Genomic DNA, 224,599 nt, shown 5'->3' on the forward strand with positions numbered 1-224,599 from the left:
GTCAAGGGGTCGGACTATATCGGTGACCAGGACGCCATCGAGTACATGTGTTCCGTGGGCCCGGAAGCGGTCTTCGAACTCGAGCACATGGGGCTGCCGTTTTCCCGTACCGAGCAGGGCCGCATCTATCAGCGTCCCTTCGGCGGTCAGTCCAAGGACTACGGCAAGGGTGGCCAGGCCGCACGTACCTGCGCCGCAGCCGACCGTACCGGTCACGCTCTGCTGCACACCCTCTATCAGGGCAACCTGAAGAACAACACGGTCTTCCTCAACGAGTGGTACGCCGTGGATCTGGTCAAGAACCAGGATGGTGTCGTGGTCGGCGTCATCGCCATCGCCATCGAAACCGGCGAGACCGTCTACGTCAAGGCCAAGGCCACCGTGCTGGCCACCGGCGGTGCGGGCCGTATCTATGCCTCCACCACCAACGCCCTGATCAACACCGGTGACGGCGTCGGCATGGCGCTGCGCGCCGGCGTGCCGGTGCAGGACATCGAGATGTGGCAGTTCCACCCCACTGGCATCGCCGGCGCTGGGGTACTGGTCACCGAGGGTTGCCGCGGTGAGGGTGGCTACCTGATCAACAAGCATGGCGAGCGCTTCATGGAGCGCTATGCGCCCAACGCCAAGGACCTGGCCGGTCGCGACGTGGTCGCCCGTTCCATGGTCAAGGAAGTGCTGGCCGGCAACGGTTGCGGTCCGGATGGCGATCACGTGCTGCTGAAGCTGGATCACCTGGGTGAAGACGTGCTGCACAGCCGTCTGCCCGGTATCTGCGAACTGTCCAAGACCTTCGCCCATGTTGATCCGGTCGTCGCACCGGTGCCCGTGATCCCCACCTGCCACTATATGATGGGCGGCATCGCCACCAACATTCATGGCCAGGCCATCACCCAGGACGCCAACGGCAACGACAAGATCATCGAAGGCCTGTTCGCCGTAGGCGAAGTGGCCTGCGTGTCCGTGCACGGGGCCAACCGTCTGGGTGGCAACTCGCTGCTGGACCTGGTGGTCTTCGGGCGTGCCGCTGGTCTGCACCTGGAGAAGGCGCTCAAGGAAGGTATCGAGCACCGCGGTGCCTCGGAAAGCGATCTGGAAGCCTCGCTGCAGCGCCTGTCCGGCGTCAACGAGCGCACCACCGGTGACGACGTCGCCACCCTGCGCAAGCAACTGCAGACCTGCATGCAGAACTACTTCGGGGTGTTCCGCACCGGCGAGTACATGCAGAAGGGCATCGCCGAGCTGGCCGACCTGCGCGAGCGCATCGCCAAGGTCAAGATCAACGACAAGAGTCAGGGCTTCAACACCGCCCGTATCGAAGCGCTCGAGTTGCAGAACCTGCTCGAAGTGGCCGAAGCGACCGCCATCGCCGCCGAGAACCGCAAGGAGTCCCGTGGTGCTCATGCCCGTGAAGACTTCGAAGAGCGCGACGACGAGAACTGGCTGTGCCACACCCTCTATTTCCCCGGTGAAAAGCGGGTCAGTAAGCGTGACGTCAACTTCGCGCCCAAGACCGTACCGATGTTCGAACCCAAGGTTCGGACTTACTAAAGGTGACCACCATGTTGAAAGTCAGCGTTTATCGTTACAACCCGGATCAGGACGGCCTGCCGTCCATGCAGGAGTTCCAGGTCGATACCGGTGGGAAGGACCTCATGGTGCTGGACGTCCTGGCTCTGATCAAAGAGCAGGATGAAGGCTTCTCCTACCGTCGTTCCTGCCGCGAAGGCGTGTGCGGCTCCGACGGTATGAACATCAACGGCAAGAACGGCCTGGCATGCATCACGCCGTTGTCGGCGGTGGTCAAGAACGGCAAGCTGGTCGTGCGTCCGCTGCCTGGCCTGCCGGTCATTCGTGACCTGGTCGTCGACATGAGCATCTTCTACAAGCAGTACGAGAAGGTGAAGCCGTTCCTGCAGAACGAGACCCCGGCACCGGCCATCGAGCGCCTGCAGAGCCCGGAAGACCGCGAGAAGATCGATGGTCTGTACGAGTGCATTCTGTGCGCCTGCTGCTCGACGTCCTGCCCGTCCTTCTGGTGGAATCCCGACAAGTTCCTCGGCCCCGCTGCGCTGCTGCAGGCCTATCGTTTCCTGGCCGACAGTCGCGACACCAAGACCCAGGAGCGTCTGGCCGCCATGGACGATCCGTTCAGCGTGTTCCGCTGCCGTTCGATCATGAACTGCGTAGCGGTCTGTCCCAAGGGGCTGAACCCGACCAAGGCCATTGGCCATGTGCGGGCGATGCTGCTGCAGAGCGGTACCTGATCCACGTCCCGCCCGGCCAGTTGTGCCGGGCGGGTTCGTTAGCGACCTTGATAGCTTGATTCAACCAATGTCCATTCAGGGATACCCGGAACCGCATCCGGGCATTGGCGCAGTCGTAGTGAGGCCAGGTCTCGCGTCGAGGCTGGTCATCGGCTGATGCTATCTCTGCCGAAGGGGTGAACTAGATGCACGAAAGTCAGATGCAGCAACTGTGGGACAGCGCTCACCTGTCCGGCAGTAATGCTGCCTATGTGGAAGAGCTCTATGAGCTGTTTCTGCACGATGCTAACGCTGTGCCGGAAGAATGGCGCACCTACTTCCAAAAGCTGCCCGCGGTCACTGGCAATTCGCCGGACGTCGCGCATTCCGCGATCCGCGACCATTTCGTGCTGCTGGGCAAGAATCAGCGGCGAGCTCAGCCGGTCTCGGCCGGTACCGTCAGTTCCGAACACGAGAAGAAGCAGGTCGAAGTCCTGCGTCTGATCCAGGCATACCGTCTGCAGGGTCATCAGGCTGCCCAACTCGACCCCTTGGGTCTGTGGCAGCGTCAGCCGCCTGCCGATCTGCTGCTCAACCACTATGGGTTGACCGACGCCGATCTGGATACCACCTTCCGTACCGGTGAATTGTTCATCGGCAAAGAGGAAGCAACTCTCCGCGAAATCAGGGATGCGCTGCAAGAGACATATTGCCGCACGGTCGGTGCGGAGTTCATGCACATCGTCGATTCCGAGGAGCGCCGCTGGTTCCTGCAGCGCCTGGAAAGCGTCCGTGGCCGCCCGCAGTATTCGCCGGAAGTCCGTACCCATCTGCTGGAGCGCCTGACCGCCGCCGAGGGTCTGGAGAAGTACCTGGGCACGAAGTACCCGGGCACCAAGAGATTCGGCCTGGAAGGCGGCGAGAGCCTGATTCCGCTGATCGACGAGATCATCCAGCGTTCCGGCTCCTATGGGGTCAAGGAACTGGTGATCGGCATGGCCCACCGTGGCCGCCTGAACGTGCTGGTCAACACCCTGGGCAAGAACCCGCGCGACCTGTTCGACGAGTTCGAAGGCAAGAAGCTGGTCGAGCTGGGCTCCGGTGACGTCAAGTATCACCAGGGCTTCTCCTCCAACGTCATGACCCAGGGCGGCGAAGTCCACCTGGCGCTGGCGTTCAATCCCTCGCACCTGGAGATCGTCTCTCCGGTGGTGGAAGGTTCGGTACGCGCGCGCCAGGATCGCCGCGGCGATCGCTCCGGTGACAAGGTCGTGCCCGTGGCCATCCACGGCGACGCCGCCTTCGCCGGCCAGGGCGTGGTCATGGAAACCTTCCAGATGTCGCAGACCCGGGCCTACAAGACCGGCGGCACCCTGCACCTGGTGATCAACAACCAGGTGGGCTTCACCACCAACCGCCAGGAGGACGCGCGCTCCACCGAGTACGCCACCGACGTCGCCAAGATGATCCAGGCGCCGATCTTCCATGTGAACGGCGACGATCCCGAGGCGGTGCTGTTCGTCACCCAGCTGGCGGTCGACTACCGCATGCAGTTCAAGCGGGACATCGTCATCGACCTGGTGTGCTACCGCCGTCGCGGCCACAACGAGGCCGACGAGCCGAGCGGCACCCAGCCGTTGATGTACCAGCAGATCGCCAAGCAGCGCACCACCCGCGATCTCTATGCGGATGCCCTGACCCAGGCCGGCGTCGTCACTGCCGAGCAGGTCCAGGCACAGTTCGAAGCCTATCGCGGCGCCCTCGACGAGGGCCGTCACGTCGTGGCCAGCCTGGTCAAGGAGCCCAATCGCGACCTGTTCGTCGACTGGAAACCCTACCTCGGCCATGCCTGGACCGCCCGGCACGACACCGGCTTCGACCTCAAGACCCTGCAGGACCTGGCCAACAAGCTGCTGCAGGTTCCGGAAGGCGTCGTGGTCCAGCGTCAGGTCGGCAAGATCCTCGAGGATCGCCAGAAGATGACCGCCGGCGGTCTGCCCCTGAACTGGGGCTTCGCCGAGACCATGGCCTACGCCACCCTGTTGCACGAAGGCCATCCGATCCGCATCACCGGTCAGGATGTCGGCCGTGGCACCTTCTCGCACCGTCACGCGGTGCTGCACAACCAGAAGGACGCCGTACCCTACGTGCCCCTGCAGCACCTGGCCGAGAATCAGCCGTCGTTCGAGATCTACGACTCCTTCCTGTCCGAGGAAGCGGTACTGGGCTTCGAATACGGCTACGCCACCACCACGCCCAATGCGCTGGTGGTCTGGGAAGCCCAGTTCGGTGACTTCGCCAACGGTGCCCAGGTCGTCATCGACCAGTTCATCACCAGCGGCGAGATCAAGTGGGGTCGTCTCTGCGGCCTGACCATGCTGTTGCCCCATGGCTACGAAGGCCAGGGCCCGGAGCACTCCTCGGCACGCCTGGAGCGTTATCTGCAACTGTGCGCCGAGCAGAACATCCAGGTCTGTGTACCCACCACGCCGGCGCAGATCTACCATCTGTTGCGTCGCCAGGTGATCCGCCCGCTGCGCAAGCCGCTGGTGGTGCTCACGCCCAAGTCGCTGCTGCGCCACAAGCTGGCCATCTCGACCCTGGAAGACCTGGCCCATGGCTCCTTCCAGACCGTGATCAACGAACTGGATCAGATCGATGCCCAGCAGGTGAAGCGCCTGGTGCTGTGCAGCGGCAAGGTCTACTACGACCTGCTGGAAAAGCGCCGCAGCGAGAATCGCCAGGACATCGCCATCGTGCGTCTGGAGCAGCTCTACCCGTTCCCGGAAGACGATCTGGCCGACGTACTGGCCGGCTATCCGAACCTCGAGCGCGTGGTCTGGTGCCAGGAAGAGCCGATGAACCAGGGCGCCTGGTACTGCAGCCAGCATCACATGCGCCGCGCCGTGTCCGGTTACAAGCAGGGCCTGGGTCTGGAATACGCCGGTCGCGATGCGTCCGCCGCGCCGGCCTGCGGCTATGCCTCCATGCACGCCGAGCAGCAGGAAAAACTGCTGCACGATGCTTTCTCCGTTTGATTCGCCACGCGACTACTAGAGATCACTAAGGAAATTCATAGAATGGCTATCGAGATCAAAGCCCCTACCTTCCCGGAATCGGTCGCTGACGGCACCGTCGCCACCTGGCACAAGAAGCCCGGCGAAGCGGTCAAGCGTGACGAACTGCTGGTCGACATCGAAACCGACAAGGTCGTGCTGGAAGTCGTGGCACCGGCCGATGGCGTCCTGGCCGAAATCCTGAAGAACGAAGGCGATACCGTGCTGAGCGAAGAAGTCATCGCTCGCGTGGAGGAGGGCGCCACTGCCGCCGCCGCTCCGGCTGCCCAGCCGGCTGCCGCCAGTGCTCCGGCCGCCGCACCGGCCGCCGGTGGTGAAGAGGATCCGATCCTGGCGCCCGCCGCGCGCAAGATCGCCGAAGAGAACGGCATCGACCCGGCTACCCTGGTCGGCACCGGCAAGGGTGGTCGCATCACCAAGGAAGACGCCGTCGCCGCTGTCGAAGCCAAGAAGTCCGGCGCTGCCGCTCCGGCTGCCAAGCCCGCTGCCGCCGCCGCTCCGGTGGTGACCGCCGCTGGCGACCGCACCGAGAAGCGCGTGCCCATGACCCGCCTGCGCGCCAAGGTCGCCGAGCGCCTGGTTGAAGCCCAGTCCAGCATGGCCATGCTGACGACCTTCAACGAGGTCAACATGAAGCCGATCATGGACCTGCGCTCCAAGTACAAGGACATGTTCGAGAAGAAGCACAACGGCGTGCGCCTGGGCTTCATGTCCTTCTTCGTCAAGGCCGCCACCGAGGCGCTCAAGCGTCAGCCGGGCGTCAATGCCTCCATCGACGGCAACGACATCGTCTACCACGGCTACCAGGACATCGGCGTGGCCGTGTCCAGCGACCGTGGCCTGGTGGTGCCGGTGCTGCGTAACGCCGAGTTCATGAGCCTGGCGGAAGTGGAAGGCACCATCGCCGACTTCGGCAAGAAGGCTAAGGCCGGCAAGCTGACCATGGAAGACATGCAGGGTGGTACCTTCACCATCTCCAACGGTGGTGTCTTCGGTTCGCTGCTGTCCACTCCCATCGTCAACCCGCCGCAGACCGCGATCCTGGGCATGCACAAGATCCAGGAACGTCCGATGGCGGTGAACGGCCAGGTGGTGATCCTGCCGATGATGTATCTTGCGCTGTCCTACGACCATCGCCTGATCGATGGCAAGGAAGCCGTGACCTTCCTGGTCACCATGAAGGACCTGCTGGAAGACCCGGCTCGTCTGCTGCTGGACATCTGATCCGGCTCTCGCGGTGCGGGGCAGGGGCCACGCACCGCTTCAAGTTTTCCTGCCTGAAGCTGCTCCAAGGGGATTAGTGTATGAGCGACAAATTCGACGTAGTGGTGATCGGCGCCGGCCCTGGTGGCTACGTGGCCGCCATCCGCGCCGCGCAGCTTGGCCTGAAGACGGCCTGTGTCGAGCGCTACAAGGGCAAGGAAGGCAAGGTCGCCCTGGGCGGCACCTGCCTGAACGTGGGCTGCATTCCCTCCAAGGCGCTGCTGGACAGCTCCTACAAGTACCACGAAGCCCACGAGGGCTTTAAGGTTCACGGCATCGACGCGCCGAACGTCACCATCGACGTGCCCACCATGATCGGCCGCAAGGACCAGATCGTGAAGAACCTCACCGGCGGCGTGGCCACCCTGTTCAAGGCCAACGGCGTGACCCTGCTGGAAGGCAACGGCAAGCTGCTGTCCGGTAAGAAGGTTGAAGTCACCGGTCTGGACGGCAACGTCCAGGTCGTCGAGGCCGAAAACGTCATCCTGGCGTCCGGCTCGCGTCCCATCGACATCCCGCCGGCTCCGGTGGACCAGAAGGTCATCGTCGATTCCACCGGCGCCCTGGAATTCCAGAGCGTGCCCAAGCGTCTGGGCGTGATCGGTGCCGGCGTCATCGGCCTGGAGCTGGGTTCGGTCTGGGCCCGCCTGGGTGCCGAAGTCACCGTGCTGGAGGCCCTGGACAAGTTCCTGGTCGCCGCCGATGAGCAGGTGTCCAAGGAAGCCTACAAGATCCTCTCCAAGCAGGGTCTGAACATCCGCATGGGTGCTCGTGTGACCGGCTCGCAGGTCAATGGCGAAGAAGTCACCGTCAACTACACCGAAGCCGGTGAAGAAAAGCAGATCACCTTCGATCGCCTGATCGTTGCCGTGGGCCGTCGTCCGGTGACCACCGACCTGCTGGCGTCCGACAGCGGCGTGGAAAGCGACGAGCGTGGCTACATCTACGTCGACGACCACTGCGCCACCAGTGTGCCGGGCGTGTTCGCCATCGGCGACTGCGTGCGCGGTCTGATGCTGGCCCACAAGGCCTCGGAAGAGGGCGTGATGGTCGCCGAGCGCATCGCTGGTCACAAGGCCCAGATGAACTATGATCTGGTCCCCTCGGTGATCTACACCCACCCGGAAATCGCGTGGGTCGGCAAGACCGAGCAGGCCCTGAAGGCCGAAGGCGTCGAAGTCAATGTCGGCACCTTCCCCTTCGCGGTCAGCGGTCGTGCCCTGGCGGCCAATGACACCGCCGGTTTCGTCAAGGTCGTGGCCGATGCCAAGACCGATCGCGTCCTGGGCGTCCATGTGGTCGGCCCGAGCGCGGCGGAGCTGGTGCAGCAAGGCGCCATCGCCATGGAATTCGGCACCAGCGCCGAAGACCTGGGCATGATGGTGTTCTCGCACCCGACGCTGTCCGAGGCGCTGCACGAAGCGGCCCTGGCGGTGAACGGTCATGCGATCCACGCAGTGAATCGCAAGAAGCGGTAAGAGATTTACGGAACCACGGGGTCGCCGACCGCCGTGGAGCCTCAGGGCTCCACCGCAGGAAGGCGCCTCGGACTCTTGTGAGTGGGGTGTGAGACACCCCACTAGGGCAGGGGTCACAGGTGGCGCGGTGCCCGCGACCGTCCGGAGGACGGCTCGGAGAACGCACAGCGTCGAATGCGCAATACCCAACGAAGACGGTAGACAAGCATGAATCTCCACGAGTATCAGGGTAAGCAGCTGTTCGCTGAATACGGCCTGCCCGTTTCCAAAGGCTACGCTGTCGACACCCCCCAGGAGGCCTACGAGGCTTGCGGCCGTATCGGCGGCGACGAGTGGGTCGTCAAGGCCCAGGTACACGCCGGTGGCCGTGGTAAGGCTGGTGGTGTGAAGCTGGTCAAGAGCAAGGAAGAAGCCAAGGAATTCGCCGCCAAGTGGCTGGGCCAGCGTCTGGTGACCTACCAGACCGACGCCAATGGTCAGCCGGTCACCAAGATCCTGGTTGAATCCTGCACCGACATCGATCAGGAGCTCTATCTGGGCGCCGTGGTCGATCGTTCCAGCCGCCGTATCGTGTTCATGGCGTCCACCGAAGGTGGCGTGGACATCGAGAAGGTCGCTCACGACACTCCGGAAAAGATTCTCAAGGCCACCATCGATCCGCTGGTGGGCGCTCAGCCTTACCAGGGTCGCGACCTGGCGTTCCAGCTGGGCCTGAAAGGTGACCAGATCAAGCAGTTCACCCAGATCTTCGTCGGTCTGGCCAAGCTGTTCCAGGACTACGACCTGGCGCTGCTGGAAGTGAACCCGCTGGTGATCAAGAAGGACGGCAACCTGCACTGCCTGGATGCCAAGATCAACATCGACAGCAACGCCATCTACCGTCAGCCCAAGCTGCGTGCCTTCCACGACCCGTCGCAGGACGACGCCCGTGAAGCCCATGCGCAGAAGTGGGAACTGAACTACGTGGCCCTGGAAGGCAGCATCGGCTGCATGGTCAACGGTGCCGGTCTGGCCATGGGTACCATGGACATCGTCAACCTGCACGGCGGCAAGCCGGCCAACTTCCTGGACGTGGGCGGCGGCGCGACCAAAGAGCGCGTGACCGAAGCCTTCAAGATCATCCTGTCCGACAGCAACGTGAAGGCCGTTCTGGTCAACATCTTCGGCGGCATCGTGCGCTGCGACATGATCGCCGAAGGCATCATCGGTGCCGTTAAAGAAGTTGGCGTGAAGGTGCCGGTCGTGGTTCGCCTGGAAGGCAACAACGCCGAACTCGGTGCCAAGGTCCTGGCCGAAAGCGGCCTGAACATCATCGCGGCAACCAGCCTGACCGACGCTGCCCAGCAGGTCGTCAAGGCCGCGGAGGGTAAGTAATGAGCGTCCTGATCAACAAAGACACCAAGGTCATCTGCCAGGGCTTCACCGGTAGCCAGGGTACCTTCCACTCCGAACAGGCCATCGCCTACGGCACCCAGATGGTGGGCGGCGTGACCCCCGGCAAGGGCGGTTCCACCCACCTCGGTCTGCCGGTGTTCAACACCGTGCGCGAGGCGGTGGAAGCCACTGGCGCCGATGCTTCGGTGATCTACGTGCCGGCTCCCTTCTGCAAGGACTCCATCCTGGAAGCGGCCTTCGGCGGCATCAAGCTGATCGTCTGCATCACCGAGGGTATCCCCACCCTCGACATGCTGGATGCCAAGGTGAAGTGCGACGAACTGGGCGTGCGCCTGATCGGTCCGAACTGCCCCGGCGTCATCACCCCCGGCGAGTGCAAGATCGGCATCATGCCCGGTCACATTCACCTGCCGGGCAAGGTCGGTATCGTGTCGCGTTCCGGCACCCTGACCTATGAAGCCGTGAAGCAGACCACCGACGCCGGCTTCGGCCAGTCCACCTGCGTGGGCATCGGCGGCGATCCCATCCCGGGTTCGAACTTCATCGATATCCTGAAGCTGTTCCAGGAAGATCCGCAGACCGAAGCCATCGTGATGATCGGCGAGATCGGCGGCAGCGCTGAAGAAGAAGCCGCGGCCTACATCAAGGCCAACGTGACCAAGCCGGTGGTGTCCTACATCGCCGGCGTCACCGCTCCGCCCGGCAAGCGCATGGGCCACGCTGGCGCCATCATTTCCGGTGGCAAGGGCACGGCGGACGAGAAGTTCGCCGCCCTGCAGGACGCCGGTGTGAAGACCGTGCGGTCCCTGGCCGACATCGGCAAGGCCTTGGCCGAGCTGACCGGTTGGGAAGTCAAGCAGGCCTGAGCCTGACTGACTGTAGAAAAGGCCGCCTCCGGGCGGCCTTTTTCATGGGCGCGCTCATGACGCCTCATCAGCTGCCGGCTGCCTTTTCGCCAGTAATTCGTTAGGATGGCAACCTTCCGCTCCAACGGCCACGCCGTGGCCCCGCCAAGACCTGCTCCCATGAGGGCGGGCTGCCTCGTTTTCCTCATTGCTGGTACTGCCTTCCATGAAAGCTTTGCAAAGCCGGGATGTCCTGGCCCTTGGATTCATGACGTTCGCGTTGTTCGTCGGCGCGGGCAACATCATCTTTCCCCCGATCGTCGGTCTGCAGGCGGGCGAGCACGTCTGGAGCGCCGCCCTGGGCTTCCTGCTGACCGCCGTCGGCCTGCCGGTGCTGACGCTGATCGCCCTGGCGCGGGTCGGCGGTGGCATGGATGCCCTGAGCAAGCCGCTCGGCCAGACGGCCGCCCGCACCCTGGCCATCGTCTGCTACCTGTCGGTGGGGCCGCTGTTCGCTACGCCGCGCACCGCCACGGTGTCCTTCGAGGTCGGCGTCGCGCCGCTGCTGGGCAACGGACCCATACCGCTGTTCCTCTACAGCCTGGCCTACTTCCTGGTGGTGCTGGTGGTCTCGCTCTATCCGGGACGCCTGCTCGACACCGTGGGACGCTTTCTTGGTCCGCTGAAGATCCTGGCGCTGGCAGTGCTGGGTGGTGCGGCGCTGTTCTGGCCAGCCGGCGGTCCTGCCACGGCAGCGCCGGACTATGCTTCGCGGGCGCTGTCCCAGGGCTTCGTCAACGGCTACCTGACCATGGATACCCTGGGCGCCCTGGTGTTCGGTATCGTCATCGTCAACGCCATTCGCGCCCGGGGCGTGACGGCGCCGCAATTGCTGACGCGCTATACCATCATCGCCGGCCTGATCGCCGGGGCAGGGCTGGTGCTGGTCTACCTGAGCCTGTTCCAGCTCGGCGCCGGCAGCGGGTCACTGGTGCCCCACGCCAGCAATGGCGCCGAGGTCCTGCATGCCTATGTGCAGCACACCTTCGGCAGTGTCGGCAGCGACTTTCTCGCGGTGCTGATTACCCTGGCCTGTCTGGTCACGGCGGTGGGGCTGACCTGCGCGTGCGCGGAATTCTTCAGTGAATTCCTGCCCTTCAGCTATCGCAGCCTGGTGGTTCTGCTGGCGGCCTTCTCGCTGCTGGTGTCCAACCTGGGGCTGACCCAGCTGATCCAGATTTCGGTGCCCATCCTGACCGCCATCTATCCGCCCTGCATCGCGCTGGTGGTGCTGAGCTTCTTCACCGCCCGCTGGGCGGCGCCCGGGCGCATTCTCGGTCCGGTGCTGCTGGTCGCCCTGGCCTTCGGCATCCTCGACGGCCTGCAGGCTGCGCACCTGAGCGTGCCCTATTTGAGCGAGGCCGTGCAGTGGTTGCCGCTGGCCGACTCGGGTCTGGGCTGGCTGTTGCCGGCCGTGGTGGTGGGCCTGGTCGCGCTGGTGCTGGAAAGCCTGAGGCGTGGCGGGCATGCCCAAGCGGACGAGGCCGAGCCGGATCCTTCGCGCTCCTGAATCAGCGCCCACAAAAAAGCCCGCAGCAGCGGGCTTTTTTCTTATCCGATCAGCTTACGGCTTGGGCTGGGTAGCCGGCGCGTTGCCGTTGGCGGTGCCGGTAGCCGGGCTGACCGAGGTGGCTTCGCCTTTGGATTGCTCCTTGGCGGCCTCGTTGGCAGCTTCGTTACGCTGCTCGGCAGCCTTGTTGCTCTGCTCGGCGGCTTTGTTCAGGTTTTCCTGAGCTTTCTGTTCGGTCTTGGCAGCATCCTGAGCCTTGTTTTCGGAAGGCTTGTCACAGGCAGCGAGGCCGAAGGCGGCAGTGAAGAGCAGGGCGATGGCGAAGGGCTTTTTCATGTGTTTTCTCCTTATGAACTACACGACAGCCGTTCGAGCGCACCGTTAAAAGTTAAGTTCCGCGTCTAGCTCAGGCATCGCGCAAATTCCTACCTGCATCGCGAACCGAGCGCGCCAAGGTTGAAATGTCTCCGGGCGCCCCCATCTCGGCGACATCGCCAGGCATCTGGTGCGTTCCTATCGATAGCGGAGTTCGTAGCATGAGTGTGGAGACTCAAAAGGAAACCCTAGGCTTCCAGACCGAAGTGAAGCAGCTGCTTCACCTGATGATTCACTCGCTGTATTCCAACAAGGAAATCTTCCTGCGCGAATTGATTTCCAACGCCTCCGACGCGGCCGACAAGCTCAGATTCGAGGCCTTGTCCAAGCCCGAACTGCTCGAAGGCGGGGATACGCTGAAGATTCGCCTGAGCTTCGACAAGGAGGCGGGCACGGTCACCCTCGAAGACAACGGTATCGGCATGAGCCGCGAAGAGGTGATCGCCCACCTCGGCACCATCGCCAAGTCCGGCACCGCCGACTTCCTGAAGAACCTCAGCGGTGACCAGAAGAAGGATTCCAACCTCATCGGTCAATTCGGCGTGGGCTTCTATTCGGCCTTCATCGTCGCCGACCAGGTGGATGTCTATACCCGCCGTGCCGGCCAGCCCGCCGCCGAGGGCGTGCACTGGTCGTCCAAGGGGGAAGGGGAGTTCGAGGTCGCGAACTTCGACAAGCCCGAGCGCGGTACCCGTATCGTGCTGCACCTCAAGCCCGAGGAAACCGAATTCGCCGATGGCTGGCGCCTGCGCAACGTGGTCAAGAAATACTCCGACCACATCGGCCTGCCCATCGAGCTGCCCAAGGAGCAGCAGGGTGGCGAAGACGAGCAGCCGACCGCCGCCGAGTGGGAAACCGTCAACCGTGCCAGCGCGCTCTGGACCCGTCCGCGTACCGAACTCAAGGACGAGGACTACCAGGAGTTCTACAAGCACGTCGGCCATGACTTCGAGAATCCCCTGACCTGGAGCCACAACAAGGTCGAGGGCAAGCTCGAATACACCTCGCTGCTATACGTGCCGGCCCGTGCGCCCTTCGATCTCTACCAGCGTGAAGCGCCCAAGGGTCTCAAGCTCTATGTGCAGCGCGTCTTCATCATGGACCAGGCCGACCAGTTCCTGCCGCTGTACCTGAGATTCATCAAGGGTGTGGTGGATTCCAACGACCTGTCGCTGAACGTCTCCCGCGAGATCCTGCAGAAGGATCCGGTGATCGACTCCATGAAGTCGGCGCTGACCAAGCGTGTGCTGGACATGCTGGAGAAGCTGGCCAAGAGCGAACCGGAAAAGTACCAGTCGTTCTGGGGGCACTTCGGTCAGGTGCTCAAGGAAGGTCCGGCGGAAGACTTCGCCAACCGCGAGAAGATCGCCGGTCTGCTGCGCTTCGCCTCGACCCACAACGGCGATGACGCTCAGAATGTGTCCCTGGCCGACTACATCGGCCGCATGAAGGAAGGTCAAGACAAGATCTACTACCTGACTGGCGAGAGCCACGCCCAGATCAAGAACAGCCCGCACCTGGAAGTCTTCCGTAAGAAGGGTGTCGAGGTGCTGCTGCTGACCGATCGCATTGACGAGTGGCTGATGAGCTACCTCACCGAATTCGACGGCAAGCACTTCGTCGACGTCGCTCGTGGCGATCTCGACCTCGGCAAGCTGGACAGCGAAGAAGACAAGCAGGCTCAGGAAGAGGTCGCCAAGACCAAGGAAGGCCTGGTCGAGCGCCTCAAGCAGGCCCTGGACGCCCAGGTCAGCGAAGTCCGCGTTTCCCATCGTCTGACCGATTCGCCGGCGATCCTGGCCATCGGTGAGCAGGACCTGGGTCTGCAGATGCGCCGGATCCTGGAAGCCAGCGGCCAGAAGGCGCCGGATTCCAAGCCGATCTTCGAGATCAATCCGCAGCACCCGCTGATCGAGAAACTCGATGGCGAGCCCGATGAGGACCGCTTCGCCGACCTATCGCACATCCTGTTCGATCAGGCTGCACTGGCCGCGGGCGATAGCCTCAAGGATCCCGCCGCCTATGTCCGCCGGTTAAACAAACTGCTGGTGGAATTGTCCGCTTAAAGATAGAGAAGCCCGCCTCGGCGGGCTTCTTTCTATCCACCCTTTGGAGGACCCCATGGTCGATGTCACTGTAAAACCCGTTGCCTACGAAATCGATGGTGAACCGTTCGAGAGCCAGCTGGTGTACGCCACCAGCGGTAATCCGACCCGTCCGGGCGTATTGTTTGCACCCAACTGGATGGGGGTGTCCCATGGCGCCGTCGAGCAGGCCCAGGCGCTGGCCGAGGCCGACGGCCTGGCTTACCTGGTAGTGGATTTCTACGGTCGCAATGTGCGTCCGCAGAACGCCGACGAGGCCCTGGCGGCCATGACGCCGATCCGCGGCGATCGCGCCCTGCTGCGCCAGCGCATGCAGGCAGCCTATGCGGCCCTGGTCGCCCAGGCCGAGACGGCGGCGGTGGACGTCCACCAGATCGCCGCCATCGGCTTCTGTTTTGGCGGCTGCGTGGCTCTGGAACTGGCGCGCGACGGGGCCCCGCTGAGCGCCGTGGTGACCTTCCACGCCAATCTGGATACGCCCAGCCCGGCCGATGCGGCGCGTATCACCGGTCCGGTGCTGGTGCTGCACGGTGCCGCCGATCCAATGGTGCCGGACGAGCAGCTCGCTGGCTTCCGCAAGGAAATGGATGCCGCCCAGGTGGATTGGCAGTTGCTGAGCTATGGCGGCGCGGTGCATTCCTTCACCGATCCCGAAGCCAACAATCCGGGCAAGCAGCAGTACCACCCGGTTGTGGCCAAGCGCGCCTTCCTGGCGATGCACAACCTGTTCGACGAAGTCTTTGCCCAGGGCTGAGTGCTTTCCCTGCCTGCCGGTACCCGGAACGGATCTGGCAGGCTCAGCCGCTGATCACTTCGTCGGTGAAGGCCAGCGGTCCACGGCAGCGTCGGCAGAGATAGCGCCGTCCCTTGCGTACCAGGGCGTGCCGCTGGGCGGTGAACTCGAAGCGACCATCCGGGCAATTGCAGCGATACAGATAGAGCGTTCGGGCGCGCTGTGGCAGCTCATAGGTATGGCAGCGATCCGGCGGCAGCCCATAGACGCCCCGCATGATCAGCTGCCACTCCTCGCCATGGGGCCTGATATGGCCACCGAACAGCTGATGCGCCACCAGATGCGCCACCTCGTGAGCGACGGTCTGTTCGAGAAAGTGGACGGTATTTTCCTGATAGAGCTGCTTATTGAATCTCAGCCGATTCTCGGTGAGATGGGCAACGCCTGCGCGCTGGCCACGCAAGGCCAGGCTGACGTCGGGACGGGGAAAGCGGCGTTTGAAGAAGGCCTCGGCCTGGCGATAGCAGTCTTCGACCCGGTCTTTGAGTGGTTCAGACATGGGCAACCTCTGGGGAACCGGGCAATTATGCCGAAGCTCGTGCCTGCGCCCTAGCGTCCGCGGTCGGCTGGTGACCGTAGTGCCGCCGCAGCGTATCCATGGCCGCGTTGATGGCTTGTAGCCGGCCGGTGCTGCCGCCGTGATCGGGATGATGACGGCTGGCGAGCTGGCGATAGCGGCGACGGATCTGGCCGTAGTCGGCCGAGCGATCCAGGCCTAGCAGACGCAGGGCTTCCAGCAGTTCCGACTCGCCATTGACCAGCGCCCAGAAGTGATTGAGCAGATCGGCCACGTCTTCCGGGGTGGTGGTTTCGAGCTGGGTGAGATCCAGGTAGTAGGCGCGCAACGGATCGGCTACCACCAGCCCGGCACGGGCGCGCAGGTAGGGCCGCAGTTCGATGCGCAGGGCGCTGATGAAGAGTTCGGCGCGCTGTTCGGCGCGCAGTTGGTCACGCAGGCGGTAGAGCGCGTTGAAGACGCGAAAGTGCAGGCGGAAGAGTTCGTAGTTGTCGGTCACCGGGCGCGGGGGCACCAGGGGCGACCCCGCCCGACGCAAGGCCTGCAGCAACTCGTATTCCGACAGGCCGGACTTGGCCCGGAGCAGTTCCTGATGGAGCGCCGTCATGAGCGCCTGGGTCTCGCTCATGGCTGCCGGTCGCTGCGGACTGACGTTCGGGGTAGGGCGGCGGACGCTTTGCGCGTAAAATGCCGGCCTTTCGTTTTTTCCTTTCGCGGATTCATCCATGGGCACCCTTTCGGTCAACCAGAACAAGCTGCAGAAACGCCTGCGCCGTCTTACCGGCGAAGCCATCGCCGACTACAACATGATCGAGGACGGCGACAAGGTCATGGTCTGCCTGTCCGGCGGCAAGGACAGCTACACCCTGCTCGATATGCTGCTCTATCTGCAGAAGGTCGCGCCGATTCGCTTCGAGATCGTGGCGGTCAACCTCGACCAGAAGCAGCCGGGCTTTCCTGAGCACGTTTTACCTCAGTACCTGAAGGAACTGGGAGTCGAGTACCACATTCTGGAACGTGATACCTATTCCGTGGTGAAGGAAAAGATCCCCGAGGGCAAGACCACCTGCTCGCTGTGCTCGCGCCTGCGGCGGGGCATCCTCTATACCTTCGCCGACGAGATCGGTGCGACCAAGATGGCGCTGGGCCATCATCGCGACGACATGGTAGAAACCTTCTTCCTCAATTTGTTCCACGGCGGCACGCTCAAGGCCATGCCCCCCAAGCTGCGGGCCGATGACGGCCGCAACGTGGTGATCCGCCCGCTGGCCTATTGCAACGAAAAGGACATCGAAGCCTACGCGGTCCTGCGCGAATTCCCCATCATTCCCTGCAACCTCTGTGGCTCCCAGGAAAACCTGCAGCGCAAGGTGGTCAAGGAGATGCTGCTGGAGTGGGAGCGCAAGACGCCGGGGCGGACCGAGATCATGTTCCGTGCCCTGCAGAACGTGGTGCCGTCGCAATTGGCGGATCGCGAGCTGTTCGACTTCGCCAGTCTCAAGATCGATGACAGCGCGACGCCGCGCTTCGTCCAGGTGATGAATCTCTGATGCGGGATTACGCCTGGCTGCTCGAATACGCTCTCAACCGCTGCGGCTCCCGCGCGGCCCTGGAGGCGCGGCTGCCGCAACCGGTGGACGCCGCGACCCTGAGGTCCGTGGGCGATGACCGCTATCTGTCGCTGCTGACTCGCCGCATCTTTCGCGCCGGGCTCAAGCACAGCCTGGTGGATGCCAAGTGGCCGGCCTTCGAGGAGGTCTTCTTCGGCTTCGATCCGGAGAAGGTGGTGCTCATGGGCGGCGAACGCCTGGAGCGGTTGATGCAGGATGCGCGGCTGATCCGCCACCTGGGCAAGCTGCGTAGCGTGCCCATCAACGCCCAGATGGTGCTCGATTTCCAGCGCAGCCACGGCAGCTTCGGCCAGTTGCTGGCCGATTGGCCGGGGCAGGACATTGTCGGCCTGTGGGAGCTGCTGACCAAGCGTGGCAATCAGTTGGGTGGCCTGTCGGCGCAGCGCTTCCTGCGCATGGCCGGCAAGGACACCTTCCTGGCGACCGACGACGTGGTAACGGCCCTCAAGGCGCAGAACATCCTCGACAAGGCGCCCACCGCCAAGCGCGATCGGCAGAAGATGCAAGAGGCCTTCAACCTCTGGCAGGAACAGAGCGGGCGTCCGCTCTGCCAGCTGTCGGTGATGCTGGCTCTGACGGTGAATCATTGACTGACGCCCTGGCACGCGCCCGGGGTCTGCTCGCGCGGGCCGGGCGGGTGCTGTTCATCACCGGGGCAGGGCTGTCCGCCGACTCGGGCTTGCCGACCTATCGTGGCCTGGGTGGGCTGTACAACGGCCTTACCGAAGAGGGCGTTCCCATCGAGGCGGCGCTGTCGGGCAGCATGTTGCGGCAGCGTCCCGACGTCTGCTGGCGCTACCTGGCTCAACTCGGAAAGGCCTGCGCCGCGGCGGTGCCCAATGCGGCGCACCGGGCGATTGCCGCTTTCGGCGTGCGTCACCCTGGCAGCTGGGTGCTGACCCAGAACATCGACGGCTTTCATCGACAGTCGGGATTTCCAGCGGAGCGTTTGATCGAGATCCATGGGCAACTCGAACCGCTGGCCTGCATGAGGTGTGGCCAGGCAGTAGCGGATGCCCAGGCCTGTCTGGCAGGTCCGTTGCCACCGCGCTGTCACTCTTGCGGCGGGATCCTGCGGCCACCCGTGGTCCTGTTCGAGGAAGCCCTGCCGATCACCGAACTGCAGCGTCTGCAGGATGCAGCGGAGGAGGGCTTTGATCTGGTGATCGCCGTCGGCACCACGGCGGCCTTCGGCTATATCCAGGCGCCGATCGGGCAGACCCTGGCGCAGGGTGGTGACCTCATCGAGATCAATCCGGACCGTTCGTCGCTGAGTGGCTTGGCGACCGTTCAACTCAAAAAAAGGGCCGTAGACGTCCTTCCTCGGCTTTTAAGTCACATCGAGGGCTAAAAAAACTTGCCATCTGTGATCCAGGTCGGCAAGGTGTCGAAACTTTGAAAAAACGACACGGTCGTGCCCATGCCAAGGAACCGCCTCGCACCCCTCGTGCCCCTGTCTTTTGTCTGTCTGCTCGCCGCCTGTGCGAGTGCGCCGCAAAGTCCCGACACCACCATTACCCAGGATTCGCCCGCTACCTCCCGGACGTTCCAGACCGCTTCGCTGCATGGCCTGGGTGGCGCTGGCAACGGCTCCGCGCCTGTGGAGGCTGAGGGTGCTCAGCAACGTCCGGTCTTCCCTCATACCCAGTCGCCGCATCAGCTCGACTGGGAGCGCGAGGTCGGCCCGCGCCAGGCGCTGCCGAATCTGGCGGACCAGATCCTCGACCGTGCGACCCAGCTAGTGGGCACGCCTTATCGCCGTGGCGGCAGTAGCCTGGCCGGTTTCGATTGCAGCGGTTTCGTCAATTACGTGTTCCGCGAGCGGGCCGGCATGACCCTGCCGCGCTCCACCCGCGAGATCATCGATCTCGAAGTACCGGTAGTCAGCAAGAACGACCTGGAACCTGGCGACCTGTTGCTGTTCAATAGCAACGGCCGTGGCCGGGTCAGTCACACCGGTATCTACATGGGCGAGGGCAAGTTCATCCATTCCTCCAGTCGCCGGAGCGGCGGGGTGCGGGTGGACAGCCTGAACGACCAGTACTGGAAGGTGAGTTTCCTGGAAGGCAAGCGCGTATTGCGCTGAAGCGTATCGCCGCGATCTTCGCCGGTGCGCTTCGAGGACCCGTCGAGGCTGCGTGGCAGGCCGACGGTGATCGATGGATAACTAAGGATGTCTCCAATGCCGCATGCGGCTCGCCTCGGATTGTATTGCGCCTTTGTACTGCTGGCCGCCTGTGCCGGCAGGCCGCCCCAGGCCCCCGCACCGGTCGCCCCGGTCGTTTCCCGTCCCCTGCTGGAAAGCCAAGCCCAAGCCGCCAATGATGTGCTGTTTCGCGCCATCGGGTTGGTCGGTACCCCCTATCGCTATGGCGGCAACACCCCGGCCGGCGGTTTCGACTGCAGCGGCCTGATCGGCTACGTCTATCGCGATGCGGCTGGGGTGGCCCTGCCGCGTTCGACCCGCGAGATGATCACCCTGGGCTCGCCCAATGTGGCGCGCAATGCCCTGCAGCCCGGTGATCTGATCTTCTTCGCCACTGCCGGTGGCCGTCAGGTCAGCCATGCCGGCATCTATGTAGGGGAGGGGCGCTTCGTCCATGCGCCGCGCACCGGTGGCACGGTACGCCTGGACAGCCTGGCCAAGCCCTACTGGCAGAACAGCTACCTGCAGGCCAAGCGGGTGCTGGTCACGCCGAGTCTCGCCGGCGGCTATTGAACCCCGTTCCGCCCGGGCCGCTCGAATGGGCATCCAGCCCGTGCGGAGCCCATCATGCCTCAGGCGATACGTCTGCCGCCCCAGCCGGCTCGTTGCGAGCTGTGCGGTCGGGCGGCGCCGCTCACCCGCCATCACTTGATCCCTCGCTCGCTGCACGACAAGGCCTACGTGCGCAAGAGATTCGACCGCGTCAGCCGGATCACCGCCACCCTCTGGGTCTGCCGCCCCTGCCACAACCATATCCACCAGACCTTCGACGAAAAGACCCTGGCGCTGGAATACAACAGCCGCGAATTGCTGCTCAGCGACGCGCGCATCCGACAGTTCGTCGACTGGCTGGCGGCCAAGCCCGATGGCTTCGTGCCCAAGCGATAAGTAATACCACCCCTGTATGTGCTCAAATAGGTGCGTCTATCCTTTCTGTCCTGAGTACAGGTAATCAGGACTGGGCAGCGTCAATCTCCCGATAGCGCCGTATAAGAACGCAGCCGGACCGGCACGGTAATGTAAAGGCCGCCGCTGACGCGCTGGCCGAAACTGTCGTCTGCATCTCACCTCCAGGGGTGAACGCCACCGCGGCTGGCCGCTGCGATTAGGATGACGGCGAAGCCGCGGCGACATCCGCCAGTCCGGTTCGAGCTCACGAGGAGGGCCGATGAGATCCTTTGCCCTGCCCCTGCTGGCGGGGATGCTGCTCCTGTCTAGCGTCGCATCGGCCGGCGCCGATGAGGCGACCCAGGCGCGGGGCGAGTATCTGACGCGCCTGGGCAACTGCCAGGGTTGCCATACCCGCCCGGATGGCGCGCCCTTCGCTGGCGGGGTCGCCTTCGACACGCCGTTCGGTCGTCTCTATTCGAGCAACATCACCCCGGATCGCCAGCAGGGGCTGGGTGACTGGACGGTGGACGAGTTTCGCCGCGCCTTGCATGACGGGCTGGGGCGGGAAGGCGAGCAGCTCTATCCCGCCTTTCCCTATACCGCCTTTACCCGGTTGAGCGACGAGGACGTCGCCGCCATCTTCGCCTTCCTGCAGATCCAGCGCCCGGTGCCCTATGCGCCGCCGGCCAATGCGCTGCGCTTTCCCTTCGACCAGCGCGCGCTGATCCGTGGCTGGAAGTGGCTCAACTTCACGCCAGGTCCGTTACCGGCGACGGCCGATGCGCAGGTGGCGCGAGGCGCCTACCTGGCGGAGGCGCTGGGGCACTGCCAGGAATGCCATACCCCGCGGACCTGGAGTCAGGGGCTCGACAGCGGCCGGGCCTATGCCGGCGCGACCCAGCAGGGCTGGACCGCCTGGAATCTCACCGCGGATCCGCGTGGCCTCGGCGGCTGGAGCGATGCCAAGCTGGCCAGCTATCTGCGCGAAGGCCATCAACGCGGCGAAGCCGTGGCGGCCGGGCCCATGGCGGAGGTGGTAAGTGGTGGCACCCGCCATCTGGACGACGCCGATCTCGGTGCCCTGATCGCCTATCTGCGAACCCTGCCGGCGCAGCCCGGAGCGGTCCCGGCGCGCGCCGAGGTGCAGCCGCCCGGAGAGGCCGGACCTCTCACGGCCGCGGAGGCGGAAAGCGCGGCTTTGCTGCAATCCGCTTGCGCCAGCTGTCACGCACCGGATGACCAGGGACCGGCGGGTCCCTATCCGCGGTCCTTCAGCAACTACTCGGCGGTGCGCGATCCCACAGGGACCAACCTGGTGCGCGTCCTGCTCGACGGTCTCGACCGCCAGGGGCGTAGCGAGCACGCCTTCATGCCAGCCTATCGGGAATTGCTCAGCGATCAGCAGCTCGCCGATCTGGCCACCTACATCGGCCGCCGCTTTGGCGGTCATGCCGCCGACATCCGCCCCGAGGATGTGGCGGCGGCGCGTAACGCGGAGAAATAGCGGTGGCGGTCATTGAATTGAAGGTCAACGGCGAGCCGCGACAGCTCGACGTCGACCCGCGCATGCCCCTGCTGGAGGCCTTGCGCGATGAACTGGGCATCAAGGGACCGAAATTCGGTTGCGGCCTGGGTGAGTGCGGCGCCTGCACGGTGCTGGCGGATGGCAAGCCGGTGCGCGCCTGCCTGTTGCCGGCAGCCTCCTTCGTCGGTCGCGAGGTGCTGACCCTGGAAGGTCTGGGCACGCCCGAGGCCCCTCATGTGCTGCAGCAGGCCTTCATCGAGGAACAGGCGGCGCAGTGCGGCTATTGCATCCCTGGCATGGTGATGACCGCCCAGGCACTGCTCGCACGGGTGGCGGATCCCAGCGATGCGCAGATCCGTCAGGCATTGGCCGCCAACTTCTGCGGCTGTGGTACCCATTATCGGATCCTGCGCGCGATCAAGCGCGCGGCGGTGCTGCTGCGCGACGGGAAGGCCTCGGCATGACGCTGTCACGCCGCACCTTTCTTGGCGGTAGCGCCGTACTGCTGCTGGGTTTCAGCCTGCAGCGACCGGTCGCCGCCCAGGTGCTGCCTGCACCGGCTGACCCGGTGGACCTGGCCAAGACCCTCGATCAGCGCCAGCTGGACGCCTGGCTGGCTGTGGATGCCCAGGGCCAGGTCACCGTCTACAGCGGCAAGGTGGAGCTGGGCACCGGGGTCAGCACGGCGCTGCGGCAGATCGTGGCCGAGGAGCTGTGCGTGTCTTTCGCCGCCACCCGGTTGATCCAGGGCGATACCCGGCTGACGCCGGACCAGGGCATCACCGCTGGCAGCAAGAGCTTGCAGGTAGGCGGTGCCCAGTTGCGCAAGGCCGCCGCCAGCGCGCGGCAATTCCTGTTTCTGGAGGGATCGCGGCGCCTGGAGCTGGATCTGGCCGTGGTGGACACGGTGGACGGCCGCGTGGTCTATCGCGGCGATCCCACCGGACGCTATGTCAGCTATGGCGAACTGGTGGGCGGACGGCCCCTAGGGCGGCTGGTCAACCAGGCCGTGCGCACCCGGGCCGTCAAGGATTACCGTCTGGTCGGCACCTCGGTGCCACGCGAGGACATTCCCGCCAAGCTGTTCGGCCATTTCGACTATGTCCACGACCTGCGCCTACCCGGCATGCTGCACGGTTGCGTTGTGCGACCGCCCTGCACCGGCTCGGCGCGACTGGCGGGGGTGAGCATCCGCGGTATCGATGCCAGTGCGCTGCCGTCCGGCGCACGACTGGTCTACGAGGGCGCCTTCGTCGCGGTGGTGGCGGAGCAGGCGTGGCTGGCGCGACAGGGCGCGGCGGCGCTACGGGTGGACTGGAGCCTGGTACCGGACCTGCCGCTGCCGGGCGAGCTCTATGCCCGACTGGAAGCCAAGGCCGGACCGGCCGACATCCAGCAGGAGACCGGCGATGTCGCGGGCGAACTGGCGAGCGCTGCGCAGCGCCTGGAGGCCGAGTATCGCTGGCCCTATCAGAATCACGATTCCATCGGTCCCTCCTGCGCAGTCGCGGACGTGGGGGCCGAGAGCGCTACCGTCTGGAGCGGTACCCAGGGCGTCTATCAGCTCAGGGCGGCACTGGCGGACCTGCTGGGGCTGCCGGAAGACGGTATCCATGTCATCTATCAGCAGGCGTCCGGTTGCTATGGCCACAACGGCGCCGATGATGCGGCGGCCGATGCGGCACTGCTCTCCAAGTTGTGCGGCCGTCCGGTGCGGGTGCAATGGAGTCGCGCTGACGAGCACGGCTGGAATCCCAAGGGGCCAGCCATGTTGATGCGCCTGGCCGGTGGTCTGAGCACCGCGGGCGACCTGCTCGCCTGGCGCTTCGCCAACTGGACACCTACCCACCTGACCCGCCCCAATGACCAGACTGGCAGGGCGGCGCTGCTCGCCGGACAGCTGGCCTACAACCTGCCGCTCAAGGGCGGGCGGGGCGGTGGCGATCGCAACGCCCCGCTGGATTACGACGTGATCAATGTCCAGGTATCCACGCACTGGCTGGAAGCCAGCGATTCGCCGCTGCGACCGTCGGCCTTGCGTGCCCTCGGGGCGGTCGGCAATACCTTCGCCAATGAATCCTTCATGGATGAGTTGGCCCTGGGGGCCGGGGTCGATCCGCTGGAATTCCGCCTGCGCTATCTGCAGGACCCGCGGGCGCGGGCGGTGCTACAGGCCGCTAGCGCCAAGGCCGGGTGGCAACCGCCGGCCCTGCAGGAAAAGGCCTGGGACGGTGCCCCCGTGAAAGGTCAGGGTCTGGCCTTCCTGCGCTACGAAAACGAGAACGCCTATGTGGCTGCGGTGGTGGAGGTGGCGGTGAGCGAGGCCACGGGTATCCGGGTCACGCGGGTGGTGGTGGCCCACGACTGCGGTCTGATCGTCAATCCGGACGGCTTGCGCAATCAGCTGGAGGGCTGCGTGGTGCAGGGCATCGCCCGGACCCTCAAGCAGGCGGTGCGCTTCGATCACCAGGGGGTGACGAGTCTGGAGTGGGGCGCCTATCCGCCGCTGACCTTCAATGAATTGCCCGAGCTGGAACTGGAGCTGATCGATCGGCCAGAGGAGCCGGCGGTGGGTGCCGGGGAGGCCACCACTGCCGCCATCCCCGCGGCCATCGCCAATGCCGTCGCTGCGGCGACCGGTCTGCGCCTGCGCGAGGTGCCCTTGAACCGCGAGCGCCTGCGCGCCGCGCTGGCCGCTCGCGGTTAGGCGCGTTTCAGGCGCTGCTTGAAAAACAGCACGCCACCGGCGCCCAGCAAGGCGACGACCCCCGCACCGATCCAGAGGGGTTCGTTGCCGGCAAAACTGAAATGGTTGGCGCCCTTGGCCGCGAGGTAGCCCGGGCCCATCATCAGCGGCGCCCAGACGATGGCCGACAACACGTTGGCCGACTGGAAGCGCAGTTGGTTCATCGCCATCATCCCCGCCACCAGGGGGACGGTGTTGCGGATCATGGTCAGGAAACGCCCGCCGAACACGGCGAAGAAGCCATAGCGGCGGAAGAACAGCCGGGTCTTGGCCACCTGCTTGCGATAGCGGCGAAAGGGCGGGCGGTGAACGATGCTGGGACCGAGCCAGCGGCCGATGATGTAGGAGCAGATGTCGCCGAGGATGGCGCCAACGATGGCAGCCAGCACCAGGGGCACGGGCGCGAGGACTCCGGAGCCGGCGAGACCACCGACTACCAGCATCAGCGCCGTGGCCGGAATGAAGACGCCCAGCAGCACCAGGGATTCGCCGAAGGCGAGCAGGCCGACGATCAGCGGCGCCCAGGCTTGGTGGGTTTCGATAAAGCCAAGCAGCGATTGCGTCAGGGATTCCATGGGAGGCTACTCTTGCCGAAAAGTCCTAAGACTACGCGGCGCCCGCAGTCTGTCCGCCGTTTCAACAGCTTGAATCAATTTCCTTGGCTGGAAGTGCGCAGGAGCGCGCATCGGCGCTCCGCGTGGACGCCTCAGGTCTCCGCCAGGGCATCCTGGGCGGCATGCCAGCGCAGTTCGTGACGCTCGCCGACCACGAAACGATCGTCCTGGAAATCCCAGCGTTCCACGTCCACGGTCTTTTCCGCGCCTTCACCGACCAACAGGCGGTTGAAGGAGTTGGGCGAGGTGCCCCGCACGCGCGAAGAAAGCGCGGTGCCGGCCTGAACGATCCAGACCTCGCGGGGCAGGGTAGGGTACTGGCGACTCAAGGGCAGCACATAGGGCAGGTGGATATGCCCCCCCATCACCAGATCCAGGCCGGCATCGGCCCAGGTGGCCAGGGCGTGATCGGCGTTGTGCTGCAGATTGCTCAGGTCACTGAGTTCGAGGGCGCCGAAGGGCTGGTGAGCGATGACGATGCGCAGCTTGCCGGGACCGGCGCGCCGCAGGCGTTCGGCCACCCGCTCGATCTGCTCGGCACTCACCGCGCCATCCTTGTGGCGTTGCGGGGCCGTGGTGTTAAGCCCGACCAGCAGCAGCTCGTCGTTCTCGAAACTGGGTTCCAGCTCCTGACCGAAATGGCGGCGATAGTTGCCGTAGGGCATCAGGAAACGGGTGAAGAGGTTGTACAGCGGCAGGTCGTGATTGCCCGGGATCACCAGGGTACGCGGGATACCGTAGCTTTCCAGGCGTTCGACGAAGGTCTTGGCGGCAGCGAATTGCTCGCGCCGGGCGCGCTGGGTGATGTCCCCGGAAAGGATGAGGACATCGGCGCCGTGTTCGCGGACATGGGCTTCCAGGGCCGCGACCACAGCAGGTTGCTCGGTGCCGAAGTGGGTATCGGAGATTTGCAGAAGGGTCGTCATGAGGACCTGGTTTCCAACGGATTCCCCTTTACGACCGCAACGGGCGCCAAGCTATCCGACGAGGGTTGCCCAGAGGCTGTTCCAAGGCTCGCGAGCTAGAGCCAAACAAGCCTAGGCGGCCCCGCGAAAATGGCTGAGGAAGCAGCGTTTACGAGTGGTAAACGAGCATTCCGAAGCCATTTTCAACGCCGTTTGGCCGACACGCAGCCGCCTTCGAACAGTCTCTTAGACTTCGCCGTCGTGGTGCCAGGCGTCATGCAGCTCGGAGGCATTGGCTTCGCCAACTTCGGCGCGGGCCTTGAGCCAGTCCAGCAGAGCGGTACGGTCTTCCGCGGTGGGCGAGGTGTAGCGCTTGTTGGCCATGATGGTGCCTTCGACCCAGGCGTTGTCGAAGCCACCGATGTAGTCCAGCTTGCGCTCTTCGACGTAGTCGATGAAGTCGCCGAGGAAGGTGTCCAGGTCGTCTTCGCTGAGTTCGTTCTTGAAGCTCACCTTGATTTCGAAGGCCAGTTCCTGGAATTCACCCAGGTACTGCTTCTTGCGCAGGCGACGCTTCATGCGGCTCAAACGGGGATCTTGGTTGGTATCGGTCATGGCGAAGGCCTGGATATCGATGAAAGGGCGGGCATTATCCCTGGCGTCGACGGGTAATGCCAATGGTGGCCGCCAGGAGGGCCGGTTAGCATGGCGGTTTTGGCTGCGACCAGAGCGCGCAGGGGTGGAAGGATGACGGGCAAGACGAGAAGCCGCTCCGGTAGCGTGACCATCCGCGACGTGGCCAGCCTGGCCGGCGTCGCGCCGATCACGGTCTCGCGGGTAGTGAACGCGCCCGCAAGCGTCAAGGCGGCCACCCGTGAGCGGGTACTGACCGCCATAGCAGCAAGCGGCTACATGCCCAACCTGGTGGCTGGGGCCTTGGCCTCCAATCGCAGTCGGCTGGTGGCGGTGCTGGTGCCCATGCTGACCAATCCGCTGTTCGCCGACAGCTACCAGGCGGTGGCCGAGCGACTGGCCCAGGCCGGGTATCAGGTGTTGCTGGGCGTCACTGGCCACGATCCCAGGCATGAAGAGGCGCTGCTGGCGACCATTCTCAGTCGGCGGCCGGATGGCCTGATCCTGACCGGCGTTGATCACACGCCGGCCAGCCGTGCCCGGCTCCAGGCGGCGGGTGTGCCGGTGGTGGAAACCTGGGATCTCAGCGCTGAGCCCATCGATCAGGCGGTAGGGTTTCACCACGAGGCAGTGGGTGCCCTGCTGGCCAAGCGGGCGAACGCTGGCGGTTATGCCCAGGTCGCCCAGGTGGCGGTGGACGATCCCCGCGGTACCCGGCGACGTCTGTCATTGAGTCAGGCCCTGGCCACCCTCGGCATCGCCGAGACGGCGCCGGCGCTATTCACCGGACTGCCCAGCCTGGAGCAGGGGCGCCAGGCCCTGTGCCAGCTGCTCGCCCAAACCAAGGTGCGGCCGCTGCTGGTGGTCTGCACCTCCGACACCCTGGCCCATGGCGTGCTGACCGAGGCCCTGGCGCAGGGGCTGGCGGTACCCGGCGACGTGGCGGTGATCGGTTTCGGCGACATGGCTTTCGCGGCCCATACCCTGCCTGCCTTGACCACGATACGGGTGGATGCCACGGCCTTGGGGCACACGGCGGCGGAATTGTTGCTGGCCCGTCTGGCGGGTAGTGATGGAGAGCCGCAGCAGCGCGACCTGGGTGTCGAGTGGGTCGAGCGCGCTAGCGCCTAAGGACAGGCGGCGGTTGTCAGACGACTTCCTGGGCGCTAGGGTAACAAAAATGGTAGCGGTACCATTTTCGCTCAGCAGGGGAGGAGCCGGATGAAGATCGTAATGATTGGCGAAGCCGCCACGCACCAGGAGACGCTCGCCAGGGACCTGACCAGCCCGGCCACCTTTATTACCTTGCCGCGGGAAGCCCACGCATCAGCCGCCTGGGACGAGCGAATCGAGGGCGCCGATGTTCTGGTCGCCATGCGTCTGCAGCGTTCAACGCAGGCACCCAGGGTACGGCTGCTGCAGGTACCTGGCGCTGGTCTCGATGGCATCGATTTCAGGGTGCTGGCAGCGGACTGCCGCGTCTGCAACGTCTTCGAGCACGAGATTCCCATGGCCGAATACGCCCTGGCCTGCCTGCTGGATCATGAGGTGCGCCTGGGTGAGGCCCAGGCGGCCTTCGCCAGCGAGCGCTGGACCAATGCCTATCTGGGACGCCAGCCGCGCGGTGAGTTGCAGGGCAGGACCCTGGCGATCCTGGGCTTTGGCAGGATAGGCCAGGCAGTGGCGCAGCGGGCGCGGGCCTTCGGCATGCGCATCCTGGCCATCACCCGTAGTGCCCGCGACGGCCAGGTGCCTTCTGGGGCCGATGCCGCCCTTGCGCCCGAGGCGCTGAACGAGGCCCTGGGCCTGGCCGATTACGTGGTGCTGGCCTGTCCGCTGGACGAGACCACCCGGGGCTGCTTCGGCGCTGCCCAATTCGCCGCCATGCGGCCGGAGGCCGTGCTGCTGAACCTGGCACGAGCGGCGGTGGTGGAAGAAGACGCCCTCTATCAGGCGCTCGCCGACCGGCGCATCGCCAAGGCGTACCTGGACGTCTGGTACCGCTACCCTAATGGCGAAGGCGATCTCGTGGCACCCGCACGGCATCGCTTCGAAGAACTGCCCAATGCCGTCTGCACGCCGCATGTCTCGGGTTGGACCCATGGGCTGTTCGCGCGCCGCTATGCCTTCATCGCCGCCAACATCGAACGCCTGCGGCGAGGCGAAACGCTGCTCAACCAGGTCCACGGACCGCGCTAGAGGAGGCGCCATGCGCATCACTCGTATCGAAACCACCAGGCTCACGCAATTGCCCAATCTGCTCTGGGTGGAGATCCACACCGACAGCGGCCTGATTGGCCTGGGTGAGACCTTTCGTGGCGCCGAAGCGGTGGAGGCGCAGATCCACTCGCTTTGCGCGCCGCTGCTGCTGGGTCGCGATCCCCTACAGATCGAAGCCCACAGCCGGGCGCTGCTGCGTGGCTATCTGGGCTTCAACGGCAGCGGCGTGGAAACCCGAGCGGCTTCGGCGCTGGACATCGCTCTCTGGGACCTGTTCGGCCAGGCTATGGGCGTGCCCATCCATCAGCTGCTGGGTGGCCAGGTCCACGAGCGGATGCGCGCCTATAACACCTGCGCCAGTCCCAACTTCAATACCGGTGGTGAGCAGCGCCGGTTGATCGCCAAGGGCGAGGCCCGCGTGGCCGGGCGCTACGACGATCAGGTGGCGGCGGTGGAAAACCCCGGTGAACTGGCCCAGAGTCTGGTGGACGAAGGGTTTGCCGCCATGAAGATCTGGCCCTTCGATGCCTTCGCCCTGGCCAGTGGCGGTCAGTATCTGTCCAGCACCGATTTGCGCCAGGGTCTGGAGCCCTTCGCGCGCATCCGGGAGGCGGTCGGCGATGGCATCGAGGTGATGTGCGAATTCCATTCCTTGTGGAATCCAACCTGCGCCCTGCAGATCGCCCGAGCACTCAAGGAGTACAACATCTTCTGGGCGGAAGATCCGATCAAGATGGATCACGTTCAGGGGTTGGCGGATTTCCGGCGGCTGGCGGGCATTCCGGTCTGCGGCAGCGAGACCCTGGCGATGCGCGGTGCCTTCCGCGATCTGCTGGCGGCCGATGCGCTGGACTATGTGATGGTGGATCTGTCCTGGTGCGGAGGGCTGAGCGAGGCGCGCAAGATCGCCACCTTGGCCGAGGCCTATCAGAAGCCCATCGCCCCGCACGACTGCACCGGACCGGTGGTGCTGATGGCCTCGCTGCATCTGGGGTTGGCCTCAGCCAATGCCATCTTTCAGGAAGTGGTGCGAGCCTATCTGGCGGGCTTCTATCGTGAGCTGGTCACCGAGCTGCCGGTACTGGAGCAGGGCTGGCTGCTACCGCCAACCGCACCGGGCCTGGGCACCGCCCTGCATCCGGCGCTGCGTCAGCGGCCGGACCGGATCGGGCGGGTATCAGCGCGGTAAGGGGTTCAGGCGGCCATGGCCGCGCAGGCATCGGCGCAGGCTTCACAGGCCCGAGCGCAGGCCTGGCAGTGATCGGCCTTGTGCTTGCCACATTCGGCGGCGCAGGCACGGCAGGTGGCCAGGCACAGGGCGCAGGCTTCGGCGACGCGATCGCTGTCGCGCTGCATGAAGGTGGCGGCCAGGCGACAGGCGTCGGCGCAATCGCGATCCAGGCGGACGCAGTCGCGCATCATGTCCAGATTGGCTTCGCCCAGGCAGGCGCTGGCGCAGGTTTCGCAGGCGGCGGCGCAGTCGAGGCAGGCCTTGATGCAGGCGGCGAGGGTGGCATCGTTCATCCGGTAGCTCCTGGCGGTGGGTGCTTAGGGTGGACCCGTCCGCTCGACGCCGAGTTCGGGCGGTGCCATCGATTGACGCTCTCCCGGCTAGTCCGTACCCTGCGCCCTTGCACGTGGTGCCCCGCCTGGAGCGGGGTGAAACAGGGAAGCCGGTCGAGCCGGCGCTGCCCCCGCAACGGTAGTTGAGCAGTAGCTGCGCGATGCCCACTGGCCCTGGCCGGGAAGGGGCGCGGCGGATGCCACCAGGCATCGGCTCACCAGCCCGGAGACCGGCCACGCTTGCGCTCATCTCGGCGATGCGGAGGGCTTCGCGCGGCGTCGCCATCTGCCTTGCGCGGGTGGCGTCTCTGCCCGTTTCTCCGCCGCGCCCGCACCTGGAGAACCGCCCCATGACCGACACCCCCGATTCGACCAGCCCCGAGCGCGACGAACGCCACCGCGCGCGCATGGTGCGCAAGAAGGCGGTGATCGACGCCCGTATCGCCGACGCCCAGGACGAGCGTGGCCTGCTGCTGGTGCATACCGGCATCGGCAAGGGCAAGAGCAGCTCCGCCTTCGGCATGGCGGCGCGCGCCCTCGGCCATGGCATGCAGGTGGGCGTGGTGCAGTTCATCAAGGGCCGTCGCGACACCGGCGAGCAACTCTTCTTCAAGCGCTTCCCCGACGAGGTGCGTTACCACGTCATGGGCGAGGGCTTCACCTGGGACACCCAGGACCGCGCCCGCGACCTGCAGTCGGCTGCCGCCGCCTGGGCGGTGGCGGTGGAGCTCCTGCGCGATCCAGCCATCGGCCTGGTACTGCTGGATGAACTCAACATCGCCTTCAAGCACGGCTATCTGGACGTCGATCAGGTGCTGGCCGATCTGGCTGGACGTCCGGCGCACCAGCACGTGGTGGTGACCGGCCGCGGCGCCCCGCCGGCGCTGATCGAGGCCGCCGACACCGTGACCGACATGAGTCTGGTCAAGCATGCCTTCCAGTCCGGCGTGCGCGCTCAGCAGGGCATCGAATGGTAAGGGATACGCGACACTGCCCGGCGCTGCTGATCGCCGCTCCGGCCTCCGGGCAGGGCAAGACCAGCGTCACCGCCGCCCTGGCCCGGCTGCATGCCCGCCAGGGGCGACGGGTGCGGGTGTTCAAGTGCGGTCCGGACTTTCTCGATCCGATGATCCTGGCCCGCGCCAGCGGCGCGCCGGTCTACCAGCTCGATCTGTGGATGATCGGCGAGGCCGAGAGCCGGCGCCTGCTGTGGGAAGCGGCGGCGGAGGCGGACCTCATCCTCATCGAAGGCGTCATGGGGCTGTTCGACGGGCAGCCGTCGGCGGCGGACCTGGCCGAGCGCTTCGGCGTACCGGTGCTGGGAGTGATCGACGCCGCGGGCCTGGCGCAGACCTTTGGTGCCCTGGCCTATGGCCTGGCCCACTATCGGCCGAGCCTGCCCTTCGCCGGGGTGCTGGCCAATCGCAGTGGCAGTCCGCGGCAGACCCAGTTGATCCGCGGCAGCCTGCCGGCGGGCATGACCTTCTTCGGTAGCCTGCCGCGCGATGCCGGCATCGAGTTGCCCAGTCGTCACCTGGGGCTGATCCAGGCTGACGAGGTTACCGACTTGGATCGCCGTCTGGACATGGCGGCCGACGCCCTGGGTGCCAGTTCCGACATCGAATTGCCGCCGCCGGTGGCCTTCGCCGAGCCGGAACCGGCCGTGGTCGAGCCGCTGCTGGCGGGGGTGCGCATCGGCGTGGCCCGCGATGCGGCCCTGGCCTTCATCTACCAGGCCAATCTGGATCTGCTGCGCAGCCTCGGTGCCGAACTCCAGTTCTTCTCCGTGCTCGCCGACCCGGCGCTGCCGGAGGTGGACAGCCTCTATCTGCCCGGCGGCTATCCCGAGCTGCACCTGCAGACGTTGTCCAACAATCTGGGCATGCGCGCGGCCATCCGCGCCCATCACGCCGCCGGCAAGCCGATCCTCGCCGAGTGCGGCGGCATGCTCTATCTGCTCGACGAACTCACCGACAAGGCCGGCGAATCCGCCAGCCTGCTCGGGCTGCTGCCCGGCAGCGCGCGAATGCAGGCGCGCCTGACGGCGCTGGCGCTGCAATCGGTGGAATTCGAGCAGGGCACCTTGCGCGGCCACACCTATCACCACTCCGCCCTGGAGTCGCCCGAGGCGCCCTGGGCGCGCGGGTTGTGTCCCAATGGCAAGGCGGTCGCCGAGGCGGTCTACCGCGACGGTCGCCTCACCGCCAGCTATATTCACTTCTACATGCCGTCGGCACCCGCCGCGGCCGCCGCGATGCTCAAGCCGTGACCACGACCCCCTATACCCCCGCCGAACAAGCCGCCGTCTACCGAGCCATCGCCGAGCGCCGCGACATGCGCCATTTCTGCGGTGGCGAGGTACCTCCCGAACAACTGGCCCGGCTGCTGGGTGCTGCGCACCAGGCCCCCAGTGTCGGGTTGATGCAACCCTGGCGCTTCCTGCGCATCAGCGATCCAGCCCTGCGCCAGCGCCTGCACGAGCTGGTGGAGGAAGAACGTTGCGCCACCGCCGAAGCGCTCGGCGAGCGCAGCGACGACTTCATGAAGCTCAAGGTACAGGGCATTCTCGATTGCGCCGAGGTGCTGGTGGCGGCCCTCATGGACGGCCGCGACGCCCATGTCTTCGGTCGCCGCACCTTGCCGGAAATGGACCTCGCCTCGCTGTCCTGCGCCATCCAGAATCTCTGGCTGGCGGCGCGCTGCGAAGGCCTCGGTATGGGCTGGGTGTCGCTGTTCGAACCGGAAGCCGTGCGCAGGCTGCTGGAGATGCCGGAAGGCGCGCAGCCGGCGGCCATCCTCTGCCTGGGACCGGTGGAAGCCTTCTATCCGCGCCCGATGCTGGAAGAGGAGGGCTGGCGCCAGGGGCGGCCGCTGGAGGAGCTGGTCTTCGAGAATCGCTGGGGCCAGAAGCCATGATGCTGGCCTTCGCGGTCGTCGGCGGCATGCTGCTTGACCTACTGTTCGGCGAACCCCGCCGTGCCCATCCTCTGGTGCTGTTCGGTCGTCTGGCCGACAGCCTGGAAGCCCGTTTCAATCCCGGTGGCCGCGGTTGGCGCAGTCATGGGGTGATGGCCTGGAGCCTGGCGGTGCTGCCCTGGGTGCTGCTCACCGCCTTGCTCTGCCAGATCGGCTGGCTGGCCTGGATCATCCAGCCCATTGCGCTATATCTGGCGGTGGGACTGCGCAGTCTGGGCGAGCATGCCGAACCGGTAGCGCGTGCCCTGCAACGCAACAATCTGCCCGAGGCGCGTCGCCGCGTCGGTTACCTGGTCAGTCGCGAAACGGGCGAGCTGGACGAGACCGCCGTGGCTCGCGCCGCCACCGAATCGGTGCTGGAGAATGGCAGCGACGCCGTCTTCGCCGCCTTGTTCTGGTTCGCCCTGCTGGGTGCGCCAGGCGTGGTGCTCTATCGCCTGGCCAATACCCTGGACGCCATGTGGGGCTATCGCACGCCGCGTCTGGAGCGTTTCGGCTGGGCCGCGGCGCGCCTGGACGACGTCCTCAACTATGTTCCCGCGCGCCTGGTGGCTCTGACCTATGCCGGCCTTGGCCGCTTCTGGAGCGCCATCGAAAGCTGGCGCACCCAGGCGCCGCTGTGGGACAGCCCCAACGCCGGCCCGGTGATGGCGGCCGGTGCCGGCGCCCTGGGCGTGAGCCTCGGCGGCGCGGCCCGCTACCATGGCGAATGGCACGAGCGCCCGGTGCTGGGTCGCGGTCCGGCGCCGACCTTCCTGGCCATCACCCGCGCCCTCAAGCTGGTGCGGCGCGGTGCCTGGCTGTGGACCCTGCTGATCGCCCTGGGAGGGCTGCTGCTTGCTTGAGCACGGCGGTCGCCTGAGGCGCGCGGCGCGCACCTACGACATTCCCCTGGCCGACTGGCTGGATCTGTCCACCGGTCTGGCCCCCTGGGCCTGGCCGCTGCCGGAAATTCCCGCCAGCGCCTGGGCCCGGCTGCCGGAGCCCGACGATGGCCTGGTGGAAGCTGCCTGTGCCTGTTACCGGGCCGCCGCGCTGTTGCCAGTGGCCGGCTCCCAGGCGGCCATCCAGGCGCTGCCGACCCTGCGCCCGCCCGCGCGGGTCGCGGTGCTGGCACCCTGCTATGCCGAGCACGCCCTGGCCTGGCAACGCGCCGGGCACGAGGTGCTGGAGTGGGGCGAAGATCAGATCGCGACCCACCTCGACCAGCTGGATGTTGTGGTAGTGGTCAATCCCAACAACCCCACCGGGCAGCGCCTGTCGCCAGCCCGCCTGCTGGACTGGCACGCCCGGCTCGAACGCCGCGGCGCCTGGCTGGTGGTGGACGAGGCCTTCATGGATCCCACTCCGGCGGCGAGTCTGGCGCCTTTCAGCGATCTGCCCGGGCTGATCGTCCTGCGCTCCTTTGGCAAGTTCTTTGGGCTGGCCGGGATGCGCCTGGGCTTCGTGCTGGCGGCACCAGCACTCTTGGCGCGCCTCGACGAGCACCTCGGGCCCTGGACGGTGAACGGCCCCAGCCGCTATCTGGCCCGGCAACTGCTGGCCGATCAGCAGGGCCAGCAGCGTCAGCGCGAGGCGCTGCTGCAAGCGGGCGAGCGCCTGGCCGCGTTGCTCGTCCGACACGCCCTGGCACCCAGCGGCGGCTGTGCCCTGTTTCAATTGCTGCGGCGTCCCGATGCCGCAGCCCTGCATGAACACCTGGCCCGCCAGGCCATCCTGACCCGCCTGTTCCCCGCGCTTGGCGCCCTGAGAGTCGGCCTGCCCGGCGACGAGTCGGGTTGGCAGCGGCTGGACGCCGGTCTGGCCGGTTACCGGAGCCCCCTATGAGTACGCTGATGGTGCAGGGCACCACCTCCGACGCCGGCAAGAGCACCCTGGTGGCCGCCCTGTGCCGCTGGCTCTATCGCCAGGGCGTGGCCGTGGTGCCCTTCAAGCCGCAGAACATGGCGCTCAACAGCGCCGTGACTGCCGATGGCGGCGAGATCGGCCGCGCCCAGGCGGTCCAGGCCCAGGCCTGTGGCCTGGTGCCCCATACCGACATGAATCCGGTGCTGCTCAAGCCCAATACCGATGTCGGTGCCCAGGTGATCATCCATGGCCGTGCCGTCACCAGCATGGACGCCAAGGCCTATCACGCCTACAAGCCGATAGCCCGGGAGGCGGTGCTGGCCTCCCATGCCCGACTGGCCGAGGGCTATCAGGTGGTACTGGTGGAGGGCGCCGGTTCGCCGGCCGAGATCAACCTGCGCCAGGGCGACATCGCCAACATGGGCTTCGCCGAGGCGGTGGACTGCCCGGTGCTGCTGGTGGCCGACATCGACCGTGGCGGCGTCTTCGCCCATCTGGTCGGCACCCTGGACCTGCTCGAGCCCAGCGAGCAGGCGCGCGTCGCCGGCTTCATCATCAATCGCTTTCGCGGCGACCTGGCCCTGCTGCAGCCGGGCTTGGACTGGCTCGAAGCCCGCACCGGCAAGCCGGTAATGGGCGTGTTGCCCTATCTGCACGACCTGCACCTGGAAGCCGAGGATCGCCTGGCCACCGGCCAGGTCGCCAAGCAAGGTCCGCGGCTGCGGGTGGCGGTACCGGTGATGCCGCGGCTGAGTAATCACACCGACTTCGATCCCTTGCGCCTGCATCCCCAGGTGGAGCTGCTCTTCGTCCGCCAGGGCGAGGAACTGCCCGCAGCGGATCTGATCATCCTGGGCGGCTCCAAGAGCGTGCGTAGCGATCTCGCCTTCCTCCGCGCCCAGGGCTGGGACAAGGCCATCGCCCGTCACCTGAGATACGGCGGGCGGGTGCTGGGCATCTGCGGCGGCTTCCAGATGCTCGGCGAGCGGATCGCCGATCCCCTCGGCCTGGAGGGCACGCCCGGCGACAGCGCCGGTCTGGGACTCTTGGCCATGACCACCGAACTGGCGGCGGAAAAGCAGCTGCGCAACGTGCACGGCTGGCTGTGCGACGGCGCGGCCGAGGTCGCGGGCTATGAGATTCATGCCGGTGTCAGCCAGGGCGCGGCGCTGGCGCGTCCTGTGCTGCGCTTCGCCGATGGTCGCGTCGATGGCAGCCTCAGCGACGACGGCCAGGTGCTGGGCACCTACCTGCACGGCCTGTTCGAGTCGCCCGCCGCCAGCGTTGCCCTGCTGCGTTGGGCGGGTCTCGCCGAACCCCAGCAACTGGACTACCACGCTCTGCGCGAACGGGATCTGGAGCGCCTGGCCGATCTGGTCGAGCATCATTTGGACACCGGGCGCCTGCGCGCCCTCTGCGAGCTCTAGATGCGCGAATTCATCCTCGGTGGCGCTCGCTCCGGCAAGAGCGCCCTGGCCGAGCGCCTGGCCGCCGAGTCCGGCCTTGCCGTCACCTATATCGCCACCGCTGGGGGCAGCGACGCCGAACTGGCGCGGCGCATCGAACGTCATGCCGCCCGCCGGCCGGCGCACTGGGCGCTGGTGGAAGAACCTCTGGCGCTGGCCGAACGCCTGCAGGCTCTGGCGGCGCCGGATGCCTGCCTGCTGGTGGATTGCCTGACCCTCTGGCTGACCAATCTGCTCTTGCTCGACGATCCTCGACGCCTTGAGCAAGCCTGCACCCAGCTGCTCGACGCCTTGCCACAGTTGCCCGGTCGCCTGATCTTCGTCAGCAACGAGACCGGGCTGGGCGTCGTCCCCCTGGGCGAGCTGACCCGGCGCTATGTCGATGCCGCCGGCGAATTGCACCAGGCCCTTGCCGCGCGCTGCGAGCGCGTGGTGCTGACCGTCGCCGGTCTCCCCCTGACCCTCAAAGGAACCCCGCTATGAGCATGCCCTGGTGGCAAGGACCCTGCCGCCAACCCGATACCGCTGCGGCCGAAGCCGCACGCCAGCGGCAGACGGTATTGACCAAGCCGAGCGGTTCGCTCGGCGATCTGGAGGTGCTGGCCATCCAGCTGGCCGCCCTGCAGGGTACGCCCCGGCCGCTGCTGCAGCGCACCGCCATCGCCGTCTTCGCCGGTGATCACGGGGTGGTGGAGGAGGGCGTCTCGGCCTATCCGCAGTCCGTGACCGCCGAGATGGTGCGCAACTTCGTGCGCGGCGGCGCGGCCATCAGCGTGCTCGCCCGGCAGTTGGACGCGGCCCTGGAAGTCATCAACCTGGGCACCGTCACGCCCCTGGAAGCCTTGCCCGGCGTCATCGACCTGCCGCTCGGACGCGGTACAGCCAACTTCACCCTGACCCCGGCCATGACCCATGACCAGTGCCAGGCCGCGCTGCAGGCCGGTCGCGACGCCGTCCTGCGTGCCTGCGCCGGGGGCGCCGACCTCTTCATCGGTGGCGAGATGGGCATCGGCAACACCACCGCCGCCAGCGCCCTGGCCAGCGTGCTACTCGATACCTCGCCGCTGGCCCTGGCCGGACCCGGGACCGGGCTGGACGCCGATGGCGTGGCGCGCAAGGTGGCGGTCATCCAGCGCGCCCTGTTGCGCCATGGCGATACCCTGCAGGATCCCTATGAACTCTTGCGCCGCCTGGGCGGTTTCGAGCTGGCCGCCCTGACCGGCGCTTACCTGGCCTGCGCCCAGCAGGGCCTGCCGACCCTGGTGGACGGCTTCATCTGCTCGGTGGCCGCGCTCTGTGCCCAGCACCTGCAACCCGACACCCGCGACTGGCTACTGTTCGCCCATTGCGGCGCCGAGCCCGGTCATGCGGCGGTGTTGCTGGCCCTGGGCGGCGAACCCCTGCTGGATCTCGGCCTGCGCCTCGGCGAAGGCAGCGGTGCGGCTCTGGCCGTACCGCTGCTGCAACTGTCCTGCCGCCTGCACAGCGAGATGGCGACCTTCGCCGAAGCCAGTGTCTCCAGCCGCGCCCATGACTGATTGCTCGCTGCTGCGCCATGGCGTCACCGAGGGCCCCGAAGGCTTTCGTGGACGCCTCGATCCGCCCCTGTCGGAACGGGGGTGGAAGCAAATGCGCGCCGCCGTTGCCGCGCAGCCACCGTTCGAACTCATCCTGACGTCGCCGCAGCAACGCTGCGCGCGCTTCGCCGAGTGGCTGGCGGCGGAGCAGGGCGCCGAACTGATGGTGGAGGCGGATCTGCGCGAACTGGATTTCGGCGCCTGGGAAGGCCACAGCGCCGCGGAGCTCATGCAGGACCAGGCCGAGGCCCTGGGGCTATTCTGGGCCGATCCCTATGCCTATACCCCCCCTGGCGGTGAACCCGTGGCCGCCTTCGCCGAACGAGTGCTGGGAGCGGTGGCGCGCTGGCGTCCACGCCTGCACGGGCGGCGCAGCCTGCTCGTCACCCACGGCGGCGTCATCCGCCTGTTGCTGGCTCGCCAGCGCGGTCTGGCGGCCAAGGACCTGCTGCAGGTCGAGGCGCCCTATGCGACCCTGCAGCCACTGGCGCTGGAGGAGAGCTGATGCCACTGCCGCTGCTGATCGCCGTGCAGTTTCTCACGCGACTGCCGATCCGGCTGCCCGGCCTGCCGCCCGCCGAGGCCGTCGGCCGCTCGGTGCTCTGGTATCCCGCAGTGGGCTTGCTGCTGGGCGCGCTCCTGAGCCTGATCGCCTGGTTGAGCGCGGCGGGCGGCGTCTTCCTGCAGGCGGCGCTGGTGCTGGCCGGCTGGGTGATCCTCACCGGCGGCCTGCACCTGGATGGCCTGGCCGACATGGTAGATGCCTGGATCGGCGGCTTTGGCGATCGCGAGCGGACCCTGGCCATCATGAAGGATCCGGCCTGCGGCCCCATGGGCGTGCTGGCGCTGCTGTTGACCCTGCTGCTCAAGTGGAGCGCCCTGGTCGTCCTGCTACCGCATGCGCCGGCTGGCCTGTGGCTGGCGCCGCTGGCCGGTCGCCTGGCGCTGCCCTGGCTGTTGCTGACCACGCCCTATGTGCGCCCCGGTGGCCTCGGCGATCTGCTCAGTCGCCACCTGCCGCGGACTGCGCTCAAGGGAGTGCTGCTGCTGGGGGCCATTGGTATGGTCCTGCTACCCCAGGGCGTGACCGCGCTGCTGGTGACCGCCATGGTCGCGCTGCTGGTGCGTCGTGCCCTGCGCCAGCGTCTCGGCGGCACCACCGGCGATACCGCCGGAGCGCTGCTGGAGCTCGCCGAGAGCGGGGTGCTGGTCGCGCTGGCCCTGTCGCTGGGCTGAAAAATCGACCCAAGCGTGAGATACCTGGGATTTTGCGATCTCCGTCCTTGAACGACCCTGGTTAAACCGTTAAGAAGGCGCCTGGTTGCGCGCCCAGCGAAGCCACCTCGGCACGTGCGGGTCCAGAGGGAGTCGTCGTCAACTGGACAAGGAGCCCCAATGCCCGATGCGCCCCAAAGCGCCGCCTCGCCCCGGGAAGTCGCCCCCGCGTCGCGGCTCAGCCTCAAACCGCGCAGCCTGTTCGCCACCTTCTTTCTGGCGTTCATCCTGGTGGATGCCCTGGGCACCCTGTTGTTTACCCTGCACAGCTATCGCCAGGCCCGCGATGCCAGCAGCCAGAGCATCGACTATCGCTTGATGAGCGCGGCCTTGGCGCTGCCGGAAATTCTCGGCGAGGACTATCTCGCCCAATTGCAGGATCCGGCCCAGGCCGATCCCGAACGCTACCAGCGAACCCTGATCACCCTGGATCGCTATGCCCGCAAGGCCGGGCTGGCGTCGCTCTATGCCTTCGTCAAGGACGGTTCGAGCTTTCGCTTCATCATGGATTCGGCCAACGAGGAAGAAATCCGCGTTGGCTACTTCGGCGACTATCGCCAGCTCTACGATCAGGCCCCGCCGGAACTCGGCGCCGTGTTTGCCGATCATCAACCTCGTTTCGCGGAATACCAGGATAACTTTGGCAGTTTCCGTTCCCTGTTCCTGGCCATTCCCGGGCAGGACGGGCAAGCAGTCGTCATAGGGGCGGACATGTTCATGGAAGGAATAGCAGCGGCAGAGCAGTCGGCTCTGCTGGATTCGCTGCTGATAGGCGCGATCATCTTTGCCTTGGGGGCGTTGGTCAGTCGAATACTGGCAGGCGCCCTCAACCGCTATCTGGCCCGCCTCGGGCAGGCCACCGAACGCATCGCCGATGGCGACTATCAACTGGGCCTCAAGGAAGGGCGGGACCCGGTCGGTCGGCTGGGTCGCGCCATGAACCAGATGGGCGCCGCCCTCGCCGCGCGCGAGCGGCGCATCAGCCAGCTGGCCTTTCGTGACATGCTCACCCGCCTGCCCAACCAGGTGCGGCTGGTCCTGGAGATCCGCCAGCGCATCGAGCGCGCCGCAGCCGGGCGTTTCGCCGTCTTGCTGCTGGACGTGGCGAACTTCCGTAACATCAACGAACTGCTTGGCCAGGAGGGCGGCGACAAGATCCTGCGTCATCTGGCCCGCCGGCTAAGGGTCGCGGCGCCGGAAGAGAACGGCGTGGCGCGGATCGGCGCCGACACCTTCGTCCTGCTGCTGCCCTGGTTCGACGTCGCCTCGGCGGAGGCGGCGCTGCTGTCGCTGCGCAACCTAGTGGAGAAACCCTTCGTCAGTGGCAATCAGCGGGTATCCCTGCGCATCACCTTCGGCATCGCCTGCTACCCCGAACACGGCACCAGCGCCGAAGCCCTGCTGGCCAACGCCGAGACCGCCCTGCAGGATGCGCGCCGGCGGCAGCTGCCCTTCGCCTTCCATGATCCGGACCAGGAGCGCCAGCGGCAGCTCGGCATTGCCATGCTCGATGCCCTGGACCTCGCCGTGGATCACGACCAGTTGCGGCTCTATCTGCAACCCAAGATCGCGCTGCCGGATGGCCGGGTCGAGGGCGCCGAAGTCCTGATCCGCTGGCAGCATCCGGAACTGGGCCTGCTCAAGCCGGACGCCTTCGTCGGTATCGCCGAACAGAGCCGCAAGATCTGCGACATCACGCTCTGGGTACTGGAACGTTGCATGCACCTGCAGCGCGAGCGGCAGCTAGGTGCCCTCAAACTTAACGTCAATCTGTCGCTGCTGGACCTTGAGCACCCAGCCTTCATCGCCCGCATCGGCCGGCTGCTGGACGAGACGGGTGCCGTGGCCGCCGGCTTCTGCCTGGAGATCACCGAGTCCCGGGCCATGAGCAATCCGGTACAGGTGCTCGACTGCCTGCGCCAGCTCAAGGCCATGGGCTTCGAATTGTCGCTGGACGACTTCGGCGCCGGGCATTCCTCGCTGGCCTGCCTGAGCAGCTTTCCCATCGACGAGCTGAAGATCGATCGGCAGTTCATCGAGCATTGCCAACTGCCCGGTGATCAGGAGGTGATCAGGCTGCTGGTCCAGCTGGGCCAGTTGCGTGGCCTGCGGGTGGTGGCCGAAGGCGTGGAGACCCACCAGGCGCTGCAGGTCCTCACCGACCTGGGCTGCGACCAGATCCAGGGCCAGCTGGTGGCCGGCGCCCTGTCGCTGGAAGACTTCCAGCGCTGGTACGCCGAGCAGGAGCAGGGTTACTGGGAACTCAGGGCGTAGACGAAAGGCAAAGCCCTTCGCCGAGCGGGGCGGCTGACGCGCGATCAATATCCCAGAAAGCACGAAGCCGCCTCGCGGCGGCTTCTGTAGCAGATCCTAGGGCTTAGAAGCGGTAGGTCAGCTGGGCACCCAGGCCATGGGCGCTGTTGTCGTATTTAGCGCTGTAGCCTGCCTTGGTCGAGGTAGCGGGGCGATTGATCGACACATCGTCTTCCCAGAGATAGGCATAGGCCACATCGATGGTCATGTCCTTGGTCGGCGACCAGCCTGCGCCCACCGAGAAGGTCTTGCGATCGCCCACCGGGATGCGCACGTTGCGGTTGCCGTTGTCCGCCGGGGAGGGGTCGATGGCCATGCCGGCACGCAGCACCCACTGGGGATTCAGCTGATAGGCCGCGCCGATGGCGTAGGACCAGGTGTCCTTCCAGTTGAGCTCTTCCGTCACGGTTGCCAAGGGCGAGCCCAGCACCGGCAGGGTGGGGGTGCCCTCGTTCTCCACGTCGATCGACTTCAGGCGACTCCAGCGGGTCCAGGTGGCGCCGGCGTACATCGTCCAGTCGTTGTTCAGACGATAGGTGAAGGAGGCGTCGCTGCTTTCCGGCAGGGTGATGTTGAGGCTGGCGTCATACTTGCCATTGAGGCGGCTGACCAGGGCGTTGGTGATGGGGCTGGCCTGGCTGTTGGCGCCAGTCACCTCGGTGTTGCCCTTGAGCTTGTAGGTGACCTTGGAGTGGTAGGTCAGGCCGAAGGTCAGGTCATCGGTCAGGTCCGCCAGCAGGCCGACGTTGAAGCCATAGGCGGTGTCGTCGCCATCGATCTTGACCTGGCCATCCTGGGTGCTGCCGAAGTTGACGTTGCTGTTGAGCTTGCCTTCGATGCGGTTGATGGTCGGGCCAAAGCCGACGGACACCTTGTCGGTAATCTTGTAGCTGACGGTCGGCTGGATGGTGATGACTTCCACCTTGCTCGCCTGACCCTGGTAGCGACCCTGGAAGGCGTGCTCGTAGTTGCTGATCAGCGCATAGGGGACGTAGACACCCAGGCCGAAGTGCAGGCGGTCATCCACCGGCGTCACGAAATAGCCGAAGGGCACCACCGAGTTGGGCACCATGTCGCCGTCGTTGCTGCCCTGCACGGCCTGGCCGTTGGCGTAGCGACCACTGGCGTCCTTGATGTCGATCTTGGCGTGGATATAGGCGCCACCCAGGGACACCTCACGGCCCAGGCGGGACATGCCAGCCGGGTTGCCATAGATGGTGGAAGCGTCCTGCGCGGAGGAAGAGCGTCCGGCGAAGGAGGTACCCATCCCGCTGACACTCTGTTCGTTGATAGCCAGACCGTTCGCCAGGGCATAGCCGGAAGCGCTCGAAACGGCCAATGCAAGTAGGGTCAGTTTTATTGTTTTCATGCTCTTGCAGCTCCATTGAAAGGCGAGAAGCGCTTACCTCCGCGGATTCCCAAGTCCGAGTGAGTACCTGCGCACACTCAGCTTTTAGCAGGCCCTGCTTGCGAATACAAAAAAAACTATTCGGTCACGTTTGGTTCGGGGCGGTCATCAGGCGTTCATCCGACGAACCCGCCTGGAAAGCCGCTGAATGCCACGTTTCCCGGTGTGTGACAGGGGCGTCAAGCGGCACCGAAGAACCGGCCCGGGTGGCTTATACTGTCGGCTCATCTGTTCGGAGTGCGCCCTTGACTTCTGCCCCTCACTGGATCCGCGACGATGCGGCACTGGCTGCCCTCTGCGAGCGCTGCCAGACCCTGCCCTTCATCGCCCTCGACACCGAATTCATGCGGGTCGACACCTTCTATCCCAAGGCCGGTCTGATCCAGATCGGCGACGGCGAAAAGGCCTACCTGGTCGATCCCCTGTGCATCGGTGACTGGACGCCTTTCGCCGCGCTGCTGGAGGACCCGGCGGTGGTCAAGGTGCTGCACGCCTGCAGCGAAGACCTGGAAGTGTTGTTGCGCCTGACCGGCAGCCTGCCGCAGCCGCTGTACGACACCCAGCTGGCGGCGGCCTATCTGGGGCTGGCCCATTCCATGGGTTATTCGCGGCTGGTCGCCGAAGTGCTCAAGATCGACATCCCCAAGGACGAGACCCGCTCCGACTGGCTGCAACGGCCGCTGACGCCGTTGCAGGAGCGCTACGCGGCAGCCGACGTGACCTATCTGGTCGACGTCTACCACTACCTGAACGCGCGTCTGGATGATCAGCGGCGCACCTGGCTACTGGAAGATGGCGCTGAACTGGTCGCCAATCTGCGGCGCATCAGCGATCCCTGGGAAGCCTACCGCGACGTCAAGCTGGCCTGGCGCCTGTCGCGCCAGCAGTTGGCGGTGCTGCGGGTGCTCTGCCACTGGCGCGAGGTCAGTGCCCGCGAGCGCGATCAGCCGCGCAACCATGTCCTGCGCGAGCGCTCGCTGTGGCCGCTGGCGCGTTTCCAGCCGACCGACAAGCAGGCCCTGGCGCGCATCGACGACATGCACCCGCGCACCGTGCGCCAGGACGGCGATACCCTGCTGGCGCTGATCGCCGAAGGTGCGGCCACCCCGGCTGACCAATGGCCAGAGCTGCAGGCCGAGCCCTTGCCTCACGAGGCGTCGTCGCTGCTCAAGACCTTGCGTGCTATTGGCGAACGCGATGCCGAGGCCCTGGGCATGGCGCCGGAACTGATGTTGCGCAAGAAGGTGCTCGAAGCCCTGCTACTCACCGGTTGGCCCGATGGCGACTACCAACTGCCGGCGAACCTGCGCGGTTGGCGCCGCGAACGCTTCGGCCAGGCCCTTCTCGATCACCTGCAGGCGCAGCGCACTCCGCCGGCGCCCCTGGAAGACACCCCATGAAACTGCTCTGCTCCATCTACCGAAGCCCGCGCAAGCCGGAAATGTACCTCTATGTCGACAAGCTCAAGGGCCTGACTCTGGTCCCTGAAGGCTTGCTTGCGGCTTTCGGGCCTCCGGCACTGGCCTTCGAGTTCGTGCTCACCCCGCAGCGCACGCTGGCCCGGGAAGACGTCGCCAAGGTCCTCGAGAACATCGCCAAGCAGGGCTATCACCTGCAGATGCCACCCCCGGAGCTGGAGCGCGACGACTACATCGAGCACCTGCCCGAAGAACTGCTGCGTCTCAACGATCCGCTATGACCGCCGTCCTGCTGCTGGAAGACGCGGCGGCCGGCTATGTCGAGGCCTGGCGCCAATTGGCGCCGGCGCTGGAACTGCAGGTGCCGACGGACCCGGTCGAGGCCGTGCGTCTTGCCCAGCGGCCATGCTACTGGCTCGGCCAGCCGGATCGTGCCGCAGCCCTGCTGCGCGAGGGCGTCAAGCCGCTCTGGCTGCAATCCACCTGGGCCGGCTATGCGCCGTTGCTGGCGGCGGACCTGCCAGACGATTATCGCTTCAGCAGAGCAGTAGGGCTGTTCGGCCAGAGCATCGGCGAATACGTCCTGACCTATCTGTTGCAGCATGAGCGCCAGGTGGCCGCGCGTCAGCTCAGCCAACGCGAGGGGCACTGGGACACCCGGGCGCCGGGCACCCTGGCCGGGCGGCGTCTGCTGCTGGTCGGGGCAGGGGACATCGGTCAGGACATCGCCCGGTTGCTCGCGCCGTTCGGCATGATCCTCACCGGCGTCGCCCGCAGTGCACGAACCTTGCCTGGCTTTGCCCGGGTGGTGCCGCTCGCGGAACTGCACCAGGTGGCGCGGGATGCGGGCTTCGTGGTCAATCTGTTGCCGGACAGCGGCAGCACCCGGGATCTCTACGATGCGGATTTCTTCGCCGCCTTGCCTGCAGGTGCCTTGTTCATCAATGCCGGACGCGGCACCAGCGTGGTGGACGCCGAGCTGATCGCCGCGTTGGAGAGCGGGCAGCTGGCCGGGGCGGTGCTCGACGTGTTCCGTCAGGAGCCGTTGCCGGCCGAGCACCCTTTCTGGCGGACGCCCAACCTGCACCTCACCGCCCATGTCGCCGGGCCCACGCCGCCGGCGGCGGCGGTCCGGTTGTTTCTCGACAATCTCCAGCGCCTGCAACAGGGGCAGCCCCTGCGTGGCGCCGTCGAGTTGGCCGCTCAGTCGAAGGTATAGGGGCCGGCCACCGCCAGCTCCTCGACGGTCAGGCGCGGACTGGGCAACTCGCGCCCCTGCAGGGACTCCGGCAGGCTGGCCTTGTCGCCCAGCTTGCCGATGGCGACCGCCAGCTCGACCTTGAACGCCGCCGGCACCTTGAGTTCGCGCTGGATGCCTTCGCGGTCGATCCCGGCCATGCCGTGGGCGTGCCAGCCCGCATTGGTCGCCTGCAGTGCCAGGTAGGCCCAGGCCGCACCGGCATCGAAGCTGTGGCTGGGGAAGGGGACTTCCTCGCCACTGCTGGCGCGCAGCAGGGTGGTCTTCGACAGGATGATCACCAGCGCCGAGGCGTGCTGCGCCCAGCCGCGGTTGAATTCACTGATCAGCGACAGGAACAGCTCCCAATGGGCGTCGTCGCGACGTGCATAGAGGAAGCGCCAGGGCTGGGCATTGAAGGCTGACGGCGCCCAGCGCGCGGCCTCGATGAAACCGAGCAGGGTCTCTTCCTCGATGGCGACCGGGTCGAAGGCGCGGGGCGACCAGCGCTGGACGAACTGGGGATCGACGGGATACTGGGGCGTACGGCTGCTGCTGGTCATGGCTTCACCACGGGAGGAAAGGGGAGTCCGGCACGGTAATCCGGTCGGGCGGCGTCGACAAGGGCGCGAACGGTGCTTGGCGCTCGCGGCGTGCGGCACTAGACTGCGCGCCCCCTTTCCTTGCCACGATCTCTGCCATGGCCGCCATCACCCAGCCGTTCTGGAAGCGCAAGACCCTCGATCAGCTCGATGCCCAGGAATGGGAGTCACTGTGCGACGGCTGTGGCCTGTGCTGCCTGCAGAAGCTCGAAGACGAGGACGACGGCGCCGTCTATTACACGCGCATCGCCTGCAAGCTGCTGGATCTCAAGACCTGTCAGTGCAGTCGCTACGCCGAGCGCACCCGCTTCGTCCCCGACTGCATCCAGCTCACCCCGGCCCAGGCCGACCAGTTCGCCTGGCTGCCGCCCACCTGTGGCTATCGCCTGGTGGCCGAGGGCAAGGATCTGCCGGAGTGGCACCCGCTGATCTGTGACGACCGCGAGGCGGTGCACAAGGCTGGCATTTCCCAGTCCGGCCGCATGCTCAGCGAAACTCAGGTCGCCGAAGACGACTGGGAAGACTATCTGATCTTTCGCGCGGGCTGATCCCGGCTTCAGACCGCCGCGGGGCTGGTCCGCAGCGGCGCGGTCAGGCCTGTTGCGCGATGGCAGCGTACCTCCGCCAACTCACCTGGCAGCAGTGCCTGAGGTCGCTCACAACCGGTGCCCGCCTGCGGACAGCGATCCCGAAAGAAACAGCCAGTCGGCAGTACTCGGTTGCCCGGTAGCTCGGTGCGCTGCGCCGCGGCATTGCCCGTGAGCGGCTGATCCAGCCGCGGCACCGCCTCTAGCAACAATCGGGTATAGGGGTGGCTGGGCTGCTCCAGCACCTCTGCCGCCGCCCCCAGCTCGACGATCTGCCCCAGGTACATCACCGCCACCCGGTCGGCCAGGTGGCGCACCACCGAGACGTTGTGGGAGATCAGCACGAAGGTCAGGCTGCGATCGCGTTGCAGCTGGGCCAGCAGGTTGAGGATCTGCGCCTGCACCGAGATGTCCAGGGCCGAGGTGGGTTCGTCGAGAATGATGACGTCCGGATCCGACGACAGCGCCCGGGCGATGGCGATGCGCTGGCGCTGGCCGCCGGAGAATTGGTGCGGGTAGCGATCCAGGTATTCGGGACGGATACCGACCTGCACCGCCAGGCGCTCGGCCAGGGCGCGCAATTCGACAGAGGAGCTGCGACCCCGCACCACCAGCGGCTCGGTGATCAGCTTCCACACCGGCAGGCGCGGATCCAGCGAGGACTGCGGGTCCTGGAAGACGATCTGGATGTTGCGCTCGCCACGGGCCGAGCCTTGAAGGGAGCCGCTCACCGGCTCCACCAGCCCCATCAGGACCTGGGCCAGGGTGCTCTTGCCGCAGCCGGATTCGCCGAGCACGCCCAGGGTCTCGCCGGAAAATAGTCGCAGGTCGATGCCGTTGAGGGCATGGGCCTGGCCCTTGGTACGCCCGAGCCAGTCGCGGCCCACCGGATAACGTACCTCGACGCCGCTGAGTTCCAGCAGCGGTACGGCGGGCGGGGAAAAGGTGTTCATGCCGGGGCGTCCTCCGCCTGCAGCCAGCAGGCGCTCAGGTGATCGGGGGTGTCCGTCGGCAGCAGTGCGGGGCGCGTCTCGCAGCGCTCATGGCGCCGACTGCAACGATCCTTGAAGCTGCAGCCGCCAGGTAGCTGGCCCAGGTTGGGCACCTGTCCGGGGATGCTGGCCAGGCCGCTGCCGGGCACCGTCTTTTCCGGCAGGCAGGCCAGCAGGCCCTGGGTATAGGGATGCCGGGGTGCCTGCATGACCGCCGCGGTAGCCCCCTGTTCGACGATGCCGCCGGCGTACATCACATAGACGCGATCGCAGAATTGCGCGACCAGGGCCATGTCATGGGTGATCAGCAGGATGGCGGTACCCCGGGCCCGTGCCTTTTCGCGCAGCAGGAGCAGCACCTGGCGCTGCACCGTGACGTCCAGCGCGGTGGTCGGCTCATCGGCGATCAATAGCTGCGGATCGCAGGAGAAGGCCAGGGCGATCATGATGCGCTGGCGCATGCCGCCGGACAGCTCGAAGGGATAGCGTTCGAGGATCTGCTCGGGATCGGCGATGTGCATGTCCTTGAGCAACTCGATTGCCTTGGCGCGGGCCTGGGCGGCATCCAGCGCGGTATGGCGGCGAATCACGTCCAGCAGCTGGCGACCGATGCGCCGCGTCGGATTGAGCGCCGTCATCGGCTCCTGGAAGATCATCGCCGCCTCGCGGCCGCGTACTTCCATCAGCTGGCGCTCGCTCAAGGCGAGCATATCGTGGCCCACCAGGTTGACGCTGCCGCCGGTGACCCGGTAGCTGCCGGGGGGCAACAGGCCGAGGGTGAGCATGGCGGTGACCGATTTGCCCGAGCCTGATTCGCCCACCACGCCGACGATCTCGCCGGGGGCCACACTCAGGCTGACGCCGTTGAGCGCCTTGGCGCTGCTGCGAAAGCCGGGGAATTCCAGATTCAGCTGGTCGATGTGCAGAACGGACTGGCCCATGTCATTTGCCCTTTTGGCGAGGATCGAGCAGATCGCGGATGCCATCGCCCAGCAGGTTGAAACCGATGGCGGTGACCAGGATCGCCAGGCCCGGGAAGGTCGAGTACCACCACTGGTCGAGGATGAAATTGCGGCCGCTGGCGACCATCACGCCCCATTCCGCGGTGGGCGGCTGGGCGCCCAGGCCGATGAAGCCCAGCGCCGAGGCCATGAGAATGGCGTTGCCGATGTCCAGGCTGAATTGCACCAGCAGCGGCGGCATGGCGTTGCGGGCCACGTGCCAGTGCACCAGGTGCCATTTGCCGGCGCCGAAGGTGCGCGCTGCCTGGACGTAGGCCAGTTGGCGGATGCTCAGGGTTTGGCCGCGCGCCAGGCGCACATAGAAGGGGATGCGCACCAGGGTGATGGCCAGCATGGCGTTGAACAGACTAGGCCCGAGAGCGGCGGCCAGGGCCATGATCAGCACCAGCGAAGGCACCGAGAGGATGATGTCCATCAGGCGCATCATCAGCCGGTCGAAGGCGCCGCCGACGATGCCCGACAGGCAGCCGAGCAGGCCGCCGATGGCGCAGGCGGCAAAGGCCACGAACAGGCCGACGCCCACCGATTGGCGGCTGCCGTAGATCACCCGGCTGAGCAGGTCGCGACCCACCTCGTCGGTGCCGAACCAGTGCAGGGCGCTGGGTGCCTGCAGGCGGGCGGTGAGTTTCAGCGCGTTGGGCTGATAGGGGGCCAGCCAGGGCGCGGCGACCATGCACAGCAGCACCAGCAGGGTGATCACCAGCCCCGTGAGCATCAGCGGATTGCGGCGGATCCGCCAGGCCAGCCAGGCGGTCTGCTCGCGCCAGCGGGGGCGCGCAGCGGTCAGGGTCGTCATGCTAGTTCACCTTGCCGATGCGGGGATCGACCAGCCGGTAGAGCAGGTCGATGAAGCGGTTGAGCAGGACGTAGATGAAGGACACCACGATGGCGAAGCCCATGACCGCCGGGAAATCCAGCGCCTGGATCGACTTGACCACATAGGCGCCCATGCCCGGCCAGGCGAACACGGTCTCGGTGAGCACCGCCCCATAGAGCAGGTCGCCCAGGGCCAGGCCGATTACCGTGATGGAGGGAATCAGCGCGTTGGGCAGCGCGTGGCTCAGCACCACGGTGGTCTGCGACAGGCCATAGGCGCGGGCGGTGCGGATATAGTCCTCGCCCAGCTGTTCGAGCATGGCGCCGCGGATCTGCCGGGTGATGACGCCGAGATTGACGAAGGCTAGGGTCACCGCCGGCAGCAACAGGTGTCTGGCCGCACTGGCGAAGCCGGTGAGATCGCCCGCCAGCAGGGTATCGATCAGATAGAAGCCGGTCACCGTCGGCGGTGGCGTCAGCCCCTGGTCCAGCCGCCCGCCGCCCGGCAGCCAGCCGAGATGCCCGTAGAACAGCACGATCAGCCCCAGGCCCAGCCAGAAGGCCGGGGTGGAGATGCCGGCCACCGCCAGGGTACGGCTGATATGATCGATCCAGCGGTTGTTGTAGACCGCCGAGAGCACGCCCAGGGGTACGCCAATGAGGATCGACAGCAGCAGCGCCGCCAGGGCCAGCTCCAGGGTGGCCGGAAAGAACAGCTGGAGGTCTTCCAACACCGGGCGATGGGTGCGGATCGACTGGCCCAGATCGCCCTGCAGCAGGTCCCCCATGTAGCGGAAGTATTGCTGGTAGAGCGGCAGGTCCAGACCCAGCTGCTGACGGATGCCGGCGACGATTTCATCGCTGGCACGCTCGCCGGCGATCAGCCGCGCCGGATCGCCCGGGATCAGGTGGGAGATGACGAAGGTGATCAGGGATACCCCGATCACCACGATGAGGATATCGGTCAGCTGCTTGCGCAGCAGATGGAAGAAGGCCATGGCATACCTCGCGAGGCGGGTGCCGGAGCGCGCCGGCACCCGTCGCCCTTACTTGGACATCGCAGCGAAATTGAAGACCTGCTCGAGCATGGGGTTGAACACGTACCCCTTGACCGCGGCGCGCATCGGCACCGTGTAGGCCTTCTGGTAGAGGTAGGCGTAGGCGGCGTCGCCCACCACAATCTTCTGGGCCTCCTGGTACAGCGCCTTGCGCTGAGCCACGTCACTGACGCTGGCGGCGTCGCGCAGCAGCTGATCCACCTTGGGATTGCTGTAGAAGGCACGGTTGCCCGCCAGTCCCGCATTGGTGCTGTCGAACCAGAAGTTCATGAACATGTAGGGATCGGCGAAGTCCGGACTCCAGTTGCCGATGGCGACGTCGAAATCGCCCTTGCCCAGGCGTTCGCGGAAGGTGGCGTTGGCCAGCTTCTCCATCTTCAGGTTGACGCCAAGGGTGCCCAGGCCCGCCTGCAGGGTCAGGCCGATCGGCTCCCAGGCCGGATCCTTGTCCGAGTAGAGGAATTGCAGTTCCCGCACCTTGGGCGCCTTGCCCAGGGCGGCCTGGGCGGCTTCCAGGTCCTGCTTGGGCATTGGCAGGCTCGGATCATGCCCCCACATGCCGTCCGGGATCGGGCCGTTCATGAGCTTGGCCTTGCCCATGGCGATGCCTTCGACGATGCCCTGGTAGTCGAGGGAGTCGACCACCGCCTTGCGCGCGTTGACGTCGTTCAGGGGCGCGCGCCTGTTGTTGAGGTAGAGGTAGGTCACCCGCAGCGAGGGGTAGGCGGTGGTGACGAAGCCGGACTTCTGCGCCAGCGCCTTGACCTGGTCTTCGGGCAGGTCCTCGATGATGTCCAGATCGCCCTGTTCCAGTTGCAGGCGCCGTACCGAAGGCTCGGCGATGATGCGGATCACCACCTGTTTGAGCGTGGGCGCCTTGCCGGCGTAGTGCGGGTTGGGCTCCAGGGTCAGCGACTGGCCCTTCTGCCAGGCGGCCAGGCGATAGGCGCCGGAGCCGGCGGTATGGCCGGCCAGCCAGGCGTCCACGTCCTTGCCGTGGGTGCTGGCCACCTTGGGGTTGATCACGCTGGCGCCGTCGTGGGCCAGGGCGAAGAGGAAGGGCGCGAAGGGCTTCTGCAGGGTGAATCTGATCGTCTGCGGATCCACCACGGTCACCGCCATGTCCGCCGGGAAGATGCTGGACGGGCCCTGCTTGAGCTTCATCAGGCGCTCGACCGAGAACTTGACCGCCTCGGCGGTGACCTCGCTGCCATCGTCGAATTTGTTGCCGGGCTTCAAGGTGAAGGTCCACACCAGGTTGTCGGGGGAGACGGTCCAGCCGCTGGCCAGGTCGCCCTCGACGTCGGTGCTGCCCTTGCCGTCTTCCACCTTGTAGCGCATCAGGCGCTGGTAGGCCGGATAGGTCACGGTCCAGTCGTTGTTGTCGAAGGTCACGCCCGGATCGACGGTCTGCAGATCCGCAGGCTTGCCGATGACCAGGGTGTCGGTCGCGGTGGCGGCGCTGGCTGGCTGCCAGGCGCCGAGGCCCAGCAGGGAAACCAGGGCGAGCACGCGGGACGCCGATGAAACGCAGGTGCGCGAAGACGAGAACATGCCGGTACCTCGGATTGTTTGGGTTTATGGGTGTTTCGGCAGTGGGCAAGGCGGTCGAGCGATGGGCTCGCGGCGCCGGATTCGAATGACCCGGTCGCCGGCAGGATCAGTTCAGCAGGGCGGCGAGCTCCTCCTGGCTGAGATGGTGGTAGTCGATCAGCGCATAACGACGGGCGTCGGGCAGTTCGAAGTGCCACCACTCGCTGGGGATGAAGGTGAAGCCGGCGCTCTGCATGATGCCCAGCAACAGCAGGCGGTTGCGCTGGGCGGCAGCGGGCAGCGCCGGATTGAACAGATGCGACAGCTCGCGCATGTCGTCGAAGCCGGTACCCATATCCAGCGGTTCACCGGCCTCGTCGAGCAGGGTCACGTCCACGGCCACGCCGCGGCTGTGGTGCGAACCCTGCGCTGGATCGCTCACGTACTGGGCGTCGGGCAGCACCCGCCACAGCAGTTGCTGGGCATAGGGCGGGCGGTAGGCATCCAGCACCTGCAGGCGCAGACCGGCCTGTTGCGCCAGCGCGCTGGCGCGTTGCAGGCGGGCGGCGGCATCCCGGTGCAGCAGGCAGTGGGCGTCCTGGTAGAGCACCTTGCCGGCCAGGTTGTCGGCGGTCGCATAGACCAGGTGGATGTCCACACCATAGTGGTGGGCGTCGATCTCGACGAGTTCCGGATGGTTCACGGTACGGGATGTTTCCTTAGAGTAAAGAGGGGTGCCGGCGCTCATTCGAATTGCCCGAAGCGCTGCTGCAGGGCGCGGTTGCTGGCCAGACGCTGTTCCAAGGCATCGCCCGAGCGATCCGCCACCGCTGACACCAGCAGGTTGAGCAGGCAGGCCAGCGGGGCCAGGGAGTCCCAAAACTGGTCGACTTCCAGGCGCAGTTGCAGCAGGTCGGCGGGGTAATCCCGTGCCCAGGGGCAGTGGTAGTCGGTGATCAGCGCCATGGGCAGCTGGGCATCGCGTGCGGCTTCGCAGAGCTTGCGGGTCACGCTGGAATAGGCGCGAAAGTCGGCCACCACCAGGTAGGGCTGGGCGAAGCCGCTGTTGAAGATGTCGGCGTAGGTGCCCGACAGACCGTCGACGTAGAAGGCCTTGGGGCGGATGTATTCCAGCAGGCTGTGAAAGCTACCCAGGACGCCGCGGGTGGTCTGGATACCGGCGATGAACACGGCGTCCGCACCGGTCAGCTGCTGGACCACCTGTTCGAACACCGGACCGCGGGCCAGCTGGTAGACGTCCTCGATGGCGGCGAGCTCGGCGGCCAGAGAGCGGTCCAGGGCGTCGCTGCGTCCGCTCTGCTGGCGAAAGGCACTGAAGCGATCGGTGATGCGCCAGCCTTCCAGGCCTTCGTTTCTCAAGCTCTGCTTGACGTCGTCGAGATTGCGATAGCCCAGCGAGCGCAGCAGCCGACCCACGGAAATGCCGGTGGTGTTGGTGCGTTGGGCGATGCTGTCGGCGGTCTCGAAGGGCAGCTTCTCCGGATTGGCCAACAGGTAGCCCGCGACGCGTTTGCCGGTGGGCGTAAGGTCGGCGAAGGCACCTTCGAGGGCTTGGAAGAACAGCGGCTTGGTCAAGGTTCGGATCCGCAATGTTATCGAGCTGTCATTAAGAGCTCTGTTGTTCGAAAGCTAACATTGGTTTTCCAGGCGTCGCAAGAGGCCGCACGCCGGTTGTCACCGAGGTGTCGCAAAGCGGATTCAGGGGTCGCTGCGAGATAAGCCAATCGGGGCTGAATGGCCTGAAGGAAGGTAGCGGCGTCCCGGACGAGACGCCGCAGTACAGCCGGAGGTCAGCCCAGCGGCGACTCCATGTGCGAGGTGCGCTCGACGGCGCCATAGCGATCGCCGACGGCGTGGGCCCGTTCCAGCAGCACCTTCAACTCGGCCAGGTCCTGGGCGATGCGGGTGCCAGGGTCGCGGCGCAGCAGGCGGGCGAACAGGTGGCCGAGGCGGCCGGCCGGCGGTTCGTAGGCCATGACGGCCGTCACCTCGGTGCCACCGGGCACATCTTCGAAGCTGACCCAGCCCAGGTTGTTCAGACCGGCATAGCCACAGGAGCGCCAGCCGATCAGGCGGCCGGGGATGTCGTCGGTGACTTCGGCGTCCCATTCGAAACGGCCCATGGGCGCCTTGACCACCCAGTGGGAATAGCGGTCGTTGAGCACGTCCACGCGTTCGATGTGGCGCATGAAGATCGGCAGGTTGGAGAAGTCGCGCCAGAAGCGATAGAGCTCATCGCGGGGACGGGCGATGACGATCCGGCGGGTCTGGGAGGCTGCCGAATGCCAGGCCAGCGAACGGCGGACGTCGCGCTCGAAACGCACCTTGGTCAGGGTGCGCTTGATCGAGCAATGGCCGCGCAGGCCGCGATTCAGCAGCCAGGCGCCGGTGGCGCCGGTCAGCAGGCCGAGCAGACCGCCACGCGCCAGGCCGCGGCTGAGCAGCAAGCCACCGCCGGCCACGGAGGCCAGGCGTTCCACGCCCTGGATGGCAGCGGCGTTGCGAGGCGGGGGAGCGAGAGGGGGAGTGGGGGCATCTAGGTGCATGGCAGATTCTCCTTTGGCTGTGGAAAAGACCTGCCCAGAGCCCCCGCCGTTCCCTAGCCGGTCAGGCCCAGTACCCGGAAGACGAAGGCGTATTCCAGGGCCACGTCGCGCAACGCCTGGTAACGCCCGCTCATGCCGCCGTGTCCGGCGCCGAATTCGGTTTTGAGCAGGAGCAGGGGCGCCTGATCGGTCCGCCGCTCGCGCAGCCGCGCCACCCACTTGGCGGCTTCCCAATACTGCACCCGGGTGTCGTGATAGCCCGCCACCGCCAGGATGGCCGGATAGGCCTGGGCCTTGACGTTTTCGTAGGGCGCGTAGCTGGCGATGCGCGCCCTCACCTCGGGCTCGTTCGGATCGCCCCACTCGTCGTACTCGGTCACGGTCAAAGGCAGGTCCGGTTTGAGCATGGTGTTGAGCACGTCGACGAAGGGCACCTCGGCAATGGCCCCGGCATAGAGCTCGGGCCGCTGGTTGAGCACGGCGCCGATCAGCAGACCGCCGGCACTGCCGCCGCTGACGACCACCTGTTGCGGTGTCGTCAGGCCCTGCTCCAGCAGATGCTCGGTGCAGGCGATGAAGTCGTCGAAGGTGTTCTGCTTGTGTTCCAGCTTGCCGCTGCGATACCAGGCTTCCCCTAGTTCGCCGCCGCCGCGCACATGGGCGATGGCGAAGCGCACGCCACGATCCAGCAGGCTCAGGCGCGCATGGGAGAACCAGGGGTCCAGGCTGTGGCCGTAGGCACCATAGCCATAGAGGTAGAGCGGGGCGCTCTGCGGCAGATCGCGCCGACCGACCAGGCTGATGGGAATGCGCGTGCCGTCCGTGGCGGTGGCCCACAGGCGGCGGCTCTCGTAGGCGTCGGCGTCGAAGGGGCCTTCCACCGGCACCTGCTTGAGCACTCGCTGGGTACCGCTTACCAGGTCCAGTTCGCGGATCTCGGCGGGGCGATTGAGCGCCTCGTAGCGCAGGCGCATGACGGGACTGTCGAATTCCAGTACGTCCATGGCATCGAGGCTGTAGACCTCGTCCGGCAGGTCGACCCGGTAGGAGGCCTGACCATAGGGGCGAACCTCCAGGACCGGCAACCCGGCGGTGCGCAGGCTCAAGACCAGCGCCTGGGCGCCGAGGCTGGCGTCCTCCAGCATCACCGCAGGATCGTGAGGTACCAGCAGCTGCCAGTGCGAGCGCGTGGGACTTTCCTCGGCGGCCTGGTAGAGCGCGAAGTTGATGCCGTCCTGGTTGCTGCGGATGTACCAGCCATCGACGCCATGATCGGGGAAATACTCATGACCTTCTTCGCGGGGCGCCAGGCAGACGAAGGCCTCGTCCGGCCGATCCGCGTCCAGCACCCAGGCTTCGCTGGTGGTCTTGCTGTGGGACAGCAGCAGCAGCTTGCGTTCGGAGCTCGAACGATAGCAGCCGAGAAAGAAGCGCCCGTCGGTCTCGTGGAAGACCAGTTGCGGCTCGGCATCGCCCAGGTGGTAGCGATAGAGCTTGTGCGGACGATGGGATTCGTCGCGCTCGCCAAAGAACAGGGTGCGGCTGTCGTTGGCCCAGGTCAGACTGCCGTCGCACTCCTCGAAGGGCAGTTCGGTCACCAAGCCGGTGGCCAGCTCCTTCACATAGAGCCGGTAGGTCTCGTCACCGACCTGGTCGAGGCTGTAGGCGAGCCGGGTCTGGTCCGGGCTGATGGTGAAGCGGCCGACGGAGAGAAAGCCGCCGTCGGCAATGGCATTGCCGTCGAACAGCAATTCTTCGGTCGCCGGATCGGGCGTGAGGTCGCCATTGGCGGGGCGACGGCAGCGATAGTTACGGCCGTATTCGTCACCGGCCTGGGTGCGCTGGTAGTAGAGATAGTCGCCGCGGGGGACGGGCAGCGACAGATCCGTCTCGCGAATGCGCGCCCGGATCTCTTCGAACAGCTGTTCGCGCAGGGCGGCCTCGGGTGCAAGCTCGGCTTCCAGGTAGGCGTTCTCGGCTTCCAGGTGCGCCAGCACCTCGGGGGCGTCGCGGCTCTCCAGCCAGGCGTAGGGATCGTCACCGGGGGCGCGGCGGGCAATGGGGGCTTGGGTCATGCGGGCTCCTTGGGCGCCGCGCAAGAGCACGCGGGCGGGGCAAAACCGCTATCATAGGCTTCTCCTTTCCGCTATCGCCATGGATCGCAATGACCGAGCAAGAGTACCTGATCGCCTGGGCCGTCTACGCCGTCGCCGCGCTGCTGCTGTTGGTGGTGTCTTTCAAGGCCACCGGTTGGCTCTGGCGCTGGTTGCGCGAACCTATCCGCCTGGTGGTGGCCGTATTGCTGGTGACCCCGGCCCTGGTGGATGCCGAGCATGGCCTCTATGCTCCGGCCATCGCCGTGACGGTGCTGGACCTGGTGTTCAAGGTCGGCAACAGTGCCTGGTCGGCCGTGGCCAATCTGGCGGCGGCCGGCACCATCGGCGTGGTGCTCTACCTGATCTTCGTCCTTTGTCGCTGGCTGTACCGCCGCTCCCATCCGCGTCCTGCGCCGGTCGCCGCGGAAAGCCCGGCGGATGATCCACAGCCGGAATCGCCGACGGCACTGCGCAGCCCGGCAGCACCTGTGGAGCGCCGTGAACCCCGTGGCCGCAGCGAGCGCGTCGAACCCCGTCTGTAATCCAGGCTTGCGCCTGGGCCGTGACCCCTTCAGCATGACCGCGAAGGGCAGCGGCTGCAGCCGCCGTTGAACCAGGCAGCCACCCCGGAGGGACGGACATGTGCGAATTGCTGGGCATGAGTGCCAACGTGCCCACGGATCTGGTCTTCAGTCTCCAGGGCCTCATGCAGCGAGGCGGTCGTACCGGTCCGCATCGAGACGGCTGGGGCGTGGCCTTCTACGAGGGTAGGGGCCTGCACCTGTTCAAGGATGCCTTGCCGGGCGCCGATTCCGAAGTGGCCAAGCTGGTCCAGGGCTATCCGATCAAGAGCCACACGGTGATCGGCCATATCCGCCACGCCAATGTCGGGGCGGTCAATCTGGCCAATACCCATCCCTTCGTGCGCGAGCTGGGCGGGCGCTATTGGAGTTTTGCCCACAATGGCCAGCTGCAGGATTTTTATCCCGAGCCGCGTTTCTACCGACCGGTAGGCACTACCGACAGCGAGACGGCCTTTTGCAGTCTGCTGGATCAGGTTCGCGAGCGCTTTCCCGAACCCGTCCCGGTGGAGATGCTACTGCCGCAGCTGGTGAACGCCTGCGATGGTTTTCGCAAGAAGGGCGTCTTCAACTGCCTGCTCAGCGATGGCGACTGGCTGTTCAGCTTCTGCACCACCAAGCTGGCCCATATCACCCGCCGTGCCCCCTTCGGTCCGGCCCAGTTGCGTGATGCGGAAGTACGCATCGACTTCAAGGCCGAGACCACGCCCAATGATGTCGTCACCATCATCGCCACCGAGCCGCTGACCTGCGACGAGGTCTGGACCCTGCATCAGCCGGGGGAATGGCATCTCTGGTGGGATGGCGAGATCGTCACCCAGGGTCGCGTCTAGACAGGAACCTACTTCACGATGCTGCGCAGCTATATTCGTCTGCTGTTGTTTACCCTGGCCTTGCTGGTAGGGGTGCAGATCCCCGGTTTCATGCTCGACTACGAGCAGCGCGTGGATGCCCATCGCCTGGAGTCCGATCAGGCCCTGAGCGGTTTCAGGCGGACCGCGCAGCAATATTTCGAGGGCAGCCTCGACGGCCTGCTGGCGCATTACCGGGCCAGCGAGGATCCGGTCTTTCGCAGCGACGCCGACAGCCTTGGCGTACTGATGCGCCGTAACGCGCTGTTCAACGAAGAATGGCAGGCCTTACAAGGCCCCTGGTACCAGCGGGCCTGGCACATCCTGGTACGGCCCAACGGCGAGCTGCGTGACGAGACCCTGCGGCAATATCGCTATCAGGTGGTCCTTACCCCCGAAGCCATCGGCTGGGGAATAGGGCTGGGATTGGCGCTGGCGGTGACAGTGGAAACCCTCGCGCTCTGGCTTTCCATCCTGCTCTATCCACGGCGCCCAGCCCGGCGTCTTTCCTAGACCTCAAAAAAATTTCACGTTTTCAGGCGTTTAGCTGAAAAAAGGGCTTGACGCTAAAGTCTCGCGCTGTAGAATGCGCACCCACAGCAGGCACGTAGCTCAGTTGGTTAGAGCACCACCTTGACATGGTGGGGGTCGTTGGTTCGAATCCAATCGTGCCTACCAAACAAAACCCGCACTGCTGGCGGGTAAGAAGAAGGGCGATCCGAAAGGGTCGCCCTTTTTTCGTTTGGGGATGCGATGGGAAGGCGTTCAGCTGTCAGGGCTGCTGATTCGTCCCGGCGTCCTGATACTCAACGACCTGTTCGCCTTGGCCTTCTTGGTGATAGCGAAACCCTGTCGGATCGACATGCCCCCCCCCCTGGCGTCTGGTGTGTTCCTCTGGGAAGGGGCCTGAGCCGAGAGCCTGGTGCTCGATCCGCATGGAAGAAGGAGCAGTGACCGGCGACTATGCCATTCCGCCGTCGCCAAGGGCTCGATAGCGGCCGCCAGGCTCTGGCGAGGGTGAAGCACTAGGCATTTTGTTGTCTTGCGGTCATCGGCCAGGTGAGCGCAACAAACGCCATCCCGCCCCCCACCAGCACCAGCGCTGCACTCAAACTCCAATGCTGGGCCACGAAACCGATCGCTGCCGGACCGATGAGAATGCCGGCGTAGCCGATGGTGGTGATCGCGGCAATGGCGTGGCTTGGAGGCATCCGGGTCTGCCGCCCTGCGGCACTGAAGAGCACCGGGACGATGTTGGAGGCTCCGAGGCCAACGAGCAGAAAGCCGGCGAAGGCAAAGGGCTGGCTGGGTGCCAGCACCGCCATCAGAAAGCCTGCCGCGGCGAGTAGGCCGCCGCCTACGACCACTTTCAGGCCGCCCAGCGTCTTCACGATCCAATCCCCGGTCAGACGACCAAGGGTCATGGCCAACGCGAATACCGTGTAACCAAAGCCGGCCTGTGCCGGGGCGACGTCATGGGCATCGATCAGGAACAGGGCGCTCCAGTCCAGGATCGCGCCTTCGCCGAGAAAGATCAGAAAACAGAGCAGGCCGATGAAGGCGACGATCCCGCGCGGCAACGTGAACAGCGGAGTATGCCCGGCGTCATGATTGCCGTAGGGCAGCAGACCCTTGATTGAGGCCGCGAGTAGAAGGATCAACAACGCGCTGAACACCAGGGTCGCAACCAGCGGTTGGATTCCAGCCCCCAGCAGAACGCTCATGCCGCCGGCGCCGACAATGCCGCCCACACTGAACAAGCCGTGGAAGCCGGACATCATGTTGCGACCGCTGTCCTTCTCGACCATCACCGCCTGAATGTTGATGGCGACGTCCAGAGCGCCAACGCTTGCCCCGAACAGAGCCAAGGCGATGGCCATACCGAAAATCGAATCGGCAACGGCCAGCAGCGGCAGCACGAGGGCCAGTGCCACCGAGCTGGTCGCGATCACCGCGCGGCACCCAAAGCGGCTGGCGAGGATGCCTACGATGGGCATCGCGACGATGGATCCCAGGCCGAGGCAAAGCAGCAGAAGGCCAAGCGTCGAATCATCGGCGCCGATCCTTGCCTTGGCGACGGGCACCAGGGGTGCCCACGCAGCCATAGCCGAACCTGCAATCAGAAAGCCGACGCGGGTCGCCCATTGCTCGATCGCTCCCGAGCGTTGTTGGGTGGCGAGTTGCACGTGTTGCATGGGAGTGCTCCGAAATAAGGCGACAGTAAAGGGTTATCACACCTCATATCAGTGTTAGCCGAACAGGCATGATTAAGCAAGACCGCGCATAATCGTGCATTTCCTGGTTGATGTTCGCGGAAGGAAATGGCTAGGCCTGAACCGGGCGACTTGGCAGCTGGGGCGTGTCAGCAGGGCCTGGCAGTGCTGCCATTGGGAAGGAAAGGGGGAAAGGCGTATGCGAGGCTGAGAAAGCGAAGCCTTTACCCGGTGACAGGCTTAGGTGCCCGCCACAGGCCTACTGGCTCTTCTAAGCGACAGCTTGCGTCCGCTGAATGGGTACGTTGAGGGTGGGAGCGCTGAATGCGGTGGATCTGTCTTGCCGAGGCTTCTTGCAGAAGGGGTATTGGCTTGAATCCTATCTTGCCTGACAAAACCCGCACGGCTGGTGGGTAAGAAGGGCGATCCAGTTTTCGTTTACCTGCTCGGTAGCCTTTGGTCAGCCAGGCGTGCTGGGTTCGAACAGGGCGATCTCGCGATCGCCCTGTTGTCCGCCCCAAGCCATCAGCTGCTCGGGGTAACGGTCTCGGTGAAGGAGCCCGCCGGCTGCAGCCCGTGTTTGTTCGCCGTGAAGTCCAGGGCCGTCGAGGCGTAGCGCACGCCATCCTGAGCCTGCTTGAGCGTCAGGTTGGCTTCATAGAACTTGTCGCTGGCCAGTTGCTTAACCGCCTGATCGACGTCCGTCATGGTCTGCTTGAGTGGTGCCAGGGCGATGGCGGTGTCGATATCGACGTCGGCCAGACGCAGGGTTTCCGCGGCGCCCTTGGCGTCGCCGTGTTTGAGCTTGTTGTTGGCGTCCGCCACTGCTTTCACTTTTTGCGGGCTGGCCATATAACTGTCCTGCACCACAGTGTCACCCCAAATCGGTAGCCAGGAGGTTACGGTCGTGCTGGTGTCGGCCTTGCCCTGATTATCCTTGACCTGCAACTCACTCGCGGCTTTTTCCAGTGCCGTATTATCCGACTGTGCAAGTTTGAGTGCCTGTTGCGCATCCTTGACATGGCTTACCGCTTTCTTCGTTTGCCCTTGAAAGAGTTCCAGGCGTGCGGTGGATATATCGGTGAAGGCTCTTTGGCCTTGAGTGGACAGCGCCTGGAAATTGCCCAGTTCGCTGGGCGAGGGGGCTTGGGTGGCGGCGAAGGCCGCAGACGAGCAGGCGGCTACGACGGCGACGACCAGCAGGCTCTTTGCCAGTTTATTCTTGACGTTCATGTGCTGCCTCCAGCGGATATGCAATTGAAGTTGGGTTATCGCTCAGGTAACAGAACCTTGTTCTGTAGTGCCTGGAATCGATGCTCCGCCGGATCCCTTAACACTGGATTAATAGGAGTCGAGCTTTTCTTGAATAGTCGCTGAACAGTCTTGCACTGTTAAATGCGGGTAATCTTGTCGGCCGTTAACCAAGGGCGCCTTTGGTTGAATCTCGTGTGAATATGTTTCGCCTGGAAGAACTTTTGGAAGTCTGAGGTTTATACGGATCCCTCAGGCGGGTAGGGGTGTGACCGCTTGCCTCGGTCGTGGCGATCCAGGTTTTCACGTAGACTGGCGGGCGATATTTCCTGGGGCTCTACTGCCTCGCCAGGCGCGAGCATGGGCCCGCCACAACGAGGAGCGAATGATGACGCAGGGTGGTGAAGGCCGGCAGATCGGCAAGGGTGGTTGCCTGGGGTTGATCCTGCTGTCGATCCTGTTCGCGGTCGTGGTCTTCGGCTCCATCATCTACGTCTATCGCCACAATGCCACGCCGGTCAGCCGCGCCAACGAGCAGCAGGCCATCGACCAGTGCCTGGCGCGGGCCAATGCCGCGGACACCTCGCCGGCGGATCGCCAGGCGCTGATGGAAAACTGCCAGGAAATGCAGAAGCAGTTCCTCAAGAAGTACCCCGACGTGGCACGTTGAGCGGGCAACCGTCCCTTGCGAGGTTGCGCCAGGTCTCAGTTTCTGAAAGGATTTCCGTCCCAAACTTTCCAGTGATCCTTTCGCGTCGCCCGGAATGCCTTGCGGCCCTGCCACTGTGCGGCGGGATTTCCAGCGGTGCGGCTGCTTACTGGCCAATCCCACCATGTGGCCCTTGGTATGGGTCACCACTGAGTTGAGGAGGCGCCATGCCTGTCATTACTCTCCCCGACGGTAGCCAACGTCCATTCGACAAGCCCGTCACCGTAGCCGAAGTTGCCCAGTCCATTGGTGCCGGTCTTGCCAAGGCCACCATCGCCGGTCGCGTCGACGGCCAGCTGCGCGATGCCAGCGATCTCATCGAGCAGGATGCCAACCTGCAGATCATCACCGCCAAGGACGAGGACGGTCTGGAGATCATCCGCCACTCCTGCGCTCACCTGGTGGGTCATGCGGTCAAGCAGCTGTTCCCGACCGCCAAGATGGTCATTGGCCCGGTGATCGACGAAGGCTTCTACTACGACATCTCCTTCGAGCGTCCCTTTACCCTGGATGACCTCTCGGCCATCGAGACGCGGATGCGCGAGCTGATCGACAAGGACTACGACGTCATCAAGAAGATGACGCCGCGCGCCGAAGTCATCGAGGTGTTCAAGGCCCGGGGTGAGGAGTACAAGCTACGCCTGATCGACGACATGCCCGAGGAGCAGGCCATGGGCCTGTACTACCATGAGGAATACGTCGACATGTGCCGGGGCCCGCACGTGCCCAACACCCGCTTCCTCAAGGCGTTCAAGCTGACCAAGCTGTCCGGCGCCTACTGGCGTGGCGACGCCAAGAACGAGCAGCTGCAGCGCATCTATGGCACCGCCTGGGCGGACAAGAAGCAGCTGGCGGCCTACATCCAGCGCATCGAGGAAGCCGAAAAGCGCGATCATCGCCGCATCGGCAAGCAGCTCGATCTCTTCCACCTGCAGGAAGAAGCGCCGGGCATGGTGTTCTGGCACGCCAATGGCTGGACCGTCTACCAGGTACTCGAGCAGTACATGCGCAAGGTCCAGCGCGAGCACGGCTACCAGGAGATCAAGACGCCCCAGGTGGTCGATCGCATCCTCTGGGAGCGCTCGGGTCACTGGTCCAACTACGCCGAGAACATGTTCACCACGGCCTCGGAAAACCGTGACTTCGCGGTCAAGCCCATGAACTGCCCCTGCCACGTGCAGGTGTTCAACCAGGGCCTGAAGTCCTACCGCGACCTGCCGCTGCGCCTGGCCGAGTTCGGTGCCTGCCACCGCAACGAGCCGTCCGGCGCCCTGCACGGCATCATGCGCGTACGCGGCTTCACCCAGGACGACGCGCACATCTTCTGCACCGAAGAGCAGGTGGAGAAGGAAGCGGCCGACTTCATCAAGCTGACCCTGCAGGTCTATGCCGACTTCGGCTTCACCGACGTGATCATGAAGCTCTCCACCCGACCGGCCAAGCGCGTCGGTTCCGAAGAGCTGTGGGATCGCGCCGAGAAGGCGCTGGCCGATGCCCTGGACGCCTCGGGTCTGGAGTGGGAATACCAGCCGGGCGAGGGCGCCTTCTACGGGCCCAAGATCGAATTCACCCTCAAGGACTGCCTGGGGCGTAACTGGCAATGTGGTACCCTGCAGTACGATCCCAACCTGCCGGAACGCCTCGATGCCAGCTACATCTCCGAGGACAACAGTCGTCAGCGCCCGGTGATGCTGCACCGTGCCATCCTCGGTTCCTTCGAGCGCTTCATCGGCATGCTCATTGAGCACTATGCCGGTCTGTTCCCGGCCTGGCTCGCTCCGACCCAGGCGGTGGTACTCAATATCACCGACAAACAGGCCGATTTCGCCCAGCAGGTCGTCGGCGAATTGAACGCTGAGGGCTTCCGGGCCAAAGCCGACTTGAGAAACGAGAAGATCGGCTTTAAAATCCGCGAGCATACTTTGCTCAAGGTTCCCTATCTCCTGGTTATTGGAGACCGGGAGGTTGAGACACGATCCGTTGCCGTGCGTACCCGTGAAGGCGTAGATCTGGGCTCCATGCCCGTCGAGCGTTTCCGCGAGCTGCTCACGCAAGCGGTTTCCCGGCGTGGCCGGCAAGATTCGGAGTAATCACTATCAAGCAGCGTGACATGAGACAAGACAAGCGAGCCGCACCCCGGGCACCGATCAACGAAAATATCACCGCCCGGGAAGTTCGCCTTATTGGCGCCGATGGTCAGCAAGTAGGCATCGTCTCCATCCAGGAGGCCCTGCAGGCTGCTGAAGACGCCAAGCTGGATCTGGTGGAAATCACCGCCGACGCCGTACCCCCGGTCTGCCGGATCATGGACTACGGCAAGCACGTCTTCGAGAAGAAGAAGCAAGTCGCGGCGGCGAAGAAGAACCAGAAGCAGGCTCAGGTCAAAGAAATCAAGTTTCGTCCAGGGACGGAAGAAGGGGATTACCAGGTAAAACTACGCAACCTGGTACGTTTCCTAACCGAGGGGGACAAGGCCAAGGTCTCGTTGAGATTCCGCGGCCGGGAGATGGCCCACCAGGAGCTGGGCATGGAGCTGTTGAAGCGGGTCGAAGCTGACCTCGTCGAACACGGCGCCGTTGAGCAGCATCCTAAGATGGAAGGACGCCAACTCATCATGGTCATCGCCCCCAAGAAGAAAAAGTAACTACCAGGGCACTGGCAGGCCTTGCTGTTATGCGTAATCACTCAATGCGGAGTATCCGAACATGCCAAAGATGAAAACCAAAAGCGGCGCTGCGAAGCGCTTCGTGAAAACTGCTGGTGGCATCAAGCACAAGCACGCTTTCAAGAGCCACATTCTGACCAAGATGACCACCAAGCGTAAGCGTCAGCTGCGCGGTACGTCGCTGATGCATGCATCCGACGTCCAAAAGGTCGAGCGCATGCTGCGCCTTCGTTAATCCTGGTCAAGAATTTAAAGGAAGTTACCCATGGCTCGTGTTAAGCGTGGCGTCATCGCTCGTCGCCGTCACAAGAAAATCCTGAAGCTCGCCAAAGGCTACTACGGTGCCCGTTCGCGCGTCTTCCGCGTCGCTAAGCAAGCGGTAATCAAGGCAGGCCAATACGCCTACCGTGACCGCCGTCAGAAGAAGCGTCAGTTCCGCGCTCTGTGGATCGCTCGTATCAACGCTGGTGCTCGTATCAACGGTCTGTCCTACAGCCGTCTGATCGCCGGCCTGAAGAAAGCGGCCATCGAGATCGACCGTAAGGTACTGGCCGATCTGGCCGTGAACGAAAAAGCGGCGTTTGCTGCGATTGTCGAGAAAGCTAAAGCTTCGCTGGCTTAAGCCCCCCGGCAATCTCGCGCCCCTGGCGCGAAGCAACGTTATCAATAGGGGAAGAGCCTCATAGCTCTTCCCCTATTTTGTATCTGGAGTCCCTAGATGGAAAACCTGGATGCGCTGGTCTCCCAAGCACTGGAGGCCGTGCGGCACACCGAAGACACCAATGCCCTGGAACAGCTCCGGGTCAATTACCTGGGCAAGAAGGGTGAACTGACCCAGATCATGAAGACCCTGGGCCACCTCACGGCGGAGGAGCGTCCCCAGGCTGGCGCGCTGATCAACGCCGCCAAGGAACGTGTCCAGGACGCAATCAACAGCCGCAAGGCGACGCTGGAGCAGGCCGCCCTGGCCGCTCGCCTCGCCGCGGAACGCATCGACGTGACCCTGCCCGGGCGTGGTCAGGCCTCCGGTGGCCTGCATCCCGTCACCCGCACCCTGGAGCGTATCGAGCGCCTGTTCGCCAACATCGGCTATGGCGTCGCCACCGGTCCCGAAATCGAAGACGACTACCACAACTTCGAAGCGCTCAACATCCCCGGCCACCACCCGGCACGGGCGATGCACGACACCTTCTACTTCAACGCCAACATGCTGCTGCGCACCCACACCTCGCCGGTGCAGATCCGCACCATGGAGAGCCAGCAGCCGCCGATCCGCATCATCTGCCCGGGTCGCGTGTACCGCTGCGACAGCGATCAGACCCACTCGCCGATGTTCCATCAGGTCGAAGGCCTGGTGATCGACGAGGAAGTCAGCTTCGCCGATCTCAAGAGCACCCTGGTGACTTTCCTGCGCGAATTCTTCGAGGAAGAGCTGGAGGTCCGCTTCCGTCCCTCCTACTTCCCCTTCACCGAGCCATCGGCCGAGGTGGACATCCGCCGTCCGAGCCGCGACGGCGAACCGGCTTCGCGCTGGCTCGAGGTGCTGGGCTGCGGCATGGTCCACCCCAATGTCCTGCGCATGGCCGGTATCGATCCGGAGAAGTACCAGGGCTTCGCCTTCGGCATGGGCGCCGAGCGCCTGGCCATGCTGCGCTACGGGGTCAACGACCTGCGCCTCTTCTTCGACAACGATCTGCGCTTCCTGGCGCAATTCCGCTAGCTGCCAGACGGGAGTCCTATGAAATTCAGTGAACAATGGCTGCGTAGCTGGGTGAACCCTGCGGCTACGCATGAGGATCTGGTTGCCCGGCTGTCCATGGCCGGCCTGGAAGTGGACGGCGTCGAAGCGGCGGCCGGCAGCTTCCAGGGCGTCATCGTCGGCGAGGTGGTCTCCGTCGAGCGCCATCCCGATGCCGACAAGCTCAACGTCTGCCAGGTGAGCAACGGTCAGGAATCCTTCCAGGTGGTCTGTGGTGCACCCAATGTGCGCGCGGGCCTGAAGGCGCCTTTCGCCACCGTCGGCGCAACCCTGCCCGGTGACTTCACCATCAAGAAGGCCAAGCTGCGCGGCGTGGAATCTCACGGCATGCTCTGCTCGGCCAGCGAACTGCAGATCAGCGACGACAACAGCGGCCTGCTGGAGCTGCCGGCCGGCGCGCCGGTGGGCGAGAGCATCCGCAGCTACCTGCAGCTGGATGACGCCATCATCGACGTCGACCTGACGCCCAACCGTGGTGACTGCCTGTCCATCGCCGGTCTGGCGCGGGAAGTGGGTGCCCTGTACAACGCCACCGTCGAGCCCCTGCAGGTCGAGGCCGTAGCGGCTACGCACCAGGAGACCCGTCCGGTCGAGGTGATGGCTCAGCAGGCCTGCCCGCGCTACCTGGGTCGCGTGGTCAAGAACGTCGACCTGTCCCGTCCGACGCCGGACTGGATGGTCGAGCGCCTGCGCCGCAGCGGCGTGCGCAGCATCGACGCCGCCGTCGACGTCACCAACTATGTGATGCTCGAACTGGGTCAGCCCATGCACGCCTTCGATCTGGACCAGATCAAGGGCGGCATCCGCGTGCGCCTGGCCGATGCCGGCGAGCGCCTGGTACTGCTGGATGGCCAGGACATCGAACTGCGCAACGACACCCTGGTGATAGCCGACCACGAACGCGCCCTGGCCATCGCTGGCGTCATGGGGGGCGAGCACAGCGGTGTCGCCGCCGGTACCCGTGATCTGTTCTTGGAAAGCGCCTTCTTCGACACCATCGCCGTTGCCGGTAAGGCTCGCTCCTATGGCCTGCACACCGATTCCTCCCACCGCTTCGAGCGGGGCGTGGACTTCGAACTGGCACGCAAGGCCATGGAGCGCGCGACTCGTCTGCTGCTGGACATCGTCGGCGGCGAACCGGGTCCGGTGATCGAAGCGGTCAGTGCCGAGTACCTGCCGCAGGTCGAACCGATCCTGCTGCGCGCCGAGCGCATCGAGCGCGTTCTGGGTCTGACCCTGGACGATGCCCAGGTCGAGCGTCTGCTCAGCGGCCTGGGCCTGGCCGTAGCCCGCCTGGAAGCTGGTCGTTGGCAGGTGGGCGTACCCAGCCACCGTTTCGACATCAGCATCGAAGTGGACCTGATCGAAGAGCTGGCGCGCCTCTATGGCTACAACCAGCTGCCGATCCGTTTCCCCCAGGCTCGTCTGGCGCCGCAACCCCTGCCCGAGAGCAAGGGCGAGTTGAGCCAGCTGCGACGCCTGCTGGTGGCCCGCGGCTACCAGGAAGCCATCACCTACAGCTTCATCGACGAAAAGACCTTCCGGCTGTTCGCCCCTGAGGCCCAGCCGGTGATGCTGGCCAATCCCATCTCCACCGACATGGCCGCCATGCGCTCGTCGCTGTGGCCGGGTCTGGTCAAGGCCGTGCAGTACAATCTCAACCGTCAGCAGGACCGCGTCCGGCTGTTCGAGTCGGGGCTGAGATTTGTTGGTCAGCTGGAAGGCCTGGTGCAGGAAAACGTCCTGGCCGGCGCCGTCTGCGGTTCGCGTCTGCCGGAGAGCTGGTCGTCCGGACGTGAGGCGGTGGACTTCTTCGACGTCAAGGCCGATGTCGAGGCGCTGCTGGCTCAGTCTGGTGCGGGTAGCGACTTCCGCTTCGTCACGGGCGAGCATCCGGCGTTGCACCCGGGGCAGACCGCGCTGATCGAAAGGGCAGGGCAGCCAGTCGGATATCTGGGCGCCCTGCACCCGGAAGTGGCACGCGAGCTGGACGTGGATCGCCCGGTGTTCCTCTTCGAGCTGGCATTGGATGCCCTGACCACCGGCAGCCTGCCGCGCTTTGGCGAGCTGTCGCGCTTCCCGGAAGTGCGGCGTGACCTGGCACTGGTGGTGGACGAAACCGTCGCCGCAGGCGACCTCTTGGCCGACATCCGCGAAAACGCCGGAGAAGGCCTCAAGGAACTGCGCCTGTTCGACGTCTATCAAGGCAAAGGTATTGATCCACATAGAAAAAGCGTCGCCATCGGCTTGACCTTGCAACATCCATCGCGCACATTAACCGATGAAGAAGTCAACGAAACGACGCAGAAAATCCTCGTTTCTCTGGAAAGAAGGTTCAACGCCACGTTAAGGAAATAGCGCATGGGGGCCCTGACGAAAGCTGAGATGGCCGAACGTCTGTTTGAAGAGCTCGGTCTGAACAAACGTGAAGCCAAGGAATTGGTCGAACTGTTCTTCGAAGAAATTCGTCATGCGCTCGAAAGCAACGAGCAGGTCAAGTTGTCTGGTTTCGGCAACTTTGACCTGCGCGATAAGCGCCAGCGCCCCGGACGCAATCCCAAGACAGGGGAGGAGATACCCATTACGGCGCGCCGTGTGGTGACCTTCCGCCCCGGGCAGAAACTCAAAGCCAGGGTCGAGGCCTATGCTGGAACCAAGTCATAACGACGAACTGCCGGTCATACCGGGCAAGCGCTACTTCACCATCGGTGAGGTGAGCGACCTTTGCTTGGTCAAACCGCACGTGCTGCGCTACTGGGAGCAGGAATTTCCCCAGCTGAACCCGGTGAAGCGCCGCGGTAACCGGCGCTACTACCAGCGCCACGACGTGCTCATGATCCGCCAGATCCGCTCTCTGCTGTACAACGAAGGCTTCACCATCGGCGGGGCGCGCCAGCGCCTCACCCAGGGCGACGAGACCCGCGATGAGGGTTCGCAGTACCACCAGCTCATCCGCCAGATGATCAGCGAACTCGAAGAAGTCCTCGTCGTACTGAAAAAGTGAAAAAAAGCTTCCATTAATCAAAGTGTTGCAGTAAGATGCACGCCGTTCCCTAGAGGAACACAGTCGGGGCGTAGCGCAGCCTGGTAGCGCACTTGCATGGGGTGCAAGGGGTCGAGTGTTCGAATCACTCCGTCCCGACCAAATTAACGAGAAGGCTCAAGCACTTAGTGGCTTGGGCCTTTTTCGTTTCTGGAACCAAGCCAAAATAGAATCAAAATCAGCTGGCGATTCGCTGGGTAGGGTTCCTGGTAGCTTTTGACCGTGTTGCTGCAAGGGTATTGCTGGTTACAAGCATACCTACCTTACTGAGTCTTCCACCCCGCCTGCTCATTGGTAATGACGTATAGAGACATCCAGCTCAGTTGAGCTCGGCATTACCTGCGCAGCTGTTCTCACTATCGCCTGTGGCAGCTTATTCGATCTTGAGTGCCCTTTTCGGGATACGCGCCTCGACCACAGCCTAAAGCATAATCCAACCTGCTTCCGGGCCAGCCGCTGCTTTGGACTAGCTAATAAAAATAGGAAGGCCCAGCGTTAGTACTGGGCCTCCTAATGTCATTCAGCGTTCTTAGCGGCATCTGCTCCAGCAGAGGTGAGCTTTATCGGTAGCACCAAAGAGCGATCGCCTTGAGCGTCGACGTGGACGTTGCCCTTATGAATCAGTCCATGCTCTTGCAGGTCCTGAAGAACGTCCATAACGGCATCTTCGCCGTGATGGTTATCGAGAATTTCACTACCCAGGCCCGATGGATGCGAGTGATACAGGCGGCGCAAGATTTCAGCTTTGAGTTCTGCATTGATAGCCATGTGGTCTCCTCGTATGTGTGCAAGGGTTATGACTACTAGCTAGATAATCAGTGCCTATGGGAGTGATATTCGGCAACTTTGAGGCATTGTCGTTGTGCAAGTCACCGGACATGACTTCGCTGTAGCCGAGGCCCTATCAGGTCTTGATCTAGGGAGGGAAGCTAGTGGCACGCGAATTTTTCGATGCGTAGGCTAATCGTTCTGTGGTGATGTCTGCCATGTGAATAGACATTGCCCTCTCTGTCAGGAAATGGTCTCTACCCGAACCAGTGCCTGCTGCCTGAAGGGGTTCAGGACGTCGGTCGCCGTAGCATCGGTAATTAGCGTCCAGTCCGTTTTGAGCGGCGTCCAGTGTTGCTGACGATCACGGCCGAGCTTGGTCGAGTCGGCGAGGACGAAGACTTCCGCGGCTTGCTGGATCATCAGCTCCTTGAGATAGGCCTGCTCGGTGCTGGCCTCACAGAGGCCGCGGCCGGCGACGACGCCGTCGGCGCTGAGGAAGACCTTGTCGGCCGACAACCGCTCGAGCATGGTGAAGGCCGCCGGGCCGAAGGTGGACATGCTGCCGGGGCGGAGGTCGCCGCCGAGCAGGGTGACGTGGCCTTCCGGCAGATCGCGCAGCAGCGGCACCGCCAGCAGGTTGTTGGTGATGACGTGCAGGCCGCGTCTTTCGTTGAGCAGCTTGGCCAGGGCGGCGGTGGTGGTGCCGCCGTCCAGCACCAGGGTGTCGTGGTCGTTGATATGGGCGAGGGCGGCGCGGGCAAGCAGGGCCTTTTCCGGACCGGACTGGTTGCTGCGTTGCTCCAGCGACGGCTCGGGCTCACGGGTGCCGATATGGGTCGCCCCACCGTAGGTGCGCAGGATCTGGCCCTCTTCCGCGAGGGCAGTCAGGTCGCGGCGGACCGTGGCTTCCGACACCTCCAGATGCCGGCACAGGGTTTCGACATTGGTGTGACCGGCCAGAACCAGTTCGAGGATGGCCTGGCGACGTTTGGCGACCTTCATGGGGAATCCATCGGGAAAGACCGCGCTACTCTAGCGCAGTCGTGCTTCCCCCACATCACAGCGAGGCGCCGCCGCAGACCGTCAGCGTCTGGCCGGTGAGGGCGCCGGCATCCGGGCCGAGCAGGAAGGCGGTCAGGCCCGCGACCTCTTCGGGCTGCACGTAGCGGCCCAGCGGCGGCAGCCGCGGCGGCGTGCCGGCACGACCCGGATCACGCAGCATGGGCGTCTCGGTCGCCCCGGGCGCCACCAGGTTCACGGTGACGCCACGCGCGGCCAACTCCAGCGCCCAGGAGCGCACCAGACCCACCAGGGCCGCCTTGGTGGCGGAGTACTGGCTGCGTCCGGCCGCGCCCTGCATGGTGCGGCTGCCGATCAGCACGATGCGCCCGTCCGTGGCGAGGCGCTCGACCAGGCGATCCACCAGGCGGCTGGCCACGGCCACGTGCAGGTGCCACATGGCGGCACCATCGGTCGGGTCCAGGGCGCCCAGGGGGGCAGTGCGCATGAAACCGGCGGCATGGACGATGGCGTCCAGCGGTTCGATGTCGGCCAATACCCTATCCAGCGCCTGGTCATCGGCCAGGTCGACGCCGATCCAGGTCAGCGCCGGATGCGACTGCTCGGGCGAGCGGCGGCTCAGGCCGGTCACCCGCCAGCCCTCGGCGAGCAGGCGCTGGGCGATGGCCGCGCCGATGCCGGAGCTGATGCCAGTGATCAGGGCGTGGGGTTGGGTCGTCATCGCCGTCTCCTCTAACGCAGCGCCGCCAGGGGCAGGCGGACGTGCTTGATGCGCTGGCGGAAGTAGGTGAAGGCCAGGTGGAGATCACCGTCGGGCGCCTGTACCAGGCTGGGATAGGAGTACTCGCGATTGAGCTTCTCGGTGGAGTTGTTGGTCAGGCAATAGCCGTCGCCGGCCTCGACGTCCAGGCGTCGCCAGCTGTGCCCCTCATCCGTGGACACGGCCAGGCTCATGGGGCCGCGTGGTACGCCCCAGATGGCGCTGCGCTCGCCGTCCTTTGCTACCGGATCGACGCGGCTGTCGCCATCGTCGATCTCGTCGTAGAGCGAGGCGCGGCGTTCGCTGTAGTCGGCGGCGCTGGTGGGGTTGTAGGCCACCACCAGTTCGCCGCTGGCGAGGCGGATGAACTGGATGGAGGAGTTGTTATTGGGCAGGGTCGTCGGGGTAGGGGCGCTCCAGCTGCGACCGCCGTCCTGGGAACGGCTGGCGTGGATGAAGTCGGCCCAGCGACTGCGGAACAGCGCCAGCAGGGTGCCGTCGCCGAGCGGCTGGATGTTCATGTGCACGCAGCCGGTGCTCTCGGGCACGGCATGCTCGGTCCAGCTGCGGCCCTGGTCACTGGAGATCAGCACGGCGCTGGTGTCATGGCTGCCCACCCACTTCTCGCCGGGGCGGGCGATGCAGTGGAAGATCGGCAGCAGCCAGTCGCCGTTGGCCAGCACCACCGGCGGCTGGCGAACGAAGGTTCCGGGGGTGTCGATCAGCGTCTCGATGGCGCCCCAACTGTGACCGCCATCGGGGGACAGGCGGCGGCGGACGATGGCGGTGTCCTGGTTACCGGCTACCTGGGCGGTCCACAGCAGCCACAGCGGGCCATTCGGCGCCTGGAGCAGGATGGGATTCTGCTCGGAGCGGGTCGGGTCGTCCGACAGCTGCACGGGATCGCTCCAGGTACCGGTCGCCGGATCGCGGCGGCTGAGCATGACCGAGATATCGGCCTTACCTTCCTGGGTGCCGGCGAACCAGGTACACAGCAGGGTGCCGTCAGGCTGAGCCAGCAGGTTGGCGGCGTGGTTCTGCGGATAGGGCGTCGGCAGGAAGCTGTCCTGGCGGCCAGCGATGGCGATTTCAGTGATGGACATGGGGGACCTCGGCAGGAGCGGCTTTGGCGGCGGGCTGGGGAAAGAGCCGTTCGATGACCACGACGATGGCAGGCGTCGCCAGGGCAACGTACATGTTGTCGATGCCATAGGGATTGCCCAGCAGATACCAGACGCTGGTGGTGATAGTCGAGGCCAGCAGGCCCAGCGTCGCGCCCCGGTTGGTGGCGAACAGCGGCAGGTAGATGGCGATCATGGCGATCACCGCGATGGACAGGCGCAGCGCCCGGGTAAAGAACGACAGGTTCAGGATCTCGGGGACGAAGAACACGAAGAACAGCGGCACGAAGCCAATGATCAGCGAGATCACCCGGGTGGCGTTGAACTCACGCTCGGGCGTGGGCTTGCGTAGCGGCACATAGAAGTCCCGGACCACCAGCGAGGCGATGGCCAGAGCCACGGTGCTGACACTGACGAAGATGGAGGCGACCAGGGAAATGGTCACCACGCCGGCCAGCACCGGGTGCATCGACTGCAGGAAGACGGGCAGGGCGTAGAGGCTGCTCATTTCTGGATGCAGGTACTTGGAGGCGACGCCGATGAAGCCCAGCGCCAGGGAGATAGGGATGCACAGCAGCGAGGCATGGAAGGTGGAGCGTTGGGCGGCGCGCGCATCCTTGGTCGAGGAGATCGCCTGGATGATGAACTGGGTGGAGAAGATCGCGCCGACGGTACCGATGATCCAGGCGAAGATCTTGCTGCCGCCAATGGCGCCGTCCCAGGTGAAGTAGTGCTCCGGCATGCTCTGCATGACCGGGGTGAAGCCGCCGGTCATGTGCAGGGCCACGCCCAGGACGATCAGCACGCCCACGTACTTGACCGAGGTGTGCAGGATGCTGACGTAGGCCACGCTCTTCAGCCCGCCGAAGACGTAGTACAGGGTACTGACGATGGCGGTGATGAAGGCCGCGGTGGGTAGGTTGATCTTGAGCACCGTGGCGATGGCCGCGGCGCCGCTGACGTAGTTGCCCACGTTCACCAGCAATAGGGCGTAGATCATGATGATCGACACCATCAGCTTGGTGGACAGGCCGTACTTCTGCGCGATGAAGCCGGAGATGGTGAATTCGCCGGAGGCGTAGAGCTTGCGCGCCATCAGTAGGCCGAACAGCGGAAAGCCGATGGCCGCGGCGATCACCGACCAGGAGGCGGCGAAACCGCTTTCGAAGGCTGCCTGGGCGGTGCCCACCGTGGACTTGGCGCCGATGAACTCTGACATCATCAGGATACCCACCACGAAGGCCGGCATGCTGCGCGCGGCCACCATGAATTCGCCGCTGGTGCGGCTGCGCAGGCGGATGCTGAGCCAGGTGGTGAAGAGAATGTAGACCACCACCATCCCGATGATGATGGCGGTGCTTTGCACGTCGAACGTCTGCATGGAAATCGCTCCGTGTTGTTGTTGTACGAGCTTTTTCACAGGGCGCCGGCAGGCCGCCGGCGCCCTGAACGAGGAACGTCAGTGGCTGGGTTGACCGGCGCCCAGCAGGTCCGCCTCCGGGTCGTCGTCGGTGACGATGGGTTCCACCCGGCCGAGCAGGAACAGGTAGTTGAGGATGGCTGCCACGATCAGCGCCGCCGAGAACAGCAGGGCGATGTTGAAGGAGCCGGTGGTGGCGACGATGAAGCCGGTGACGATGGGGCCGACCACGCCGCCCATGTTGGAAACCGAGTTCTGCAGGCCGGCCAGCATCGAGGTCATGCCGCGCGGGGCGATATCCCCGGGCATGGCCCACACCTGGGTGGCCGCCACGGTGGTGCCGGACTTGGCGATGCACAGCAGCACGATGGCGATCCAGGCCGACTCGGCGAAGGCCGCCAGGCCGATGCAGGAGGCCATCAGCAGGCCGACGATCAGAAATGTCTTGCGGATCGTGGTCAGCGAATAGCGGCCACTGCGGTAGATGCGGTCCGACAGCCAGCCGGCGAAGACTTCCACCACCATGGCGATCAGCAGCGGCAGCGCCGCCATGAAGCCCATGGAGATGAGGTCCATGCCCTTTTCCTTGACCAGGTAGGTGGGCAGCCAGGTGATGAAGAAGTAGGAGTTGTAGTTGATGAAGAAGAAGCCCAGGCACATGGCCCAGACGTTGCGGTAGCGCAGCAGCTCGTACCAGCGCATGGCTGGTTTCTCGCCATTGCCTTCGCGGCGCCGCTGGCCTTCGCGGATGTAGCGCAGCTCGGCCTGGTTGATGCGCGGGTGGTCTTCCGGATCGTTGCGGTAGAAGGCGAACCAGGCCAGGGCCCAGAGGATGCCGAGGGCGCCGCTGATGACGAAGGTCAGCTTCCAGCCGAACAGTGCGATCAGGCCGACGATCAGCGGCATGGCCACCGCGCCGCCGAACTTGGAACCGCTGTCGAAGATGCCCGAGACGGTGGCGCGCTCCTTGTCGGGAAACCAGCGCGAAGTGATGCCGGCGTTGCTCGGGTAGGCCGCCGCCTCGCCGATGCCCAGGCCGATGCGCAAGGCGAACAGCGACTTGAAGCCCGTGGCAAGGCCGGTCAGGGCAGTCGCCAGCGACCACCAGAGCACCGCGCCGCCTAGGGTGGCCTTCTGACCGAAGCGGTCGGCCAGCCAGCCCGCGGGCAACTGCAGCAGGGCGTACGACCAGAAGAAGGCCGACATGATCAGCCCCATCTCGGTCGCGTTGAGGGCGAATTCCTTGCTGATGAAGGGGGCGGCAGCGGAGAGCACCACCCGGTCGATGTAGTTGATGGCGATCGCTGTCCACATCAGTCCGGCGATGATCCAGCGAATCCTGGTGGCCTTGTTGTTGTTATCCATGATCAGGTTCCGAAAGGGGTAGGGGGTCAGGGGGCGACGACGACGGACTCCAGGGTGGTGCTGCCGGTAAGGGCGGCGACCACGTTGCGGGCGCAGGTGAGGCTGAGGATGTCCAGCGCGCCCGGGGTGTAGCCGGCGATGTGCGGTGACACCACCACGGTGGGCAGCCCGTACAGCGGGTGCTGGTTGGCCGGCTCGTCCTCGAACACATCCAGGGCCGCGCCGCCCAGGTGGCCGCTGTGCAACGCCTGGTAGAGCGCCTCTTCATCGACGATGCCGCCGCGCGCGGCGTTGATCAGGTGGGCGCCCGGCTTCATCAGGCCCATTCGCCGTGCGTCCAGCAGGTGGCGAGTGGCGTCGGACAGGCCGATGTGCAGGGTGACGAAGTCGGCTTCGGCGAGGAGGTCGTCGAGGGCGCGAAACTCGATGCGTTCGCGGTCGGCGAAGGCCTGATCGGGATAGGGGTCATGGGCGATGACGCGCATGGCGAAGCCGCTGGCGCGCCGCGCGACTTCCTTGCCGATGCTGCCCAGGCCGACGATGCCCAGGGTCTTGCCGTGGACATCCGCGCCAAACAGCCGCGGCCACTCGCCGGCGCGGGTTTCACGGTCGGCGCGGGCGACCTGGCGGGCCGAGGCCAGCAGCAGGGCGAAGGTGTAGTCGGCCACCGCGTGGCGGTTGGAGTTGGGCACGTTGCAGACGGTCACGCCGCTGGCACGGGCCGCGTCCAGGTCGATGTTGTCGACCCCGACGCCGTGCTTGCACACCAGGCGCAGCTGCGGCAGGGCCGCGAAGGTGGCGGCGTCGAAGACATTGAAGGCGGTGATGGCCGCCTGGCACTCGGCGGCCGCGGCGATGAAACCCTCGGCATCGATGTCGGCGGGCAAGGTCACCACGTCGATGCCGTGGCGGGCCAGCAACTCCAGGGGTTCCCGGGAGTACTTGGCGAAGGAGGGCGAGGTGCAGACGACTTTCATGGTCAGGCTCCTCAGGCGGCCTGGCTGGCGCGATGCCGGCTGGCAAGTTCGGTGGCCTGGCGCAACGCCTCGATGAGGCTGCGCTCGTCGGCGATGCCCTTGCCGGCGATGTCGAAGGCGGTGCCGTGGTCCACCGAGGTGCGGATCACCGGCAGGCCGACGGTGACATTGACGCCCGCCTCCAGGCCCATGACCTTGACCGGCCCATGGCCCTGATCGTGGTACATGGCCACCACGCAGTCGAAATCGCCGCGACCGGCGCGGAAGAACAGGGTGTCCGCAGGCAGTGGGCCTTCCACGCGCCAGCCACGGGCGCGCAGTTCGTCGATGGCCGGCTGGATCTTGGTTTCTTCCTCCCCGTAGCCGAACAGGCCGTTCTCGCCGGCATGCGGGTTGATGCCGCAGACGGCGATCAGGGGGTCCTGGATGCCGGCCCGCTGCAGGGTGGCGTGGGCGCGTTCGATGGTGCGCTTGACCAGGCCCGGCTCGATGCGCGCGATGGCATCGATGATGCCGATGTGGGTGGTGACGTGGATGACCTTGAGGATCGGCGTCATCAGCATCATCGACACCTCCTCGGTGCCGGTGAGGTGCGCCAGCAGCTCGGTGTGCCCCGGGAAGATATGACCGCCGGCGTGCAGGGCTTCCTTGTTCAGCGGGGCGGTGCAGATGGCATCGAGTTCACCGGCGGAGGTGAGCTGCACGGTGCGTTCGATGTAGCGATAGGCGGCGTCGCCGGCCAGGGCGGACAGCCTGCCGTAGGGCAGGTCGGCGGGAATCAGCCCGAGGTCGATGCAATCCACCACGCCGGGCTGGAAGCGCGCCTGATCGGGACGTTCGATGGCGTTGATCTGCAGGCGACCGCCGACGATGCGATTGGCATCCTCCAGGCGGCCCGCGTCGCCGATGACCAGCGGGCGGCAGCTGTCGTAGACCGAGGCGTGGGCCAGGGACTTCATGATGATCTCGGGACCGACGCCGGTGGCGTCACCCATGGTAATGCCGATGACGGGACGTTCAGACATGGTGGGCTTCCTTCTGCAGGGAGGCCGTGGCGGCCTGTGCGGGTAGGCTGGCGCGCAGGTGGCGCCAGGCATCGAGGAGGGTGTCGGGTTGGCCGAAGCCGCCGGCCTTGGTCACTACCCGCAAGGCGCGACCGCGCCAGCGGGTGCTGGCCAGGGCCACGCCCGGGGCGAGGGCGCCGTGCAGGTCCAGCGCCGTGATCCCAGCCTGGGCGAGCAGGGCGCGAGCGGTCTCGCCACCGGTGGCCATGACGGCGGCGGCCTCCTGCAGGGCGGGCTGCAGCAGTTCGGCCAGGACCTGGCTCAGGGCTACGGCCTGGCGCGGGTCGCGAGCCTGCTGGTCAAGGCCCACCAGGACGTCTTCGCCACGGGCGAGCTGCCGAGCGAGGGCTGCGGCCAGCGCGGTACGCTCGGCGGTGCGTTGCGGCTCCAGCAGCCAGGCAGGGGCCAGCCGCTGCCAGTGTTGGCCGCTCCCCGCCACCAGACGCTCGGCCTGGGCCTGGGAGTGTCGTGACATGCTGCCTACCACCGTGAGGATCGGGCCGTCGCCATGAGGGCGGAGGGCGGTGTGGCCGGTCAGGCCCAGGGCAGCGGGCAGCGCCTCGGCCAGGCCTGCGGAGCCGACCCAGAACAGCTGCTGCGCCACGGGCGCGGAAGCCCGGGCCAGTGCCTCCAGGTCCGTTTGCCGCTCGGCGTCGCAGACCAGCGCGGGCAGACCACTGTCCAGCGCGCGGCGCAGGGCGGCGGCCAGCGCCACCGGCTGACGGAGGGTCGCGAGATCCAGCCGCGCACAGCTGATGCCATGATCGGTCAGTTGAGCGACCAGATCGGCACTGCCGGTCAGTCCCTCATTGCGCCAGACATCAGTCTGGTCGACCGGTACGCCGTCCAGGTACTGGATGCCACCCTGGGTCGTGCGGCCCAGTGCCGGGTAGGCGGGCGCGACCAGGGCCAGGCCGCGCGGGGTGAGGGCCGCCACCTCGGCGGCGACATTGCCACGCAGGGTGGAGTCGATCTTCTTGTAGAGCGCGGCGCCCGCCAACGCCGGGTGCCCGAGCAGCGCGGCGTGGCGTGCGGCCGCCGCACGCGCATCCAGTCGACGGCTGTCCAGATCCAGTGCCGTCACCGGCGCCTGGGCGTCCAGGGCCTCGGCGTCGAGCAGCACCCGGGTCGCCTGGGCCTTGGCAAAGCCCAGGGCGCAGTCGGCGGCGCCGCTGAGGTCGTCGGCCAGGATCAGCAGGCGGGTCATGGCAGCAGGCGCCGGTACAGCGCCTGGATGTCGTCCAGGCTCAGCGGTTTGGGATTGTTGACCATCAGCCGGGTGACCTTGGACGCCGCCACGGCCATCTCTGGCAGGTGCTCCTCGCGCACACCAAAGGCGGCCAGGTCCTGAGGAATCTCCAGGGTGGCGGTCCAGGCGGTGATCTGCTCGATCAGCTTGCCTGCGGCGGCTTCGTTGCTGTCTTCTTCACGGGCCAGGCCGCAGACCATGGCGGCACGCTTCAGGCGCGGCGCGCAACTGTCCAGGTTGAAGGCCATGACATGGGGCAGCAGCATGGCATTGGCCACGCCGTGGGTGACGTGGAACTTGCCGCCCAGGGGATAGGCCAGCGCATGGACAGCGGCCGTGCCGGCGGCGGTCAGGGCCACGCCGCCATAGGTGGAGCCGAGCAGCATGTCGCTGCGGGCGCGTACCGAATCCGGCTGCTGATAGGCCTCGACGATGCTGCCGGCGATCAGCCGCATGGATTCCAGGGCAAAGGTATCGCTGACCGGGTTGGCCTTGTTGGAGATGAAGGACTCCAGGGAGTGGGTGAAGGCGTCCATCCCGGTAGCCGCGGTGATGGCCTTGGGCAGGCTCAGGGTCAGCAGCGGATCGAGCAGCACCAGGGCGGGCAGCAGGTGGCGGCTGACCACGCCCACTTTCAGCTCTTCGTCGGGCAGGGTAACGATGGCATTGGGCGTCACTTCCGAGCCGGTGCCGGCGGTGGTCGGGACCAGCACGGTGGGCAGCCCGGCGCGGGCCACCTGGTCGATACCCAGCATGGACCTGAGCGACTGCTCGTTGGTGAGCATGACCGCGAACAGCTTGGCGGCATCCAGCACCGAGCCGCCGCCGATGGCGAGCAGGGCATCCGGTTGGTGCGGCGAGACCTGTTCGCGAAAGACCTGCTCGATGTTCTCAAGGGTCGGCTCGATCTCGACGTTGTCGATCACGGCCACGTCGATGTCGCGGGCGGCCAGTTGCGCCTTGACGCGCTCGGTCACGCCCAGGCCATGCATGGCGTTCTGGGTGACCAGCACCACGCGGCGCAGCGGGACATCGAGGAGGGCGAGCTTGTCGCCGAGCTGATCCAGGGCGCCGGCGCCGTGGACCAGGTGTTTGACGGTCTGGAAATGATAGAGGGACATGGGCGCTCCGGATCAGTCGCGATAGATGGCCAGCAGGCCTTCGAGCTTGTGCACCGTGGCTTCGTCCAGCGGCGCGACCGGGGCCCGGCAGGGGCCGACCGGGACGTTGAGCAGGTCGGCGGCCTTCTTCAGTACCGACGGCATGGTGCCCAGGGCGAAGGCATCGCGCAGCGGGCGCAGCTTTTCCTGGGCGGCGCGGGCGGTGGCGTGGTCGCCGACCTGGAAGGCGTTCCAGATGGCCATGACGACCTGGGGCACGGCATTGGCCGTGGCCGCCACCGCGCCATCGCCGCCGGCCAGCAGGTTCCAATAGATGAGGGAGTCGGTACCGGCGAAGACGGCGAAGTCATCGCTGCGGTACTTCATCATCTGCACCAGGGCGTCGAAGTTGCCCGCGCTGTCCTTGATCCCCTTGATCTGCGGATGCTGGCTCAGGGCGGCCACAGCGCCGATGCCGATCGACATGCCGGTCTTGGCCGGAATGTTGTAGAGCATGAGCGGCAGTGGGGAGGCGTCGCCAATGGCTTCGTAATGAGTGATCAGCTCTTTCTGGCTGACAGCATTAAAGTAGGGCGTGATCACCGACAGGGCATCGACGCCGCGATCCGCCATCTTTTTGTTCAGTTCAATCACTTCGTGCGTCGCGAAGGCACCGGTACCGGCTACGACCGGGACCCGGCCGCCCGCGGCGTCCACCGTGAGCTCGGCGATACGCAACTTTTCGGCTTCGGAGAGGGCGAAGAACTCGCCGTTGGTGCCCAGTACGAACAGGCCGTGGACGCCGGCGCCAATCAGGTTTTCGATCAAACCGCGCAAAGCGTTTTCATCGACACGTTGTTGGGCGTCAAAGGGGGTAACGAGGGCGGGAACGATGCCGCGGAATTTCATGGTCATGCCTACCTTGTGATTGTTCTGATCACAATAAAGCATGTTTTGATCTAATCGATCAATAGCGGCCCGATGGTTTTGCGTGGTCGATGGGCCTGTGCACCTTTGGAAAGCAACGGCCCTTCGTGAGGCCACTGTCGGCTCGGGTCGCTGGTAATAAAGAGGGATAAAGGCAACAGGAGCCTCGGCGCGTTAACCACGCGCCGCGAGGCAGGAATGTTAATGCTGCGGGCGAGGGGTAACGCTGTCGGGTCGGGACAGCTATCCCGCTGATCCTTCTGACAAAATTGTCATTCTGCAGTACCCGTTCCTGACCGAACGATCAGGATAAGTTGGCGGGGTCATCTCCTGGACCTCGAATCATGTCGCGCTTTCTTTCCTCTCTCTCCCTCACGCTGCTGGGCGCTGCCGCCCTCGGTCAGGCGCAGGCGGCGTTGCCGCAGCATCCCGATCTCGACCTCGCGGCTGCCCAGCGTCTGGCGCAGGCCGCGCCCTGCAGCGCCGCGCTCGCGGTGCTCGACCGCAGCGGTCAACTGATCCTCCTGCAACGCGATACCCGCGTCGGGCCGCACAACGCCGAGGCGGCGCGGCGCAAGGCCTTTACCGCACTGTCCACCCGTACCCCGTCGCAGGCGTTGGCCGAGCGCGCCCGGCAGAACCCGGATGCGGCCAATCTCGTCACCCTGCCCGAGTTGCTGCTGCTCGGCGGTGGCATCCCCCTCTACGAAGGCGACCAGCTGGTCGGCGCCCTGGGCATCGCCGGTGCCGGCGGTGGCGGGGCGGACGAGCGCTGTGCGCTGGCGGCCGCCGAACACCTCAATCTCACCTCCCATCCCTGAAGGAAATCTCCATGAAGACGTTCGTCCTGTTGTCTGGTCTGGCCCTGTCCGGCTTCGCGATTGCTGCACCCAACCCCCTGAGCGTCCATGTGCTCAACCTGGAAGACGGCAAGCCGTCGGCGGGGGTGCACGTGACCCTGGAGCGCCAGGTAGGGCAGGGCTGGCAGCCGCTGGCGGAGGAGGTCACTAACGAGCAGGGCCGGGTGCCGGCGCTGTTTCCCCAGGAAAAGACCTTCGAGAAGGGTGAATACCGGGTGGTCTTCAAGACCGGCGACTACTATCGCCAGCAGGGTCGCAGCGCCTTCTTCCCCGAAATCCCCGTGGTGTTCGACGTCACCCAGCCGGAGCAGCACTACCATATCCCCTTGTTGCTCAGCCCCTACGGCTTCAGCACCTACCGCGGTTCCTAGGGCGCCGGCGCGGCGTAAGTCCTCGCGCCTGTCCACCGCGCTCGTACAGGCACAGTGCGGCTGGCGGCAACCTCCAACCCTGTGACCCTGCCATGCCTGGTGAGGGCCATTCGCGAGCGGTCGAGGCCCTGTGCGAATGGCGCCTCTCCGCGCAGTATTCCTGATCATCGGTGCGGTGTCTCCGTTAAGGGGCAATCGGTCGTTCGCGAGCTCCCACGAGTGGCGCGATGTCGCTGGGGGCAGGGCGGATCTCCGGATCGTTCCAGGCCCTGGGCCGCCTCGGCTTCTGCTGGCTCACAGACAAGTCTTTCAATTGCTACGGGCACCACATTCGGTACGGGCACCTTAAGTGAGTCCTAAGCGGCAAAACGTAGCGTTGGTGGCGTCATTCACCAGGGTGCCCGGTTACTTTTTTATCGGTACCGTTGAATATGTATGACTAATAACCTTCGTCATTGCCGTACAGGGAGCTGGTGGTATGCCACTCGAGCAGCTTTCAAACTGCCTGTCCAAGGTCCTTGATGCCGCGCGTCCAGGTGGCTCGCCGCTGTGAGCCAGGACTTCGCGCCCTTGCGCAACAGTCAACGTGGCCCGGTGCTCCTACTGGCTTCCGGACCTTCGGCTGCCGAACTCAACCTGGACGCCTGGCAGGATGTGCCGATCATCACCATGAACGGTGCCATCGCCAAGCTGAGCGGGAGCGGCATCCGTCCGCTCTTCTACGTCTGCAGCGACCTGAGCTTTGCCGAGCAGCAACCTGAGCTCTATGCGCGCGGGATCGAGCAGGCGCAACGGCTGGCATTGTGGCCTGCGGCAATCGAACGGCTCCCGGAAAGCCGGCAGGCCAAGGCTCACGCGTTGCGACGAGCGCCCAGTACCCGGTTGGAACACTACCTCGGGCTGGAGCGTGACCAGGCCGAACGCACGCTCACCTTGCTCAGTCGCCGAGCGCGCGACATCGGCTTCAGCCGAGACATGGACTACGGCATCTTCGATGTCCGGACCGTTGCCTTCATCGCCCTGCAACTGGCCTATCACCTGGGCTTTAGCAAGATCTATCTGGCCGGTGTCGACCTCAATGCCCGGGCCCCACGCTTCTACGAAGGCAGCACAGGCGCGAGATCGCCCTGTGGTCTGGACGAGCACCTGTACAGCCGTATCCTGCCCGGGCTCAAGGTCATGCAGGACGTCATGACCGCAGAGGGCCGTCAGGTCTTCAACCTGTCGCGCTGCAGCTGCATTCCTGCGCAACTCATCCCACGCGCCGATCTGGCCTCCGTCGAGGCGACCTGGCTGGGTCAGCGGACCCGTCAAGCCGGCTGAGAGTGCGCGTTCAGTATTCCTGTGGCGTACCGAGAAGTCTGGACGTAAGGACGGGAAGACCTTCCTCGCGCGCTCGATCAGCGCCAACCCTGGGTAAGCCCCCAGACCACTGCATAGCGCGTGGTCTTGGCCAGGGTCACCACCAGTAAAAAGCGCCACAGGGGTTCGCGCATCACGCCGGCGACCAGGGTCAGCGGATCACCGATCACGGGCGTCCAGCTGAGCAGCAGCGACCACCAGCCCCAGCGCTGATAGGCCGCCTGAATGCGGGCAAGCCGTTTCGGCGATACCGGAAACCAGCGGCGTTGGCGAAAGCGTTCGAGATGGGTGCCGAGCCACCAGTTCAGCGTCGAGCCGGCGACATTGCCCAGCGTCGCGGCCAGCAGCAGGAGCGCCGTGGCATAGCGCTCTGTAAGCAGCAGCCCGGCGAGGGCCGCTTCCGACTGTAGGGGTAGCAGGGTGGTCGCGCCAAAGGCGAGGGCGGCCAGGCCCAGGTAGACGCTCAGGGCTTCCAGGATGAAGCTCCGGCAGGGAGCGTCATGAAGAGTCTGTCTCGGGGCGAGAGGAAGCTGCCGAGCATAGCGCGAGTGACGGGGCTACGCCTTCTCGCGACCCTGAGTCCCGGTGCTCACTCCAGCCGGGCGAGCCAGTCCGCGACCGAGTCGCCACTGCTCATATCCGGTTGCACCAGGCCATCGATCATGAAGGTCGGCGAGACATGGATGCCGTTCTGCCGGGCGTACTTGCAGTGCCACTTGATGGCGTGCTGCAGGTCCGGATTGGCGAAGGCGTCGGCCAGGGCTAGGCCACTGTAGCCTTCCAGGCGCGCGATGATGTCGTTGGGCGTGGCGTCGCGGTTGGGGCCGGTGGCGTGATCCTTGAACTCGAATTCCTCGCGATGGGCCGCCACCGCGGCCAGCACCGCCTTGGCGCTTTCCTTGCCGCCGTCGAGGGTGGCGGCGGCCAGCACACACCGCACCACCACGCCGGAGAACAGGTGCCAGGGCTGGGATTGCAGGCGGATCTTCAGGGTGATCCGCTCGGGGCCGGCCTGGGCCAGCAGGTCGTCGAACTTGTTGAAGGCCTTGACTGAAAAGGGGCAGGTGGGCTCGAGAAAGACTTCAAAGGTGCGGGGGCCATGGCCCCAGGTGAGGGTGTCGGCGTACATCGTGTAACTCCAACGGAAGTGAGCGAGGCGGTGCGAATAAGACCATGCGCTGCCCCTGGCGTTTTCGACTGTTCAGGACGGCGCGAGACGGCTCAGGGAATGAGTCGACGCCGACGCATATCCTCCAGGTGCGCGAGCAAGACCTCGTCGGACCTCAGGATCATCCGCCCGAAGCCGGCCTGCCGCGCCTTGGTCACGTCGAAGATGGCGTCTTTCTCGACATGGAAGATGAAGTCGCCGAAAGCGCCGGGTGCGATCCGTTCGGGATCGGCCTCGGCCAGTCCTTCGCGCTCTGCCAGCGCCTGCCAGACCGGTTTCAGTGCGGTCAGGCGCTGGGCCAGGGAGATGGGTTGCGGCTCGCCCACCTCCAGCCCGAACCAGTTGGCCAGCTGCGGCCAGACGTGACTCCAGCGGAAGACGTCGCCATTGGTGAGGTTGTAGGCGCCATCGCGTTCTTCTTCCGCTGCCCAGACCGCGGCCTCGCCCAATAGCGGCGCGGCGGTGACGTTGACCAGGGCACCGCGATAGGCCTGCTCCGTTCCGGGAAACTGCATGGCCGTGCCGGTCTCGCGACAGAGCGCGCCATAGAGGCCGATGAGGTTGCCCAGATTCATGGCTGATCCCAGGGAATGGCCGATGACGATGTCGGGCCTCAGCGCCGTCCAGCGAATGCCATCACCTTCGAGACTGCGGACGAAGTCTTCGTGGCGGAAGTAGAGATTGGGCGGGAAGTGACGACTGTCGTCTTCGCGGGCCGGCGTCTTGTAGACCCCCAGGTGAGCGCCGTAGATCTTGCCGCCCTGGACGAAGGTGATGCGGGCCAGGGGTGCTCCGGCGCTACGCACCGCGCCCACCAGGTTCTCCAGCATGGCGGCGTTTTCGTCCGCCTCCACGCCTGGATCGGGGTTCGGCTTGAGGGCGCTGTAGAAGAGATGGGTCACGCCGGCCAGATCGGCCTTGGCCGCTGCCAGGCTGTCCTGGTCCAGCAGGTCGGCGGTCAGATGGGGAAAGCGGCTTGGGCCCTGTCTCGAGCGGCCAACGGTGGTAATGGACCAGCCGGCCTTGGCAAAGGCCTCCAGCACGGCCTGGCCGATGATGCCGCTGGCACCGGCGATGAGCAGCTGTCGTTCGGTCATGGGGTCTCCGATAGGGTGTGGTGAGGCGATGAAGGGGAGACCCTTGTGCCGGGCGATTTGTCCCCGCGTCGGGCTGGACGGTAGGCGGACGAACGCTGGTGTCCTGCTCGTACAGGCAGGGGTACTGTGGCAGCACTGCCTGCTGCCGCGGAGGACCTCGCCTTGGCCAACCCGTCCCGTACGCCTGCCGCCTTTCACGCCTTGCTCAGCGAACTCGTGGTCGCCCTTGGTATGCCTGCCGCCCAGGCGACAAACCTGCAGGTCCTGGGCGACGACAGCCTGGCCTCCTGCTTCCCGGTCAGCGATCTCGCCACGGCGGTGATCGGGGTCGCCGGCCTGGCCACCGCCGATCTGCTGGCCGAAGGGGCACCCGGATTGCCGGTACAGGTGGACCGACATCTCGCCGCGGCCTGGTTCAAGACATCCCTGCGTCCCCTGGGCTGGGAGTTGCCCGCCGTCTGGGATCCCATCACGGGTGATTACCGCACCCGTGACGGCTGGCTACGGTTGCATGCCAATGCGCCCCACCACCGCGAGCGTGCCCTTGCCGTCCTGGGCTGTGCCAACCGCCATGACGCCGTGGTACAGGCCATGGCCGGCTGGTCGGGCGAAGCCTTGGAGACGGCCATCGTCGACGCCGGAGGTTGCGCGGCGAGGCTGCGCAGCCAGGTGGAGTGGCAGGCACATCCCCAGGGGCAAGCGGTGCGCGCCGAACCCCTGATCGCCCAGGAATGGACCGCCATTGCCACGGCGGGCGACTGGCGACCGGATCCACAACGTCCCTTGCAGGACATCCGCGTCCTCGACCTGACCCGCATCCTCGCCGGGCCGATCGCTACCCGCCTGCTGGCCGGCCTGGGCGCCGAGGTGCTGCGGATCGATCCGCCCGCCTGGGACGAACCGGCCCAGGCGCCCGAGGTCACCCTGGGCAAGCGCTGCGCGCGGCTCGATCTCAGACGGCCCGCCGACCGCCAGAGGTTTGCGACGCTGCTGGCCGAGGCGGACATCCTGGTGCATGGTTATCGCGCCGATGCGCTGGAGCAGCTGGGTTATGGAGACGTACAGCGACGCGCGCTCAATCCCAGCCTGATCGATGTGTCCCTCTGTGCCTACGGCTGGAGTGGTCCCTGGGCACTACGACGGGGCTACGACAGCCTGGTGCAGATGTCCTGCGGCATCGCAGCGGCTGGCAGTGCCTGGCAAGGGGTGGAGACGCCGGTACCCTTGCCGGTGCAGGCGCTCGACCATGCCACTGGCTATCTCATGGCTGCCGCTGCCCTGCGCGGGCTGGCACGGCGTCAACGGGAAGGGCTGGCAGTGACGGCGCGGCTGTCCCTCGCCCGTACCGCCGTGCTGCTGACCGAGCGACCAGGTGCGAGCGGTGGACCGATGTATCGAGGACCCGAGGCGCGGGACTACGGTGACGCTCAGGAACCCACCGCCTGGGGGCCTGCGTTGCGCTTGCGGGCGCCGCTCCGAATAGGTGAGGTCGAGCTGCAGTGGCGTCGCCCCGCGACGCGACTCGGCTCCGCCACGGCGGACTGGGGGCGCTAGCGGCAGCAGACCCCTTCTGCCACCGCTCGTTGGGTCAGTCCAGGTCGCTGGCCGAATGCCGCTCGGCCAGTTGCTCGCCCGGCTCACCCCAGGTGCGATTGACCCTACGGCCACGCTGCACCGCCGGCCGCGCGGCGATGGCCTGGGCCCAGCGCTGCACGTGCTGGTAGTCCTGCACGGAAAGGAATTCCGCGGCGTTGTACAACTGACCCAGCACCAGGTTGCCGTACCAGCTCCAGATGGCGATGTCGGCGATGCCGTAGTCCTCGCCGGCCACATAGCGGCGCTCGGCCAACAGGCGGTCGAGGACATCGAGCTGGCGCTTGGCTTCCATGGCGTAGCGGTTGATGGGGTATTCGAGCTTTTCCGGCGCATAGGCATAGAAATGCCCGAAGCCGCCGCCCAGGAAGGGCGCCGAGCCCATCTGCCAGAACAGCCAGTTCAGTGTCTCGGTGCGACCGGCGTGATCCTTCGGGATGAAGGCTCCAAAGCTGTCGGCGAGATAGAGCAGGATGGCGCCGGACTCGAAGACACGCAGCGGTTCGGCGCCGCGACGATCCACCAGGGCTGGGATCTTGGAGTTCGGGTTGATCTCGACGAAACCGCTGGAAAACTGATCACCTTCCCCGATACGGATCAGCCAGGCGTCGTATTCGGCGTCGGTGTGCCCGAGCGCCAGCAGTTCCTCCAGCAGGATGGTCACCTTCATACCATTGGGCGTACCCAGGGAGTAGAGCTGGAAGGGGTGCTCGCCGACTGGCAGCTCCTGGTCATGGGTCGCGCCGGCGATGGGGCGGTTGATGCTGGCGAAGTTGCCGCCGGAGGTAGTAGGGGTCCAGACGCGTGGGGGCGTGTAGGGTTCGCTCATGGTGGCTCTGTCCTCGGTCGACACGGATGGGTAGTTCGATCATAACCGAACTATACATTGGGTCTGTTCAGTGGCTCTCAAGCTGGCGACAAACCGGATCAAGGAAAGCCGTTCAGGCGTTCTGTTCGGTCAGGCGCTGCACCGTCAGGCTACGGTATTGCCGCGGGGTCATGCCTTTGAGCTGGTGGAAGCGTCGATTGAAGTTGGAGATGTTGTTGAAGCCGGCCTCGAAGCAGATATCGGTAACCGGCATGCTGCTGTGGGAGAGCATCTCGCAGGCCTTGCTGATGCGCAGGCTGTTGACGAATTCGACGAAGGTGCGACCGGTAGCCTGACGGAAGAAGCGGGAAAAATAGGTGGGCGTCATGCCCAGGTGCTCGGCCACTTCTTCCTGGGTGAAGTCACGCTGGTAGTGATCGAAGATGAAATTCAGCGCCCGGTTGGTGCGATCCACCGCCTGTTCGCTGGCCGTGGCCGGTTCGACGCTGCCGGACAGCAGCTGATAGCGCTCCGACGTGGCCAGCGCCTCCATCAACACCAGAAAATGGCCGAGGCGGGTGGCACCGCCGCTCTCGGAGATCTGCTGCAGCAACACCTCGGCGCGGGCGATCAATTGCGGATCCTGGAATTCGATGCCATAGCGGGCACGTTCCAGCAGCGGTGCCAGGCCGCTAAGTTCGGGAAACACCGCCGTGGCGTTATCCACCGTCTCGTTGGTGAAGTTGACCAGCATGTCGCGCTTGGCCACCACCTCGCCCTCGGCGACGCGGCTGATCCAGTTGTGTGGCAGATGCGGACCGGTCAGGAACAGGCTGCCCGGATAGAAGTTGCCGATATAGTCGCCAATGAAGGCGGTCCCCGAACTGGCCACGATCAGGTGCAGCTCGTATTCCTTGTGGAAATGCCAGCGCACCAGCGGGCAGGGAAAGCCATGCTCCCGGTAGATGACCGAGTGACCGCTCAGGTCCTCCATCAACTCGTAGGAAGGGTTGTTCTTGCGCAAGGCCTGACTCATGGACCGCCCCGTCATTGTTCTTGGTCCTGATCCTGGCCCTGTTCGCGCCACCGTGCAACCCCGCCTCACCCTGCCCGCAGGACTACCGCCGCACGCAGCTTGCCGCGACCAAAGCGACTCATCTTGTCGAATTCGGCGTGGGACACGGGAATGTGCTGGCAGTCCAGTTCGCGACGGTGCTGGCTGTGGTCGACATCGGGATCGTGCAGGTAGACGAAGTCCTCGTCGCAGTCGGTGACCAGCACCCAATGAGGTCCCTTGGCCTTGGTCAGCCGGAAGGAGCTGATCAACACCAGTGGAAAAGCGCCCTCGGCGACCCAGGCGGCCACGTCCAGGCGGGTACGGTAGAGCCGCTCGATGGGCGATTGCTTGACCTCGGTGCTGAAGTCCTCGTGCACCAGACGCATGACCTCCTTCTTCTCCTCGCTGCGCACGCCGTCGAGGAACAGCGGGCCGCGCGTATTGACCTGCAGGGTCACCTTGAAGCCACGGCGCAGCGCCGCCAGCGCCAGGCCATGAGGTCCGCAGCCGCCATGACCGGCGGTCATGTAGATGGTGGTGGCTTCGCGCCACAGTCGCAGCTCCTCGCGCCGCTCCAGCGGGCGGCCCGGCTGCAGCGCGCCCATGGCCATCAGCAGGCTGGCCGGGCCGCAGGTGAAGTCGGTGGTTTGACGATAGAAGGGCACCGGTCGGGCCTGGCCCTCGCGCGGCTGGCGGATGCGCTTCTCGAAGCGCAGCGCCTGGCTGTGGTCTTCGTAATAGTCCTCCACCGTGGCGAAGGGCAGATAGCCGTTGCGCTCGTAGAGGGCGATGGCGGCGGCGTTGTCCGGTCGGACCTCCAGGCGCAGGTAGGCGCAGTCGCGCTCCACCGCCTCGGCTTCGGCAGCCTCCAACAGGCGCTGGCCCAGGCGATGACCGCGCGCGTCCGGATCGACGGCGATGGAATAGAGCCGGGCGAGAGAAGTGTTCTGGTGGAACAGCACCAGGGCGTAACCGGCCACCTGGCGGTCGTTTTCCGCCAGGATCAGGACCGCGTTCGCACGGGTGAGCATGTAGTGGAAATTGCGCCGGGAAAGGCGGTCATAGCTGAAGCAGCGGGCTTCCAGATCGACCAGTGCCGCCAGATCGTCCAGCCCGGCGGGCCTGAGCATGAAACTCATCGCGAAGGATTCTCCTGGAGCAGAGCGGGCAGCCTGGCATGGTTAAGCAACGGTTAATAGCACCCGCGTTACAACAGTTGGAGTGGTCCGGCGGCATCCGGGTTTCCACCGGGACCACGCCCCGCAACCAGGAGGTCCAGTGAGCAAGCTGTATATCGTCGTGGAACGCAAGGAAGACTGGTCGTCCTACTATCCCAGCGAAGACGTCATCACCGCCCAGGAATACCTGGAGCAATCCAACGAACAGGACAATGGCAAGCGCGTGCAGGTGATCAACCTCTGCCGCAGCCAGAAGTACCTCGGCCACGGCTACTACTGCTCGCTGCTCGCCGAAGCCCGGGGGCACAAGGTCATCCCCTCGGTGCGTACCATCAGCGAACTGGCGCGCAAGTCGCTCTATGGCCTGGCGCTGGAGGATCTGGACAAGCTGCTGACCAAGGCGCTGGCCGGTCATCCCTACGGTAGCGCCGACGGCTTCACCCTCACGCTCTATTTCGGCAACACCGACATCGCGCCTCTACAGGATCTGGCGCGCCAGGTATTCGAGGCCTTTCCCTGTCCGCTGCTGCTGGTGGAATTCCGCCGCGACCGCGCCGGCTGGCACATCGGCGGCCTCAAGCTGGGCAGCATCCACAAGCTGCACGAACAGCAGGAAGATCAATTCGCCAACGCCCTTGACGGTTTCAGTCGCCGCGTCTGGCTCAAGCCGGGGCGGCGCGAAAAATATCGTTTCGACCTGGCCATCCTGCATGACCCCAAGGAAGCCTTTCCGCCGTCAGATGCCAAGGCGCTGAAGAATTTCGTGCGCGTCGGCAAGCACCTGGGGCTGGACGTGGAGCTGATCGAAAAGAAGGATTACGCGCGGCTGGGTGAATTCGACGCCCTGTTCATCCGCGAGACCACCGCCATCGACCACCACACCTATCGCTTTGCCAAGAAGGCCGAAAGCGAGGGTCTGGTGGTGATGGACGATCCACGCTCGATCCTCAGATGCACCAACAAGGTCTATCTGGCCGACCTCTTGCGCGCCCACAAGCTGGACATGCCGGCGACCGAGATCCTCTACAAGGACAATCCCGGCCAGCTCGAGGGCCTCGGCGAGCGGCTGGGCTTTCCGCTGGTGTTGAAGATTCCCGATGGCTCCTTTTCCCGGGGCGTCATCAAGGTCGAGGACGCGGCGCAGCTGCGCAAGGCCAGCGCCGAGCTGTTCGAGCGCTCGGTACTGCTGCTGGCCCAGGAGTTCTTCTACACCAAATACGACTGGCGCATCGGTGTGCTGAACCAGGAGCCGATCTTCGCCTGCCAGTACTTCATGTCCAAGGGCCACTGGCAGATCTACGACCACAGCGCCAGCGCCACCGAGGTCAGCGGCGATTTCCGCACTCTGGCGGTGCAGGACGCGCCCCATGCGGTGGTCGAACTGGCGGTACGCACCGCCAATCTCATCGGCGATGGTCTCTATGGCGTGGATCTGAAACAGGCGGGCGACAAGCTGGCGGTGATCGAGGTCAACGACAACCCCAACATCGATTGCGGGGTAGAGGACCTGGTGCTCAAGGACGATCTCTACGCCCTGGTGCTGGAGGAATTCATCCGGCGGCTGGAATCGCAACGCGGCGGACAGCCCTGGTAACGCGCCAGGGTCGCGGAGGGGTAGGTTGGGTTGAGCGTAGCGAAGCCCAACAGTCCAGGCTGACTCCGCCATGTTGGGCTTCGACGGTAAAACCGCCTCAGCCCAACTTACGGAAACGGGCTCAGGCGCCGTGGCACTTCTTGAATTTCTTCTCGCTGCCGCACGGGCAGGGATCGTTGCGACCCACTTCCTTCAGCGGATTGCGCACCGGCTCCTGGGCATGACCATGGTTGCAGTGCGGGCCGTGGACGTGGTGCGCATGGCCATGGTCGTGATCGTGGTCGTGATTGCAATCGGGACCGTGGACGTGTTGGTTCATCTCATAACTCCGGGATGTAGGCGCCAGGCACGAACTGTCCCTGGCGAGAAAAATGGACACTGCGGCCGAACAGCCAACCGGTCTTCACCCGGCCACGCAGGCGGTAACTGATCGGCTGCTCAGGGTCTTCGAGCATGCGGCCCACGTCCTTCACGTAACGCCACAGATTGGTCTGCACCGGTACGGAGAAGCTGCGTCGACCGTTGGCGGGAACTGACGCATGCAGGTTGGCGACGCCCTGGGACAGCAGCAGATCGTTCAGGTAGACGGTGTAGGCCAGGCTACGTACGGGCAGAGCGCTGTCGTTGGGATTCTGGACGCGGAAGTGCAGCACGAAATCCTGGCTCCACAGCCGCGCACGGATCAGCTCCACGCCGGTCAATTCGACCTGAGGCTCGTCATAGTTGCGCCCGATATAGGTACAACCGCCAAGACTGCTGAGCAAGACGCCGAGCAGGGTGATGAACAAGGCCTGGCGAAGCATGCGGCACTCCCGTTTTCTGCGCAGTTTAACAAGCACCGATTGCTGCACAAGTCGGGGCCGCTTCGGCACAGGCTAACAAAAAAACGCCTGGGCCTGGCGACCGTGCGGACTGGACCACTCCGGCGCGACGTTGCATCCTGCACCTCTTGCCGTGACCGAGGAGGTCGTCATGTCCGCCGTGCTCTATGAAATCGCCTTCCAAGGCGAACTGGTCGCTGGCGCCGATGCGCAGCAGACCCGACAGAATCTGATGCGTCTGTTTCAGGCGGATGAACAGCGCATCGCCGTGCTCTTTTCCGGTCGCCGCATGATCATCAAGAACCGCCTCGATGCCGCCACGGCCGAGCGCTATCGCGCCACCCTGGCCCAGGCGGGGGCGCTGGTGGAGGTCGTGCCCATGGCCGAGACGATCGAGCCGGCTGCCGCACCTGCCGAGTCGCGGGGACCTACCCCAGCCCCCGCGGCGACCGCCTCGCGACCTTCCGCCGAGCGTGGATCTCTGTCGGTTGCTCCCCGGGATGCCGTGATGGCGGCCTTCGTTGATATCCAGGCGCCGGATTTCGGCCTGGCACCGGTGGGCGCCGATCTCCAGGATGAGGCCGCACCCGTGGCGTCGCCGCGAGTCGATCTCTCACACCTGAGTCTGGCGCCGGTGGGCAGCGACCTGGGGCCGGCGTCCGAGCCGCTACCCGTAGCGGTCCCTGATACCGATCACCTGACGCTGGTCAAGGAATGAGCGCGGCCGGCGTTACAGGAAGCCGGCGCAGCACTTTTTGAACTTGGCGCCGCTGCCACACAGGCAGGCGTCGTTGCGACCCGGCAGGGGGCGTACGGTCGGATCGAGGAAGTACCAGCGTCCCTCGTGCTGGACGAAGCCCGAGTGCTCCTCATGACGATGGGCGCCGCGCCCATCCTCCCAGCGCGCCACGAAGCTGACCCGGGCATGGGCGGGATCCCCCGGCTCGGGGCGATGCTCCAGCACCTGCAACCCTTGCCAGCGACTGCCCAGACTCCAGGCCGCCAGGGCCTCCCGGTCCAACTGCTCCTGCTGGGCAGGCGCCGTGGTGGTTACCAGGTAGTCGATCAGCCCCAGCACATAGGCGCTGTAGCGTGAACGCATCAGCCGTTCGGCATCGGGCGCCGGAGTACCGGCATGAAAGGCTCCGCAACAGTCGCCGAGCGAGCGGTCCGAGCCACAGGGGCAGGGGGCCATTGGTTGCATCTCACCACCAGTACTTGCCGAAATTCTGCGGATTGGCCCAGAACTTGGCATTGAGCCAGTCCGGGACCTGCTTGTAGTCGTGCAGATCATAGCTGAACAGGGTGACCACCTGGCCCTCGCGGGCGAAGCGCTCGCTGGCCTGCAGGGCGAGGGCGTAGAAGTCTGTCACCTGCCAGTCGCTGGCGGCCAGGTCCACCAGCACCGCCAGGCGCGAGGTGTTGAGGTTGCGCAGGCCGCCGAGCAATTCGCGGCCCTGGCGCAGCGGCAGGTGTTCCAGGCAATCGGCGACGATCACCAGGTCGTAGCGCTCGGCCAGCAGCGCCGGGTCATCCAGGGGCACCGCTGCCTGCACCACCTGGCAGTGCGGATGGGCCTCGGCATAGGCCTCAAGCGCTGGCAGCGGCTCGCGCGCCACACAGAGCAGGCGCTTGGGCTGGTGGTGCTCGAGCAGGCTTGCCAGAGCCTGTTGCGGGGTGCGGGAGGAGAATATGTTTGCCATTAAGGGAACCCTAATCAAATCGCGATTGACTAAGCAACCAGCGTTGTCAAGATGTGTACGCCACCATTAGTCTGACAGCGCCATAAAACGAAAGACGAGCCTAACTCGCGGCACCCGGTCTATAGGAGACCCTTCATGAGCAAGAGCATCGCAAGGACAGCTTTACCCCTCATCCTGGCAAGCACCGTGCTGGCTGGTTGTGCGGGCGGCGTACAGAAATCCGATTGGCCGGTGTGCGCAGCGGTCGGCGCCCTGGTCGGCGGCGCGGCAGGTGCTACTCAGAGCGGTAACGTCGCCGGCATGGCGGCCCTGGGTATCGGCACCACCGCTGGCGCCTATTGCTGGGTGCATGGTAAGGGCAACGAGCAGGTCGCTCGCATGGAACCGGCCCCGGCCCCGGCTCCGGCGCCCGCACCGGCTCCCGCACCGGCACCGCTGCCCAAGCAGGAAGTGATCACCGCCCGTGACCTGCACTTCGCCTTCGACTCCGCCGAGGTCAGCCCGCAGGATCGTGCTCAGCTCGATGGTATCGCCGGCCGTCTGCGTGGCGAAGCCGCCAGCACCCGCCTGTCGATCACCGGTCACACCGACAGCAAGGGTACCGATGCATACAACCAGCGTCTGTCCGAGCGTCGTGCCAAGTCGGTCAGCAACTACCTGATCCAGGCCGGTGTGCCGGCGGCCAGCGTCGTGTCCGTGAAGGGCATGGGCGAGCGTCAGCCGATCGCCACCAACGAGACCGCTGAAGGCCGTGCCACCAACCGCCGCGTCGAAATCCAGATCGACCGCGAGTGATGCACCGGCGGCGGACCCTGGTCCGCCGCCTTTACTTTTTCCGGCGATAGGCGTTATGGTCCGATCCATCTCGTCCTCCTGCTGGAATCCATGAAAACCCTGTCCCTTACCGGCAAAGTTCTACTCCTGCTGTTCTGGCTCGCCGCAGCCGCCGCCCTCGCTCTGCCTCTCGCTCGTCCTTTCCCCGAATTGCTCGCGCTGGTCGCCCTGGCCCTGCTGCTGCTCCATTTAGGCGAAGTCTTCGCCAGCCGTCGTGCCTTGCGTCTGCGTCGCCACCCCTGGCTCGACCGCCTGAGCCTGTTGATCTTTGGCGCCTTTCATCGCCTGCCCCCTCAGCTGCCGAGCGCCTGATCGGCCTGCGACCACAACGTTGGGCGCATCCTGACGACAGGCGCGTTATCATAGCGCCCAAGATCCATTACTGTAGATGCATACAGCGCTCGTCCGCCGGACGTGGCGCTGCTTTGCCATCGCCCGGAACCAGGCATGCTCAGCACCGAACTCAAGACCCAGATCCAGGGCGCCTACACGCGTTTCCTCGAAGCCAAGTCGCTCAAGCCGCGCTACGGCCAGCGATTGATGATCGCGGAAACCGCCAAGGGCCTGGGCGCCATCGCCCAGGACGAGGAGGGCCATCGCGAAGGTGAGCCGGCCGTGGTGGCGGTGGAGGCGGGCACGGGTACCGGCAAGACCGTGGCCTACGCCCTGGCCGCCATCCCCGCGGCCAAGGCGGCTGGTAAGCGCTTGGTCATCGCCACGGCGACGGTGGCACTGCAGGAGCAGATCGTGCACAAGGACCTGCCGGACATCCTGCGCAACAGCGGGCTGTCCTTCAGCTTCGCCCTGGCCAAGGGCCGTGGCCGCTACCTGTGTCTGTCCAAGCTCGATATGCTGCTCCAGGAAGGCCAGGCGCAGAACGCCACCGCCCAGCTGTTCGCCGAGGATGGCTTCAAGATCGACGTGGACGAGGCGTCCAACGAGTTGTTCGGCAAGATGATCGAGCGCCTGGCCGGCAATCGCTGGGACGGTGATCGTGACAGCTGGCAGGAAGCCATCGAGGACGTCCAGTGGTCGCGCATCACCACCGACCACAGCCAGTGCACCAATCGCCATTGCCCGAATTTCCAGCAGTGCGCCTTCTACCGGGCGCGCGAAGGCATGACCAAGGTCGATGTCATCGTCACCAACCATGACCTGGTGCTGGCCGACCTGGCCCTGGGTGGCGGCGCCATCCTGCCGGATCCGCGCGACACCCTCTATGTGTTCGACGAAGGCCACCACCTGCCGGACAAGGCCATCGGCCACTTCGCCCATTTCACCCGGCTGAGATCCACCGCCGAGTGGCTGGAGCAGATCGCTAAGAACCTCACCAAGCTGTTGGCCCAGCACCCCCTGCCGGGCGATCTCGGCCGGCTGGTGGAGCAGGTGCCGGAGTTGGCGCGGGAAATCCGCACCCAGCAGCAATTCATGTTCACCGCCTGCGAGGCTCTGGCCGATTTCCGCGCCGGCGAGGACATGGAAGGCCGGGAACGGCCGCGCCACCGCTTCGTCGGCGGGGTCATTCCCGAAGACCTGCGGGAAATGGGCATCGAGCTCAAGAAAGGCTTCGCCAAGCTCACCGATCTGTTCACCCGCCTGACCGAGATGCTCAAGCAGGCCATGGACGGCGAGTCCAGCATTGGCCTCGCCAGCTACCAGGCCGAGGAGTGGTATCCGCTGTTCGGCAGTCTGCTGGCAAGATCCCAGGGCAACTGGGAGTTGTGGACGGCCTTCACCTGCGAAGACCCGGAAGACAGCCCGCCCATGGCGCGCTGGATGACCCTGGCGGAAACGGGATCGCTGTACGACATCGAGGTCAACGCCAGCCCCATCCTCGCCGCCGAGATGCTGCGCCGCCACCTGTGGAATGTCGCCTACGGCGCCCTGGTGACCTCGGCGACCCTGACCGCCCTGGGCACCTTCGACCGCTTCCGCATGAGATCAGGCCTGCCGCGTTCGGCGGCCACCGCCGTGGTCCCCAGCCCGTTCCGCCACGCCGAGGCCGGGGTGCTGCGGGTGCCGGATCTCAAGGCCGATCCGCGCAATGCGGCCGAGCACACCGCGGCCATCGTTCGCGAATTGCCGGCCATGCTGGAGGGCGCGCGTGGCGCCCTGGTGCTGTTTTCCTCGCGGCGGCAGATGCAGGACGTCTTCGACGGCCTGGAACGGGACTGGCGCAAGCGGGTGCTGATTCAGGGCAACCTGTCCAAGCAGGAGACCCTCAACAAGCACAGGAAGCGCGTCGATGACGGCGAGGCCAGCGTGCTGTTCGGTCTTGCCAGCTTTGCGGAAGGGGTCGACCTGCCCGGTGCCTACTGCGAGCACGTGGTCATCGCCAAGATCCCCTTCGCCGTGCCGGACGATCCGGTAGAAGCCGCCCTGGCCGAGTGGATCGAGGCGCGCGGCGGCAATCCGTTCATGGAGATCGCCGTGCCCGATGCCTCGCTGCGGCTGATCCAGGCCTGCGGTCGGTTGCTGCGTACCGAGCAGGACAGCGGCACCATCTCGCTGCTGGATCGCCGCCTGGTGACCCAGCGCTACGGCAAGGCCATCCTCAATGCGCTGCCGCCGTTCCGGCGGGAGATCCAGTAAGAGATCGCGGCCATGGCGGTTCGCTGTTGCGGCCGCTTCTAGGTGACATTACGTGCAACTGCCTTGTCGCGGCCATGGCGGTCCGCCGAAGCGGCCGCTCCTACAGACACATCGGACCTTGTAGGAGCGGCCCATGGCCGCGATACCGAAGAACCACAGCAAGGAAAACCCATGACCGTCCACGGCTATCACGACCTGAGATTCGAATCCGTCCGCGAGGCCTTCGCCGAGTTGCTGGCCGCCGGCCAGACCCGCGGGGCGGCGCTGTGCGTCCAGGTCGGTGGTGAAACCGTGCTGGATCTCTGGGGCGGGATGGCCGACAAGGACAGCCAGACGCCCTGGCACACCGATACCCTGCTCAATCTGTTCTCCTGCACCAAGGCCTTCACCACGGTGGCGGCGTTGCAGTTGGTGGAGGAGGGCAAGCTGGCCCTCGATGCCCCGGTCGCCGAACGCTGGCCCGCATTCGCTGCGGCCGGCAAGGCCGACATTACTCTGCGCCATTTGCTTAGTCATCGCTCCGGCGTCTCCGCCTTGCGCGAACGCCTGGCGGGTGACGCCCTGTACAACTGGGACACCATGACCGCTGCGGTCGCCGCCGAGGCACCCTGGTGGACGCCTGGCACCGCCCATGGCTATGCCCCTATCACCTTTGGCTGGCTGCTGGGTGAACTGATCCGTCGCGCGGACGGCCGTGGTCCGGGCGAGGCCATCGTGGCCCGGACCGCCAGGCGCCTGGATCTGGATTTCCACATCGGTCTACCGGCGAGCGAAGACGCGCGCGTCGCCCATATCGTACGCGGCAAGGGGGTGCTGGGTGATGCCGCCGCGCAGCGCCTGCTCAAGACCACCATGAGCGATCCGGGCGCCTTGCCGACCCTGGCCTTTGGCAATCCATCCGGCGTGCTCACCAGCACCAACAAGGCGGAGTGGCGCCGCTTCGAGCAGCCGGCCGCCAACGGCCACGGCCATGCACGCAGCCTGGCAGGCTTCTATGCCGGCCTGCTGGCCGGCGATCTGCTGGAATGGGAGACCTTGAGCGAGGCTTTGGTGGAGCACAGTCAGGGCGAAGACCGTACGCTCTTGACGCCGACCCGCTTCGGCCTGGGCTTCATGCTCGATCAACCGGACCAGGCCAACGCCACCTATGGCCTCGGGCCTCAGGCCTTCGGCCATCCGGGGGCGGGCGGCTCGACCGGCTTCGCCGATCCGGAGCGCGAGGTGGCCTTCGGCTTCGTCACCAACACCCTGGGACCCTATGTATTGATGGATCCGCGCGCCCAGGCCCTGGCACGCGCGGTAGGGGAGTGTCTTTGAGGCCCTCGGCTAGCGGGCGATGGCCGTCTCGATGTCCTTGAATTCGATCACCCGGACATAGGGCGCGATCTCGCCGCTGATGGAGAAGTGCGCGCCGATCACCGTGACCTCCACGCCTTCGTTTTCCACCAGGTATTGGACCACCTCGTGGAAATCGCCGTCGCCCGCCACCAGGTAGAGCTTCTTCCAGCCGCGCTTGGCATGGGAGCGCATCAGGTTGAAGGCCAGGCCGACATCGACGCCCTTCTGGCTCTTGGTGGTGTACTGCTCGCCCGTCACCGGATGCAGGATCGGCCCGCCGCCTGCCGAGGTAGGCCATTCGTGGGCCTTGCTCTGCAGCCAGTAGAGCTTGACCCTCAGGCCTGCACCCTTGGGCGGCGCCGAGCTGAGAAACTTGTTGAAGTTGGTCTGGGCGACGGTGGGCGGGTCGCTATCGCAGTTGAAGTAGTAGGCGTCGCCTATGGGTTCGCCCGCATCCTCTTCGATGAAGAGCCGTAGTTTGAGATAGTCGAATTTGGCGCCGTATACCGAGCCGTTCCAGGCGCTCAAGGCATAGGCCCCGTCGACAAACCAGGCGACGCCCGTTCGAGTTGTAGTTGCCATCGTATTGCTGGGACCAGGTCTTTTACCGTTGATGGGCGCACACCCGCACGCGGGATGCGCGGCGTCTATTGTGGGCTTAATTCCCGGTTTTCGCTGCAGCTAACGAGCGGCATCTTCCGATACCGCGAGCTAGAGCGGCTGCGGACGGGGGAGCGGACGTTGGATCGCCGTTTGCGTCGTGCCAGGTTGCCAGCGCCCGCATGATCGCCTAGCCATCGCGGGTGACAACTGGCATAGGTGAGGTCACGTCACAGTGGCTTCCCGCCCATCGTTGGCGTGAGCTGCATCGACGATCAGTGCCGGCTGCAGCAGCCGGATTCGTGGTGCCACATGGTAGGCCCCGTCGTCGTTATGCCTCAGGTAGAGACGCTGGCAGCCCAGGCACCGCCATAGCGTGCTCTGGTTGTAGGGATGGAAGCGCGGAGCGATGGGGGCGGCATTCGACCAGTAGTGGGTGCCTGCCGGATGATACTCCTCGAGGATCGCCTCCTCAGGCGCGTGGCGCCCCAGGGTGCCGATCTGCGCAAAGTCCGTTTCCCGGTAGCCCACCGGCCAGGCGGTCCATCCCGAAAGATCCCGCTGCTGGCAGCGGCACGCCTGCGTGATGGCGTCGGACCTGGCGGCCAGGTCCTCGAGCGTCGCGACATCGACGAAGCCTTCCATGATCAAGCCTCCTGCTGGCCTGGTGCCTTTGCTGGAAACGGATGCGGGCTCACGGGTGACCCCTTTTGTCGCTTCGGGCCCTCGGAGAACCATCGAGTGGGGTACGCAGGACCGAGCGGATTTTCCCCTTGTCTTGAGCAAGGACACGCCACTGGTCGGCATACACGCAAATTTCGTGACTCCACCGCTTTGCCCGGCGTAGGTTTGCGGCCACAATCTCGAAACTACTTTAAGTTCACTCATGCCACCGGCTCTGGCCGGGGCATTGATTCACTCTGTCCTCCGGCTCGCCGATGGGAAACTTTGCATGAAGCTGATCAAATCCACCACCCTCATTCTCTGCATGGGCGTATCCGCCTGCAGTTCCTTCCAGGGCACTGGCGACCAGGCCACCGCGCCTGCCAAGCCGGGCACTGCTCAAGCCAGCACCGCCGCCAACGGCGGACACTGGTGGTGGCCGTTCGGCGGTAGCGACAAGGCTGCCGAACCGGTCAAGCCGGTGGCCAAGGCCGCCGAGCCCAAGGCCGACACCAAGGTCGTGGCGAAGGCACCGGCGGCCAAGCCGGAGCAGGCCGCTGCGGCGGGTGAGAAGGGCGGTCACTGGTGGTGGCCCTTCGGTAGCGAAGACGTCAAGCCCGTCGCCAAGGCGGAAGCGCTCAAGCCGGTACCGGTCAAGGTCAGCAAGGCCTGGCTGGACGAGCACGAGCAGAAGCTGCGCGTGGCCGTGGCCGGCAGCAACGTCAAGGTCGAACGTCGCGATGATGCGCTGGTGCTGGTGGCGCCGGTCGATAGCTCCTTCAACCCGGATCGCGCCGAGATGCTGCTGCCGGTGATGCTCGGCCCGCTGTCGCGCTCGGCCAAGTCGGTGAGCGTGGACGAAGACAGCGCCGTCATCGTGCTCGGTTTCAGCGACAGCACCGGTGCCGCGGCGCTCAACGACAAGATCAGCCTGCAGCGCGCCCAGGCCGTGGCGGCCATCTTCCGTCTCAGCGGCTACAGCGGCAATCGCCTGATCGTGCGTGGTCTGGCCGCCGCTCATCCGCGTGCCGACAACACCACCGCCGCCGGCCGTGCCGTCAATCGCCGGGTCGAGGTGCTGATCCAGCCGCGCGCGACCGTGCTGGCCAGCCTGCAGTCCTTGGCGGCGCGCTAGCTACAAAGCTTGTCCTGAAGCAGGCGAGCCAGGCGGGACTTGGTTAAGCTAGGTCGATACCGACCTAGCAGGAGACTTCCATGTCACCGTCCCTCGCCGATATGCGTCGCGACTACACCCGCGACGGCCTGACCGAAGCCCAGGCACCCGCGGATCCCTATGCCCTGTTCGGGCAGTGGTTCGAAGAGGCGGTACGCACCGAGCAGCCGCCCGTCGAAGCCAACGCCTGCTGGCTGGCTACCGTCGATGACGAGGGGCAGCCCCATTGCCGCGTGCTGTTGCTCAAGGGCGTCGATCCCCAGGGCTTCGTCTTCTACACCAACTACGACAGCGCCAAGGGCCAGCAAATGGCCAGGCAGCCGCGCGCGGCCATGACCTTCTTCTGGCCGGCGCTGGAACGCCAGGTGCGCATCGAAGGCCGGGTGGAGCAGGTGTCGACCGAGGAATCCGACGCCTACTACCGGGTCCGCCCACTGGGCAGTCGCCTGGGAGCCTGGGCCTCGCCGCAGAGCCAGGTCATCGCCGACCGTCACGAACTGGAGCAGCGCCTGGCCGCGGTGCAGCAGCGCTTCGCCGACGGCGAACCGAGCCGACCGCCGTTCTGGGGTGGCTATCGCCTGAGGCCCCAGCGCATCGAATTCTGGCAGGGCCGCTCCAGTCGCCTCCATGATCGGCTGGACTACCAGCGCCTCGACGGTGAGTGGCAGCGCCAGCGCCTGGCGCCTTAAGGCGTTCGCAAGGTACCCGGGTTACAGTCACCGGAAACCTCCCTGGATGCCCTGGGTCAAGGATAATAGCGATCTGCGCCTGCATCCTTGTGGGTGCGGCCAGTGTCTTTCAACTGCCCTTGGAGTTGCCCCATGAACAGAGTCCTTCAGCTCGCCGCCTCCCTGACCGCCGTCGCCCTGCTGGCCGGCTGCGCCTCGGATCAGTCCGGCGACGTCTATTCGCGTGACGAGGCCCGGCAGGTGCAGACGGTCCGTACCGGTACCATCACCGCCCTGCGTCCGGTCACCATCGAGGGCACCAAGTCGCCCATCGGGGCCGGGGCTGGTGCCGTGGTCGGTGGTATTGGCGGGAGTGCCATCGGCGGTGGCCGTGGCAGTTTCGTGACCGCCATCATCGGGGCGGTGGCGGGCGGCCTGCTGGGCTCGGCCACCGAAGAGGGCTTTACCAAGGCCAACGGCGTCGAGATCACCGTGAAGGAAGATGACGGCGGCTCGCGTGCCTATGTGCAGGCGGTCAACAAGGGTGAGATCTTCCGCGTCGGCGAGCGGGTGCGCATCCTGACCGTCAACGGCACCAGCCGCGTCGCGCCCAACTGATTTCTCGGGCGTACCGGAAGGTACGTCCTTGCCCTTCCAGAGCGGGTGTCCGAATCGCTAGACTGCGAGTCGGACGCCCGTTTGCGTTTTCGCCCGTAAATAGTTGTCGCCTGGGCGCAATGCCGCGTCTGGAGGTCGTCCTACAATCCCCCTCAGTCACCGCCGTGATCGGCAGGAGAAATCCCGATGTCCGCTTCTCAACCCAACGTGCAACGCGCCGCCTTCGATGAGGTGATGGTCCCGACCTACGCCCCTGCCGCGTTCATTCCGGTGCGAGGAGAGGGCTCCCGCGTCTGGGACCAGGCCGATCGCGAATACGTCGATTTCGCCGGCGGCATCGCGGTCAGCGCCCTGGGCCATGGCCATCCGGCGCTGATCGACGCCCTGACCGAGCAGGCCGGCAAGCTCTGGCACGTGTCCAACATCTACACCAACGAACCCGCCCTGCGTCTGGCTCGCAAGCTGGTGGACCACACCTTCGCCGACCGGGTGTTCTTCGCCAACTCCGGCGCCGAAGCCAACGAGGCGGCCTGCAAGCTGACCCGGCGCTATGGCCATGACGTCAGCGGCGGCAGCCGTTACGAGATCGTCGCCGCCACCAACAGCTTCCACGGCCGGACCCTGTTCACCGTCAGCGTCGGGGGGCAGCCCAAGTATTCCGATGGTTTCGGTCCCAAGATCGAAGGCATCCGCCATGTGCCCTTCAACGACCTGGCCGCTCTCGAAGCCGTGGTGTCGGACAAGACCTGCGCGGTCATCCTCGAACCCATCCAGGGCGAGGGCGGCGTGCTGCCGGCCGACCAGGCCTACCTGGAAGGCGCCCGTCGCCTGTGCGACACCCATGGCGCCCTGCTGATCTTCGACGAGGTGCAGAGCGGGGTCGGTCGCAGCGGTCATCTCTACGCCTACCAGCACTATGGCGTGGTGCCGGACATCCTCACCACCGCCAAGAGCATCGGCGGCGGTTTCCCGCTGGCGGCCATGCTGACCACCGAGAAGGTCGCCCAGCACTTCAGCGCCGGCGTGCACGGCAGCACCTATGGCGGCAATCCGCTGGGCTGCGCCGTCGGCGCCGCGCTGCTGGACATCGTCGCCACCCCGGAAACCCTGGCCGGTGTCGCTGCCCGTCACCAGCGCTTCGTCGCCGGTCTGGAGCAGCTCAATGCCCGCTACCACCTGTTCCAGCAGATCCGCGGCCTGGGCCTGCTGATCGGCGCCGTGCTCAACGACAGCTGGAAGGGGCGCGCCAAGGACATCGTCACCGCCGCCAACGAGGAAGGCCTGATGATCCTGCAGGCCGGCCCGGACGTGCTGCGCATGGCGCCAAGCCTGATCATCGCCGAGACCGATATCGACGAAGGCCTGGCCCGCCTGGATCGTGCCCTGGCGCGCCTCACCCAAGGCTAATCTCCGGACGCGGGACGCGTACCGCTGGCATCCAGGGATGGATCCGTACACAAGGAGTTCTCATGCTGGTAATGCGCCCTGCGCGCGCGGCGGATCTGCCCCTGGTCCAGCGGCTCGCCGCGGATAGCCCGGTTGGCGTCACCTCGCTGCCCGACAACCCCGAGCGGTTGCGCGACAAGATCCGCACCTCGGAGTCGTCGCTGGCGGCCGAGGTGGGCTTTCATGGCGAGGAGAGCTATTTCTTCGTGCTCGAAGACACCACTAGCGGCGAGCTGCTGGGCTGTTCGGCCATCGTCGCCTCGGCGGGCTTCTCCGAGCCCTTCTACAGTTTTCGCAACGAGACCTTCATCCACGCCTCGCGCGAGCTGAAGATCCACAACAAGGTGCATGTGCTGTCGCTCTGTCACGACCTGACCGGCAACAGCGTGCTGAGCAGCTTCTACGTCCAGCGTCCGTTACTCGACACCCCCCACGCCGAGCTCAATTCCCGCGCCCGCCTGCTGTTCATGGCCGCCCACCCGGCGCGCTTCGCCGAGACGGTGGTGGTGGAAATCGTCGGCCTGGCGGACGAAGACGGCGAATCGCCGTTCTGGAACGGGGTAGGGCGTAACTTCTTCGACATGGACTACGCCGCCGCGGAGCGCCTGTCGGGGCAGAAGAGTCGTACCTTCCTGGCCGAACTGATGCCGACCTATCCGCTCTATGTGCCCCTGCTGCCCGACAGCGCCCAGGAGGCCATGGGTCAGGTGCACCCGCGCGCCCAGATCACCTTCGACATCCTCAGTCGCGAAGGCTTCGAGACCGACAACTACATCGACATCTTCGATGGCGGTCCGACCCTGCACGCCCGCACCACGGCCATCCGCTCCATCGCCGAGAGCCGTCTGGTGCCGGTGAGCGAGGGCGCAGCGGCGTCCGAGGACGCGCCCTGGTTCCTGATCGCCAACGACGGCCTGGAAAACTTCCGGGCGCTGGCCACGCCGCTGCGCTGGACGCCTGGCGAAGCCGTCGTCCTTTCCCCCGAGCAGATCGCCACCCTGGAGATCGCCGAAGGCGACCGGGTTCGTCTGGTAGCGCTGTAGCCGATCCTAGCGTCTTTGGAGGTCCGATGATCGTCCGTCCCGTCACCCGTGCCGATGTGCCCGCGCTGCTGCAACTGGCGCAGGCGGCCGGCGCCGGCCTCACCACCCTGCCGGCCAGCGAAGAACGCCTGGCGCAGCGGGTGGAAAATGCCGAGCGCAGTTTCCTGCAGCAGGTTGAAGCCGCCGATGCGGACTATCTCTTCGCCCTCGAAGAGGACGGCGAGGTCATCGGCATCGCCGGGATCGCCGCCGCCCTAGGGTTGCGCGAGCCCTGGTACAACTACCGGGTCGGCCTGACGGTGAGCGCCTCGCGCGAACTGGACATCCACCGGCAGATTCCCACGCTGTTCCTGGCCAACGACATGACCGGCAGCTCCGAACTCTGCTCGTTGTTCTTGCGTGCGGATCGGCGTGGTGGCGCGGCTGGGCGCCTGCTGTCCAAGTCGCGCTTCCTGTTCATCGCCGAATTCCGCGAGTTGTTCGCCGAGCGCCTCATCGCCGAGTTGCGCGGCATGTCCGACGACCAGGGCCAATCGCCGTTCTGGGAGGGCCTCGGGCGGCACTTCTTCAAGATGGAATTCTCCCAGGCCGACTATCTCACCGGCATCGGCAACCGCGGCTTCATCGCCGAGCTGATGCCGCGCTTTCCGCTCTACACCTGCTTTCTGTCTCCAGAGGCGCGCCAGGTGATTGGCAAGGTACATCCGGACACCGAAGCCGCCCGCCGCCTACTGGAGGCCGAAGGCTTCAACTACCAGGGCTATGTCGACATCTTCGATGCCGGCCCGACCCTGGAGGCGGAGACCGCCAAGGTGCGCGCGATCCGCGACAGCCAGCGCCTGGTGCTGGCGGTGGGCACGCCTGGCGATGACGCCGAGGTGTATCTGATCCACAACCGCAAGTGCCAGGACTGCCGCATCACCAGCGCCCGCGCGCGCCTGGCGTCCGGCACCCTGGTGGTCGATCTGGCCACCGCCCGCGAACTGCGGCTGATGGCCGGCGCCCAGGTGCGCGCCGTGCGCCTGATGCCCTGAGGAGCGCTCATGGATAGCCTCTATATCGCTGGTCAGTGGCGCCCCGGGCGCGGCGAGACCTTCACCTCGCTCGACCCCTACGCCGGTACCGCGCTGTGGGAGGGCGCGGCCGCGGACGCAGCGGACGTCGACCAGGCGATCGCCGCGGCGCGCCAGGCCTTTCCTGCCTGGGAAAGACGCGGCCAGGCCGCGCGTCTGGAGATCCTGCAGGCCTTCGCCCAGGCGCTGCAGCAACGCCGCTCCGAGCTGGCCCGGGCCTTGGCCGAGGAAACCGGCAAACCGCTGTGGGAGGCCGATACCGAGCTCGGCAGCATGATCGCCAAGGTGGCCATCTCGGCCCAGGCCGAAGCGGCCCGTAGCGGCGAGCGTTCGGCTAGCGTGGCGGACGCCCGCAGCGTCACGCGCCATCGACCGCACGGCGTCCTGGCGGTCTTCGGTCCCTACAATTTCCCCGGCCATCTGCCCAATGGCCATATCGTCCCGGCGCTGCTGGCTGGCAACACAGTGGTGTTCAAGCCCAGCGAGCTGACGCCGCGTTTCGCCGCCCTGACCCTGGAATGCTGGATCGCCGCCGGGCTGCCGGCCGGGGTGCTCAATCTCGTGCAGGGCGGTCGGACCACCGGCGAGGCCCTGGCCGCGCATCCGGGCCTGGACGGCATCCTCTTCACCGGTTCCAGCGCCACGGGCGCGGCCCTGCACCGCCTCAACGCGGACCGTCCGCAGCGGCTGCTGGCCCTGGAGATGGGCGGCAACAATCCCCTGGTGGTGGAGCCGGTGGCCGATCTGGACGCCGCCGTGGTGACCATCGTTCAGTCGGCCTTCCTTTCCGCCGGGCAGCGCTGCACCTGTGCCCGTCGCCTGCTCGTGCCCCAGGGTGACTGGGGCGACGCCCTGCTGGCGCGTCTGGCAAGCGTCAGCGCGGGTCTCAGTACCGGCCGCTTCGACGCCGATCCGGCGCCTTTCATGGGCACCGTCATCTCCCTCGCCGCTGCCCAGACCCTGCTGCGGACTCAGGCCCAGCGCCTGGCGCAGGGTGGCCGCGCGCTGCTGGAGATGCGTCAGCCGGATGCGACGCGCGCGCTGCTTACCCCGGGCATCCTCGATGTCTCGGGGATCCCTGAATTGCCCGACGAGGAAGTCTTCGGTCCGCTGCTGCAGGTCCAGCGCTATACGGACTTCGACCATGCCCTGGCGCTGGCCAACGCCACCCGCTTCGGCCTCGCGGCCGGGTTGCTGGCCGACGATCCGGCCACCTACGAACGGTTCTGGCAGGGCGTGCGCGCCGGCATCGTCAACTGGAATCGTCCCCTGACCGGGGCGGCCAGTGCAGCGCCCTTTGGCGGCGTCGGCGCCTCGGGCAATCACCGTCCCAGCGCCTATTACGCCGCGGACTACTGCGCCTTCCCGGTCGCCTCGCTGGAGAGCGAAGCCCTGAGCCTGCCTGCCCAATTGCCCCCAGGATTACACCTATGAGTCACCTCGCTCTCGCTGCTCGGGAGGTCAATTTCGACGGCCTGGTCGGTCCGACCCACAACTATGCGGGCCTGTCCTATGGCAACGTGGCCTCCCAGGCCAGCAAGCAGCAGTGTTCGAATCCGCGCGAGGCGGCACGTCAGGGCCTGGCCAAGATGCAGGCGCTGATGGAGCTGGGCTTCGAGCAGGGGGTCCTCGCGCCCCACGAGCGGCCCGACATCGCCTCCCTGCGCCGCCTGGGCTTCGCCGGCAGTGATGCCCAGGTGCTGGAAAGCGCCGCGCGCGAAGCCTTGCCGCTGCTGCTGTCCGCCAGCTCCGCCTCGGCCATGTGGACCGCCAACGCCGCCACCGTCAGCCCGAGCGCCGACACCCATGATGGCCGGGTGCATTTCACCCCGGCCAACCTGGCCTGCAAATTTCACCGCAGCCTCGAACCGACCACCACGGCGCGCATCCTCCAGGCGATGTTTCGCGATCCCGCGCATTTCCAGCACCATGCGCCGCTGCCCTCGGTGGCCCAGTTCGGCGACGAGGGCGCGGCCAACCACACCCGCTTCAGCCACGACCACGGCGCCCCGGGCGTGGAGTTCTTCGTCTTTGGCCGTAGCGCCTTCGATCCGCGCTATCCCGAGCCCCATCGCTATCCAGCTCGCCAGACCCTGGAAGCCTCCCAGGCCATCGCCCGGCTGCACGGGCTGAGCGAGGAGGGCGTGGTGTTCGCCCAACAGAATCCGGCGGTGGTGGACCAGGGCGTCTTTCACAACGACGTCATCTCGGTGGGCAACGCCCAGGTGCTGTTCCATCACGAAGACGCCTTTCTCGACAGCGACCGCGTGCTGGATGAACTGCAAGGCAAGCTCGCCAGGCGCGGCGGCCAGCTGCAGCGCCTCTGCGTGCGCCGCAATGAGATCAGTGTCGGCGACGCCGTGCGTTCCTACCTGTTCAACAGCCAGTTGCTGGATCGGCCGGGGCAGGGCGCGCTGCTGGTGGTACCCGACGAGTGCCGGCAGAATCCGGCGGTGTGGGATTACCTGCAGGCCCAGGTCAATAGCGCGGGGCCCCTGGGCGAGGTCAAGGTGTTCGATCTCAAGCAAAGCATGCAGAACGGCGGTGGCCCCGCCTGCCTCCGGCTACGGGTGGCCCTCAAGCCCGACGAGCTGGCGGCGGTGAATCCAGGGGTGCGCTTCACGCCGACGCTGCACACCCAACTACTCGACTGGGTGGACCGCCACTACCGCGACCGCCTGGCACCCGCGGATCTCGCCGATCCTCAGCTGCTGGGCGAGGTCCGTACCGCCCTCGACGAGCTGACCCAGTTGCTGGGCCTCGGCTCGGTCTATCCCTTTCAATTGCCCTGATGCCCGGAGTTTCCATGAGCGACCGTCTCGACCTGATCCTCGAACCTACCGCCGACGAGCAGCAGACGCTGCAAGTCCAGCGCCTGGCGATCCGCCTGGCCGGCCGCGACCTCTGGCTGGAAGCCGACGGCAGCGGCGGTCTCAACATCTTCGCCGACTCCCAGGACGACGAAGAGCAGACCCCGGTCCTGGTGCTGCGGCCCCAGGCCCTCAATGCCCTGGGCCTGTCCATCGCCCTGGAAACCTTCGCCGACGAAGGCGATGAGAATCATGTGCATGACGCCGATTGCGGTTGCGGCCACGATCATTGAGTATCTAGCTCCGACACGTCGCTCAGCGGAGTAGAGCATGGCTGCATCTGAACGTTATCGGTTGGCGCTTGGCCGCCTGCTGGACCTGACCCTGGCCGGCCGCGAGCCGACCGAGAAGATTCAACTGACTGCCGACGGCACCCGTCTCCACTGGCTGACCGAAGGCGTGCTGGAAGTCACTCCGCCGGTGGCGCGCGACAACCACCTGGACCTGCTGCTCTCGGCGGGTATCCATGGCAACGAGACGGCGCCCATGGAACTGCTCGACGAGTTGCTCGGCGGCATCGCCAGCGGCGCCCTGCGTCCCGCCTGCCGAATGCTGTTCATGTTCGGCAATCCCGATGCCATGCGCCGCGGCACCCGCTATGTCGAGCAGGATCTGAATCGCCTGTTCAATGGTCGCCATGCCCAGGCCGAAGGCTCCGAGGCCCAACGTGCCAACGATCTCGAGCGCCTGTCCGCGCAGTTCTTCAGCAAGCCTGATCGGGCCCGACTGCACTACGACCTGCACACCGCGCTGCGCGCCTCGGCGCTGCCGCGCTTCGCCCTCTATCCCTGGAGCGCCGGGCGCGAGCATTCGGAAGCCGAGTTGCAGCGCCTGGAAGCCGCCGGCATCGAAGCCGTGCTGCTCTATGATAAACCCGGTATCACCTTCAGCGCCTACACCTACGCCGAATGCCAGGCCGAAGCCCTGACCCTGGAGCTGGGCCAGGCCCGTCCCTTCGGCGAGAACAGCGAACTCGACCTGAGTCGCCTGCGGCTGCTGCTCGAAGCCCTGATCGAAGGCCGTGAAGCCGAACTGCCGCCGCCGGATTCCTCGCTGCTGAGATTCCGGGTCGCGCGCCAGGTGTACAAGTCCAGTCCGCGCTTCCAGCTGCACCTGGCCGACGACGTGGCCAACTTCTCACCGCTGCGCCAGGGGTCCCTGCTGGCCGAGGACGGCAGCGAGCGCTGGATCGTCGACGAGGCCGAGGCACGCATCATCTTCCCCAACCCCAAGGTCGCCGTCGGCCTGCGGGCCGGGCTCATCGTGGTCCCGGCATAAGGAGCGACTTGCATGATCGATCTGCGCAGCGATACCGTCACCCAGCCCACGCCGGCCATGCGCCAGGCGATGCTGGACGCAGAACTCGGCGATGACGTCTATGGCGAAGACCCGACCGTTACCCGACTGGAGCAGCGTCTGGCGGGCGATCTCGGCCTGGAGGCCGGACTCTTCGTGCCCAGCGGCACCATGAGCAATTTGCTCGGCCTGCTGGCGCACTGTGAGCGGGGCGACGAATACCTGGTCGGCCAGCAGGCCCACACCTACAAGTACGAAGGCGGGGGCGCTGCGGTGCTCGGCTCCATCCAGCCGCAGCCCATCGAGATGGCCGCCGACGGCAGTCTGGACCTCGACCTCGTGCGCAGCTACATCAAGGCCGACGACTTCCACTTCGCCCGTACCCGGCTGCTGGCGCTGGAAAACACCATGCACGGCAAGGTCCTGCCGCTGGCCTATCTGGCGGCGGCACGCGCCTTCACCCGGGAGCACGGCCTGGCCCTGCACCTGGACGGCGCGCGGCTGTACAACGCCGCGGTCAAGCTGGGCGTGCCGGTGCGCGAGATCAGCCAGCATTTCGATTCGGTGTCGATCTGCCTGTCAAAGGGTCTCGGTGCACCGGTGGGTTCGGTACTCTGCGGCGATGCCGAGCTGATCGCCAAGGCGCGTCGCTGGCGCAAGGTGGTCGGCGGCGGTATGCGCCAGGCCGGCATGCTGGCAGCGGCGGGGTTGCATGCGCTCGACCACCAGGTCGAGCGCCTGGCCGAAGACCACACCCATGCCGCCCAGCTCGGCACCGCCCTGGCCGAACTCGGCTACCAGGTGGAGCCGGTGCAGACCAATATGGTCTACCTCGCCATGGGTAACGAAGCACCCGCCCTGCAGGCCTTCCTCGCCGCACGCGGCATCCGCATCAGTCCGGCCCCACGCCTGCGCCTGGTCACCCATCTGGACGTCAACGCTGCCGATATCGAGGCGGTCATCGCCGCTTTCGCCGCCTACCGCCACCGCTAAGTCTTCCGACGACGTTTTTCCTGCGCAACCGGGGCGACACCGGGGCGCAGGCGTCGATATACTCCCAGGCATGCGTGTCCGTTTTCCGCACGTGCCGCGTCTGCGGCGCCCGCTCCGTTCGTCTCGTCTGCGATCCAGTCGGATGCCCGTCACGCGCGTCGAAAAGCCCATTGTCTGGAATGAATATGAAAAGCGCCGAAATCCGTGAAGCCTTCCTCCGCTTCTTCGAAGAGAAGGGGCACACCCGGGTCGCCTCCAGTTCGCTGATCCCCGCGAACGATCCGACCCTGCTGTTCACCAACGCCGGGATGAACCAGTTCAAGGACTGCTTCCTCGGCATGGAAAAGCGCAGCTACACCCGCGCCGCCACCAGCCAGAAGTGCGTGCGCGCGGGCGGCAAGCACAACGACCTGGAGAACGTCGGTTACACGGCGCGTCACCACACCTTCTTCGAGATGCTGGGCAACTTCAGCTTCGGCGACTACTTCAAGCGCGACGCCATCACCTTCGCCTGGGAATTCCTCACCTCGCCACAGTGGCTGGGTCTGCCCCGGGAAAAGCTCTGGGTCACCGTCTACGCCACCGATGACGAGGCCTACGACATCTGGACCAAGGAAGTCGGGGTGCCCGCGGCGCAGATGGTGCGCATCGGCGACAACAAGGGCGCGCCCTATGCGTCGGACAACTTCTGGACCATGGGTGACACCGGTCCCTGCGGTCCCTGCACCGAGATCTTCTTCGACCATGGCCCCGAGATCTGGGGCGGCCCGCCCGGTTCGCCGGAAGAAGACGGCGATCGCTACATCGAGATCTGGAACAACGTCTTCATGCAGTTCAACCGCACCGCCGATGGCGTCCTGCATCCGCTGCCGGCGCCCAGCGTCGACACCGGCATGGGTCTGGAGCGGGTGAGCGCCGTGCTGCAGCACGTGCATTCGAACTACGAGATCGACCTGTTCCAGCAGCTGCTGGCAGCCTCCGCCGAGGCCATCGGTTGCGCCAACGACGACGCCCCGTCGCTCAAGGTGGTGGCCGACCACATCCGCTCCTGCAGCTTCCTGATCGCCGATGGCGTGCTGCCGTCCAACGAAGGCCGTGGCTATGTGCTGCGCCGCATCATTCGGCGTGCCTGCCGCCACGGCAACAAGCTGGGCGCCAAGGGCACCTTCTTCCACAAGATCGTCGCCGCCCTGGTGGCCGAGATGGGTCAGGCCTATCCCGAGCTGGTCCAGCAGCAGGCGCACATCGAGCGTGTGCTGCGTACCGAGGAAGAGCAGTTCGCCAAGACCCTGGAGCAGGGCCTGAAGATCCTCGAACAGGATCTGGCGCAGCTGCAGGGCGACACCATCCCCGGCGACGTGGTGTTCAAGCTCTATGACACCTACGGCTTCCCGGTCGACCTGACCAACGACATCGCCCGCGAGCGCAACCTGAATCTCGACGAGGCCGGCTTCGAACGCGAGATGGAGGCCCAGCGCGAGCGGGCCCGTTCCGCGAGCGCCTTTGGCGTGGACTACAACAGCCTGGTCAAGGTCGAGGGCGAAACCCGTTTTCTCGGCTACGACACCACCAGCGCCTCGGGCATCATCGTCGCCCTCTACCGTGCCGGTCAGCCGGTCGATAGCCTGGCCGAAGGCGAAGAGGGCGTGGTCATCCTCGACCAGACACCGTTCTACGGTGAATCCGGTGGCCAGGTCGGCGATACCGGTTTCCTGGAAAGCGCCGGCGTTGGCTTTGCCGTGCGCGACACCACCAAGACCCAGGGCGCCTTCCTGCACCATGGCGTGGTGACCAAGGGCAGCCTCAACGTCGGCACCGCGCTCATGGCCCAGGTGGATGCCGGTCGCCGCCAGGGTATCGCCCTGAACCACTCCGGTACCCACCTGCTGCACGCCGCGCTGCGCCAGGTGCTGGGCGACCATGTCCACCAGAAGGGCTCCCTGGTCAACGACCAGCGCCTGAGATTCGACTTCAGCCACTTCGAGGCCATCAAGCCCGAGGAGCTCAAGCGCATCGAGACCATCGTCAACGAAGAGATCCGCAAGAACAGCGCGGTGACCACCGAGGTCATGGCCATCGACGAGGCCAAGGCCCGTGGCGCCATGGCGCTGTTCGGCGAGAAGTACGGCGACGTGGTACGCGTGGTCGGCATGGGCGGTGAATTCTCCGTCGAGCTGTGCGGCGGTACCCACGTCGCCCAGACCGGCGACATCGGCCTGCTCAAGCTGGTCAGCGAAGGTGGCGTGGCCTCCGGCGTACGCCGCGTGGAAGCCATCACCGGCACCGCGGCCCTGGCCTATCTCAACGGCGCCGAGGAACAGCTGCGCGAAGCCGCCAGCCTGCTCAAGGGCAGCCGCGACAACGTGCTGGACAAGCTGGCCGCGCTGGTCGAGCGCAATCGCCAGCTAGAAAAGGAAATCGAGCAGCTCAAGGCCAAGGCCGCCAGTGCCTCGGCCGGTGACCTGGTGGACCAGGCGCAGGATGTGAAGGGCGCCAAGGTGCTCACCGCGCGTCTCGACGGCCTCGACGGCAAGGCGCTGCTGGCGCTGGTCGACCAGCTCAAGAACAAGCTGGGCAGCGGCATGATCCTGCTCGGTGGCGAAGCCGACGGCAAGGTGGTGCTGGTGGCCGGCGTCACCGCCGACCTGACCGCCAAGCTCAAGGCCGGCGAGCTGATGAAGCGCGCCGCGGCCGTGGTCGGGGGCAAGGGCGGTGGTCGTCCTGACATGGCCCAGGGCGGCGGCACCGATGCCAGCCAGCTCGCAGCGGCCCTGGCCTGTGCCGGCCAGTACGCCGAGGAAAGCCTCTAAGAGCGCTGCGGGTCGCCGGGGAGGGCGGCCCGCTTCCTCCCTTAACAACATGAATCAGATTTTTCTGCGGACGGGCAGCAAGCAATGGCATTGATCGTACAGAAATTCGGCGGTACCTCGGTGGGTACGGTGGAGCGTATCGAGCAGGTCGCCGACAAGGTGAAACGCTTCCATGAAGCGGGCGACCAGATCGTGGTGGTGGTGTCGGCCATGAGTGGCGAGACCAATCGCCTCATCGGCCTCGCCAAGCAGATCATGGAGCAACCCGATCCGCGCGAGCTGGATGTCATGGTCTCCACCGGCGAGCAGGTCACCATCGGCCTGCTGACCATGGCGCTGCTCAAGCGCGGCGTCCAGGCGGTCTCCTACACGGGCAGCCAGGTGCGCATCCTTACCGACAGCGCCCACACCAAGGCGCGCATCCAGCAGATCGACGATGCCCGCATCCGCGCCGACCTCAAGGCGCGCAAGGTCGTGGTCGTGGCCGGCTTCCAGGGCGTCGACGAGCAGGGCAACATCACCACCCTGGGCCGTGGTGGCTCCGACACCACGGGCGTGGCCCTGGCGGCCGCGCTGAAGGCCGACGAATGCCAGATCTACACCGACGTCGACGGCGTCTACACCACCGATCCGCGCGTGGTGCCCCAGGCCCAGCGGCTGGACAAGATCACCTTCGAGGAAATGCTGGAAATGGCCAGTCTCGGCTCCAAGGTGCTGCAGATCCGCTCGGTGGAATTCGCCGGCAAATACAACGTGCCGCTGCGCGTGCTGCACAGCTTTCAGGAGGGTCCGGGCACCCTCATTACCCTTGATGAAGAGGAATCCATGGAACAGCCGATCATCTCCGGCATCGCCTTCAACCGTGACGAAGCCAAGCTGACCATTCGCGGTGTGCCGGATACCCCCGGCGTGGCCTTCAAGATCCTCGGCCCGATCAGCGCGGCCAACATCGAAGTCGACATGATCGTGCAGAACGTCGCGCACGATAACACTACCGACTTCACCTTCACCGTGCACCGCAACGACTACCAGGCGGCGCTGGAGATCCTCAAGCGCACCGGCGTCGAGATCGGGGCCCGCGAGTCCGTGGGCGACATCAAGATCGCCAAGGTCTCCATCGTCGGCGTCGGCATGAGATCCCACGCCGGCGTGGCCAGCCAGATGTTCGAAGCCCTGGCCAAGGAGAGCATCAACATCCAGATGATCTCTACCTCCGAGATCAAGGTGTCGGTGGTCATCGAGGAGAAATACCTCGAGCTGGCCGTTCGCGCGCTGCACACCGCTTTCGAGCTCGACGCCCCCGCACGCGGCGCCGAGTGACCCGCCAAGCGAGGTCCCTGCCACAGGGGCCTCATCTATCGCGGCTCTTGCGGAACTTTACTTGCATGGACAGAGGTCAATAGCGACTAGAGGGTCCATTCAGGGATCGTTTCGGTTCATACGTGCAGACTGAGTTAAAGCTTAAGGAGAATGGAATGCTTATTTTGACTCGTCGGGTTGGTGAGACCCTGATGGTGGGTGACGAAGTCACCGTGACGGTACTGGGAGTCAAGGGCAACCAGGTCCGCATTGGCGTCAATGCACCCAAGGAAGTCGCGGTTCATCGCGAGGAAATCTACCAGCGCATCCAGAAGGAAAAGGACCAAGAACCAAACCACTGATTTTTTTTGAATTTTTCTCTTTGCAAACGGGCAAACCTTCGATATAGTTTCGCCCCGTTGCGGTGAGGTGGCCGAGTGGCCGAAGGCGCTCCCCTGCTAAGGGAGTACACCTCAAAAGGGTGTCGAGGGTTCGAATCCCTCCCTCACCGCCATTTGCTTCAAACTGGCTCCGCTGTACTGACCAAATGGTAAGTACCTGATAAACAAGCAAATTTGCTTGACACGTCAGAAACGGAAGCTAGAATACGCAGCTTCAACGCACTCGTAGCTCAGCTGGATAGAGTACTCGGCTACGAACCGAGCGGTCGGAGGTTCGAATCCTCCCGAGTGCGCCAAATCGACGAAGCCTCTGGCTTCAGCAGTACCAGCGGTGTTCTGGCTAAACTCACCGAAACGCACTCGTAGCTCAGCTGGATAGAGTACTCGGCTACGAACCGAGCGGTCGGAGGTTCGAATCCTCCCGAGTGCGCCAAACATGAAGAAGGGCCTGCAGCGATGCAGGCCCTTTTTTATTGTCCGCGGATTCATGCCAGTATCCGCGACCGATGACCTGGCCAGGACCCCGTTCGGCCTGGCCTTCCGTCTTTCGACCTTGCCCGCGAGAGGGTCTCATCATGCAGTGGGACAGACCGACGCCCCATCTCCTGCCGCTGCGCATCGGTGCCGAGCACATCGACGGCCTGGGCCATGCCAACAATGCCGTCTACGTCAGCTGGCTCGAACAGTGCGCCTGGCAGCATTCGGCGGCCCTGGGCCTGGACCTGGCCACCTTCCAGCGCCTGGATCGCGCCATGGCCGTGGTGCGCCACGAGATCGACTACCTCAGCAGCGGTTACCAGGACGATGAGCTGGTGCTCGGCACCTGGCTGGTGGACTGGGATCGCCGTCTGCGCATGACCCGGCAATTCCAGCTGCAGCGTCCCGCCGATGGCGTGACCCTGCTGCGCGCCCGGACGACCTTCGTCTGCATCGAGCTGTCTTCCGGCAAGCCCAAGCGTATGCCACCTGAGTTCCTGGCCGGTTACGGTCAGGCGCTGCCCGGCGAGGACGTCTGACATGGAGATCGCCCTGGCGCCCATGGAGGGACTCGTCGACGACATCCTGCGCGAGTTGCTGACCGAAGTCGGTGGACTCGACTGGTGCGTGAGCGAATTCATCCGCGTCTGCGATCGCCTGCTGCCGGCAGCGGCCTTCGCCAAGCTGGCGCCGGAGCTAGGGCAGGGTGCGCGTACGCCATCGGGCACCCCCATGCGCGTGCAGCTGCTGGGCTCGGATCCGGCCTGCCTGGCCGACAATGCGGCCTTCGCCTGCACCCTGGGCGCACCGGTGATCGACCTCAACTTCGGCTGCCCGGCCAAGACCGTCAACAAGTCCCGCGGCGGCGCGGTGCTGCTCAAGGAGCCGGAACTGCTCAACCGGATCGTCGAGAACGTGCGTCAGGCCGTTCCGGCGCACATTCCGGTCACCGCCAAGATGCGCCTGGGCTATGACAGTCCGAACAGCGCCCTGGCCTGCGCCGAGGCCCTGGCGGAAGGCGGCGCGGCGCAACTGGTGGTCCATGCACGAACCAAGGTCGAGGGCTATCGGCCGCCGGCGCACTGGGAGTGGGTGGCGCGGGTGGCCGACCGGGTGTCCGTGCCGGTGCTGGCCAATGGCGAGATCTGGACCCTGGATGATTACTGGCGCTGCCGCAGTGTCAGCGGTCAGGCCTCGGTCATGCTGGGCCGCGGCCTGGTCTCGCGACCGGATCTGGCGCTGCAGATCGCCGCTGCCGTACGCGGCGAGGAGACGGCTGCGCAAAGCTGGGCCGAGATCCTGCCGCGAGTGCAGCGCTTCTGGGTCATGGCGCAGCGCAAGCTGGCGCCGCGCTACGCCCCAGGGCGCCTCAAGCAGTGGCTGGGCATGCTGACGCGCAGCTATCCCGAGGCGGCGGCTCTGTTCGCCCAGGTGCGGCGTGAATCCGACTGCGCCCTGATCGACCGCCTGCTCGGCATGGCCGGGCAAAACCCGGCCAATCTTGATCTCGATCAAGAACGCCGGCTGCAACTCGTCTAGTCTGCAGGGAGTGGTGACGACGGAGCGTCGTCGCTCGAGCACGCAAGGCACTTCAGGCGACCCCCGGGTCGCCTTTTTTTCGTCCGGGCGACCCGCTGGAACTTCGCCCGGGTCGCGCGGCCTATGCTGGATCCCCTGCAGACCAAGAGCCGACGTGCGCCTACCCTGGACGGTCTTTCTCGCACCCACGCCGGCGGCGCTCCTCTTTGCCGGCAAAACCCTGTTCGCCGCCGGACTGGCGCTCTGGCTGGCCTTTCGTTTCAGCCTCGAGCAACCGGTCTGGGCCTGCATGACGGTGATGATCGTCTCCCAGCCGCTGTCCGGCATGGTGCTGGCCAAGGGATTGTTCCGCCTGCTCGGCACCCTCGCTGGCACCTGCATGGCGGTGGTACTCATGGGCTTCTTCGCCCAGACCCCCTGGCTGTTCCTGCTGGCCCTGGCGGGTTGGATGGCCCTCTGCACGGCCGCCTCGACCCTGCTGCGCAACCATGTCGCCTATGGCTTCGTCCTGGCCGGCTATACGGTGGCGATCATCGGTCTGCCCGCCATCGCCCATCCGCTGACGGTGTTCGACCAGGCGGTGGCCCGCTGTACCGAGATCTGCCTGGGCATCGTCGTGGCCTCGGCGGTCAGCGCGCTGTTCTGGCCGCAGCGCGTGGAGCAGAATCTGGCCGCTCAGGCGCGGCGCACCTGGGAGCAGGGCGTGGCCGCCGCGCGGGCGGAGCTGGCGGAGGCCCAGGACGCCACCCAGGGCCTGCTGGCCATGCTCGGCCAGGTGGTGGCGGTGGACGCCCAGCGCGACCATGCCTGGTTCGAAGGCCAGCGTGGCCGGCAGCGTGCCCGGGCGCTGCGCCTGCTCTCGCGCGACCTGCTCAGCCTGCTGCGCACCGCTCGCGGCGCCATGCGCCAGTGGCGTGGCCTGGACGAGTCGCGAAGGGGCGCGCTGCAGCCCTGGCGCGACGAACTGCTGGTGACCCTGGCCGACCCCCAGGCTCCCGCTCTGGAGGCCCTCCTGCAGCGTCTGCGAGAGGCTGCCGGCACCGCCCCGGAGCTGGACAACGACCAGCGCTACCTGCTGGCCCGCTTCGCCATCCTGCTGGACAAGATTTTGCTCGCCGGTCGAGCTCTGGACAGCGTCCATACGGCGCAGCTCAGCGCCGTGGCGCCCTCGGCATTGGCCCGCCATCGCGATGTCCAGACGGCGCTGCTCTATGGCCTGCGCAGCGCCTGTGCGCTGCTGGCCGTGGGCGTCTTCTGGCTGGCCAGTGCCTGGCCCTCGGCGCCGGGTGCCATGCTCATGGCCGGCGTCATCTGCAGTCTGTTCGCCAATCGCGACAACGCCGCAACCATAGGTCTCGGGTTCCTGCGCGGCATCCTCTATGCCGCACCGGTCGCCATCCTCGTCAGCCAGGTGCTGTTGCCACAGATCAGTGGCTATCCGCTGCTGTCCCTGGTACTTGGGGTGCCGCTATTCTTTGCCGCCCTGGGGATGGCCGGTCCACCCAGCGTGGTGGGCACCGCGACGGCCTTCGCCATCCACCTGCTGGTGCTGGTCTCGCCCAACAATCACGGCCAGGTGGAGATGGGCGCCTTGCTCAACCAGTTGCAGAGTCTGCTGATCGGGGTGGGCGCGGCGGTGCTGATGTTCCGGCTGATCAGCCTGCGGACGCCGCGGCGTACCAGTCGCCGGATCCTGGAGGCCACCACCTACGACCTGCAGCGACTGACCAGGGTCCCTCTGGCCAATGCCGAGACCTGGTTCGGTGGACGCATGGCGGATCGCCTGTTGCTGCTGGCGCGGCATATCGAGCAGCTGTCGTCGGGCGAGCGCGGGCGCTGGGAGCAGGGGTTGCTGGCGCTGGACCTGGGCAACGAATTGCTGCACCTGCGCGCCTGCCTGGCCGATGCCCAGGGCGAGGTGGCGCGGGCGCGGGATGCCTTTCTCGCGCGCTTTGCCGAACAGCTGGAAGTGGGCTTCGGTGACCTCCAGCCGGGCGCGCTGGACGCCGCAGCGGAGCGTTTGCGCCAGGCGCTGGACCAGGCGCCGGACGATGAGCCGCATCGACTGGCGCGCGGTGCCATCGGCCAGCTCCAGCAGACCTGGCGCAGCTGTTGTCTAGAGGCGGTAGTGGAGGAGGGCGCGGATGAATCTGCATGAATGGGCCATCGGCGGGGTCTACCTGGGGCCGCTGTTCGTCTATGGCGTCCTGGCGCTGTTACTGACGGCCCTCTCGCTGTGGCTACTGCAGCGTAGCGGCCTCGGCCGCCATCTCTGGCACGGCGCCCTGTTCGGCTGCGCGCTATTCGTGCTCTGGCTGGCCGGCATCGTGGCCGTGCTGGCCACCTGAGCCCTATGACAAGAGGATCGCAAAGGCGATGCACAAGACCCTGCGTGTGGCGATAACCCTGATCGTGGTACTGCTCGCCATCCTGGCCGGCACCTGGCTGTGGCATTTCTATCTCTATACGCCCTGGACGCGCGATGCGCGGGTACGGGCCGATGTGGTGGTGGTCGCGCCCGACGTGTCCGGCTGGGTGACCCGTCTGGCGGTGGTGGACAACCAATTGGTCAAGCCGGGCGATCTGCTCCTGCAGATCGATCAGCAGCGTTATCAGGCCAATCTCGCCCATGCCAAGGCGGTGGCCGAGACGCGCCAGCAGCAATTGCGTCTGCGCGAGAGCGAAGCGGCCCGGCGCCAGCGCTTGGGTACCAGCGCCATCAGCGCCGAGGACCGCGAGACCGCCCAGGTCAATGTGGCCGTCGCCCGCAGCCAGTACCAGGAAGCCCTGAGCGATGTGAACCTGGCCCAGATCAACCTGGATCGCAGCCGGGTGCTGGCGCCGCGGGAAGGGCGGATCACCAACCTCAGATTCGCCGAGGGCAACTATGTGCAGACCGGCCAGGCGGTGATGGCGCTGGTGGATACCAAGTCCTTCTACGTCATGGCCTATTTCGAGGAGACCAAGATCCCCTCTATCCACCCCGGTGATGCGGTACGGGTGCGCCTGATGAATCAGGCGGCGCCGCTGCAGGGCCGGGTGGCGAGCATCAGCAGCGGCATCACCGATCGCAATGCGGCCAATGATGCCCAGTTGCTGGCCAACGTCGAGCCGACCTTCAACTGGGTGCGCCTGGCGCAACGCATTCCGGTGCGCATCGAACTGCTGGACGTACCGGCGGATATCCACCTCAGCGCCGGCATGACGGCGAGCGTCTCGGTGCTCGATGGCGAGGGTCACCACCCGCTGCAGGGCTGGCGTCGGCTCTGGGATTACTGAGGTCGGAGAAGGTACGACTAAAGTCGTCTGGAAGCCTTACCGGGCGGGCCTAGAGTAGAGCTCGACGCTCCCGTCATGCTGTAAGGAACAACAATAATGAATGACAGCACCTACCGGCGGATTGAAGCCAGTCCGCGTTTCCAAGAACTGGTGACCAAGCGCGGGCGCTTTGCCTGGACGCTCTCCGCCATCATGCTCGGACTCTATTCCGCCTTCATTCTCCTGATCGCCTTCGCCCCCAGGATCCTCGGTACCCGTATCCATGCGGAGACCGCCATGACCTGGGGTATCCCCCTGGGCGTCGGTCTGATCCTGTCGGCCTTCGTCCTGACCGGTATCTATGTGCGCCGGGCCAATGGCGAATTCGATCGGCTCAACGCGGAAATCCTCCGGGAGGTGCAGCCATGAGACGTCTTTCCCTGGCCGCTGCACTGCTGGCCCTCTCGCCTTCGCTGTGGGCGGCCGACGCCATCAGCGGCGCGGTCCAGCGCCAACCCCTGAACGTCTCCGCCATCCTGATGTTCGTGGCCTTCGTCGGCGCCACCCTGGGTATCACCTACTGGGCCTCCAAGCGCAACCGCTCGGCGGCGGACTACTACGCCGCTGGCGGGCGCATCACCGGTTTCCAGAATGGTCTGGCCATCGCCGGTGACTACATGTCGGCCGCCTCTTTCCTGGGCATTTCCGCCCTGGTGTTCACCTCCGGCTACGACGGCCTGATCTACTCCATCGGCTTCCTGGTGGGCTGGCCGATCATCCTGTTCCTGATCGCCGAGCGCCTGCGCAACCTGGGCAAGTACACCTTCGCCGACGTGGCGTCCTATCGCCTCAAGCAAAAGGACATCCGTACCCTGTCCGCCTGCGGTTCGCTGGTGGTGGTCGCCCTCTACCTGATCGCCCAGATGGTCGGTGCCGGCAAGCTGATCCAGCTGCTGTTCGGCCTGGACTACACCCTGGCCGTGGTGCTGGTGGGCATCCTCATGGTGCTCTACGTCCTCTTCGGCGGCATGCTGGCCACCACCTGGGTGCAGATCATCAAGGCGGTGCTGCTGCTGTCCGGCGCCAGCTTCATGGCCTTCATGGTGATGAAGCACGTCGGCTTCGACTTCAACCGACTGTTCGCCGAAGCCATCGCCGTGCATCCGAAAGGCGAGGCCATCATGAGCCCCGGCGGCCTGGTGAAGGATCCGATCTCGGCCTTCTCCCTGGGTCTGGCGCTGATGTTCGGCACCGCCGGCCTGCCGCACATCCTGATGCGCTTCTTCACCGTGAGCGACGCCAAGGAAGCCCGCAAGAGCGTGTTCTACGCCACCGGCTTCATCGGCTACTTCTACATCCTGACCTTCATCATCGGCTTTGGCGCCATCCTGCTGGTCAGCACCAACCCGGCCTTCAAGGACGCCGCCGGCGCCCTGCTGGGCGGCAACAACATGGCGGCGGTGCACCTGGCCAACGCCGTGGGCGGCAGCATCTTCCTGGGCTTCATCTCGGCGGTGGCCTTCGCCACCATCCTGGCGGTGGTGGCCGGTCTGACCCTGGCCGGTGCTTCGGCGGTCTCCCATGACCTCTACGCCAGCGTGATCAAGAAGGGCAAGGCCAACGAGAAGGACGAGATTCGCGTTTCCAAGATGACCACCGTGGCGCTGGGCGTAGTCGCCATTGCCCTGGGCATCCTCTTCGAGAAGCAGAACATCGCCTTCATGGTGGGCCTGGCCTTCTCCATCGCCGCCAGCTGCAACTTCCCCATCCTGCTGCTCTCGATGTACTGGAAGCGCTTGACCACGCGGGGCGCCATGATCGGTGGCTGGCTCGGCCTGATCACCGCGGTGGCCCTGATGGTGCTCGGCCCGACCATCTGGGTGACCATCCTCGGTCATGCCAAGCCGATCTACCCCTATGAATACCCGGCGCTGTTCTCCATCGCCGTGGCCTTCATCGGCATCTGGTTCTTCTCCATCACCGACAAGTCGGCGGCTGCCGAAGAAGAGCGCGCGCGCTTCTACCCGCAGTTCGTGAGATCCCAGACCGGCCTGGGGGCCAGCGGCGCCGTCTCGCACTGATAGATACCTGCACCAAGACCGAGCCCGGATCCCTGATCCGGGCTTTTTTTTGCCGGGAACACCGGTGGATCGAGGGATGGCAGAGGTCGCCTGACGACTTCGGAATTTTCCGCCGCTGGCGCGGGTCCATGGAACAGGCCCGTCGCTTCGTAGCAACCTGTTACGACGGCGGTCGACCCCTGGCCTTCATGGAGAATGGCAGATGACTCTCTCGACCATCCTGGTTCTGGTGCTGCTGGTCCTGCTCATCGGCGGACTTCCGGTGTTCCCCCATTCGCGCAGCTGGGGCTATGGCCCGTCCGGCATCGTGGGCGCCATCCTGGTGGTCCTGCTGGTGCTGCTCTTGCTCGGCATGATCTAGGCCGTAGCCGCGGCGTGAAAATGCCCCACAAGGGTGCATTGGACAAAGGTCTTGCCCAATGCGGTGCAGCGCGGTAACGTCGGCTTTCCGGCCTGCCTTGCCGAGTGCTGTAAACAAAACCGGCGTCTGCGTGAGCAGACGCCGGTTTTGTTTTGCGCGTCAGTTGGCGACCGCGCCGTCCTGGCGGCTGCGCAGATAGAGATCCAGCACGACCTCGTCCAGGATGGAGGAGGCACCCCAGGGACGGCTGCTGTTGAGGATGGCGACCACCACCCAGTTGCGGGCATTGGCGTCCCGGACGAAGCCTGCCAGGGCGCGCACGTTGTTCAGGGTGCCGGTCTTCATGTGCGCCTGACCGGTCAGCGGCGAATTCTTCATGCGTTTGCGCAGGGTACCGTCCATGCCGGCCAGCGGCAGCGAGGAGATGAACTCCGGCCCATAGGGGCTCTGCCAGGCCGATCTGAGGATCTCCGCCATCTCCCGCGCGCTGACCCGCTCGGCGCGGGACAGGCCCGAGCCGTTCTCCATGATCAGGTGGCTGGCATTGATGCCCTTGCGCGCCAGCCACGAGCGGATGACCCGCAGCGCCGCCTTGCCGTCGTCGGCATCCGCCGAGGTGCGGAATTGCGCGCCGATGGACAGGAACAGCTGCTGGGCCATGGTGTTGTTGCTGTACTTGTTGATGTCGCGAATGATCTCCACCACATCGGGCGAGAAGGCCCGCGCCAGTACCTCGGCGTTGCGCGGCACGCTGCCCTCGCGGGTGCGGCCCTTGATGCTGCCGCCCAGCTCCTGCCAGATGGCCCGCACCGCGCCGGCGGTGTAGGCCGGGTGATCGAGCAGCGACAGATAGCTCTGGGCGTTGCAGCCGTCCGGCAACTGGCCGCTGACGATGAGGCTGGTGCTGCCATCGGCCTGGGGTACCGGATTGAAACGCACATCCGGCCAGGCGGGACAGCCGCTCTTGCCGGTGGCGCGCATCTGGTTGTCGATGTTGACGTTGGTCAGCGGTGGATCCATGGAGACGCTGACGCGGCCATCGGCCGAGCGCACCACCATGCGTACCGATTTCAGGTTCACCAGCAGCGAATCCGGCCCCACCAGGAAGGTCTTGTTCTCGTCTTCGCCGTCATCGTTGAAGGCCGGCAGATTGGGTTTCACGAAGCGGCCACGATCCAGCACCAGGTCGCCGGTGACCTCCAGCACGCCATTGGCGCGCAGGTCGCGCATGAGCAGCCAGAGGCGCTCCATGTTCAGCTTGGGATCGCCGCCACCCTTGAGATAGAGGTTGCCGTTGAGGATGCCGTCCTTGAGGGTGCCGTCGGTATAGAACTCGGTCCTCCACTGGTAGGTGGGGCCCAGCAGTTCCAGGGCGGCATAGGTGGTGATCAGCTTCATGGTCGACGCCGGATTCACCGAGACGTCGGCGTTGTAGTAGTCGTTTTCGCCCGGGCCGTCGAGGGGCAGCATCACCAGCGACAGATCGCTACCGGGAATCTTGTTGGTCTGCATCGCCTTTTCGATTCGCGGCGGCAGGTAGGAGGTATCGGCACTGACGGGCAGGGAAAAGCCCAGGGCGCAGCAGCTCAACAGCAGGCCCAGAGATCGGAAAGTCTTTCGCATCGGGACACACACCTTGGCAGGGTACCGGCCTAGTTGAAGAGAAAAGGGGCCGATAGACGTCGGAGTGCGGGCATTATGCAGTAAGGAGGGCGGGACGAGCCAATCCCAAGGGGCAGCACGCAGACAAAGAAACGACCGCCTTGGCGGTCGTGTCTGGAAAGGGCGGGATCAGTTGTAGCCCGTGGCGTCCTTGGTGCGGTCCGGACTGTTGGGCGAAGGCGGATCGCGTCCGTCATCGGTCTTGGCGTGCTCGGTGCGCAGGGGCTTTTCGTCCTTGGGCAGTTCGCGTTCGTCGGCTTTGCGCTTTTCTTCGGCCATGGGATCCTCGTCTGCTTGATTGCCGGTCAAGGTGTGACCGGTGCAGGCGTTTCGCCGTTCCCCTGGGGCGAGGAGTGGTCGGTGAACACGCCGGCGGCCTGCAATTGCCGCAGGGCCTCGTTGACCTGCCGCGCGAAGGTGTCCTCGATGGCGGTGCCGGCCTGATGGCTGGCGGCCAGGGGCAGGAACCAGACCCCCATCCAGGTGCGCACCGAGCTGGCATTGCGCACGCGGGTGGGCGTGCTGCCCCCCGGCGCCAGCCACTCGGCGGTCAGTACATAGTCGTCCCTGGCGGTACCCGGGACGAGAAAGAAGGTGGCACCGGTGATCAGGCCGCTGGCGATGGCCGCGGCATAGGAGGTGCTGTTGTAGAGCTTGAGGCGCAGCAAGGCGTCGTCCGGCTTGCCGGGCTCCGGCACCAGGGTGATACGGTCGAACAGCTGGGAGTGCTCCAGGACCTGGCGCAGCCTGGGCTTCAGGCCTTCGCGGGCCACGGCGATGGAGGTCGCCTCCTTGGCGTCTTCGACTTCGCCTCGATAGAAATTGAACTCCACCAGGACATTGGGGCGCTGCTGTCGCTCGCTCGCGGGAGCTCGGAACGGCTGGGAAGGGAGTTCGTCACCGGGAAAGGCGGCGCAACCGGCGAGCAGGAGCAGGAAGAGCAGGGCAGCGAAGGTTTTCACAAGACGCACCTCATCCCTAGGTCGCTATTGCGAACGTTGGTTGGCCAACGTCCGCGCAAAAAAAAGCCCAACCGGGGGTTGGGCTTTTTCGAGAAGGCGGGTGATTAGATCACCTGCACCTCATCGGCCTGCAGGCCTTTCTGGCCTTGCACGACCAGGAAGGAAACGGCCTGGCCTTCTTGCAGGCTCTTGAAGCCGTTACCCTGAATGGAACGGTAGTGAACGAACACGTCCGGGCCGCTCTGGGGGGTGATGAAGCCGAAGCCTTTCTCGTCGTTGAACCACTTGACGGTGCCAGTTTGGCGAGTAGACATGGATTTCTCCTTGAATAAGATGACGTTGTTGTCCGAAGGACGACAGTTTTGAAACGAGGAGAAACCCATGCCGCGAAAGCTGGCCCTGATGTACTCCAGGTTCTCGACAGGTGAGCCGCTTTGTAGAGACAGCCTCACCTGACAGCGATGGATGGTCTCAGACTGGCTTGCGCAAAACAAGACCTTTGAGCTGCTCGATGTTGACTTTAGCGACCATGGTCGAAGTGGTGGCTAGAGCGGGCAAACGGCTGTTGGCGCAGGGGAGGCGTATCGCAATCCTGGGCATGGGCCTGTCGGCTGCCGAAAAGGATCCGTGCTGAATCGTTTCCCTGACGCAAGGTGTCGTTGGCCGAGTCGCTGGGCAGTGCATCGTGCCCGGCAATCAGTAGTGCGTGAGGGCTGATTCTTCAGATTTTCAAGAGCCTGTGAGCACCCGTCTCCTCCACCCTGTCGTGTTGCCCACCGAGGCCATCGTTCGGGGTTCCAGGCGGTGCGATTCGGCCAGCTGAGGTTTATCGGAGTCTTTTCGTGACCGGTATGGTACCCAAGAGCGGGTCCCGGCTAGGGGAAGGTTTTCAGCCGGTCGAAGCAAACGCTCAGCGGTCGCGGGCAAAGGCTTTTCGTTTTCGCTGTCGCCATAGGCCAGTGGTGTCGAAACGGTGACGGCCTGCTCAATGCGGGTAGTGGCTAGATGCTATTATTTCGTTCGATTCATTACCCCGAACCGCAAGGGTTCAAGGATTTACCGTGAAAAACGGTCTCGAATGCGCAGGACGCGCATTGGGCCACGGACTCGCCGGATACCGGGTCGAGCTTCGTCGCCTGAACCTCAATGAAATACTGGTAGCTGTCTACCATGCCCAGCAGTCGATCAAGCTGACCCAGCGAATAGTGACCAACGAGCAGGCTACCAATCCGTTCTTGCTGAATGCGGTGGTGGCAGCCATGCGGGTCGAGGCTGACACCGTTGGTCTCTTCATCGAGATTCCACTCGCCGATGATTGCCTGACCGCCTGAATCTGGCGGTCACTGGATGCGGGTTGAGTTGGTGGGAAGGCATCTATCGAGCAAGCGCCGATCACTTTCATGCAGGCAGCGCTGCCCGGACGTCAGCAGGCTCCATCCGCTGTGAACGGCAGGTAGGTCTCCAGCAGGGTATGGCGCCAAACCGTGCCGGGATAGCGTCGCATCGAGTCGAGGTTCGCTACCCGGGCGACACCCGGCGGCCATCAAGGCTTCGCACGATGCTGAGCGATCCTTTCAAAGGGCCAGGGTAGCGAGCAAGCAGTGGCTTTGCTGATCGCGGTAAAATGCACCGCTTTCTACAGGAGTCTCCACTCATGGCCTTGTTGGGTCGCTTCAACAGCTTGCAGATTTTGCGCAATACCCCCATCGGCCTGTTCCTGGATGCCGGCAACGACGGCGAGGTGCTGCTCCCGCGTCGCTATGCGCCGAGGGACGAACCCTGCGCCGAAGGCGACTGGCTCAACGTCTTCCTCTATCTGGACAGCGAAGACCGCCTGATCGCCACCACCGAGAAGCCGAAGGTACAGGTCGGCGGCTTCGCCAGCCTGCGGGTGGTAGAGGTGGGTCGGGTAGGGATCTTCCTCGACTGGGGTCTGCCCAAGGACCTGCTGTTGCCGCACTCCGAAGAGAAGCGGCCGCTGCAGGTGGGCGATCACTGCGTGGTGCACGTGCACCTGGACACTCGCACCCGGCGGATCGTCGCCACCGCGCGGCTGGATCGCTATCTGGATCGCGAGCCGGCGCGCTACAAGGTCGGCCAACCGGTACCGCTGCTGGTCGTCGAGCAGACCGACCTCGGCTATAAGGTGATCGTCGACAACAAGCACTGGGGGCTGGTGCATCGCAACGAGGCCTTCAAGCCGCTGCGCCTGGGCCAGCGCGAGCGCGGCTTCATTCGCGAGATACGGGCGGACGGCAAGATCAGCCTGACCCTGCAGCCCCAGGGGGCCGCCGCCGGTACCGATCTCGCCGAGCAGATCATCAGCCTGGCCAAGGCGCGGGGAGGGGTGCTGGAACTCAGCGACAGCAGTCCGCCGGCCCTGATCCATCAGCTGTTCGGCGTCAGCAAGGGCAACTTCAAGAAGGCCATCGGCCATCTCTATCGCCAGGGCCGGATCGTTATCGAGGACGACCGGATTTCTGTACGCGAGGACGCCGCGGACTAGCGCCCCGACGGGGTGTCAGATCGCTGTCATGGCTGGGTTGCACCAGGGATTCGGGATCGAAGGCGCGCGCGCGCTCGTCCGGTCCGGCTTCGCGCTCCAGGTCGCCGACCAGGCGGGTGATGCGATCGGCCAGCTTTTCCGAACTCAGGCTCTCGCGTAACCGCTCGACCATGAGTGGCAGGGCGAAGGGCGAGGGATGGTCCAGGGTAACCAGGCGCAGGGGCAGGGCGCCGGTCCGGGTCAGGGTCTGCTGCAAGCGGTCGGCATCGAGTTCCTGACGCAGCACCTCGGTCTGGGCCTGGCCGAGCAGCAGGTTGTCGGGATCGTATTGGCGAAACACCTGATAGAAGAGGCTGCTGCTGGCCTGCAACTGGCGATTGCTCTTGTGCGCCCCTGGGTAGCCGGAAAAGATCAGCCCGGAGATGCGGGCGATCTCGCGAAAGCGGCGCTGGGCGAGTTCGGCGGCGTTGAGGCTGGCCAGGGTATCGCTGACCAGGTTGTCGGTGGTGAAGAGACTGGCATCGAGCAGCTCCTGCCAGTCCAGGCTGACCGGCGAGACCAGTTCCAGGCCATAGTCGTTGACGGCGATGGAAAAGGTGCAGGGGCGCCGCTGCGCCAGGCGCCAGGCCAGCAGGCTAGCCAGCCCCAGGTGGGCATGGCGCCCGGCGAAGGGATAGAGGAACAGGTGCGAGCCTTCGCGGGATTCCAGCGTCTCGGCGAGCAGGTAATGGGCGCTGGGCAGGGCCGACCACTGCCGCTGTACATCCAGCAGCGGTTGCAGCAGGCGCATTTCCGGGCTCTCGTAGCGCTGCGCCTCGGCGTCTTCCAACAGCGCCAGGACGTGCTTGGCGAGGGTGTCCGAAAGCGGCATGCGACTGCCGCTCCAGCGCGGGATGGCGGCCTTGCGCCCGCTGGCACGGCGCACGTACACCGTCATGTTTTCCACCCGTACCAGTTCCAGGGTACGACCGGCGAAGAGAAAGTGGTCGCCGGGCCGCAGCCGGGCGATGAAGCCTTCCTCGATGTTGCCCAGGCGATTGCCGCCGCCGCCCTTGGACCAGAACTGCACATTGAGGCTGGTCTCGCTGACGATGGTGCCGATGCCCAGCCGATGCCGCTTGGCCAGTTGCTTGTCGGGGACACGCCAGATGCCCTCGGCGTCCGGTTCGGCGCGGCGGTAATCCGGGTAGGCCGACAGGGAAGCGCCCCCGTTGCGAACGAAGGCCAGCGCCCAGATCCATTCGCCTTCGCTGAGGTGGCGATAGGCCCAGGCGCTGCGGATCTCCGGTAGCAGGTCGTCCGGTTCGAAGCCGCCGCCCAGGGCGACGGTCACCAGATGCTGCACCAGGACGTCCAGGGGCTTGACCGGGGCGGTGCGCGCCTCGATCTCGCCCGCGGTGATGGCACGGCGAGTGGCCGCCGCATCCAGCAGATCGAGGCTGTAGGTGGGTACCAGGGTCGCCCGCGAGGCCCGGCCCGGGGCGTGACCACTGCGGCCGGCGCGTTGCAGCAGGCGGGCGATGCTCTTGGGCGAGCCGATCTGCAGCACCCGCTCCACCGGCAGGAAATCCACCCCGAGGTCGAGGCTGGAGGTACAGATCACCGCCTTGAGCTGGCCATTCTTGAGACCGGCCTCCACCCATTCGCGGGCCTGCTTCTCGATGGAGCCATGGTGCAGGGCGATCAGACCGGCCCAGTCCGGGCGCGCCTGCAACAGGGCCTGGTACCAGAGTTCGGTCTGGGCGCGGGTGTTGGTGAAGACCAGGGTGGTGGGGCTGTCTTCCAGTTCGCGGATCACCTGCTGCAGCAGCCGCATGCCCAGGTGCCCGGCCCAGGCGAAGCGTTCGACGCCGCCCTGGGGCAGCAGGGTATCCACCTGCAGGCGCTTGTCCTGGCGACCCTGCACCAGGTGTCCCGGTTCTCCGGCCAGCAGCACGTCCAGCGCATGGGCCTGGTTGCCCAGGGTCGCCGACAGGCCCCAGGTCTGCAGCCCGGGATTCCAACGGCGCAGGCGGGCCAGGGCGAGTTGCGTCTGGGTGCCGCGCTTGTTGCCGAGCAGTTCGTGCCATTCATCGATGACCACCAGGCGAACCTGGCCCAGGGCTTCCTGAGCATCTTCCCGGGACAGCAGCAGCGACAGGCTCTCGGGCGTGGTCACCAGGGCCGTCGGCAGCCGGCGATTCTGGCGGGCGCGCTCGCTGCTGCCGGTGTCCCCAGTACGCAGGCCCAGGGTCCATTCCAGCTCCTCGTCGAGCACCGGGCGCTCCAGGGCGCGCAGGGTATCCGCCGCCAGGGCGCGCATGGGCGTCAACCAGAGCACGGTGAGCGGCGGTGGCGCCTGCTTGCGCTTGCTGGGCAGGCCCTTGGCCGTGATCGGCTTGGGCGCGACGAAGGCATCCAGGGCGGCCAGCCAGACAGCGTAGGTCTTGCCCGAGCCGGTGGTGGCGTGCAGCAGGCCGGACTCCCCGGCGGCGATGGCCTTGGCCACCTCGCGCTGGAAGGGAAAGGCCTTCCAGCCCTGGGCGGCCAGCCAGCGACTGCCGGGGCCCTTGCGCGTGCGGGGTGCGGTGGCCATCGTGGCGCTCCTTAAACCGGGTTCGAACGCCCGGTCATCTCGGCCGCCATGGCGGTGGCATAGCTGTCGGTCATGCCAGCGATGAAGTCGATCACCCGCATGAAGGCCTGGTGCAGCGTCCAGGAAGGATCGGGCGCGCTGTTGCCCAGCAGGTCGAGAATGCGGCGGCTCTTGAAGGAAGGCTCGCGCCCGCGATGTTGTTCCAGGGCCGCGCCACAGAAGGCGTTGAGCAGGATTTCCAGGGTGGTGTAGGCGCCGATCTCGTGCAGCGTCTTGCGCTTGTCGTGGAAGATCTTCTCCCGGGCCAGCGCCTTGGCGCGCTGCACGCAGAGCTTGGCCGGACCGGCCATGTGCTCGACCAGGTCATCGCCGAGGGTGCCGGCGAGCAGGGCGTCCTGTTGGTCGACGAAGGCGCGGGCGGTGGCGTTGGTCAGGTGCTCGATGGCCTTGCCGCGCAGGATCGCCAACTTGCGCCGGCGGGAATCCCGCGGCCCCAGCTGGCGATAGGTCTCGGGCAGATCGTCGCCGACCAGGCCCAGCAGCAGCGCCTCGACCTCGGCATAGTCCAGCAGCTCCATCTCCAGGCCGTCTTCCAGGTCGATCAGGCCATAGCAGATGTCGTCGGCGGCCTCCATGAGGTAGACCAGCGGATGCCGTGCCCAACGCTCGGGGCCGAGCAGCGGCAATTCGAGTTTCTCGGCGATCTGTTCCAGCAGCGGCAATTCGCTCTGGTAGCAGCCGAACTTGTGCTTCTTGTAGCCGGGCGCCGCGGCATAGCGTGACGTCCAAGGGTACTTGAGATAGGTACCGAGGGTCGCGTAGGTCAGGCGGGTGCCGCCGTCGAACTGGTGGTATTCGAGCTGGGTCAGCACCCGGAAGCCCTGGGCGTTGCCCTCGAAGTGCAGGAAGTCCTGGCGCTCCGCCTCGCTCATGTCGTCCAGCCAGCCACGGCCGGCGGCCTGGGTGAACCAGTAGCGGATGGCGTCTTCGCCGGAATGGCCGAAGGGCGGATTGCCGATGTCATGGGCCAGGCAGGCGGATTGCACCACCATGCCGAGGTCGCTCGGATCGCACCACTCGGGCAGGGCGCCTCTCAGACTCTCGCCCACGCGCATGCCCAGGGAGCGCCCGACGCAGCTCACCTCCAGGCTGTGGGTCAGGCGGGTATGGATGTGATCGTTGCTGGTGACGGGATGCACCTGGGTCTTGCGTCCCAACCGGCGGAAGGCGCCGGAAAAGATGATGCGATCGTGGTCCTTGTGAAAGGGGCTGCGCCCCAGTTCATCCGGGCTGTGCAGGGGTTTGCCCAGCCGTTCGCGGATAAGAAGTGTCTGCCAGTCCAAGGCCGTCCTCGAGCTATCACCGATAGGGGGAGCGCCGACGATTGCCGTTCGGCGCTTCTGCGTTCTGACCTCGGCAACATACGATCATCACCGCTTACTTGGCAAAGCCCGGCAATTGACTGGCATCCAGGTCGATCAGCAGCAGGCGCTGGCCGCTTTCCAGGAACTGGCTGGCGGTCAGGCAGTACTGGTTGGTGGTGGCATCGCGATAGACCGTCGAAAGCGCCAGGCGGCGCTCGTTCCAGCCTTCGGCCAGCAGGGCATAGAAGTAGGGGCGCCAGGACCAGTTGTGATTGAGGTAGCGGCGATTCTCGCGCCAGAACATGCCGTTCCACTCCAGATTCGGGGTGATCTGGGTGCCGGTGCGGTCGCACTGGTAGATGCGCAGCAGCCCGGGAAACGCCTGGGGATCGGGCAGGGCGCTCAGGGGACCGCCGTGTTCCGCCCAGGGTCTGAGCTGGGTGACGAATTCTGCTAACTGCTGGCGCAACTCCAGCAGCCGGGTCTGCTGGGCCAGCTTGCCGTCGACGAAGCGACTGCGCAGGCTGGCGAAGCGTTGCTGATGACTGTCGCTTGCGCCCAATTCGGCGGTGGCCTCGGCGAAGAGGAAGCCCTGGACGTAGCGAGCGCCGCACTCCAGGGCGAAGTCGAGTTCGGTCTCGGTCTCGACGCCCTCGGCGATCAGCCAGCAACCGGTCTTTTCGGCCATCTGTGCCAGCGCCTTGACCGCCTCGCCCCGGGTGCCACCCCGCGCGGCGGCCTGGAACAGGCACATGTCCAGCTTGAGGATATCCGGCTGCAGATCCAGCACCCGATCCAGTTGCGAATAGCCGGAACCGAAATCGTCGATGGCGATGCGGATGCCGCGTTCGCGATAGCGGGCGACGGTTTGGGTCAGGCTCGGCAGATCGCCGGCTGCTTCGGTGATCTCGTAGACGATCCGTGTCGGGTCGATACCGGAGCGCTCCAGCTGCGCCAGGCTCGGCAATTCGGCACCGCGTTCCAGTTGACTGATCCAGCGCGGCGAGAGGTTGAGGCTGAGAAACCAGTCATCCGGGGCGCTGGCGAAGCGCTGCAGGGCGTCTTCCCGCAGGGTGCGGTCCAGCTGCAGCAGATCCGGGGTCGGGGTATGGGGATCGGCAAACAACGGGCCGACAGAGGTGTAGGTGCCGTCGGCCTGCCGCAGTCGGCCAAGCGCCTCGACGCCGGCAATGCGTCCAGTCGCCGTATCGATGAAGGGTTGGAAGAAGGCAGTGGGTTGACCTCGTAGCACGGTGATTCCTTATCGTCTGACCGCAGTGGAATGCGTGGCGGGATAGCCAGCATGCGATAAGGATGCCACCCGTGAAAACGGCTCCCTGGTGAGCCGTTCGTTCTAACGAGGCGGTGGCAGCGGCTGGTCCGCCTGTTCGCGGTGCCGATTCTGCAGGCGATTGACGATGGGATAGAGCGCCAGACCGATACGGGCCAAGCGACCCACGGCACCGAGGCGCTTGCCGAACAGAGACAGGAACACCGTGGCACCCAACATCAGGGGCTTCTTCGCTGAACTGGTCACCTTGTCCCGATTGGGTCGTACCAGATCGCCGATGAGGCTGATGGGATTGTGCAGGGGCTGAGCGTTGTAGATCAGCTGCTGGCGATACATCTCCATGCGCAGCCTGACCAGTTCCTTGCGCTTGGCCTGGCTGGTGGCGGAGCTGAGCGGCTGGTTCATGGCAGTAGGCGCTCCCGGTTGCGATTGAGTTCTTCCAGGGTGGCGTGGAAAGGGGCGGCACCCTTGACCAGGCTCAGTGCCCGCAGGATGCAGATCACCAGCGCCACGGCATAGAAGGCGCACAGACCCAGGGTCGCGGTCATGCGGTAGGTATCCCAGAAGGCGATGATGATGGCCGCCGAAACGCCCACCAGCACCAGCAGACCGAAGATCAGACTCAGGCCGGTAAAGAGGAACAGCTGGAAGGTACGGACCTTCTCTTCCTGGACCTCGATGCCCAGCAATTCCAGGTGGCTCTGCAGCAGCCCTACCACCGCGCCGGCGAGACGCTTGACCGATGGCTTGGGCGCCTCGTCAGGCAGCTCCCGTGGAGGAGAGGAGGTGTCCATGATGATCCCCCAGGCTTAGCGGCGCGAGGCCAGCAGGCCGATCAGGAAGCCAACGCCGGCGGCGATGCCAAGGGCCTTGAAGGGATTGTCGACCACGTATTCCTCGGTGGTCTCCTTGGCGGCGACGCCCTGGCGGTAGAGGTCATCCTGCTTGGACTTGAGCACGTCGCGGGAGCGCTCCAGGCTGGAGCTCAACTTGGCGCGCAGTTCGTCCGCCTGCTCACCGGCCATGCTGGCGGTGTGCTTGAGCAATTGCTCGGCGTCTGCCAACAGAGTGTGGAATTCATCGGTCAACGCCTGCTCGGCCTCGCCCAGATGACGACGGACCCGGTCAGTGTTCTGCTTGTGTGCCTGCTCATGGATGTCAGCAGCAAGCTCGTCTTTGATCACGGGAGGGGTTTTGTCGTTCATGGCGCGCTCCTGATAGGCGATGGTTATCCGTTTCAGCCCTTTCGAGTGAGGGCTCCGACCAAAGGTTCCGCGGGCCAGGGCCGTCGTCAAGGGCGCGCTAGGCGGCTACAGGTCCAAGCTCACAGCGGACGAATGGTCATACCTTACCCGTTTCGCCCCTTTAAAAGTTCCCCGCTGATCGTCAATTAGAAGAGCTGGCTCACAAAACGGCGTACTAGCGCCATTGGTCGTCTTATTCAAGTAGAGCGCTAGAACTTTGCTGTTTCTATCACTGTCAGTTGCGTCGTATTTGATCATCCATGCACTTCTAGACAAATAACAGGGGGAAGAATGGAAAACGCCATTGATAGACTGACTGCCGCTTTCAGTACTTATAAATGCTCGGTTACGGCACCTCGCCCCGATGGCAGTATCGTGCTGACGGTGCAGGATCAGCAGTGTGACGACGCTCGTGTGAACCGGGTGGTCAGTGCCCGGCAACTGGGCGAGAGCCAGCTGCTGAAGACGGTGATTGACGAGGTTCGCAAGGATGTTTCGCTGCGGGCCGGCGCCCTGGCGCCACAGTCCATGGCGGTGCTGCGTGCCACCGGCGCCAATATGCTGAGATATTCCGAGTAAAGATTCTGCATCAGAACGCTTCAGCGCGAGACTTGCAGTACGAATGCTCGGGTATTCGTTGGTCTCGAACGTTGAAGAGTTGAAGAGGGCAAACAAGCCCTAAGCGTTTTTCCCGCGACTTTTCTCTTAGCTCTTACACTTCAATAGGCGGCATCCCGCACAGGGAAGTTGAGTGGCAGGTAGCTCATACATAGGGCAGGCGACGTCCACTACACCCCAGGACGGAAAGCCCTGTCCAGCCTGCACGGCGGCCAGCCGCGCACTGGCGATCACACCATTGAGCAGATCCTCTTCTCGATACAGCGCCTGGCGCAAGGCCGGCGAGCGATAGAGGATGCGTCCGCATCTGTCCAACAGGGTGAAGGAAAATCGACCGGTACGGTCCGGCAGGGTCGGCCAGACCTTGAGCGGTGCCAGCTGTTCGTCGAGCCGCGCACAGGTCAGCTGATACAGCGAAGTCTGGGCGGATTGCAGCGTCGGTACCGTCTCCACGCCATCCAGTAACGTCGTGGGATTCGCCGTCTGCACGGGACTGCTGATCAGGCCTTCCATGGTTTGCATAGATCCTTGCTCAGTTCGCGACGGTCAGACGGTTGACGGTACCGCTGCCGCCTGCCAGCAAGGCCGTAACGCCGTGACCTTCGTCGATGGCGATACCCAGCCGGATGCTGTCGATCAGCCGCGCGAGGCGAGTGTGGTCGTGCAGCTGCTGTTTGCTGATCAACCGCTTGACCTTGACGCCACTGTCGTCCGACAGCGTCAGACTGACGCTGCCGTCGAGGCGCTCGATGCGGAAATTGACCCGGAAGTCATGCTCGAAGGCTGCGGCGATGAGTTGGAAGGGGTTGTCCATGACGTACCTGACTGGCGTGAGCGGGGTCAGTGCCATTGACTTCAAGGGACAGGGGTAGTTCTGGGAGAGATCCCAGAAGTATGACCGGCGGCCCGTTTCAGCCGCCCACCTGAAGCTCGCGCTCGTTCCAGCACTGCTCGAAAGCCGCTTGCCAGTCGGGTAGCGGCTGGCCCAGCACCGCGGCCAGCTTTTCGGTGGACAGGCGGGAATTGATCGGGCGATGGGCCGGGGTGGGATAGGAGCTGCTGGGGATGGGATTCAGGCGTGCCTTCAACTGACCGGTCTCGCCCAGGCGCCGAGCGATCTGCTCGGCGAAACCGAACCAGGAAGTGGTGCCGTTGGCGGTCAGGTGATAGGTGCCCCAGAGATCGCCCTTGTCGCTGTGGGCCAGCAGGCGGTCAGTGGCATCGGCGATGGTACGCGTCCAGGTGGGCGCGCCGATCTGGTCGTCGACGATGTTCAATTCGTCGCGCTCGCTGAGCAGCCGTACCATGGTGCGCAGGAAGTTGTTGCCCTGCCAGGAATAGACCCAGCTGGTGCGCAGGATGAGGTGACGCTCGGCGTGTTCGCGCACGGCATTCTCGCCGGCCAGCTTGGTCCGCCCATAGACATTGAGCGGGCAGGTCGGATCCTCTTCCCGATAGCGGCCGTCCTGGCTGCCATCGAAGACATAGTCGGTGGAGTAGTGGACCATCGGAATGCCGAGCTGTTGGGCCGCCCGGGCGAAGACTTGGGGTACCCGCGCGTTGATCAGGGTAGCGGTCTGGGCATCGTTCTCGGCGGCGTCCACGGCGGTATAGGCGGCGGCATTGATGATGACGTCGGGCTTTGCGGCCAGGACGCGGTCATGAAGCGCGTCCAGCTGGGTGAAATCCACCTGGGCCCGGCCAACCACGGTGACCTGGGCCTTGGCGGCCAGCAGCACTTGCAGTGCCTGGGAAAGTTGTCCGTGTTGACCCGCGATGAAGACGTTCATGAGACTGAGCTATTCCAGAAGGCTGACGCGTCCATGCCTGTTTGACCGGTTGGGCGTCGCCGTGACAGCCCTGAGCGAAAAGGGGCAGTCTACCCGATGACCGGCAGAGGACAAGGCTAGCCTTTGGCCTGCCTGCCGCTCTGAGCGCTGGCTCTAGCCTGCGGGCTGTCCCTGGGCCTCGGGTACGGAGGAGCCTGAAAAAATATGTTTCACGAATACTTGACAATTGTGCGACCGCTGACAGGTTTCCGTTGGTCATTTTTTCGGTGAGTTGTGCACAACCTGTGCTAGCGCTTGTCAAGCCCACTCGATGCCAGGGTTTTCCCAACCAAAAATCCTGCTTTTGAATTAAGTTATTGATTACGTTGAACTTATCAAACTGATTAAAAAATGATCAACTTGTTCGGGGCGCCCGCAGAGCAAGGCTCCGGGTTCTTTTCCACCATGTTTTCAACAAAGTTATCAACAGAAGCTGTGGATTGTTCCGTGGGATGAGGGCCGCAGAACCTTAATCGACGCTGAACGAAAGACCTATCGAAGGCAGCGTTCAGGCAGTGCTGTCCAGGTCAACCGGACAGGGCCAGCTGACGACTCAACAGGGCACGCAACGAGGCCGGCTTGACCGGCTTGGGCAGGAAATCCAGCCGCGCCTGGCGGACCTTGGCCAGGCATTCTGGGCGGCCATCGGCGCTGATGACGATGCCCGGGATATCCTGCCCCAGCCTCTGGCGGATCCATACGGCGACATCCGGACCGGTATCGGCGTCGCTCAGGTGGTAGTCGACGATGAGCAGGCGCGGCACCAGGCCCTGTTCCAGCAGGGCGGCGCATTCTTCGCGACTGCGCGCGGTCCAGACCTGGCAGCCCCAGCGACCCAGCAGGCTGCGCAGGCCCAGCAGGATGCTGTCCTCGTTGTCGATGCACAGCACCGGATCGCCCGCCAAGGGTTGGGCGGCTTCGCTGGCAGTGGCCGCCTGGATGGCGAGGGCGGGCGCCAGGGGCACCTTGACGCTGAAGACGCTGCCGTGGCCCGGCCAGGAGCGTACCGAGAGTTCGTGGCCGAGCACCCGGCAGAGGCGGTCGGCGATCGCCAGACCAAGGCCCAGGCCCTTTTCCGCTCGGGTCTGGTGGCTGTCCAGTCGCTTGAATTCCTCGAAGATCAATTCGAGCTTGTCCGCCGGAATGCCAGGACCGCTGTCCCAGACCTCCAGGCTCACGCTCTGGCCCTGACGACGCACCCCGAGCAATACCCGGCCATGGGCGTATCTCAGGGCGTTGGTGAGGAAATTCTGCAGTACTCGACGCAGCAGCTTGCTGTCGCTGTTGACCACCAGCTGACTGCCGCGGATGCGCAGGCTGGTGCCCTGATCCTGCGCCAGGGCCTTGAATTCGACGCCCAGGGCGTCGAACAGAGTGGCCAGCGGGAAGGGCGCCGGCGTGGCCAGGATGCGCCCGTTCTCCAGGCGCGAGATGTCCAGCAGGTCGGCGATCAGGTCTTCGCTGGATCTCAGGGCACTGTCCATGTTGCGCACCAGCTCCTGGGCCTCCTGGGCCAGGCCGTCCTGGTGGGCGAGGGCGGCGGTGAACAGGCGGGCGGCGCTCAGCGGCTGCATGAGGTCGTGGCTGACCGCGGTGAGGAAGCGACTCTTGGACTGGTTGGCCGCTTCCGCGTGGGCCTTGGCTTCCTCCAGTGCCTGGTTGAGCTGGGAGAGTTCGCGGGTGCGTTCTTCGACGCGCTGCTCCAGGCCTTCGTTGGCTTCGCGCAGGGCGCGCTCGGCCTCGCGGAAGGCGGTGATGTCGGTAAAGCTCATCACGAAGCCGCGCCCGGGCATGGGGCTGCCGATCAGCTCGATCACCCGGCCATTGGGAAAGGTGCGTTCCGAGGTGTGGGGGATGCCCTGGCGCATCCGTTCCACCCGGCGGGCCACGTGCTCGTCGGCATCGCCCGGTCCGCAGAGGCCGCGCAGGGCGTTGTAGCGGATGATCTCGGCGATGGGCCGGCCAACCTGGATCATGCCGTCGGGATAGTCGAACAGTTCCAGGTAGCGCTGATTCCACGCCACCAGGCGTAGCGACTGGTCGACCACGCTGATGCCCTGGGAGATGTTCTCGATGGCGCCCTGCAGCAGCGCCCGGTTGAATTCCAGCACCTCCGAGGCTTCGTCGGCGATGCGCACCACGTCGTCGACCTGCATGTCGCGGCCTTCGATGGCGGCCTTGACCACCGCGCGCGCGGAGGAGGCGCCGATCACCCCGGCCAGCAGTCGCTCGGTCTGGGCGATCCATTCGCTGTTGGCGTTCATTCCGGGGTGATAGGTCAGGCCGCTCTGCTCGGCGAAGCGGCTGAAGCTCAGGCGGGCGCGCTCATCACCCACGAACCGGGCCGCGAGCAGTCGCAGGTCCTCCAGCTTGACCGCCAGCAGGGCGCGATTGCGCGGCCGGGGCAGGGCGTACTGGGCGATGAAGCGCCCGGCCTGCCAGTATTCCGAGACCCGGGTGCGCGAGAGCAGCGACACCAGGGCGAACAGCAGGAAGTTGCCGGCCAGGGACACCAGGGCGCCGACGGTGGTCGGCTGCAACGTCCGCTCACCCGTGGGCTGCTCGAACCAGGCCAGGCCGGGAAAGGCCCCCAGTGGCCATTGCAGGCTGGTGGCCACCACCGGCAGCACCATCAGATAACCCCAGAGCAGCGCCCCGGCGGTGAGCCCGGCAAAGACGCCGCGGCGATTGGCGGCCTTCCAGAACAGCGCTCCGACCATGGCCGGCCCGAGCTGGGCGATGGCGGCGAAGGCGATCTGGCCGATGGTGGCCAGGCTGGCATTGGAGCCCAGCAGACGATAGCTGCAATAGGCCAGGACCAGGATGACCACGATGCTGGCGCGGCGCACCGTGAGCATCCAGTGGCTGAACACCGCATGGGGACTCTCGACCTGGCCGCGGCGCTTGAGCAGCCAGGGCAGGACGATATCGTTGGAGATCATGGTGGAGAGGGCGACGCAGGCGACGATCACCATGCCGGTGGCCGCCGAGGCGCCGCCTAGAAAGGCCAGCAAGGCCAGCCAGGGACGCTCCTGGGCCAGCGGCAGGCTGATGACGAAGGAGTCGGGCAACACGCCGCCGGGCAGATGCAGCTGGCCGGCCAGGGCGATGGGGATGACGAACAGGGCGGCCAGCGCCAGGTAGAGCGGAAACACCCAGCGCGCCAGGTTGACGTCCCGGGTATCGGTGTTTTCCACCACCGTGACATGGAACTGGCGCGGCAGGCACATCACGGCGATGAAGGCCACGCCGGTCTGGATCAGCAGGCCCGGCCAGTCCAGCGTCTCGCGCCAGTATTCCTGCAGCTGCGGCGCCTGCTGGGAACGGGCGAGCAGGTCGCTGAAGCCATCGTGCAGGTCGTAGGTGACCCAGAGGCCGACGGCGAGAAAGGCGGCGAGCTTGACCAGGGATTCGAAGGCGATCGCCAGCATCATCCCGCGATGGTGCTCGGTGACATCCAGGTTGCGGGTGCCGAAGAGAATGGCGAACACCGCCAGCACCAGGGAAACGAACAGCGCCGTGTCCTGGGCACGAGTGCTCAGGGATTCGGCATTGATGCCGGTCAACAGGTTGACGCCGATGACGATGCCCTTGAGCTGCAGCGCCAGGTAGGGCAGGACGCCGACCAGGCAGATGAGCGCGACGACGATGGCCAGGGTCTGGGACTTGCCATAGCGGGAGGCGATGAAGTCGGCGATGGAGGTGATGTTTTCCTTCTTGCTGATCAGCACCATCTTCTTGACCAGTTGCGGCGCCAGCAGCAGGAAGAGAATGGGGCCCAGGTAGATGGGCAGGAACGACCAGAGCTGGTCAGCGGCCTGGCCGACCGCGCCGAAGAAGGTCCAGCTGGTGCAGTAGACGGCCAGCGACAGGCTGTAGACCCAGGCCCGCAGGCGCGGCCTGAGCGGTGGGCGGCGATCGCCATAGAAGGCGATGGCGAACAGCAGGGCCAGGTAGCCGAGGGTAACGGTGATGATCAGCCCGCTGGGCAGGGACATGGCGACTCCAGACATTCCAGGCGCCCATCGCGCCCGGACAAAGTGTCGCACCTTGGGGTGCCAGACGTCAGTTCTGGCGCGCGATGGGATGACGGTGGGTTGAGCCAGACGGCCGGCCCTGTTAGGTTGGCGGGCTGATTCAAGCGAGAGAGACCGTCATGTTCCAAGCGCAGCCCATTTCCCTGCAACGTGGTGCGCTGCGCCTGGACCCCCTGGCGGAGGGCGACGTGCTGGAGCTGGTCAGCCTGGCCGAGCGCAATCGCGAGGCGCTGCACTACCTGAGCGGCCCCCTGCGGCCGGATTGGTATCGTCAGGCGCTGGCCGAGGGGCGCGAGGGGCGCGCCTTGCCCTTCGCCGTGCGGATCGCCGACCGGGTGGTGGGCACTACCCGCTTCGCCGACTTCCTGCCGGCGCTGCCCGCCGCCGAGATCGGCTGGACCTGGCTCGACAGCGAGCAGCATGGCAGTGGTCTCAACGGCAACATCAAGTACCTGATGCTACGCCATGCCTTCGAGCACTGGCAGCTGGTGCGCGTGCAGCTCAAGACCGCGGCGACCAACCTCAGGTCCCAGGCCGCCATCGAGAAGCTGGGCGCGGTCCGTGAAGGCCTGCTGCGTCATCATCGGCGGCTGGCCGACGGTCGTCTGGACGACACCGTGATGTACAGCATCACCGACCGCGAATGGCCCGAGGTGAAGGCGCGGCTGGAAGCGTCCTTCAATTAGGCACAGGGCCTGGGCTACCGCTCGTCGGCAGTGTCAGGACTGCGAGGGGTCTATGTCGCTTGTTTGGCGTCAGTAATCCAGCGCGAAGTCTTTCCAGACCAACAGTTTTCCGCGAAACGGCCGACATGCCTGCTCAATGGCAAGAATTCGCCCGTCTCCTCTTGCGGATCGCTGTATGTCTTCACTGTCGCCTTCCTCTGCGCTGCGCACCCTGCGGGTCGTCTGGCCCTTCGTCATCATCCTGTCCTGCCAGGCACTGGTCGCCATCGTCAGCCTGCAACTGCTGTCGACGGTGCGTGCCTATGTTTCGGCGGAAAGCCTGTGGAGCAAGAGCCTCGGCAACGCCATGCTGACGCTGGGTGCCTACCTGGACGAAGGGCAGGCCGAGGCCTACCACGACTACCTGGCCTCCATCAGCGTCAATGACCTCGACCGTGCGGCGCGCGAGGCGCTCGACAGCGGCGGCCCGCCTGCCGAGGCGGCGCGGTTGCTGCGCCTGGCCGGCAATCACCCTGACGATATCGACGGCCTCATCGCACTCTTTCAGATGGCTCGCCATGTGGAGCCCTTCGAAGGGGTGATCGCCCGTTGGCAGGTCACCGATCCCTACATGGACGAATTCAAGGCCCTGGCACGCACCGGCTTCGAGTTGATCAAGCTGCATGGACCGGGGCCGGCGCTGATTCCGCTGAAACGCCAGCTGCTGGATCTGCACGACCGGATGATGCCGGAAACGGTGGCCTTCTCGGAGCGTCTGGGGGTGGCGTCACGCCAGCTGGTCGCGGCGCTGTTCATCGCCAATGTCCTGGTCGGCGCCCTGCTGGTGCTGCTGGCGCTCTGGCGCATGCACAGCCTGGTGCAGCAGCGCTGGCGCTCCGAGCAGGCGCTGCAGGCCGAAAAGGAACACATCCAGGTCATCCTGGCCTCCCTTGGCGATGCGGTGCTGGCCCTCAATGCCCAGGGGCGGCTGCTCTATCACAATCCGGCAGCCGAACGCCTGCTGGCGCGGAGGGAGCTGGTCGCAGGCACGCCCGTCACCCACCTGTTCGATATCCAGACCGAAGACCAGCCGCCCTCGAACCTGCCCTTGGCCGAGCGGCTGCGCAGCCCGGACTGGTTGGCGGGCAACGAACCCCTGGCGCATCAGCTGGTGCGCGTCGATGGCACCCGGGTGCCGGTGGCCCTCACGGTGACCGCGCTGCCACGGGGCGAATCGGGTGCCGGTGTGGTGCTGGTGATGCATGACCAGACCCGCGAGCGGGCCTTTCTGCATGACCTGGCCTGGCAGGCCAGTCACGATGCCCTCACGGGATTGGTCAATCGCCGTGAATTCGAGATCCGGCTGGAACGCCTGCTGGCCCGGCAGGACCTGGCGCGAGCCTCCTTGATGTTCATCGATCTGGATCAGTTCAAGATCGTCAACGACACCTCCGGGCATTTCCATGGCGATCGCCTGCTGCGCCAGCTGTGCGAATTGCTCGGGCAGCAGCTGAGGGAGGAAGACTGCCTGGCGCGCCTGGGCGGTGATGAATTCGGCGTCTTGCTGGAGAACCGTGCGCCGGCTGAAGCCGAGGCCGTGGCGGAGCGTCTGCGCTGCTGCGTGGGCGCGCTGCAGTTCGAGGCGGCCGGGCAGGGCTTTCGCGTTGGCCTGAGCATCGGCGTGGTGCATCTGGGTGGTCAGGCTCTCGCACCGGAGGAAGCCCTGCGCCTGGCGGACCTGGCCTGTTACGCGGCCAAGGACAAGGGCCGCAATCGCATCCAGGTCTTTGCGCCGGGTGACGTGGAGCTGGACCAGCGCCATGGCGAGATGGCCTGGGTGCAGCGATTGCACCGGGCGCTGGCCGAGGACAGATTCCGCCTGTACGTCCAGCCGATCCTCGGGCTGGGTTGCGAGACGGCCACGGATCGCCATGTGGAGGTGCTGCTGCGACTGGAGGAGGGCGACCGCTTGATCGCACCCGGTGCCTTCATCCCGGCGGCGGAGCGCTATGGGCTGATGCCGGACCTGGATCGCTGGGTGATCGCCGCGGCGCTGGCCCGTTTCGCCGAACTGCCCGACGGGCTGCTCGACACCCTGGCCATTAACCTGTCCGGGCATTCCCTGGGCGAGGCGGGGCTGGCGGATTTCGTCAGGGAGCAGCTGCACCGCTGGCAGATCGCGCCGACGCGGATCTGCTTCGAGATCACCGAGACCAGCGCCGTGGCCAACCTGGATGCGGCACGCCAGTTCATGGACGAGTTACGCGGCCTGGGGGTGCGATTCTCCCTGGACGACTTCGGCGCCGGGATGTCGTCCTTCACCTATCTCAAGCATCTGCCGGTGGACTACCTGAAGATCGATGGCAGCTTCGTTCGCCATCTGCTGGAGGATGCGGTGGACAGCGCCATGGTCGAGGCGATCAATCGGCTGGGGCATCTCACTGGCAAGAAGACCATCGCCGAGTTCGCCGAGAACGCCGCGGTGATCGCGGCCCTCGGCGCCTTGGGCGTCGACTATGCCCAGGGCTATGGCATCGCCCGGCCGCAGCCCTTCACCGAGGACACCTGCCAGGCGCTGGTCCGGCAGGTGTGGCACGAGCCCTCAGGGGCGGGCGTCGTCGTCCTTGAAGCGGCGGAAAAGGGTGGCCAGGAGCGCCCCGGAGATGTTGTGCCAGACGCTGAACAGGGCGCTGGGCACCGCTGCCAGCGGTGAGAAATGCGCGGTGGCCAGGGCGGCGCCGAGGCCGGAATTCTGCATGCCCACTTCCAGCGCCAGCGACTTGCGCTGGGCCACTGGCAGCTTGCAGCACTTGCCGGTGAGATAGCCGAGCAGGAAGCCGAAGCCGTTGTGCAGGATCACCACCGCCATGATCAGGAGGCCGGATTCGGCGATGCGCGCCTGACTGGCGGCCACCACGGCGGCGACGATCACCACGATGCTGACCACCGAGGCCAGCGGCAGCACCTCGACCAGGGCGCCGACACGATGACCGAGCAGGCGCTGGGCGACCAGGCCCAGGGCGATGGGCAGCAGCACCACCTGCAGGATCGACCAGAACAGGCCGCCAAAGGAGATCGGCAGCCAGGTGGAGGCCAGCAGCCAGATCAGCGCCGGGGTCAGCAGGGGGGCGAGCAGGGTGGTCACGGCAGCGATGGCCACCGACAGCGCCAGGTCGCCCTTGGCCAGCCAGGTCATCACGTTGGACGCCGTGCCGCTGGGGCAGCAACCAACCAGGATGACGCCCACGGCGATCTCCGGCGGCAGGTGGAACAGCTGGCAGAGCGCCCAGGCCACGCCCGGCATGATGACGAAGTGGGCCACCACACCCAGCAGCACCCGCCAGGGGTGGCGACCGACGGCGGCGAAGTCCTCGACCTTGAGGGTCAGGCCCATGCCGAACATGATCACCCCCAGCAGCGGCACGATGGCCACGCTCAGCGGCTTGAACACCGCGGGGGCGAAGAACGCCAGCAGGGCGGCGAGCAGCACCCAGAAGGCGAAGGTATTGCCGACGAAGCGGCTGAAGGCGGCGAGCGCGCGCATGGGTTGAACTCCTGTCGAAAAGGCAGAAAAAAGGCCGGTCTCTGCCGGCCTTGGGGGCTGTCCACGTGATCGGATGAGCCTTGTGACTCAAGCGATCACGCGCAGGTCGTCATTACAGTCCCTGGGGCAGCTCTTCGCCACCCAGGGCTTCGATCAGCTGTGGCAGGAATTCCGCCAGGGTCATCATCATCAGCACGAAGCTGGCGTCCTGCTGGCCGAGGGCGTCTTCGCCACCGTCCTGTTCGGCCTGGTCCTGCAGGAGGTCCTCGAACTTCAGGCGCTTGATGGTGACCTTGTCGTCCAGCAGCAGGGCCAGCTTGTCCTGCCAGGCCAGGGCCAGCTTGGTGACCAGCTTGCCGGCGCCCAGGTGGTTCTGGATCTCTTCGCTGGTCAGGTCCTGACCCTTGCAGCGCACCACGCCGCCATCTTCGCCCGCATCGCGCAACTCGCACTCGTCGAGGATGTAGAGGCCATGGGTGGCGTCACCAGCCTTGACCCAGTCGGTGAAGGTGGCCATCGGCGCCTGCTTGACGCCCAGCGGCCGTACCGGCAGCGAGCCCAGGGCATCGCGCAGGGTGGAGAGCAGGTCCTCGGCGCGCTTGGCGCTGGAGGCGTCGACCAGGATCCAGCCCTGCTTGGGATCGATGGCGGCATAGGTGGTCTGGCGACGGATGAAGGCGCGGGGCAGGAAGGCCTGGACGATCTCGTCCTTGATCTGCTCCTTCTCCTTCTTGTAGACCTTGCGCATCTGCTGGTTTTCGATCTCGTCGACCTTTTCCTGCACGGCTTCCTTGACCACGCTGCTGGGCAGGATGCGTTCTTCCTTGCGCGCGGCGATCAGGAAGAAGCCCTGGCTTTCGTGCACCAGCGGCAGGTCCGGGCCCTTGCCGAAGGGGGCGACGAAGCCATAGGTGGACAATTCCTGGCTGGCGCAGGGGCGCGCTGGCTTGGCGGCGAGGGCGGCTTCGAGGGCTTCGGTCTCGAAGGCGACTTCCTGGGTGAGACGGTAGACGAGCAGATTACGGAACCACATGGTGTCACTCCCAAAAACGAAGCGCGCATTATCCGCGTCGCTCGCCCCGGAGGCCAACCCCGGATCGCGGTGGTCGTCGGGAATGCGCGCTTTCTCCAGTTGCCTGGAAGGGCAGCGCTAAGCCTTTGGAAGTGCTGGAAAATTTTTTTTCAAAAAGGGGTTGCCAGGTCGTAAGCCCCTCCGTAGAATGCGCCCCACTTCGAGAGCAAACGGGTGATTAGCTCAGCTGGGAGAGCATCTGCCTTACAAGCAGAGGGTCGGCGGTTCGATCCCGTCATCACCCACCACTCGAGGTAATGCGCAGCGGTAGTTCAGTCGGTTAGAATACCGGCCTGTCACGCCGGGGGTCGCGGGTTCGAGTCCCGTCCGCTGCGCCATTTAAAGGTTGTCTGGCCCTGAACGCCAGCAGCCATCGAAGAGCGGCCCTAGTGGCCGCTTTTTCGTTTGGGCGCGATTTTTTCTGGTCGTGTCCTCTGGTGTCTTCCTTCCTTTCCTAGCGCTCCGGTCGAGCGATCTGCCAGCAGGCGGGTCGAGCGTGTGTGTAGATGCGTGTAAAACGCTGCGCGGTTTTCCACCCTGCGGCTGTTGGGCTTCGACGATGGAGCTGTCTCAGCCCAACCTACGGCAGGAGTGCGTCCTTGTAGGTTGGGTTGAGCACAGCGAAGCCCAACACTGCCCCGGGTCGGGCGCCGGCTGTTGGGCTTCGACGATGAAGCTGTCTCAGCCCAACCTACGAAAGGGAGCGTCCTTGTAGGTTGGGTTGAGCGTAGCGAAGCCCAACATTGCCCCGGGCCAAGCTTCGGTTGTTGGGCTTCGACGATGGAGCTGTCTCAGCCCAACCTATGGCAGGAGTGCGTCCTTGTAGGTTGGGCTGAGCGCAGCGAAGCCCAACACTGCCCAGGGCTGAACTCCGGCTGTTGGGCTTCGACGATGGAGCTGTCTCAGCCCAACCTACGAAAGGGAGCGTCCTTGTAGGTTGGGCTGAGCGCAGCGAAGCCCAGCACTGCCCCGAGCCGAGCTTCGGTTGGGCTTCGATGATGGAGCTGTCTCAACCCAACCTACGACAGGGAGCGTCCTTGTAGGTTGGGTTGAGCGTAGCGAAGCCCAACATTGCCCAGGGCCAAGCTTCGGCTGTTGGGCTTCGACGATGGAGCTGTCTCAGCCCAACCTACGAAAGGGAGCGTCCTTGTAGGTTGGGCTGAGCGCAGCGAAGCCCAACACTGCCCCGGGCCGAGCTTCGGTTGTTGGGCTTCGACGATGGAGCTGTCTCAACCCAACCTACGACAGGGGGCGTCCTTGTAGGTTGGGTTGAGCGCAGCGAAACCCAACAAGGCGGTCAGCCCCTTACCGCATCCAGTACCGCTTCCAACGGATGACGCAGGCGGCGGTCGTCGAGGCGCTTGACCTGGCTGCGGCAGGAGTAGCCGGTGGCCAGGGCTTCGCCCTGTTCCGCCGGTACCGCCAGGGCGCGGGCCCAGGACTGGTCGTAGATCACCTTGGAGGTCGCGAGATTCCGCGCCTCGTGGCCGTAGGTGCCGGACATGCCGCAGCAGCCGGTGCTTTCCGGCTTGAGGCCCAGACCCAGGCGTTCGAACACCTGCTGCCACTGGCTGACGCTGGCCGGGGCGTTGGTCTTTTCGGTGCAGTGGCCGAGCAGGCGATAGACCTTGTCGCCGACCACCTGCTTCTCTTCCGGCAGCACCTGCAGCAGCCATTCCTGGGGCAGCAGCACCTCGGGCATCCGGGCGATGCCGGGGACCTTGGGGTATTCCTGGCGATAGACCAGGGTCATGGCTGGATCCAGGCCCACCAGCCTGACGCCGAAGCCAGCCAGGCTGGCGAGTCCTGCCGCGTTGCGTCGCGCCGTGCGCTCGAAGGCGCCGAGGAAGCCCTGCACCTGCAGCGGCTTGCCGTTGGCGCGATAGGGCGCGAGGAACACTCGCTGGCCGAGCCGCGCGGCCAGTTCGAGAAAGGCGGCGGTGAGCGGCGTCTCGAAGTAGCGGGTGAAGGCGTCCTGCACCAGCACGATGGTCTTGGCGCGTTCTTCATCGCTCAGGGCCAGCAGCCGCTCGGGGGTGGCGATCTGTACCTGCCACTGCTGCATGACCGGCACCAGGTCGAAACGGCTGAGCAGGGGGCTGTCGACCATGCCGATGCGCTCGGCGAACAGCCGCTGGATGGGTGTGGCGCCCATGACGGCGTTGTAGAGACCGGGGGCGCGGGCGAACAGCGGCAGGCTGAATTCCAGGGAGCCGATCAGGTAGTCGCGCAGGGGGCGCAGGTAGCGACGGTGATAGAGCTCGAGAAAGCGCGAGCGGAATTCCGGGACGTTGACCTTGATCGGGCATTGGCCTGCGCAGGACTTGCAGGCCAGGCAGCCGGCCATGGCGTCGTAGACCTCGTGGGAGAAATCTGCCTCGGCCTGGCGGCCGTTGCGCCAGCGCTGGGGCAGAGCCTTGAGCCAGTTCAGGGCACCACGCGGGGCCGGAGCCAGGACATCGATGCCGGCCTGGCCCTGCAGGCGCAGCCATTCGCGGATCAGGGAGGCACGGCCTTTCGGCGAGTGAATGCGCTGGCGGGTAGCCTTCCACGACGGGCACATGGCGTCGTCGGGATCGTAGTTGTAGCAGGCGCCGTTGCCATTGCAGTGCATGGCGGTGCCGTAGCTCTGCCAGACGCGCTCGTCGAGGGTGCGGTCCAGTTCGCCCCTGAGGGTCACGCCATCGACCTTGAGCAGCTCGGCGCCGCTGGCGAGCGGGGTGGCGATCTTGCCCGGATTGAGCTGGTTGTGCGGATCGAAGGCACCCTTGAGCGCCTGCAGCGCGGGATAGAGATCGCCAAAGAACGCTGGCGCATATTCCGAGCGCACGCCCTTGCCGTGTTCGCCCCAGAGCAGTCCGCCGTATTTCTGCGTCAGTACGGCCACCTGGTCGGAGATCGGCCGCACCAGCGCCGCCTGGCGCGGGTCTTTGAGATCCAGCGCCGGACGCACGTGCAGCACCCCGGCGTCGACGTGGCCGAACATGCCGTATTGCAGGTTGTGGCCGTCGAGCAGGGCGCGGAATTCGGCGATGAAGTCGGCCAGGCGCTCCGGCGGCACCGCGGTGTCTTCGACGAAGGGCTGCGGACGGATCTCGCCCTGGACATTGCCCAGGAGCCCCACGGCGCGCTTGCGCATGGTGTAGACGCGGGTCACGGCATTGCGGCCGATGGCCAGGGTGTGGCCCAGGCGCTCGACAGTGACGTCCTGGCGTAGGTGCTCCAGAAAGCCCTGGACGCGGGCGTCCACTGCCTCGGGATCGTCGCCGCTAAATTCCACCAGGTTGATGCCCAGGGTAGGGCGCTCCACGTCCTCGGGAAAGTATTCCGCCACGCTGTGCCAGACGATGTCCTGCATGGCCAGCAAGAGCACCTTGGAATCCACCGTCTCGATGGACAGCGGCTTCAATTCGATCAAGGCGCGGGCATCGCGCAGGGCGTCCATGAAACTGGCGTAGCGGACGTTGACCAGCACCGAGTACTTGGGAATCGGCAGGACGTTGAGCTTGGCCTCGGCGATGAAGGCCAGGGAGCCCTCGGCGCCGCACAGCACGCTGTTGAGGTTGAAGCGGCCGTCCGGCTCGACCAGGTGCGCCAGGTCATAACCGGTCAGGCAGCGGTTGAGCTTGGGAAAGCGCGCCTCGATCAGCGCGGCCTGGTTCTCGGCGATGTCCCGCGCGCAGCGGTAGACCGCGCCAGTACGGTCCTGGCGGGCGCAGAGGGCGTCCAGCTCGGCGCTGTCCACCGGGCGACTTTCCACACGTTCGCCGCCGATCAGGTAGGCGTCCAGTTCCAGTACGTGGTTGCGGGTCTTGCCGTAGGTCACGCTGCCCTGGCCACTGGCGTCGGTGTTGATCATGCCGCCGATGGTGGCGCGGTTGGAGGTGGACAACTCCGGGGCGAAGAACAGCCCGTGGGGCCTGAGCGCGGCGTTGAGCTGGTCCTTGACCACCCCGGCCTGCACCCGTACCCAGCCCTCTGCGGCGTTGATCTCCAGGATCCGGTTCAGGTGGCGGGAAAGGTCGACCACGATACCGTCGGTGAGCGACTGGCCATTGGTGCCGGTGCCGCCGCCGCGCGGGGTCAGGACCACGCCCTGGAAGCGCGCCTCGCCCATCAGTTGGGCCAGTCGCTGGACGTCGGCGCTGTCCTTGGGAAAGACCGCGGCCTGCGGCAGGCGCTGGTAGATGGAGTTGTCGGTGGCCATGACCGTACGGCTGGCATGGTCCGGTGCGATCTCACCCTGGAAGCCGCTGGCGGCGAGGGCGCTGAGGAAGTCGGTGTAGGCGGCGGCGAGGGGCGCCGGGGCCGGCAGGCGGGCGATCATGTTCATCAGGCGAGCTCTCTGGCGGCGGATGGCCGTCTCCTTCAGCGAACGAAGGAATGGCATCGACCTTTTCTGGCTATAGTAGGCATTCTCACCACAGCGCGCCGGGGCCACAACCGAAGATTCCGCCGCCTATGCCGGAAGATCCTGAATGAATCACCGTCGCCTGACGCCCTCCATGTCGCTGCTGCTGGCCTTCGAGGCGGCGGCGCGCCATGAGAGCTACACCCGGGCGGCCGAAGAGCTGTCGCTGACCCAGAGCGCCGTGGGCCGCCAGGTGCAGGCGCTGGAGCAGTTGCTGGGGCTGACGCTGTTCCGCCGCGAGGGCCGCCAGATCGTCCTGACCGATGTGGGCCGGGCCTATAGCCGTGAACTGGGCCTGGCCTTGGGACAGATCCGCAGCGCCACCCTGCAGGCCATGGCCTTCGCCTCCGGGCAGGGCACCCTGCGCCTCGCGGTGCTGCCGACCTTTGGTTCCAAGTGGCTGTTGCCGCGCCTGGGCGATTTCTATGCCGCCCACCCCGGCATGCTGGTGCACCTGCACTCGCGCATCCAGGCGGTGGACTTCGCCGCCAGCGAGATCGATGCCGCCATCAGCGTCGGCAGCGGTGACTGGCCAGGGCTTTGTGCCCATCCGCTGCAGGCCGAGCAGCTTGTGGTGATTGCCAGCCCGACGACGCTGGCCGCGTTACCGGAGGCGACGCCGGCGACCCTGGCTGGCCAGCTGCTGCTGGGCGTGGCCAACAATCCCCAGGCCTGGGGCGAGTGGTTCCGCCACCATGAGCTGCCGCATCGGGCCATGCGCCCGGGGCCGAGTTTCGAGCTGACCTCGCACCTGATCCAGGCGGTGCGCGCCGGGATCGGCATCGGCCTGGTGCCCCGGGTGCTGGTGGAGGACGAACTGGCCCAGGGCGAGCTGCTGGCCTGCGGGCCGGCGCTGGTCAGCCGGCGCAGCTATTACCTGGTCTATCCGCCGCGCAACGAAGGGCTGCCGTCGCTGCAGGCCTTTCGCCAGTGGCTGCTGGCCGAGATCAACGAAGGAGAGGGACAGCCATGAGCAAGCCGGGACAGCGGGTACTGGCCGCGCTGCGGCAGATGATTCTGTCCGGCGAGCTCACGGCGGGTGAGCGGCTGGCGGAGATCCCCACCGCCGAACGCTTCGCCGTGTCGCGCATGCCGGTGCGCCTGGCCCTGCGCACCCTGGCCCAGGAGGGCTTGCTGGAGCGCAGCGGCGCCCGGGGCTATCAGGTGCGGGCACTGACGGGCGCGGATCTGGAAGGCGCGGTGGAAGTGCGCGGTGTGCTGGAGGGCCTGGCCGCGCGCCAGGCGGCCGAGCGCGGCCTGAATGCGGCCACGCGCGCCACGCTGGAAGACTGCCTGCGCCGTGGCGATCGATTGTTCGCCAAGGGGCATGTGCGGCTGGAGGACCTGGAGGAGTATCACGATCTCAATCGGGCGTTCCACCAGGCCATCGTCGCGGCCAGCGGCAATCCGGCCATCGGCTTGGCCCTGGGCCGCCACGAGCATCTGCCCTTCGCCTCGGTAAGCGCCCTGGCGGTGGATGCCGAGGATCTCGAGCGCGAATACCGCCGCTTCAACTTCGCCCATCTGCAGCACCATGCGGTCTTCGATGCCCTGGTGCGCGGCCAGGGGGCGCGTGCCGAGGGCATCATGCGCGAGCACGCCCAGGCGACCCTGGGCTATGCACGCTGGTTTGGTGGGGAAGAGGGTGAGGCGGGGGCGGTGCGGGTGTTGGTGTAGGGAGGTTCCCTCACCCCGGCCCTCTCCCAGGGGGAGAGGGGGAGGTAGGGTGGGCTCGGGGCGTTAGAGGTCCAGCACCAGGCGCTCGCCCTTGGCGCGGGAGCAGCAGGGGGTGAAGCGGTCGTTGGCGGCGTGCTCGGCCGCGGAGAGAAAGAGGTCGCGGTGTTCGGGTTCACCGGCCAGCACCGGGGTCAGGCAGGTGCCGCAGAGGCCCTGGCCACAGGATACCGGCAGGACGACACCCAGGTCCGCCAAGACCTCGACCACGCTGCGCTCGGCCGGTACCTGCACGCGGCGACCGCTGCGCGCCAGTTCCACCTCGAAAGGGCGTTGCTCGCCCTGGGCGGCGGGATCGGCGGCGAAGTATTCGCGATGGATCTGGCCGGGTTGCCAACCCTGGGCCTGGGCGGCGTCCACCACGGCGGCCATGAAGCCGGCCGGGCCGCAGACATAGAGGTGGTCGTCCGGCGCCGCCGGGCCGAGCAGGTGCTGGAAGTTGGGTCTCAGCGCCGGATCGTGCTGGTCGAAGTGGACCCTGACCTGGTCGGCATAGGGCCGCGCCTTGAGCCAGGGGATGAAGGCGGCGTGGTCGCGATCCCGCACCAGGTAGCGCAGGCTGAAGCGCGCGCCCTGCTGATAGAGCTGCTCGGCCATGGCCAGGATCGGGGTAATACCGATCCCGCCGGCCAGCAGCTGGGTGCGGCGGGCACTCGGTACCAGCGTGAAGAGGTTGCGTGGCTCGCTTACCTGCAGGCGATCACCTACCTGCAGCCGATGCATGGCTTGGGAGCCGCCGCGGGAATCGGCGACGAGCAGCACGGCGATGCGATAGCGGGTCGGGGCGGATTCGGGCGTGGCGCACAGCGAATAGTGGCGCACCAGGCCGTCGCCCAGGGTGATCTCCAGGTGGGCGCCGGCGGCGAAGCCGGGCAGCGGGCCGCCGTCGGCCCGGGCCAGGTTGAAAGCCAGGATGGTGGGGGCCTCGCGTTGCACGGCGGTGACGATCAGATCGAGCATGACTGTCTCCTAGGCGATCTGCCGGACCGGGATGCCGGTGGCGGCCTGTTCGGCGGCCAGCAGGCGGTCGATGATCTGCCGCGACTGCACCCCGCCGGCATCGATGTTGAGCTTGAGCAGCCCGCGCTCGGGATAGCGCAAGAGGTTCTGCTGCTGGCGTTCGAGCATCTCCAGGTCTTCGCCGAAGATCTTGCCCTGGCCCTCGCGGATGCTGGCGGTGAGCTCGGCGTCCTCCGCCTTGAAGTTGCGTGCCATGCCCCAGAAGTACCAGATGGAGGTCTCGGTCTCGGGGGTGATGAAGTCCACCACCACGCTGGCGGCCTTGACCGCCGCCGGGGCGTCGTAGCCACCATGGCCGGCATGGGCCACGCCCACCTCGATCATCACGTGGCTGGGCGGAGTGAAGCGGCAGATCTGCCAGCGATCCACTGGGACGTCATCGGCCAGGCCATTGCCACGTAGCGCCATGCGCCAGAAGGGTGGGGCGGAGATGTTTTCCATGTGCCGGCTGGTGATGACCTCGTCGCCTTCGACGCGGGTGGCCGGCGGCGCCTCGTCGATCTCCTTCTGGCCGATGCTGGAGGCATGGACGTAGGTCTCGTGGGTGAGATCCATGAGGTTGTCGATCATCAGCCGGTAGTCGCACTGGATATGGTAGAGACCGCCGCCATAGGCCCAATCGGGGCTTTCGGCCCATTCCAGATAGGGAATCAGGGCCGGATCGGCCTTGGCCTGGTCACCTGGCCAGACCCAGATGAAGCCGTGCCGCTCCACGGCGGCATAGGGGCGTACCGCGGGAAAGACGCCGACCCGCTGGCCTGGCATGCCCAGCGTCTTGCCGCCGCAGCCCATCTCCAGGCCGTGATAGCCGCAGACCAGGGTGCCGTCGCGGACGAAGCCCAGGGACAGCGGCGCGCCACGGTGCGGGCAGAAGTCTTCCAGGGCCACCACCTGGCCGTTGGCATCGCGATAGAAGACCAGGGGTTCGCCGCAGATCTGGCGCCCCAGGGGTTTGTCTTGGACTTCGTCGGGGGTGCAGGCGACGTACCAGGCATTCTTCGGGTACATGATCGGGACCTCTTGTTGTTGTCTATTGGATCCAATAATCGATTGAGGCCATCCAGGGTGTCAATGCGGCTAGTCGGTAGCCAAGAGCGATTGCTGCTCGATAATCGCCCAGTAAATACCCGTCGCTTAGAGCCAATCCGGTACCGAATGGCCTTGATTGAATGGGTTTTCCAGTGTTGAAGCGGCTGGTGACACCGCCACGGGTGGGACTCGGATAGGCCGAGGCATCTTGTGAATTGGATCCATATTTGCCAGCTTAAGCAGGCTGAGATTCCAACAACAAGAACCCAAGGATGCTCGCCATGTCAGTACCCGTCGCCGTCTTTCCGTCCACGCCCGGGCGCGGCACCTGTCGCCGCCGTCACCTGCTCAGTGCGCGAGGTGGGCTATGACCGACCTGCGCGAGATCATCGACCAGGGACCCATGTGTGGTTTCCAGTACCTGGCGGTGCTGGTCTGCATCCTGCTCAACATGATCGACGGCTTCGATGTGCTGGTGATGGCCTTCACCGCGGCCTCGGTATCCCGCGAGTGGGGGCTCTCCGGCGCCCAGGTGGGGCTGCTGCTCAGCGCCGGTCTGGTGGGCATGGCGGCCGGTTCGCTGCTGCTGGCGCCACTGGCCGATCGCTGGGGCCGCCGCTGGCTGATCCTGGTCTGCCTGCTGCTCTCGGGGCTCGGCATGCTGCTCTCGGCGTTGGCCGGATCACCTCTGCAACTGGCGCTGCTGCGTGGCCTGACCGGATTGGGCGTGGGCGGGGTGCTGGCCAGCAGCAACGTGATCGCCAGCGAATACTCGGCGCGCCGCTGGCGAGGTCTGGCAGTCAGCCTGCAGGGCATGGGCTATGCGCTGGGGGCGACCCTGGGTGGACTGCTGGCGGTCTGGCTGCTGTCGCACTGGGGCTGGCGCGCGGTCTTCTGTGCCGGCGGTCTCCTCACCCTGGGGGCCATCCCGCTGGTGCTCGTCGGTCTGCCCGAGTCCCTGGATTTCCTGCTCACGCGCCAGCCAGCCGGCGCTCTGGTGCGGGTCAATCGCCTGGCCAGGAGACTCGGCCAGCCCGAGCTCGCCGTGCTGCCGCCGCGGCTGGAAAACTCCACAGCGGGCGGTACTGTCGGCCGGCTGCTGGCGCCTGCCTTGCGGCGCACGACCCTGCTGGTGTGGACGCTGTTCTTTCTGGCCATGTTCGGCTTCTACTTCATCATGAGCTGGACGCCCAAGCTGCTCACTACCTTGGGGTTGTCCGAGCAGCAGGGGGTGGCCGGTGGCGTCCTGCTGAGCGTGGGCGGCATCTTTGGCGCCGCCCTGGTGGGGCTGCTGTTCGCCCGCCTGCCACTGTCCCGGGCGCTGGGCGGCTTCATGCTGACCACCGCGCTGCTGCTGGTGGTCTTCGCCCACCTGGGCAGTTCCTACCTGGGTGCCCTGGCCATGGGGCTGCTGATCGGACTGTTCGCCAATGGTTGCGTCGCCGGCCTCTATGCGCTGCCGGCGCTGGCCTATGCCGCCGAGGTGCGGGCCACCGGGGTGGGCTGGGGCATCGGCATCGGTCGCCTGGGCGCCATCCTCTCGCCGGTGGTGGCCGGGTTACTGCTCGACCAGGGTTGGCCACCGCTGCGGCTGTATCTGGTCTTTGCCGGGGTGTTCGTCGCGGCGGGGCTGCTGCTCCTGCTGACCCGGCCCGAGCAGCGGCATACCGCCACGGAGCTGAGTCGGCGGCAGGGCGAGGCGCTGGGCTAGCCGCTTTTGGCAAGGTCATCGTTTTGCCAAAAATAGTTAATTGACTTAACTAATTACCTGGCGTAGCTTCGGCTCCATACCCACCCAACAACAAGAGGCACACGCCATGGGCAGTTACGACGGACGTTGGCAGACGGTCAAAGTGGACATCGAGGACGGTATCGCCTGGGTGACGCTCAATCGTCCCGAGAAACGCAACGCCATGAGTCCCACCCTCAACCGCGAGATGGTCGAGGTGCTGGAGACCCTGGAGCAGGACGCCAGCGCCGGCGTGCTGGTGCTGACCGGTGCCGGCGATGCCTGGACCGCGGGCATGGACCTCAAGGAATACTTCCGCGAGACCGATGCCGGCCCCGAGATCCTGCAGGAAAAGATTCGCCGCGAAGCCTCCCAGTGGCAGTGGAAGCTCCTGCGCATGTACGCCAAGCCGACCATCGCCATGGTCAACGGCTGGTGCTTTGGTGGCGGCTTCAGCCCGCTGGTGGCCTGCGACCTGGCCATCACCGCCGACGAGGCCACCTTCGGCCTGTCCGAGATCAACTGGGGCATTCCCCCGGGCAACCTGGTGAGCAAGGCCCTGGCCGATACCGTGGGCCATCGCACCGCCCTCTACTATGTGATGACCGGCAAGACCTTCAGTGGGCCCGAGGCTGCCGCCATGGGCCTGGTCAACCAGAGCGTGCCGCGCGACCAGTTGCGTGAGGTGACCACCGCCCTGGCGCGTGAGCTGCTGGACAAGAATCCGGTGGTGCTGCGTGCCGCCAAGGTCGGCTTCAAGCGCTGCCGCGAACTGACCTGGGAGCAGAACGAGGACTATCTCTATGCCAAGCTCGACCAGTCGCGGCTGCAGGATCCGGAGGGCGGTCGCGAGCAGGGCATGAAGCAGTTCCTCGACGACAAGAGCATCAAGCCCGGGCTGCAGACCTACAAGCGCTGAACCGCCACCGCCCACCCGTACAACAACAAGAGGTAGCGTCATGGTCGAGGTATCCCTGCTCATCGGCGGCGCCAGCTGCCCGGCCGGCGACGGTCGCAGCTATCAGCGTTGCCATCCGGTGACCGGCGCGGTGGTCTCCACCGTGGCCGCCGCTACCCTGGACGACGCCGACGCCGCGGTGGCCGCGGCCCAGGCCGCCTTTCCCGCCTGGGCCGTGTTGCCGCCGGGCGAGCGCCGTCGCCGCCTGCTGGCTGCCGCCGATGGTCTGGCCGCGCGCAGTAGCGAATTCGTCGCCCTCGCTGGAGAGACCGGGGCCATGGCCAACTGGTACGGCTTCAATGTCCACCTGGCGGCCAACATGCTGCGCGAGGCGGCAGCCATGACCACCCAGATCCAGGGCGAGGTCATTCCTTCCGATGTGCCCGGCAGCTTCGCCATGGCGCTGCGCCAGCCGTGCGGCGTGGTGTTGGGCATCGCCCCCTGGAACGCCCCGGTAATCCTCGGTACCCGCGCCCTGGCCATGCCGCTGGCCTGCGGCAACACCGTGGTGCTCAAGGCCTCCGAACAGAGTCCTGGCGTGCACCGGCTGATCGGCCAGGTGCTGCAGGATGCCGGCCTGGGCGACGGTGTGGTCAATGTCGTCACCAATGCTCCGGAGGATGCCCCGGCCATCGTCGAGCGGCTGATCGCCAACCCGGCGGTGCGGCGCGTCAACTTCACCGGGTCCACCCGGGTCGGGCGCATCGTCGGTGAACTGTCGGCTCGCCACCTCAAACCCGCCGTGCTGGAGCTGGGTGGCAAGGCACCGCTGCTGGTGCTGGAGGACGCCGATCTGGATGCCGCGGTCGCTGCAGCGGCCTTCGGTGCCTACTTCAACCAGGGACAGATCTGCATGTCCACCGAGCGCCTGCTGGTGGACAGCCGCATCGCCGATGCCTTCGTCGAGCGCCTGGCGGCCAAGGTGCGCACCCTCAAGGCCGGTGATCCGAGTGCACCCGACTCCGTCCTCGGCTCCCTGATCGACGCCAGCGCCGGGACCCGCATCAAGGCCATGATCGACGACGCCGTGGGCAAGGGCGCGCGGCTGGTCTGCGGTGGCGAGCTGGAGGGCAGCATCCTGCAGCCGACGCTGCTGGATGGCGTCACCGCCGAGATGCAGCTCTATGCCGAGGAATCCTTCGGCCCGGTGGCGGTGGTGATCCGTGCCGAGGGCGACGAGGCCCTGCTGCGCCTGGCCAACGATTCCGAGTTCGGCCTCTCGTCGGCCATCTTCAGCCGCGACACCGCCCGTGCCCTGGCGCTGGCGCAGCGGGTGGAGAGCGGCATCTGCCACATCAACGGCCCCACGGTGCACGACGAGGCGCAGATGCCCTTCGGCGGCGTCAAGTCGAGCGGCTACGGCAGCTTCGGCTCGCGCGCCTCCATCGACCATTTCACCCAGTTGCGCTGGGTGACGCTGCAGACGGGGCCGCGCCACTACCCGATCTGATCCGCGTCCGCCGTCCCTCGCTCCTGTCGCGACAACAATAAGAGGCGCCCTCGGGCGCCAGCCCAGAGGAGAATTCAAGGTGAGTCACGTCACGCAAACCCGCGCGCCCGCCGATCAGCCGCTGCGCTATCGCCCGGTGACCCTGGGCCACCCCGGCGTCACCGTGGAAGAGCGGGGTGGACTGCTCTACATGGCCTCCCAGGAAGCCCTGACTCCGCCGCCGCCGCGACTGCTGGACCGGCTGCTGCACTGGGCCACGGTGGCCCCGGACCGCACCTTCTTCGCCGCACGGGAGGCCGGCGGCGCCTGGCGCGACTTCTCCTATGGCGAGATGCTGCAGCGGGTGCGCCAGCTGGCCGCCGCGCTGTTGGAGTTCGGCCTCTCCGCCGAGCGGCCGCTGGCGATTCTCTCCGGCAACGACCCGGAGCACCTGCAGCTGGCCATGGCGGCCCTCTATGCCGGCATTCCCTTCTGCCCGGTGTCACCCGGCTACGCGCTGCTGTCCCAGGACCACGCCAAGCTGCGCCATGTCTGCGGTCTGCTGCAGCCGGGACTGGTGTTCGTCAGCGACGGCCCAGCCTTCCAGAAGGCGCTGGACGCCGTGCTGCCCGCCGACGTGCCGGTGATCGCGACCCGGGGTCGGGTACAGGGGCGCATCAGCCTGGCCTTCGCGGCGCTGCTCGCTCGCGGTGAATTGGCCGCGGCCGAGCGTGCCTTCGCCGCGACCGGGCCGGACAGCATCGCCAAGTTTCTCTTCACCTCGGGTTCCACCAAGCTGCCCAAGGCGGTGACCACTACCCAGCGCATGCTCTGCGCCAACCAGCAGATGCTCTTGCAGACCTTTCCGGTGTTTGGCGAAGAGCCGCCGGTGCTGGTGGACTGGCTGCCCTGGAACCACACCTTCGGCGGCAGCCACAACCTGGGCATCGTGCTCTACAACGGCGGCACCTTCTATCTCGACGAAGGCAAGCCGACGCCCCAGGGCTTCGGCGAGACCCTGCGCAACCTGCGCGAGGTATCACCCACCGCCTACCTGACGGTGCCGCGCGGCTGGGAAGAGCTGGCCAATGCCCTGGAGCGCGACGCCGAGTTGCGCGAGCGCTTCTTCGCCCGCATGCGGCTGTTCTTCTTTGCCGCGGCGGGGCTGTCGCAAAGCGTATGGGATCGCCTGGATCGCATCGCCGAGGCCCATTGCGGCGAACGCATCCGCATGATGGCCGGGCTGGGCATGACCGAGGCTTCGCCCAGCTGCACCTTCACCACCGGTCCCCTGTCGGTGGCCGGCTACGTCGGGGTACCGGCGCCGGGGTGCGAACTCAAGCTGGTGCCGGTGGACGGCAAGCTGGAAGGGCGCTTCCGCGGGCCGCACATCATGCCTGGCTACTGGCGCGATGCCGCCCAGACCGCCGCCTGCTTCGACGAAGAGGGTTTCTACTGCTCGGGCGATGCCCTCAAGCTGGTCGATCCGGCCAACCCGCAACTGGGCCTGATGTTCGATGGCCGCATCGCCGAGGACTTCAAGCTGTCGTCCGGGGTCTTCGTCAGCGTCGGTCCCCTGCGCAATCGCGCGGTGCTGGAGGGCACGCCCCTGGTGCAGGACGTGGTGGTGGCGGCGCCGGATCGCGAGTGCCTTGGGCTGCTGGTCTTTCCGCGGCTGGCGGACTGCCGGCAATTGGCCGGGCTGGACGAGAGCGCCGATGCCGCCACGGTGCTGACCAGTGCGCCGGTGCAGGACTGGTTCGCCGCCTGGCTCAAGCGCCTCAATCGCGAGGCCTCGGGCAACGCCAGCCGCCTGGAATGGATCGCCCTGCAGGAGGAGCCGCCGTCCGCCGATCGCGGCGAGATCACCGACAAGGGCTCGCTCAACCAGCGCAGCGTCCTGACCCATCGCGCGGAACGGTTGGAGGCCTGCTATCGGGGAACGGCGCCGCTGTTGATCAGGGCGTGACGATAGGTACCGGGGTCCCCCTCACCCCAGCCCTCTCCCCGAGGGAGAGGGGGCGTTCGGTGCAGGTTGGCTTTCCGTAGGTTGCGGCTGAGCACAGCGAAGCCTAACAGGGCGCTGCCCCAGACGCTGCCAATCTCCCTCACCCCAACCCTCTCCCTGATGGAGAGGGGGCGATCGGTGCAAGCTAGCTTTTCGTAGGTTGCGGCTGAGCGCAGCGAAGCCCAACAGGGTACTGCCCCAGACGCTGCCAGTATCCCTCACCCCGAGGGAGAGGGGGCGATCGGTGCAAGCTGGCTTTTCGTAGGTTGCGGCTGAGCGCAGCGAAGCCCAACACAACACCCGGCGATCAACCTTCAGCCCAGCTCTCCATTGAGCTTGCGCAGCAGGCGCAACAGCTCTGTTCGTTCGGCGTCGTCCAGCGGGGCGCTGGCGGCTCGGTCGCTGGCAGCGGCGCGTTCCTTGAGTTCGCCCACCAGGGCGCGGCCCTGCTCGGTGAGGTGCAGGGCGTAGGCGCGGCGATCCTGGGTGCCGCGCACCCGCTCGGCCAGGCCCTGGCGTTCCAGCTTGTTCAGCAGCAGGACCAGTTGCGGCGGCTCGATGGCTAGGCGCCGGGCCAGGTCGGCCTGCATCAGGCCCGGTTCCTGTTCGAGGATCACCAGGGCGGTGAACTGGGCAGGGCGCAGGTCGTATTCGGCCAGGCTGTCCACCAGATGCTGGAACATCTTCATCTGGGCGCGGCGCAGGGCATAGCCTACGGCGGTGTCCAGCCAGGGGGTGGCGGCAGGGTCCAGGGGCGTGGCGTCGTCGGGGGAACTCATCGGCGGGAAGGGCTTCCGTCGGAGATGGCGAGAGGAGGGTATCGAGGGGTCATTCTAGTCCAGATCCCGTCTCGCGCGTCGATGGCGATAGGCGAACTGGGCACGACTCAGGCCGAGCAGTCGTGCCGCGGCGGCCACGTTGCCGTGGCTGTGCGCCAGGGCTTCGTCGAGCAGCTCGGCTTCCAGCTGGCCCAGGTGCAGCGGGCGTTCGCCAGCCACGCCGAGGCGCTCCAGCCAGCCGGCTGTCTGCGGCGCCGGTTCCAGGAGGTCGGCCGGCAGCGGCTCGCCGCGAAACAGGTGGGGCAGGTCGATGAGTTCGCCCGGATCGCTGGCGATCACCCCGCGCTCCACCAGATTCTGCAATTCCCGTACGTTGCCGGGAAAATCGTAGCGCAGCAGCGCCTTGAGGGCGCGCATGGTCAGCCCTACCGGCGGGCGTTCGTAGGCGGCGCAGAAGCGGCGCAGGAACAGATCCACCAGCAGCGGTACGTCGTCGCGGCGGTTACGCAGGGGTGGGATGCCGATGGGATAGACGTTGAGACGATAGAAGAGGTCTTCGCGGAAGTCGCCACGGCGCACCGCTTCGCGCAGGTCCAGGTTGGTGGCGGCGACTACCCGTACGTCCACCCTGAGGGTGCGGCTGCCGCCGACCCGTTCGATCTCGCGCTCCTGCAGCGCGCGCAGCAGCTTGCCCTGACCGGGCAGGCTCAGGCAGGCGATCTCGTCGAGGAACAGCGTACCGCCCTGGGCCCGTTCGAAGCGCCCGGCGCGGGACTGGTTGGCGCCGGTATAGGCACCGCGCTCCACGCCGAACAATTCGGCTTCGATGAGATTCTCGGGAATGGCCGCGCAGTTGAGGGCGACGAAGGGGCCGTCGGCGCGGTGGCTGAGACGGTGCAGGTGGCTGGCGAACAGCTCCTTGCCCACCCCGGATTCGCCGGTGAGCAGCACCGTGGCCGGGGTCGGGGCGACCCGTTGTAGCGCCTGGAAGGCGCCGTTGAAGGCCGCCGAGGCGCCTACCAGCGGCTGGCCGTCGACGGCGTGGGGCAGGGGCGCGGGCAGGCGTTCGGTGGCAGTCCTCTCAGGGGTACCATCGCCCGCGGCATTGAGATAGCGCAGGTCCTCCGCCACGTCGGGCCAGCGTTCGGCATTGCGGCCTTCGACCCGGCAGACATGGTGGCCCATGGCCCGGCATTCCACCTCGCGAAAGATCACCAGGCGGCCGAACAGGCTGCTGACGTAGCCGATGGCATAGCCGATCTCCATCCAGCAGGCCGGATCGCTGCCCTGGCCATGGGCGATCTGGTGCTCGTCGCATTCGGCCGAGTGGTGCCAGAGGAATTCGCCGCCATAGCGGCCCTGGTCGACATCAAATTCGAAATGCAGCGGCTCGACCCGCACCAGCCCCTCCAGGCCGTGCAGGCGGGTGCCGGCCGCGAAGATGGCGGCGGCGTCGGCCTGGGGCCAGCGCTTGCGCACCAGCTCGGCGTCGCGCACCCCGGACAGATAGCCGACCCGGGTCAGCAGGCCGCGGGCGCGTTCCTGACCCAGGGCGCCGATCAGCTCGCGCCGCAGGGCGCCAAAGGCGGAGGCGTGCACCAGCAGCATGCGCTGGTCGTTGAGCCAGATGCGACCATCTCCGGGCGAGAAGAACAGGCACTCGGCCAGTTCCGCCTGGGTCGGGCTGGCGCTGCCGTCCCAGGCGGCGCTGTCGCCCCGGTACAGGCCAGGGGTGACCTGCTGCAAGGCGTTGAGGGACAGGCGTTCGGACCGGGCCATGGCACCACCTCCCAGGTGACTTGCGCAAATGCGCAATCGAGGAAAAGGTTATACCTCATAACTTTATCTTTTGAGCAAGGCGTTTGCCGGGTGGGCTGGGTGTCTTTGCCCACCTAAATCAGCAAGTCCCTGATTGAACGACTCTTTCTCCTGCCAGCCCGGGCTGGGCACAGCCCTTGCTCCCTTATCTGTGCCCACCGCGGCCCGATAACAACAAGGAGAAGGCTATGAGCAGACCATCCACGCCGTTCCTGGACGGCGCACCCTGGCGCGAGCGGATTTTCGATGGCGACTGGATCGCCGCTCAGGGCGGCACCTTAGAGGTCATCGAACCCGCCACCGGCCAGCCCCTGCATCGCACGGGCCTCGCCAGCGTCGCCGACATCGACCAGGCCTGCGCCAAGGCGGCCCAGGCGCAACCGGCCTGGGCCGCCTGGACGGCCCGGCAAAAGGCCGCGCTGTTCCTGGCGGCCGCCGCGCAGCTCGAACTGAATCGCGCCGAACTGGCACCCCTGATCGCCCGGGAGACCGGCGGCATCCTGTCCAAGGCCGAGCTGGAGCTGCGCGAAGCCGGAGTCATCCTGCAGCAGGTCGCCGGCCAGTTGCTGCAGCCCCATGGCGTGGTTCTGCCCAGCGAGCGTGGTGCCCTGTCCTATGCCCGCCGCCTGCCCCATGGCGTGGTGGGGGTGATCTCGCCCTTCAACTTCCCGCTGATCCTTTCCCTGCGCGCCGTGGCCCCGGCGCTGGCCTGCGGCAATGCCGTGGTACTCAAGCCGGATCACCAGACGCCGGTGAGCGGCGGCGTGCTGATCGCCCGACTGTTCGAGGCCATCGGCCTGCCCAAAGGCGTGCTGCAGGTGCTGCCCGGTCGCGCCGAGGCCGGGGCGGCGCTCTGCGCCCATCCCCAGGTGCGGATGATCGCCTTCACCGGCTCGACCCAGGCCGGGCGCCAGGTGGCGGAAAGCGCCGGGCGCCATCTGAAGAAGGTGGCGCTGGAGCTGGGCGGCAAGAATCCGCTGATCGTGCTCGATGACGCCGATCTCGACCGCGCCGCCAGCTGCGCCGCCTGGGGCAGCTTCCTGCACCAGGGCCAGATCTGCATGGCCACCGGCCTGATCCTGGTGCACCAGCGCATCGCCGCCGCCTTCAGCGAACGCCTGGTCGCCCGCGCCGCCGCCCTGCGCCTGGGTGATCCCCTGGCGCCCAGCACCCAACTCGGCCCGCTGATCAACGACCGGCAGTTGCGACGGGTGCAGGGCATCGTCGCCGATAGCCTCGCCGCCGGTGCCCGGCTGCTGCAGGGCGGTCATCACGAAGGCCTCTTCTATGCCCCCACGGTGCTCGCCGACGTCCGCCCCGGCATGCGGGCCTTCGATGAGGAAGTCTTCGGCCCGGTGGCCAGCGTGGTGACCTTCGCCGACGAGTCCGAGGCCATCGACCTGGCCAACCGCACCCCTTATGGCCTGGCGGCCGGTGTGCTGTCCGGCTCCCTGGCGCGGGCCCGGGCCCTGGGCGAACGGCTGGAGTGCGGAATGCTGCACCTCAACGACCAGACGGTGAACGACGAGGTGGTCAATCCTTTCGGCGGGCGTGGCCAGTCCGGCAATGGCGGCAGCGTCGGTGGCCTGTGCAACTGGGACGACTACAGCCAGTGGCAATGGGTGACCGAGCACTCGGAGTTGCCGCGCTATCCCTTCTAGCCCCTTTTCCACCCCCAATAACAACAAGAGGAAAATCCCATGACCCTGAATGGCAAGACTCTGGTGATCACCGGCGTGGCCTCCGGCATTGGCGCCGAGTTGGCGCGCCTGGCACGCTTCCAAGGCGCCACTGTGATCGGCGTCGACCGCAATCAGCCCCAGTTCAGCCTGGACGACTTCCACCAGGCCGACCTGGGCGATCCCGACAGCATCGCCGCCCTGGTCGGTCGCCTGCCGGCGCACCTGCACGGCCTGTGCAACATCGCCGGGGTACCGGGCACGGCACCCCGGGAGGCAGTGGCCCGGGTCAATTACCTCGGCCTGCGGTTGCTCAGCCAGCAACTGGTCGCGCGGTTGGGGCAGGGCGGGGCCATCGTCAACGTCACCTCCATCCTCGGCGCCGAATGGCCGCAGCGCCTGGAGCGGCACCGCGAACTGGCGCAAATCGCCGACTTCGCCCAGGCCCAGGCCTGGCTGGAGGCCCATCCGGTGGAGCAGGCCACCTGCTACCAGTACTTCAAGGAGGCGCTCATCGTCTGGAGCTTCGTGCAGTCCCAGACCTGGTTCCGCGAATTCGGCGTGCGGCTGAATTGCGTGGCGCCGGGCCCGGTGTTCACGCCCATCCTCGGTGACTTCGTCAGCATGCTGGGTGAAGAGCGGGTCGCCCGCGACAGCCAGCGCATCCTGCGTCCGGCGCTGGCCGACGAGGTGGCCGCGGTCATCGCCTTCCTCTGCAGCGATGCCTCGCGCTGGATCAACGGCGCCAATCTGCCAGTGGATGGCGGCCTGGCCGCCAGTTACGTCTGACCCGGATCGCCGCGCCTGCCCAGGTGCGGTGATCGCGTGTTCCCACAACAAGAACAATCCCAGGACGACGTCATGCGCACACTTTCCCGATTCGGTCTGCTGGCCGCGGCCAGTCTCGCCTCCACGCTGGCTCAGGCCTACGACCTGCCCGGTCTCAACCTCGGTTCCACCAGCTTCTATGATGGTGCCCCGGCACCGGACGGCCCTGGCTGGTACCTGGCGGAATACCTGATCTATGGCAAGACCAGTCGCTTCAACGATCAGAATGGCCGCAAGCTGCCCCTGCCCAAGCAGGACCTGACCACCTTCGCCCCGGTCACCCAGCTGATCTACCTGGGGCAGCCGCTGGCCAACGGTGCCATGCCCGGCTTCACCGCCATCCTGCCCTGGCTGGCCCATGCCGATGTCGACGATGGCCTCGGCGGCCAGGCGCTGAGCGCCCGCGAAGGGGTAGGGGACCTGACCCTGGGCGCCTTCCTGCAGTTACCCACCACCACCCGCCCCGACGGCGGACCGCGCTGGGCGCAGCGCATCGAGGCCGAGATCGTCGCCCCCACCGGTCGCTACGACCGCGACCGGGCGATCAATCCGGGCAGCAACTTCTGGTCCTTCAATCCCTATTACGCCACCACCTACTGGCTGACGCCCCAATGGTCGGTGACCGGGCGCTTCTGGTACCTGTGGAATGGCAAGAACGACCAGCCGCTGCGTAGCTTCGGCGCTGTCTCAGACACCCAGGCCGGCCAGGCACTGCATGCCAACTTCGCCACCCAGTACGCGCTGAACGACCGACTCAGCATCGGCCTGAGCGGCTATTGGCTCCGGCAGATCACCGATACCCAGGTGGATGGCCATGACGTCAGCGGACGCCGGGAAAAAGTCTGGGCCTGGGGTCCGGGTTTCACCTACGCCTTTTCCAGACAGAACCTGGTCACCGTCAACAGCTACTTCGAGCAGGACGCCGAGAACCGCACCGAGGGACGCAAGTTCGTCGTCAACTTCCTGCATCGTCTTTAGGCAGTGGTTACCGCCTTTCAGCGTTTGAAAGGGATACCGTAAATCTGCTGAGTAGGCGGAGCCGGCGGCTGCGCCTGGGGGTGGGGCACCATGTGCCAGGTCTCGTCACGCGGCCGGCGGTCGATGTAGATCGGCACCGGCTGATAGAGGATGCCGCCGCTGCGCACCTGGGTTTCCTGGCGAAAGCTGGAAGAGGAGGAAGAGCCGCCGACCACGGTGACGTCATCGACCGGGCGCTGACGGCTGCTGGCCGGCGCGGGGACTACGGTGATCTCGCGCGGCGCAGTGGCTGGCAGTGGCGTGGCGGGTTTTGGCGGGGGAGTGAAGCCGTTGCTGTCGGGCAAACGCTGCAGCGGAATGGTAGTGATCTGACTATTCGTCGGACAAGCGCCCTGGGTATAGGTCGTCTGGCCCTGGTCGTCCACGCATTTGTAGACATCCTGAGCGGCCACGACGCCACTGGCGAGCAGTAGGCCATAGAGTAGCGAACGCATGATGAGGCCCTCCGGGCACTCGAAGTGTCACCTGCAGGATACAAGATGCCCGTCATGGCTCCCAGCGGCGGTGCACGTCCCCGTGCAAGCCTGCGGCTAATCGTCAGACCTTAGAATTAGGTCTGATGCCGGTGGAGCGTATAACATCTTGAAACATTCTTTTCAGGACAGTGACGCGTGAAGTGGTTCGTGATCGGCGGTTTCTTTCTCTGTGTGTTGTACGTGCATTTTCGCGGTCGGGTGCGTCATCGCTTCCTGCGTCAGCTAGGTGATCATTCGACGGTGTTGGCACCGCTGAACACCTTCATGTTCCTGACGTCGCGGGTACCCAACCAGCCCTATCACCCGGTGGAACGCTTTCCCGAGCTCCAGGTGCTGCAGGACAACTGGCAGCTCATTCGTGACGAAGCCCTGGACCTGCTGCGTGCCGGCCAGATCAAGAAAGCCGCCGAGCACAACGATGCCGGCTTCAACTCCTTCTTCAAGAGCGGCTGGAAGCGCTTCTATCTGAAGTGGTACGGCGACAGCCATCCTTCCGCCATGCAGCTGTGCCCGCAGACCACCGGATTGCTGCGGGGCATCGGCACGGTCAAGGCGGCCATGTTCGCCGAGTTGCCGCCCGGGTCGCGGTTGGTGCGTCATCGCGATCCCTATGGCGGCTCCCTGCGCTATCACCTGGGCCTGGCCACGCCCAACGACCCACGCTGCTTCATCGAGGTGGACGGCCAGCGCTATCACTGGCGCGATGGCCAGGCAGTGGTGTTCGATGAAACCTTCATCCACTACGCCGAGAACACCACCGAGCAGGATCGCATCATCCTGTTCTGCGACATCGAGCGACCGCTGCGCTATCGCTGGGCCGGTGCCTTCAACCGCTGGATCAGCGGTACCCTGCTGGCCTCGGCGGCCTCGCCCAATGACGCCAGCGACCGCACCGGTGGCCTCAACCGTGCCTTCCGGCACCTCTATCGCATCCGTCAACGCGGCAAGGCGCTGAAGAAGCGCAACCGCTTCCGCTACTACCTCGAACAGTGGCTGTTGCTGGCTGCCTTGATCGGCGTGGTGATCTGGATCTGACGGTCACCTTCGTCAGCCGAGGCAGCGGTTCGACTTGACCCCGATGCGGATCGCCTCTAATACTGTATGCATATACAGATTGAGGCGATGGCCATGGATAACACCCCTGCAGGTCTGGCGGCATGAGCGGCGGCGCCAGCCTGGCCCGGCTGTTCGAGGAGCGGCGGCTCTGGAAGGGGCAGACCAGTCCTGATGCCCGGCGCAGCGACCAGCCCACCGGGGTCGCCGCCCTGGATGCCCATCTGCCCGGCGCCGGCTGGCCCGAGGCGGCGCTGACCGAATTGCTGCTCGCCGGCCCCGGCCATGGCGAGTTGCGGCTGCTCTGGCCAACCCTGGCGCGCCTGAGCCAGGCCGCCGAACGCATCGCCCTGATCGGCCCGCCGCTGTTGCCCTATCCCCTGGCCTGGCAGGCGGCCGGCGTGGCGCTGGATTCCCTGGTGGTGATCCGCGCCCAGGGCGCCGAGGTGCTCTGGGCCGCCGAGCAGTGCCTGCGTTCGGGATGCTTCGGCGCGGTGCTCTGCTGGCCCGAGCGGGCCGATGATCGCCAACTGCGTCGGCTGCAGGTCGCCGCCGAGAGCGGTCGTACCCTGGCCTTCGCCCTGCGCTCGGCCGCCGCCCTGGACAATCCCTCGCCGGCGGCCTTGCGCCTGGAACTCAGGGCGCCGCTGGAACGGCTGCACATCCGCAAATGCCGCGGCGGTCAGCCCGGCGTGCTCGATCTGGCCGGCGGCGCTTGAGCTGGTCATGCGCTGGGCCTGCATCCTCTTTCCGCAGCTGGCGCTGGATGCCGTGCTGCGCCGCCATCCGCAGCCGGAGCAGCCGCTGGTGCTGCTTTCCGGTCCGCCCCAGCGTCGCCTGCTGCGGGCGGTCAATCCGGCCGCGCGAGCCCTGGGGTTGCGCCCTGGCCTGACCCTGGCCGCCGCCCAGGCGCTGACCCGCGACTTCGAGCAGCAGGAACATGATCCGGCGCTCATCGAGACGGCCGAGGCGCTGTTGGCGGCCTGGGGCTATGGCTTCAGCTCCCAGGTCAGTCGCCACTATCCGCGGGCGCTGCTGCTGGAGATCCAGTCCAGCCTGCCGCTGCTGGGTCCCTGGCCGCGGCTGGAGCGGCGCCTGCGTCAGGAGCTCCAGGGCCTGGGCTTTCGTCATCGGCTGGCCCTGGCACCCAATCCGGTGGCGGCGCGCATGCTGACCAATGTCGCCGATGGTCTCATCGCCTCTCCGGACGACCTGCCGCGCCTACTCGATCGGCTGCCCGTGGAGCGCGCCGGTTTCGCCCCCCAGCAAGCCCAGGCGCTGACGCGCATGGGTATCCGCCGGTTGGAGCAGCTCAAGGCCCTGCCCAGGGCCGCCCTGGCCCGGCGCTTCGCGCCGGAGCTTCTGCAGCAGCTGGATCTGCTGAGCGGCAGTCGCAGTCTGGCGCTGGAGTTCTATCGGCCGCCCGATCGCTTCGTGGCGCGGGTGGAACTCAATTTCGAGGTGGACTCCCACCAGGCCCTGCTGTTCCCACTGCGCCGCCTCACCGCCGACCTGGCCGCCTGGCTGGCCAGTCGCGACCGTGGCGTGCAGCGCTTCCTGCTCTGGCTGGAACATCGCCAGGGGCCGGCCACCACCCTCACCATCGGCCTGCTGGCCCCCGAGCGCGATGCCGCCCTGCTGTTCGAATTCGCCCGTGGCCGCCTCGAACAGTTGCAGGTGGTGGCGCCGGTCCTGGCGCTGCGCCTGGAAAGCGAGGAATTGCCGCTCTTCGTGCCGGAACGCCATGGCCTGTTCGACGAACGCCCGGCCCAGGCCGTGGGCTGGGAGGTGCTGCGCGAGCGTCTGCGTGCCCGGCTGGGTGAGGAGGCCGTGCTCGGCCTTGGCATCCAGGCGGATCATCGGCCCGAGCGCGCCCTGGTCTGGCGCCACGAGCGACGCCTGGAGACTGTGCTGCCCGGCCTGCGTCCGGGCTGGCTGCTGCGCGAACCGCGCCCCCTCGACGGTCAGCCACGCCGGATCCTGGCCGGTCCTGAACGCATCGAAAGCGGCTGGTGGGACGGCGGCGACCAACGCCGCGACTACTACCGCATCGAGGTGGCCGACGGACGCCAAGCCTGGGCCTTCCGCCGCTATGGCGAGGAGGCGCCCTGGTGGATCCAGGGCTGGTTCGCATGAGCGGCTATGTCGAGTTGCACTGTCTGTCGAATTTCAGTTTCCAGCGCGGTGCCTCCAGCGCCCTGGAATTGTTCGAGCGAGCCAAGGCGCTGGGCTACGCCGCCCTGGCCATCACCGACGAAGGCACCCTGAGCGGCATCGTCCGCGCCTGGCAGGCGGCGCGCCAGGTCGGACTGCCGCTCATCGTTGGCAGCGAGCTGACCCTGGACGACGGCCTGCGCCTGGTGCTGCTGGTGGAGGATCTGCCTGGCTACGAGTCTCTTTGCGCCCTGATCACCCGGGCGCGCCGCCGTGCGCCCAAGGGCCGCTACCAGTTGGGTCGTGCGGATTTGCAGCACCCCTTGCCCGGGCTGCTGGCCATCTGGTTGCCGGGCGGCGAACCCCTGGCCGAGGAGGGCGCCTGGCTCAAGCAGGTCTTCGCCGAACGCCTCTGGCTCGGCGTGGAATTGCTGCGCGGCGCCGATGACGCCGCCCAGCTCATGCAGTTGCAGGCACTGGGGGAGCAGCTGGGGCTGCCGCCGGTGGCCTGCGGCGACGTGCACATGCATACCCGCGGTCGTCGTGCCCTGCAGGATGTGCTCACCAGCATCCGCCACCACCTGCCAGTGGCCGAGGCCGGCTATCGCCTGCATCCCAACGGGGAGCGGCATCTGCGCCCGCTGACGGTGCTCGAAGGGCTCTATCCCGATGCCTTGCGCGCCGAAACCCTGAAGATCGCCGCCCGCTGTCACTTCGATCTGGGCGAGTTGCGTTATCGCTATCCCCAGGAGGTGATACCCGCCGGCCAGACCGCCGGCTCCTGGTTGGCCGAGTTGACCCGCCGCGGCCTGGCCTGGCGCTGGCCGGAGGGACCGCCGCAAAAGGTCACCGACCAGGTGGCCAGGGAGCTGGCGCTGATCGCCGAGAAGGGCTACGAGAACTACTTTCTCACCGTGCATGACATCGTCGACCATGCCCGCCGCCAGCACATCCTCTGCCAGGGCCGCGGCTCGGCAGCCAACTCGGTGGTCTGCTACGTGCTGGGCATCACCGAGCTGAATCCGCTCACCGGCAACCTGCTGTTCGAGCGCTTCATCTCCCGCGAGCGCGACGAACCGCCCGACATCGATGTCGACTTCGAGCACGAACGCCGCGAAGAGGTGATCCAGTACGTCTTCCGCCGCTATGGCCGCGAACGGGCCGCGCTCACCGCGGTGGTCAGCACCTATCACGCCGCCGGCGCCCTGCGCGATGTCGGCAAGGCCCTGGGCCTGCCGGGGGATCAGCTCGATGCCCTGTCCGGGTGTGCCGGGCGCTGGACCGACGAGATCCCCGGCCCCGCACGTCTGCGCGAAGCCGGTTTCGATCCCGACAGCCCGCTGCTGCAGCGGGTGCTCATCCTCGCCGGTCAACTGATCGGTTTTCCCCGGCATCTCTCCCAGCATCCCGGCGGCTTCGTCATCTCCGAGGCGCCCCTGGCTACGCTAGTGCCGGTGGAGAATGCCGCCATGCCCGAGCGCACCCTGATCCAGTGGGACAAGGACGACCTCGATGCCGTGGGCCTGCTAAAGGTCGACATCCTCGCCCTGGGCATGCTCAGCGCCCTGCGCCGCTGCTTCGACCTGGTCGCTGACTGGCGTGGCCAGCGCTGGACCCTGGCCAGCCTGCCCCAGGAGGATGCGCCCACCTACGCCATGATCTCCCGCGCCGACACGGTGGGGGTGTTCCAGATCGAATCCCGCGCCCAGATGGCCATGCTGCCGCGCCTCCGGCCGCAAACCCTCTACGACCTGGTGATCGAGGTGGCCATCGTCCGGCCCGGGCCGATCCAGGGCGACATGGTGCATCCCTATCTGCGCCGCCGGAGTGGCGAGGAAGTGGCGGACTATCCCCATGACGAATTGCGGCCAGCCCTGGAGCGCACCCTGGGAGTGCCGCTGTTCCAGGAGCAGGTGATGCAGATCGCCATGACCGCTGCCCAGTACACCCCGGGCGAAGCCGATCAGCTGCGCCGCTCCATGGCCGCCTGGAAGCGTCATGGCGGCCTCGAACCTCATCGCCAGCGGTTGCACAGTCGCATGGTCGAGCGCGGCTATCGCCCGGAATTCGCCGCGCGCCTCTTCGAGCAGATCAAGGGCTTCGGCAGCTACGGCTTTCCCGAATCCCATGCCGCCAGCTTCGCCCTGCTGACCTATGCCAGCTCCTGGCTCAAGTGCCATGAACCGGCCGCCTTCGCCTGCGCCCTGGTCAACAGCTGGCCCATGGGCTTCTACAGCCCCGACCAGGTGCTGCAGGACGCGCGACGCCATGGCGTCGAGGTGCGCGCCGTGACCGTGCAGGCCAGCGACTGGGACTGCCGGCTGGAGGCGAGCGCTGGCCATCAGCCGGCGATCCGCCTGGGCCTGCGCCTGGTGCAGGGGTTGGCGGAAGCGGTCGGCCGCCGCCTGGTGGTGGCGCGGGGTACGCAGCCCTTTCGCGACATCGAGGACCTCTGCCGCCGGGCCGAACTGGATGTGCGGGCGCGTGGGCAACTGGCCGAGGCTGGCGCCCTGGCGGAGCTCGCCGGCGATCGCCATCAGGCGCGCTGGGCCATGGCCGGGGTGGAGCGCCAGCTGCCGCTGTTCGAGGCAACCGGCAGCGCCGCCGAGGAGCGCCCGGTCTTGCCCGCGCCCAGTGTCGCCGAAGACGTCCACGCCGACTATCGCATGCTGGGTACCACCCTGGGTCCGCATCCGCTGTCCCTGCTCAGGGGCGAACTCCAGGCGCGGCGTTGCCGGGATTTTCGCCAACTGGCCGAGATCGAGCCAGGCGCCCTGGTGCGGGTAGCAGGTCTGGTGCGCGGACGGCAGCGACCCGGCACGGCCAGTGGGGTGATCTTCGTGACCCTGGAAGACGAGCACGGCATGCTCAATGTGGTGGTCTGGCGCGCGGTGGGCGAGCAGCAGCGACGACCGCTGTTGCAGGCTCGGCTGCTACAGGTCGAGGGGCATCTGGAGCGCGAGGCGGGGGTACAGCACCTGATCGCCGGTCGCTTGACCGACCTGAGTCCACTGCTCGACGAACTCATGGTGTCGAGTCGGGACTTTCACTAGGGCGAGGAGAGGGTAGAGCGGGAGAGGGTGAAGCGGAGGACTGTCTTCCGAAGCGCTCTTGAGCGCCCGGAAGACAAGAATCGACCAACGCAGTCTTAGCTGACGGCGTCTTTCAGGCCTTTGCCGGGCTTGAAGCCGGGCAGCTTGGCAGCGGCGATCTTGATGGTGGCACCGGTCTGCGGGTTGCGGCCTTCGCGAGCAGCGCGCTCTTTTACTGCGAAAGTTCCGAAACCGACCAGGCTGACGCTGTCGCCTTGCTTCAGGGCGTCGGTCACCGCAGTGGTGAAGGCGTCCAGGGCTTTGGCAGCGGTGGCCTTGGGCAGGTCGGCAGACGCGGCAATGGCGTCGATCAGCTCAGCTTTATTCATGTAAAAACTCCATGTGTGAGTATTGGCCAGGCAGTATAGCGGCAGCTTTGCCTTGCGTAGAGCCTTTGTGAGCCTCTACGTGGCCGGTTGAAGCAGCCTTGTTGTTCGGCGCTACAGGATACGCATAGCGGGCGAAAGAACGATAGGGTATTCGATCTGGCAGGGGCGTGAAAACCTGATCCGCACTGCATTTTCCACGCTTCACAGCCCAGCCGTCGCCTTTTTGGGCAGCGGCGATGGCCGTTTGGTTTCCTCTAGGCGCTGAACGAAAAGTCGCCGAGCGATGGTGAGGCGAGGCGAAAAACCTTGAGGAAGCAGAGTTTACAAATGGTAAATGAGCATTCCGAAAGGTTCTTTCAACGAAGCATCACTGAGCGCAGGCAGTTTTCGTACAGCGCCTAAGCTACGCGGTCGGGCGAGATATGGGGTTGCAACGGCGGCGTCAGCGGCGGCAGGCCATAGGCGGCGCGGGCGGCATCGCAGTGGGGATTGGCTTCGCCGTTCTCCCAGGCGGCGGTGAACTCGCGGCAGGTGCTGGAACGGTTCTCGTAAACGGTGCAGCGCGTGCCGCAGCCCACTTCGCCCAGCAGGGCCACGCAGCGTACCGGCTTCTGCTCGGTGCCCTGCATGGCCGCCAGATGGGGACTGACCGCGACGGTGAGGTAATCGGGCACCGGGCCGCCTGCCGACTGGCATTCGCCCCAATAGAAAGACACGCGAAAGTGGGCGCAGCAGGCGCCACAGCTGAGGCAAGGATTCTCGGTCGACATGAACGACAGCCATCGCAGAAACCGGCAGTGCCGGCGGGACAGGCAGGGATTCTAGGCAAGCCCCGTCAGGCTGCGAAGCCCCCGGCAACGACCGTTCGGCGGCGACCTACGGCAGTCTTTTCAGGTGCTCGGCTGTGACCAGATGTCGCTGCAGCCAGGCGATGAACAGTCGCACCTTGGCCGGCACCAGACGCCGATGGGGATAGAGCGCATGGATGGCGATGGCCTGGGTGTACCAGGGTGCGAACAGTCGTTGCAGGCGACCCGTCGCCAGGTCATCGCCCACTAGGAAGTCCGGTTGGCGAATGATCCCATGGCCGTCCAGCGCCGCCTGGTGCAGGACACTGCCATTGTTGGCGCGCAAGGGCCCACTGACCTTGACCTGCAGGCGCTCACCGTCACGCTGGAATTCCCAGAGATCGCCATCGCTGGCGTAGCTGTAGAGCAGGCAGCGGTGCTCGCGTAGTTCGGCCGGGTGCTCGGGACGACCGTGGCGCTGCAGATAGGCGGGCGCGGCGCAGATGAACAATTCCACCGCCCCCAGGGGTTGGGCCACGAGGCTGGAATCGCTGAGATCGCCGATGCGCACGGCCAGATCGAAGCCTTCCTCGACCAGGCGCACCTGACGATCGCTCAGCTCCAGATCGATGGCGACCTCGGGGTATTCGTGCAGGAAACTGCTCACCAGCGGTGCCAGGTGGCGCACGCCAAAGGTCAGGGGCGCACTAACCCTGAGGCGTCCCTGCGGGCGCTCGTGGCCTTCCTGCAGGCGCTGCTCGAGGGCCTCCAGATCGCCCAGCAGGGGCACCAGCCCTTCATGGAGGGTGCGTCCGGCCTCGGTCAGGCTCAGGGTGCGGGTGGTACGTTGCAGCAGCCGGGTGCCGTAGTGTCGCTCCAGGGCGGCCAGATGCTTGGTGAGCGCCGAGCGCGAGAGCTCCAGCCGTTCAGCCGCCGCGGTCAGGCTACCCAGTTCGACGATCTTGATGAAGGCCTGCAGGGCTCTCAGGGTATCCAAGGATTGTTTCCATAGCGTGCACAGTTCATTCCCAGAGTGCACCTTTATTCGCGCGTTGGAAACAGGACAATGGGTCATCTTTCCCCTGCTCGAGAATCAGCATGACCGATCGTACTTCGTCCTATGCCGCCCTATTGCTGCGCCTGGCCCTGGGCACCATGTTCCTGGCCCATGGCCTGACCAAGCTGCTGGTGTTCACCTTGCCAGGCACCGCGGGTTTCTTCGCTTCGGTGGGCTTTCCCGGCTGGCTGGCCTATCCGGTCACCTTCTTCGAGTTGGGCGCGGGCGTGCTCCTGATCCTGGGCGTCTGGGTGCGTCCAGTCGCGGCAGTGGCCGCCGTCCAACTGTTCGCCGCGGCGACGGTCCATTTCGGCAACGGCTGGTCCTTTTCCAATCCCGACGGCGGCTGGGAATATCCGGTCTTTCTCGCCGTGACCGCTGCCGCCCTGGCGCTGCTGGGCGCGGGTCAGCTTTCCTGGGATGCCCGCAAGCGCGCCTGAATCCATCCACTCGAGAGGTCGCCACCATGTCGCTTCCCACCCTGTTCGTTTCCCACGGGTCGCCCATGGAGGCGCTTGACGCCGGCGCGGCAGGGGCGGCCTGGCGCGCCCTGGGGCGGTTACTGCCGACCCCGGCCACCATCTTGGTGGTCTCGGCGCACTTCGATACCCGGATACCGGTATTCGGCAGCGCCAAGCGGCCGGCCACCATCCATGACTTCCATGGCTTTCCCGAAGCCCTCTACCGCCTGGATTATCCCGCGCCGGGTGCCCCGGCGCTGGCCGAGCAACTGGCTCAAGGCTTGCGTGACCAGGGCTGGGAGGCCGAGACGGAAGCGCAGGGACTGGATCACGGCGCCTGGGTACCTTTGCGCTATCTCTATCCCGACGCGCAAATCCCCGTGGTGCCGCTGTCGATGAGCGCCACCCGCGGGCCGGACTACCACTATGCCCTGGGCCAGGCGCTGGCCAGGGTGCTGCCGGCGGACACCCTGCTGATCGGTTCGGGCAGCCTGACCCACAACCTCGGTCACTTCCGTCGTGGGGGCGCTGAGTCCCCAGGCTATGTGCGGGACTTCCAGCAGTGGATCCAACATCGCTTGCGCGAGCGAGATATGGACGCCTTGCTCGACTACCGGCGCCAGGCGCCCCAGGCCCGCCAGGCGCATCCTACCGACGAGCACCTGCTGCCCTTGTTCGTCGCCTTGGGCGCGGCGGACCCCGAAGGCACCTTCAGCGTCCATCATGACGGCATCGCCCATGGCATCCTGGCCATGGATCTCTACGGCTTTTCCCGCCGCTAGCCGCTTGCCAACAAAAAGCCCGGATCGGTGACCGATCCGGGCTTTTTGCCAACGGCAGAGCGACGTTCGATCAGCCGAACAGCTCCGGGCCGTAACCCCACATCAGCACCGTGGTGGCCATCAGCACCTCCAGCACCAGCACCCCGATGGCCAGGGTGGAGCCGGACATGATGAAGCCTTCCCGTTGATCGATATTGAGGAAGGAGGGGATGCCGGTATAGAGCAGGTAGGCCGAATAGGCCAGGCCGACAATGCCGGCGATGGCGCACAGCCACACCAGCGGATAGAAACCCACCAGGCCACTCAGCAACATGGGCGTGGCCACGTAGCCGGCGAACAGAATGCAACGATTGGCACTGGGCCGATCTGGATAGCGCCGCGCCAGCCAGTGGATCACATGCCCCATGGCCACCACCGCCGCCATGATCAGCGCATAGCTGATGACCGCCAGTACCACCGCAGTAGGTAGATCCAGCACATGGGCTTCACCGCCGCCGAAGCGCCAACCGAAGGTGGTGGTGCCCACCAGGGACGCGACGACGGGAATGGCCGCCAGCAAGGCGACATGATGGGCAAAGAAGTGCCCGACCGTTTCCCCTTCGCGACGAATCTGTTGCCACTCGCGATCGGGATGGGCCAGCAGGCCCCAGACATGATTGATCATGATCCTGCTCCTCACCCGCTGTGGTCGCCGCAAGCGGGCCTCTGTGGATGGCGAACGCTGGGTACAACGCAACTGGCGACTACCTTAGGAGTATAGAAGAGCTCTGGAATGCGTCATGCGAGCCGACGAAGGGCAGCCTGCCTAGAAACGAAGCGACGAGTGGTCGCAGAGCACCAGGCTGGTGCGTTTTCCGACCCCGCTCGTTTCGCCAGCGGCCTGATTCCAATACCTGACCACCTGGTCAGGAAATTGCTTGCTCAAGGCATCTGTTACCGGCCAACGAGGTCCGTCATGCCATCTCTCGACATCATCATCGCCGGTGCCGGCATGGGCGGTCTCACCGCCGCCCTGGCACTGCAGCAGGCCGGACACCGGGTCCGCCTGTTCGAGCGGGCGCAGGACCTCGCACCCATCGGCGCGGCCATCTCCATCTGGCCCAACGGCGTCAAGGTGCTCGAACACCTGGGACTGGGGCCCGCCATCGCCGCGGTCAGTGGCGACATGCAGACCATGAGTTACCGTGACCACCAGGGACAGTTGCTCACCCACTTCAGCCTGCTGCCGCTCTACACAGCCGTGGGCCGACCGGCACGGCCCATCGCCCGCGCCCACCTGCAGCGCCTTCTGCTGGACGCCGTGGGCGCCGATCAGGTGACCCTGGGTGTCGGTTGCGAGGGCTTCGAGCAGGACGCGGACGGGGTGACCGTGCACCTTGGCGACGGGCGTCGCGAGCGGGCCGATCTGCTGATCGCCGCCGACGGTACCCACTCGCGCCTGCGCGACCGGGTGGCGGGCCGGGCCATCACCCGTGAGTATTGCGGCTACGTGAACTGGAACGGTCGGGTAGCGATCGCGCCGGATCTGGCCGAGGCCCACGACTGGGCGCAATTCGTCGGGGCGCATCAGCGAGTCTCCCTGATGCCCATGGGCGGCGATGAATTCTACTTCTTCTTCGATGTACCCCTGCCCAAGGGCACACCCAACGACCGCAGCCGTTACCGCGCGGAGCTAGCCGAGCACTTCGCCGGCTGGGCACCGCCGGTGCAACGGCTGATCGAACGGCTGGATCCCCAGGGCGTGGCGCGGGTGGAAATCCATGACACCCGGCCGCTGCCGACCCTGGTACAGGGCCGGGTAGCGCTCCTGGGCGACTCCGCCCATGCCATGGCGCCGGATCTGGGGCAGGGCGGTTGTCAGGCCATGGAGGACGCCTGGGTGCTGGCGCGCTGCCTGGACGCCGAACAGGATCCCCTGGCAGCGCTCCAGGCCTATGAAGCAGCCCGGCTGGAGCGGGTCGCCGGGATCGTCGCGCGGGCGCGCAAGCGCTGCGAGATCACCCACGGTCATGAGCCCCTGGCCACCCAGGCCTGGTACGCCGAGCTGGCCCGGGAAACCGGCGAAACGGTGATCGCCGGCCTGCGCAAGACCGCCGAGGGCGGTCCGCTGTGAAATAGCTCTGGCTCGCGGCGACGAATGGCCATACCTTGGGTCGAAAGGCCCACGTCCCTTGTCGGAGAAATTGCCCATGCGCCTGCGTTTCGCCCTGACCCTCGCCAGTTTCGCCAGTTTCGCCAGTTTCGCCATCGCGCCACTGGCCTTTGCCGCCGATGGCGGCTGTCCCTATCCAAAGACGGTGAAATTCGCCGGCCCCAACTGGGAGAGCGGCATGTTCACCACCGAGGTCCTGCGCCTGCTGGTGGAGAAGGGCTACGGTTGCCAGACCGACAGCGTACCGGGCAACACCGTGACCCTGGAAAACGCCCTGGCGCAAAACGACATCCAGGTCACCGGCGAGCAGTGGGCCGGGCGCAGTCCGGCCTGGCGCGCTGCGGAACAGGCCGGCAAGGTGTTCGCCGTCGGCGAGACGGTCAAGGGCGCCACCGAGGGCTGGTGGGTGCCGGAATACCTGGTCAAGGGCGATCCTGAGCGCGGCATCCAGGCCAAGGCGCCGGATCTCAAGAGCGTGGCCGATCTGCCACGTTATAAAGAGCTGTTCCGCGATCCCGAGGAGCCGGGCAAGGGCCGCTTCCTGAACTGCCCGACCGGCTGGACCTGCGAGATCGTCAACAGCCAGAAGCTCAAGGCCTACAAGCTCACCGACAGCTACACCAACTTCCGCACCGGTACCGGCCCTGCGCTGGACGCCGCCATCGCTACCGCCATGCGCCGCGGCGAACCAGTGCTCTTCTACTATTGGTCGCCGACACCGCTGATGGGCCGCTACAAGCTGGTCCAGCTGGAAGAACCACCGTTCAGCCAGAAGGCCTGGGATACCCTGTCGGATCCGAAGAACCCCGATCCGCTGCCGTCGCGCTCGCTACCGGCCAAGATCACCATCGGCGTCTCCCGCGACCTGCACGACAAGGCGCCGGCCCTGGTGGCCCTGTTCGAGAAGGTCGAATTTCCCCTCGACCAGTTCAACGGCATCCTCGCTGGCATGGCCGAGAAACGCGAAGATGCCCAGGTCGTGGCCAAGCGTTTCCTCAAGGAGCACCCCGAGGTCTGGACGTCCTGGCTGCCAGCGGAAAATGCCGAGCGGGTGAAGGCCGCGCTCTAGGCGCAACGATAGGGGATAATGGCGGTTTTCCGTGCAGGAGCCGCCCATGACCGTCGCCGCCCTTACCATGTACGTCGAGCCCGCCGAGGTGCGCGACGCCTATCGCCAGCTCGCCGAGGCCGTGGCGTTGCGCCTGGGGGCGACCCTCGAATCCGCACCCGAGGAACTGCCGGCGCTCTGGAGTCATCCGGAGCTGCTGCTGGCCCAGACCTGCGGCTATCCCTGGGCGACCCACCTGCGCGGTCAGGTGCGTCTGGTGGCGGCGCCGCGCTATCGCTTCGAGGGTTGCAATGAGGCCGAGCACTGCGCCTTCATCCTGGTGCCCGACGCCCTGGATGTGGCCAGCCTGGTCGATCTGCGCGGCAAGCGAGTGGCGCTCAATGGCCTGGATTCCAACAGCGGCATGAATCTCCTGCGCCTCGCCGTGGCGCCCCTGGCCGAGCGTGGCCGCTTCTTTGGTGAGGTGATCGTCAGCGAGAGCCACGCCAACAGCCTGGCGCTGTTGCAGCAAGGCCATGCCGATGTGGCCGCGGTGGATGCCGTGACCTATGGCTATCTGCAGCGCGCCCAACCCGAGCGGGTCGCCGGTCTGCGCCTCTTGCAACGCACCCGCCCGAGTCCGGCGCTGCCCTTCATCACCGCCGCCAGCCGGTCAGATGCAGAGGTTGAGGCTTTGCGTGGGGCGCTGAGTGACAGCCTGGCCGCCGATCCTGCGCTGGCCGAGCGCCTCGCCATCGAGGGCTTCACCGCAGTAGACGAGGCTACCTATCTGCCCCTGCTGGACTGGCGCCGCGAGGCGGTGGAGCAGGGCTATCCGGTGATTGCGTAAATTGGCTTGAGACGGCTCCATCGTCGAAGCCCAACATTGAGGAGTTCGGCCTAGGTCCTGTTGGGCTTCGCTGCGCTTAGCCCAACCTACGGGACCGCAGTGGCGGGTCGCGTCGTAGGTTGGGTTGAGACGGCTCCATCGTCGAAGCCCGACATTGAGGAGCTCGGCTTGAGTCCTGTTGGGCTTCGCTGCGCTTAGCCCAACCTAAGCTCGCTTACCCTCCTGCAATTGCCGAAACTCCACCAGGTCATGGCTGCAAAACAGCGTCAGCCCCAGATCCTGGCGCAGGGAAAGTTCGCGCAGGCGCGCCTGGTTGTCCAGGCGACTGGTGCGGTCGGCTTCCATCAGCCGCTGGTAGAACCTCAGGCCCGGTGTGCAGTGGCGTTCGGCCTGTCGCATCTCGTCGCGGTAGAAATAGGCGTCACCAGCGTGCAGCAGCCAGCCGCCCTCATGCTGGATGGCGATGCCGGCATGGCCCGGGGTGTGACCGGGCAGGGGGATCATCAGAATTTCCGGCGGCAGGCCTGGCAGGTCACGCACGCTGGCGAAGCCATTCCACTGCTCGCCTCGGGGTTCATGGAAATGCCAGTGGCGGATCCCTTCCCACTGCGCCGGGCTGTAGCGACGGCGGCCGATGAAGCCGTGGCGCTGGCGCTGGGCGTCCCATTCACGCTGGAGCACATGGACCTGGGCCTGGGGAAAGTCATCCAGGCCGCCGGCGTGATCGAAGTCCAGGTGGGTCAGCACGATATGGCGAACATCGCCCGGACGAAAACCCAGGCGGCGAATCTGCGCCAGGGCGCTGAGCTCGGGGTCGTACTGGATGCGATTCATCAGCCGGAAGAAGGGACTCAGCCGCCGGCCCCGCTCCCGCAGATCGGCTTCGCCAAAACCGGTATCCACCAGCACCAGACCGTCCCGGTCGGTTTCCACCAGCAGGCAATGACAGGCGAGGTGAGCGGCAAGGCCATGGCTGAAACCGTCGTACAGCGCCCCGCCCAGGGGGCACATGCAGCCGCAGTTGAGGTGATGGATACGCATGATCAGCTCCGCGTGGGTGTCCCCGGTAGAAGAGCCGAGCGCGGGCAAAGTTCGAGCGCAGCGGCCGTCCGCGCGGGTGTCGCAACGGGCCAGGAGCGGTCGCTGGTGCTGAAGTGGCGGCAATCAATCGACCGGAGCATGAGGCGGGATTCAGCACCCGCGCGCCTCACCGCGGCGGCGCCAGGGCCCTTGGCTGAACCCTGGGCCCGCGCCGCTGACCAAGGTAGGATCGCCAGCGGAACGGCTCTGCCGCCCTGGCCCTCCCAGTGCAGACGGAGCCACCCATGCCCATAGCCTTTCCCCGCCGTTCCCTCCTGGCCGCCGGCCTTTCCCTTGGCCTGCTCGCCGCCGGCACCGCCCAGGCCGACAGCTGGTGCGCCAGCCAGCCGGTGAAGTTCGCCGGGGTGAACTGGGAGAGTGGCATGCTGCTCACCGAGTTGATGGGTTTCGTTCTGCAGCACGGCTATGACTGCACCGTGGACAGCATTCCCGGCAACTCCATCACCCTGGAGCAGGCGCTGGGCAACAATGACATCCAGGTCTTCGCCGAGGAGTGGATCGGCCGTAGCGAGGCCTGGAACAAGGCCGCCGCGGCCGGCAAGGTGGTCGGCGTGGGCGCGCCCATCGAAGGCGCCACCGAAGGCTGGTATGTGCCGCGTTATCTGGTGGAAGGCGAGGGCGCCAAGGCCCCCGACTTGAAGAGCATCGCCGACCTGGGACAATATGCCGAGCTGTTCCGCGATCCGGAAGAGCCAGGCAAGGGCCGTTTCTACAACTGCCCGGCCGGTTGGACGTGCGAGTTGGAAAACACCCAGATGCTGCAGAGTTACGGCTTGAGCGACAAGTACACCAACTTTCGTCCCGGCACCGGACCGGCGCTGGATGCGGCCATCGTCTCGGCCACTCGGCGCAAGCAGCCGATCCTGACCTACTACTGGTCGCCGACGCCGCTGCTGGGGCGCGTGGACATGGTTCAACTCAAGCCGCGCGCCGGCGAAGAGAAGCGCATCCAGGTGCAGGCCGGTCTCTCCAAGCCTTTCCACGACGGTGCACCGGAACTGGTCGCCGTGTTGAGCCGCGTCAATGTGCCCATCGAGCTGCTCAACCGCACCCTGGCCGAACAGGCCGAAGCCAAGCAGGACGCCCCCACCGCCGCCAAGGCGCTACTCAAGGCCCATCCCGAACTGTGGCAGGCCTGGGTGACCGACGCGGCGGCGCGCAGCAAGATCCAGGCGGCGCTCTAGGATGTTTCCCGAGGGCCTGACCTTTTCCTTCGCCGACGCCGTCAATCGCGGTGTCGACTGGCTGGTGACCCGCTACGGCGACGTCTTCCGGACCATCTCCGACACCCTGCTGCAGGCCATCGTCTGGCTTGAAGGCCTGCTGCGCGGCACCCCCTGGTGGGCGCTGCTGCTGATCGTCGCGGCCCTGGCCGCCCATGCCACCCGCCGGGTGTTGCCGACCCTGCTGATCACCGGACTGCTGTTCCTGGTCGGCGCCCTGGGGCTGTGGGACAAGCTGATGCAGACCCTGGCCCTGGTGCTGGTGGCCACCGCCATCGCGGTGATCATCGGCATCCCCCTGGGCATCCTCTGCGCCCGCAGCGCTCGCCTGCGCCTCGTGCTGATGCCGCTGCTGGACATCATGCAGACCATGCCCAGCTTCGTGTACCTGATCCCGGTGCTGATGCTGTTCGGCCTGGGCAAGGTGCCGGCGATCTTCGCCACGGTGATCTACGCCGCGCCGCCCCTGATCCGCCTCACCGACCTGGGTATCCGCCAGGTCGATCGCGAGGTCATGGAGGCGGTCAACGCCTTTGGCGCCAATCGCTGGCAGCAGCTGTTCGGCGTGCAGTTGCCGCTGGCCTTGCCAAGCATCATGGCCGGCATCAACCAGACCACCATGATGGCGCTGTCCATGGTGGTGATCGCCTCCATGATCGGCGCTCGCGGCCTCGGTGAAGAGGTCCTGGTGGGCATCCAGACCCTGGACGTGGGCAAGGGCCTGCAGGCGGGTCTGGCCATCGTCATTCTCGCCGTGGTCATCGACCGCATCACCCAGGCCTATGGCCGCCAGCGCCACGAGGTGGAGCGATGAAGATCGTCGTCGAGCGGGTCTCCAAGATCTTCGGCAAGCGCGAGCAGGCAGCCCTGGCCTTGCTCCGTGAGGGGCACGACAAGGCCGACATCCTCGCCCGTACCGGTTGCGTGGTGGGGGTGGACGATCTCTCTCTGGAGATCGCCGAAGGCGAGATCTTCGTCATCATGGGGCTCTCGGGTTCCGGCAAGTCGACCCTGGTGCGCCACTTCAACCGGCTGATCGACCCGAGCAGCGGGCGCATCCTCATCGATGGTCAGGACATCCTGCAACTGCCCCTGCCAGCGTTGCGCGAGTTGCGGCGCCAGCGCATCAGCATGGTGTTCCAGAGCTTCGGTCTCTTGCCGCATCGGCGGGTGCTGGACAACGTTGCCTATGGCCTCAAGGTGCGCGGCGAGCCCAAGGCGGTCTGCCGGGAGCGGGCGCTGCACTGGCTGGAGGTGGTCGGCCTGGCCGGTTACGAGCGCAAGTGGCCGCACCAGCTGTCCGGCGGCATGCGCCAGCGGGTCGGCCTGGCCCGCGCCCTGGCGGCGGACACCGAGATCATTTTGATGGACGAGGCCTTTTCCGCCCTCGATCCGCTGATCCGCGCCGAGATGCAGGAGCAGCTGCTGGAATTGCAACAGCGCCTGCACAAGACCATCGTCTTCATCACCCATGACCTCGACGAGGCGCTGCGCCTGGGCAATCGCATCGCCATCCTGCGCGACGGTCGGCTGGTACAGGTGGGCACCCCAGCGGACATCCTCGGCCAGCCGGCCGACGACTACGTGGCACGCTTCGTCCAGCGACGTACTGCTGCGACAGTTTGAAACAATTGCAGCAGAGGTCTTCACGAGCATTTCACACCGCCAAGGCTCTGATGGTGAGACCTACGGCCTGACTCCGCGTCAGGCCTTTCTCTTCCCACTGGAACCGCACCGCAATGGACTATCTGCTACAACTCGCTGCCGATCCGACCGTCTGGGCTGCCCTGGCTACCCTGATCGTGATGGAGGTGGTGCTGGGTATCGACAACCTGATCTTCATCTCCATCCTCACCAATAAGCTGCCCGCCCATCAACAGCAGAAGGGCCGCCGCATCGGTATCAGCCTGGCGTTGATCCTGCGTCTGGGTCTGCTCGGTACCGTGGCCTGGATCGTCCAGCTCACCGAGCCGATCATCGAGGTCTTCGGCAAGAGCTTTTCCTGGAAGGACCTGATCCTCATCGCCGGTGGCCTGTTCCTGCTGTGGAAGGCGACCAAGGAAATTCACCACAACGTCGATCCCGAGCCCGACAGCGCCCTGACCAAGGGCGCTGAGACGGCGACCCTGGCATTCGGCTCGGCCATCGTGCAGATCCTCTTGCTGGATCTGGTGTTCTCGGTGGACAGCATCATCACTGCCGTGGGCATGACCGAGCACCTGCCGGTGATGGTGATCGCGGTGGTGGTGGCGGTGACCGTCATGTTGCTGGCGGCCGATCCCCTGGCCAAGTTCATCGACCGGAACCCCACCGTCGTGATGCTGGCGCTGGGCTTCCTGATCATGATCGGCATGACCCTGATCGCCGAGGGTTTCGGCGCCCATGTGCCCAAGGGCTATATCTATGCGGCCATGGCCTTCTCGGCGCTGATCGAGGGTCTGAACATGCTGTCGCGGCGGGCCAAGCGCCGCCAGCAGACGGCTGGTAAGTAAGGAAAAGACGTGCCGGAAGGCCTTGTTACATTCCGGCACGTCTATTGCTAACAATTAATTCAAGGACTAGGCACTATCGGTCTGGACCCTTGTCATAGCAGCGTCACACGTGAGGTTTACAACTGAAGTCATGAACATACAAGCCCAAGCTCAGAACGCCATGCATGCCCTCAGCGCCGCTTTCGCGCCGATGAGCTGCGTCATCGACGCCCCTAGCAAACGGGGTTTTTCCTTCATCGTCGTCAACGAACATGGCGTGGCCAAGCACACCCGCCGGATCTATCGTGACGAATACAGCAGCCCGAGCCGCCTGCAGGCCATCATCGACAGCACCCGCCTGGCCATCGCCGGCTGAGATTCAGCCGGCTTCCGCTTTACCCCTCCCGCTTTATCGTCTGCGCCCCACCCGAGCTACGGGTGTACCGGCGGCAGATACGCCAACGTTCCCCCCAACAGCCACAGCAGCACCAGCACCAGGGGTGCATGGACCAGCAGCTGCACGAAGGAAAAGCCGACCAGGTCGCGCGCCTTCAGCCCCAGCACGCCCAGCAGCGGCAGCATGTAGAAGGGATTGATCAGATTCGGCAGGGCCTCGGCGGCGTTGTAGATCTGCACGGCCCAGCCCAGGTGATACTGCAGGTCATTGGCCACCTGCATCACATAGGGCGCCTCGATGATCCACTTGCCCCCACCCGAGGGGATGAAGAACCCCAGCAGCGCCGAATAGACGCCCATCAGCAGGGCGAAGGTGTCGTGGGTGGCGATCTGGGTGAAGAACGCTGCAATATGGTGCGCCAGGGTCTGGCCGTCGGCGCCGTTGACCTTGGTCAGGATGGCGGCGATGGAGCCGTACAGCGGAAACTGGATCAACACCCCGGTGGTGGCCGGTACCGCGCGGGCCACGGCGTCGAGGAAGTGCCGGGGTCGCCAGTGCAGCAGGGCGCCCAGGGAGATGAACAGCAGATTGTAGGTGTTCAGCCCGGAGATGGCCTCGATGGCCGGCTTGCTGGCGAATTCCTGCACCAGCCAACCCGCGGCCAGCAGCACCAGCAACACGATCAGGATCGGGCTGTATTCCAGCCATTCACCCGGACGGGTCGGCCTGGCGGCCGGCTTGGGCGCCGGGGTGACATCGACGCCACAGGCGCGGGCATCGCGCGCGCTGTCCGGCCCCGGGGCGGTGACATAGGCGATCACCGCCGAGACCACCAGTAACACCATCAGCAGGACGCCGGATTGCCAGAGGAACAGCGTCTGGCTGAAGGGGATCACCCCGGTGATGGCCAGGATCGAGGGCGGCAGGCTGGCCGGATTGGCCTGCAGTTGCGCCGCCGAGGACGACAGCCCCAGCGCCCAGACCGCGCCCAGGCCCAGGTAGGCCGCAGCGCCAGCGGCGCGATAGTCCATCTTGAGTTCTTCTCGCCGCGCCAGGGCGCGCACCAGCAGGCCGCCGAACACCAGGCTCAGACCCCAGTTGAGCAAGGAGGCGAGCATGGCCACCAGGGCCACCCAGCACACCGCGCCGCGTCCGGTGCGCGGCACCCGCGCCAGGCGTTCGATCAGGCGCCCGGCCGGGCCGGAACTGGCGACCACATAGCCGCCGATGACCACGAAGGCCATCTGCATGGTGAAGGGGATCAGACTCCAGAAGCCATCGCCGAAGGCCTTGGCGGTGGTGGCCGCCGGTGCACCCATGCCCAGGGCGGCCAGGGCCACCACGGCCACGGCGAGCACCGCGAAGACCCAGGAATCGGGAAACCAGCGTTCGGCCCAGTTGGAACAGGCCAGGGCGAACCGCGCGCTGCGCGAGTCGCGGGAAGGGGTTGAGCTCATGGGAGGTCCTTTTGTTGTTGTTTTTTGTGGGAATGTAGTGCGGGACGGTGATGCATTGATCGCGGCCATGGGCCGCTCCTACGGTGGTGTCCGGACCTGTAGGAGCGGCCCATGGCCGCGATAGGCTTTAACGCCGCTCCACCGCCAGCGCCACGCCCTGACCACCACCGATGCACAGGGTCGCCAAGCCTCGTCGACCGTCACGGCGGCGCAATTCGTGGAGCAGGGTCACCAGCACCCGGCAACCGGAGGCGCCGATGGGATGGCCCAGGGCGATGGCGCCGCCGTTGACGTTGACCTTGTCGTCATCCCAACCCAGCTCCTGACCCACGGCCAGGGCCTGGGCGGCGAAGGCTTCGTTGGCTTCGATCAGGTCCAGGTTGGCCAGCCGCCAGCCGGCCTTTTCCAGGGTCTTGCGGGTGGCGGAGACCGGGCCAATGCCCATGATCGCCGGGTCCACCCCGGCGCTGGCATAGGCGGCGACATAGGCCAGCGGCGTGAGCCCCAGGGCGGTGGCCTTGGCGGCGCTCATCACCAGCACGGCAGCGGCGCCATCGTTGAGGCTGGAGGCGTTGCCCGCGGTGACGCTGCCGTCCTTGGTGAAGGCTGGACGCAGGCGCGCCAGCCCCTCGGCGGCGGTGTCGGCGCGGATGCCTTCGTCGGTGTCGAACAGCAGCGGTTCGCCCTTGCGCTGGGGGATGGCCACCGGGGTGATCTCCTCGCGGAACCGCCCGGACTCCACCGCTGCCGCGGCGCGCTGCTGGGAGCGTGCAGCGAAGGCATCCTGGGCCTCGCGGCTGATGCCGTATTTCTGCACCAGATTCTCCGCGGTCTGGCCCATGTGGTAGTCGTTGAAGGCATCCCACAGCCCATCGCTGATCATGGTGTCGACCAGCTCGGCATGGCCCAGGCGCAAGCCGGTGCGTACCTTGGGCAGCACATAGGGCGCCAGGCTCATGTTCTCCATGCCGCCGGCGACAACGATCTCGGCGTCGCCGCAGCGGATCGCCTGGACCGCCAGCTGCACCGCCTTGAGACCGGAGCCACAGACCTTGTTCAGGGTCAGGGCCGGCACCTCGTGGGGCAGGCCGGCCTTGACCGCCGCCTGGCGCGCCGGATTCTGGCCGGCGCCGGCGGTGAGCACCTGGCCGAGGATGACTTCATCCACCGCGGCAGGCGCCACGTTGGTCTGTTCCAGCAAGGCGCGGATGACGGTGGCGCCAAGCTCCACCGCGGGCACATTGGCCAGGGAGCCCTGGAAACTGCCGACCGCGGTGCGGGTGGCGGCGACGATGACGACGTCTTGCATGATCGGGATCTCCTTCAGGCCTGGATGGGGGCGCCGGTGGCGGCGCGCAGTTCATCGAGGCTGACGCCTTCGGCCAGTTCCACCAGTTTCAGGCCGCCTTCGGTCACCTCCAGCACGGCCAGGTCGGTGATGATCAGGTCGACCACGCCGACCCCGGTCAGCGGCAGGTCGCAGGCCGGCAGGATCTTGTGGGCGCCCTTGGCGGTATGCTCCATCAGCACCACCACGCGCTGCACGCCAGCCACCAGATCCATGGCGCCGCCCATGCCCTTGACCATCTTGCCGGGGATCATCCAGTTGGCCAGGTCGCCCTGGGCCGACACCTGCATGGCGCCAAGGATGGCCAGGTTGACGTGACCGCCGCGGATCATGCCGAAGCTGGTGGCGCTGTCGAAATAGCTGCTGCCGGGCAGGGCGGTAACGGTCTGCTTGCCGGCGTTGATCAGGTCCGGATCGACCGTCTCGGCGGTGGGGAAGGGGCCGATGCCCAGCAGGCCGTTTTCCGACTGCAGCCAGACGTCCATGCCGGCGGGGATGTAGTTGGCGACGAGGGTCGGCAAGCCGATGCCAAGATTGACGTAGAAGCCGTCCTGCAGCTCCCGGGCGGCGCGTTGCGCCATCTGTTCACGGGTCCAGGCCATCTTACTTCTCCTCGCTCAGGGTGCGTTTCTCGATGCGTTTCTCAGGGCTTGCGTTGACCACCAGGCGCTGCACGAAGATGCCGGGCAGGTGGATCTGGTCGGGGTCCAGCTCACCGACTTCCACCAGCTCCTCCACCTCGGCCACGCAGACGCGACCGGCCATGGCGCACAGCGGATTGAAGTTGCGCGCGGTCTTGTTGAACACCAGGTTGCCGGCCTTGTCGGCGCGCAGCGCCTTGACCAGGGCCACGTCGGCGGTCAGCGCCAGTTCCATGACATGGGGCTGGCCATTGAAGTCGCGCACCTCCTTGCCCTCGGCCACCAGGGTGCCGTAACCGGTACGGGTATAGAACGCCGGGATGCCGGCGCCACCGGCGCGCAGCTTCTCGGCCAGGGTGCCCTGGGGGGTGAATTCCAGTTCCAGCTCGCCAGCCAGGTACTGGCGCTCGAATTCTTTGTTCTCGCCCACGTAGGAGGAAATCATCTTGCGGATCTGCCGGGTCTCCAGCAGTTGGCCGAGGCCGAAGCCATCCACCCCGGCGTTGTTGCTGATGGCGGTCAGCTCGCGGGCGCCGGTGTCGCGCAGGGCGGCGATCAGCGCCTCGGGAATGCCGCAGAGGCCGAAGCCACCCACGGCCAGGGTGATGCCGTCGCTGACCAGCCCGTCGAGGGCGGCCGCGGCGTTGGGGTAGAGCTTGTTCATGGCAGAGATCCTCTTGTCGTTATTGGGCGGTCCAGCCGCCGTCCATGGTCCAGGCGGCGCCGCGCACCTGGGCAGCGGCGTCGCTGCACAGGAACAGCGCCAGCTCGCCCAGCTGGTCGGTGGTGACGAATTCCTGCGACGGCTGCTTCTCGCTGAGCAGGTCGCGACGCGCCTGGTCCGGGTCGCTGCCACGGCTGTCCAACTGCTGCTGGATCAGCGGGGTGAGCACGAAACCCGGGCAGAGCGCGTTGCAGGTGATGCCGGTGCGAGCGGTCTCCAGGGCCGTGACCTTGGTCAGGCCCACCACACCATGCTTGGCGGCCACGTAGGCCGCCTTGCCGGTGGAAGCCACCAGGCCGTGCACCGAGGAGATGTTGACGATCCGTCCCCAGTCGCGTTCGCGCATGCTCGGCAGCGCCAGGCGAGTGGTGTGGAAGACGGCCGAGAGATTGAGGGCGATCACCGCGTCCCAGCGCTCCACCGGAAAGTCTTCCAGCGGCGCCACATGCTGGATGCCGGCGTTGTTGACCAGGATGTCCACGCCGCCGAAGTCGCGTTTGGCGTAGGCGAAGAGGTCTTCGATCTCCTCCGGCCTGGACAGGTCGGCGCCATGGAAGCCCGAGCGATCGGGCAGGCTGGCCTGGGCCGCAGCGGGATCGCCGAAGCCGTTGAGGATGAGGGTGGCGCCAGCGGCGGCCAGGCGCTGGGCGATGCCCAGGCCGATGCCGCTGGTGGAGCCGGTGACCAGGGCGGTCTTGCCGGTAAGGTCCATGGTTGTCTCCTTAGACGAGGCCGGTCAGGTAGTAGAGGGCGATGACGAAGAACACCGCCACGGTCTTGATCAGGGTGATCTTGAACACGCCGCCATAGGCTTCGCGGTGGGTCAGGCCGGTCACCGCCAGCAGGGTGATCACCGCGCCGTTGTGCGGCAGGGTGTCCATGCCACCACTGGCCATGGAGGCCACCCGGTGCAGCACCTCCAGCGGGATGCCCGCGGCATTGGCGGCGGCGATGAAGGTGTCGCTCATGGCGGCCAGGGCGATGCTCATGCCACCGGAGGCCGAGCCGGTGATGCCGGCCAGCAGGGTCACGCTCACCGCCTCGTTGATCAGCGGATCGGGGATGGCCTTGAGGCCCTGGGCGAAGAGCACGAAGCCGGGCAGGGCGGCGATCACCGCGCCGAAGCCGTATTCGGACGCCGTGTTCATCCCGGCTAGCAGGGCGCCGGAGACGGCGGTCTTGCTGCCCTCGGCCAACCGCCCGCGGATGGCGCCGAAGCCGGTGGCCAGCACCAGCAGGATGCCCGCCAGCAGCGCGCCTTCCACCGCCCAGATGCCGGTCAGCTTGGCCACCTCCTGGGTCACCGGCTTGGCCATGCCGGGGAGGGCCAGGTTATGGGTGGCGCCATACCAGTCGGGAATCCAGCGGGTCAGCAGCAGGTTGAGCACGCCTACCAGCACCAGCGGCGCCAGAGCCAGCCAGGGATTGGGCAGCGGCAGGTCGGCGGCGGTCTCGGGTTCGTTGCGCAGCGGCACGCTGGCATAGCCCTCGCCACTGTTGCGGGCCTTGCGGCGAGCGCTACCGAGGTAGGTGAGGCCCACCGCGATGACGAACAGCGACCCGGCCAGGCCCAACCAGGGCGCGGCCCAGGCGGTGGTCTGGAAGAAGCTGGTGGGGATGATGTTCTGGATCTGCGGCGTGCCGGGCAGGGCATCCATGGTGAAGGAGAAGGCGCCCAGGGCGATGGTCGCCGGGATCAGCCGCTTGGGGATGTCGCTCTGGCGAAACATCTCGGCGGCGAAGGGATAGACGGCGAAGACCACCACGAACAGCGAGACGCCGCCATAGGTCAGCAGGGCGCAGACCGCGACGATCACTGGGATGGCCCGTTCGCGACCGAGCAGGCGGATGGCGGCGGCGACGATGGCGCGGGAAAAGCCCGACAGCTCGATCAGCTTGCCGAACAGGGCGCCGAGCATGAACACCGGGAAGTAGAGTTTGAGAAAGCCCACCATCTTGTCCATGAACACCCCAGTGAAGGCGGGCGCCACGGCGGACGGATCGGTGAGCAGCACGGCGCCAAGGGCGGCGAGAGGGGCGAAGAGGATGACACTGAAACCCCGGTAGGCGGCGAACATCAGCAGCGCCAGGGCAGCGAGTGCGATCAGGACACTCATGGCTTCTCCTAGAGCTTCGCCTGAGGCGAAGCGGTTCTTGTTGTTATAGGGCGATGTAGGGATCGCCTGAACGCAGGAGCCAGAACCGTGCCAGTTTTATAAGTTATTGTTTTGTATGAAGTTTTATTTCGATCTTCGCCAGCTAGCGGTAAATTGTCTCAAAAGTTGGACCCTGTAGGTTGGGTTGAGCGAAGCGAAGCCCAACATCGCCCCGAGGCCAGCAATGTTGGGCTTCGACGATAGAGCCGTCTCAACCCAACCTACGGGTGGACCCTGTAGGAGCGGCCCATGGCCGCGATGGATCGTCAATCGCGGCCATGGGCCGCTCCTACAGGCTGTCTCTTTATGTAGATATATCTCAATTTTGAGACGTCAGCCCCAAGGCCACTAGTTTCTTGTACAGCGTAGACCGCCCCAGACCCAGACGGCGGGCGGCTTCATCCACCTTGCCGCCGCAGGCGGCCAGGGTGTCCTGCAACAGCTCGCGGTCGAAGCGCTGGCGGGCTTCGGCATAGGTTTCGCCGCTCGGGCCAGGGAGGGATTGACCTGCTGTGGCAGGTGCGGGGGCCCCATCCAGCGCCGCGGCCAGTGCCCTGGCGTCCAGCTGGCTGTCGTCACCCAAGAGCACCGCGCGTTCCAGCACGTTGCGCAACTCGCGCACGTTGCCGGGCCAGGGTTGGCGCTGCAGCAGCGCCAGGCCATCGGCGGTGAGTTCAGGGGTGGGCTGTCCGCCAACCTGCGGCAGGCTGTCGAGGATGGCCTCGGCCAGTACCGCCAGGTCGTCCAGGCGCTCACGCAGCGGCGGGATGCGGATCGGCAGCACATTGAGTCGGTAATAGAGATCGGCGCGAAAGCGTCCCTCGGCCACGGCCGCTTCCAGGTCACGCGAGGTCGCGGCGATCATCCGCACGTCGCAGGCCAGCACCTCGTTGGAGCCCAGGGGTTCGTATTCCTTTTCCTGCAGCACGCGCAGCAACTTGGCCTGCAAGGCCAAGGGCATGTCGCCGATCTCATCGAGAAACAGGGTGCCGCCCTGGGCGATCTGCAACTTGCCTGGACGTGCCCGGCGCTCGGCACCGGTGAAGGCACCCGGCGCGGTGCCGAAGAATTCCGCTTCCAGCAGGCTTTCCGGAATGGCCGCGGCATTGATGCTGACGAAGGGTCGCCCGGCCCGCGGCGAGGCGCCATGGATGGCGTGGGCCAGCAGCTCCTTACCGGTGCCGGTCTCGCCCAACAGCAGCACCGCGGCCGCACTGGCGGCAGCGCGGCGGGCGCGGCGCTTGACCTCCAGGCTGGCCGGTCCGCTGCCGACGAAATGGCCGAAGCCGTACTTGGCGGTACGCGCGTGCTGCAGCGAACGCCGGGTGGTGGCCAGCTCTTCCTGGATGCGCAGGTAGCGGGTCACCAGGGGCGCCAGCTGCTGCAACTGATCGAACAGGGCGAAGCCGATGGCGCCGATCAGTTCGCCGTCATCGGTATGGATGGGCAGCCGCATCACCACCAGGGGGCCGCTGCGGGTCTCCAGCATGTCCAGCAGGATCGGCTGACCGTTGCGCGCCACCTCCCGCAGCAGGCTGTGGGGAATGATCTGCTCCACCGGCTGGCCGATGGCGGCGGCGGCATCCGGCAGGCCGAAGTGCTGGGCGTATCTCTGGTTGATCCAGACGATGCGCGCGTCGCGGTCGACGATCACCGTGCCATTGCTGGTCTGCTCGATGATCTCGAACAGCGAGCGGATCGCCCGCTGGCGAATGCCGGCATAGTCTTCCAGCCCCGGCAGACCGGGTGGGGTGCGGCTCATGGCTTCAGCGCATGGCGCAACTGGTGCAGGCGCCGCTGGACGATGCGTTCGCGCCGCGCCGCGTCCCAGTCATAGAACCCCGCGCCACTGCGCACGCCGGTGCGGCCGGCGGCCACCTGGTCTTCCAGCAGCTGCAGCGGCGCCTCGTCCCGCGCCAGGGTTGGCCAGAGGTGGCTGGCGATGTCGCGAAAGGTGTCCAGCCCGCCCATGTCCGCCGCCTCCAGGGGGCCGACCATGGCATAGCGCCGACCCAGGGAAGCGCGCATCACCCGATCCACCGTCTCGGCATCCGCCGCGCCGCTCTGCACGATGTGCAGGGCCTCGCGCAACAGGGCGAATTGCAGGCGATTGCCGACGAAGCCGGGAATGGCCCGCTGCAACACCACGGCCTCCAGGTCGGCGGCTTCCAGCAGTTGGCGCACGGACTCCAGGTGCGTGGGCAGGGTGTCCGTGCCGGGCACCAGCTCCACCAGGGGAATGAAGTGTGGCGGATTCCAGAAGTGGGCGATCAGCAGGCGCTCGGGATGACGCAGGTGCGCGGCCAGCTCGTCCGGGGGCAGGCCACTGGTGTTGCTGGCGATCAGGGCGTCCGGGCGCAGCACGGCTTCGAGCTGGGCATAGAGACGATGCTTGAGTTCCAGGCGCTCGGGCACGGCTTCGAACAGCAGGTCGCAGTCGGCGAGATCGGCAAGCTCGGTCGTGGTCGTGAGGCGGGCGGCGACCGCCTCGGTGTCCACGGCGATGTCGGCTTCTTCCAGCTCGGCGAGCAGGGTACGCACGGTGGCGGCCACCTCGGCGAGACGGGCGGGGTCGACATCCTGCAGGCGCACGGCATGGCCGTGGCGGGCGAGATGCACGGCGATGCCGATGCCCATGAGACCGGAACCCAGGACGGCGAGGCGTGGCGTGGTCATGATCTTTTCCTTGTGAGACGGCCGCGGCAACCGTCTCACACTTGACCGCCCCCGGCCAAGGCACGGGGGCGCTCCCTTGCACCAAAGGTGGGCTCCAGCTGCGGACCTGCGGCTACGCCACGGCTCTGCCACGCCGCTCGACGATGCCTGGCACGGGCACTGCTAAGGACAGGCACGCCCATCCCGAGGAGATCGCCATGAGCAACGCTGGCAACGACTACCCCCTGAGCGAAGTCCCGCCCGAGGCCCGCAAGGGCTTGGCCTCCCTGGCCATGGTGCTGCTGGGCTTCACCTTCTTTACCGCCACCATGTTCGCCGGCGGCAAGCTGGGGGTGGCCTTCGGCTTCGCCGACCTGCTGCTGGTGATCGCCCTCGGCAATCTGCTGCTGGGTCTCTATGCCGCGGCCCTCGGCCATATCGCCTGTCGCAGCGGCCTCAACTCGGTGCTCATGGGGCGCTTCGCCTTCGGCGAGCGCGGCAGCAAGCTGTGCGACCTCATCCTCGGCTTCACCCAGATCGGCTGGTACGCCTGGGGTACGGCCACCGCCGCCGTGGTGCTGGGCAAGTACTTCGGCCTGGAGCAGGGCGCGGTGCTGGCGCTGATGGCGGTATTCGGCCTGGGCTTCTGCGCCACTGCCTACATCGGCTATCGCGGCCTGGAGATCCTTTCCTGGATCGCCGTGCCGGCCATGGCGCTGCTGCTGATCCTGTCCATGAGCGTGACCACCGCCAAGGCCGGCGGCCTGGCCGGCCTGCTGGCGATCCAACCCAGCAGCAGCCTGGACCTGTCCACCGCCATCACCCTGGTATTCGGCACCTTCGTCAGCGGTGCCACCCAGGCCACCAACTGGACGCGCTTCGCCCGCTCCACGCGAGTGGCGGTGCTGGCCAGCCTGATCGGCTTCTTCATCGGCAACGGTCTGATGGTGCTGATCGGCGCCTATGGCGCCATCGTCTACCAGCAGCCCGACGTGGTGGAGGTGCTGATGCTGCAGGGCTTCGCCACCGCCGCCCTGGCCATGCTGCTGCTCAACATCTGGAGCACCCAGGACAACACCATCTACAACTTCGCCGTGGCCGGTTGCAACCTGGTGCGTACCGACCGCCGCAAGACCGTGACCCTGGCCGGCGCCCTGATCGGCACAGCCCTGGCGGTGCTGGGCATGTACGACCTGCTGGTGCCCTATCTGGTCCTGCTCGGTACGGTGATCCCGCCCATCGGCGGGGTGATCGTCGCCGACTTCTGGCTGCGCCATCGCGGGCGCTATCCCTTGCTCGCCGAGGCCCGTCTGCCGCACTACAACTGGCCGGGCCTGGCCGCCTATGGGCTGGGCACCATCGCCGCCTTCGGCTCACCCTGGGTCGCACCGCTGGTGGGTATCGGGGTGGCGGCACTGGCCTATGGCGTGTTCAATGGACTGACTCGGGGGCGTACTACTGCTCCTGCCTCGCTCTAGGGAGATCTACCATGCGCATCCTCAACGCCCGCTTGCGTGACCGTGAAGGCCTGTACGACATCCGCCTCGAAGGCGGGCGCATCGCTGCCATCGCCGAGCAGTTGATGCCCCCCGCGGTGGGGCCGGACGACATCGACGCCGCCGGCAACCTGGTAGTGCCGCCCTTCGTCGAGCCGCACATCCACCTCGATGCCACCCTGACCGCCGGCGAGCCGCGCTGGAACATGAGCGGCACCCTGTTCGAAGGCATCGAGTGCTGGGGCGAGCGCAAGGCCACCATCACCCAGGAAGACACCAAGACCCGCGCCAAGCGCACCATCCGCGCCTTGGCCGCCCACGGCATCCAGCACGTGCGCACCCATGTCGACGTCACCGATCCGTCCCTGGCCGCGCTCAAGGCCATGCTGGAGGTGCGCGAGGAAACCCGGCACCTGATCGATCTGCAGATCGTCGCCTTTCCCCAGGAGGGCATCGAATCCTTCAAGAACGGCCGCGAGCTGATGGAGGAGTCGATCCGCCTGGGCGCCGATGTGGTCGGCGGCATCCCGCACTTCGAGTACACCCGCAACCAGGGGGTGAGCTCGGTGAAATTCCTCATGGACCTGGCCGAGCGCAGCGGCTGCCTGGTGGACGTCCATTGCGACGAGACCGACGATCCTCACTCGCGCTTCCTGGAGGTGCTGGCCGAAGAGGCGCGCAGCCGCGGCATGGGTTCGCGGGTCACCGCCAGCCATACCACCGCCATGGGCTCCTACGACAACGCCTACTGCGCCAAGCTGTTTCGCCTGCTGACCCACGCCGGCATCAACTTCATCTCCTGCCCGACCGAGAGCATTCACCTGCAGGGTCGCTTCGACAGCTTTCCCAAGCGCCGCGGCGTGACCCGGGTCAATGAGTTGCTGGAGGCCGGCCTCAACGTCTGCTTCGCCCAGGATTCCATCGTCGATCCCTGGTATCCGCTGGGCAACGGCAACATCCTGCGCGTGCTGGAAGCAGGGCTGCACATCTGCCATATGCTCGGCTATCGCAACCTGCAGTCGGCGCTGGATCTGGTCACGGTGAACAGTGCCAAGGCGCTGTGCCTGGGCGACCGTTATGGCCTGGAGGAGGGGCGCCCCGCCAATCTGCTGGTGCTGTCCGCCGAGAGCGACTACGAGATGGTCCGCAGCCAGGGCCTGCCGCTGTATTCCATCCGCCACGGCAAGGTGCTGATGCAACGCCGCCCGGCGCAGGTGGAGTTGGCGGATCTGTAATGGACTCTGGCTGGGGACTGTGCGATGAATAGGCTGGTGCCGGTTGATCGCGATTCTTCAGTACTGACAAAGACCTGCCGCTCGCTCGAATAACCCCCTCTCCTCTGGGAGGGCTGGGGTGAGGGCAAGCCCCATGCCGAAGCTCCAGCGGATAAGGCTGCGCCGTTTCCACGCGCCGGCTGACACGGATCGCGGCCATGGGCCGCTCCTACGGGGAAGCCAGGGTGTCGGAGCGGACCGCCAACATCACACGCCCGAAGCATCGCCTGTTGGGCTTCGCTGCGCTCAACCCAACCTACGGCGGTTCAGCTATCGTGACCATGCCGCGATCACCGTAGGTTGGGCTGAGACGGCTCTACCGTCGAAGCCCAACATTACGCGCCTGATGCATCGTCCGTTGGGCTTCGCTGCGCTCAACCCAACCTACGGCGGTTCAGCTATCGTGACCATGCCGCGATCACCGTAGGTTGGGCTGAGATGGCTCTACCGTCGAAGCCCAACATCACGCGCTTGAAGCATCGTCCGTTGGGCTTCGCTGCGCTCAGCCCAACCTACGGCGGTTCAGCTATCGGCCATGCCATGGCCCCGATCACCGTAGGTTGGGCTGAGACGGCTCTACCGTCGAAGCCCAACATCACGCGCTTGAAGCATCGTCCGTTGGGCTTCGCTGCGCTCAGCCCAACCTACGGCGGTTCAGCTATCGACCATGCCATGGCCCCGATCACCGTAGGTTGGGTTGAGACGGCTCTACCGTCGAAGCCCAACAAATCCGGCGCCGGGGCAACAGCTGTTGGGCTTCGCTGCGCTTAACTAAACCTACGAAAGCCTATCGCCCGCTTTCGGCGAAATCCCGCAGCGCGGCGCCATCCAGGCGATAGCGTACCCATTCGCTCTGGGCCTGGGCGCCCAGGCTTTCGTAGAAGTCGATGGCGGGGGTGTTCCAGTCCAGCACGCTCCATTCCAGGCGACCGCAATCGTTGGCCACCGCCTCGCGGGCCAGCTCGCGCAGCAGGCCCTTGCCCAGGCCGGTGCCGCGGGCGCTGGGGCTCACATAGAGGTCTTCCAGGTAGATGCCGTTGCGGCCCAACCAGGTGGAATAGCTGTAGAAATACACGGCATAGCCCACCACCACACCTTCCTGCTCGGCGACCAGGGCGCGGGTCGGGGTGTCGGCGGCGAACAGCGTGGCCTCGATCTGGGCCGGGCTGGCCAGGACCTCGTGGATGGCCTTTTCGTAGTCGGCCAACTCGACGATCAATGCATGGATGCGGGCGGCGTCGGTGCGGCGGGCGGGGCGGATCTGGGTGGTCATGGGTGCCTTGGTCAGGTCGTGGGGCAGCGGCGACCTCAGGAGGGCACCACGGCCCGATTGGCGGACCCGGACAGCATGGCGGCGACCTGCGCGGCCAACTGGTCCAGGGTGAAGGGCTTGGTCATCAATTCCATGTTACCACCCAGGAAGCTGGTCCTACTGAGCGCGCCCTCGGCGTAGCCGGTGAGGAACAGCACCGGCAGCCGCGGCCTGAGCTGCTGGATCACTTCCGCCAGCTGGCGACCATTGAGGCCCGGCAGGCCCACATCGGTCACCAGCAGATCCAGCCGCGGGATCTGCTCCAGCAGGTGCAACGCGGCCTTGCCTTCGGCCGCGCTCCAGACGCGATAACCCAGGGCTTCCAGCGCTTCCTGATTGACCAACCGCACCGCATCGTCGTCCTCCACCAGGAGGATGGTCTCGCCAGCGCCCTGGACGAATTCGGCCGGCTCGATCCGCTTGGGTTCGCGGCGCTGCTCGGCCGCCGGCAGGCAGACGCAAACCCGCGTCCCCGTCGTGTCGCTGGCGATGGTCAGGCGGCCGTTGCTCTGCCGGGCGAAGCCATAGACCATCGACAGACCCAGCCCCGTGCCCTGGCCCTGGGGTTTGGTGGTGAAGAAGGGTTCGAGCACCTTGCCGAGCAGGCGCTCGGGGATGCCGGTCCCGGTGTCCCGGACTTCGAGGCAGACGTAATCGCCCAGGGCCAGCGCATCATCCCCGCTACCCGGCTCGGTGACCGTCAGCGGATAGGTCTCCAGGGTGATGACACCGCCGTGCGGCATGGCATCGCGGGCATTGATCACCAGGTTGAGCAGGGCATTCTCCAGCTGGTTGGCATCAGCCAGGATCCAGGGCAGGTCATCGGCCAGCGCCAGGGTCACCGAGATCTGCTCGCTCACCGTGCGTTGCAGCAGGTCCTGCAGCGCCAGGATCAGGTCATTGGCGGACATTGGCCGGGATTCCAGCGATTGCCGCCGGGAAAAGGCCAGCAGCCGCTGGGTCAGCGCCGCCGCCCGGTGCGCCGAATGCTGGGCGGCTTCCATGTAGCGCTCCAGGCCCGCCAGCTGGCCCTTGTTCTTGATCTTCATCAGATCCAGCGCGCCCAGCACCCCGGTCAGCATGTTGTTGAAGTCATGGGCGATGCCGCCGGTGAGCTGGCCGACCGCTTCCATTTTCAGTGACTGGCGCAACTGCTCCTCGGCGCGACTGCGCTCGACGGTTTCCCGTTGCAGCTCGCTGAGGGTGTGGGCCAGGGTCCGGGTGCGTTCCTCGACCTGGAATTCCAGTTCTTCGTTGAAGCGGCGCAAGGCCAGTTCGGCGCGCTTTTCGTCGCTGATGTCGGCGATCACCGTGGTCGCCCCGATGATCCGCTGGGTGGCGTCGTGCAGGGGCACCGCGCTTACCCGCAACCAGGATTCCTCGCCGGTCGCGGTGGTGTGATAGAAATCCTGGCCCTTGACCCGCTCGCCAGCCAGGGCGCGGGCACCCGGAAACCGCTCGGGCGGCAAGAGGCGTCCATTGTCGTCGAGCGCGGTCCAGCGTGTGGCTTCCTCGGGTTGCTGGGAGGGGATACGCTGACCGGGCACATGCTGCTCATAGAAGGGATTGCTGACCAGGGTGCGGCCTTCGCTGTCCATGAAGCACACGCCGACCGGCAGGTTCTCCAGCAGTGTCTGCATGCGCTCGCGTTCCTGGGCGAGTTCGGCGAGGCGGTCGCGCATCTCGAACTGGCGCAGGCGCGAACGCCAGGCCGAGGCCACGCTGCTCAGCAGGGAGGCACCGCTCAGCGGGCGCTCCAGGATGACCAGATTGGTGGTCGCCGCCGGCAGCTGCCGACGCAGGAGGTCATTGCCGCGGCCCGAGCGTTTGGCGTCGGAGGCCAGCAGCACCAGCGGGATGTCCGACCAGGTCGGTTGCCGCTCCAGCGCCTCTGCCAGCGCCTGCAGGTCCTGGCGCAGGGCCTCTTCGGTGAACACGATGATGCCCGTCTCGTCGCCCAGCGCGGCGGCGACCTCGTCGAGGCTGGCCAGGTAACGCGTGTGGTAGCCCTGGGTGAAGAGGCGCTGCAGACTGGCCGCGTCACCCCGCAACGGGGCGCAGATGATCAGCTCACAGGCCGGCGTCGTGGTCTCGGTCAATCGCGCTCTTCCATCAGGGGTTGCTTGGCACCGAAGTATTCCGGGGTTCCGGTCAGCACGCCGCGGAAGTCCACCAGGGGCTGGCCCACGCGGATGCCCCGGGTATCGATGCGCAATTCCCGAATCGCATCCTCATGGCCACCCCCGCGATGCTTGAGGATGGAGATGGCCTTGCGCAGGCGTCCCTGGGCCTCGAAGAAGCGAATCAGCACCACGGTGTCGGCGATATAGGAGATGTCCAGGCTGGAGGTCATCGAGCCGACCAGGCCATGCTGGGGGTTGATGAGAAAGGTGACGACCCCGGACTGGCTCAGATAGGAGAGCAATTCGTGCAGCTGCAGGATCAACTGCTGTTCCTGGGGCATGGCGGCGAGGTAGCCGTTGAGGCTGTCCAGCACCAGCATCCGGCAGTTGTCCTCCTCGACGTCTCGCCGCACGCGCCAGGCGAATTCACCGGGAGACAGCTCGGCGGGATCGATCTGGTGAACCACCAGCAGGCCTTCCTCGATATAGCGCAGCAGCGGCATCCCCATGCTTTCCGCACGCTTGAGCAAGGTGCCGATGCGCTCGTCGAATTCATAGAGGGCGCACCTCTCGCCGCGGGCGCAGGCGGCCATCACGTACTGCAGGGCCAGGGTCGTCTTGCCGGTGCCGGCCGGCCCGGTGATCAGGGTGCTGGTGCCACGCAAGGGCCCGCCGTGCAACAGGGCATCCATGTCGGCGATGCTGCTGGGTACCGGCTCGCCGGCGAAATCCTGGTAGCGCCCCGCGGCGATCATCCGTGGATAGACCTCCAGGCCGCCATGGCGGATGGTGAAGTCGTGATAACCGGCGACGAAGTCCCGGCCGCGCAGCTTCTGGATCTGCAGGCGGCGACGAGCGGCGCCGAAGTCCAGGGTCAGGCGTTCCAGGGTCAACACGCCGTGGCAGAGGCTGTGCAGATGATTGTCCCGCTCGCCGCCGCTGGTGGTTAGGTCATCTACCAACAGGACGGTGAGGCCGCGGCCGGCGAAGAATTGCTTGAGCGCCAGCACCTGGCGTCGATAGCGCAGCGGGTCCTGGGCCAGCAGGCGCATCTCCGACAGGCTGTCGAACACCAGTCGGCTTGGCTTGAGCTCATCCACCCGGGTCTGGATCAACTCGATGGTATCGCCCAATTCGGATTCCCAGGGGTGCAGGATGGTCTGCTCCTGCGCGCCGCCCAGCACCGCATCGGCAGCCGACAGTTCGAACAGGTGCATGCCTTCCAGGCTCCAGCCGTGGGATTCGGCGACGCTCTGCAACTCCTCGCTGGTTTCCGACAGGGTGATGTACAGCACCGACTCGCCTCGACGCACCCCCTCGAAGAGAAATTGCAGGCCCAGGGTGGTCTTGCCCGACCCCGGGGTGCCTTCCAGCAAATAGAGCCGGTCCTTGGGCAAACCGCCGCGTAACACCTGATCCAGACCGGCATTGCCTGTCGCGATAATTGACTGGCTGGGAGAACTCATGGATGACCGGACCTCGTGGTGGCGGAAGCGAAAAACACAGGATATACGCGGCCCAACCTGCGCCCCGAGCGGACTCGACAGGGCGGCGGCAAGGTGCAGGCAGTGACGGCAGCACGCCGAAAGACCTCGGCGGGAGAGGGTGACGGCAAGACCCGCACCTTGTTAATGGTCAGTCTAATGCTGTCGCCGGCGCCAGGCCACTGTGACAGGCGGTCACCCGGCCATACCGATACGTCGGTACCGGCTGGCGCGGCGCGATGCTTAGGCGATCCCGTTCGGGCCATCCAGTACCCGGCGGATCTTGCGCGCCAGATCGTTGGGGATATAGGGCTTGGAGATCACATCGAATTCCGAACCGCCGATGTCGGTGCGCTCCAGGGAGTTCTCGGCATAGCCGGTGGTGAGTAGCACCTTGATCTCCGGATGCAGGCGTTTCACCTCCCGCGCCAGCATCACGCCGTTCATGCCGCCCGGCATGATCAGATCGGTGAAGAGCAGATCGAAGGGCTGTTCGGTCTCCCGCAGCACGCGCAGGGCCTCGCTGGCGTTGAAGGCGATCTGCGCCGTATAGCCATAGTCTTCCAGCACCAGCTTGGCCAATTCGGCGACGTCCGGGCGGTCTTCCACCACCAGGATGCGTTCGGTGCCATTACGGCGCTCCGAGCGCTGCTCGCCCTGCTGATGGGTGATGTGGCTGTCGTCCACCGGGAAGTACAGGCGCAGGGTGGTGCCGACGTCCTCTTCCGAATAGATGCGCACCGTGCCGCCGGATTGCTTGGCGAAGCCATAGACCATCGACAGACCCAGCCCCGAGCCCTTGCCTTCCTCCTTGGTGGTGAAGAAGGGATCCATCACCCGGTCCCGGATGCTGGCTGGCATGCCGTGGCCGTTGTCGGTGATCGCCAGGCTGACGTAACGGCCCGGCATGAGGCCGTCGTAGGACATGTTGGCCAGTTCGCGCACCTCGACGTTGCGCGTCTCGATGCCCAGGCTGGGTTGCGCTCGATCCGCCAGGGCGTCTCGCGCATTGATCAGGATATTGAGCAGCGCCACCTCGGCCTGGGTCGGATCGATGCGGCAATTCCACAGGTTCGGATCCAGCTGGGTGCGGATCTCCACATCGCCCAGGGTCCGCTCGGCCAGTTCGTGGGAGGAGCGAATCAGGTTGTTCAGATTCAGCACCCGGCCTTCGAGCTTCTGCTTGCGCGAGAAGGCCAGCAATTGCTGGGTGAGGGTGCTGGCGCGTTCGGCTGCGGACTTGGCATGGGTCGCGCTGCGAACGATGCGCTCCTGGTCGAAGCTGGGCTTTTCCGCGGTGCGCTGGATGATGTCGATATAGCCCATCATCACCTGCAGCAGGTTGTTGAAGTCGTGGGCGATACCGCCGGTGAGCTGGCCGAGGGCCTCCATCTTCTGCGCCTGGCGCAGGGCATCCTCGGCGTCGCGACGGCGGCTGACGTCCAGCTGGGACGCGAAGTAGTAGGTCAGCTCGCCCGCTTCGTTGTACACCGGCGAGACGAACAGCGCATTCCAGAAGGTCGAGCCATCCTTGCGGTAATTGATGATCTCCACCGAGACCTCGCGCTCCTGCTCCACCGCCTCGCGAACCTGGGCGACCACCGAGCGATCCGTCTCCGGCCCCTGCAGGAACCGGCAATTGCGCCCCAGCAGCTCGTCCACCTGGTAGCCGGTCATCTCGGTGAAGGCATTGTTGGCGAAGAGGATCGGATTGTCCGGCTGGTTGGGATCGGTGATCAGCATCGGCATCCGCGTCGTTTCCACCGCGGCGAAGAAGATGTTCTTGCCCTCGTGCGAAACATCGCTCGTCGCTGAATTATCGACTCGCGCCTTGCGGGGTGGGTGCTGTCGGCTCACGGGGGGCGGAATCCTTGCGCAGGCAAAATGGGGCGGTATGGTCCTCAGACAGCCAAGCGGCGAAAAAACTTCACCGGTGCGCCGTCCGAGGCCGTCTGGCATCCTCCTTTGCCAGGCTGAAAGCCAGGCGCGGCGCGGCTTTGGCGGCCATTTGCCAGTGTACCGCTCACCTCTCTCAGGTGACCGTTAGGTAAGTTTGCGGAGAACCTCTCCGGCATCCGATGTCTGAGCTGCCATGAAGCCGAGAAGCCTTGATATACAAAGACAAATTCTTGTTCTGGAAGACGATCCGGGGCAGCGCGAGCTGCTGACCGAAATCCTGACCGAACAGGGACTGGATGTCGTGGCGGTGGTTTCCAGCGACGAGGCCCTGGCGCACATGGACGCCCGCGGCAGCGATACCAAGCTGGTCATCGCCGACGTCAACGTGCCAGGCATGCTGGACGGCCTGGCCTTCGCCCAGCTGGCCGCCGTCAGTTGGCCCACGGTGCCCTTCATCATCATCTCCGGCTACATCGACCAGGACCTCGCCATCCTGCCGCGTCGCGCGGCCTTCCTGCCCAAGCCCTGGAGTGTCGCCGACCTCAGCCAGCTGGTCGAAAACCTGCTGCCGCGCCGCTAGCGCCCCCTGCCTGCCGACTTCCCAATCGCCCTTGACCCACATCAGTGATCCCACCGTTGGTGCCCGGAAAAAAGACGTTCGTCGGCACGACTACGGCGGCACTGGCCAAATGATATGACGTCCGTCGGCAAGCCCCTTTGGCAGGGAACCAAATACGCCGAACGCTATCAATGTGCCATCTATTCCCGACTGGCAAGGAGCGCTTCATGGACGCAGTCATCACCCAGATTTCTCAGATCACCGATTGGGAATTTCTCATCGCGCTGGAGCGCAGCCTGGAAAGCCGCGGTCGCCTCGACCTAGCGGCCAGAGAGGCCCTCGAACGCCAAGGCAATCTGCTCTCCCGTCGTTATCTGCTGCAGAAGGGCAAGCTTGGCAACGGTCCCTTCAGCCCGGTGGAAAACGAGGTTCTCGACGTTCTGGCCACGGCCACGGCCGCCCTGCGCCGCAGTCGCCGTCTGCCCCACAACATCGTCAAGAGCCTGCGCGCCGGAGGCCTGATCGAAGCCGTCGAGCGCAACGTCTGCCACGCCGGCGCCCTGCAATGCCGTACCGACTTCGAAGCCGATGGCATTCCCCGTGGCACCCTGGAGCGCATCGTCGATCGCCACCCCCAGGCCTTCGAACTGGAAGCCCGCCGCGCTGCCGCCCGCTACATCGCCGACCAGGAACCGGCCTTCCGCGCCGCTGGCTGAGCCTCGTCATGGCCGCCTGCGGGCGGCCTCGCGATACAGGGGCAGGCTGATCGCCGTCCTGGCGCGTGCTACCGTTGCGAGCCACACGCCGCAACAGGTCCCGCTATGCCCCTCGCCGACAACCTACTGGCCTTCACCCTGGCCGCCTCCCTGCTTACCCTCACCCCTGGCCTGGATACCGCCCTGATCCTGCGCACCGCCGCGGTCGAAGGCCGCGCCCAGGCCTGGCGCGCGGCCCTGGGGATCAATGCCGGCTGCCTGCTCTGGGGCGCCGCCGTGGCCTTTGGCCTGGGCGCGTTGCTGGCGGTCTCGGAACTGGCCTATACGCTGCTCAAGTATTGCGGCGCCGCCTACCTCTGCTGGCTCGCCCTCAACCTGCTGCTGCGCCCCCGTACCGCCCTCGCACCCACGACAGGCGAGGGCGGCACGGCCTCCAACTGGTTTCTCAGAGGCCTGCTCGGCAATGTCCTCAATCCCAAGATCGGCATCTTCTATGTGTCCTTCCTGCCCCAGTTCATCCCCCAGGGCCAACCCCTGATCGCCTGGACCTTCGGCCTGGTCGCCATCCATGTACTGCTGAGCCTGCTCTGGTCCCTGACCCTGATCGGCGCCACCCGCACCCTGGGCGAGACCTTGCGCAAGGCTGCAGTGATCCGCTGGTTGGATCGGGTGACGGGCGTGGTCTTTCTGCTGTTCGCGGCGAAGCTGGCGTTGAGTCGGCGATAGAGGGGGAGGGTGGCGCTCCTTTTGGGCGCCAAAGCCAAACCGCAGAAAAGACAAAGCCCGCACTAGGCGGGCCTTGGGGTGATCCTTGCGGATCAAATTGGTCGAGCGACTACGTCAATACAATTCGCTGTAGCCGGCTCTAGGAGTAGGTTTTCTTGCGTTCGTAGCCTTCAGGCATACACGTAGGCATACACGGATCGATAGCAGCATACGACATAGATCTGCAAAGCGTCCGTCTTTAGTAATGAAGCTGCCGGTGAGCGCTCGCGGCCGTTTAAACACTGCTGACCTGCAAGCTGCTTTCCTTCGTTCCGCATTTGGAACTTATAGGGTGGCTGACATAAAGTCACAATGTGTGTCATATGTATAATTAGATAAATTTTATGTCTAAAAAGTCTTCTATTCAGCTAGGGCTTGGAATTAGTTCCCGAAGTTTTTTCATTACCTCGTCACGGTCTAGGTCAGTACCTTCCTTGAATTTTTTCAATTGCTCAAATAGTGCGTAGTCTGACAGGGCTTCAGGCTCATATCCAAACTTTCTGGTATATCGGTTTAGTTTACAAACTTGGATTGTAAAACCGCCTTTATCGGTTTTATCAGAATAGACTTTGTTTCGATGTATTTCTATATGGTCGTCATATTCGTCTATTGAAGGATGTACAATTTTGAAGCGGTCAGAGGCCCTTGGGTACTGTGCTGCGATACCATTAAGTGTTTCCGTTTCCTCTTCATTTATAACGGATTTATCGTTTTTTGCAAGGTTGCAGTCTGCACATATTACGCATAGGTTCTTAGGTTCAAAAAGGAAGGCGATGTGTTTCGATTTTGGCAGTATATGTTCAATCGTAGCGTTTCCAGCAGCTGATATCGAAATAGGGCCTTTGCAATAAGGGCATACTCCCTTTTGCTCGATTCTATAAAATTCTCTCACCTTACTTCTTAGAGACATGAGTTCGTCTTTTGACCAGTCTTTATAGCTAAATCTAGCTTGTGTCACTACCTGGTCGATCATTTTTTTGTCATCGTCGTCTGGGACGTAGTGCTTATTAATTAGTGGCATAATATTGGCACACATCAACAACGGTATTGATTAGTTCGAAATTAGGATCTGTTTCTTCTAGCTTACCCTGCATTGTTTGTAACTTTTTCATCTCAGCCTTTGCTTGATCAGTTAAAGTTCTCTCTGATCTAACTTTGGTGAGTAAAGAAAATGCTAGCCTTGTAATATATTCGTTCATGATGCCGGGTGCATCGAAAAGCTCGGCTAGCTGAAAGTCTGCAGACTTTTCAAGGTAATCATTAGCTCTATGAAGCTTATTTTCATCTATTACTGTTATAAAGCAGTTTTCGGTAGATAGCCTTGAGATAATTTGAGGGGAATGTGTTGCAATAATAAAGTGGCATTCTTTGTATTGCGAAAAGACGGTTGTTAGTGTTTTGATGAACCGCTCTTGCCATGCGGGATGTAAGCTTATCTCTGGCTCGTCTATCAGTATTAGCGATCTATGCTCTATTTGACCGGCAATGCCTAGTGTCATCACGAGCATACACTGCTCGCCCGAGCTTGCTCGCCTAAGTGATAGCTCTTGTGTGTCCCCAGACTCGTGCTTCTTCCATATTTTCAAGTCGAATAGCTTAACTATGTTATGGTTTAATAGAGTTAGGACCGCCGTTGCGAAATGCTTGTCGATAAATCCTTCGCGGTATTTGCTTATATAATCAAAGTCTAGTTTGAATAAGCTATCCCTCTTCGTGTCAAGCCTCTCCATCGTATAATTCAATGCGTAAGCTATGTCATTTTTTACTTCTTGCGATAAAGACCTAAAGCTTTCGAATATACGATCTTCAAGGATTTCTTCAAAGCTATCATCTATCGCGTTACCGCGCCGATCAGTGAGTGATATTCCTACATCTTCGTAGTCAACAAAATACTTCTGCTCTGGATTATTAGGGTCCTTTATAGCAATCTTTCTATTGATGTTCAGCTTAAACACAAAGCTTAGCTTCGCTTCGATCTTAAGTAGTCTGAATATCTCGTTTAAGTTTTCATGCCTTTCGGATTCTAAATACTTATTTATAAGTCCTTTTGTGGTTGACGACATTAACGCCATGGCATTCGTTGCATACATGCCGGAGCTGCGCATTCCTATATATGAATAAATTGAGCGAAAGCTAGTTGTCTTACTCCTAGGCACGCTGGGAAATTTATCAAAGGGGCTGGTCGATACAGCTAGTATCTTCGCTGGAATAAAACCGTTAGCACCAAAAAAATAATTGTTTTTTTCGTCAATCATTTTTGAGTAGTTGGAAACTATATCGCTCAAAAGCCTGCTTTTGCCTGTTCCATTTCTTCCTATTATTATTGAAAAACAATTTTCATCTTGAAATAGGCTGTTTTGTGCGAGAGGTACGTATCTGTCTTCAAAAGGGAATTCGATAATGCGTCCCATTTTATTTCCTTCTTATACAAAGCTTTGGGTCCTAAACGGTTTTTTAAAACCGCTAGACATAGGCGAGAATGGATGTCCGCGTTCGGAATTTATAAGGGAAGCATCACCATGCAGGCTTTTCTCTATTCGCTGAGGAGCTGCCAAGTTTTAAGAGTCATACTAGGTTTTGCGGACCTATCGTCGCTGCTAATACTACAGTTTAGGTCGCGCCATGTATGGGATTTCTGCTACTACAGCATTGCGGCAAAAGGCATCTCGTCAGGCTCAAGCATTGGCAATGCCGAAGATTAAAGTTTTTAATGGAAATTTTCTTTTAAATAGGGTTAGAGAAATCTATCTCATCAAATAGTCTAGTAATTTTTGAACTTATATTTATTCGTCTTAGGATTATTGGTCAATCTTAGCCGGTTCAGTAAGCGCCTCTGGTGTATGATCGTGGCTATAGTTAGTAATTTGCTTTCGTACTAATGCTGTCGTATTTTTCGACAGGTATGCTTTTTATTGATCTTTTCCCTTTGTCTTCTACAAAAATCCATATTTCTGTTTCGCTCTTGAATAGTGCGCATCCCGTCAGGCTCGGACTATTTGCAATAGCTATTGTCGTGGATAAACATTGGTAATGCGATGCAAGCATCTCGCCTTCTTTTATAGCTTTGTTGAAGCTATAAGAAAAAATTACCGCTAGTATTATGTATGCTGTACACCAGCTAGTTTTTTCGAGCGTGAATCTGGCTGATCGGTACAGGTGGGCAAAAAATTTGTTGCGAGACGCCTTTTCTAAAATTGCTTTCAAGCTAGAAGAAAATAGGATGTGACCAATAAAAATTGCTACAAATAATATGAGTATGGGCCAGAAAGTGGCGTTTAATAGGGTTCTTCCGCCTTCGAGAAAAATCCTTTCCGTGGGAATGGTTAGAAGGTTAGGGTCTAGGTTTAGCTTCCTATAGTAAGAATTGAAAAAGGCAATGCCTGTTGCATATGAGGCGGCGGATATTACAAATGTGCCTCCCGCGAGGTCGATAATATTCGTTTTCATTTTATTCCTATCGCCTTGATGCCTATAGTTCCTTCGAGTTCGTCAGTATTATGTTTGGGTATAGATATCTTAAGCTTCTTCTTAATTTGATCAGCTTTTTGTAATTTTGATATCTCCTCAAGCTCGCTTTCTTTTTCTTTCATCAGCTCGCTTGCTAGCCTGGCAATATTGGCGTTTCCATCCATTCGTTTGTAGCGCTCATCAATTACAGATGTGGGAGATATTGAGGCGCTCTGTGATATCTGACTGACGGCTTCCTCCGCACTTATCTGTCCAGAATTTATGAGCATAAGAGTGGTTATAATGGCTATTGCTAGGTTTTTGTTGTAATGGTCTGGGATGGGGAGTTTATTAAAGATAACTCCTGGAGACATAAATTCAGCTTTTGATGTTAGACTGAATTCTTCCCAATCTATTTGATCCTTTATCAGGAGGTCAATGAAATCTTGGTCTAGCGTTTGGTCTAGAATTCTTTCTGCTATCAACTGATTGTTTGATAGGTTGTCAAATAACTTTGCGATCAGCTTGCTATTGATGTCGCTTTTGGTTTCAATTTTGTGCGAAAAATAAATATTCTTATCATCAAAGAAAAAGGGGTATAGCAGACTATAAATGGACTGCCAATGATCATTCAGGCTGACTATCGTTTTTGGCGACTGAAGCGACTTCTTTAGGGATGAGGAAAGATTTTCCCTTTTTACTAACGGCCCCCAGTTCACCTTTTTTCTTAATCTGTGATTCAGAGTTGAGTGATTCTTTTTGGCCGCTGACGAAGATTTTATCGGTCGAGAGCTAAATTTTGCTTTTGACGACTGGCAGATGCCAATAGAGACGTTCATATCGTCTACTGAGACGATAAGGTCGCCCTTCTTAATCTTGTTTATGAAGGTTGTAATTTGCTGAAGTTTGGTCACGCCGGACTGATTAAGCTTTCGCGTCGGCGAATTCTTTTCTCTGTACTTTGGATTTTTAAGAATTAGAGATTTTATTGTTGCTTCTGATGGTATTGCATTATCAAGCTCATCAATATGATTATAAAACTCATCAAGATGACTGACTGTAATGACGGACCCATTTCGGAAATGTCTAACATATCGACCACCTGTCGCCCTGACGAGCCAGATATTTTGCGAGTGGTCGCGATACGCGATTTTTATGTCAGATAATTTCATCGCACTTCCATTGTGATAGTGACCTTTTGTTTCGATCCTGCTTCCGGCTGTTAAACCTGCCTTGGCTGCAACTGGAAGCCCTGCACTATTGAGCTAACCCTGTTTTGCCCGATGGTGCAGGGATCCGCAGGGTTTTTGCCAGGTTATATGTCCTTACAGAAGATAGGAAGGGGGCGGGTTTGGGCTTACTGCAGGGGTGCAGAAAAACCGACACATCTAGCCCGCAGGTGTGGCGGGGGGACAACGGCGCGCGCCGGGTGCAGAGCCCTTCGGCGCGGCCCTTGGCGGCCGAGGTGTGGGACCGGGTGCCCGCACACCTCCACGCCGTCCGCCGTCGGCCTTTCGCTGGCCAGGGTAGGGTGATCGGTGCAGTCAGTCGGCTCCGCAGCCTGTGACGCTCCACAGGGGCAGCTCTGCATCCAGCGGGCAGGGGGTCTGACCTGATCAGACTCCCTGCAAGGCGCGTAGCGCGTCGATGCGGGCCTTGGCGGCGGGACACGAAAAGGCCGCCCGTAGGCGGCCTGTCGCTGGCCAGGAAGAGCTAGGCGCTGTGCTGCTGGCTTTGCTGTGCAAGCAGCGCCTGGGCTTCGGCCCGCTGGCGGTTCAGCGCGAGGACATTGGTTGCCCGCCCCGTCAGTTCTTCGGCCGTGAGGTCAAGCGCCTGCAACGTCTGCTCGAATGCGATTCGCGTAGCCGGCTCGCCGCTTATTGGCGCCTCGGCCATACGCGTGCCTAAGGTCATGCTTGAGGTATCGCCGTACGGCAAGTAGTAGCGCTAGAGAAAACGAACAGCGCTACCGAGGTAAATAGCCAAACCCCAGAAACAACAAAGCCCGCACTAGGCGGGCCTTGGGGTGATCCTGGCGGATCAGATTGGTCGGAGCGACTGGATTCGAACCAGCGACCTTCTCGTCCCGAACGAGACGCGCTACCAAGCTGCGCTACGCTCCGTAATGGATGGCGCGCATTCTACCTAAAACTCATGCAAGCACAAGGGGTTAGGTAAAAAAATCGCGCCGGGCAGGAATCAGAGCTCCTTGATGGTGCGAACCTGGTCCTTGTTGATGCGGGTCGGCTTGCCGTCGAGCTGCTTGAAGGTATAGAAGCCCGAGTCGTCATCGTACTTCGGCGTGTCGGTGGCCTGGATCTCGCGGCCATCGTTGAGGGTGATGACGCTGGGCGTGGAGCAGCCGGCGAGCAGGGTGCTGGCGACGACCAACAGGGCGGCGGGGAACAGGTGCTTGTTCATGTGACGGTCTCCTTTCTTGGCAACCAAGCGGCCTTAGGACCGCTGGCGCGGGGTCAAGTTCGTCCGGGAACCGGCGGGTCACACCCTCTGGCTCGATGGGTCGCTAGGTTCTGTACGAAAAGTGCCTGCGCTCGGTGATGCTTCGTTGAAAAAGGCTTCGGAATGCTCATTTACCGCTCGTAAACTCGAGCGCGAGTCCGATCCGCTTCCTCAGCCTTTTTCGCCTCGCCTGACCTTCGCTCAGCGACTTTTCGTACAGAACCTAGGGTCAGAGCGCGCTTTCCAGCGCCGCGGGATCGTTGAAGTTGGCCAGGCGGATATCGTCTTCGGCGAAATCCACGGCGGTCAGGCCCAGCGTCAGCAGGGCCCCACGCGGACTGCGCTCGCCGCCTGCCCAGGCCTGACGTAGCGCCGGCAGCAGGCGCCGGGGCAGGGCGCTGAACAGCGGTTGCCAGTAGCCGCCCTGGCGCGCCATCACCGGGCCGTCGCTCGCCTGGGCCGCGGTCAGCAGCTGCCGGGCGAGGGCGGTATCGATACGGGGCGCATCGCAGGGCAGCAGCAGCACCCAGTCATGCCGCGCCACGGCGAGGCCGGCGAGGATGCCGGCCAGGGGGCCGGGAAAGTCCGGCTGGTCATCGGCCACTAGTTGGTCGGCCCATTGAGCATAGCGCGGCGCGTTGCGGTTGCAGGAGATCACCAGGTCATCGGTCAGCGTTCGCACCGCCGCCTGTACCTGGGCCACCAGTGGCTGGCCCTGCCATTCCACCAGGCCCTTGTCGCGCCCGCCCATGCGTTGGCCGCGCCCGCCGGCAAGGATCAGGATGGAAGCGGGCAGGAGGGACATGCAGAAGACCTCGAGTGTCAGGACGTGGGAAGCGGGCGCCCATCCTAGCCCGGTTTCAGCCCTGGCTGCCGGCGCTGGCGGGGTTTGTTCGGGTAGGAGCCCTGGGCTAGACTCGGGTGTGCCCTGCAAAGGGGCGTACTAGACACCTTTGATCCTCTCCGCCTGGTGGAGGGGAGTCCCTGCCCAGAAGGAGTTTGGAAACGATGAAGACGATGCTGCTTTCCGCCCTGGCCCTGGCGGCCTTGCCCGCCTTTGGCGCGGGCGGTGGCGAACCGCCCTCGATCAAGGTCACCTTCGGCAAGCCGACCATCCGGCAGAAGCTGTTCTACGAAAAGCTCTACGAGAAGAAGCCCTATCCCGACGCCACCCTCTATTACTACAGCAATGGCGTCTACAAGATCATCTCGCCGGGCGAGGAGCACTATGGCGTCTACGTGGTGCATGGCCAACTGACCGACGATAAGTACCAGGTGGATTTCATCTCGCTGCCATCCGCGGACTGGGGTGGCAAGACGGCCCGGCACTTCCTCACCTTCGATCGCAAGGCCGGCACCTTCACCCAGCAGGCAACCTGGGAAGAGGATCCGGATATCGCGCCGCAATATGGTCGCTTCAGCCAGGACGCCAACGACATCGCCGATCCGCGCCCCATCAAGTGGGACAGCCATGCCGAGGGCGAACAGCGCCAGCGCTAGCCATGGCCGGTCGCGCCCCTGCGGGTTGAAGGCGCGTCGGCTTTTCCTCTAGGCTGTCGCTATGCAGCCCGCGCGGATGTCTTCCCTGACCCTGGTGGCCGACAGCGAGCCTCCCTGCCGGAGCGCTCGCCTCCTGGCCACCCCTGGTCACCTCACCCACGGGAAACCCGCTGCCCGTCCAGCGGTCTTCCGCTGCACCCTTTCTTTCGCACTCTTCGGAAACCCAAGCAGATGAGCCATAAAGCCGAGGCGGTTTTCGTACCGCTGAACGTTGCCGTCCTCACGGTCAGTGACACCCGCACCTTCGAGACCGATACCTCGGGTCAGCTGTTCGTCGACCGCCTGCAGGCCGCCGGCCACTTCCTCGCCGACCGCGTGCTGCTCAAGGATGACCTCTACCGGATCCGCGCCCAGGTCGCCCACTGGATCGCCGAAGAGCAGGTGCAGGTGGTGCTCATCACCGGCGGCACCGGCTTCACCGGTCGCGACAGCACCCCGGAAGCCGTGGCCTGCCTGCTGGACAAGCAGGTGGACGGCTTCGGCGAGCTGTTCCGCCAGATCTCCGTGGCCGACATCGGCACCTCCACCGTGCAGTCCCGTGCCCTGGCCGGTCTGGCCAACGGCACCCTGGTCTGCTGCCTGCCCGGTTCGACCAATGCCTGCCGCACCGCCTGGGACGGCATCCTCGCCGAGCAGCTGGACAACCGTCATCGCCCCTGCAACTTCGTGCCGCATCTGAAGCAGGCCGAACCCTGCGGGCCGCGCGGATGAGCCTGCTATCGCTGGAAGAGGCCCTGGCGCGGTTGCTGGCCATGGCCGCCGAAGACGGTCCCTTGCCCCAGGAGCGCGTCGCCCTGGAAGACGCCGACGGGCGCATCCTGGCCGCTCCGCTGATCGCCGACCTGGACCTGCCGCCCTGGGACAACAGTGCCATGGACGGCTATGCCTTGCGCCTGGATGACTGGCAGGGCGAGCCGCTGCGGGTTTCCCAACGTATCTTCGCCGGCCAGGCACCGGCGCCGCTGGAGCCAGGCACCTGTGCGCGCATCTTTACCGGCGCGCCGGTGCCGGCGGGTGCCGACTGCGTGGAAATGCAGGAGAACACCGAGGTGCTGGACGACGGTCGGGTCCGCTTCGTCGAGCAACTGCGAGCGGGGCGCAACATCCGCCGCCGCGGCAATGAGGTCAAGGTGGGGGACGAGGTCCTGTCGGCCGGTACTGCCCTGGGCCCGGTGGAACTGGGCGTCGCGGCGTCCCTCGGGCGTGCCCGGCTGGACGTCTTTCGCCGCCCCAAGGTAGCAGTCCTATCCACCGGCGATGAACTCGTGGCGCCCGGGCAGCCGCTGGGGCCGGGGCAGATCTACAACAGCAATCGTGCCCTGCTCATCAGCTGGCTGCGGCGGCTGGGCTGCGAGGTCTCGGACCAGGGCATCCTGCCGGACGACCTCGCCGAGACCCGCCAGCGGCTCGGCGCGCTGCAGGCCGATCTGATCCTGTCCACCGGCGGCGTCTCGGTGGGGGAGGCCGACTATCTGGGCCAGGCACTGCGCGAAGAGGGCGAGCTGACCCTGTGGAAGCTGGCGCTCAAGCCGGGCAAGCCGCTGACCTGTGGGCGTTTCCGCGGTATCCCGCTGATCGGCCTGCCGGGCAATCCCGCCTCGACCCTGGTGACCTTCGGCCTGCTGGCGCGGCCCTATCTGCTGCGCCGGGCCGGCAAGATCGACGTGGCGCCGCTGAGCGTCGAGGTACCGGCGGGTTTCGACTGGCCGCGAGCCGGGGCGCGCCGTGAATACCAGCGCGCGCGCCTGGAGAATGGCCGGGCGGTGCCCCATCGCAACCAGGGTTCCAATGTGCTGCAAACCGCGGTCTGGGCCCATGGTCTGGTGGAGATCCGCGAGGACCGCACCTTCGCCGTCGGTGACTTGGTGCGCTTCATTCCCCTCGCGGAATTGCTCAAGGCGTAGCCAACCGATCGTCAGGACTGAACGTGGCCGTTGGGCCACAGTCCTAGTCTCCAGAATCGCACGCCGGGCTCTGCCCGGTACCTGACGCGGCATCTCGCCGCGCAGCGCCAACCTTGGACGACAGACATGACGACGACAGGCACCCTGGCTGACGCAGCCCTGGTCATTCTCAATGGCAAGGAAACCGGTAACGAGGACGTTCGAGAGGCCATTCTCGAACGGCGTGCCGCCGGTCATCGCATCGATGTGCGGGTAACCTGGGAAGAAGACGATGCGGCGCGCTTCGTCGAGCAGGCGACCCGCGAAGGCTATGGCACCCTGGTTGCGGCCGGTGGCGACGGCACCCTGCGCGCGGTGGCCGAAGCCATGGCCCAGAACCACAGCCAGGCACGCCTCGGCCTGCTGCCGCTGGGCACCGCCAACGACTTCGCCCGCGCAGCGGGGGTGCCGGTAGAACCCGCGGCGGCCCTGGCGCTGCTGGACGGCCCGACCAGCGCCATCGACCTGGTCGCGGCGGATGGTCAACTGTTCCTCAACATGGCCACCGGTGGCTTCGGCTCCCAGGTCACCGCCAACACCCCGGGTGAACTCAAGCGCCTGCTGGGCGGGGCGGCCTATCTGCTCACCGGCCTGACCCGCTTCGCCGAGGTGCATTCGGCGCACGGCCATTTCCGCGGGCCGGGTTTCGAGTGGGAGGGTGAATTCCTCGCCCTGGGCATCGGCAATGGTCGTCAGGCGGGCGGTGGCCATGTGCTCTGTCCCACCGCCGTGGTCAACGATGGCCTGCTCGACGTGGGCATCCTGCCGGCGTCCCAGGACGTGCTCGGTACCCTTGGCGAATTCCTCAGCAAGGGCTTCAGCACCGAAGAGATGTTTATCCGCGCGCGCCTGCCTTGGGTTGAGCTGGAAGCCGCCGAAGGTCTGGACATGAACCTCGATGGCGAACCGGTCAAGCGCGACCGGGTGAGATTCGAGGTGCGTCCGGGTATCCTGCAGGTCTATCTACCAGTGGATTCGCCCCTGCTGGGCGAGACCGCCGGCTCCCTGGCCGAGCCGGTGGCGACGTCCTGAGCAGGTGGGTGCGGAGGTAACGTTGGAGCTACTGATCAATGCGGGAATCGTGCTGGCCACGGTGGCTGGCATGGAAGTCTTCGCCTGGTGGTCGCACAAGTACATCATGCACGGCTGGGGATGGGGCTGGCATGAATCCCACCACCGCCCACGCACGGGCTGGTTCGAGAAGAACGATCTCTATGCGGTCGTTTTCGCTGGCCTCGCCATCCTGCTGATCGCCCTGGGCAATGCCGGTTACTGGCGCCTGCAGTGGATAGGGGCCGGCATGACCCTCTACGGCCTGCTGTATTTCATCGCCCACGATGGGCTGGTGCACCAGCGTTGGCCGTTCCGCTACGTGCCGCGCACTGGCTATCTGAAGCGGCTCTATCAGGCGCACCGCATGCACCATGCGGTGGACGGCAAGGACGGCTGCGTATCCTTCGGCTTCCTGCTGGCGCCAACCACCCAGCGGCTCAAACAGCAGTTGCGTGAGATACACGGCGGCGCCCTGGATTCCTCGCGTGAGCGCAAGGCCCGGGATCAGGTGCAGGAAGGCGTGGACTAGGCGGGAGCGGAAGCGCCTCCTGGGAGGCGCTAACCGGGGTCAGGCGACGGCGGGGGTGTCGTCGTAGGCAGCGAACAGCGAATGGGCGTACTGGCTGCGCTCGCTCTCGTTGCGCAGCAGATCGATGAATTCCTTGGCGGGCGGATTCAGGGTCCCCGCTTCGGCGGCGGTGACCACCTGGGCCTGCTCGCCAGCCGCCAGCTCGGCGAAACCGGCACCCAGCCGCTCGGTGCAATAGCTATCCACCACGGCCAGACCGTCACGCAGCAGGTCGCGCAGATTGGCGCCCTGCTGGACCTGCGCCTGTTCATCGAAGGGATCGACGATGTTGGAGCGGTCGCCATGGGCGTAGGGGGTCAACATGTGGCGATCGATGAATTCGGGAAGGCGGGCATCGGCCTGCTGGCTGTCGGCCTGCAGATGAGCGCACAGGGCGACCAGGGTACGCCACTGGGTGGCGTTGAAGAATTCTGGCTTGTAACCGGACTGCGCGTTAGCGGAAAGGCCAAGGGCAAGTAGTGACGAGGAGGCAGCGAAGCGATCGTGTGAAACAGCCGTTTCCGTCTTGTGCATGTGCAAATCCCATACTCGTAGGCTGACTACCGGATGCAGCGCTCTGGCTCAGGCATCCATCCATCCGCGGCCCGCGAGGGGTCGCTTTAATCCGACCCGTTTATCGCATAAAAGTTTGCTGTTGGGCATCCCTGAGATGCACGCAAATGTGACCGAAGCGTAATCGCTGGCGTCAGCGGCGCGGCCGGGTCCAGAGCATAGCCGGGCGCGGCTCGTCGCGCTGGTGCCGGGAAAGCATGGCGCGGGCGGCGCCGCGGCAGACCAGGCGCAGCTTGTCGGCGGTGCTGGTGCTGACGCGTTGGTCCCAGGCATGGGCGCCCAGGTGCAGCACCTGCACGCCGATCTCGCGATAGACGCCACGGGCGGTGGCGATGGCCCAGGCCGAGCGCAGGGGCAGGGCTGCGAGGCCCTGGCGCGCCGAATCGTAGTAGGGCTCGGCCAGACGTACCAGCCGCTCGGCCAATTGGGCGACCGCCGCGCGATGGCGGGGGTCGGCCAGCTCTTCGGCCGGTACGCCGAGCTCGTCGAGCCACAACCGTGGCAGGTAGATGCGGCCGATGCGGGCGTCCTCGACGATGTCGCGGGCGATGTTGGTGAGCTGGAAGGCCATGCCCAGGTCACAGGCGCGATCCAGGGTCTCCTCGTCTTCGGCGCCCATGATGCGTGCCATCATCACCCCGACCACGCCGGCGACGTGGTAGCAGTACTCCAGGGTGTCTTCCAGCTCCACATAGACGCGCTCCTCGACGTCCATGCGAAAACCGGCCAGGTGGTCCAGCGGCAGGGCCAGGGGGATGCCATGGCGCTTGACCACTCGCTGGAAGGCGGCGAAGGCCGGATCCTGCAGGAGCTCATCGCCATAGGCGGCGCGGGTCAGCCGTTCCAGCTCGGCCAGGCGTTCCCGACCGCCACGGCGGTCGCCCTCGACCTGGCCATGACCCAGTTCCTGGCCGTCGATGACATCGTCGCAATGGCGGCACCAGGCATAGAGCAGCACGGCGCTCTCGCGGGTCTCGGGTGCGAACAGCTTGGCGGCCGCGGCAAAGCTCTTGGAGCCGACGGCGATGCTCTGCTCGGCGTGGTCGACGACGTCATGGGTGGCAGTCATGGCTAACCGTGCTCCTCGAGGATGACGCTGGCGGTGGCCTTGGCCGAACCCACCACGCCCGGAACGCCGGCGCCGGGATGGGTGCCCGCGCCGACCAGGTAGAGGTTGGGAATGACCTTATCGCGATTGTGCGGGCGGAACCAGGCGCTCTGGGTGAGGATGGGCTCCAGGGAGAAGGCCGAGCCGACGTGGGCATTGAGCTCCTGACGGAAGTCGGCTGGAGTGAAGATGCGCGAAGTGACCAGATTGGCTCGCAGGCCCGGCATGTAGCGCTCTTCCAGATAGGCGAGGATCTTGTCGCGTAGGCGTGGGCCTTCCACGCTCCAGTCGACGTCGGCATTGCCCAGGTGAGGCACCGGCGCCAGCACGTAGTGGGCGCTCTGGCCGGGTGGCGCCAGCGAGGGGTCGGTAACGCAGGGCGAATGCAGGTAGAGCGAGAAATCGTCCGGGACGCCCGGGCCCTTGAACAATTCGTCGATCAGACCGCGATAACGCTGGCCGAAACAGACCATGTGGTGTTCGAGACCCACCGGCGGCTGGCTCAGGCCGAAGTGGATGACGAACAGCGACATGCTGTGTCTCTTGCGCTTGAGGCGGTTGCTCTCGACCACGCCATGGGTGTGGTGACCGAGCAGCTTGCGATAGGTGTGCACCACGTCGGCGTTGGAGGCCACCAGGTCGGCCGGGATCTGGCTGCCATCGGCCAGGCAGACGCCAGTGGCGCGATTGCCTTCGGTGAGGATGCGTTCCACCGGCGCATTCAGCCGCAGCTCGCCACCGAGGTCGCTAAAGAGTTTCAGCAGACCCAGGACCAACTGATGGGTACCGCCCTTGGCGAACCAGACGCCCCACTTGCGCTCCAGTGCATGGATCAGCGCATAGATCGAGGAGGTGGCGAAGGGATTGCCGCCCACCAGTAGGGTGTGAAAGGACAGCGCCTGGCGCAGCTTCTCGCTCTTCACGAAGCGCGACACCTGGGTGTAGACGCTGCGCCAGGCGGTGAGCTGGGCCAGCTTGGGGCCAGCGGCGAGCATGTCGCCGACCTTGAGGAAGGGCTTGGCGCCGAGACGGAGGTAGCCCTCTTCGAACACCGCCTGGGAATAGGCCAGAAAGCGCTGGTAGCCAGCCACGTCGTCCGGTTCCAGGGCACGGATCTGCTCGTCCAGCCGGGCCTGGTCGTTGACGTAGTCGAAGCGGGTGCCGTCTTCCCAGCACAGTTGGTAGAAAGGGCTGACCGGGAGGAGCTCCACATAGTCGCTCATCCGCCGGCCGCTCAGGGCGAACAGCTCTTCCAGCGCCGAGGGATCGGTGATGACGGTAGGGCCGGCATCGAAGGTGAAGCCGGCGTCTTCATAGACATAGGCACGACCGCCGGGCTTGTCGCGACCCTCGATGAGGGTGGTGGCGATGCCGGCCGACTGCAGGCGGATCGCCAGGGCGATACCGCCAAAGCCGGCGCCGATGACGATGGCCCGTTTGGGCCCGTTACCTTGGGTCATGGTGCTTCCTTGAACTGAGGGGGACGCGCCAACGCGGCATCCAGGGCCGGTTTCAGCGGTACCGGCGGTTTGCCGGAGAGAATACGCAGGCGATCGAAGGCGGTGAGGCGGCCGGCGTAGAACCGCTGGATCAGTGGTTCGCCGAGGCCGTAGAACCTTTGCATGACGCGTACCCGGTGTTCGGGGCGGCCAGCGAGAAAGAGCATGCGATTGAGCAGGCGGAAGAAGCCCTGCTGCCGCCAGCGCCCCTGGGCATACTGCCGCAGGGTGTCGCGCAGCACGGCACTGGAGGTGAAGGGCTGGGCGGCCAGGTGCTCCGCCAGACGCACCGCCTCCGGCAGCGAGTAACCGGTGGTGGGGTGGAACAGGCCCGCGGCCAGGCCGATGGGCGCCCCGGCGGCGACGTTGTCCCAGTAGCGGTCGAGATCGCCGCCCAGGGTGATGGGCAGCACGCCCTGTTCCTCGCGTAGCACCTCGGCGATTTCCCAGTCCTGTTGGCGGGCGTAGTCGGCCAAATGCTGGCGCAGACGTTCGACCGGCAGGCTTTCGCCGTCGGCGTAGTAGGTGTCTTCGATCAGCAGCCGGTCGGGTGTCAGTGGCAGGCTGTAGACGAAGCGATAGCCGTCCAACTGATCGACGGTGGCGTCCATCACGATGGGTTCGGTGAGGCCATGGGGGCGGGTGAGGCGGACCTCCTGGCCGAGGAATTTCTGATAGCCCAGCCAGAGCGCCGGATCGGGTCGCGGCCCCCGGGCGTCGATCACCGCGCCGGCGGCCAGGGTGTAGCCATCGGCGAAGACCACGCCGTCGTCCTGTAGGCGCAGCACCTGGCGACCCAGCAGCAGGCGCTCGGCGGGCAGGCGCGCGCTCAGCACCTCATGGAAACGTTCGGTGCTGATACTGGCGTAGCCGCTGCCGAGCTGTCGCTGCCGTTTGGGGAAGCGCACCTCGTAGCCCGGCCAGCGATGGGCGATCAGGGGCTCGATCCAGGCATGCTGCGGCGCCGTGAGATCCGGTTCGTGGAAGGACCAGGTGTGGTTGCCGCCCAGACGTGGGCCGGCTTCTACCAGGCGCCAGTCCAGTTCTGGCCGCGTCTCCGCCAGGCGCAGGGCGAGCAGGCCACCGGCCAGGCCGCCGCCGACGATCAATAGATCAGGACGCACGATCGAGCCCTCTTCGGGCCAGGCCATCCACCAGGCGGGCGGCAGCCGAGACACCGCCGGCCGCCTGGGTAATGGGCACGAACCGCTCGGCTGCCTGGCGATAGCCGGGAT

At 65.4% G+C, this 224,599-nt stretch carries 213 protein-coding genes, 8 tRNA genes and 1 riboswitch (2 of these 222 cut by a window edge); of the genes, 127 read left to right on the plus strand and 94 right to left on the minus strand.

Annotation, left to right across the window (positions count from 1 at the left end; all coding sequences use genetic code 11):
• The 8 genes from sdhA to brnQ form a co-directional block, all read left to right on the plus strand.
• A protein-coding gene (gene sdhA, locus V6W80_RS07030; protein ID WP_026083584.1) for a succinate dehydrogenase flavoprotein subunit crosses the window boundary here: on the plus strand, positions 1-1,551 show its 3' portion. Its footprint begins 222 nt before the window's first position; the window shows 1,551 of its 1,773 coding nt (coding positions 223-1,773); the start codon falls outside the window, past its left edge; it ends in the stop codon at positions 1,549-1,551.
• 11 nt (positions 1,552-1,562) lie between these two features.
• Positions 1,563-2,267 carry a succinate dehydrogenase iron-sulfur subunit gene (locus V6W80_RS07035; protein WP_017638890.1) on the plus strand — a complete coding sequence of 235 codons (705 nt, stop codon included), beginning with the start codon at positions 1,563-1,565 and terminating at the stop codon, positions 2,265-2,267.
• Between the two features lie 185 nt (positions 2,268-2,452).
• Positions 2,453-5,284: a 2-oxoglutarate dehydrogenase E1 component gene (locus tag V6W80_RS07040; RefSeq protein ID WP_064306648.1), complete on the plus strand. Its 2,832-nt coding sequence runs from the start codon at positions 2,453-2,455 to the stop codon at positions 5,282-5,284.
• A gap of 42 nt (positions 5,285-5,326) precedes the next feature.
• Positions 5,327-6,547 carry a 2-oxoglutarate dehydrogenase complex dihydrolipoyllysine-residue succinyltransferase gene (odhB, locus tag V6W80_RS07045; protein WP_064306647.1) on the plus strand — a complete coding sequence of 407 codons (1,221 nt, stop codon included), beginning with the start codon at positions 5,327-5,329 and terminating at the stop codon, positions 6,545-6,547.
• 80 nt (positions 6,548-6,627) lie between these two features.
• A complete protein-coding gene (gene lpdA, locus V6W80_RS07050) occupies positions 6,628-8,064 on the plus strand; it encodes a dihydrolipoyl dehydrogenase (protein WP_017638888.1) in 1,437 nt (478 codons plus the stop codon).
• A 207-nt stretch (positions 8,065-8,271) separates the two neighbouring features.
• Positions 8,272-9,438, plus strand: a complete 1,167-nt coding sequence (gene sucC, locus V6W80_RS07055) for an ADP-forming succinate--CoA ligase subunit beta (RefSeq protein ID WP_064306646.1) — start codon at positions 8,272-8,274, stop codon at positions 9,436-9,438.
• Positions 9,438-10,325 (plus strand): succinate--CoA ligase subunit alpha, encoded by an 888-nt coding sequence (gene sucD, locus V6W80_RS07060; protein ID WP_017638886.1) that lies wholly within the window; start codon positions 9,438-9,440, stop codon positions 10,323-10,325. The genes sucC and sucD overlap by 1 nt, the downstream gene beginning before the upstream one ends.
• Before the next feature lie 205 nt (positions 10,326-10,530).
• Positions 10,531-11,874: a branched-chain amino acid transport system II carrier protein gene (brnQ, locus tag V6W80_RS07065; RefSeq protein ID WP_257706436.1), complete on the plus strand. Its 1,344-nt coding sequence runs from the start codon at positions 10,531-10,533 to the stop codon at positions 11,872-11,874.
• A gap of 54 nt (positions 11,875-11,928) precedes the next feature.
• Here brnQ and V6W80_RS07070 read toward each other — a convergent pair whose 3' ends face one another.
• Positions 11,929-12,210, minus strand: a complete 282-nt coding sequence (locus V6W80_RS07070) for a hypothetical protein (RefSeq protein ID WP_007159246.1) — start codon at positions 12,208-12,210, stop codon at positions 11,929-11,931.
• A 200-nt stretch (positions 12,211-12,410) separates the two neighbouring features.
• Between V6W80_RS07070 and htpG the strand changes: the two genes are divergently transcribed.
• Both htpG and V6W80_RS07080 read left to right on the plus strand, forming a co-directional pair.
• Complete coding sequence (htpG, locus tag V6W80_RS07075) at positions 12,411-14,315, plus strand: molecular chaperone HtpG (RefSeq protein ID WP_231356486.1); 1,905 nt, start codon at positions 12,411-12,413, stop codon at positions 14,313-14,315.
• A 55-nt stretch (positions 14,316-14,370) separates the two neighbouring features.
• A complete protein-coding gene (locus tag V6W80_RS07080; protein WP_338546361.1) occupies positions 14,371-15,108 on the plus strand; it encodes a dienelactone hydrolase family protein in 738 nt (245 codons plus the stop codon).
• Positions 15,109-15,151: 43 nt separating this feature from the next.
• Here V6W80_RS07080 and V6W80_RS07085 read toward each other — a convergent pair whose 3' ends face one another.
• Positions 15,152-15,646 carry a SprT family zinc-dependent metalloprotease gene (locus tag V6W80_RS07085; protein ID WP_338546363.1) on the minus strand — a complete coding sequence of 165 codons (495 nt, stop codon included), beginning with the start codon at positions 15,644-15,646 and terminating at the stop codon, positions 15,152-15,154.
• Positions 15,647-15,671: 25 nt separating this feature from the next.
• Positions 15,672-16,292 (minus strand): DNA-J related domain-containing protein, encoded by a 621-nt coding sequence (locus tag V6W80_RS07090; protein ID WP_338546365.1) that lies wholly within the window; start codon positions 16,290-16,292, stop codon positions 15,672-15,674.
• Positions 16,293-16,389: 97 nt separating this feature from the next.
• Here V6W80_RS07090 and ttcA point away from each other — a divergent pair, with 97 nt between their 5' ends.
• From ttcA to V6W80_RS07135, 9 genes are all read left to right on the plus strand, one after another.
• Positions 16,390-17,214, plus strand: coding sequence for a tRNA 2-thiocytidine(32) synthetase TtcA (ttcA, locus tag V6W80_RS07095; RefSeq protein ID WP_007159241.1), 825 nt, complete (start codon positions 16,390-16,392; stop codon positions 17,212-17,214).
• Positions 17,214-17,885 carry a DNA-3-methyladenine glycosylase I gene (locus tag V6W80_RS07100; RefSeq protein WP_017638880.1) on the plus strand — a complete coding sequence of 224 codons (672 nt, stop codon included), beginning with the start codon at positions 17,214-17,216 and terminating at the stop codon, positions 17,883-17,885. The genes ttcA and V6W80_RS07100 overlap by 1 nt, the downstream gene beginning before the upstream one ends.
• Positions 17,882-18,646, plus strand: a complete 765-nt coding sequence (locus tag V6W80_RS07105; RefSeq protein ID WP_017638879.1) for an SIR2 family NAD-dependent protein deacylase — start codon at positions 17,882-17,884, stop codon at positions 18,644-18,646. The genes V6W80_RS07100 and V6W80_RS07105 overlap by 4 nt, the downstream gene beginning before the upstream one ends.
• 96 nt (positions 18,647-18,742) lie before the next feature.
• Complete coding sequence (locus tag V6W80_RS07110; protein ID WP_017638878.1) at positions 18,743-19,381, plus strand: C40 family peptidase; 639 nt, start codon at positions 18,743-18,745, stop codon at positions 19,379-19,381.
• Positions 19,382-19,477: 96 nt separating this feature from the next.
• Complete coding sequence (locus V6W80_RS07115; RefSeq protein WP_338546369.1) at positions 19,478-20,014, plus strand: C40 family peptidase; 537 nt, start codon at positions 19,478-19,480, stop codon at positions 20,012-20,014.
• Positions 20,015-20,068: 54 nt separating this feature from the next.
• Complete coding sequence (locus V6W80_RS07120) at positions 20,069-20,389, plus strand: hypothetical protein (protein ID WP_007159236.1); 321 nt, start codon at positions 20,069-20,071, stop codon at positions 20,387-20,389.
• A 280-nt stretch (positions 20,390-20,669) separates the two neighbouring features.
• Positions 20,670-21,896, plus strand: a complete 1,227-nt coding sequence (locus V6W80_RS07125; RefSeq protein ID WP_338546372.1) for a c-type cytochrome — start codon at positions 20,670-20,672, stop codon at positions 21,894-21,896.
• Between the two features lie 62 nt (positions 21,897-21,958).
• Positions 21,959-22,381, plus strand: coding sequence for a (2Fe-2S)-binding protein (locus V6W80_RS07130; protein ID WP_338547376.1), 423 nt, complete (start codon positions 21,959-21,961; stop codon positions 22,379-22,381).
• Complete coding sequence (locus tag V6W80_RS07135) at positions 22,378-24,624, plus strand: xanthine dehydrogenase family protein molybdopterin-binding subunit (RefSeq protein WP_338546373.1); 2,247 nt, start codon at positions 22,378-22,380, stop codon at positions 24,622-24,624. The genes V6W80_RS07130 and V6W80_RS07135 overlap by 4 nt, the downstream gene beginning before the upstream one ends.
• Here the strand turns inward: V6W80_RS07135 and V6W80_RS07140 are convergent.
• From V6W80_RS07140 to V6W80_RS07150, 3 genes are all read right to left on the minus strand, one after another.
• Positions 24,621-25,238 (minus strand): DedA family protein, encoded by a 618-nt coding sequence (locus V6W80_RS07140; RefSeq protein WP_338546375.1) that lies wholly within the window; start codon positions 25,236-25,238, stop codon positions 24,621-24,623. The two genes, V6W80_RS07135 and V6W80_RS07140, sit on opposite strands and share 4 nt — an antisense overlap.
• Positions 25,239-25,369: 131 nt before the next feature.
• On the minus strand, positions 25,370-26,203 hold the full coding sequence (locus tag V6W80_RS07145; protein ID WP_338546377.1) for a metallophosphoesterase family protein: 834 nt from the start codon (positions 26,201-26,203) through the stop codon (positions 25,370-25,372).
• A gap of 225 nt (positions 26,204-26,428) precedes the next feature.
• The gene (locus tag V6W80_RS07150; RefSeq protein ID WP_007159230.1) at positions 26,429-26,797 is read right to left on the minus strand and encodes a YggL family protein; all 369 of its coding nucleotides are present in this window, start codon (positions 26,795-26,797) and stop codon (positions 26,429-26,431) included.
• Between the two features lie 132 nt (positions 26,798-26,929).
• Here V6W80_RS07150 and V6W80_RS07155 point away from each other — a divergent pair, with 132 nt between their 5' ends.
• From V6W80_RS07155 to V6W80_RS07165, 3 genes are all read left to right on the plus strand, one after another.
• Entirely contained in the window at positions 26,930-27,946 is a 1,017-nt protein-coding gene (locus V6W80_RS07155) for a LacI family DNA-binding transcriptional regulator (RefSeq protein WP_257706427.1), read from the plus strand.
• Between the two features lie 90 nt (positions 27,947-28,036).
• The gene (locus V6W80_RS07160) at positions 28,037-29,014 is read left to right on the plus strand and encodes a 2-hydroxyacid dehydrogenase (RefSeq protein ID WP_338546381.1); all 978 of its coding nucleotides are present in this window, start codon (positions 28,037-28,039) and stop codon (positions 29,012-29,014) included.
• A gap of 10 nt (positions 29,015-29,024) precedes the next feature.
• Positions 29,025-30,224: a mandelate racemase/muconate lactonizing enzyme family protein gene (locus tag V6W80_RS07165; RefSeq protein ID WP_338546383.1), complete on the plus strand. Its 1,200-nt coding sequence runs from the start codon at positions 29,025-29,027 to the stop codon at positions 30,222-30,224.
• Positions 30,225-30,229: 5 nt separating this feature from the next.
• Here the strand turns inward: V6W80_RS07165 and V6W80_RS07170 are convergent, their stop codons facing one another.
• Entirely contained in the window at positions 30,230-30,559 is a 330-nt protein-coding gene (locus tag V6W80_RS07170; RefSeq protein WP_093249668.1) for a four-helix bundle copper-binding protein, read from the minus strand.
• 95 nt (positions 30,560-30,654) lie between these two features.
• Positions 30,655-30,851: riboswitch (cobalamin riboswitch) on the plus strand.
• Between the two features lie 97 nt (positions 30,852-30,948).
• Between V6W80_RS07170 and cobO the strand changes: the two genes are divergently transcribed.
• From cobO to V6W80_RS07225, 11 genes are all read left to right on the plus strand, one after another.
• A complete protein-coding gene (cobO, locus tag V6W80_RS07175; protein ID WP_064306628.1) occupies positions 30,949-31,575 on the plus strand; it encodes a cob(I)yrinic acid a,c-diamide adenosyltransferase in 627 nt (208 codons plus the stop codon).
• On the plus strand, positions 31,569-32,867 hold the full coding sequence (locus V6W80_RS07180) for a cobyrinate a,c-diamide synthase (protein ID WP_338546385.1): 1,299 nt from the start codon (positions 31,569-31,571) through the stop codon (positions 32,865-32,867). Before cobO ends, V6W80_RS07180 begins: the two co-directional genes overlap by 7 nt.
• Positions 32,864-33,514 carry a 5,6-dimethylbenzimidazole synthase gene (gene bluB / locus V6W80_RS07185; protein ID WP_257706423.1) on the plus strand — a complete coding sequence of 217 codons (651 nt, stop codon included), beginning with the start codon at positions 32,864-32,866 and terminating at the stop codon, positions 33,512-33,514. Before V6W80_RS07180 ends, bluB begins: the two co-directional genes overlap by 4 nt.
• On the plus strand, positions 33,511-34,419 hold the full coding sequence (gene cbiB / locus V6W80_RS07190; protein WP_338546386.1) for an adenosylcobinamide-phosphate synthase CbiB: 909 nt from the start codon (positions 33,511-33,513) through the stop codon (positions 34,417-34,419). Before bluB ends, cbiB begins: the two co-directional genes overlap by 4 nt.
• Positions 34,412-35,401, plus strand: coding sequence for a threonine-phosphate decarboxylase CobD (gene cobD / locus V6W80_RS07195; protein ID WP_338546388.1), 990 nt, complete (start codon positions 34,412-34,414; stop codon positions 35,399-35,401). The genes cbiB and cobD overlap by 8 nt, the downstream gene beginning before the upstream one ends.
• Positions 35,398-36,849, plus strand: coding sequence for a cobyric acid synthase (locus V6W80_RS07200; protein WP_338546389.1), 1,452 nt, complete (start codon positions 35,398-35,400; stop codon positions 36,847-36,849). Before cobD ends, V6W80_RS07200 begins: the two co-directional genes overlap by 4 nt.
• On the plus strand, positions 36,850-37,371 hold the full coding sequence (gene cobU, locus V6W80_RS07205) for a bifunctional adenosylcobinamide kinase/adenosylcobinamide-phosphate guanylyltransferase (RefSeq protein WP_017638861.1): 522 nt from the start codon (positions 36,850-36,852) through the stop codon (positions 37,369-37,371).
• Positions 37,368-38,426 carry a nicotinate-nucleotide--dimethylbenzimidazole phosphoribosyltransferase gene (cobT, locus tag V6W80_RS07210; RefSeq protein ID WP_017638860.1) on the plus strand — a complete coding sequence of 353 codons (1,059 nt, stop codon included), beginning with the start codon at positions 37,368-37,370 and terminating at the stop codon, positions 38,424-38,426. Before cobU ends, cobT begins: the two co-directional genes overlap by 4 nt.
• A complete protein-coding gene (locus V6W80_RS07215) occupies positions 38,419-38,970 on the plus strand; it encodes a histidine phosphatase family protein (RefSeq protein WP_257706419.1) in 552 nt (183 codons plus the stop codon). Before cobT ends, V6W80_RS07215 begins: the two co-directional genes overlap by 8 nt.
• Positions 38,970-39,701: an adenosylcobinamide-GDP ribazoletransferase gene (locus tag V6W80_RS07220; protein ID WP_338546393.1), complete on the plus strand. Its 732-nt coding sequence runs from the start codon at positions 38,970-38,972 to the stop codon at positions 39,699-39,701. The genes V6W80_RS07215 and V6W80_RS07220 overlap by 1 nt, the downstream gene beginning before the upstream one ends.
• A 159-nt stretch (positions 39,702-39,860) precedes the next feature.
• The gene (locus tag V6W80_RS07225; RefSeq protein ID WP_338546394.1) at positions 39,861-42,014 is read left to right on the plus strand and encodes a putative bifunctional diguanylate cyclase/phosphodiesterase; all 2,154 of its coding nucleotides are present in this window, start codon (positions 39,861-39,863) and stop codon (positions 42,012-42,014) included.
• A gap of 103 nt (positions 42,015-42,117) precedes the next feature.
• Here V6W80_RS07225 and V6W80_RS07230 read toward each other — a convergent pair whose 3' ends face one another.
• On the minus strand, positions 42,118-43,422 hold the full coding sequence (locus V6W80_RS07230; protein ID WP_064306621.1) for an OmpP1/FadL family transporter: 1,305 nt from the start codon (positions 43,420-43,422) through the stop codon (positions 42,118-42,120).
• Positions 43,423-43,706: 284 nt separating this feature from the next.
• On the opposite strand from V6W80_RS07230, the gene rnd reads away from it, so the two are divergent.
• From rnd to V6W80_RS07245, 3 genes are read left to right on the plus strand one after another with little or no spacing between them, the layout of a single operon-like run.
• The gene (gene rnd / locus V6W80_RS07235; RefSeq protein WP_068385373.1) at positions 43,707-44,861 is read left to right on the plus strand and encodes a ribonuclease D; all 1,155 of its coding nucleotides are present in this window, start codon (positions 43,707-43,709) and stop codon (positions 44,859-44,861) included.
• Positions 44,858-45,160 (plus strand): YcgL domain-containing protein, encoded by a 303-nt coding sequence (locus V6W80_RS07240; protein WP_017638854.1) that lies wholly within the window; start codon positions 44,858-44,860, stop codon positions 45,158-45,160. The genes rnd and V6W80_RS07240 overlap by 4 nt, the downstream gene beginning before the upstream one ends.
• On the plus strand, positions 45,157-46,098 hold the full coding sequence (locus V6W80_RS07245) for a D-2-hydroxyacid dehydrogenase (RefSeq protein ID WP_257706417.1): 942 nt from the start codon (positions 45,157-45,159) through the stop codon (positions 46,096-46,098). The genes V6W80_RS07240 and V6W80_RS07245 overlap by 4 nt, the downstream gene beginning before the upstream one ends.
• Here V6W80_RS07245 and V6W80_RS07250 read toward each other — a convergent pair.
• Positions 46,083-46,679, minus strand: a complete 597-nt coding sequence (locus V6W80_RS07250) for a nitroreductase family protein (RefSeq protein ID WP_017638852.1) — start codon at positions 46,677-46,679, stop codon at positions 46,083-46,085. The two genes, V6W80_RS07245 and V6W80_RS07250, sit on opposite strands and share 16 nt — an antisense overlap.
• A gap of 137 nt (positions 46,680-46,816) precedes the next feature.
• Here V6W80_RS07250 and V6W80_RS07255 point away from each other — a divergent pair, with 137 nt between their 5' ends.
• Positions 46,817-47,266, plus strand: a complete 450-nt coding sequence (locus V6W80_RS07255) for a YcgN family cysteine cluster protein (protein ID WP_058762427.1) — start codon at positions 46,817-46,819, stop codon at positions 47,264-47,266.
• A gap of 8 nt (positions 47,267-47,274) precedes the next feature.
• Here the strand turns inward: V6W80_RS07255 and V6W80_RS07260 are convergent, their stop codons facing one another.
• The 9 genes from V6W80_RS07260 to V6W80_RS07300 all read right to left on the minus strand — a co-directional run bounded on the left by V6W80_RS07260 (position 47,275) and on the right by V6W80_RS07300 (position 57,368).
• On the minus strand, positions 47,275-48,258 hold the full coding sequence (locus tag V6W80_RS07260; RefSeq protein ID WP_338546396.1) for an oligopeptide/dipeptide ABC transporter ATP-binding protein: 984 nt from the start codon (positions 48,256-48,258) through the stop codon (positions 47,275-47,277).
• A complete protein-coding gene (locus V6W80_RS07265; protein ID WP_338546397.1) occupies positions 48,255-49,238 on the minus strand; it encodes an ABC transporter ATP-binding protein in 984 nt (327 codons plus the stop codon). The genes V6W80_RS07260 and V6W80_RS07265 overlap by 4 nt, the downstream gene beginning before the upstream one ends.
• Before the next feature lies 1 nt (position 49,239).
• Positions 49,240-50,115 carry a D,D-dipeptide ABC transporter permease gene (gene ddpC, locus V6W80_RS07270; RefSeq protein WP_017638849.1) on the minus strand — a complete coding sequence of 292 codons (876 nt, stop codon included), beginning with the start codon at positions 50,113-50,115 and terminating at the stop codon, positions 49,240-49,242.
• Position 50,116: 1 nt separating this feature from the next.
• Complete coding sequence (locus tag V6W80_RS07275) at positions 50,117-51,133, minus strand: ABC transporter permease (RefSeq protein ID WP_338546398.1); 1,017 nt, start codon at positions 51,131-51,133, stop codon at positions 50,117-50,119.
• A gap of 48 nt (positions 51,134-51,181) precedes the next feature.
• Positions 51,182-52,747, minus strand: a complete 1,566-nt coding sequence (locus tag V6W80_RS07280) for an ABC transporter substrate-binding protein (protein ID WP_173146744.1) — start codon at positions 52,745-52,747, stop codon at positions 51,182-51,184.
• Between the two features lie 106 nt (positions 52,748-52,853).
• Positions 52,854-53,429 (minus strand): D-alanyl-D-alanine dipeptidase, encoded by a 576-nt coding sequence (ddpX, locus tag V6W80_RS07285; RefSeq protein ID WP_017638846.1) that lies wholly within the window; start codon positions 53,427-53,429, stop codon positions 52,854-52,856.
• A 41-nt stretch (positions 53,430-53,470) separates the two neighbouring features.
• On the minus strand, positions 53,471-54,322 hold the full coding sequence (locus V6W80_RS07290) for a MurR/RpiR family transcriptional regulator (protein ID WP_017638845.1): 852 nt from the start codon (positions 54,320-54,322) through the stop codon (positions 53,471-53,473).
• 215 nt (positions 54,323-54,537) lie between these two features.
• Positions 54,538-55,293, minus strand: coding sequence for an SRPBCC family protein (locus V6W80_RS07295; RefSeq protein WP_338546401.1), 756 nt, complete (start codon positions 55,291-55,293; stop codon positions 54,538-54,540).
• Positions 55,294-55,346: 53 nt separating this feature from the next.
• Positions 55,347-57,368 (minus strand): S9 family peptidase, encoded by a 2,022-nt coding sequence (locus tag V6W80_RS07300; RefSeq protein WP_338546403.1) that lies wholly within the window; start codon positions 57,366-57,368, stop codon positions 55,347-55,349.
• 89 nt (positions 57,369-57,457) lie between these two features.
• On the opposite strand from V6W80_RS07300, the gene V6W80_RS07305 reads away from it, so the two are divergent.
• The 4 genes from V6W80_RS07305 (at position 57,458) to V6W80_RS07320 (ending at position 59,499) form a co-directional block, all read left to right on the plus strand.
• The gene (locus V6W80_RS07305) at positions 57,458-57,931 is read left to right on the plus strand and encodes an MFS transporter (protein WP_338546404.1); all 474 of its coding nucleotides are present in this window, start codon (positions 57,458-57,460) and stop codon (positions 57,929-57,931) included.
• 98 nt (positions 57,932-58,029) lie between these two features.
• On the plus strand, positions 58,030-58,803 hold the full coding sequence (locus V6W80_RS07310) for a class II glutamine amidotransferase (RefSeq protein ID WP_338546406.1): 774 nt from the start codon (positions 58,030-58,032) through the stop codon (positions 58,801-58,803).
• Positions 58,804-58,821: 18 nt separating this feature from the next.
• The gene (locus V6W80_RS07315) at positions 58,822-59,334 is read left to right on the plus strand and encodes a DUF2937 family protein (protein WP_064306609.1); all 513 of its coding nucleotides are present in this window, start codon (positions 58,822-58,824) and stop codon (positions 59,332-59,334) included.
• A gap of 88 nt (positions 59,335-59,422) precedes the next feature.
• Positions 59,423-59,499, plus strand: a tRNA-Val gene (locus V6W80_RS07320).
• 347 nt (positions 59,500-59,846) lie between these two features.
• Here V6W80_RS07320 and V6W80_RS07325 read toward each other — a convergent pair.
• Positions 59,847-61,016: an MFS transporter gene (locus V6W80_RS07325; protein ID WP_338546407.1), complete on the minus strand. Its 1,170-nt coding sequence runs from the start codon at positions 61,014-61,016 to the stop codon at positions 59,847-59,849.
• 543 nt (positions 61,017-61,559) lie between these two features.
• Positions 61,560-62,267, minus strand: coding sequence for a YfdX family protein (locus V6W80_RS07330; RefSeq protein ID WP_338546408.1), 708 nt, complete (start codon positions 62,265-62,267; stop codon positions 61,560-61,562).
• A gap of 403 nt (positions 62,268-62,670) precedes the next feature.
• Here V6W80_RS07330 and V6W80_RS07335 point away from each other — a divergent pair, with 403 nt between their 5' ends.
• The 10 genes from V6W80_RS07335 (at position 62,671) to V6W80_RS07380 (ending at position 70,563) form a co-directional block, all read left to right on the plus strand.
• Positions 62,671-62,955, plus strand: coding sequence for a hypothetical protein (locus V6W80_RS07335; protein ID WP_173146753.1), 285 nt, complete (start codon positions 62,671-62,673; stop codon positions 62,953-62,955).
• Between the two features lie 206 nt (positions 62,956-63,161).
• Positions 63,162-65,084: a threonine--tRNA ligase gene (gene thrS, locus V6W80_RS07340; RefSeq protein ID WP_042135817.1), complete on the plus strand. Its 1,923-nt coding sequence runs from the start codon at positions 63,162-63,164 to the stop codon at positions 65,082-65,084.
• Between the two features lie 20 nt (positions 65,085-65,104).
• Entirely contained in the window at positions 65,105-65,638 is a 534-nt protein-coding gene (gene infC, locus V6W80_RS07345; RefSeq protein WP_017638835.1) for a translation initiation factor IF-3, read from the plus strand.
• Positions 65,639-65,699: 61 nt separating this feature from the next.
• Complete coding sequence (gene rpmI, locus V6W80_RS07350) at positions 65,700-65,894, plus strand: 50S ribosomal protein L35 (RefSeq protein ID WP_007159200.1); 195 nt, start codon at positions 65,700-65,702, stop codon at positions 65,892-65,894.
• Between the two features lie 30 nt (positions 65,895-65,924).
• Positions 65,925-66,281 carry a 50S ribosomal protein L20 gene (gene rplT, locus V6W80_RS07355; protein ID WP_007159199.1) on the plus strand — a complete coding sequence of 119 codons (357 nt, stop codon included), beginning with the start codon at positions 65,925-65,927 and terminating at the stop codon, positions 66,279-66,281.
• Between the two features lie 96 nt (positions 66,282-66,377).
• Positions 66,378-67,379 carry a phenylalanine--tRNA ligase subunit alpha gene (gene pheS, locus V6W80_RS07360; protein WP_017638834.1) on the plus strand — a complete coding sequence of 334 codons (1,002 nt, stop codon included), beginning with the start codon at positions 66,378-66,380 and terminating at the stop codon, positions 67,377-67,379.
• Between the two features lie 18 nt (positions 67,380-67,397).
• Positions 67,398-69,776: a phenylalanine--tRNA ligase subunit beta gene (gene pheT / locus V6W80_RS07365; protein ID WP_338546412.1), complete on the plus strand. Its 2,379-nt coding sequence runs from the start codon at positions 67,398-67,400 to the stop codon at positions 69,774-69,776.
• 3 nt (positions 69,777-69,779) lie between these two features.
• Positions 69,780-70,082: an integration host factor subunit alpha gene (ihfA, locus tag V6W80_RS07370; protein WP_007159196.1), complete on the plus strand. Its 303-nt coding sequence runs from the start codon at positions 69,780-69,782 to the stop codon at positions 70,080-70,082.
• On the plus strand, positions 70,063-70,422 hold the full coding sequence (locus V6W80_RS07375) for a MerR family transcriptional regulator (protein WP_007159195.1): 360 nt from the start codon (positions 70,063-70,065) through the stop codon (positions 70,420-70,422). Before ihfA ends, V6W80_RS07375 begins: the two co-directional genes overlap by 20 nt.
• Positions 70,423-70,486: 64 nt before the next feature.
• Positions 70,487-70,563, plus strand: a tRNA-Pro gene (locus V6W80_RS07380).
• A 414-nt stretch (positions 70,564-70,977) separates the two neighbouring features.
• Here the strand turns inward: V6W80_RS07380 and V6W80_RS07385 are convergent.
• The 11 genes from V6W80_RS07385 to dapA form a co-directional block, all read right to left on the minus strand.
• Entirely contained in the window at positions 70,978-71,229 is a 252-nt protein-coding gene (locus V6W80_RS07385) for a hypothetical protein (RefSeq protein WP_082731546.1), read from the minus strand.
• A gap of 243 nt (positions 71,230-71,472) precedes the next feature.
• Positions 71,473-72,234, minus strand: a complete 762-nt coding sequence (locus tag V6W80_RS07390) for a DeoR/GlpR family DNA-binding transcription regulator (protein WP_338546416.1) — start codon at positions 72,232-72,234, stop codon at positions 71,473-71,475.
• Between the two features lie 55 nt (positions 72,235-72,289).
• Positions 72,290-72,973, minus strand: coding sequence for an SDR family NAD(P)-dependent oxidoreductase (locus V6W80_RS07395; RefSeq protein WP_338546418.1), 684 nt, complete (start codon positions 72,971-72,973; stop codon positions 72,290-72,292).
• Between the two features lie 11 nt (positions 72,974-72,984).
• The gene (locus V6W80_RS07400) at positions 72,985-74,115 is read right to left on the minus strand and encodes a sialidase family protein (protein WP_338546420.1); all 1,131 of its coding nucleotides are present in this window, start codon (positions 74,113-74,115) and stop codon (positions 72,985-72,987) included.
• Positions 74,102-75,514: a sodium:solute symporter family protein gene (locus V6W80_RS07405; RefSeq protein ID WP_338546422.1), complete on the minus strand. Its 1,413-nt coding sequence runs from the start codon at positions 75,512-75,514 to the stop codon at positions 74,102-74,104. The genes V6W80_RS07400 and V6W80_RS07405 overlap by 14 nt, the downstream gene beginning before the upstream one ends.
• Before the next feature lie 78 nt (positions 75,515-75,592).
• Positions 75,593-76,918 (minus strand): MFS transporter, encoded by a 1,326-nt coding sequence (locus V6W80_RS07410; RefSeq protein ID WP_160922935.1) that lies wholly within the window; start codon positions 76,916-76,918, stop codon positions 75,593-75,595.
• Positions 76,919-76,944: 26 nt separating this feature from the next.
• Complete coding sequence (locus tag V6W80_RS07415; protein WP_338546424.1) at positions 76,945-77,895, minus strand: phosphoglycerate dehydrogenase; 951 nt, start codon at positions 77,893-77,895, stop codon at positions 76,945-76,947.
• A gap of 11 nt (positions 77,896-77,906) precedes the next feature.
• Positions 77,907-78,920: a 4-hydroxythreonine-4-phosphate dehydrogenase PdxA gene (pdxA, locus tag V6W80_RS07420; protein WP_158895158.1), complete on the minus strand. Its 1,014-nt coding sequence runs from the start codon at positions 78,918-78,920 to the stop codon at positions 77,907-77,909.
• Positions 78,913-80,166 carry a four-carbon acid sugar kinase family protein gene (locus tag V6W80_RS07425; RefSeq protein ID WP_338546427.1) on the minus strand — a complete coding sequence of 418 codons (1,254 nt, stop codon included), beginning with the start codon at positions 80,164-80,166 and terminating at the stop codon, positions 78,913-78,915. The genes pdxA and V6W80_RS07425 overlap by 8 nt, the downstream gene beginning before the upstream one ends.
• On the minus strand, positions 80,163-81,329 hold the full coding sequence (locus V6W80_RS07430; RefSeq protein WP_338546428.1) for an iron-containing alcohol dehydrogenase: 1,167 nt from the start codon (positions 81,327-81,329) through the stop codon (positions 80,163-80,165). The genes V6W80_RS07425 and V6W80_RS07430 overlap by 4 nt, the downstream gene beginning before the upstream one ends.
• A gap of 12 nt (positions 81,330-81,341) precedes the next feature.
• The gene (dapA, locus tag V6W80_RS07435) at positions 81,342-82,259 is read right to left on the minus strand and encodes a 4-hydroxy-tetrahydrodipicolinate synthase (RefSeq protein WP_338546429.1); all 918 of its coding nucleotides are present in this window, start codon (positions 82,257-82,259) and stop codon (positions 81,342-81,344) included.
• A 320-nt stretch (positions 82,260-82,579) separates the two neighbouring features.
• Between dapA and V6W80_RS07440 the strand changes: the two genes are divergently transcribed.
• From V6W80_RS07440 to V6W80_RS07450, 3 genes are all read left to right on the plus strand, one after another.
• Positions 82,580-83,056, plus strand: a complete 477-nt coding sequence (locus V6W80_RS07440; protein ID WP_068385447.1) for a GlcG/HbpS family heme-binding protein — start codon at positions 82,580-82,582, stop codon at positions 83,054-83,056.
• Positions 83,057-83,067: 11 nt separating this feature from the next.
• The gene (uraH, locus tag V6W80_RS07445; protein ID WP_231356451.1) at positions 83,068-83,466 is read left to right on the plus strand and encodes a hydroxyisourate hydrolase; all 399 of its coding nucleotides are present in this window, start codon (positions 83,068-83,070) and stop codon (positions 83,464-83,466) included.
• Positions 83,467-84,015: 549 nt separating this feature from the next.
• A complete protein-coding gene (locus tag V6W80_RS07450) occupies positions 84,016-84,789 on the plus strand; it encodes a lipopolysaccharide biosynthesis protein (protein WP_160922942.1) in 774 nt (257 codons plus the stop codon).
• 77 nt (positions 84,790-84,866) lie between these two features.
• Here V6W80_RS07450 and V6W80_RS07455 read toward each other — a convergent pair whose 3' ends face one another.
• The 3 genes from V6W80_RS07455 to V6W80_RS07465 all read right to left on the minus strand — a co-directional run bounded on the left by V6W80_RS07455 (position 84,867) and on the right by V6W80_RS07465 (position 87,093).
• Positions 84,867-85,304 carry a YqaA family protein gene (locus tag V6W80_RS07455; RefSeq protein ID WP_338547378.1) on the minus strand — a complete coding sequence of 146 codons (438 nt, stop codon included), beginning with the start codon at positions 85,302-85,304 and terminating at the stop codon, positions 84,867-84,869.
• Positions 85,305-85,417: 113 nt separating this feature from the next.
• Positions 85,418-85,957, minus strand: coding sequence for a DsbA family protein (locus tag V6W80_RS07460; protein ID WP_338546432.1), 540 nt, complete (start codon positions 85,955-85,957; stop codon positions 85,418-85,420).
• A gap of 92 nt (positions 85,958-86,049) precedes the next feature.
• Positions 86,050-87,093, minus strand: a complete 1,044-nt coding sequence (locus V6W80_RS07465; RefSeq protein WP_338546434.1) for an SDR family oxidoreductase — start codon at positions 87,091-87,093, stop codon at positions 86,050-86,052.
• Between the two features lie 162 nt (positions 87,094-87,255).
• Between V6W80_RS07465 and V6W80_RS07470 the strand changes: the two genes are divergently transcribed.
• Positions 87,256-88,647, plus strand: a complete 1,392-nt coding sequence (locus tag V6W80_RS07470) for a CoA transferase (protein ID WP_338546436.1) — start codon at positions 87,256-87,258, stop codon at positions 88,645-88,647.
• A 34-nt stretch (positions 88,648-88,681) separates the two neighbouring features.
• Here the strand turns inward: V6W80_RS07470 and yghU are convergent, their stop codons facing one another.
• From yghU to V6W80_RS07485, 3 genes are all read right to left on the minus strand, one after another.
• Positions 88,682-89,515, minus strand: a complete 834-nt coding sequence (gene yghU, locus V6W80_RS07475) for a glutathione-dependent disulfide-bond oxidoreductase (RefSeq protein ID WP_064306601.1) — start codon at positions 89,513-89,515, stop codon at positions 88,682-88,684.
• A 112-nt stretch (positions 89,516-89,627) separates the two neighbouring features.
• Positions 89,628-90,530, minus strand: a complete 903-nt coding sequence (locus V6W80_RS07480) for an AraC family transcriptional regulator (RefSeq protein ID WP_017638820.1) — start codon at positions 90,528-90,530, stop codon at positions 89,628-89,630.
• Between the two features lie 65 nt (positions 90,531-90,595).
• A complete protein-coding gene (locus V6W80_RS07485; RefSeq protein ID WP_338546438.1) occupies positions 90,596-91,690 on the minus strand; it encodes a GNAT family N-acetyltransferase/peptidase C39 family protein in 1,095 nt (364 codons plus the stop codon).
• A gap of 139 nt (positions 91,691-91,829) precedes the next feature.
• Here V6W80_RS07485 and V6W80_RS07490 point away from each other — a divergent pair, with 139 nt between their 5' ends.
• On the plus strand, positions 91,830-93,323 hold the full coding sequence (locus tag V6W80_RS07490; protein WP_338546439.1) for a RimK family protein: 1,494 nt from the start codon (positions 91,830-91,832) through the stop codon (positions 93,321-93,323).
• A 121-nt stretch (positions 93,324-93,444) separates the two neighbouring features.
• Here V6W80_RS07490 and V6W80_RS07495 read toward each other — a convergent pair whose 3' ends face one another.
• Together V6W80_RS07495 and V6W80_RS07500 are read right to left on the minus strand one after the other, a co-directional pair.
• Complete coding sequence (locus tag V6W80_RS07495) at positions 93,445-93,642, minus strand: SEC-C metal-binding domain-containing protein (protein ID WP_058762382.1); 198 nt, start codon at positions 93,640-93,642, stop codon at positions 93,445-93,447.
• 1 nt (position 93,643) lies between these two features.
• Positions 93,644-94,126 carry an LEA type 2 family protein gene (locus tag V6W80_RS07500; protein ID WP_064306598.1) on the minus strand — a complete coding sequence of 161 codons (483 nt, stop codon included), beginning with the start codon at positions 94,124-94,126 and terminating at the stop codon, positions 93,644-93,646.
• A gap of 169 nt (positions 94,127-94,295) precedes the next feature.
• On the opposite strand from V6W80_RS07500, the gene V6W80_RS07505 reads away from it, so the two are divergent.
• Positions 94,296-94,862 carry a hypothetical protein gene (locus V6W80_RS07505; RefSeq protein ID WP_068385456.1) on the plus strand — a complete coding sequence of 189 codons (567 nt, stop codon included), beginning with the start codon at positions 94,296-94,298 and terminating at the stop codon, positions 94,860-94,862.
• Positions 94,863-94,874: 12 nt separating this feature from the next.
• Here the strand turns inward: V6W80_RS07505 and V6W80_RS07510 are convergent, their stop codons facing one another.
• Both V6W80_RS07510 and V6W80_RS07515 read right to left on the minus strand, forming a co-directional pair.
• Entirely contained in the window at positions 94,875-95,348 is a 474-nt protein-coding gene (locus tag V6W80_RS07510) for a YchJ family protein (RefSeq protein WP_338546441.1), read from the minus strand.
• 1 nt (position 95,349) lies between these two features.
• Positions 95,350-95,847, minus strand: coding sequence for a DUF6231 family protein (locus V6W80_RS07515; protein ID WP_068385463.1), 498 nt, complete (start codon positions 95,845-95,847; stop codon positions 95,350-95,352).
• Between the two features lie 135 nt (positions 95,848-95,982).
• Between V6W80_RS07515 and V6W80_RS07520 the strand changes: the two genes are divergently transcribed.
• The 4 genes from V6W80_RS07520 to V6W80_RS07535 all read left to right on the plus strand — a co-directional run bounded on the left by V6W80_RS07520 (position 95,983) and on the right by V6W80_RS07535 (position 100,590).
• Positions 95,983-96,642, plus strand: a complete 660-nt coding sequence (locus tag V6W80_RS07520) for an OmpA family protein (protein ID WP_064306594.1) — start codon at positions 95,983-95,985, stop codon at positions 96,640-96,642.
• Between the two features lie 90 nt (positions 96,643-96,732).
• Positions 96,733-96,993, plus strand: a complete 261-nt coding sequence (locus tag V6W80_RS07525; protein WP_017638810.1) for a DUF1145 domain-containing protein — start codon at positions 96,733-96,735, stop codon at positions 96,991-96,993.
• Between the two features lie 135 nt (positions 96,994-97,128).
• Complete coding sequence (gene dinG / locus V6W80_RS07530; RefSeq protein WP_338546443.1) at positions 97,129-99,273, plus strand: ATP-dependent DNA helicase DinG; 2,145 nt, start codon at positions 97,129-97,131, stop codon at positions 99,271-99,273.
• A gap of 171 nt (positions 99,274-99,444) precedes the next feature.
• Positions 99,445-100,590: a serine hydrolase domain-containing protein gene (locus V6W80_RS07535; RefSeq protein ID WP_338546444.1), complete on the plus strand. Its 1,146-nt coding sequence runs from the start codon at positions 99,445-99,447 to the stop codon at positions 100,588-100,590.
• A gap of 9 nt (positions 100,591-100,599) precedes the next feature.
• On the opposite strand, the gene V6W80_RS07540 is transcribed toward V6W80_RS07535, so the two are convergent.
• Complete coding sequence (locus V6W80_RS07540; RefSeq protein ID WP_017639689.1) at positions 100,600-101,193, minus strand: NYN domain-containing protein; 594 nt, start codon at positions 101,191-101,193, stop codon at positions 100,600-100,602.
• A gap of 243 nt (positions 101,194-101,436) precedes the next feature.
• Entirely contained in the window at positions 101,437-101,856 is a 420-nt protein-coding gene (locus V6W80_RS07545) for a hypothetical protein (protein ID WP_173146770.1), read from the minus strand.
• A gap of 307 nt (positions 101,857-102,163) precedes the next feature.
• Here V6W80_RS07545 and V6W80_RS07550 point away from each other — a divergent pair, with 307 nt between their 5' ends.
• The 25 genes from V6W80_RS07550 (at position 102,164) to V6W80_RS07670 (ending at position 125,281) form a co-directional block, all read left to right on the plus strand.
• Complete coding sequence (locus V6W80_RS07550) at positions 102,164-103,009, plus strand: OmpA family protein (RefSeq protein WP_068385472.1); 846 nt, start codon at positions 102,164-102,166, stop codon at positions 103,007-103,009.
• A gap of 80 nt (positions 103,010-103,089) precedes the next feature.
• Positions 103,090-103,737, plus strand: coding sequence for a pyridoxamine 5'-phosphate oxidase (gene pdxH / locus V6W80_RS07555; RefSeq protein WP_338546445.1), 648 nt, complete (start codon positions 103,090-103,092; stop codon positions 103,735-103,737).
• Positions 103,738-103,869: 132 nt separating this feature from the next.
• Complete coding sequence (locus V6W80_RS07560) at positions 103,870-104,334, plus strand: glycine zipper 2TM domain-containing protein (protein ID WP_017639693.1); 465 nt, start codon at positions 103,870-103,872, stop codon at positions 104,332-104,334.
• A gap of 186 nt (positions 104,335-104,520) precedes the next feature.
• Entirely contained in the window at positions 104,521-105,741 is a 1,221-nt protein-coding gene (locus V6W80_RS07565; RefSeq protein WP_338546446.1) for an aspartate aminotransferase family protein, read from the plus strand.
• A 62-nt stretch (positions 105,742-105,803) separates the two neighbouring features.
• Positions 105,804-106,823 carry an arginine/ornithine succinyltransferase subunit alpha gene (gene aruF / locus V6W80_RS07570; RefSeq protein WP_338546447.1) on the plus strand — a complete coding sequence of 340 codons (1,020 nt, stop codon included), beginning with the start codon at positions 105,804-105,806 and terminating at the stop codon, positions 106,821-106,823.
• Positions 106,824-106,849: 26 nt separating this feature from the next.
• Positions 106,850-107,857, plus strand: a complete 1,008-nt coding sequence (astA, locus tag V6W80_RS07575) for an arginine N-succinyltransferase (RefSeq protein WP_338546448.1) — start codon at positions 106,850-106,852, stop codon at positions 107,855-107,857.
• 9 nt (positions 107,858-107,866) lie between these two features.
• Positions 107,867-109,330 (plus strand): succinylglutamate-semialdehyde dehydrogenase, encoded by a 1,464-nt coding sequence (gene astD, locus V6W80_RS07580; protein WP_338546449.1) that lies wholly within the window; start codon positions 107,867-107,869, stop codon positions 109,328-109,330.
• Positions 109,327-110,688, plus strand: a complete 1,362-nt coding sequence (gene astB / locus V6W80_RS07585; RefSeq protein WP_338546451.1) for an N-succinylarginine dihydrolase — start codon at positions 109,327-109,329, stop codon at positions 110,686-110,688. The genes astD and astB overlap by 4 nt, the downstream gene beginning before the upstream one ends.
• Before the next feature lie 14 nt (positions 110,689-110,702).
• Entirely contained in the window at positions 110,703-110,999 is a 297-nt protein-coding gene (locus V6W80_RS07590) for a hypothetical protein (protein ID WP_059314289.1), read from the plus strand.
• Positions 111,000-111,036: 37 nt separating this feature from the next.
• A complete protein-coding gene (gene astE, locus V6W80_RS07595; protein ID WP_037063295.1) occupies positions 111,037-112,044 on the plus strand; it encodes a succinylglutamate desuccinylase in 1,008 nt (335 codons plus the stop codon).
• A gap of 12 nt (positions 112,045-112,056) precedes the next feature.
• Positions 112,057-113,055 carry a low-specificity L-threonine aldolase gene (ltaE, locus tag V6W80_RS07600; RefSeq protein ID WP_338546453.1) on the plus strand — a complete coding sequence of 333 codons (999 nt, stop codon included), beginning with the start codon at positions 112,057-112,059 and terminating at the stop codon, positions 113,053-113,055.
• Between the two features lie 185 nt (positions 113,056-113,240).
• Entirely contained in the window at positions 113,241-115,865 is a 2,625-nt protein-coding gene (gene alaS / locus V6W80_RS07605) for an alanine--tRNA ligase (protein WP_338546454.1), read from the plus strand.
• A gap of 84 nt (positions 115,866-115,949) precedes the next feature.
• A complete protein-coding gene (locus V6W80_RS07610) occupies positions 115,950-117,185 on the plus strand; it encodes an aspartate kinase (protein ID WP_068385496.1) in 1,236 nt (411 codons plus the stop codon).
• 155 nt (positions 117,186-117,340) lie between these two features.
• Positions 117,341-117,526, plus strand: a complete 186-nt coding sequence (csrA, locus tag V6W80_RS07615; protein WP_007159101.1) for a carbon storage regulator CsrA — start codon at positions 117,341-117,343, stop codon at positions 117,524-117,526.
• Positions 117,527-117,587: 61 nt separating this feature from the next.
• Positions 117,588-117,678 (plus strand) — tRNA-Ser (locus V6W80_RS07620).
• Between the two features lie 106 nt (positions 117,679-117,784).
• Positions 117,785-117,861: transfer RNA gene (locus tag V6W80_RS07625), tRNA-Arg, on the plus strand.
• Between the two features lie 60 nt (positions 117,862-117,921).
• A tRNA-Arg gene (locus tag V6W80_RS07630) sits at positions 117,922-117,998 on the plus strand.
• Between the two features lie 142 nt (positions 117,999-118,140).
• On the plus strand, positions 118,141-118,581 hold the full coding sequence (locus tag V6W80_RS07635; RefSeq protein WP_017639704.1) for an acyl-CoA thioesterase: 441 nt from the start codon (positions 118,141-118,143) through the stop codon (positions 118,579-118,581).
• A gap of 1 nt (position 118,582) precedes the next feature.
• A complete protein-coding gene (locus V6W80_RS07640) occupies positions 118,583-119,581 on the plus strand; it encodes a tRNA dihydrouridine synthase (protein WP_338546457.1) in 999 nt (332 codons plus the stop codon).
• Positions 119,582-119,735: 154 nt separating this feature from the next.
• Positions 119,736-121,739, plus strand: coding sequence for an FUSC family protein (locus tag V6W80_RS07645; protein WP_338546459.1), 2,004 nt, complete (start codon positions 119,736-119,738; stop codon positions 121,737-121,739).
• Complete coding sequence (locus tag V6W80_RS07650) at positions 121,726-121,929, plus strand: DUF1656 domain-containing protein (protein ID WP_017639707.1); 204 nt, start codon at positions 121,726-121,728, stop codon at positions 121,927-121,929. Before V6W80_RS07645 ends, V6W80_RS07650 begins: the two co-directional genes overlap by 14 nt.
• 28 nt (positions 121,930-121,957) lie before the next feature.
• Entirely contained in the window at positions 121,958-122,860 is a 903-nt protein-coding gene (locus tag V6W80_RS07655; RefSeq protein ID WP_017639708.1) for an efflux RND transporter periplasmic adaptor subunit, read from the plus strand.
• 96 nt (positions 122,861-122,956) lie between these two features.
• Entirely contained in the window at positions 122,957-123,268 is a 312-nt protein-coding gene (locus V6W80_RS07660; protein WP_338546462.1) for a DUF485 domain-containing protein, read from the plus strand.
• On the plus strand, positions 123,265-124,920 hold the full coding sequence (locus tag V6W80_RS07665) for a cation acetate symporter (protein WP_017639710.1): 1,656 nt from the start codon (positions 123,265-123,267) through the stop codon (positions 124,918-124,920). The genes V6W80_RS07660 and V6W80_RS07665 overlap by 4 nt, the downstream gene beginning before the upstream one ends.
• Before the next feature lie 202 nt (positions 124,921-125,122).
• Positions 125,123-125,281 (plus strand): DUF3309 family protein, encoded by a 159-nt coding sequence (locus V6W80_RS07670; protein ID WP_007159093.1) that lies wholly within the window; start codon positions 125,123-125,125, stop codon positions 125,279-125,281.
• 159 nt (positions 125,282-125,440) lie between these two features.
• On the opposite strand, the gene dacB is transcribed toward V6W80_RS07670, so the two are convergent.
• The 4 genes from dacB to V6W80_RS07690 form a co-directional block, all read right to left on the minus strand.
• Positions 125,441-126,904, minus strand: a complete 1,464-nt coding sequence (gene dacB / locus V6W80_RS07675; RefSeq protein WP_017639712.1) for a D-alanyl-D-alanine carboxypeptidase/D-alanyl-D-alanine endopeptidase — start codon at positions 126,902-126,904, stop codon at positions 125,441-125,443.
• A gap of 168 nt (positions 126,905-127,072) precedes the next feature.
• On the minus strand, positions 127,073-127,222 hold the full coding sequence (locus tag V6W80_RS07680) for a hypothetical protein (protein WP_017639713.1): 150 nt from the start codon (positions 127,220-127,222) through the stop codon (positions 127,073-127,075).
• Positions 127,223-127,248: 26 nt separating this feature from the next.
• On the minus strand, positions 127,249-127,905 hold the full coding sequence (locus V6W80_RS07685) for a hypothetical protein (RefSeq protein ID WP_338546464.1): 657 nt from the start codon (positions 127,903-127,905) through the stop codon (positions 127,249-127,251).
• A gap of 104 nt (positions 127,906-128,009) precedes the next feature.
• Complete coding sequence (locus tag V6W80_RS07690) at positions 128,010-128,219, minus strand: cold-shock protein (RefSeq protein WP_007159089.1); 210 nt, start codon at positions 128,217-128,219, stop codon at positions 128,010-128,012.
• A gap of 747 nt (positions 128,220-128,966) precedes the next feature.
• Here V6W80_RS07690 and V6W80_RS07695 point away from each other — a divergent pair.
• On the plus strand, positions 128,967-129,236 hold the full coding sequence (locus tag V6W80_RS07695) for a hypothetical protein (RefSeq protein WP_231356421.1): 270 nt from the start codon (positions 128,967-128,969) through the stop codon (positions 129,234-129,236).
• A 323-nt stretch (positions 129,237-129,559) separates the two neighbouring features.
• Positions 129,560-130,411: a CvfB family protein gene (locus tag V6W80_RS07700; protein ID WP_068385518.1), complete on the plus strand. Its 852-nt coding sequence runs from the start codon at positions 129,560-129,562 to the stop codon at positions 130,409-130,411.
• Here the strand turns inward: V6W80_RS07700 and V6W80_RS07705 are convergent.
• The 6 genes from V6W80_RS07705 to V6W80_RS07730 all read right to left on the minus strand — a co-directional run bounded on the left by V6W80_RS07705 (position 130,365) and on the right by V6W80_RS07730 (position 136,846).
• On the minus strand, positions 130,365-132,986 hold the full coding sequence (locus V6W80_RS07705) for a ligase-associated DNA damage response DEXH box helicase (RefSeq protein WP_338546466.1): 2,622 nt from the start codon (positions 132,984-132,986) through the stop codon (positions 130,365-130,367). The genes V6W80_RS07700 and V6W80_RS07705 overlap by 47 nt on opposite strands.
• A gap of 11 nt (positions 132,987-132,997) precedes the next feature.
• On the minus strand, positions 132,998-134,329 hold the full coding sequence (locus tag V6W80_RS07710; RefSeq protein ID WP_058792083.1) for a deoxyguanosinetriphosphate triphosphohydrolase: 1,332 nt from the start codon (positions 134,327-134,329) through the stop codon (positions 132,998-133,000).
• 94 nt (positions 134,330-134,423) lie between these two features.
• Positions 134,424-135,602, minus strand: coding sequence for an EAL domain-containing protein (locus V6W80_RS07715; RefSeq protein ID WP_338546468.1), 1,179 nt, complete (start codon positions 135,600-135,602; stop codon positions 134,424-134,426).
• Positions 135,603-135,704: 102 nt separating this feature from the next.
• A complete protein-coding gene (locus V6W80_RS07720; protein ID WP_017639720.1) occupies positions 135,705-136,046 on the minus strand; it encodes a hypothetical protein in 342 nt (113 codons plus the stop codon).
• On the minus strand, positions 136,043-136,435 hold the full coding sequence (locus tag V6W80_RS07725) for a phage holin family protein (RefSeq protein ID WP_017639721.1): 393 nt from the start codon (positions 136,433-136,435) through the stop codon (positions 136,043-136,045). The genes V6W80_RS07720 and V6W80_RS07725 overlap by 4 nt, the downstream gene beginning before the upstream one ends.
• A gap of 15 nt (positions 136,436-136,450) precedes the next feature.
• Positions 136,451-136,846, minus strand: coding sequence for a DUF883 family protein (locus V6W80_RS07730; protein WP_338546472.1), 396 nt, complete (start codon positions 136,844-136,846; stop codon positions 136,451-136,453).
• Between the two features lie 330 nt (positions 136,847-137,176).
• Here V6W80_RS07730 and V6W80_RS07735 point away from each other — a divergent pair, with 330 nt between their 5' ends.
• Positions 137,177-137,464: a DUF3509 domain-containing protein gene (locus V6W80_RS07735; protein WP_007159080.1), complete on the plus strand. Its 288-nt coding sequence runs from the start codon at positions 137,177-137,179 to the stop codon at positions 137,462-137,464.
• Between the two features lie 126 nt (positions 137,465-137,590).
• Here the strand turns inward: V6W80_RS07735 and V6W80_RS07740 are convergent, their stop codons facing one another.
• The 4 genes from V6W80_RS07740 to V6W80_RS07755 all read right to left on the minus strand — a co-directional run bounded on the left by V6W80_RS07740 (position 137,591) and on the right by V6W80_RS07755 (position 143,330).
• On the minus strand, positions 137,591-138,016 hold the full coding sequence (locus V6W80_RS07740; protein WP_017639724.1) for a hypothetical protein: 426 nt from the start codon (positions 138,014-138,016) through the stop codon (positions 137,591-137,593).
• A 19-nt stretch (positions 138,017-138,035) separates the two neighbouring features.
• A complete protein-coding gene (locus tag V6W80_RS07745) occupies positions 138,036-138,317 on the minus strand; it encodes a DUF3509 domain-containing protein (protein ID WP_064306571.1) in 282 nt (93 codons plus the stop codon).
• 97 nt (positions 138,318-138,414) lie between these two features.
• Complete coding sequence (gene rfbD / locus V6W80_RS07750; protein WP_184291137.1) at positions 138,415-139,293, minus strand: dTDP-4-dehydrorhamnose reductase; 879 nt, start codon at positions 139,291-139,293, stop codon at positions 138,415-138,417.
• A gap of 566 nt (positions 139,294-139,859) precedes the next feature.
• Positions 139,860-143,330, minus strand: coding sequence for a hybrid sensor histidine kinase/response regulator (locus V6W80_RS07755; RefSeq protein ID WP_257706367.1), 3,471 nt, complete (start codon positions 143,328-143,330; stop codon positions 139,860-139,862).
• A 158-nt stretch (positions 143,331-143,488) separates the two neighbouring features.
• Between V6W80_RS07755 and V6W80_RS07760 the strand changes: the two genes are divergently transcribed.
• Positions 143,489-144,055, plus strand: a complete 567-nt coding sequence (locus tag V6W80_RS07760) for a GNAT family N-acetyltransferase (RefSeq protein WP_338546478.1) — start codon at positions 143,489-143,491, stop codon at positions 144,053-144,055.
• A gap of 175 nt (positions 144,056-144,230) precedes the next feature.
• A complete protein-coding gene (locus tag V6W80_RS07765) occupies positions 144,231-146,747 on the plus strand; it encodes a putative bifunctional diguanylate cyclase/phosphodiesterase (RefSeq protein WP_338546480.1) in 2,517 nt (838 codons plus the stop codon).
• Here the strand turns inward: V6W80_RS07765 and V6W80_RS07770 are convergent.
• A complete protein-coding gene (locus tag V6W80_RS07770) occupies positions 146,637-147,578 on the minus strand; it encodes a bile acid:sodium symporter family protein (RefSeq protein WP_173146805.1) in 942 nt (313 codons plus the stop codon). The genes V6W80_RS07765 and V6W80_RS07770 overlap by 111 nt on opposite strands.
• A gap of 112 nt (positions 147,579-147,690) precedes the next feature.
• Positions 147,691-148,611: a recombination-associated protein RdgC gene (gene rdgC / locus V6W80_RS07775; protein ID WP_007159072.1), complete on the minus strand. Its 921-nt coding sequence runs from the start codon at positions 148,609-148,611 to the stop codon at positions 147,691-147,693.
• 211 nt (positions 148,612-148,822) lie between these two features.
• On the opposite strand from rdgC, the gene V6W80_RS07780 reads away from it, so the two are divergent.
• Both V6W80_RS07780 and V6W80_RS07785 read left to right on the plus strand, forming a co-directional pair.
• Positions 148,823-148,898 (plus strand) — tRNA-Val (locus V6W80_RS07780).
• Between the two features lie 13 nt (positions 148,899-148,911).
• Positions 148,912-148,988: transfer RNA gene (locus tag V6W80_RS07785), tRNA-Asp, on the plus strand.
• A gap of 959 nt (positions 148,989-149,947) precedes the next feature.
• Here the strand turns inward: V6W80_RS07785 and ydiJ are convergent.
• Complete coding sequence (gene ydiJ, locus V6W80_RS07790) at positions 149,948-152,977, minus strand: D-2-hydroxyglutarate dehydrogenase YdiJ (RefSeq protein ID WP_338547379.1); 3,030 nt, start codon at positions 152,975-152,977, stop codon at positions 149,948-149,950.
• Positions 152,978-153,128: 151 nt separating this feature from the next.
• Between ydiJ and V6W80_RS07795 the strand changes: the two genes are divergently transcribed.
• Together V6W80_RS07795 and V6W80_RS07800 are read left to right on the plus strand one after the other, a co-directional pair.
• Entirely contained in the window at positions 153,129-154,034 is a 906-nt protein-coding gene (locus V6W80_RS07795) for a LysR substrate-binding domain-containing protein (RefSeq protein ID WP_338546482.1), read from the plus strand.
• Positions 154,031-154,738: a GntR family transcriptional regulator gene (locus tag V6W80_RS07800; protein ID WP_338546483.1), complete on the plus strand. Its 708-nt coding sequence runs from the start codon at positions 154,031-154,033 to the stop codon at positions 154,736-154,738. Before V6W80_RS07795 ends, V6W80_RS07800 begins: the two co-directional genes overlap by 4 nt.
• Positions 154,739-154,801: 63 nt before the next feature.
• On the opposite strand, the gene V6W80_RS07805 is transcribed toward V6W80_RS07800, so the two are convergent.
• The gene (locus V6W80_RS07805) at positions 154,802-155,755 is read right to left on the minus strand and encodes a PDR/VanB family oxidoreductase (protein WP_338546484.1); all 954 of its coding nucleotides are present in this window, start codon (positions 155,753-155,755) and stop codon (positions 154,802-154,804) included.
• Positions 155,756-155,764: 9 nt separating this feature from the next.
• Complete coding sequence (locus tag V6W80_RS07810; RefSeq protein WP_059314320.1) at positions 155,765-156,823, minus strand: aromatic ring-hydroxylating oxygenase subunit alpha; 1,059 nt, start codon at positions 156,821-156,823, stop codon at positions 155,765-155,767.
• Positions 156,824-157,211: 388 nt separating this feature from the next.
• Between V6W80_RS07810 and V6W80_RS07815 the strand changes: the two genes are divergently transcribed.
• The 4 genes from V6W80_RS07815 to V6W80_RS07830 all read left to right on the plus strand — a co-directional run bounded on the left by V6W80_RS07815 (position 157,212) and on the right by V6W80_RS07830 (position 162,929).
• A complete protein-coding gene (locus V6W80_RS07815) occupies positions 157,212-158,555 on the plus strand; it encodes an MFS transporter (RefSeq protein ID WP_338546485.1) in 1,344 nt (447 codons plus the stop codon).
• A 106-nt stretch (positions 158,556-158,661) separates the two neighbouring features.
• On the plus strand, positions 158,662-159,492 hold the full coding sequence (locus tag V6W80_RS07820; RefSeq protein ID WP_058792502.1) for a p-hydroxycinnamoyl CoA hydratase/lyase: 831 nt from the start codon (positions 158,662-158,664) through the stop codon (positions 159,490-159,492).
• A 40-nt stretch (positions 159,493-159,532) separates the two neighbouring features.
• A complete protein-coding gene (locus tag V6W80_RS07825) occupies positions 159,533-160,981 on the plus strand; it encodes an aldehyde dehydrogenase (protein WP_338546486.1) in 1,449 nt (482 codons plus the stop codon).
• Positions 160,982-161,060: 79 nt separating this feature from the next.
• Positions 161,061-162,929, plus strand: a complete 1,869-nt coding sequence (locus V6W80_RS07830) for a feruloyl-CoA synthase (RefSeq protein WP_338546488.1) — start codon at positions 161,061-161,063, stop codon at positions 162,927-162,929.
• Between the two features lie 353 nt (positions 162,930-163,282).
• Here V6W80_RS07830 and V6W80_RS07835 read toward each other — a convergent pair whose 3' ends face one another.
• The gene (locus V6W80_RS07835; RefSeq protein WP_017641863.1) at positions 163,283-163,747 is read right to left on the minus strand and encodes a MarR family winged helix-turn-helix transcriptional regulator; all 465 of its coding nucleotides are present in this window, start codon (positions 163,745-163,747) and stop codon (positions 163,283-163,285) included.
• Between the two features lie 54 nt (positions 163,748-163,801).
• Positions 163,802-165,526, minus strand: a complete 1,725-nt coding sequence (locus V6W80_RS07840; RefSeq protein WP_068385551.1) for a sigma-54-dependent Fis family transcriptional regulator — start codon at positions 165,524-165,526, stop codon at positions 163,802-163,804.
• A 227-nt stretch (positions 165,527-165,753) separates the two neighbouring features.
• On the opposite strand from V6W80_RS07840, the gene V6W80_RS07845 reads away from it, so the two are divergent.
• The 3 genes from V6W80_RS07845 (at position 165,754) to V6W80_RS07855 (ending at position 169,050) form a co-directional block, all read left to right on the plus strand.
• The gene (locus tag V6W80_RS07845) at positions 165,754-167,226 is read left to right on the plus strand and encodes a benzaldehyde dehydrogenase (protein WP_338546491.1); all 1,473 of its coding nucleotides are present in this window, start codon (positions 165,754-165,756) and stop codon (positions 167,224-167,226) included.
• A gap of 39 nt (positions 167,227-167,265) precedes the next feature.
• Positions 167,266-168,033, plus strand: a complete 768-nt coding sequence (locus V6W80_RS07850; RefSeq protein ID WP_017641860.1) for a coniferyl-alcohol dehydrogenase — start codon at positions 167,266-167,268, stop codon at positions 168,031-168,033.
• 72 nt (positions 168,034-168,105) lie between these two features.
• Positions 168,106-169,050, plus strand: coding sequence for a SphA family protein (locus V6W80_RS07855; protein WP_064307988.1), 945 nt, complete (start codon positions 168,106-168,108; stop codon positions 169,048-169,050).
• A gap of 17 nt (positions 169,051-169,067) precedes the next feature.
• On the opposite strand, the gene V6W80_RS07860 is transcribed toward V6W80_RS07855, so the two are convergent.
• Positions 169,068-169,544 carry a DUF4124 domain-containing protein gene (locus tag V6W80_RS07860; protein ID WP_338546493.1) on the minus strand — a complete coding sequence of 159 codons (477 nt, stop codon included), beginning with the start codon at positions 169,542-169,544 and terminating at the stop codon, positions 169,068-169,070.
• A 177-nt stretch (positions 169,545-169,721) separates the two neighbouring features.
• Here V6W80_RS07860 and lpxO point away from each other — a divergent pair, with 177 nt between their 5' ends.
• The 4 genes from lpxO to V6W80_RS07880 all read left to right on the plus strand — a co-directional run bounded on the left by lpxO (position 169,722) and on the right by V6W80_RS07880 (position 175,846).
• Positions 169,722-170,621, plus strand: coding sequence for a lipid A hydroxylase LpxO (gene lpxO, locus V6W80_RS07865; RefSeq protein WP_184291105.1), 900 nt, complete (start codon positions 169,722-169,724; stop codon positions 170,619-170,621).
• A gap of 122 nt (positions 170,622-170,743) precedes the next feature.
• Positions 170,744-171,358: a translesion DNA synthesis-associated protein ImuA gene (gene imuA / locus V6W80_RS07870; RefSeq protein WP_338546495.1), complete on the plus strand. Its 615-nt coding sequence runs from the start codon at positions 170,744-170,746 to the stop codon at positions 171,356-171,358.
• 7 nt (positions 171,359-171,365) lie between these two features.
• Entirely contained in the window at positions 171,366-172,775 is a 1,410-nt protein-coding gene (locus V6W80_RS07875; RefSeq protein ID WP_338546496.1) for a Y-family DNA polymerase, read from the plus strand.
• Positions 172,772-175,846 carry an error-prone DNA polymerase gene (locus tag V6W80_RS07880; protein WP_338547382.1) on the plus strand — a complete coding sequence of 1,025 codons (3,075 nt, stop codon included), beginning with the start codon at positions 172,772-172,774 and terminating at the stop codon, positions 175,844-175,846. Before V6W80_RS07875 ends, V6W80_RS07880 begins: the two co-directional genes overlap by 4 nt.
• Before the next feature lie 95 nt (positions 175,847-175,941).
• Here the strand turns inward: V6W80_RS07880 and V6W80_RS07885 are convergent, their stop codons facing one another.
• From V6W80_RS07885 to V6W80_RS07895, 3 genes are all read right to left on the minus strand, one after another.
• A complete protein-coding gene (locus V6W80_RS07885; protein WP_007159052.1) occupies positions 175,942-176,214 on the minus strand; it encodes an HU family DNA-binding protein in 273 nt (90 codons plus the stop codon).
• Positions 176,215-176,612: 398 nt separating this feature from the next.
• Entirely contained in the window at positions 176,613-176,984 is a 372-nt protein-coding gene (locus tag V6W80_RS07890) for a YkgJ family cysteine cluster protein (RefSeq protein ID WP_017641853.1), read from the minus strand.
• Between the two features lie 106 nt (positions 176,985-177,090).
• Entirely contained in the window at positions 177,091-177,999 is a 909-nt protein-coding gene (locus tag V6W80_RS07895; RefSeq protein WP_017641852.1) for a LysR family transcriptional regulator, read from the minus strand.
• Positions 178,000-178,100: 101 nt separating this feature from the next.
• Between V6W80_RS07895 and V6W80_RS07900 the strand changes: the two genes are divergently transcribed.
• Positions 178,101-178,499 (plus strand): DoxX family protein, encoded by a 399-nt coding sequence (locus V6W80_RS07900; protein WP_017641851.1) that lies wholly within the window; start codon positions 178,101-178,103, stop codon positions 178,497-178,499.
• Between the two features lie 26 nt (positions 178,500-178,525).
• On the plus strand, positions 178,526-179,302 hold the full coding sequence (locus V6W80_RS07905) for a dioxygenase family protein (RefSeq protein WP_338546499.1): 777 nt from the start codon (positions 178,526-178,528) through the stop codon (positions 179,300-179,302).
• A gap of 70 nt (positions 179,303-179,372) precedes the next feature.
• On the opposite strand, the gene V6W80_RS07910 is transcribed toward V6W80_RS07905, so the two are convergent.
• Positions 179,373-179,966, minus strand: a complete 594-nt coding sequence (locus tag V6W80_RS07910) for a Yip1 family protein (RefSeq protein WP_017641849.1) — start codon at positions 179,964-179,966, stop codon at positions 179,373-179,375.
• A 291-nt stretch (positions 179,967-180,257) separates the two neighbouring features.
• On the opposite strand from V6W80_RS07910, the gene hpxO reads away from it, so the two are divergent.
• The 3 genes from hpxO (at position 180,258) to V6W80_RS07925 (ending at position 183,352) form a co-directional block, all read left to right on the plus strand.
• Positions 180,258-181,415, plus strand: a complete 1,158-nt coding sequence (gene hpxO / locus V6W80_RS07915; RefSeq protein ID WP_064307995.1) for an FAD-dependent urate hydroxylase HpxO — start codon at positions 180,258-180,260, stop codon at positions 181,413-181,415.
• Between the two features lie 76 nt (positions 181,416-181,491).
• Positions 181,492-182,523: an ABC transporter substrate-binding protein gene (locus V6W80_RS07920; protein ID WP_338546500.1), complete on the plus strand. Its 1,032-nt coding sequence runs from the start codon at positions 181,492-181,494 to the stop codon at positions 182,521-182,523.
• A gap of 46 nt (positions 182,524-182,569) precedes the next feature.
• Entirely contained in the window at positions 182,570-183,352 is a 783-nt protein-coding gene (locus V6W80_RS07925; protein WP_338546501.1) for a phosphate/phosphite/phosphonate ABC transporter substrate-binding protein, read from the plus strand.
• A gap of 204 nt (positions 183,353-183,556) precedes the next feature.
• Here the strand turns inward: V6W80_RS07925 and V6W80_RS07930 are convergent, their stop codons facing one another.
• Complete coding sequence (locus V6W80_RS07930; RefSeq protein WP_173146826.1) at positions 183,557-184,393, minus strand: MBL fold metallo-hydrolase; 837 nt, start codon at positions 184,391-184,393, stop codon at positions 183,557-183,559.
• Between the two features lie 284 nt (positions 184,394-184,677).
• Here V6W80_RS07930 and V6W80_RS07935 point away from each other — a divergent pair, with 284 nt between their 5' ends.
• The 5 genes from V6W80_RS07935 to V6W80_RS07955 all read left to right on the plus strand — a co-directional run bounded on the left by V6W80_RS07935 (position 184,678) and on the right by V6W80_RS07955 (position 188,523).
• Complete coding sequence (locus tag V6W80_RS07935) at positions 184,678-185,637, plus strand: ABC transporter substrate-binding protein (RefSeq protein ID WP_160922979.1); 960 nt, start codon at positions 184,678-184,680, stop codon at positions 185,635-185,637.
• A 1-nt stretch (position 185,638) separates the two neighbouring features.
• Positions 185,639-186,490 (plus strand): ABC transporter permease, encoded by an 852-nt coding sequence (locus V6W80_RS07940; RefSeq protein ID WP_017641843.1) that lies wholly within the window; start codon positions 185,639-185,641, stop codon positions 186,488-186,490.
• Positions 186,487-187,302 carry a quaternary amine ABC transporter ATP-binding protein gene (locus V6W80_RS07945; protein ID WP_133859485.1) on the plus strand — a complete coding sequence of 272 codons (816 nt, stop codon included), beginning with the start codon at positions 186,487-186,489 and terminating at the stop codon, positions 187,300-187,302. Before V6W80_RS07940 ends, V6W80_RS07945 begins: the two co-directional genes overlap by 4 nt.
• 113 nt (positions 187,303-187,415) lie before the next feature.
• Positions 187,416-188,168: a TerC family protein gene (locus V6W80_RS07950; RefSeq protein ID WP_017641841.1), complete on the plus strand. Its 753-nt coding sequence runs from the start codon at positions 187,416-187,418 to the stop codon at positions 188,166-188,168.
• A 130-nt stretch (positions 188,169-188,298) separates the two neighbouring features.
• Positions 188,299-188,523 (plus strand): hypothetical protein, encoded by a 225-nt coding sequence (locus V6W80_RS07955; protein ID WP_017641840.1) that lies wholly within the window; start codon positions 188,299-188,301, stop codon positions 188,521-188,523.
• Between the two features lie 56 nt (positions 188,524-188,579).
• Here V6W80_RS07955 and V6W80_RS07960 read toward each other — a convergent pair whose 3' ends face one another.
• The 8 genes from V6W80_RS07960 to V6W80_RS07995 form a co-directional block, all read right to left on the minus strand.
• Positions 188,580-190,001 (minus strand): short-chain fatty acid transporter, encoded by a 1,422-nt coding sequence (locus V6W80_RS07960; RefSeq protein ID WP_338546505.1) that lies wholly within the window; start codon positions 189,999-190,001, stop codon positions 188,580-188,582.
• A 127-nt stretch (positions 190,002-190,128) separates the two neighbouring features.
• Positions 190,129-191,310 (minus strand): acetyl-CoA C-acetyltransferase, encoded by a 1,182-nt coding sequence (locus V6W80_RS07965; RefSeq protein WP_338546507.1) that lies wholly within the window; start codon positions 191,308-191,310, stop codon positions 190,129-190,131.
• Positions 191,311-191,324: 14 nt separating this feature from the next.
• Entirely contained in the window at positions 191,325-191,951 is a 627-nt protein-coding gene (locus V6W80_RS07970) for a CoA transferase subunit B (protein WP_338546508.1), read from the minus strand.
• A gap of 1 nt (position 191,952) precedes the next feature.
• Entirely contained in the window at positions 191,953-192,654 is a 702-nt protein-coding gene (locus V6W80_RS07975; protein ID WP_017641836.1) for a CoA transferase subunit A, read from the minus strand.
• Positions 192,655-192,673: 19 nt separating this feature from the next.
• Positions 192,674-193,426: a 3-hydroxybutyrate dehydrogenase gene (locus tag V6W80_RS07980; RefSeq protein ID WP_338546509.1), complete on the minus strand. Its 753-nt coding sequence runs from the start codon at positions 193,424-193,426 to the stop codon at positions 192,674-192,676.
• A gap of 10 nt (positions 193,427-193,436) precedes the next feature.
• Complete coding sequence (locus tag V6W80_RS07985) at positions 193,437-194,831, minus strand: GntP family permease (protein WP_160922984.1); 1,395 nt, start codon at positions 194,829-194,831, stop codon at positions 193,437-193,439.
• 358 nt (positions 194,832-195,189) lie between these two features.
• Positions 195,190-196,632 (minus strand): sigma-54 interaction domain-containing protein, encoded by a 1,443-nt coding sequence (locus V6W80_RS07990; protein WP_338546510.1) that lies wholly within the window; start codon positions 196,630-196,632, stop codon positions 195,190-195,192.
• A complete protein-coding gene (locus V6W80_RS07995) occupies positions 196,629-197,546 on the minus strand; it encodes a 3-hydroxyacyl-CoA dehydrogenase family protein (RefSeq protein WP_338546511.1) in 918 nt (305 codons plus the stop codon). Before V6W80_RS07995 ends, V6W80_RS07990 begins: the two co-directional genes overlap by 4 nt.
• Before the next feature lie 197 nt (positions 197,547-197,743).
• Here V6W80_RS07995 and codB point away from each other — a divergent pair, with 197 nt between their 5' ends.
• Both codB and codA read left to right on the plus strand, forming a co-directional pair.
• Positions 197,744-199,003, plus strand: a complete 1,260-nt coding sequence (codB, locus tag V6W80_RS08000; protein WP_064308009.1) for a cytosine permease — start codon at positions 197,744-197,746, stop codon at positions 199,001-199,003.
• A gap of 11 nt (positions 199,004-199,014) precedes the next feature.
• Positions 199,015-200,256 (plus strand): cytosine deaminase, encoded by a 1,242-nt coding sequence (codA, locus tag V6W80_RS08005; RefSeq protein WP_338546512.1) that lies wholly within the window; start codon positions 199,015-199,017, stop codon positions 200,254-200,256.
• A gap of 826 nt (positions 200,257-201,082) precedes the next feature.
• On the opposite strand, the gene V6W80_RS08010 is transcribed toward codA, so the two are convergent.
• From V6W80_RS08010 to V6W80_RS08025, 4 genes are all read right to left on the minus strand, one after another.
• Positions 201,083-201,568: a GNAT family N-acetyltransferase gene (locus V6W80_RS08010; protein WP_017641829.1), complete on the minus strand. Its 486-nt coding sequence runs from the start codon at positions 201,566-201,568 to the stop codon at positions 201,083-201,085.
• 35 nt (positions 201,569-201,603) lie between these two features.
• Positions 201,604-203,706, minus strand: coding sequence for an ATP-binding protein (locus V6W80_RS08015; RefSeq protein WP_338546513.1), 2,103 nt, complete (start codon positions 203,704-203,706; stop codon positions 201,604-201,606).
• Entirely contained in the window at positions 203,703-205,196 is a 1,494-nt protein-coding gene (locus V6W80_RS08020) for an ATPase domain-containing protein (RefSeq protein WP_064308015.1), read from the minus strand. Before V6W80_RS08020 ends, V6W80_RS08015 begins: the two co-directional genes overlap by 4 nt.
• A 261-nt stretch (positions 205,197-205,457) precedes the next feature.
• On the minus strand, positions 205,458-207,071 hold the full coding sequence (locus V6W80_RS08025) for a hybrid sensor histidine kinase/response regulator (protein ID WP_026083928.1): 1,614 nt from the start codon (positions 207,069-207,071) through the stop codon (positions 205,458-205,460).
• A 235-nt stretch (positions 207,072-207,306) separates the two neighbouring features.
• Between V6W80_RS08025 and V6W80_RS08030 the strand changes: the two genes are divergently transcribed.
• From V6W80_RS08030 to V6W80_RS08040, 3 genes are all read left to right on the plus strand, one after another.
• On the plus strand, positions 207,307-207,693 hold the full coding sequence (locus V6W80_RS08030; RefSeq protein WP_338546515.1) for a response regulator: 387 nt from the start codon (positions 207,307-207,309) through the stop codon (positions 207,691-207,693).
• Between the two features lie 206 nt (positions 207,694-207,899).
• The gene (locus V6W80_RS08035) at positions 207,900-208,388 is read left to right on the plus strand and encodes a hypothetical protein (protein WP_064308016.1); all 489 of its coding nucleotides are present in this window, start codon (positions 207,900-207,902) and stop codon (positions 208,386-208,388) included.
• A 105-nt stretch (positions 208,389-208,493) separates the two neighbouring features.
• Positions 208,494-209,114 (plus strand): LysE family translocator, encoded by a 621-nt coding sequence (locus tag V6W80_RS08040; RefSeq protein WP_338546516.1) that lies wholly within the window; start codon positions 208,494-208,496, stop codon positions 209,112-209,114.
• A 403-nt stretch (positions 209,115-209,517) separates the two neighbouring features.
• Here V6W80_RS08040 and V6W80_RS08045 read toward each other — a convergent pair whose 3' ends face one another.
• From V6W80_RS08045 to V6W80_RS08060, 4 genes are all read right to left on the minus strand, one after another.
• Entirely contained in the window at positions 209,518-210,126 is a 609-nt protein-coding gene (locus V6W80_RS08045) for an HNH endonuclease (protein ID WP_338546517.1), read from the minus strand.
• 34 nt (positions 210,127-210,160) lie between these two features.
• A complete protein-coding gene (locus V6W80_RS08050; protein WP_338546519.1) occupies positions 210,161-211,564 on the minus strand; it encodes an AAA family ATPase in 1,404 nt (467 codons plus the stop codon).
• A gap of 445 nt (positions 211,565-212,009) precedes the next feature.
• Positions 212,010-212,600, minus strand: coding sequence for a hypothetical protein (locus tag V6W80_RS08055; RefSeq protein ID WP_338546521.1), 591 nt, complete (start codon positions 212,598-212,600; stop codon positions 212,010-212,012).
• Entirely contained in the window at positions 212,597-213,772 is a 1,176-nt protein-coding gene (locus tag V6W80_RS08060; RefSeq protein WP_338546523.1) for a hypothetical protein, read from the minus strand. The genes V6W80_RS08055 and V6W80_RS08060 overlap by 4 nt, the downstream gene beginning before the upstream one ends.
• Positions 213,773-214,322: 550 nt before the next feature.
• Between V6W80_RS08060 and V6W80_RS08065 the strand changes: the two genes are divergently transcribed.
• Complete coding sequence (locus V6W80_RS08065) at positions 214,323-214,508, plus strand: hypothetical protein (protein ID WP_338546525.1); 186 nt, start codon at positions 214,323-214,325, stop codon at positions 214,506-214,508.
• A gap of 138 nt (positions 214,509-214,646) precedes the next feature.
• Here V6W80_RS08065 and V6W80_RS08070 read toward each other — a convergent pair.
• From V6W80_RS08070 to mobA, 3 genes are all read right to left on the minus strand, one after another.
• A tRNA-Pro gene (locus tag V6W80_RS08070) sits at positions 214,647-214,723 on the minus strand.
• Between the two features lie 76 nt (positions 214,724-214,799).
• A complete protein-coding gene (locus tag V6W80_RS08075) occupies positions 214,800-215,021 on the minus strand; it encodes a YgdI/YgdR family lipoprotein (RefSeq protein ID WP_064308028.1) in 222 nt (73 codons plus the stop codon).
• A gap of 268 nt (positions 215,022-215,289) precedes the next feature.
• On the minus strand, positions 215,290-215,865 hold the full coding sequence (gene mobA / locus V6W80_RS08080; protein WP_338546527.1) for a molybdenum cofactor guanylyltransferase MobA: 576 nt from the start codon (positions 215,863-215,865) through the stop codon (positions 215,290-215,292).
• Positions 215,866-216,068: 203 nt separating this feature from the next.
• Between mobA and V6W80_RS08085 the strand changes: the two genes are divergently transcribed.
• From V6W80_RS08085 to V6W80_RS08105, 5 genes are all read left to right on the plus strand, one after another.
• Positions 216,069-216,560 carry a hypothetical protein gene (locus V6W80_RS08085; RefSeq protein WP_017641818.1) on the plus strand — a complete coding sequence of 164 codons (492 nt, stop codon included), beginning with the start codon at positions 216,069-216,071 and terminating at the stop codon, positions 216,558-216,560.
• Between the two features lie 231 nt (positions 216,561-216,791).
• Positions 216,792-217,331 (plus strand): molybdenum cofactor biosynthesis protein B, encoded by a 540-nt coding sequence (moaB, locus tag V6W80_RS08090; protein WP_338546530.1) that lies wholly within the window; start codon positions 216,792-216,794, stop codon positions 217,329-217,331.
• On the plus strand, positions 217,328-218,524 hold the full coding sequence (locus V6W80_RS08095; protein WP_338546531.1) for a molybdopterin molybdotransferase MoeA: 1,197 nt from the start codon (positions 217,328-217,330) through the stop codon (positions 218,522-218,524). Before moaB ends, V6W80_RS08095 begins: the two co-directional genes overlap by 4 nt.
• 126 nt (positions 218,525-218,650) lie before the next feature.
• The gene (yegS, locus tag V6W80_RS08100) at positions 218,651-219,595 is read left to right on the plus strand and encodes a lipid kinase YegS (protein WP_064308030.1); all 945 of its coding nucleotides are present in this window, start codon (positions 218,651-218,653) and stop codon (positions 219,593-219,595) included.
• Positions 219,596-219,665: 70 nt separating this feature from the next.
• A complete protein-coding gene (locus tag V6W80_RS08105) occupies positions 219,666-220,145 on the plus strand; it encodes a sterol desaturase family protein (protein ID WP_338547385.1) in 480 nt (159 codons plus the stop codon).
• A 39-nt stretch (positions 220,146-220,184) separates the two neighbouring features.
• On the opposite strand, the gene V6W80_RS08110 is transcribed toward V6W80_RS08105, so the two are convergent.
• The 5 genes from V6W80_RS08110 to V6W80_RS08130 all read right to left on the minus strand — a co-directional run.
• Positions 220,185-220,718, minus strand: a complete 534-nt coding sequence (locus tag V6W80_RS08110) for a gluconate 2-dehydrogenase subunit 3 family protein (RefSeq protein ID WP_064308031.1) — start codon at positions 220,716-220,718, stop codon at positions 220,185-220,187.
• A gap of 172 nt (positions 220,719-220,890) precedes the next feature.
• A complete protein-coding gene (locus V6W80_RS08115; protein WP_064308032.1) occupies positions 220,891-221,826 on the minus strand; it encodes a phytoene/squalene synthase family protein in 936 nt (311 codons plus the stop codon).
• 2 nt (positions 221,827-221,828) lie between these two features.
• Positions 221,829-223,325, minus strand: coding sequence for a phytoene desaturase (locus V6W80_RS08120; RefSeq protein WP_064308033.1), 1,497 nt, complete (start codon positions 223,323-223,325; stop codon positions 221,829-221,831).
• The gene (gene crtY, locus V6W80_RS08125; protein WP_338546533.1) at positions 223,322-224,515 is read right to left on the minus strand and encodes a lycopene beta-cyclase CrtY; all 1,194 of its coding nucleotides are present in this window, start codon (positions 224,513-224,515) and stop codon (positions 223,322-223,324) included. Before crtY ends, V6W80_RS08120 begins: the two co-directional genes overlap by 4 nt.
• On the minus strand, positions 224,478-224,599 hold the 3' end of the coding sequence (locus tag V6W80_RS08130; protein ID WP_338546534.1) for a glycosyltransferase. The gene runs 1,147 nt beyond the window's last position; only the last 122 of its 1,269 coding nucleotides appear in the window; its start codon lies off the right edge, out of view; the stop codon is at positions 224,478-224,480. The genes crtY and V6W80_RS08130 overlap by 38 nt, the downstream gene beginning before the upstream one ends.

The sequence above is a fragment of the Pseudomonas benzopyrenica genome (assembly GCF_036884265.1).
Lineage (GTDB): Bacteria > Pseudomonadota > Gammaproteobacteria > Pseudomonadales > Pseudomonadaceae > Chryseomonas > Chryseomonas benzopyrenica.

Excerpts from the sequence above, each read along its gene's own strand:
- V6W80_RS07240 (WP_017638854.1), top strand. The coding sequence starts at position 44,858 with ATGAAACTGCTCTGCTCCATCTACCGAAGCCCGCGCAAGCCGGAAATG.
- V6W80_RS08040 (WP_338546516.1), top strand. The coding sequence starts at position 208,494 with ATGCCCCTCGCCGACAACCTACTGGCCTTCACCCTGGCCGCCTCCCTG.
- V6W80_RS08120 (WP_064308033.1), bottom strand. The coding sequence starts at position 223,325 with ATGACCCAAGGTAACGGGCCCAAACGGGCCATCGTCATCGGCGCCGGC.
- V6W80_RS07565 (WP_338546446.1), top strand. The coding sequence starts at position 104,521 with ATGTCCGCTTCTCAACCCAACGTGCAACGCGCCGCCTTCGATGAGGTG.
- pdxH (WP_338546445.1), top strand. The coding sequence starts at position 103,090 with ATGTCACCGTCCCTCGCCGATATGCGTCGCGACTACACCCGCGACGGC.
- V6W80_RS07740 (WP_017639724.1), bottom strand. The coding sequence starts at position 138,016 with ATGGAAGGCCTGATCAGCAGTCCCGTGCAGACGGCGAATCCCACGACG.
- V6W80_RS08010 (WP_017641829.1), bottom strand. The coding sequence starts at position 201,568 with ATGACCACCCAGATCCGCCCCGCCCGCCGCACCGACGCCGCCCGCATC.
- dinG (WP_338546443.1), top strand. The coding sequence starts at position 97,129 with ATGCTCAGCACCGAACTCAAGACCCAGATCCAGGGCGCCTACACGCGT.
- V6W80_RS07415 (WP_338546424.1), bottom strand. The coding sequence starts at position 77,895 with ATGAAAGTCGTCTGCACCTCGCCCTCCTTCGCCAAGTACTCCCGGGAA.
- pheS (WP_017638834.1), top strand. The coding sequence starts at position 66,378 with ATGGAAAACCTGGATGCGCTGGTCTCCCAAGCACTGGAGGCCGTGCGG.
- V6W80_RS07495 (WP_058762382.1), bottom strand. The coding sequence starts at position 93,642 with ATGAACCAACACGTCCACGGTCCCGATTGCAATCACGACCACGATCAC.
- V6W80_RS08050 (WP_338546519.1), bottom strand. The coding sequence starts at position 211,564 with ATGGGACGCATTATCGAATTCCCTTTTGAAGACAGATACGTACCTCTC.
- V6W80_RS07650 (WP_017639707.1), top strand. The coding sequence starts at position 121,726 with ATGAATCTGCATGAATGGGCCATCGGCGGGGTCTACCTGGGGCCGCTG.
- V6W80_RS07405 (WP_338546422.1), bottom strand. The coding sequence starts at position 75,514 with ATGCAGACGTTCGACGTGCAAAGCACCGCCATCATCATCGGGATGGTG.
- V6W80_RS07200 (WP_338546389.1), top strand. The coding sequence starts at position 35,398 with ATGAGTACGCTGATGGTGCAGGGCACCACCTCCGACGCCGGCAAGAGC.
- V6W80_RS07395 (WP_338546418.1), bottom strand. The coding sequence starts at position 72,973 with ATGACGACCCAACCCCACGCCCTGATCACTGGCATCAGCTCCGGCATC.
- V6W80_RS07325 (WP_338546407.1), bottom strand. The coding sequence starts at position 61,016 with ATGCAACACGTGCAACTCGCCACCCAACAACGCTCGGGAGCGATCGAG.
- V6W80_RS07255 (WP_058762427.1), top strand. The coding sequence starts at position 46,817 with ATGGCCGCCATCACCCAGCCGTTCTGGAAGCGCAAGACCCTCGATCAG.
- V6W80_RS07670 (WP_007159093.1), top strand. The coding sequence starts at position 125,123 with ATGACTCTCTCGACCATCCTGGTTCTGGTGCTGCTGGTCCTGCTCATC.
- V6W80_RS07430 (WP_338546428.1), bottom strand. The coding sequence starts at position 81,329 with ATGTCCCTCTATCATTTCCAGACCGTCAAACACCTGGTCCACGGCGCC.
- alaS (WP_338546454.1), top strand. The coding sequence starts at position 113,241 with ATGAAAAGCGCCGAAATCCGTGAAGCCTTCCTCCGCTTCTTCGAAGAG.
- V6W80_RS07390 (WP_338546416.1), bottom strand. The coding sequence starts at position 72,234 with ATGAAGGTCGCCAAACGTCGCCAGGCCATCCTCGAACTGGTTCTGGCC.
- V6W80_RS07890 (WP_017641853.1), bottom strand. The coding sequence starts at position 176,984 with ATGTCGACCGAGAATCCTTGCCTCAGCTGTGGCGCCTGCTGCGCCCAC.
- astA (WP_338546448.1), top strand. The coding sequence starts at position 106,850 with ATGATCGTCCGTCCCGTCACCCGTGCCGATGTGCCCGCGCTGCTGCAA.
- V6W80_RS07125 (WP_338546372.1), top strand. The coding sequence starts at position 20,670 with ATGAGATCCTTTGCCCTGCCCCTGCTGGCGGGGATGCTGCTCCTGTCT.
- V6W80_RS07640 (WP_338546457.1), top strand. The coding sequence starts at position 118,583 with ATGGAGATCGCCCTGGCGCCCATGGAGGGACTCGTCGACGACATCCTG.
- V6W80_RS07480 (WP_017638820.1), bottom strand. The coding sequence starts at position 90,530 with ATGAGTCAGGCCTTGCGCAAGAACAACCCTTCCTACGAGTTGATGGAG.
- V6W80_RS07085 (WP_338546363.1), bottom strand. The coding sequence starts at position 15,646 with ATGTCTGAACCACTCAAAGACCGGGTCGAAGACTGCTATCGCCAGGCC.
- rdgC (WP_007159072.1), bottom strand. The coding sequence starts at position 148,611 with ATGTGGTTCCGTAATCTGCTCGTCTACCGTCTCACCCAGGAAGTCGCC.
- V6W80_RS07520 (WP_064306594.1), top strand. The coding sequence starts at position 95,983 with ATGAGCAAGAGCATCGCAAGGACAGCTTTACCCCTCATCCTGGCAAGC.
- cobU (WP_017638861.1), top strand. The coding sequence starts at position 36,850 with ATGCGCGAATTCATCCTCGGTGGCGCTCGCTCCGGCAAGAGCGCCCTG.
- V6W80_RS08055 (WP_338546521.1), bottom strand. The coding sequence starts at position 212,600 with ATGAAAACGAATATTATCGACCTCGCGGGAGGCACATTTGTAATATCC.
- imuA (WP_338546495.1), top strand. The coding sequence starts at position 170,744 with ATGAGCGGCGGCGCCAGCCTGGCCCGGCTGTTCGAGGAGCGGCGGCTC.
- V6W80_RS07165 (WP_338546383.1), top strand. The coding sequence starts at position 29,025 with ATGCGCATCACTCGTATCGAAACCACCAGGCTCACGCAATTGCCCAAT.
- pdxA (WP_158895158.1), bottom strand. The coding sequence starts at position 78,920 with ATGTCTGAACGTCCCGTCATCGGCATTACCATGGGTGACGCCACCGGC.
- V6W80_RS07510 (WP_338546441.1), bottom strand. The coding sequence starts at position 95,348 with ATGCAACCAATGGCCCCCTGCCCCTGTGGCTCGGACCGCTCGCTCGGC.
- astD (WP_338546449.1), top strand. The coding sequence starts at position 107,867 with ATGGATAGCCTCTATATCGCTGGTCAGTGGCGCCCCGGGCGCGGCGAG.
- V6W80_RS07265 (WP_338546397.1), bottom strand. The coding sequence starts at position 49,238 with ATGGGCCAGTCCGTTCTGCACATCGACCAGCTGAATCTGGAATTCCCC.
- rpmI (WP_007159200.1), top strand. The coding sequence starts at position 65,700 with ATGCCAAAGATGAAAACCAAAAGCGGCGCTGCGAAGCGCTTCGTGAAA.
- csrA (WP_007159101.1), top strand. The coding sequence starts at position 117,341 with ATGCTTATTTTGACTCGTCGGGTTGGTGAGACCCTGATGGTGGGTGAC.
- V6W80_RS07705 (WP_338546466.1), bottom strand. The coding sequence starts at position 132,986 with ATGGCCACCGCACCCCGCACGCGCAAGGGCCCCGGCAGTCGCTGGCTG.
- V6W80_RS07090 (WP_338546365.1), bottom strand. The coding sequence starts at position 16,292 with ATGAGCGAGACCCAGGCGCTCATGACGGCGCTCCATCAGGAACTGCTC.
- V6W80_RS08085 (WP_017641818.1), top strand. The coding sequence starts at position 216,069 with ATGAAGACGATGCTGCTTTCCGCCCTGGCCCTGGCGGCCTTGCCCGCC.
- V6W80_RS07560 (WP_017639693.1), top strand. The coding sequence starts at position 103,870 with ATGAACAGAGTCCTTCAGCTCGCCGCCTCCCTGACCGCCGTCGCCCTG.
- V6W80_RS07130 (WP_338547376.1), top strand. The coding sequence starts at position 21,959 with ATGCCCCTGCTGGAGGCCTTGCGCGATGAACTGGGCATCAAGGGACCG.
- V6W80_RS07100 (WP_017638880.1), top strand. The coding sequence starts at position 17,214 with ATGCGGGATTACGCCTGGCTGCTCGAATACGCTCTCAACCGCTGCGGC.
- V6W80_RS07535 (WP_338546444.1), top strand. The coding sequence starts at position 99,445 with ATGACCGTCCACGGCTATCACGACCTGAGATTCGAATCCGTCCGCGAG.
- V6W80_RS07810 (WP_059314320.1), bottom strand. The coding sequence starts at position 156,823 with ATGTACCCGAAGAATGCCTGGTACGTCGCCTGCACCCCCGACGAAGTC.
- lpdA (WP_017638888.1), top strand. The coding sequence starts at position 6,628 with ATGAGCGACAAATTCGACGTAGTGGTGATCGGCGCCGGCCCTGGTGGC.
- V6W80_RS07145 (WP_338546377.1), bottom strand. The coding sequence starts at position 26,203 with ATGACGACCCTTCTGCAAATCTCCGATACCCACTTCGGCACCGAGCAA.
- V6W80_RS07820 (WP_058792502.1), top strand. The coding sequence starts at position 158,662 with ATGGGCAGTTACGACGGACGTTGGCAGACGGTCAAAGTGGACATCGAG.
- V6W80_RS07120 (WP_007159236.1), top strand. The coding sequence starts at position 20,069 with ATGCCTCAGGCGATACGTCTGCCGCCCCAGCCGGCTCGTTGCGAGCTG.
- ihfA (WP_007159196.1), top strand. The coding sequence starts at position 69,780 with ATGGGGGCCCTGACGAAAGCTGAGATGGCCGAACGTCTGTTTGAAGAG.
- V6W80_RS07150 (WP_007159230.1), bottom strand. The coding sequence starts at position 26,797 with ATGACCGATACCAACCAAGATCCCCGTTTGAGCCGCATGAAGCGTCGC.
- V6W80_RS07900 (WP_017641851.1), top strand. The coding sequence starts at position 178,101 with ATGACCGATCGTACTTCGTCCTATGCCGCCCTATTGCTGCGCCTGGCC.
- V6W80_RS07885 (WP_007159052.1), bottom strand. The coding sequence starts at position 176,214 with ATGAATAAAGCTGAGCTGATCGACGCCATTGCCGCGTCTGCCGACCTG.
- V6W80_RS07295 (WP_338546401.1), bottom strand. The coding sequence starts at position 55,293 with ATGCACCTAGATGCCCCCACTCCCCCTCTCGCTCCCCCGCCTCGCAAC.
- V6W80_RS07945 (WP_133859485.1), top strand. The coding sequence starts at position 186,487 with ATGAAGATCGTCGTCGAGCGGGTCTCCAAGATCTTCGGCAAGCGCGAG.
- V6W80_RS07545 (WP_173146770.1), bottom strand. The coding sequence starts at position 101,856 with ATGGAAGGCTTCGTCGATGTCGCGACGCTCGAGGACCTGGCCGCCAGG.
- V6W80_RS07760 (WP_338546478.1), top strand. The coding sequence starts at position 143,489 with ATGTTCCAAGCGCAGCCCATTTCCCTGCAACGTGGTGCGCTGCGCCTG.
- V6W80_RS07385 (WP_082731546.1), bottom strand. The coding sequence starts at position 71,229 with ATGGCTATCAATGCAGAACTCAAAGCTGAAATCTTGCGCCGCCTGTAT.
- astB (WP_338546451.1), top strand. The coding sequence starts at position 109,327 with ATGAGTCACCTCGCTCTCGCTGCTCGGGAGGTCAATTTCGACGGCCTG.
- dapA (WP_338546429.1), bottom strand. The coding sequence starts at position 82,259 with ATGCTTTATTGTGATCAGAACAATCACAAGGTAGGCATGACCATGAAA.
- V6W80_RS07905 (WP_338546499.1), top strand. The coding sequence starts at position 178,526 with ATGTCGCTTCCCACCCTGTTCGTTTCCCACGGGTCGCCCATGGAGGCG.
- codB (WP_064308009.1), top strand. The coding sequence starts at position 197,744 with ATGAGCAACGCTGGCAACGACTACCCCCTGAGCGAAGTCCCGCCCGAG.
- V6W80_RS07375 (WP_007159195.1), top strand. The coding sequence starts at position 70,063 with ATGCTGGAACCAAGTCATAACGACGAACTGCCGGTCATACCGGGCAAG.
- htpG (WP_231356486.1), top strand. The coding sequence starts at position 12,411 with ATGAGTGTGGAGACTCAAAAGGAAACCCTAGGCTTCCAGACCGAAGTG.
- sucD (WP_017638886.1), top strand. The coding sequence starts at position 9,438 with ATGAGCGTCCTGATCAACAAAGACACCAAGGTCATCTGCCAGGGCTTC.
- rfbD (WP_184291137.1), bottom strand. The coding sequence starts at position 139,293 with ATGAACGTCTTCATCGCGGGTCAACACGGACAACTTTCCCAGGCACTG.
- cbiB (WP_338546386.1), top strand. The coding sequence starts at position 33,511 with ATGATGCTGGCCTTCGCGGTCGTCGGCGGCATGCTGCTTGACCTACTG.
- hpxO (WP_064307995.1), top strand. The coding sequence starts at position 180,258 with ATGCCATCTCTCGACATCATCATCGCCGGTGCCGGCATGGGCGGTCTC.
- V6W80_RS07635 (WP_017639704.1), top strand. The coding sequence starts at position 118,141 with ATGCAGTGGGACAGACCGACGCCCCATCTCCTGCCGCTGCGCATCGGT.
- thrS (WP_042135817.1), top strand. The coding sequence starts at position 63,162 with ATGCCTGTCATTACTCTCCCCGACGGTAGCCAACGTCCATTCGACAAG.
- V6W80_RS08105 (WP_338547385.1), top strand. The coding sequence starts at position 219,666 with ATGGAAGTCTTCGCCTGGTGGTCGCACAAGTACATCATGCACGGCTGG.
- V6W80_RS07135 (WP_338546373.1), top strand. The coding sequence starts at position 22,378 with ATGACGCTGTCACGCCGCACCTTTCTTGGCGGTAGCGCCGTACTGCTG.
- V6W80_RS07250 (WP_017638852.1), bottom strand. The coding sequence starts at position 46,679 with ATGACCAGCAGCAGCCGTACGCCCCAGTATCCCGTCGATCCCCAGTTC.
- V6W80_RS07925 (WP_338546501.1), top strand. The coding sequence starts at position 182,570 with ATGACCGTCGCCGCCCTTACCATGTACGTCGAGCCCGCCGAGGTGCGC.
- odhB (WP_064306647.1), top strand. The coding sequence starts at position 5,327 with ATGGCTATCGAGATCAAAGCCCCTACCTTCCCGGAATCGGTCGCTGAC.
- V6W80_RS07440 (WP_068385447.1), top strand. The coding sequence starts at position 82,580 with ATGTCGCGCTTTCTTTCCTCTCTCTCCCTCACGCTGCTGGGCGCTGCC.
- V6W80_RS07655 (WP_017639708.1), top strand. The coding sequence starts at position 121,958 with ATGCACAAGACCCTGCGTGTGGCGATAACCCTGATCGTGGTACTGCTC.
- V6W80_RS07995 (WP_338546511.1), bottom strand. The coding sequence starts at position 197,546 with ATGACCACGCCACGCCTCGCCGTCCTGGGTTCCGGTCTCATGGGCATC.
- codA (WP_338546512.1), top strand. The coding sequence starts at position 199,015 with ATGCGCATCCTCAACGCCCGCTTGCGTGACCGTGAAGGCCTGTACGAC.
- V6W80_RS07465 (WP_338546434.1), bottom strand. The coding sequence starts at position 87,093 with ATGACCGAACGACAGCTGCTCATCGCCGGTGCCAGCGGCATCATCGGC.
- V6W80_RS07070 (WP_007159246.1), bottom strand. The coding sequence starts at position 12,210 with ATGAAAAAGCCCTTCGCCATCGCCCTGCTCTTCACTGCCGCCTTCGGC.
- V6W80_RS07840 (WP_068385551.1), bottom strand. The coding sequence starts at position 165,526 with ATGGCCCGGTCCGAACGCCTGTCCCTCAACGCCTTGCAGCAGGTCACC.
- brnQ (WP_257706436.1), top strand. The coding sequence starts at position 10,531 with ATGAAAGCTTTGCAAAGCCGGGATGTCCTGGCCCTTGGATTCATGACG.
- dacB (WP_017639712.1), bottom strand. The coding sequence starts at position 126,904 with ATGCGAAAGACTTTCCGATCTCTGGGCCTGCTGTTGAGCTGCTGCGCC.
- V6W80_RS07755 (WP_257706367.1), bottom strand. The coding sequence starts at position 143,330 with ATGTCCCTGCCCAGCGGGCTGATCATCACCGTTACCCTCGGCTACCTG.
- V6W80_RS07880 (WP_338547382.1), top strand. The coding sequence starts at position 172,772 with ATGAGCGGCTATGTCGAGTTGCACTGTCTGTCGAATTTCAGTTTCCAG.
- sucC (WP_064306646.1), top strand. The coding sequence starts at position 8,272 with ATGAATCTCCACGAGTATCAGGGTAAGCAGCTGTTCGCTGAATACGGC.
- V6W80_RS07735 (WP_007159080.1), top strand. The coding sequence starts at position 137,177 with ATGGAAAACGCCATTGATAGACTGACTGCCGCTTTCAGTACTTATAAA.
- V6W80_RS07815 (WP_338546485.1), top strand. The coding sequence starts at position 157,212 with ATGACCGACCTGCGCGAGATCATCGACCAGGGACCCATGTGTGGTTTC.
- V6W80_RS07590 (WP_059314289.1), top strand. The coding sequence starts at position 110,703 with ATGAGCGACCGTCTCGACCTGATCCTCGAACCTACCGCCGACGAGCAG.
- cobT (WP_017638860.1), top strand. The coding sequence starts at position 37,368 with ATGAGCATGCCCTGGTGGCAAGGACCCTGCCGCCAACCCGATACCGCT.
- V6W80_RS07460 (WP_338546432.1), bottom strand. The coding sequence starts at position 85,957 with ATGTACGCCGACACCCTCACCTGGGGCCATGGCCCCCGCACCTTTGAA.
- V6W80_RS07610 (WP_068385496.1), top strand. The coding sequence starts at position 115,950 with ATGGCATTGATCGTACAGAAATTCGGCGGTACCTCGGTGGGTACGGTG.
- V6W80_RS07950 (WP_017641841.1), top strand. The coding sequence starts at position 187,416 with ATGGACTATCTGCTACAACTCGCTGCCGATCCGACCGTCTGGGCTGCC.
- V6W80_RS07835 (WP_017641863.1), bottom strand. The coding sequence starts at position 163,747 with ATGAGTTCCCCCGACGACGCCACGCCCCTGGACCCTGCCGCCACCCCC.
- V6W80_RS07550 (WP_068385472.1), top strand. The coding sequence starts at position 102,164 with ATGAAGCTGATCAAATCCACCACCCTCATTCTCTGCATGGGCGTATCC.
- V6W80_RS07035 (WP_017638890.1), top strand. The coding sequence starts at position 1,563 with ATGTTGAAAGTCAGCGTTTATCGTTACAACCCGGATCAGGACGGCCTG.
- V6W80_RS07115 (WP_338546369.1), top strand. The coding sequence starts at position 19,478 with ATGCCGCATGCGGCTCGCCTCGGATTGTATTGCGCCTTTGTACTGCTG.
- V6W80_RS08020 (WP_064308015.1), bottom strand. The coding sequence starts at position 205,196 with ATGAGTTCTCCCAGCCAGTCAATTATCGCGACAGGCAATGCCGGTCTG.
- V6W80_RS07040 (WP_064306648.1), top strand. The coding sequence starts at position 2,453 with ATGCACGAAAGTCAGATGCAGCAACTGTGGGACAGCGCTCACCTGTCC.
- V6W80_RS07400 (WP_338546420.1), bottom strand. The coding sequence starts at position 74,115 with ATGTCCATCACTGAAATCGCCATCGCTGGCCGCCAGGACAGCTTCCTG.
- V6W80_RS07990 (WP_338546510.1), bottom strand. The coding sequence starts at position 196,632 with ATGAGCCGCACCCCACCCGGTCTGCCGGGGCTGGAAGACTATGCCGGC.
- V6W80_RS07965 (WP_338546507.1), bottom strand. The coding sequence starts at position 191,310 with ATGCAAGACGTCGTCATCGTCGCCGCCACCCGCACCGCGGTCGGCAGT.
- V6W80_RS07180 (WP_338546385.1), top strand. The coding sequence starts at position 31,569 with ATGGTAAGGGATACGCGACACTGCCCGGCGCTGCTGATCGCCGCTCCG.
- V6W80_RS07930 (WP_173146826.1), bottom strand. The coding sequence starts at position 184,393 with ATGCGTATCCATCACCTCAACTGCGGCTGCATGTGCCCCCTGGGCGGG.
- V6W80_RS07485 (WP_338546438.1), bottom strand. The coding sequence starts at position 91,690 with ATGAGTTTCATGCTCAGGCCCGCCGGGCTGGACGATCTGGCGGCACTG.
- V6W80_RS07985 (WP_160922984.1), bottom strand. The coding sequence starts at position 194,831 with ATGAGTGTCCTGATCGCACTCGCTGCCCTGGCGCTGCTGATGTTCGCC.
- V6W80_RS08075 (WP_064308028.1), bottom strand. The coding sequence starts at position 215,021 with ATGAACAAGCACCTGTTCCCCGCCGCCCTGTTGGTCGTCGCCAGCACC.
- V6W80_RS07660 (WP_338546462.1), top strand. The coding sequence starts at position 122,957 with ATGAATGACAGCACCTACCGGCGGATTGAAGCCAGTCCGCGTTTCCAA.
- ddpC (WP_017638849.1), bottom strand. The coding sequence starts at position 50,115 with ATGACGACCCTGACCGCTGCGCGCCCCCGCTGGCGCGAGCAGACCGCC.
- V6W80_RS07690 (WP_007159089.1), bottom strand. The coding sequence starts at position 128,219 with ATGTCTACTCGCCAAACTGGCACCGTCAAGTGGTTCAACGACGAGAAA.
- V6W80_RS07940 (WP_017641843.1), top strand. The coding sequence starts at position 185,639 with ATGTTTCCCGAGGGCCTGACCTTTTCCTTCGCCGACGCCGTCAATCGC.
- V6W80_RS07315 (WP_064306609.1), top strand. The coding sequence starts at position 58,822 with ATGCTGCGCAGCTATATTCGTCTGCTGTTGTTTACCCTGGCCTTGCTG.
- V6W80_RS07230 (WP_064306621.1), bottom strand. The coding sequence starts at position 43,422 with ATGAAAACAATAAAACTGACCCTACTTGCATTGGCCGTTTCGAGCGCT.
- V6W80_RS07960 (WP_338546505.1), bottom strand. The coding sequence starts at position 190,001 with ATGAGCTCAACCCCTTCCCGCGACTCGCGCAGCGCGCGGTTCGCCCTG.
- V6W80_RS07855 (WP_064307988.1), top strand. The coding sequence starts at position 168,106 with ATGCGCACACTTTCCCGATTCGGTCTGCTGGCCGCGGCCAGTCTCGCC.
- V6W80_RS07080 (WP_338546361.1), top strand. The coding sequence starts at position 14,371 with ATGGTCGATGTCACTGTAAAACCCGTTGCCTACGAAATCGATGGTGAA.
- V6W80_RS07975 (WP_017641836.1), bottom strand. The coding sequence starts at position 192,654 with ATGAACAAGCTCTACCCCAACGCCGCGGCCGCCCTCGACGGGCTGGTC.
- yegS (WP_064308030.1), top strand. The coding sequence starts at position 218,651 with ATGACGACGACAGGCACCCTGGCTGACGCAGCCCTGGTCATTCTCAAT.
- V6W80_RS08045 (WP_338546517.1), bottom strand. The coding sequence starts at position 210,126 with ATGATCGACCAGGTAGTGACACAAGCTAGATTTAGCTATAAAGACTGG.
- ydiJ (WP_338547379.1), bottom strand. The coding sequence starts at position 152,977 with ATGATCGCCCGCCTGCCGGCCCCGGCGCCCCTCGCCGCCGCCTACACC.
- V6W80_RS07680 (WP_017639713.1), bottom strand. The coding sequence starts at position 127,222 with ATGGCCGAAGAAAAGCGCAAAGCCGACGAACGCGAACTGCCCAAGGAC.
- V6W80_RS07425 (WP_338546427.1), bottom strand. The coding sequence starts at position 80,166 with ATGACCCGCCTGCTGATCCTGGCCGACGACCTCAGCGGCGCCGCCGAC.
- V6W80_RS07310 (WP_338546406.1), top strand. The coding sequence starts at position 58,030 with ATGTGCGAATTGCTGGGCATGAGTGCCAACGTGCCCACGGATCTGGTC.
- ttcA (WP_007159241.1), top strand. The coding sequence starts at position 16,390 with ATGGGCACCCTTTCGGTCAACCAGAACAAGCTGCAGAAACGCCTGCGC.
- rplT (WP_007159199.1), top strand. The coding sequence starts at position 65,925 with ATGGCTCGTGTTAAGCGTGGCGTCATCGCTCGTCGCCGTCACAAGAAA.
- V6W80_RS07875 (WP_338546496.1), top strand. The coding sequence starts at position 171,366 with ATGCGCTGGGCCTGCATCCTCTTTCCGCAGCTGGCGCTGGATGCCGTG.
- V6W80_RS07410 (WP_160922935.1), bottom strand. The coding sequence starts at position 76,918 with ATGGATAACAACAACAAGGCCACCAGGATTCGCTGGATCATCGCCGGA.
- V6W80_RS07140 (WP_338546375.1), bottom strand. The coding sequence starts at position 25,238 with ATGGAATCCCTGACGCAATCGCTGCTTGGCTTTATCGAAACCCACCAA.
- V6W80_RS07720 (WP_017639720.1), bottom strand. The coding sequence starts at position 136,046 with ATGAACCAGCCGCTCAGCTCCGCCACCAGCCAGGCCAAGCGCAAGGAA.
- V6W80_RS07155 (WP_257706427.1), top strand. The coding sequence starts at position 26,930 with ATGACGGGCAAGACGAGAAGCCGCTCCGGTAGCGTGACCATCCGCGAC.
- V6W80_RS08115 (WP_064308032.1), bottom strand. The coding sequence starts at position 221,826 with ATGACTGCCACCCATGACGTCGTCGACCACGCCGAGCAGAGCATCGCC.
- V6W80_RS07330 (WP_338546408.1), bottom strand. The coding sequence starts at position 62,267 with ATGAACGTCAAGAATAAACTGGCAAAGAGCCTGCTGGTCGTCGCCGTC.
- V6W80_RS07260 (WP_338546396.1), bottom strand. The coding sequence starts at position 48,258 with ATGAACACCTTTTCCCCGCCCGCCGTACCGCTGCTGGAACTCAGCGGC.
- V6W80_RS07160 (WP_338546381.1), top strand. The coding sequence starts at position 28,037 with ATGAAGATCGTAATGATTGGCGAAGCCGCCACGCACCAGGAGACGCTC.
- V6W80_RS07745 (WP_064306571.1), bottom strand. The coding sequence starts at position 138,317 with ATGGACAACCCCTTCCAACTCATCGCCGCAGCCTTCGAGCATGACTTC.
- V6W80_RS07920 (WP_338546500.1), top strand. The coding sequence starts at position 181,492 with ATGCGCCTGCGTTTCGCCCTGACCCTCGCCAGTTTCGCCAGTTTCGCC.
- mobA (WP_338546527.1), bottom strand. The coding sequence starts at position 215,865 with ATGTCCCTCCTGCCCGCTTCCATCCTGATCCTTGCCGGCGGGCGCGGC.
- V6W80_RS07980 (WP_338546509.1), bottom strand. The coding sequence starts at position 193,426 with ATGGACCTTACCGGCAAGACCGCCCTGGTCACCGGCTCCACCAGCGGC.
- V6W80_RS07225 (WP_338546394.1), top strand. The coding sequence starts at position 39,861 with ATGCCCGATGCGCCCCAAAGCGCCGCCTCGCCCCGGGAAGTCGCCCCC.
- V6W80_RS07245 (WP_257706417.1), top strand. The coding sequence starts at position 45,157 with ATGACCGCCGTCCTGCTGCTGGAAGACGCGGCGGCCGGCTATGTCGAG.
- V6W80_RS07970 (WP_338546508.1), bottom strand. The coding sequence starts at position 191,951 with ATGGCCTGGACCCGTGAACAGATGGCGCAACGCGCCGCCCGGGAGCTG.
- ltaE (WP_338546453.1), top strand. The coding sequence starts at position 112,057 with ATGATCGATCTGCGCAGCGATACCGTCACCCAGCCCACGCCGGCCATG.
- V6W80_RS07300 (WP_338546403.1), bottom strand. The coding sequence starts at position 57,368 with ATGACCCAAGCCCCCATTGCCCGCCGCGCCCCCGGTGACGATCCCTAC.
- V6W80_RS08035 (WP_064308016.1), top strand. The coding sequence starts at position 207,900 with ATGGACGCAGTCATCACCCAGATTTCTCAGATCACCGATTGGGAATTT.
- V6W80_RS07700 (WP_068385518.1), top strand. The coding sequence starts at position 129,560 with ATGGCCTTGTTGGGTCGCTTCAACAGCTTGCAGATTTTGCGCAATACC.
- V6W80_RS07305 (WP_338546404.1), top strand. The coding sequence starts at position 57,458 with ATGACCGAGCAAGAGTACCTGATCGCCTGGGCCGTCTACGCCGTCGCC.
- crtY (WP_338546533.1), bottom strand. The coding sequence starts at position 224,515 with ATGGCCTGGCCCGAAGAGGGCTCGATCGTGCGTCCTGATCTATTGATC.
- V6W80_RS07220 (WP_338546393.1), top strand. The coding sequence starts at position 38,970 with ATGCCACTGCCGCTGCTGATCGCCGTGCAGTTTCTCACGCGACTGCCG.
- V6W80_RS07525 (WP_017638810.1), top strand. The coding sequence starts at position 96,733 with ATGAAAACCCTGTCCCTTACCGGCAAAGTTCTACTCCTGCTGTTCTGG.
- V6W80_RS07800 (WP_338546483.1), top strand. The coding sequence starts at position 154,031 with ATGAGCAAGCCGGGACAGCGGGTACTGGCCGCGCTGCGGCAGATGATT.
- V6W80_RS08110 (WP_064308031.1), bottom strand. The coding sequence starts at position 220,718 with ATGCACAAGACGGAAACGGCTGTTTCACACGATCGCTTCGCTGCCTCC.
- V6W80_RS07955 (WP_017641840.1), top strand. The coding sequence starts at position 188,299 with ATGAACATACAAGCCCAAGCTCAGAACGCCATGCATGCCCTCAGCGCC.
- uraH (WP_231356451.1), top strand. The coding sequence starts at position 83,068 with ATGAAGACGTTCGTCCTGTTGTCTGGTCTGGCCCTGTCCGGCTTCGCG.
- V6W80_RS07910 (WP_017641849.1), bottom strand. The coding sequence starts at position 179,966 with ATGATCAATCATGTCTGGGGCCTGCTGGCCCATCCCGATCGCGAGTGG.
- pheT (WP_338546412.1), top strand. The coding sequence starts at position 67,398 with ATGAAATTCAGTGAACAATGGCTGCGTAGCTGGGTGAACCCTGCGGCT.
- V6W80_RS07665 (WP_017639710.1), top strand. The coding sequence starts at position 123,265 with ATGAGACGTCTTTCCCTGGCCGCTGCACTGCTGGCCCTCTCGCCTTCG.
- V6W80_RS07540 (WP_017639689.1), bottom strand. The coding sequence starts at position 101,193 with ATGGCAACTACAACTCGAACGGGCGTCGCCTGGTTTGTCGACGGGGCC.
- V6W80_RS07805 (WP_338546484.1), bottom strand. The coding sequence starts at position 155,755 with ATGCTCGATCTGATCGTCACCGCCGTGCAACGCGAGGCCCCCACCATC.
- V6W80_RS08030 (WP_338546515.1), top strand. The coding sequence starts at position 207,307 with ATGAAGCCGAGAAGCCTTGATATACAAAGACAAATTCTTGTTCTGGAA.
- V6W80_RS07500 (WP_064306598.1), bottom strand. The coding sequence starts at position 94,126 with ATGCTTCGCCAGGCCTTGTTCATCACCCTGCTCGGCGTCTTGCTCAGC.
- V6W80_RS07770 (WP_173146805.1), bottom strand. The coding sequence starts at position 147,578 with ATGCGCGCGCTCGCCGCCTTCAGCCGCTTCGTCGGCAATACCTTCGCC.
- astE (WP_037063295.1), top strand. The coding sequence starts at position 111,037 with ATGGCTGCATCTGAACGTTATCGGTTGGCGCTTGGCCGCCTGCTGGAC.
- V6W80_RS07795 (WP_338546482.1), top strand. The coding sequence starts at position 153,129 with ATGAATCACCGTCGCCTGACGCCCTCCATGTCGCTGCTGCTGGCCTTC.
- V6W80_RS07275 (WP_338546398.1), bottom strand. The coding sequence starts at position 51,133 with ATGGCCTTCTTCCATCTGCTGCGCAAGCAGCTGACCGATATCCTCATC.
- V6W80_RS07730 (WP_338546472.1), bottom strand. The coding sequence starts at position 136,846 with ATGAACGACAAAACCCCTCCCGTGATCAAAGACGAGCTTGCTGCTGAC.
- V6W80_RS08060 (WP_338546523.1), bottom strand. The coding sequence starts at position 213,772 with ATGAAATTATCTGACATAAAAATCGCGTATCGCGACCACTCGCAAAAT.
- V6W80_RS07845 (WP_338546491.1), top strand. The coding sequence starts at position 165,754 with ATGAGCAGACCATCCACGCCGTTCCTGGACGGCGCACCCTGGCGCGAG.
- V6W80_RS07850 (WP_017641860.1), top strand. The coding sequence starts at position 167,266 with ATGACCCTGAATGGCAAGACTCTGGTGATCACCGGCGTGGCCTCCGGC.
- V6W80_RS07335 (WP_173146753.1), top strand. The coding sequence starts at position 62,671 with ATGATGACGCAGGGTGGTGAAGGCCGGCAGATCGGCAAGGGTGGTTGC.
- infC (WP_017638835.1), top strand. The coding sequence starts at position 65,105 with ATGAGACAAGACAAGCGAGCCGCACCCCGGGCACCGATCAACGAAAAT.
- V6W80_RS08095 (WP_338546531.1), top strand. The coding sequence starts at position 217,328 with ATGAGCCTGCTATCGCTGGAAGAGGCCCTGGCGCGGTTGCTGGCCATG.
- V6W80_RS07515 (WP_068385463.1), bottom strand. The coding sequence starts at position 95,847 with ATGGCAAACATATTCTCCTCCCGCACCCCGCAACAGGCTCTGGCAAGC.
- V6W80_RS07860 (WP_338546493.1), bottom strand. The coding sequence starts at position 169,544 with ATGCGTTCGCTACTCTATGGCCTACTGCTCGCCAGTGGCGTCGTGGCC.
- V6W80_RS07215 (WP_257706419.1), top strand. The coding sequence starts at position 38,419 with ATGACTGATTGCTCGCTGCTGCGCCATGGCGTCACCGAGGGCCCCGAA.
- cobO (WP_064306628.1), top strand. The coding sequence starts at position 30,949 with ATGACCGACACCCCCGATTCGACCAGCCCCGAGCGCGACGAACGCCAC.
- V6W80_RS07725 (WP_017639721.1), bottom strand. The coding sequence starts at position 136,435 with ATGGACACCTCCTCTCCTCCACGGGAGCTGCCTGACGAGGCGCCCAAG.
- V6W80_RS07170 (WP_093249668.1), bottom strand. The coding sequence starts at position 30,559 with ATGAACGATGCCACCCTCGCCGCCTGCATCAAGGCCTGCCTCGACTGC.
- V6W80_RS07935 (WP_160922979.1), top strand. The coding sequence starts at position 184,678 with ATGCCCATAGCCTTTCCCCGCCGTTCCCTCCTGGCCGCCGGCCTTTCC.
- V6W80_RS07825 (WP_338546486.1), top strand. The coding sequence starts at position 159,533 with ATGGTCGAGGTATCCCTGCTCATCGGCGGCGCCAGCTGCCCGGCCGGC.
- aruF (WP_338546447.1), top strand. The coding sequence starts at position 105,804 with ATGCTGGTAATGCGCCCTGCGCGCGCGGCGGATCTGCCCCTGGTCCAG.
- moaB (WP_338546530.1), top strand. The coding sequence starts at position 216,792 with ATGAGCCATAAAGCCGAGGCGGTTTTCGTACCGCTGAACGTTGCCGTC.
- yghU (WP_064306601.1), bottom strand. The coding sequence starts at position 89,515 with ATGAGCGAACCCTACACGCCCCCACGCGTCTGGACCCCTACTACCTCC.
- V6W80_RS07280 (WP_173146744.1), bottom strand. The coding sequence starts at position 52,747 with ATGTTCTCGTCTTCGCGCACCTGCGTTTCATCGGCGTCCCGCGTGCTC.
- V6W80_RS07505 (WP_068385456.1), top strand. The coding sequence starts at position 94,296 with ATGTCCGCCGTGCTCTATGAAATCGCCTTCCAAGGCGAACTGGTCGCT.
- V6W80_RS07765 (WP_338546480.1), top strand. The coding sequence starts at position 144,231 with ATGTCTTCACTGTCGCCTTCCTCTGCGCTGCGCACCCTGCGGGTCGTC.